Genomic DNA, 230,686 nt, shown 5'->3' on the forward strand with positions numbered 1-230,686 from the left:
GTTAATATTGAAGCGATAGACGAAAATCATCTTGAACGCAGTAAAAACAAATCAAGCGGATTTAGTGCCGGTGTGGGGATTCAATTCGGTGACGGCATCACTGCTGGCGTTACTGCAGGCGGAAATGTGGCGAAAGGCTATGGTAATGGTGAGAGTCAAGCATGGGTAGCCAGCCAAGTGGGCAGTGAAAACAGCCGAACCACGATTGAAAGTGGCAAGGATACCAATATCATCGGCTCACAAGTGAAGGGTAAACGGGTTGAAGTCACAGCAGAAAACCTAAATATCGAAAGTTTACAAGATACCGCTAAATATAAAGGTAAACAGGAAAGTGTAAACGGACAAGTAACGGTAGGTTACGGTGTGTCAGTTGGCGGCAGTTACAGTAAATCGAAAATCAATTCGGATTATGCCAGTGTTAAAACCCAAGCGGGAATATCAGCGGGTGATGAAGGTTATGATGTAAATATAACATAGTGCAGATTTCTATGCTTTGGCAAAAATCGGAACAGTAAATTTACTTAGTAATACGAAGAAATCAATAAATAGTTCAAGTGTTACCTCATCTGTTATCAGTGATGGAGTGTTTACGATTCGAGATAGAGAAGGGCAAGAAAATATCAGCCATATTAAAAAAGGAACTACTGAGCAGACTAACCGATTAGAGCAACAAGATTATCGCTCTCTCCAAAAAGATGTAGAAACAGATACGGCAACTAAAAAAGCTTTCTATTCTAATATGGTAGGCTTAACAGATGAAGCCTATCGGACTATGTTTATCGCTGAACATCGTATGCTTACAGCGGAAATTGATGAAAATGGCAAGCCAATCTTGGATATTAATTTATTGAATGAAATTGATAAAGAATCAGATAAAAAGGGAATAAATCGTGAAGAGTATCGTAAAGATCAAGAAGTAAAAGGTCGCAATATATATCGATTACGAGAGCTCTCAGATCAAGATCGTAATAATCTAAAACAAGTAACTTACACTGATCCACTAACAAGAAAATCCGAGAAAAAATATGTAGTAGCCTTTAATGGTATTTTTAATGATGAAAATGCGGCGGCTAAATTTGCTTGGCAAAACTATGTAGCTAAAGAAAGTCAATCAGGAAAAATCGATAGTCGAGTTCATCAGAACGTTTATTTTGTACATCACCCTCAAGCCGGTAATGCAATATCGGAATTATTGGTGGCGGGTTATGAAAAAATGTTTGAAACATCTTTTGGTAATGTCCTTGGTATGGATAATTCCAGCTTGCAAGCGAAGGAATTAATGACGAAGTATGGTAAAAATGAGCTTTTTGTAGGCTCACATAGCCGAGGTACATTAACAGTAACTAATGCATTAAATTCATTAAATACAAAAGAAAATCGGGATGATAAATTACTGTCTGGTACAACAGTAAAAATGGTTGGTCCTGCTACAAACGTTACTCATGCAGATAATGTATTAAGTGTGTTACAAACAGGCAAAGAACGTACAAATAGAGAAGGCTCAATTCGAATCGAAAATCATGAACAAGATCCGGTGGGCAGTATTCCTATCATATTAGGCGGAAATCCTGCCACAATGAATGATAACGAGCAAAATAGAGGAGTGATAAGAAGGGTCATAGATATGTTCGGTGATAATTCTTCTATGCATAATTGTTATGGTTTAGGGCAAAAGCAATGTGTTACTGATGGGTATCGTAAAAATGAAAAAGATTTAATTATGAATAAGGAACAAACTATTTACGATTTAAATAGAAACTCAAATAAATAATAGGAGAAAGTTTGGTGAGGTTATTGTCTACTATCTTATTAAGTTTAGTATTAACATATTGTTCATTTGGAGGGTTTCAACCACCTAAACCGTATTATATCTGGGGATATAAATATAAGAAGTTTGAAAAATCTTACGATTATTATGTTTTTAGAGATAAAGAAATGCGTGCTTGTGGAATGGATCCAGTTCTTGGTGAAAGTGTGGAACTTAAAGTTAACTTATGTTTAGAGAAAAAAGGATGGTATCTAGAGCAAGGTCCGGTGTGTGAAGAAAAATACGTATGGAATGAACCGGAATGTATTAAATGGCGAGCAAAATATAGTAAGCCAAATGTGCAACCTTGGGGATAATAGTCATTTAAGTGTTTTAAAAATTTAATTTCAGAAATTTGGGAATAGTGGACAAAATTGAGTCTACAAAATGGGTTAAAACCTTGTACTATAAGGCTTTAACCCACTTTTTATAAAAATGACTAAAAAATTGTATTTTCTGCTCATCTTTTAACCTCAAAAAATATGGCAAAATTAATGGTGTTCAACGCTATAAATGTCTTGATTGCCATCGTAATTTTGTTGCATCCAAGCGACTTAATTCACAAGAAATCTGGTTTAAGTATACCTCGCTAAAACAAACCATTCGGCAGCTTACTATTGAATATCAATGTTCTGAAAGAACCATCAGAAGACATCTTCAAAAATCCATCAAAGCTGAGCAAAAACCTTTACCCGAAACCATTAACATCGTGATGGATACCACACATTTTAAACAGCGTTTTGCCGTATTGGTTTTAGTGGATTCACTCTCTTCCAAACCGGTCTACTTTCGTTTTATTCCCGCTGAGAAAAATCAGTATTATTTCGAAGCTATATCAGAATTAATGGAAAAAGGCATTAAGATTCAATCGATTACCTGCGATGGTAGGCGAGGGTTATTAAATGCTTATCTTGATATTCCAACTCAGATGTATCATTTTCATCAAGTTGGGAGAGGGATATTTTATTTAACGAAATCACCCAAATCTCCGGCTGGGAAAGCGTTATTGGAGCTATACTATTCACTTAAATCTTATACAAAAGAGACGCTTAATCAAGCATTACTGCAATGGCTGAATGAGTATAAAACTTACTTTAACGAACGCTCGGAGCATAATGCAAAACGGTTTAAACACAAACGATTAAGAAGTGCCTATTGGAGTCTAAAACGTAGCATAAATTATTTATTTACCTATCAAGATTATCCTGAACTGCATATTGCACATACGACGAATTTAGTCGAGTCATTTTTTAAGCTGATGAAAGCAAAATTAGCTCCTCACCAAGGATTGACTGATGAACATAAGATGGTGTTTATAAAGGATTTTATTTGCCAGCGAAGTTAAAAATAAAGCCATAACAGACTCAAAAATGTCCATTATGGCTATATCATGGGGAAATTAGACTCAATTTTGTCCACTATCCCGAAATTTGTAATGGATACAATGAATACAGAAAATAATTAATTTTTAAAATCAAGCACTAAACGAGTTGATAACAGCACTGTAGCAGGTGTTATATGAAGTAGGCATAATGATATAACTTAATTATAAGCGGTCAATTCCTAAAATCTTTTGCAATTTGCAAACTTTTATCGGAATTTGACCGCTTGTCTTAATAATTAGTGGCGGAAGTGACGCATACCTGTTAAGACCATTGCCATACCGTGTTCGTTAGCCGCATCAATCACTTCTTGATCTCGCATTGAGCCGCCTGGGTGGATTACACAAGTAATGCCGACTTTAGCTGCCGCATCAATACCGTCACGGAATGGGAAGAACGCATCTGAAGCCATTACGCATCCAGCAACTTGTAAGCCTTCGTCTTCCGCTTTGATACCGGCAATTTTCGCTGAATATACACGGCTCATTTGACCCGCTCCGATACCGATTGTTTGACCGTTTTTCGCATAAACAATCGCATTTGATTTCACATATTTTGCCACTTTCCAGCAGAATAATAAGTCCTCAAGCTCTTCTTTGCTTGGTTTTCTCTCAGATACCACTTGTAAATCATCAATTGAAACAGAACCTTGATCCGCATCTTGCACTAATAAACCGCCGTTTACACGTTTGAAATCTAAACGTTTTTGCGCTTGAGTAAATTCACCACATTCTAAGACACGCACATTTTTCTTCTTCGCAAGCGCTGCTTTTGCTGCTTCTGAAACGCTTGGAGCAATAATCACTTCCACAAATTGGCGTTCTGCGATCGTTTGTGCCGTTTCACCGTCTAATTCACGGTTGAAAGCAATAATACCGCCGAATGCTGATGTCGGGTCGGTTTGGTAAGCACGGTTATAAGCTTCTAAAATGTCTTTGCCTAATGCCACACCACAAGGGTTTGCGTGTTTCACAATCACGCAAGCCGGTTCTGCAAATTCTTTTACACACTCAAGTGCCGCATCGGTATCCGCAATATTGTTATAAGAAAGCGCTTTACCTTGTAATTGTTTTGCGGTTGAAACAGAAGCTTCTTTCACTTCGTTTTCTACATAGAAAGCCGCATTTTGATGTGAGTTTTCACCGTAACGCATAGTTTGTTTACGTACGAAATTTAAGTTTAAGGTACGAGGGAATTGACCGCAGACTTGCGTTAAATCTTCTTCCTCTGCGCCTTGGTATGGCGGAACAAGTTTACCGAAGTAGTTCGCAATCATGGAATCATATTGTGCAGTATGTTCGAATGCTTTAATTGCAAGGTTGAAACGCGTTTCAAGCGTTAATTCGTTTTGGTTTTGATCCATTTCGGCAAGAATTGCATCAAAATCGTTATTATTCACTACGATCGCCACATCTTTATGGTTTTTCGCTGCAGAACGCACCATTGTTGGGCCGCCGATATCAATATTTTCAACCGCATCCTCTAAGGTGCAATTTGGATTCGCAACCGTTGCCGCAAACGGATATAAGTTCACTACCACCATATCAATACGTTCGATACCGTGTCGGTTCATCACTTCATCATCCGTACCGCGGCGACCAAGAATACCGCCGTGTACTTTCGGATGTAGAGTTTTTACACGACCGTCCATCATTTCAGGGAAGCCTGTGTAGTCCGATACTTCCGTGGCCGGTAAGCCTGCTTCAGCTAACAGCTTTGCCGTACCGCCTGTCGAAAGTAATTTTACACCGCGAGCGACTAGCCCTTGTGCAAATTCTACAATACCTTTTTTGTCAGACACACTTAATAACGCCTGTTGAATCGCCATTTTTCTAAGTTCCTTAAAATGAATGTTAAATAAATACCTTTTTATTATAGCGCAAACGTTTGCTTTTTTCATTAGCAAGCGGTCGAATTTGCAAAGTTTTTTGTAAAAACGACCGCTTGCAGAGTGAACAAAGAAGCGTAGAATAAAGAAAATATAGGAGGCGTTATGATTAGACATGATTTAGACAATTTTGAGTTTAGCTATCTAAGCGAAGAGGGAATCAAAGCCGGAAGATTACGTTATCGTTATATTAAAGATAATGTGATTGACGCTTATACCACCAAAGTGGACGAAGCTTTTCAAGGAAAGGGGATTGCCGGTGAGCTTTATGCCGCATTAATTGCATTCGCTCAAGAAAAAGGGCTAAAAATCAAGCCGAGTTGTAGTTATATTGAAGTAAAAATGCGGAGAAGTCATCAGGATTTAATTGCATAAGTAAAAGGCACTCGTCAGGAGTGCCTTTTAGGGAAATTATTCGTTAAAGAGCGCCATATAAAATTTATTTTCAAAATTCACTAACGGCGCACGTTTGGTTTTACTTTCCAGCTCGCCGGTTGAATAGCCGTTTACAAATTGTACAAAGGCGATACGTTCGCCTCGCGCATTTTTCATAAAGCCCGCCAGATTATATACCCCTTTCAGTGAACCGGTTTTGGCAATCAGATTTTTCGCCAGCGGTTCGACGGAGATAGAGCCCCTACCGGAAATCGTGCCGTCCACACCCGCAATCGGGAAGGTTTCAAACAGCTGTAATTGCGCTTCATTTTTTGCAATATATTCAAGGGCTTGCAACATCGTTTCCGCATTGATTTGGTTATGACGAGAAAGACCTGAACCGTCCGCGACAATACTATTTCCAAAGGTAACGCCCGCTTTAGATTTTAATAAAGTGCGTAATACGTGACTAGCTAACGGAAAAGACGCCGGACGATTATGCTGCTGATTGGCAATGGTTCTGAATAGACTATCCGCAATTTGGTTATCGGATTTTTTCATCATTTTCTTTAAAAGATCCGGTAACGGAGCAGACCAATGTTCCGCCAACAAAGTACCTTTTTGCGCATTAAGCGGTTCTTGAATTTTCCCTTCAAAAGCAATGCCTAGGCGCTTTAAATTCGCTTTAATCAAATTTGCACCGTAAGTAGCGGGATCTTGTACGGAAAAACTCAATTCGAACGGTTCCGCTTGGCGAGCCATACAGCCTTTGATTTGATAGCGGTTGTTGTCATTAACTACGACATCCAACTGGCAATAAGGAGCTTCCGCTTTATCGACGATATAAGCGGAGCTAAATACTTGTACCGGATAAGCGGAAGGCACATTAACTTTGGCAAAATCACCGACTTTTTGATTGGCGTCTAAATTGACATAAAAACAGTTGTTATCCACATTGACGGCTGCCGGCGGAGCGTTAAAACACATGGTTAAATCATTCCAAATCCAACCCGCCGCTTTATCATGACTGGCAAAAACGGAGGTATCTAAAATGAGATTGCCTTCTATTTTTTCAATACCTTGTTTTTTTAATTGCCCGATAAGCTGATAAAGCTGACCGCTGGTCAGATCAGGATCACCGGTAAATTTTGCGATTAAATCGCCTTTTATAGCACCGTTTTCCACTTGTCCGTTCGTTAATAAAGTGGTTTGAAAGCGAAAATCGTTCGGTAAGACTAATTTAGCGGCAAGAGCGGTAAATACTTTTTGCGTGCTTGCCGGCAACATAAACACATCGCTTTGATATTGGGTAATAATTTGATTGGTTTCGAGGTTTTTGGCGATAAAACTTGCGGCAGTGCCCGCCGGTAAATTAGCTAAAAGTTCCGAAGTATTTATCTCGGCAAAAGTGAGCGTCGGAATAAATAGACCGGCTAGGGCGAGGTTCTGAATGTATGAACGAACGGATTTTAACAACATATAAATTCGGGAGTTGATATTTTTAACAAGACGTTGAATAATAGTCCTTTAAACTATTTTAGTAAACTTGAAAAGGATAAATAATGAAACAAATTCCTATGACGGTGCGCGGAGCGGAATTGCTTCGTGAAGAATTAGAATTTCTAAAAAATGTTCGCCGCCCACAAATTATTGACGCTATCGCAGAAGCACGCGAACACGGCGATTTAAAAGAAAATGCCGAATATCACGCAGCGCGTGAACAGCAAGGTTTCTGTGAAGGTCGTATCCAAGAAATCGAAGGTAAACTAGGTAATGCACAAATTATTGACGTTACTAAAATGACAAATAACGGCAAAGTGATTTTCGGTGCAACCGTCAGCTTAGTAAATGCGGACACCGAGGAAGAAGTGACTTATCGCATTGTCGGTGATGATGAAGCGAATATTAAAGAAGGCTTAATCTCGGTAAACTCACCAATTGCTCGTGGTTTAGTAGGCAAAGAAGTTGATTATTCGGTCAGTATCGTTACGCCGGGCGGTAAAGTAGAGTTCGACATTATTAGCGTGGAATATATTTAGTCCGAATCTCGTATAAAGTTAAGCGGTCATATTTCTTCAAAGTTTTGCAAAAAATGGAAGAAATATGAACCGCTTTTCTATTTATTGGAATAGCTGATGGTGTTTTACTAGTTCCTCACGGGTGAGGGTAAACACACCGAGTCCGCCGTTTTTGAGTTCGAGCCAGTGGAATGGTACGCTTGGGAATTGTTCCATTAAATGCACCATACTGTTGCCGACTTCGCAAACTAACACACCGTTATCCGCCAAATAATTCGGTGCTTCGGCAAGAATACGCTTGGTAACATCTAAACCGTCAACGCCTGAACCTAATGCTAACTCCGGTTCGTGATGGAATTCTTGCGGCATATCGTCTAAATCTTCTTGATCCACATACGGCGGATTAGTTACGATTAAATCATATTTATCTTGCGGAATATCGGTAAATAAGTCTGAGCTGATTGGGAATACACGATGTGCAACTTGATGACGCTCGATATTAATTTGTGCCACATCTAACGCATCAAGTGATAAATCAACCGCATCAACTTCTGCATGAGGGAAACGTTCCGCACAAGCAATCGCAATGCAGCCGCTACCGGTACACATATCCAAAATACGTTTCGGCTCGGCACGTAAAATACCGGTAAAACCTTGTTGAATTAATTCGCCGATTGGCGAGCGAGGCACAATAACACGTTCGTCCACATAATATTCGGCACCGCAGAACCATGCCGAATTGGTTAAATAGGCTATCGGTTTGCGCATACCTAAACGCTGGATCACCATCTCGATAATACGTTCTTTCTCGATACGAGTCAGATTTGAGGAATACATCGCTTCCGGCACGTCAATCGGTAAATTTAACGCACTTAATACCAATTGATGAGATTCGTCCCAAGGATTATCCAATCCGTGACCATAGTAAAGATCCGAAGCGTTGAAATAGCTATATGCCCAACGCATCATATCTTGAATCGTTTTTAAATCATCCGCTGCGGATGACTCGGTAATTTCTTCTAATAATTCTAAGTTATGTTCAAACATAGTTGTCCCTTTTATATAAGTTAAAGCAGGCTTATTCTATACCGATATAGTTTTTTGCGCTAGAATTCCACGAAAAATAGCCTATATTGAATGTCACATCCAAGAAGCGGAATTTTTAGTAATGGATAAACAAGAAGATGTTAGATAACGAAGATTTTGCCCTTTTCCAAGAAGCGGTAAAAGGTACGAAAAAAATTAAACAGGATACTTTTGTACCGAAAACCGCACCTCGTAAGAAAGTGAATGAGTTACGAGAGCTACAAGAACAAAAAGACACTGAATTTTTCTTCTCTGATGAATATGAACCGTTATTACGAGAAGAAAATGAGAAAATCAAATATTTGCGTGCGGACATTGATCCGTATATTTTGAAACAACTACGCCGTGGTGATTTTCAGCCGGAACTTTTTTTAGATTTACACGGTTTAACTCGTGAACAAGCGAAAAAAGAATTAGCGGCACTAATTTTGGCGTGTGAGAGAGAACAGGTTTATTGTGCCAGCATTATGACCGGTTTTGGCACGCGTACTTTGAAAGATCAGATTCCTCGCTGGTTGGTGCAACACCCTAAAATCATTGCTTTACACCAAGCACCGAGAGAGTGGGGCGGTGATGCGGCAATTTTGATTTTGGTAGAACAAATCGAAAGTCCGGAAAGACGTTTATTTGAACGTAAATAGAGCATAACAAGCGGTCATTTTTTAGAAAATTTCTGACCGCTTGTGATCAATATGTTTGAAAGGCATGCTTATGAAGAAAAGCGTGCCTTTTATATTTTATTATTTTTCTTGTGGCGGAGATCACAAAAATAAAAAAACATAATAAAAGAGAAAATAATGAGAATTGAGGGATAGTTTTTTTGGCGTAAAATCAGTTTATCTATACCGACAAGCGGTAGGATTTTCATTTGATCTTGCAAAATGAGGGAATAAAAATGAAACAACGTCGATTTGGTAAAACGGGCAAAATGATTTCCGAAATCGGGTTAGGTACTTGGCAATTGGGTACCAAATGGGGAGAGCAGTTTAATCATAAAGAAGCGATGGCGATTCTGGAAACCGCTTACAAACAAGGGATTAACTTTTTAGACACTGCGGATGTATATAACAATGGTTTGAGTGAAAAAGCTATCGGTGAGATTCTGAAAAAATATCCCGACTTTTTTTATGTCACAACTAAATGTGGTCGAGCATTAAATCCGCATACCGCTGAAATGTACACGCCGCAGGCGATAGAAGGTTTTGTTGATGGTAGTTTACAACGTCTCGGTACGGAAAAATTGGATCTGATTTTACTTCACTGTCCGCCGACTTCGGTTTATCGCAACGATGAAATTTTCACTAAACTGGAGCAACTTAAAACAGCCGGTAAATTAGTTGATTACGGTGTAAGTATTGAGAAGGTTGAAGAAGGCTTAATGGCGATGGAATACGATATTGCTGCAATGGAAGTTATCTTTAATATGTTCCGTTTAAAACCGTTAGAACAGCTTTTCCCTACCGCACAGCAAAAAGATGTTGGTATTATCGCACGAGTACCGCTTGCCAGTGGTTTACTAACAGGCAGATATAATACCAAAACTACTTTCGGTAAAGATGACCACCGCACCTTCAACCGCAATGGTGAAGCGTTTGATAAGGGGGAAACATTCTCCGGTGTAGATTATCAACTCGGTTTACAAGCCACTGATGAATTAAAAGCCTTGTTTGGCACGGATGATTTGATTCCTTACGCTTTGCGTTGGGTGCTAATGTACGAAGCTGTGAGTACGGTTATTCCGGGAGCGAGTAAAGTATCGCAACTGATTGCGAATGCGTCGGTAGATTCATTCCCGAATTTAACGAATGAACAAATGCAAAAAGTGACGGAAATTTATAATCGTCTCATTCGTCCGAGCGTACATTCGCTTTGGTAGTTTGCATATTTAGATGTAACGGAGAAAAGAGCCATAGTAGATTGATATAGATCCGCTATGGCTAATTTATTGGATGAGTGATGTAAAATTTGTCACAGATCCGACCGCTTGATCTACCCATTTAACTAAGAAATTTGTAGAATGCGAAGCTTTGTTTATAAAGGAGAATTTCCATGTTAGAACTTGTGATCGCTATTTTATGTAGCGTCTCGGTCGGTGTGCTGATTAAGGTTGCACGTCAAAAGCAAATCGCCATTGATCAAAGTATTGCGGTGAATTATATCGTCACGACTTCGATGACCTATTTTTTACTGAATCCGGATTTTAAAGGGCAAACCGTGGTCGATATTGTGGCGAATAGCCCTTCCTCTTATCTGTTTTTTGCTTTAGGTTTCTTGTTACCGACTATTTTCCTGATTCAAGCCAAATCGCTTGAATTTGCCGGAATTATCCGTACCGATGCGGCACAACGTCTTTCGCTGTTTTTACCGATTTTGGCGGCGTTTACCATTTTCGGTGAGCAAATTACCCAAAATAAATTAATTGCCTTAGTATTAGCTTTTATTGCACTCGGTTGCTTACTTTGGAAAACGCATCACGGTATGGGCAAAGGCGGTAAAATTGCAATTGTAAGTTTAGCTTGCGTGTGGTTAGGTTATGGTATGACCGACACGCTCTTTAAACAAATTGCCAAATCAGGTTCGGCTTTTCCGGTAACGCTGTTTATCGCCTTTGTCTTTGCCGGCTGTTTAATGTTTGTTTATTTATTGCTTAAACGTACGCAATGGCACGTGCCGAGCGTAGCTGTCGGTTTAGTGTTGGGCGTATTGAATTTCTGCAATATTTTATTCTACATTAAAGCACACCAAGTGATGAAAGATGATCCGACATTAGTGTTTACCGGTATGAACCTCGGCGTGATTTGTTTAGGCACATTTATCGGCGCGTTAGTTTTTAAAGAAAAAATTAATAAAATTAACTACTTAGGTGTCTTTATTGCAATTATTGCGATTATCTGTTTATTTTATTGGAAATAATCCGATTTGAATCAATAATCAAAACTATTCAGATACACAGTTTAAGCTATAATAAATCCTTTCTATTTTTAAACGATAGAAAGGATTTTTCTTTTAAGGGGGAACAATGAAGGCGATCAAACAATGCAGCCAGAGTTATGTAAATTGGGTATTGCGCTTGGGGAGAGGAAAGGCTGCCCTGTTGGGATTCTTTGTATTGGCCAGCTGTGCCATTGTCGCACAAAGTCTTTTAACCTATCTATTTACGGGCGGTATTTTAGCGCAGGATATTTTACGTTCGATTTCTTTCGGGTTGATTTCCGCCCCCTTTGTGATTTATTTCTTTAATCTGATTGTAGAGAAGCTGGAAAAATCGAGAATCCAGCTTGAGCAAAGCGTGTACGATTTAGGTATTCTGCGCGAGCAAGATGCCTTTTTAAACGCAACCTTAGAAAAGAACAACCGTGATAAAAGCGTGTTAATGGCAACGATTAGCCATGAATTACGCACTCCGCTAAACGGTATTATCGGGTTAAGTCGAATCTTACTGGAAGGCGAATTGACTGATCAACAACGTGAATATCTAAAAACGATTAATATTAGTGCGGTTTCGCTGGGGCATATCTTTAGCGATATTATCGATTTGGAAAAAATTGACAGCCGTCGAGTCGAGTTGTTTAGAAAAGAAATCGAATTCTCGCAACTGATTAGCGATATTAGTAATTTCGGCAATTTAATGGCGGAACAAAATAAAATTAAATTTCATATCGACTACTCGGATGATTTACCGAATTTTATCTATGTGGATAATGCCCGCTTAAGCCAAATACTGTGGAATTTGGTCAGTAATGCGGTCAAATTTACTCCGGCTGGCGGCGATATTTATTTAAGCGTGAAACGGATTGATAACGATCATTTCAGCTTCAGCTTGAAAGATACCGGCATCGGTATTCCGAAACACGAACAACGCAAAGTGTTTGCAATGTTCTATCAAGCGGAAAATTCTCAGGAAAGAAAAGCGCAAGGCAGCGGTATCGGTTTGGCGATTTCAAAACGTATCGCAAAATTAATGGGCGGTGATTTAACCCTACACAGTGAAATGGGCAAAGGTTCAACTTTTACCTTGACTATTCAGGCGGATCCGGTCGAAGCGAAAAAATCGGTAAAAATCAACGCGCACGCATTAAAAGTTTTATTGGTGGAAGATATTGAAGTCAATGTGGTTGTCGCGCGTGCCATGTTAGAGAAATTCGGCTGTGATGTGGATGTCGCAATGACCGGCGCACAAGCGTTTGAGTTATTTGAACGGAACAGCTACGACTTGATTTTACTGGATATTCAATTACCGGATATGACCGGCTTTGATATTGCGCAACGATTACGCGAACGTTATGAAAACGAAGAAGTGGATTATTTACCATTATTAGTGGCATTAACCGCCAATATTATGCAAACCAAAGAGGAATATCAGCAACAGGGTATGGACGACGTGTTGCGTAAACCGCTTTCGTTGGAAGCATTATCCGAATGCCTAAATCATTATTTTAATAGTGATTTTTCGGAAAAAACCGCCGAAATTCCACCGCTTGTCGAAACGGAAGAAACGCTCAACCTACCGTATGATCGTAAAATTTTATCGGAATTTATCGAGGTAATGGGAGCGAAAGCGGTATTGGCGAACTTTGCATTATTCGCCAAATTAATGCCGGAGTATTTGGCTAATCTACAACATTATCTAACCGAATGGCAGGCAACCGATTCGCCGGAAATGCGCAAATGTACGGCGGATGAAGCGCATAAAATCAAAGGCGCATTGGCTTCGGTCAGCTTGAAACGCTTACAAGAAGTCGCACAACTTGCGCAGAGCGATAACGGAGAAGTGTGGGAACAGCATATCGCACAATGGGTGTTCCAAATCGCTCAACAGTGGCAAGCGGATTTAGCCTTAGCGGAAAATTGGGTAAAAGAAAATTACTAATCGAAAGGGGATAACGTCTTTAGGCTTTATCCCATTTTTTATGTTTCGGATTGACGAATTCAATCCCTTTATCTTTAAAATGAATTCCTTCGAGTGCCAATAGATAGCGTTTAGCCGGTAAGCCGCCGCCAAAGCCGGTCAAAGTTTGGCTCTTGCCTAATACGCGGTGGCAAGGCACGATAATCGAAATCGGATTGCGCCCGACCGCACCGCCTACCGCTCGCCTTGCATTCGGCTTGCCGAGTTGTTGTGCGATTTCACCGTAACTGGTGGTTTTGCCGTAAGGAATGGTTAATAAAATCTGCCAGACGGATTTCTGAAATTCGGTACCTTGCGGTGCCAGAAAATCCAAATGTCTAAACTCCAATTCCTCACCGGCAAAATAGCGGTCTAAAATATCGCGCGTTTTGCAAAAAATTTCGAAAATTTGACCGCTTGTTTCGTTAGCTTCTTGCCATTTTTGCGCATCGCTTGTGAGCTGTTCTTGCTCAAACTCAATGCCGATTAAACCTTTATCATTGGCAATCAATAACAGCTTGCCGACCGGTGAATCGTAATATTGATAGTAAATCGTTGATTTCATTATTTCTCCTTAAAGTAAATAAAAAGGCGTGTAATCAGTTTACACGCCTTTGGCATCTTCGTAATTTCCTATTTTGAGTTAGGCATTAGAATTTGTAGTTAAGATTTAAGCCGTAGAGATTCCCGCGAGCTTTAATTTTAAATGCCGTACCTTTTTCGTCAAAGCTGTTTGCCGTACCGCGTAGGAATGCATAACCGGCATCCACCGAAAGCGCAGGGGTTACACGGTAGGTTGCACCCACCGAATACCACATACGGTTTGTATCCGGAATCGAAATTGACGGGTGATTGGTACTTGCGTTTTCATCATAAGCGATACCCGCACGTACCGTTAATGGCTTGGACACATCATAAGATACACCTAAAGCGTAACGACTCGCATCCGAGAAGTGTTCTTGTTTGTGTAAGTAATGTTCGCCTTTAGTGCCGTAAGCATCTAACGTTTTTAAACGACTCCATTCGGTACGTTTCCAGCTATATTGAACCGCTAAACGGTCGGTTAATTTATGGAAACCCGATAATTCCCAGAATGCCGGTAAATTAAGTGTTAATTTACACGGGAGTTCTTGGTTGGCAGTCGCCGTGTTTACAATTGTGCCTGATAATACAGTAGGCAAAGAATTGCTATAATGTCCTTTAAATTTCACATCAACAGGTGAGTGATATGCTAAACCCCAACGATGATTTTCGTTTAATTCATAAATTAAGCCGGCATTCCAACCTAATGACCACTCATCTCCGCTTACACGAGCTACTTCTGTAGAACGTTCGTATTTGGATAATACAGTACCTAGCATTTGATAACTTTTTGCAGTTTCAGTTAATTCTTGAGCTTTTTTATTGAGTGAAGCAGCTAAAGTTATTTGACCTGCAGCTAAAGCAGCTTGTGCTTTCTCAGTGGCTTGCATCGCACCTGCACGAGCTTTTTTTGCACCATTTAATGCAGTTTCTGCACTATCACCTAAATGACGAATAAATTCCGCTTTAGAGTAAACAACATTTAAACCTGCACCAATGCTAAAACCGTAACCTAATTTATAAGCACCGCTTAGGTTGAAGTTATGCGCTTGTAATTCGGTATTGCCGCCTAATGAACCTGCTGCAAAATCGGTCGGATATTTTGTTTTTAAACCGTAATTTACGTTATAACCTAAACCGAATGAGAAATCATCATTCACCGGTAATACGAAATACATATTAGGAATCGGTGCGGTTGGTACGACATTACCTGCATAAGCTTGATTACCGTTTGAAGTGATTCCGCGAACGGTCAAGTCTGTATCAACGAGCACGCCACCAGCTGAAATTTCAGGGCGTTTGAATTTAGTCATTAACGCCGGGTTATTTACTACTACGGACGCATTGTCCGCAACCGCCGCATTACCTGCGTACGCCATACCGAGTCCTGACGTTGAAACTTCCGCAAGCTGGAATAAAGAAGCCGATACACCGCCGGCAGATAAAGTTAAGAGTGAAGCAATAAGAGTTTTATTAAATGTGTGATTCATTAGGTATCCTTTTAAAGAAAAAATAGCCGTATAAAAAGGCCATTTTTGTGAACTGTCGTTCATATTTTTATGATTGCTAAAAAGCAAAACGCGGGCGATTCTACGTAGGGATAACAACGTGAGCAAGTGTATTTACTTAAAAAAGTAGGAGTTCCGACCAGTAAGGTATAACGTATTTATATTTATATGAATTTTAAATTGAAAAGCCGATTAAAACGGCAATAGAGCGTAGGTTATATTAATTTCTTATAGATTGGTCGGGATTGTTATTTTATGCCCTTTAAAAATCATTTATAATTGTAAGGTTATTGATTTAAAAAGATGCAAATTATTCTTTTATGTTATCACTAGGGATTATTAATAATCTTTATCATTTATAAAACCTTTCAGTGTGATAAGTGTAAAATTCTTGACTGTAACAGTCAGGTATATCAAAATTCACACCGTAAATCGATTACTATTTCCTTATTAAAAGAGGGACAAAAATTATGAAATTAACGTCAAGAGGGCGTTATGCGGTAACTGCGATTCTAGATATTGCGTTACACGGAAAGTCTTTGCCGGTAAGTCTTGCCGATATTTCGGAACGTCAAGCGATTTCATTGTCGTATTTGGAACAATTATTTGCTCAATTACGTCGCGAAGGAATCGTGCATAGCGTGAGAGGTCCGGGCGGCGGTTATCAACTCGGTAAGCAACCTGAAGAGATTAGTGTGGGGATGATTATTGCGGCGGTGAATGAAAATCTGGACGTAACCAAATGTAAAGGGAACGGTAACTGTAGTAAAAACTCACAGTGCTTAACTCATCATTTATGGGAACGTTTAGAAGAACAAATCGGTGTATTTTTAAATACGATTACCTTGGCGGAGCTGGTTGAAGAACATTCGGATCACGATTGTGAAAAAGAGCATTGCCACGATCATTCACACAAACATTAATTGCAACAATTTCAATAAAAACGACCGCTTATTTAAAGCGAGTTAGGAGTAACAATGTCAGTTAAATTACCTATCTATTTAGATTATGCAGCAACCACTCCGATGGACGAGCGTGTTGCGCAAAAAATGATGCAATATATGACCAAAGACGGTATCTTTGGTAACCCGGCTTCACGTTCGCATAAATTCGGTTGGGAAGCGGAAGAAGCGGTAGATGTTGCACGTAACCATATTGCGGATTTAATCGGCGCGGACAGCCGTGAAATCGTATTTACTTCAGGTGCGACGGAGTCGGATAATCTTGCGATCAAAGGTGCGGCGCATTTTTACCAAACTAAAGGTAAACATATCATCACGGTTAAAACCGAACACAAAGCGGTATTGGATACTTGCCGTCAGTTAGAGCGTGAAGGTTTTGAAGTAACTTACTTAGATCCGGAAGAAGACGGTATTTTAGATTTAGCGAAATTAGAAGCGGCGATTCGTCCGGACACCATTTTAATTTCCGTGATGCACGTAAATAACGAAATGGGTGTTATCCAAGACATCAAAGCAATCGGTGAAATCTGCCGTGCGAAAAAAATCATTTTCCACGTGGACGCAACGCAATCGGTCGGTAAAGTGCCGGTAAACGTACAAGAATTAAAAGTGGATTTAATGTCTTTCTCAAGCCACAAATTATACGGACCAAAAGGTATCGGCGGCTTATATGTATGCCGTAAACCACGTGTTCGTATCGAAGCGATTATTCACGGTGGTGGTCACGAGCGTGGTATGCGTTCAGGTACATTACCTGTACACCAAATCGTAGGTATGGGCGAAGCATATCGTATCGCTAAAGAAGAAATGGCAACAGAAATGCCTCGCTTACGTGCATTACGTGACCGTTTATACAACGGCTTCAAAGATATCGAAGAAGTGTATGTAAACGGTTCAATGGAAGAAGGCAAACGTGTAGATTCAAACTTAAATATCAGCTTCAACTTTGTTGAAGGTGAGTCATTAATGATGGCGTTACGTGATATTGCGGTTTCATCAGGTTCTGCATGTACTTCGGCAAGTTTAGAGCCTTCATATGTATTACGTGCCATCGGCCGTGACGATGAATTAGCGCATAGCTCAATTCGTTTTACTTTAGGTCGTTGGACAACAGAAGAAGAAATCGACTACACCATCGAGCTTGTGAAAAAAGCAATCGTAAAACTTCGTGAACTTTCTCCTCTTTGGGAAATGTTTAAAGAAGGTGTGGATCTATCAAAAATCGAGTGGAATCACCACTAATCAGTAGCAATATTGCAATGCACTTGCGTTGTTGAACCGCCTTGCCGTACTAATTGTACTGTCTGCGGCGGTTCGCCTAGCAACTGCAAGCAATATTTTACTGATAACAGAATTTAACAGAAGGAATGCAACATGGCATACAGCGAAAAAGTAATCGACCACTACGAAAACCCACGTAACGTAGGAACATTTGACAAAGAAGCGGCGGATATCGGTACCGGTATGGTAGGTGCGCCGGCTTGTGGCGATATTTTACGTTTACAAATTAAAGTGAACGATCAAGGTATTATCGAAGACGCACGTTTTAAAGCGTACGGTTGCGGTTCCGCAATCGCATCAAGTTCTTTAATTACCGAATGGGTGAAAGGTAAATCTTTAGAAGAAGCGGGCGCAATCAAAAACAGCGACATCGCGGAAGAATTAGAATTACCGCCGGTAAAAGTTCACTGCTCGATTCTTGCGGAAGACGCAATTAAAGCAGCGATTGCCGACTATAAAGAAAAACAAGCTAAATAATAATATTTAACTTCGGACGACACGGAAAGCACGAAAACAAGCGGTTGTTTTTTCGCAAAATTTTGCAAAATCAACGTTTTCGGGTATTTCCGTGTTTTCCGTGGTAAAGATCGTTTTCATTTAACAGATTAAAAAGGATAACTTATGGCAATTACATTGACAGAAACAGCAGCAAATCGAGTTCGTACATTCTTAGAAAACCGCGGTAAAGGAATCGGTTTACGTTTAGGAGTGAAAACATCGGGCTGTTCGGGACTGGCTTATGTGCTTGAGTTTGTTGATGTGTTAAATGAGGATGATCACGTCTTTGAGCAACACGGCGTAAAAGTGATTGTAGATGAAAAAAGTCTGACTTATTTAGACGGTACCGAATTGGATTTCGTCAAAGAAGGTTTAAACGAAGGCTTTAAATATAACAATCCGAATGTGAAAGATTCTTGCGGTTGCGGTGAAAGTTTTAACGTATAGAGACAAACAATGAATAATCCTTTTGTACTATTTGATTTACCGGTTCAATTCGAATTAGATAACGCTTTGCTTTCCGAACGTTATCTGGCACTACAAAAACAGCTTCATCCGGATAATTTCGCCAGCAGTTCTGCAGCGGAACAATTAGCGGCGGTACAAAAATCGGCGGATGTGAATACGGCGTTACAGACACTTAAAGATCCGATTTTACGTGCGGAAGCGATCATTGAAATCCATACCGGCGAAGCGAAAAATCTCGAAGAAAAAAGTATGCGAGATATTGAGTTTTTAATGCAACAGATGGAATGGCACGAGAAACTCGAAACGATTGAACATCGTCACGATGAAAACGAATTAACCGCCTTCTTAAAGCAAATTAAAACCGAACAAAAAGTCGTGTTGCAGCAATTGCAACAAACGCTTGAAGCACAGCAATGGCAACAAGCTAATGCGCTGACCGATCGCTTACGCTATTTTAAAAAGCTGATTATTCAAATTGAAAAAGTCGAAGAAAAATTCTTTGAGATGTAGTGGTATCGGCCGCATACAAGCGGTCTGATTTTAAGAGAATTTTACAAATGGCTTTACCCTATATTTTGTTGGCATTAGTCGCCGGCTCCGCTTTGGCAAGTCAAGCGGCAATCAATAGCCGCTTAGCGCAAGCAATGCTCGGGCAACCGTTGGTGGCGGCGACCATTTCGTTTGCAACCGGTACGATTGCGTTATTGTTATTCTGTTTTTGGAAAACGGATTTAAGCGGTGCGTTGCAACAGCTTCCGTCACAGCCGATTTGGAAATTGCTCGGCGGTATTTTAGGCGCCGGGTTCGTCTTTACTACGGTATTTTTAGCACCTAAAATCGGCATTACCAATATGCTGTTTTTTATTATTGTCGGACAGCTGGTCACAGGGGCGATTATTGACCATTTCGGTTTGTTCGGAATGGCGGTTCGTCCTTTCCAATTAAATCAGTTAATCGGCTTATTAACGGTTGCTTGCGGTTTGGGGATTTATTTCTTAGCCCGAAAATAAGCGGTCGAATTTAAAGGAAATTTTGCAATGAAAGCATTAGAAGAATTATTAGATAAGCAATCGGCGTGGCTCATTTTAAGAGATTGGTTTACGCAAGCAAAAAATCATTATGAAATTTTAGCGAGCTATCCGGAAGACGCCGGTGCGGCGTTAGTCGGAATGCAGCTTTCGACGCGTTCGCCGATGGGCGCAATCGTATATGAAACCGGCGGCATTTTTATTGATCACGGCTGGTTACGTATTTTAGGCTCAGGTAACGAAAAATTACCGAGAGGCTTATTCGACTGGAATTTCGGTAAAACCTTTAAACAATCAGGCGAACAGCCGAGTCATTTATTAGTGGCGGATGATGCGATCGGCGGCTATTTTGCAATTAACGCCGGTGGTTTAGGTGATAAACTTGGGCAAGTTTATTATCACAACCCGAAAACCAAAAAATGGGAACCGTTAAATTTAGGTTATTCGGAATTTCTCGGCTGGGCGTTAGCCGGCGATTTAGCCGATTTTTATAAAGACTTACGCTGGGAAAACTGGCAAACGGATATTGAGAATTTACAAGGTCATCAAGTATTAGAATTAGAAAGTAAAATCGCCGTCCCGATCGAACGCCACTACCAAGGCGTATTCGCACCGGAAAATATGGGCTATTCGGTAGCATAGCTTTACCACTCTCTCCCCTTGTGGGAGAGAGACAGCTAAAAATAGCGTAAGGCTATTTTTAGCAGAGAGAGGGGAAAAGTCCCTTTTCTCGATTGAGATCGCAAAAATATTTGAAAAATTATTTTCTACTTTCGCTAAATTATTTAGCGAGGTGGAATATGAAAGAAAAATTACTGCAACGGGCAAAGAAACTTCGCTCTTCAATGACAGAGGAAGAGCAGATGCTTTGGCAAGAATTACGAGCAAAGCGTTTTATTGGAACAAAATTTCGACGTCAGCAAGTAATAGGATTTTATATTGTTGATTTCATTTGTTTTTCAAAAAAATTAATTATTGAATTAGATGGTATTCAACATATAGATCGGCAATCTTATGATGAACAACGAACTAGATATTTAAATCAACAAGGGTTTAAAGTATTACGTTTTTGGAATAGTGAGATTCATAATGATCTAGATCGTGTATTAGATACGATTTTTTATGCGATTGATATGGATTACCCCTCTCTCTGATATTTGCTTCTGGACGAAGCAAATATCGGTCTCTCTCCCACAAGGGGAGAGAGTTAAGGAATACATCATTTTGACCGTAATTTATCACCTCGTTCACAAAGGTGAAAGAGCAATAAAAAAGAGAGATAAAACATAATGGCATTACTTCAAATTGCTGAGCCGGGGCAGACGGCTGCACCGCATCAGCATCGTTTAGCGGTGGGTATTGACCTCGGCACGACCAATTCTTTGGTGGCAAGTGTACGTAGCGGGCAAACGCAGGTGTTGTTAGATGATCAGGAACGTGCGTTAGTGCCGTCAGTCGTTCACTACGGCGAACAACAAAAAACGGTTGGGATGGAAGCATTTGCACAGGCGAGTCTCGATCCGCAAAATACGGTCATTTCGGCGAAACGCTTAATCGGTCGCTCGCTTGCAGACGTACAAACACGTTATCCGGATTTGCCTTATCAATTTATTGCCAGCGATAACGGCTTGCCACTTATTCAAACCAAGCAAGGTAATAAAAGCCCGGTTGAAGTGTCGGCGGATATTTTAAGCCACTTAAATCGCTTTGCCGAACAACGTTTAGGCGGAGAATTATCCGGTGTGGTCATTACCGTGCCGGCGTATTTTGACGATGCACAACGCCAAAGTACTAAAGATGCGGCACGTCTTGCCGGTTTAAACGTATTACGTTTATTAAATGAACCGACGGCAGCGGCGATTGCTTACGGTTTGGATAGCGGACAAGAAGGCGTGATTGCGGTCTATGACTTAGGCGGCGGCACTTTCGATATTTCGATTTTACGCTTAAGTCGCGGCGTATTTGAAGTGTTGGCGACCGGCGGCGATACCGCACTTGGCGGCGATGACTTCGACCATTTACTCGCAGATTGGATTGCACAACAGGCAAATTACCAACCGCAAAATGCTAACGAACAGCGTGAGTTATTAACCCTTGCCACCCAAACTAAAGTAGCACTTTCACAAGCGGTCGAAACCGAAGTGAAATTTGCAAATTGGCAAGGCACGGTAAGCCGTGAGCAATTTAACGAGTTAATTCAACCGTTAGTTAAGCGTTCATTGATGACCTGTCGCCGTGCGTTAAAAGATGCCAGCGTGGAAGGCGAAGAAATCCGTGAAGTAGTGATGGTGGGCGGTTCGACTCGAGTGCCGTTTGTACGTGAACAAGTCGGTGAGTTTTTCGGTAAGCAGCCTTTAACTTCGATTGATCCGGATAAAGTTGTGGCATTAGGGGCGGCGATTCAAGCGGATATTTTAGTCGGTAATAAACCGGACAGCGAAATGCTGCTGTTAGACGTGGTACCGCTTTCTCTCGGTATCGAAACGATGGGCGGTTTAGTTGAGAAAATTATTCCGCGTAACACGACGATTCCGGTTGCACGTGCGCAAGAATTTACTACCGCGAAAGACGGTCAAACCGCAATGAGCGTACATGTGTTACAAGGCGAACGTGAGTTGGTCGAAGATTGTCGTTCACTCGGTCGCTTTACGTTACGAGGCATTCCGCCGATGGTTGCCGGTGCGGCGACGATTCGTGTTACTTATCAAGTGGATGCGGACGGTTTGCTCAGCGTAACGGCAATGGAAAAATCGACTAAAGTGCAGGCTTCGATTCAAATTAAACCGTCTTACGGTTTAACTGACGAAGAAGTTACACAAATGATTAAATCTTCAATGACCAATGCCAAAGAAGATATGGAAGCCCGCCAACTTGCCGAACAGCGAGTTGAAGCGGACAGAACGATTGATACGGTTATTTCGGCATTACAACAAGACGGTGCGGAAGTATTAAGCGTTGAGGAGTTTAAATTAATTGAAGCGGAAATCGCAAAACTGATTCAATTAAAACAAGGGACGGATCGACAAGCGATTGCCCAAGGGGTAAAAGATTTAGATCTCGCCACACAAACATTTGCTGCGAAGCGAATGAATTTATCAATCCAAAAAGCATTAGCGGGTAAAGCCGTTGATGAGATTATTTAGTTTTTATCACTGAAAATACGGAATACTCGGAAAATAGTATTTGCAAAGAATCGGCAAAATCCGACCGCTTGCATTAATTGATTTCCGTGTCTTTCGATGGTAAATCAAAGAGAGGATATTATGCCAAAAGTTGTTTTTCTTCCGCATGAAGAGTTCTGCCCGGAAGGTATGGTGATTGAAGCGCAAACCGGCGACAATTTATTAGAGTTAGCACACAATGCAGGTGTTGAAATTCACCATGCTTGTGACGGTTCTTGTGCGTGTACTACTTGCCATGTGGTAATTCGTGAAGGATTTGATTCATTAAATGAAACGACCGATCAAGAAGAAGATATGCTAGATAAAGCATGGGGTCTGGAAATGGACAGCCGTTTAAGTTGCCAATGTGTGGTTGGTGAAGAAGACTTAGTGGTAGAGATTCCGAAATATAACTTAAATCATGCAAATGAGGTGGCACACTAATGAAATGGTCTGATACACGCATGATTGCGGAAAATCTCTATGATATGAATCCGGATTTAGATCCGACAACGGTTCGTTTTACCGATATGCACAAATGGATCTGCGAAATGGACGATTTTGATGATGATCCGGAAGCGTCAAACGAACAGGTTCTTGAGGCTATCTTGACTATTTGGCTTGAAGAATACAAATAATCTGTAAAAACCTAAAGCGAAAGTTTTAGTTTTTGTTCGCAACTACTTATATTTTTGCATCTGTTTTGCTTGGCATTAGTTGGTTTAAGGTTTTTCGTGAAAAGTGCTTAGATGGCAGAGAATCATCTTTTGGGTAGCTTGAATTACCTAAAATATTGAGATCAAAGATAAAAAAGAAACAGATTTACGTGCTTGAACCAACAGATTTATCACTACACGCCTTTAAAAAAATAACAACGTGAGCTTGCGATTTCCCGCTATGAGATTGCTTACTTAAAAGGTTGAAGGAGCTTGACTGCCAAAAACGACAGCAGAAAAAGGAACCGCCATTCATGCCCTAAAAAAGCACATTCATTAAATGATTTATTGCAAGTGGCTCAAATGGTCAGCTCCCCCTTTTATTATCAAGAGGTTAAACGAAATTATTCTGAAGAAAAAGCAGTGATGTTGAGAGAATAGCGGGATGGTTATCGTGCTTTAACTCTAAAATTGCGTCAAATCGGTGTTAGATTAAATCATACAACTATCTTGAAGCTGAGGAATGTCCAGCAAGATCTATTCTATTGTTCGCAAGAAAAACTTTATTTTTCATTAGCTAATTGAGAAATTATCTCTTATCAGATTGCGACATGTCCCAAATTCCCGATGGTTAAAAAGATGCTAGAACAAGGGCTGAGTCAATTAAAAGCCACGGATGGCCCGATTATTCATTATGCTCAAGGTGTAATGGTACAGCGGCGTGGCGAAATATGTTAGAAGGAAAAGTTATCCAGAGCATGAGTCGATAGCTGTTATAATAATGCGCTAATTGAAAGTTTCTTTGGGATTTTGAAATCAGAATGCTTTTACCATCGCAGTTATACATCGATAGTAGGGCCACAGACCGAGTTGGAAGAATATTTAGTGTATTATTACTAAACTGGATTTAAAAGGACTGGGCCCTGCTCAATCCCGAAGCTCAGCCTTTATAGTTTATTAATCTGTTCAACTTTTTGGGGCAAATCATATCGTTTTTAATTATTAGATTAAAAACGACTTTCGATGATCAGATTCGCATTTTTATCCGTGTAAGCATATAGGCTTGGTAAGTTGCTATGATGTTTAGCATAGCCAAGTTGCAGTTTGGGTGTAAGCCCTAACCAATGCCAATCTCGTTTCCAAAGGGTAAGATTAATGCTGTTCACACGGTCATGGCGAATTTTACCTAGATTAAGTTTGCCACCCAGCACCGCAGTGTCTTTATAATGTCTGTCGGTGTAAGCAAGGGTCAGGCGGCTTGATAATCCAAGTGTTTGCCATTCCTGCTGCCAGCCGAAACGTAAGCTTTTGGTATCAGAACTATGTTGTTTCAATACGGTTTTATCTCGGTTGAAATCGGTACCAATAAAGAAAAACTGTTGCGGATTACGTAGCCAGAGTAGGGTAGCTGAAGCAAGTTTATAGCTGCCATTGTAAATGTGCTGGTCGAAATAGCGTTTTTTCCCATACTCGAATGCAGTAGCAAGTTGCCAGTGAATAGAAAGCCAATATGCATGTTCTAGCCTTAATCCGTTTGTCCAGCGTTCTGATTGATGATGTTTCCAGCGTTTTTCATAAAATGGCAATACGCGGGTGGTTTGGTGTGACTTTTTGTAAGCATAGCCAAACAAAGCGCGATTGGTGATTTCATCGTAGTCATGATTATCCCAATAAAGTTCCCCCTGCGTTTGATTATCGAAACTAAGGTAATGCGAGCCAAGTAGGTTAAAATCTCTTTGTAGTCCAAAAGAATAGTGAATTCCGTGCGCAGTTTGTGGTAACAGGTTAGGCTGTTTCACATAGCCGGTATGCTCAATTTCAGTTTGTTTGGATGTGTTATTGATATTACCATCCCGTACATAGTGGGCAGAGAAATTGAACTTCCAAGCTTGTTTTTTCTCCAGATATTGCTGATACTGTTCAATCAGTTGCTGCACTTTATAAGGTAGGTTTTCGGCACTTTTAGCTTTATCGAATTGTTCACTTGCCGCATTCGTTTGTTGATCATGTAGTAATGCAATTGCCAGTTCAATTCGTACGGTATTTAGTTCAGGTTGTTTAGCAAGAATAGTGCGAAACTTTCGAATAGCTTGTGAATAATTTCCTTTAAGTAGCGCGATTTTACCTTGAGCATAGCGCAATAAAATAGGGTCAATTTGGTTAAAATCTTGATAAATTGTGACTAGTTTTTCCATATTAGTGAGCTGGCGAGTATAGATAGCTTGGCTGAGTAATTTTTCGGTTAATGCCTGATTAGCACGTAATTCAGCTTCGTTAAAAATGTGGCGAGACGATTGTTCCACTGCAAGCTGTAAGGGTGCCGATGTTGGTTTAGCGATATGTTCTATTTGGCTAGGTGTACTATTGGGATCTTGAGCAAAGAGTAATGTCGGAAAAAAAAACAGTAATGGAAATTTCTTCATTTCTTATCCTTAGAAAAAGAAAAGGGCGGTTACCAGCCCTTTTAGCTATGGCGAGCCTATTTTTCAGTTTTCACTGCACCAAATACAGCGTTATATTTAGTTATGTCATTGTTATTAATATCACCTGTTTCATTTTCTAATTCAATAGAACCAACGGCATCGTTAAGCTTTGGACCAGCAAACTCGACAGAGTAGAAGCCTTTCAACGAGTTATTTGCTTTAGCTTCGCCATTAAAGCCAATATGATCCACTAAATAAGTTGCTGGAGCAAGTTTACTTTCTTCAAGCTTAATTTCACCTATAGTTGTACTATTTACTTTCCCACTAAGCTTACTGTCTGTCCAATTATTATCTAAGTGCAAGTTCAAGGTTACATCGCCATCTACTTGTGGAGCAAAGACAACGGTTTCATTGTCAATCTGCTTTTCAATACGTGCAATCACGTTTCCTTGGTAAACAGCATCACCTACAAGCCCATTATTCCATTTGGCAGTTTGACCATTTAATGTATAAACGCCATATTCAGCATAGCTTGCGCCACTTTCTCCTTCGCTAATGATTCTCCTTCCATCTCTTCCTGTGCTGAGTTGTACATGGAAGAGATTGCTGTTATTCGCATCTGTAAATAGTGCTCCATAACTAGAATAAGGCTGATTCACGTACAAGTAGTTGATTTTATTTGAATCCCCAACAATTTTACTATCTTGGTAGATGCCACTATGTTGCCCTAAGTAGTTATTACCTTTTTGATTAAGATTTTTGATAAAAGGGCTACCCTGTTCATTTTGTCCAAGTTCAAAACTAAGAAAATGGTTATATTCTGTCTTCCCAAATTCCTCGCTATTACCAAGAGGTGAATTTTTGCTTTTAGTCAGTGAATCCAGATGATCTTTGCGATATTCACTAATATTGAGCAAACTGCCATTTCGACTTAATGCAACAACTCGCCATGCCTGGCCTTTGCTATCCTCATTAATACCAGAAGCGTACGGTTTATTCTTTGGTATATCAGGTTGTGCGGGTTGTTCTGGTTGAGCAGGTTTTTCTGGTGTAGGAACAATGGGCTCTGGCTGTTTTGGTGTTTCGGCTGGAGTAACCGGTTTAGCCGGTTGCACCGGTTTTGGTAGCTCAGGTTTAGCAGGAATGTTATTGGCTTTATTCGATTCTTCCTTTTTATCCTTTTCCTTTGTGATTTGAATTGGTTGAGGCTCTGAATTTTTTGCTACCACAGATGGACCATGGCTAGATTTACAGCCAGTAATCACAAAAGAAACCGCAATTGCGGCAAGAGTAAGTTTAAATGTAGAACGCATGTTTTATCTCCGTTAAGTTAAATCCATAAAATTTTAATGGATATATTTCCTGCTTGGCAAGAGGGGAAAGATAAAAATATATAATTTTTTTATGGTTATTATTGTCAAGCCTCATATTTTGCAGTAACTTATTAACCATAATTATTTTATGGAGAATAAAATTGTTTAATAAAAAATTACTAGCTGTGTTGATTTCAGCCCAATTTAGCCCGCTTGTTTGGGCAAACAATAACGGTGTTGCAGTGTTAGACGAAGTTTCAGTAGTTGGTAGCACGCCGAGTATTTCGCAAGGAAGTGAAGTTACCTTACTGAAAGTCAGTGATAAAATTATTGCAGGTAAGGAATTTAAAAAGCGCTCAGCAACGCTGGGCAATGCGCTTGCAGCGGAGTTAGGTGTACACAGTAACCCGTTTGGCGGTGGCGCGAGTAAGCCAATTATCCGTGGCCAAGAAGGCGCGAGAATTCGTATTCTGCAAAACGGTTCGGATGTGATTGATATGTCAAACCTATCGCCAGATCATGCGGTGGTTGCCGATTCATTGCTTGCTAAACAGGTAGAAATTTTGCGTGGTTCCAGTACCTTGCTTTATGCCAGCAGTTCACCGGCGGGGATTGTGAACGTGGTAGATAAACGTATTCCAACTGAGATCCCAGAAAAGGGCTATGAGGTGGAACTCAATAGCCGTTTTGATACCGCTGCCAAAGAGAAAGTCGGCGCATTAGGGGCAACCTTTGGTATCGGCAAACATATTGCGGTGCGAGCCGAAGGACTGACCCGCCACAGCGATAACTACCGTGTTCCAGGGATTAATTTAGGTGAACGGTTAAACTATGTCCCGGATACTTATAATAAATCAAAAGTCGGCACGTTAGGGTTATCCTTTGTTGGTGAGCAAGGTTATATCGGTGCGTCATACAGTAAACGGCGGGATAACTATGGCTTACCAGGCCATAACCATAAATTCGATTTCTGTACTGGACATATTTATGGCAATAAACGGGACAAATACGCCTATACCTATCTCTATCCGCATTTGATTGGCGAGGAAAACATTGGGAGCAATCCGCATTTCCACTGTGGAACTGATCATGCAGAAGATGGTACACACAGCCACGATAATCCATTCGGACACGATCACGACCATACACACCCTGGTCCATGGGTTGATTTAGAATCCAAACGATTTGATGTAAAAGCCGAGTTGCGTCAGCCATTCAAAGGTATTGATAAAATTAAAGTAAGCTACGCCGATGCCGATTATTACCATGACGAAAAAGATGCCGGTGTGTTAGCAACACGCTACCATAAACAGCTGAAAAAAGATCAGGATTATGGCAAACCGGTCAATATTTTCAAAAATCGAGGCAAAAATGCCCGCTTGGAAATCTATCATGCACCACTAGGTGGTTTAACCGGTGTATGGGGCGTGCAGTACCAAACTCAGAAGAGCAGCATGCATGCACCGAAAGATCGTGAAGTGAAATTCCCGCTGGTTGAAAACACGAATAAACAGATGAGCCTGTTTGGTATTGAGCAATATATGTGGGATAATTTTGCTCTTGAATTTGCTGGACGAGTAGAAAAGCAGAAGATTGAAATTGAATACGATCGCAATGAAATCAAACGCTTGCAGGATCATTATCGCATTAGTGGTGGTAAACAGGTTGAGCCAGATCTGTCACCTTATAACCAAAACGCTTATGCCTATTCCAGTACGCTAAATTGGTTCTTCCACCCAGATTATCAGCTCTCGTTTACTGCATCGCATAATGAACGTTTCCCAACGCCGATGGAGCTGTATTATCATGGACAGCATATTGCGACTAACTCGTTTGAATACGGCAATAAAGATTTGAAAAAAGAGCAATCTAACAATGTAGAACTAGGCTTAGGTTATCAAACTGAGCGAGTTGGGTACAAAGTGAATGTTTATTACAACCACTTTAAAAACTACATTTACAATGAAAATTTATTCCGTGAAAATCAGTTATTTATGCGTCGTTATAACCAGGCAAAAGCCCGTTTTTACGGCATAGAAGCTGAGGCAAGCTACCGCTTTAACGACAAATACCAAGCCACGATTTTTGGTGATATGGTAAGAGGCTGGCTGACCAATTTACCTCCACTGACGGTAAACAGCGATTACAGCGTATTTAAAGATTATTTACCAAAAGATGCTAAACCAGGTGAAGATTATTTGATTTATCGTGCTGATCAAAATACGCCTCGAACCCCTCCTGTACGACTAGGTTTTCGTTTTAATGCGGAGTTTACCCCAAATTGGTCAGGAGATTTAGAATTGATCCGTACCTTTACTCAACGCCGTACCAGTCAGTTGGAATATATTACGGAAGGTAATACGATGTTAAATATTGGTGTGGCATATAGTAATAAGTGGAAAGATTTGGATTACAAAATCAGTCTAAACGGTACTAATTTACTCAACCAACCGGTCTATATTCACACCTCTTACCACCAATTTGTACCGCAAACGGGACGGAATTTTATATTGGTTGTGAATGTTAAATTCTAAAAACAAGGAGCCTATGAATGATCTGACCCCAAAAAGTTAGACTATTTAATTTAAGGACTGAGTTCTGTATTGTACAGGGTTCAGTCCTTTTAATTTCACTTGAATACGCTCATTGTTGTAATAATGAATGTACTCGTGAATCACTTTCTCAAGTTGTTCGAAAGTGTCAAATCGCTTACCAAAGTAACATTCCGTTTTCAATCGCCCAAAAAAACTTTCCATTGCCCCATTATCCAAACAATTCCCTTTTCTCGACATACTTTGTTTAATATGATGTTTTCTCAGCATTTCTTGATAGTCTGCCATCTGGTATTGCCAGCCTTGGTCGGAATGTAAAATCGGTTTAGCGTCCTTAGGCAGTTTTGCGACCGCTTGCTTTAGCATCCGCATCACTTGCTCAAAGTTCGGGCTTCTTGCTAAATCATAAGCAAGAATTTCACTATTTTTAACGTAATACGACGATAGCCGTAATTGCCATCATTATCCTAATAAATCTCAATCACTTTCTGCCTCATCACTGCATTTTTATCGATTTTAGGCGGTAAGTGATAAAAGAACGTACTACGTTTTAAACCCGTCAAAGGGAGGAGGATTTCTAAGGGAAAATCCACTCGCAACGTTTTTACGATGGCTGCTTTTGCCGCATTTTTTGTTGGTTGAACTCCCGCAGCTTTTTTAGGTAAGCTACCTCCGCTTCCAGCTCTAAAATACGATAACGTAAGCGTTCTTCTTCAGTTTTAGGTGGAGGAGGCATTTTCGGGTATTTCGGTTTCATTGTCGGACGACCTTTTGGTTTGGGTAATAAGCCGTTTATACCTTGTTCTTCAAAGATGTGCAACCATTGGCTAATCGAACCTGAATTAGCAATACCAAAATGAAGGGAGGCGCTTTCCGCAGAAAATTGCCCTTTTTTGACCGCTTGTATGACGGTTAATTTGAATTCGGGGGAATATTTTTGCTTCTTACCCATCACCGCTAGTCCATTGATTCCGTTGTGATTAAATTGAGCAATCCACCGAGTTAAGGTTTTCTTGGATAATTGAAAATGTCGTTGAGTGAATAAACGGTTTTTGTCATTTTGAAGATAAAACTCGATGACTTGTTGTTTGAATAGCGAGTTATATTTAGTCATAAAAATCTGCACCTTAATCCGTTGGAGGTTTAGTCCAACTTTTGGGGGGCAGATCAGAAGGCTCCTTGTTTTATACATTGGGTTTTATTATTTTTATTGCTGTAATTCGCCGCTTATTCAACTCTTCCCTGATTGCTTTTTTTTCAAAACCGTCTTGAATCACTGCTTGTACATCTACTTGGGCTGCTACTTTAAAATACCATTTAGCAAGTTCAGCTTGTGGATATTCCCTATTTTCAAAACCTAATCTGCCACGAGCATCCGCTTCACAAGCGAGTAAAAAATCACAGAAACGTTGCGGTTTACGCCATATATCAAGTGCATTAAATACTTTTAATACGGTTTCCGGACGCAGCTCCGCCATTTTATGGCAGTGGGTGTGGTATTCAGTGACCAAAATGGCGAAATCTTTTACGTCTGTTGACACTTTCAGGCGATTTGAAAGTTCTCTAGCCGGTTTGACACCTTTTACTTCGTGCCCGTAATGATGTGGGAGAATGTCTTTTTCGGTTAACCCTTTGCCTAAATCGTGGCAAAGTGCAGCCCAGAGTAAAGCGGTCGGATTTTCTGCATTTTTTGCAAGTCTTTTGGCTTGCTCAATTACCAGTAAGGTATGAACCCCACTATCAATTTCAGGGTGATGTTGCTCGGGTTGAGGTACACCGAATAAGCGATCGAATTCCGGAAATAATACGGCTAATGCGCCGATTTCTCGTAATACTTCAAAATAGATTTGCGGATTATCCGTTGCAAAGGCTTTTTGAGTTTCTAACCAAACACGCTCGGCGGTAAGGTGTGCCAATTCGCCGCAAGCGGTCATTTCTTGCATTAATTTTACCGTTTCAGGGGCGATCTTAAAGCCAAGCGAATGGAAACGGGCGGCAAAGCGAGCCACTCTTAAAACCCGTAGCGGATCTTCGCTAAATGCCGGTGAAATATGGCGAAGCAGGCGATTGGCTAAATCTTGCTTACCGCAGTAAGGGTCAAAAATTTGACCGCTTGCATCTTGGGCAATCGCATTAATGGTTAAATCTCGGCGGATTAAATCTTGTTCGAGCGTGACATCCGGCGAAAAGTCGCAGAGAAAACCGTTATAACCGACCCCGTTTTTACGTTCTTGGCGGGCAAGCGCATATTCTTCTTTGGTGTCCGGATGTAGAAAAACAGGGAAGTCATTGCCGACTTGCTGATAGCCTTGCGCTAATAATTGTTCGGGCGTTGCGCCGACCACCAGATAATCCCGATCTTTTACCGGTAAGTTTAATAACTGATCACGGACTGCGCCGCCAACGAGATAAATTTGCATAGTGTTGTTACTTTTATGAAAGAGGCTCTACTTTGCAGAATGATAAAAAAATTTGACCGCTTGTGTTGAGTGCAAGCGGTCAAATTTCTAATGGATTTTGCGATTAGGCAACGGTAACCGATTCAATTACTACATCTTCAACCGGTACGTCTTGGTGGAAGCCTTTGTTGCCGGTTTTCACGCCTTTGATTTTATCAACCACGTCCATACCTTCAACCACTTCGCCGAATACCGCATAGCCCCATTCTTGTACGATTTGACGACCAAACATTTCTTTTGAACGATAATCTAAGAAAGTATTGTCCGCTACGTTGATAAAGAACTGTGAGCTTGCCGAATGCGGATCGGACGTGCGCGCCATGGCAAGCGTGCCGCGTTTGTTGCTTAAGAGGTTGTTCGCTTCGTTTTGAATCGGTGCTTTGGTCGCTTTTTCAATTAAACCCGAAGTCATACCGCCGCCTTGAATCATAAAGCCGTCAATCACACGGTGGAAAATTGTGCCGTTATAAAAGCCTTCTTTGCAGTAATCTTCAAAGTTTTTTGCGGTTACCGGTGCTTTTTCAAAGCTAAGTTCGATTTTAATGTCACCGAAATTCGTATGTAATGTAATCATTTGGATTTCCTTATAAAAGAGAAAGGGAAGTTTAGTGTGCTATTATTAAAAAGTTTACGGGAAATTGCAAAAAAATCTCAAAATTAGACCGCTTATTCGCTATACTTCTCAACATTGCGATAACAAATCAGTACAGAGGATACTATGCTCAAAATTTATAACACTTTAAAACGTGAAAAAGAAGAATTTAAACCGATTAACCCGAACCAAGTTGGTATGTATGTCTGCGGCGTTACGGTTTACGATCTCTGTCACTTTGGGCACGGACGTACCTTTGTTTCATTTGACGTGATTGCACGTTATTTACGTTATTTAGGCTATAACTTGCGTTATGTGCGTAACATTACCGATGTGGACGATAAAATCATCAAACGAGCGTTAGAAAATAACGAAACTTGCGATCAATTAGTCGAGCGTATGATTGCTGAAATGCATAAAGATTTTGATGATCTGAATATTCTTCGCCCGGACGTTGAGCCTCGTGCGACCAAACATATCCCGGAAATTGTGGCGATGGTGGAAAAACTGATCGCAAACGGTCACGCTTACGTAGCGGCGGACGGCGACGTGATGTTTGATGTGGAAAGTTTCAAAAAATACGGTGCGTTATCTCGCCAAAATTTAGAACAATTACAAGCCGGCGCACGTGTTGAAATTAAATCGGTGAAGAAAAATCCGATGGACTTCGTGTTATGGAAAATGTCGAAAGAAGGTGAGCCGAGCTGGCAAAGCCCGTGGGGCAACGGTCGCCCGGGTTGGCATATCGAATGTTCGGCAATGAACAGCAAAGAGTTAGGCGAACATTTTGATATTCACGGCGGCGGTTCGGATTTAATGTTCCCACACCACGAAAACGAAATTGCGCAATCTTGCTGCGCACACGGCGGCGATTATGTTAATTACTGGTTACACACCGGTATGCTGACGATTGACGATGAGAAAATGTCAAAATCGCTCGGTAATTTCTTCACGATTCGCACCATGTTAGAAAAATATGAATCGGAAACTTTACGTTATTTCTTCTTAACCGCGCATTATCGTAGCCTATTAAATTACAGCTTAGATAATTTAGATTTGGCACGTTCGGCGTTAGAGCGTTTATATACCTCATTACGCGGTTGCGATTTATCGGTTGAGGTTGCCGGCGGCGAGCAGTATGTCGAAGCGTTTAAAGCGGCAATGGACGATGATTTCAATACACCGGGCGCATTAGCGGTGTTATTTGAAATTGCACGTGAAGTGAATAAACTCAAAACCGAAGATATGGCGAAAGCGAACGGTTTAGCGGTACGTTTAAAAGAATTAGCCGGCGTATTAGGTTTACTCTATCAAGATCCGGAAGCGTTTTTACAAGGCGATACGAACAATGATGAAGTCGCAGAAATTGAAGCGTTAATCAAACAACGCAACGAAGCAAAAGCCGCGAAAAACTGGGCGGTTGCCGATGAAGTGCGTGATAAGCTAAAAGCAATGAATATCGTGCTGGAAGACACGCCAAACGGCACAACGTGGCGTAAAGCATAAGCCTTAGCGATGAAATAGCAAGCGGTTGAATTTGTAAAAAATCTTGCAAATCCAACCGCTTTTTTCGTTCTTAGAATGATTAGTTGCTTTTTTATTCTTTTTTGATATAAAAAAATTAGTTTAGTGAATTGACATAGCAATCTAGACGTCTAAAATAACTAACGAATTTAATTGATAGATAATGTGGATATAGAGTTATGATTCAGCTGAAAAATATCAGCAAACAGTTTGAGGTAAAGGGTAAAAAGATTACCGCCTTAGACAACGTAAACCTTGAGGTGCCGAAGGGAACGATTTACGGCGTTATCGGGGCGAGTGGAGCGGGTAAAAGTACCCTCATTCGCTGTGTGAATTTACTTGAACGTCCGACAATCGGTAGTGTGATTGTGGACGGGCAGGATTTGACCGCAATGTCGGAAAAAGAGTTGATTTTAGCTCGCCGTAATATTGCGATGATTTTCCAGCACTTTAATTTGTTGGCATCACATACGGTATATGAAAATATCGCATTACCGCTTACGTTGAGCAATACGCCGAAAGATCAGATCGAGAAGAAAGTAAACGAATTGATTGAATTGGTCGGCTTAACCGAACGTAAAGACGTTTATCCGAGCAATTTATCCGGCGGTCAGAAGCAACGTGTCGCAATCGCCCGTGCGTTGGCAAGTGATCCGCACGTTTTATTATGCGATGAAGCGACAAGTGCGTTAGATCCGGCGACTACACAATCGATTTTACAGCTATTAAAAGACATTAATAAGCGGTTAGGCTTAACCATTTTATTGATTACCCATGAAATGGAAGTGGTAAAACGTATTTGTGATCGAGTGGCGGTGATCGATAAAGGGCAATTAATTGAAACCGGTTCGGTGAGTGAGATTTTCTCCAATCCGAAAACGGAACTGGCGCAGAAATTTATTCAATCGACATTCCATTACGAATTACCGGCGGAATATACCGAGCAACTTTCCGAACATCCGACACCGAACGGTAAACCGATTATTAAATTTGAATTTACCGGTCGTTCGGTGGATGCGCCGTTACTTTCCATCGTATCGAAAAAATTTGGCATTGATTTCAGTATTTTAATGTCGCAAATCGATTATGCGGGTGGGGTAAAATTCGGTTTTGTGATTGCGGAAGTGACCGGTAATAACGATTCGATTGCAGAAGCGAAATTCTATTTGATTGATAATAAAGTAAAAGTGGAGGTGCTTGGTTATGTGGGATAGCTTTATGCAAGAACTCACACCTCAAATGTGGGGCTTAGTTGGCACTTCAACGCTTGAAACGCTCTATATGGGCTTTGCGGCGACTTTACTTGCCGTGGTAGTCGGTTTGCCGATCGGTTTTCTGGCATTTTTAACCGGTAAAGGAGAGATTTTAGAGAATCCGCGTTTACATCAAGTATTAGATGTGATTATTAATATCGGTCGTTCCGTACCGTTTATTATTTTGTTAGTCGTGTTGTTACCTTTTACCCGTTTATTAGTGGGGACAACGCTCGGTACAACGGCGGCGATTGTGCCGTTAAGCGTTTCGGCAATTCCGTTTTTTGCGCGTTTAACTTCCAATGCGTTATTAGAAATTCCGGCGGGTTTAACCGAAGCGGCGAAATCGATGGGCGCAACGAATTGGCAAGTGGTCAGTAAATTTTATCTACCGGAATCACTGCCGATTTTAATCAATGGTATCACATTAACTTTAGTCGCTTTAATCGGTTATTCGGCAATGGCGGGTGCGGTCGGCGGCGGCGGTTTGGGTAACCTTGCCATCAGTTACGGTGAACACCGAAATATGGTCTATGTAAAATGGATTTCAACAATTATTATCGTAGCGATTGTGATGATCAGCCAAAAAATCGGTGATGATCTTGCAAAACGTTACGATCATCGTTAAACACAACATTAAAAGGGGTCTTCCTATGAATTTTAAGAAAGTATTGGGTGTGGCGTTAGTGTCGGCTTTGGCATTAACCGGTTGTAAAGAAGAGAAGAAAGCGGATGCGCCTGCGGCACAAGCAGCTTCAAAAATTAAAGTCGGCGTAATGTCCGGTCCGGAACATACCGTTGCGGAAAAAGCGGCGCAAGTAGCTAAACAAAAATACGGTTTAGACGTTGAATTCGTATTATTCAATGACTATGCGCTACCGAATACGGCGGTAAGCAAAGGCGATTTAGATGCGAACGCTTTCCAGCACAAACCGTATTTAGATAAAGACAGCCAATCAAAAGGCTTAACTAACCTTGAAATCGTCGGTAATACTTTCGTATTCCCGCTTGCCGGTTATTCTAAAAAAATTAAAAACGTTGCTGAGCTAGCGGAAGGCGCGGTAGTTGCAGTACCTAACGACCCTTCAAACCTTGCGCGCGCATTAATCCTTTTAGAGAAACAAGGCTTAATTAAGTTAAAAGACAATACCAACCTGTTCTCAACCACATTAGATATTGTTGAAAATCCGAAAAAATTAAACATTAAAGAAGTAGATACTTCAGTAGCGGCCAAAGCGTTAGATGATGTGGATTTAGCGGTGGTAAACAATACTTACGCAGGTCAAGTCGGTTTAAGTGCGAATGACGGTATTTTTGTAGAAGATAAAGATTCTCCGTATGTAAATATCATTGTGGCGCGTAAAGACAACAAAGACAGCGAAGCGGTGAAAAACTTTGTGAAATCATTCCAAACCGAAGAAGTGTTCGGCGAAGCGCAAAAACACTTTAAAGACGGTGTGGTAAAAGGTTGGTAATCATTCGTTGATTACAAGTATCGTTAAACAAGCGGTGAAATTTAAACTAAATTTTGCAAAAGTATAGGAAAATTTTACCGCTTGTTTTTTATCCAGATTAAGAGGTTTTATCTATGAATTTAAAGAAATTATTCGGCTTAGTCGTTGTTTCGGCGTTAGCATTAACCGGTTGTAAAGAAGAGAAAGCGGCAGATACGGCGAAAGCAGAAGCAAGAACATTAACCGTTGGCGTGATGCAAGGCCCTGAAGCGCAAGTAAACGAAGTAGCGGCACGTATCGCTAAAGAAAAATATAACTTAGATGTGAAGTTGGTTGAATTTAGTGAATATACTCAACCGAACTACGCATTAAGCCACGGCGATTTGGATGTGAATGCGTTCCAATCCGTACCGTTCTTTGAACGCGAAATGAAAGAGAAAGGCTATAAATTTGTTGCGCAAGCAAATACCTTTGTGTTTCCAATTGCAGGCTACTCTAAAACGGTTAAAGCGATTGCCGATTTAAAAGAAGGTGCCAAAATTGCGATTTCAAATGAGTTAAGTACGGCGGGTCGTTCCTTACTCTTGTTACAAGCAAACGGCGTGATCAAATTAAAAGATCCGACAAATCTTTATGCAACGGAAGTGGATATTGTTGAAAATCCGAAGAATGTCAAAATCAGCCAAATTGATACGGCATTATTAACACGCGCGTTAGACGATGTGGATCTCGCAATTATTAACAATAACTATGCCGGTCAAGCGGGTCTAACACCGGAAAAAGACGGTGTGATTGTGGAAGCGAAAGATTCTCCGTATGTGAATTTGATCGTGTCTCGTGAAGACAACAAAGACAATCCGGCAATTAAAGACTTTATCAAAGCGTTCCAAACCGAAGAAGTGTACCAAGAAGCACTTAAACACTTCCCGGGCGGTATTGTAAAAGGCTGGTAATAAACGATAAGCGGTAAAATTTTGTAGGTTTTTTGCAAAAAATTACCGCTTATTTTATTCCTTAAGCGTATCAATCACACATTTCAATGCAGGCGAAATATTTCGGTGCGGATAATAAAGATGAAAACCAGTAAATGTATAGCTAAACTCACTTAATACTTGAATTAGCTCACCTTTTTCCAATTCTTTTTGAACCGAATCTTTACAAATATAACCTAGTCCCAATCCTAACTTTGCTGCATCTCGAATCGAATAATCATTAGAAAATGTCCACTGTCCTTGTGTTTTAATTTGAACGTGCTCGTGATTGACGATGAAGTCCCAGTGATACATCGCACCACTCGCATAACGATAATTTAAGCATTGATGATGAGCTAAATCAGAAGGTGTTCTTGGAAATCCGTGAGTATGAAAATAATCAGGTGATCCAATAACCGCCATTTCTTCATCGTTACTAATTCTGACTGCAATCATTCCTTCAGCAACTAAATCGCCAAAGCGAACACCAGCATCAAACTGCTCGGAAATAATGTCGGAAAATGCAGTATCGCTGATTAATTCGAGTTGAATCTCAGGATATCGTGTTTGAAATTTAGCAAGTTTAGGTAATAACACTTTATCAATCGCATATTGTGAAGCAGTGATTCTTACCTGTCCAGAAGGTGTTTGACGGTAATGTCCCAGCATCGCTAATTCGTGATCGAGTTTAGAAAATGTTTGTTCAGCGGTTTGAAAAAGCTGGTTACCAGCGTGAGTGAGTGATAATCGGCGAGTGGTTCGGGCGAAGAGTTGTACGCCTAAACGAGATTCCAGCTGTTTAATGGTACGGCTTAACGCAGATTGTGAGATGCCAAGTTTAGTCGCTGCTTTGGTGAAATTCTGTTCCCGTGCAACACATAAAAACGCATACAGATCGTTATAGTTTTCTCGTTGAAGCATAATATCAATCTTGTGGTAAAAAATGGGAGAAATTTAACCGCTATTTTACCTGATTTAGAACCTGAGTGAATAAATGTTATTGAATTTTTGGTCATTATCATTTGAATGGAAATTTTTATAATGTACACATCTTTTGAAATGATTAATGAGGAAAGCAAATGAAAATTCGTACTAAATTAACCGCACTTTCTAGTGCGCTTTTACTTAGTTCTACATTCATCGGAGGCAATGCTATGGCAAATTTACCGCAATCAGCAACAATGATTGAAGTCCCAACTCAAACCGTTCAACTGACTCAAGAATGGGATAAGATTTTTCCAAAGTCAGATAAAGTGGAACACCGCAAAGTAACTTTTAAAAATCGTTATGGTATTACTTTGGTTGGTGACTTGTATGTACCGAAAGGTGCGACAGGTAAATTACCTGCGATTGCGGTAAGCGGACCATTTGGTGCGGTAAAAGAACAAACATCGGGGCTGTATGCGCAACATATGACAGAGCGAGGTTTTATTACCGTAGCATTTGATGGTTCGTACACTGGGGAAAGCTCAGGTTTACCACGTAATGTACCTTCTCCTGAAATTAACACAGAGGATTTTTCAGCAGCAGTAGATTTTCTGGGTTCACTGGAAAATGTAGATCGTGAGAAAATCGGTATTTTAGGTATTTGTGGTTGGGGTGGTTTCGCATTAAATGCGGCAATTTCGGATACTCGTGTAAAAGCGGTTGCAGTAAGTACAATGTATGATATGACTCGTGTTAATGCGAATGGTTACGAAATCAAACTTGATCCGAAAGGGCAGTATGATCGAGTGCCAGCACAAACTGCAGAGGAACGCTATAAAATGAAAGAGGGATTAAATAACGCCCGTTGGGAAGCAATGAAAGACGGTTATGCAACGTTATTGCCTGCGAACAATCTCGATCCGAAAAAAGACATTATGGCTAAAACACCAAAATTCTTTGCGGAATATGCGAATTTCTACCGAACTGAACGAGGTTTTCATCCACGTTCAGTAAATTCGAACCCTGAACATTCTTGGATGACAACTGCATTTTTACCATTAATCAATATGCCGATTTTGAAATATGCTGCAGAGTTAAAAGCACCAGCGCTAGTGGTTCACGGTGAAAAAGCGCATTCTCGTTATTTTGGTGAAGATGCATTCAAAGCTTTAGGTAGTAAAAATAAAGAGCTTGTTATTGTAGAAGGGGCTTCTCATACAGATTTATATGATGATGTAGCAGGTAAAATTCCATACGATAAATTTGAACAATTCTTCAAAACTAACCTGAAATAAGAACAAGCGGTCAAATTTCGCTAAATTTTTGCAAAAAAAGAGGGGAATTTGACCGCCTGTCTTTTTGAAAATTAGAGAACAAAAATGCAATATGCTATTGATTTACCTATCGATAAGTTGATTCCTCAAGGAAGCCAAATTTTTGAAGATATTCATCGAATTGTAGCGGAAAATGCTTATAAAATTGCCGAATTATCAGGAAAGTTTCAAACACAAGCAGACATTCAACGTCTATTAAGCGAGATTACCCAATCGCATATTGATGAAACTTTACACGTTAATTTGCCGTTATATTGTGATTTTGGTCGTCATCTTCGCATCGGCAAAAATGTATTTATTAATACCGCTTGTATGTTTACCGACTTGGGGGGAATTACACTTGAAGATAATGTTTTGCTTGCCCCAAGAGTGAATATTATTACAGTTAATCATCCAACGAATCCGCAAACTCGTCGTGGCGTAATCGCTAAACCTGTGCTGATTAAGCAAAATGTTTGGATTGGCGCAGGCGCAACGGTTTTAGCCGGTGTTACGATCGGTGAGAATGCGATTGTTGCAGCTGGTAGTGTCGTGACTAAAGATGTGCCGGCAAATACGATTGTTGCCGGTGTACCGGCTAAAATCGTTAAAATAATTGATGAGGTTAGCAATGAAAATTAGGCTTCTGATTGGGTTGATTTTCAGTTTATGTTTTAGTCCGTTTTTACAAGGGAAAACGATGCAAATTAAGATAGGACAACAAATTTTCGAAGCAAAATTAGCCGATACCGAGGCTGCACAGCAACTTACAGAATTGTTACCTTTAACATTAGAAATGCAAGACCGCCTACGCAATGAAAAATTTGCAGAATTATCTCAAAATTTGACCGCTTATGATCAGGCAGTCGGCTCAATTCAAACAGGCGATATTTTACTTTGGCAGGGGAATACATTAGTGATTTTTTATGAGCGTTTTGATACGCCTTATCGCTATACTAACATTGGCAAAATTCATAATGTGAGCGGATTAAAAGAGGCGTTAGGGAAGGGGAGCATAAAGGTTTTTTTTGAGAATTAACCGTAATACGTGAACGTCATATATTTCAAATAGCTAAAGAAGAAAGCCTTTAAAACTTTCTTCTTTTTTATTAATAGCATTATTTATGGTAACCAGCGAGCAAAGCCTGCCAATTTTGCTCGTTAAATCGAATATTTAAACGTGTTTGTTCTTTTTTAAACGAGCGTAGCAAACGAGCCAAGTTTTCCGTTTTCCAATCATTAGTTTGCGAAATACCGCATTTATCGAAATCAATTAAGAAAAATTGACCGCTTGTCGGTTCAAGCAAAATATTATGGATATTTAAATCCGAATGATGCACTTGATGATCGTGTAATCGACGAATCAATTTACCGATTTGTTGATATTGCGTGTCGGAAAGCGCATTGGTTTGGAGATATTTACTCAAATCTTGTGTGCCTTCGATTTTTTCCAGCATAATGTCCGCTCGATACCAAAAACAGGTTTTTTCCACTTTTAACGCAATCGGTTGAGGGACGGGTAAATGCCATTCGTGCAATTTTTCCAATAAGGAAAATTCTTGAAACGCTCGGGTGTTTTCCAGCCCGTTAAATAGATACTGATCTTTGACGATTTTACCGAATAGCCCGCCGCGATAGTAATGACGAAGTACCGTATTTACGCCCAATTCGGCTTGCGTGTTTAGAAACCAAGTAATGCCTCTGCCTTTGGACGAGCCTAACAAGCGGTCGGAATCGGCAAAATTTTTGCAATTAAGCAACGTTTTTAAGGTTTCTATCTGTGAAAGGGAGACAAGTTTAGGATTAAAGTGATAAAAAATCATACGGATTATTGGGACGAGTTATTATTGAGATAAATTTTAGTGCTATTTTTTTTGATGTCAATTTGTTAAAATTCTCGCCTTGATTTTTAGAGGAACCCCAATGAGCATTATCTCCGCAGAAGCCCAAAAAGTGCGTGAAGCCTTAATTGCGAAAGGCATTGAAACCCCAACCGTTCAACTGACTAAAGACAAAGATTCCCGTCGTGCCGAAATTCAACAGCATATGCGTTCGGTACTGGAATTACTGGGATTGGATTTACAAGACGATAGTTTGGAAGAAACTCCGCACCGCTTGGCGAAGATGTATGTGGATGAAATTTTTAGCGGCTTGGATTATGCGACTTTCCCGAAAATTACCAATATTGAAAATCGTATGAAAGTCAGCGAAATGGTGTTGGTGGACGATATTACCCTGACTTCCACTTGCGAACACCATTTTGTGACGATTGACGGTAAAGTGGCGGTGGCGTATTACCCGAAAAAATGGGTAATCGGCTTATCTAAAATTAATCGCGTGGTGCAATTTTTCGCTCAACGTCCGCAAGTGCAAGAGCGTTTTACCGAACAGATCCTAACCGCATTCCAAACGATTTTAGAAACGGACGATGTCGCGGTTTTTGTTAAAGCAACACATTTCTGCGTGAAATGCCGCGGCGTGAAAGATACGAATAGCTATACGGTAACGTCGGCATTCGGCGGCGTTTTCTTAGAAGACAGAGAAACGCGCAAAGAATTTTTAGGTTTAATCAATAAATAATTGAACGGATAAGCGGTCTGATTTTGGCAAATTTTTGCAAAATTTAACCGCTTATCTTTTTTGATATAGAGCGAAATAATGAAAATTGCATTAGGCATTGAATATGACGGCAGTCGCTATTTCGGCTGGCAGCGTCAAGATGAAGTGGAAAGCGTGCAACAGAAGCTGGAAGAAGCATTGTCGATTGTCGCCAACGCGCCGATAGAGGTTTTTTGTGCCGGACGAACCGATTCCGGCGTACACGGTACGGGGCAAGTGGTGCATTTTGAAACGCAGGCGATACGTCCGTTACAAAGTTGGTGTTTCGGTACCAATGCGAATTTACCGGACGATATTGCGGTAAAATGGGCGGTTGAGGTAAGTGAAGATTTTCACGCCCGTTTTAGTGCCATGGCAAGACGTTATCGTTACATTATTTTTAATAACAAACTGCGTTCGGCAATTTTGCCGAAAGGTGTCTCACATTATCATTATGAACTCGATCATCAGAAAATGCACGAAGCCGGTCAGTTTTTGTTAGGCGAAAATGACTTTAGCTCATTCCGTGCCGCTAAATGTCAATCGCATACCCCTTGGCGTAACGTTCATTATCTGAATGTCAGCCGCTTGGGTAATTATATTGTGGTGGATATTCAAGCGAATGCTTTTGTGCATCATATGGTGCGCAATATTGTCGGAAGCCTAATTGAAGTCGGGCAGGGCAGACAACCGGTCGAATGGATTCAATGGTTATTGGCACAACGAGATCGTACCTTAGCGGCGCCGACCGCAAAAGCGGAAGGTTTATATTTGGTGGATGTGCATTATCCGGAGCGTTTCGGTATCCCTAAAACCGCATTAGGTCCGTTATTTCTGGCGGATAATTAAATTAAAAAAGCCAAACCGAAATTCGATTTGGCTTTATCTTCAATTGTTATTTAATTTTTTAAACGTTTTTTAAAGTACTGTCCGTACGACGCGCTTCATTTTTATGTACTAATTTATTTAATTGCGTTTCGAGTTTGGTTTCGACTTCATTAATTGCTAAATATAAATCTTCGTTATTTGCCTTCGCAAAAAGTTCTCCGACCGGGGTACCGATAGACGCTTCAACTTCATAACTATTCGGCAATTTATGGATCATAAAATGCGGATTGATTAACTGAGTTTGCCATTTTTCGAGTTTCGCTAAGCGTTCTTCAATATGGGTACGAATTGCAGGGGTTACATCCATTTGTTTGCTTGAAATATTGATTGTCATAGCATTTTCCTCTTTGTGAAGGGGTTATTAAGTTGATTTCAAAATATGACTTTTACTCCAAAATATCAAGTCAAAAAATGAAGCAAAATTTAAAAATTTGATCTACTTAACACTTTTTTAGTGTTTTTGATTATAATCTATCCGAAAAATTAGGATGGTAAAAAATGACTGAGAATAAAAACATTCCGCCGTTTGAGTTACGCTTCTTGCACCCGAAATATTGGGGGCTTTGGCTGGGGCTGGGGTTATTTAAATTAATTTTGTGCTTACCTTATCCGGTCTTGGTCGTATTAGGTAAGGGGGTGGGTAAACTGTTTGCCAAACTCGGTTTCGGTAAACGTAGAATGCGTATTGCACGCCGGAATTTAGAACTCTGCTTTCCGGATTATTCCGCCGAACGGATTCAAGCTATTTTAGCCAAAAATATCGAATCAGTCGGTATGGCGATTATTGAAACCGGTATGGCGTGGTTTTGGTCGGATAAGCGTATTCTTAAATGGTCGAAAATCGAAGGGCTGGAACATCTTAAAAATCAGCCACAAGGAGCGGGGATTTTATTAGTCGGTGTGCATTTTCTCACGTTAGAAATGGGCGCACGCATTGTAGGGCTTCATCACCAAGGTGTGGGTGTTTATCGACCGAATGATAATCCTTTATTAGATTGGATTCAGTTTCGCGGCAGAGTACGCTCAAATAAGGCGATGCTCGATCGTAAAGACTTACGCGGTATGATTCGTGCTTTAAAAGCGGGCGAGACGATTTGGTATGCGCCGGATCATGATTACGGACGTAAAAATAGCGTATTCGTGCCGTTTTTTGCCGTAAATGAAGCTTGTACTACGGCGGGGACGCGAATGTTATTACGTTCCGCACCGAATACGGTGGTCGTGCCGTTCAGTCCGATTCGAAATGACGATTTTTCCGGATATACGGTAAAAGTCAGTCCGGCGGTTGATTTTAGTGAATGTAGTGATGAATTGGATACTGCAACCAAAATGAATAAAGTCGTTGAAACTGAAATTCTGAAAGAAGTCAGCCAATATATGTGGTTACATCGCCGGTTTAAAACACGCCCGCAAGAATCGGACAAGAGTTTATACGATTAAAATAAACCCGACATGAATTAATAGTGTCGGGTTTATTTTTTCTTTCCGTATTTTCTTTAATTTTTTAGTTGTTATTCGCAAAAAATACTTGCATATTTAAAGCGAATTTTGCAATCTAACAAAATATTGTACATAACAAGAAAATACAGGAGATGATTATGGCAACCCCACTATTTCACGGCAGTATTGTTGCGCTTGTCACGCCGATGACACACGGTGAAGTAAATTACGAAGAGTTAAAAAGATTGGTTGAACACCATGTTCAAGCCGGTACGCACGGTATCGTATCGGTCGGTACGACGGGTGAATCCACCACATTAAGTATTGATGAGAACGTGAAGGTAATCAAGAAAACCGTGGAGTTTGCAGACGGTCGTATTCCGATTATTGCCGGTACGGGTTCAAATGCAACCAGTGAAGCGATTATTTTAACCAAATTACTTACCAATAGCGGTGTTGCCGGCTGTTTAAGTGTGGTGCCTTATTATAATAAACCGACTCAAGAAGGGATGTATTTACACTATAAAGCAATCGCCGAAAGTACCGACTTACCGCAAATTTTATATAACGTACCGAGCCGTACCGGTAGCGATTTAAAACCGGAAACTATCGGTCGTTTAGCTGAAATTCCGAATATTGTCGGTGTAAAAGAAGCGACGGGCGATTTAACTCGTTTGCCTCTAATCAAAAAATTAGCCGGAGAAGATTTTATTTTCTTAAGCGGTGACGATGCGACGGGTCTAGAATCTATGAAACTCGGAGGTCAAGGTGTGATTTCCGTTACGAATAACGTTGCGGCAGCCGATATGGCGAAAATGTGCGAGCTTGCGTTAGCCGGTAAATTCGATGAAGCGGAAGCGATTAACCAACGTTTAATGGCGTTACACCACGATTTATTTATCGAAGCGAATCCGATTCCGGTAAAATGGGCGGCGTATAAATTAGGTTTAATCAGCGAGCCGAACTTACGTTTACCATTAACCACGTTATCTGAAGCGGCTCAACCTACCGTATTAGCCGCATTACAAAAAGCCGGTTTAATTTAACCGCTTGTTAGCACGATAAAGAAAGAAACCCCGTGATATAACGGGGTTTTTTGTTAGATAAGCGGTTAAATTTACCGAAAAATTTGTAACGATTTGTTTAGAACAGCTCAACGACTTTGGCAAATACCATAATAACACCGTAAGCAAGCGGTACGGTAACGATAATCCAACGTAACCACACCATACAGCCGCCGTGTGCGACTTCTTCGGCAACGAGGTAAGTATCCGAAATGACCGTTTCATCACTTGGTTCCGCACTGTGCGCCGCGTCTTTCAACGGTAATTCGTGATGTTTTTCATGTACCGCTTTCACACTTAAATTACAGATAAGTCCGATAATCAATAATGCCGCCATAATATACATCGTAATACTGTAAGCCTGTGCCGCCGGTACGCCGTTATCGATTTGCATTTGGCGAATATAGTTTACTAGAACAGGGCCGATGACTGCGGCAGTGGACCAAGCAAGTAATACGCGTCCGTGAATAGCTCCGACTTGATAACTACCGAATAAATCGCGAAGATAAGCAGGGATTGCTGCGAAACCGCCGCCGTACATGGAAATAATCACACAGAAGCCGATTACAAACAGTGCTTTGTTGCCGCTTTCGCCTAATGACGGAATAATAAAGTAAAGCACAGAACCGAGTAAGAAGAAAATAGAGTATAAATTTTTACGTCCGATTTTGTCCGAAATACTCGACCAGAAGAAACGTCCGCCCATATTAAACAGACTGAGTAAGCCTACAAATCCGGCTGCCGCTAGGGTACCGATTGCCGCTTGCTTACCGACGGAAACTTCCGAGAATAATTCTTGAATCATTACCGACGCCTGACCGAGAACCCCGATACCGGCGGTAACATTTAGACATAAAATCCAGAACAGTAGCCAGAACTGTGGTGTTTTCATCGCTTTATTCACACCGACATTATGCGAGCTTACCAATTTATTCTTAGGTTTACTTTCCACAAAACCTTTCGGTTTCCATTCCGGATGCGGTAGGCGAATAGTGAAGACGCCGAACATCATAAAGATGAAATAGAAAATACCTAATACGATAAAGGTTTCGACAATCCCTACCGATGTCGGGCTACTGAAGAAGTTCATTAACGCCACGGAAATTGGAGAAGCGAGCATTGCACCGCCGCCGAACCCCATAATGGCTAAACCGGTCGCCATCCCCGGTTTATCCGGGAACCATTTCATTAAGGTTGAAACCGGTCCGATATAACCTAGACCTAAGCCGATACCGCCGAGTACGCCGTTGCCTAAATATAACAGCCATAAATTATGGGTATGTACGCCGAATGCCGCAACAAGAAAACCTAAGCTAAAGCAAATGGTTGCGACGAACATCGCTTTACGAGGACCGACACGTTCCATCCATGTACCGAATAATGCGGCGGAAGCTCCTAATACGGCAAGTGCGATACTAAATACCCAACCGACGGTGGTCAGTTTCCAGTCGCCCGCTACGGATTGAGTGATACCGATAACTTTAGTGAGCGGTGCATTGAAAACCGAGTAAGCGTAGATTTGTCCGATAGATAAATGTACGGCAAGGGCGGCGGGAGGAATTAACCAACGATTAAATTGCAAAGGCGCAATGGTTTTTTCACGATCTAAGAATGACATGGATGCTCCATTTAGAGATTATTAACAATAATTTAACGTAATTATAACAGCAAAAATCATTTGCGCAAACGTTTGCGTAAGAGAGTATTCAGTAAAAAAAGCCTCTTTTTTCAAAAGAGGCTTAATTGCGGAATAAATTGAAAATCAGACCGCTTGTAAATGAACTTGATAGGCTTGCAAGGTATTTTGCATTAACATCGCTACCGTCATCGGACCGACACCGCCCGGTACCGGCGTGATGAAGCTCGCTTTAGCTTCCGCAGCGGAGTATTCCACGTCACCGATTAATTTGCCTTCCACTCGGTTAATGCCGACATCAATCACAATCGCACCCGGTTTAATCCATTCACCTTTTACAAAGTTAGGTTTACCGACTCCGGCAACCACAATATCCGCTTGCGAAACGTGATAAGCCAAATCTTTAGTGCGGCTATGTGTGACGGTAACGGTACAACCGGCAAGCAGTAGTTCCATTGCCATCGGACGACCGACAATATTTGAAGCGCCGACAACAACGGCATGTAATCCGGCGAGATTCACGCCGGTACTTTCCAGTAATTTCATTACGCCGTATGGGGTGCAAGAGCGCAAAGTCGGGATTTTTTGGCATAAACGTCCGACATTGTAAGGATGGAAACCGTCCACATCTTTATGCGGCACAATCGCTTCGGTAACTTTAGTCGCATCGATCTGTTTTGGAAGCGGTAATTGCACTAAAATACCGTCCACCGAATCGTCATGGTTTAATTGTTCGATAATCGCAAGTAATTCGGCTTCACCGGTTTCGGCAGGCAGATCGTACGATTTTGATTCGATACCGATTTCGGCACAGCTTTTTCGTTTACTATTCACATACACCTGAGAGGCGGGATCCATTCCCACTAAAATCACCGCTAATCCCGGTTTACGTTTACCTTGTGCGGTATAGGCTTGAATTTGTTCGGCGATATTCGCTTTAGCTTGCTTTGCCACTGCCGTGCCTGAAATAATGTGTGCCGTCATTGTATCTCCCTTGATTCGATTAGATTGCAAACGTTTGCTATTTTGTCAGAAAACGGTTGATTTGCAAGTAGGTAAGTTAAAGATCGCTATGTATAAATACGATTAAAGTTCAAACAGTTAAACGATAATACTTAAAAAAGAGATTGACGAAATTTAAGATAAGTCTATAATAAATCTCACTTTTCGTCGGCGAGTAGCGCAGCTTGGTAGCGCAACTGGTTTGGGACCAGTGGGTCGTAGGTTCAAATCCTATCTCGCCGACCACTTTACTCTTTCATAAATATTTCTTCCTTATATATTTATCCCATTGCGCCCTTAGCTCAGCTGGATAGAGCAACGCCCTTCTAAGGCGTGGGTCAAAGGTTCGAATCCTTTAGGGCGTGCCATTACTTTTCTATATATTTCAATCAGTTATACTTAAGTCTCATAAATTATTTTGCTACATAAAACGTGCTTTGTAACCTATTTGTACCGGTATATTTTATGCGTTGCATAAATGTGAAAAGCATCCGTATTGATATACGGCATTTTGCGTTGAGAAATTTAATGTTTTTAGATAAAAATAAGCGGTCAAATTTGACCGCTTATTAGTAAAGGATTATTCGACTTGGAATAAGAACGGATTTAGGCCGCTGCGCGCAAAGCCTTTCTGTTCCATTTCCGCATCTAAGAATAGCGTGCCTAAATCGTCCGCAACCGGTTCCACGTGCGGATCTTTTTCTTGATAAAGCACTTTCAAATAACTTTCACAATCGCCGCAACTTTCGGCTTTTACTGGCGCATCTACACTATCAATACTCCAATAATCCAATTTTCCGCTTTGATCGCAAACGGAGCATTGCGAACGCACCATATTCCATTCGCTTTCGCATAGAGAACAGTGTAAATAGCGTAAGCCTTGCGTATCGCCAAAATGTACCACACTTACGATAGGCGCAGAGTCACAAACCGGACAAGTATGACGTTCGCCGACTTCCGTTTGCGTATTACGCGGTAGCTGTTGGGCTAATTGCGTCCAATAAAGCGATAACGCCGCCCATAAGAATACCGCTTTATCCGCACCGACAGCTTCATAACGTTCATTAAGTAAATCGTCGGCTAACGCTTCCAGTTCGGAAGTGGATGATTTCTCTAATAACTCAATCGTTGCCAACATCGTGTCGTTAGCATAGGGTTTAAATTTCTCAGTTAATAACAAAAGCAATTCGCGCCATTCGCTTGAACGCTTAAAGGTTTTGGTATTCAGCGGTTTTTGTCCGTTTGATTCTTCAATGCAAGCGGTTAATTTTTCCGTATAATTTGCAATGGGATGATTTTCCAATAAATCTAACTGTACTTCGGAAAGATTCGCCGCAAATTCCAAGTAATCGCCGAACGGATTATTTTCAGCCAATTGGCGTAATCGTTTGGCGCGACGAAAATATAGGTTCTTCGGATTAGCGAATAATAAAGGCGGATTTTGAAACGAGCTTGCAGCTTGTTTAATTTCGTTTTCGGGTAAAATTCGGATACTCATATTATGTTCTCTCGTTAAATCTTGCTAAATTCCCTTAGTCAAAAGAAATTTAGCAAGTATTTAAAAATAAAGTGCGGTAAGTTTACCGCACTTGTATCTTTAAAAAGAATTAGTTATTTCTGTTCGCTTGTTTTTCAAGCTCGGGTAATACTTCTTCTTTAAGCCATTTCGGATGGTGTTTTTTCGCCCAACGAACGGTTACCCAACCTTCAACCATACCGCGGATAGAACCTTTCACCCAGAATGCCATATACATATGTACCAAAATACCGGTAAACAATGCGAAGGCACTAGCAGAGTGAAGCAAGATCGCAATACGTAAAGTTTGAATTGAGAAGTTATCGGAGAAATATTTTCTCCACATGATAATGCCCGTAATTAAAAGGGTGAACATTGCCAAAATCAAGGTCCAGAACAACATTTTCTGACCGAGATTATATTTACCGTTATAAGCAACGGCGTGTTCGTTACCTTTTAATACTTCAACAATCCCTTTTGCCCAGCGAATATCGTTTTTCTCCGGGATATTATGATGCCAGTAAATGATCGCCATAATAATAAAGGCGATAAACATCACAATACCGGTAAACGGATGGATCGCTCGTGCAAGTTGCGGCGTACCTAAGATCTCGGTTAGCCATGCGAAATCCGGGAAGAAAAACGCCACACCGGTAAACATGGTTAAGAAGAACGAGATAACCAAGAACCAGTGGCTGACACGGGCAAGCGGTTTATGACGAACGATTTTGGTATCATTCGTAATTTCAAATTTCTTACTCATGTTTTTCTCCTTCCTCATGGTGATCTTCAACATCTTCTTCAATGTTCGGACCAACAGTTACATAGTGTGCAACTTCAGCAAGTGCCAAGCCGCCCATTGCGATAGCCGCAACCGGTTTCAAGACGTCTTTCCAAAGTGTAACTGTCGGGTCGATACCCGGATCTTTCGGTAAACCGGAATATAATTCAGGTTTATCCGCATGGTGCAATACATACATTACGTGCGTACCGCCCACACCTTCCGGGTTATAAATACCGGCATTTTCGTAGCCGCGACTTTTCAGATCCGCAACACGTTGTTCACCGTAGTGAAGCATTTCTTCTTTAGAACCGAAACGAATCGCACCTGTCGGACAGGTTTTCACACATGCCGGTTCTTGACCTACGTTCACACGATCCACGCAAAGGGTACATTTGTACACACGGTTATCGTTGTCATTCATACGAGGAATGTTGAACGGACAACCCGCAATACAGTAACCGCAACCGATACATTTATCGGATTGGAAGTCCACGATACCGTTAGCATATTGAATGATTGCACCCGGTGCCGGACATGCTTTTAAGCAGCCCGGTTCCGCACAGTGCATACAACCGTCTTTGCGAATTAACCATTCCAAGCGGTCGTTTTCTTCCACTTCGTTGAACTTCATCACCGTCCATTGTTCGGCATTTAAATCACGAGGGTTATCGTAAACCCCTACGCATTCTTCTTGCGGCGCACGGAGATCATTCCATTCCGAACAAGCCACTTGACAGGCTTTACAACCGATACAAGTCGAAACATCGATAAGTTTTGCAACTTCAATCACATTATCACGCGCCTGTGGCGGTGGCGTGACGAAGGAAGTTGCTGAGATTTTAATAATGTTTTGGTCTTGAACTGCTGACATTATGCCACCTCCGAAACTTTCTCAATGTTCACAAGGAATGTTTTATATTCAGGCGTTAAAGTATTACCGTCACCTACACGACCTGTAAGTTTATTAGCAAGATGACCTTTATTACCTACCGATTTAAATCCGCCGTGAATCGGAATACCGACCGTATGGATTTCTTTACCGTCCGCCATAAGCGGTTTAATACGTTTTGTTACTACCGCTTTGGTTTTAATATAACCGCGTTTTGAAGTAATTTTTACCGTATCGCCATGGCTGATACCTTTCAGTGCGGCAAGTTGTTCGCTGATTTCCACAAACGGCTCAGGCTGCGCAATCATATTTAGTTGCGAATGCTTAGTCCACCAGTGGAAATGCTCGGTTAAACGATATGTCGTTCCTACGAATGGGAACTCGTCCGCCGTACCGAAGCGATCTTTATCTCTCGGTAAAATACGCGCAACCGGGTTTGAAACCACGTTCGGATGTAACGGGTTCGTGCCAATCGGCGTTTCAATCGGTTCATAGTGTTCCGGGAACGGTCCTTCAGCCAATTGCGGTGCAAATAAATGCGATACACCGTCGTTTGTCATGATAAACGGCATTACAGGGCTATTTGGTGCCGCAGTACCGAAGTCCGCTACATCAATATAGTTCCAGTTCTTACCATTCCATTTTAGTAACTGACGTTTAGGGTTCCACGGTTTACCCGTTAAGTCCGCCGAAGCTCGGTTATATACGATACGACGGTTGAGCGGCCATGCAAACGACCAACCTAACGTATTACCTAAACCTGAAGGGTCGGAATTATCACGGTTTGCCATTTGGTTACCTTTTGGCGTCCACTGACCGGTATAGATCCAGCAAACGGAAGAGGTTGAACCGTCAGCACGAAGTAATGCGAAACTTGAAAGTAAATCACCTTTTTTCGCTACTAAGTTACCGTTGGTATCGTACAGATCTTCTAATGCGTAACCGTTATTTTCTTTCGCAATTTCATCCGCTTTCGGCTCGAGCGGATTTGCATAATCCCAGCTCATCGCTTCAAAGCTTTCTAAGCCTTTACCGCCTTCTTTGTGATACATTTCCATCATCACTTCACGGATTTCTGCAAGAATGTCTACGTCCGGTTTTGCTTCTTTCGGTGGTTCCGATGCTTTCCAGTGCCATTGTAACCAACGACCTGAGTTTGCAATCGAACCGTCTTCTTCCGCAAAACAAATACTCGGCAAACGGAATACTTCGGTTTGAATTTCCGCCGGATTCACATCATTCAATTCACCATGGTTTTTCCAGAATTCCGACGTATCGGTCGCTAACGGATCCATAATGACTAAGAATTTTAATTTACGTAACGCACTTGAAATTTTGTTCGAGTCAGGGTAAGACGCTAACGGGTTATAACCTTGGCAGAGATAACCTGTGACTTTACCTTGATCCATCAAGTCAATAAAACGGAAATGATCTAAACGGTATTTCAACTGTTTCGGTAAATAGTGATAACCGAATTCATTGTCTTTAGTCGCTTTATCGCCATAGAACGATTTCAACATACTCACCATAAATTTCGGTGTGTTTTGCCAGTAGTTTACCTGACCTTCCACCGCTGTTTTCGGTGTAATACGGTTTAAGAACGATTCAAGCGTCGTATCCGATTCCGTCGGTAATGGAATATAACCCGGTAACATATGAGGGAATAAGCCCATATCTGTCGTACCTTGTACGTTCGAGTGACCGCGTAATGCGTTTACGCCGCCGCCTGCCATACCGATATTACCTAATAGCAATTGGATAATTGCCATCGTACGAATATTCTGTGAACCGACAGTATGTTGTGTCCAACCTAACGCATATAAGAATGTTGTCGTTCTTTCCGGCGTAGCCGTTGATGCGATAGTTTGCGCAAATTCTAAGAATTTGTCTTGTTTAGTACCACAAATACGCTCCACCATTTCCGGTGTATAACGTTCAACGTGTTTTTTCAATAAATTGATAACGCAACGCGGATCTTGTAACGTCATATCACGTTTCGGCTGACCGTTTTCATCAAGCTGATAAGTCCAAGTCGATTTATCGTAGCTACGTTTTACTTCGTCGTAACCGGTAAATAAACCGTCTTCAAAACCAAAACCTTCGTTGATTAAGAAACTTGCGTTAGTGTAATGTTTAACGTATTCGTGTTGAATTTTATCGTTATCGAGTAGGTATTTAATTACGCCTGATAAGAACGTAATATCCGTACCGGAACGAATCGGAGAATAGAAATCCGCAACGGATGCCGTACGGTTAAAACGTGGATCAACCACCATTAACTTCGCACCGTTTTGTTTTTTCGCTTCGATTGCCCAGCGGAAACCGACAGGGTGAGCTTCAGCGGCATTACCGCCCATTACTACCACTACGTCCGCATTTTTGATATCCACCCAGTGGTTTGTCATGGCACCGCGACCAAATGTTGGAGCAAGACTTGCTACCGTTGGTCCGTGTCAGGTACTCGCTACTTGGTCAATAACAACTAAACCGAGTGCTCGCGCCCATTTCTGAGAGATAAGAGAGGTTTCGTTACTTGTTGCAGAACCGCAAAGTAAACCGGTAGTAGTCCAACGATTGACGACTGTACCTTCTTCATTGACATCTTGCCAGTTCGCATCACGGTCTTCTTTCATTAATTTTGCAATACGATGAATCGCGTCGTGCCAAGAAATTCGTTCCCATTTATCCGAACCCGGCGCGCGGTATTCAGGATATTGTAAACGATTCGGACTGTTTACATAGTCTAATACGCCTGCGCCTTTAGGACAAAGTGCGCCGCGACTTACCGGATGGTCAGGATCGCCTTCCACATGGAAAAGTTTTCCTCTTGAATTCATTGAACCGTCGCCGAGGCTATACATCAACATACCACAGCCGACAGAACAGTATGTACAGGTTTGGCGAGTTTCTTTTGCACGCAAAAGTTTATATTCGCGCGGGGCTGCCAATGCGGTTGCCGGGGCAAAGCCCAACATCGCCGCAGAAGTACCCGCCATACCACCTGCACAGACCTTAAAGAACTTACGTCTTGAGATCTGCATAATCACTCCTAAAAATAGAACATTAACCACAAATTAATGTAAATAACCAACACTTTAACTGCATCGCAATACATTTAAAGTAAAGGCTATTATTTACCTTTAAAGATAATAAGCCATACCTCATCGTAAGTAAAAACAGCATTATTTACACTGGATTTGATATAACTTAAATATTCGGTGTAATAGTATCAGAATCAGAAAATTTTATAAGGCTTTTTTCAATTTTTTAACAATTTTTCCCTAGTAAATACAAGAAAAAATCGCAAAAATGTTAAAAAAATGTTAATTAATGAGAATGATTTTTATTGTGCGAAAAATAAAGTGAGTATAGACTGTAATAAAACCTATATATTTCTATTCATAAAAAAATTGTAAAATAAATAATATGGTATTAGCGTATTAAAGATAGGATAAGTGATGAATATAATCACACAAACACAAGCGGTTAAATTACAGCAATTTGTTACGACCGAATTTCAAGAAAACCTTATTTGTGAAGTACCGGTGGCATTAGTATATAACGGGATTTCTCATGCGGTAATGATGACGACTCCACAAGATTTGGAAGATTTTGCATTAGGTTTTTCATTGGCGGAAGGTATTTTAACCGATAAACAAGAGCTATACGGCTTGGATGTGATTGAGCAATGCAACGGCATTGAAGTACAAATGGAGATCGCTACTCGCCAATTTGTGGCATTGAAAGAAAAGCGCCGTTCGATGACCGGCAGAACTGGCTGTGGAATTTGCGGGGTAGAGCAGTTGGAACAAGTCAGTCAAAGTTGCAAATTTTTGCAAAAAAACGACCGCTTGCAAGCGGTAAATCCGCAAATATTCGATGCTTGTTTACAGCAACTCGAGCAAGCGCAATGGTTGGCTCAACAAACCGGTGCAAGCCATGCGGCGGCATTTTTTTCTCCGCAGGGGGCATTGCTTGCAATTCGAGAAGACGTCGGCAGACACGTAGCGTTGGATAAATTGATCGGTTGGTATGCGAAAGCGGGTAAACCGCTCGGTTTTGTGTTTGTGACCAGCCGCGCCAGTTTTGAGATGGTGCAAAAATGTTTGGCGGTCGGAATTGAAATGTTATGTGCAATTTCCGCAACAACCGCACTAGCGGTAGAAATTGCACAGGCGCATGATTTTACCTTGAGCGCTTTTACTCGCAAAGGAAAAGCGACTGTGTATTCCGGAGAGAAACGTTTATTCTTGGAGAATGCATAATATGGAAATCGCTTTCTTATTAGCAGAGAAAATCGCTCAATTAACCATCATTGTGTTGCTTGGTTATTTGTTGGTGAAGCTGAAATTGCTGACTTCGGAACAAAGCTATCCGATTTCGGTTATCGGGCTGTATATTATTAGCCCATCTATGTTGATTACTGCTTTTCAAATCGAATATTCGGAAGCCATTCTACACGGTTTATATCTGTCTTTCGGTATGGCGATTCTGTTAAGCGGTTTGCTGATTTTAATCGGCAAAATATTAAAACCGATTTTCAAATTAAGTAATTTGGAACACGCCACCGCTATTTATTCCAATTCTGGAAATTTGATTATTCCTCTGGTCGCTTCGCTATTTGGCAATGAATGGGTGATTTATGCCACCGGTTTTATGGTGGTACAGAATTTCTTGTTTTGGTCGCATTTACGGATGTTATTGTGCGGTAAGGGCGAAGTGTCGTTTAAGAAGATCGTTACCAATATCAATATTCTTGCGATTGTGATCGGTATGTTGTTGTTCCTGTTACAAATAAAATTGCCGAATGTGATTGGCGGTACTTTGGCTTGGCTCGGCGATATGATCGGACCGATGGCGATGTTAGTGGCGGGAATGTTGATTGCATCGATTCCGGTTAAAGAGATTATGGCGGATAAGCGTATTTATCTGGTTTCGTTTCTTCGTTTGATTTTTATCCCGCTGATTTTATTAGTGATTGTGAAAACGTTCGACTTTGGCAGTTGGGTGGCGGAAAACGGCGCGACTATTGCGATGATTAGCTTTTTAGCAACTACCAGTCCTTCGGCGGCAACCGTTACCCAAATGGCGGTGGTGTATAAGCAAGATGCAAGAAAAGCCAGTGCGATTTACGGCGTAACCACCTTGCTTTGTGTATTCACGATGCCGTTGATTATTGCCTTATATCAGTGGCTTTAAGGCAAAAGCAAGCGGTTTGTTTTGTGAAATATTTTGCAAATACTTTTCTAAAACAGACCGCTTGTTTACGGCTTTTCAGTTGTTACTGACCTAAGCTGCCGGCGCCGAACATAATGGCGAATAGTGCCATTTGCAATTCCGATTCCGAAACCTCTCTGCCGTTTAAAATCACTTTGCCGTTTTCAATGCTCAGTGCGGTTTTAATATTCTCGGCATCAACGGTTGCCAAAGCTGATTGTTGTGCGGAGTTCGTCAATTCTTGTACCAGCAGTTTTGCATTCTCTTCCGGCGTGCCGACGTAATCTTCCGCTGAAACGGATAGCCATTGGGTTGCAAATTCTTCACTTGCCGCAAGATTTAAATTGAGGTTTAAATGGGACGGCTTAAAGATTTTCAACATCTCTTGAATAGAACCCGCTTGTGACATTTGGGCGATATCAAATTTATCCAAATCCAAGTTAAGGTTGAAGGTGTTTTTACCTTTAGCGTTTTCAAGCGAAAGCTCACTGATTTTTAATTTCGGTGCTTGGCTTACCAATGCCATTACGACCGATTGAATCTGTTGTTCTACTTCCGGCGATTCATTCTCCAATTTATCCGACAGTAACATTAATTCATTAAACGATTTGGCATCAATATCCATTGCGATATCCGCTTGGAATTTACCTAAATCCGCAGTTTTGTTACTTTCGGTCCAATCCGTTTTAATCGAAAAATTACCGCTGCTTAGCATACGATCGTCGGCTATTTTACTGGTACCTTTAGAGGTAAACTCATTGAGGTTTACAATCCGATTTTTATCGTTAGCAAAGGCAAGTTTTTTAAATGAAATTTGGTAATCGCCGATGCCTTTTAATTCGGGATATTTCGTATCTTTAATATAGTCGGCATCATAATTTAAATCGGTAATTTCAATTTTCTCGTCATTTTCCTGACTTTTGATTTTAATAAAATCCGCATTGAGTTTCTGTTTACCGAAACCGGTATAGTCGCCTTCAAAATGAATTTTTGAGGTTTCGACGGTTTCGGATTTGACCGGATTCAACGTCGCGTTACCGGCGACTTCGCCGGCGTAATTTACATTCGTGGTCGCAACCAAAATTTCATGATTGGCAAAATAGGTTTTGATATGCTCATCAACGGCGGAAAGACGAGATTCGCCGCTTAATAACATTGGCATTAGATTACCTTTTAATAAGCGGTTTAGCGGGATAGGACCGTGATAAACTTTATCGTTGCCTTTAAACGTAAAGGTTTTTTCTCCGTCTTTAATATTCACGTTATATTGAACGTCGGAACTAAAAACGCCTTTAGCGAGTTTCACCTCACTAATCTCGGCGTTTACGCCGTAAAGATTTAAACCTTTTAAGCTGTCGTTAAGTTGCTCAAGTAAGGCAGGATAACGTTGTTCGATTTGATTACCGGTGTACCATGCACCGCCGGTCGTCACAGCGGCTAATACCGCAATCGCGGACAATGCCATTGTTGATTTTTTCATTATAGAATCCTTAAAGAAAGCGCGGAACGATAGCTAGATTCTAATAAAAAACCGGACGATTGTAAAAGTCCGGTTTTTTAGTCAAGTATCTTATTGTTCGGCTTGTCGGATTAGCCATTCGCAAGGTTCGAAACGTTTACCGTATTGTTTAGTGTGTAAGCGTAATTGCCGTACGATTTCTTTTGCACCGATTTTTTCGATATAGGCATAGATACCGCCTCGAAACTCCGGAAAGCCCATTGCGAGAACGGAAGCGACATTACCTTCGTCGGTCGAGGCGATAATCTTATCCTGTAAACACCAAGCCGCTTCGTTGAGCATACGTAACAGGCAACGGCGGACAATCTGTTCGGATTCCAAATCGTTACGGGCAATGGTTTCCATCACGTGATAAATGCTTTTATCTTCCTGTAAACGTTCTCCGAAGCGATCATACATATAGAAACCGCGTTTGTTTTTACAGCCTTTACGTTCATTTCGGAACAATAAATCAACCGCTTGAGGCAAACTGAAACGGCTGCCTAATTCGCTGACTAAAGCCGAGTTCGATTTGACCAATACATCCAGCCCCATTTCGTCGATCATGGCAAGCGGGCCTAATTTAAAACCGAATTCTTGTAACGAACGATCGATAAATTCAATCGATTCGCCGTCAATTAAACATTGTACCGCTTCAAGCAGTAACGGCGTTAAAACTCGATTAATAAAAAAGCCCTGCTTATCGGCAACCAACAACGGGATTTTGCCTTGTTGAATGGCAAAATGAATCGCCGTCGCAATCGTATGTTCGCCGGTTGCGCTATGCGGTATGATTTCCACCATTTTTTGCGTGGTAACCGGGCTGAAATAATGTAGCCCGATTACGTTTTCCGGACGAATCGCACAAGCCGCAATATCTTTAATCGCAAAGGTTGAAGTATTCGTTGCAAAAATGGTCTGTTCACTATAGTAGCTTTCACTTTCGGCTAACATCCGTTGTTTAAGTTTGAGATCTTCATACACCGCTTCAATCACAAAATCGGTTGATTTTGCCGCCACTAATCGCTCTCCGCCGGTAATCAGATTCATACGTTGGATCATTTCACCGTGATTAAGCTGATTTTTATCCGTTGCTTTTTGCATTAATTCAAAGCAGGTACGTAAGGCTTTACGAATTTCCGACGGATGAATATCTTTTATGCGAACCGGTACTTTAGCATTGTTGGCGGTTAAATAAGCAATACCGGTGCCCATATAGCCCGAACCTAAAATACTGACTTGAGCGATATCACGTACATTACCTCGAATACGATATTTATCCTTCATTGCCCGTTCGGTTTTCTTTAATTCGATTAATACTCGTGAGGTTGCGCTATTAAACAATTCGACAAAGGCTTGTTGTTCGAGCATTAACCCTTGTTTAAAGTGCGGCTCTTTGAGTAGTTCCATCAGTTTGGCAACCGCAGGGTAATTGCCGAACGTTTTAAGCCAAATCGCATTTTCCGTACGATCAAGCAATTTTTCGCGTAAGAACGGATTACCTTCGATTTGCTTACGCCATTTTTTAAAGAAAGTAAGTGGTTTTTTATGATTGGCTTTTTGAATTTTCTTCTCTAGTAAGAGTTGATAAGCATCGGTTAAAAGACGAGTTTTAGGCACCAATCGATCAACCAAACCCAATCCTTTGGCGGTTTCGGCAGTTATTTTTTCGCCGAATAACATTAACGGTAGCGCGGAACGTAAACCGATTAAACGCGGTAAACGTTGCGTACCGCCGGCAAAAGGTAATAAGCCGGAACGGACTTGCGGCATCGCAAAGAAAGTATGCGATTCATCACTGGCGATACGGTAATCGCAAGCTAAGGAAAGTTCCAGACCGACACTAAAGCAATTCCCGTCGATAGCGGCGACAATCGGCATTTTCAGTGTATTTAACTCTCGCATAATCGCTTGCGCATCTTGGGAAAAAGCAAGTAATTGCTCATTTGTCTTGTTTTTGAAAAGGCTCGGTTTTAAGCCCTGAATAAAATGATTTGCCCGTGTCGAAATAAAAATCGCACCTTGTACCTGACGATAAATCAGCGTACCGATAACTTCTCTTAATTCGCCGGCAAAATTTTCGGGAAGCCAGTTTTCATCATTATCAATAGAGTGAATGCGAATGATGGCAATCCGATTTTCATCTACTTCGACTTGAAACATCGGTTGCTGAATGGGTTGTTCTGTCATGGATTGTCCTTATTCGCTTTCTAATACCATTGCCGCCCCTAAGCCGCCTAAACCGCCGGAGGCGACTAATGAAATACCGCCGCCTTTACGTTTTAGCGCATAGAGTGACTGAATCACGGTACGCAAACTGGTTACCGCACGAGGATTGCCGAAAGCGATGGAGCCGCCTAAATGATTAAGTTTATCCATATCGATTTTACCTAAACAAGCGGTTCGATTTAGCTGTTTTTTTGCAAAGTCGTCCGATTCGAAAAAGCGAATGTTCGCTAATATTTGGCTGGCGGACGATTCGTGGATATCAATGTAATCCATATCGGACAAACTTAATTCGGCGCGATCCAACGCTTGCGCGGTGGCGATGGTTGCACCGGCGAACATATCTTGCCAAATATCGTTCCCGGTAATCGCATAACTGCGAATATAGCCTAACGGCATTAAACCGAGTGCTTTAGCTCTCGACTCGTTCATTAACAGCACGGCGGCGGCTCCGTCCATCGGTTGAGGCATATTGGCTTCGGTGACGGTGGCATATTCTTTATTGACAATCGGCGAGAAACGTTGGTAATAGCTTGCTCGAGTTGCCGCGGAAATTAATGTATCCGAAACGACAAAATCTTTATAAGGGCGAGGAAAAGACGGCATCACTTCTTCTTTTAATAAACCGATTTTCCAAGCATCGGACGCTCTTTGATTGGACAATCGGGCATATTCGTCTTGTTCCGCTCGGCTGATATTGTGATCCTGCGCCATTTGTTCGGAAACTTCCGCTACCGACATTTGCGTGGTGAAATCACGTAAATTTACCCCGTGCGGTTTCAGATCGCGCCAAGAAAAGCGGCGAAAACGGCGGTATTTTTCATCGAGCGTTTCCGCGCTAAAAATGGATTTTAATTTATAGATCACTCGAGGACTGATACTTAACGGCGCATTTGAAATCGAGTCGGCACCGCCGGCAATACCGGCATTAATCGAACCGCTGACAATGCTGCCGGCGACATTGGCAATCGCTTGCAAGCCGGATAAACAGGAGCTACTGATACTGTAAGATTGCAGTTTTGGCATATTCAGTGCCAAGGCGATTTCTCGTGCCGGATTCGGAATATCGGGTTGTTGAATTACTTGCCCGAATACCAGTTGTTCGATTTCGTGATGTTCAATCGCCGTGCGGCTAAGTAATTCGTTGGTTACCATCGTACCAAGACTGGTCGCATAAGCATCTTTAAAGCCCGTGTCTTTACGCGCAAACGGTGTTCTCAGTCCGGATACAATTGCAACACGCTCGCCTTTGGTTGTCAGTAACTGCTGATTCGGCATGATTTGTCCTTAATCGAGTGGAAAGTCGGAATTGGAAAATAACATTGTAGCATTGTTAGTTTGAAAATAGATTAAGCATAAGAAAAGAACTACGCACGAATGCTAAAGTTATGCAGAGTGAAATGATATACGACAAGCGATGATATTTTCACAATATTTTGCAAAACCTCGGGAAAATATCACCGCTTGTTACGCAAGACAGAGAATAGTTATTCGCTTTTCTCTTTGTATTCGCATAAATCTTCAATAATACAAGAACCGCAACGAGGCTTGCGAGCAATGCAGGTGTAACGGCCGTGTAAAATTAGCCAATGATGTACGTCCACTTTGAATTCGGCGGGGACGACTTTAAGTAATTTTTCTTCCACTTTGACTACGTCTTTACCGGGAGCGAATCCGGTACGGTTGGATACGCGAAAAATATGCGTATCGACCGCAATGGTCGGATGACCGAAGGCGGTATTGAGTACGACGTTTGCGGTTTTACGCCCGACACCCGCAAGCGCTTCCAAGGCTTCACGATTTTCCGGCACTTCGCCGTTATGTTTTTCAATTAAATCACGGCAGGTTTTGATGATGTTTTCCGCTTTACTGTTAAAAAGCCCGATAGTTTTAATATATTCCTTCAAACCGTCCACGCCTAAATCTAAAATGGCTTGCGGCGTGTTAGCGACCGGAAACAATTTATCGGTCGCTTTATTTACCCCTTTATCGGTTGCTTGGGCGGAAAGAATAACCGCAATCAGTAATTCAAACGGATTACTGTAATTCAGCTCCGTGGTCGGATGCGGATTTTCATTGCGTAAACGGGTTAAAATTTCAATTCGTTTTGCTTGATTCATTTATATTCCTAGAAAAGATAAGAATCCTTGTTCGTATAACATTTTGATTACCATAAGAAATGACATGGTAACTAACATCGGACGTACCAGTTTTTTACCTTTGGTTACCACCATTCTCGCCCCTAAAGTGCCGCCGATAAATTGACCAATCATCATAATAAAACCGATTTTCCATAAAATCGCACCGCCCAACATAAAAAAGATGAGTGAGGCAAAATTAGAGGTAAAGTTCAGTACTTTGGCATGAGCGACCGCTTTCGGTAAATTAAAGCCGAGTAATAAGATAAAGGCTAAGGTAAAAAACGAACCGGTTGCCGGTCCGAACATACCGTCATAAAAACCGATACCGGCGGCGGCACTAAAGGCAAATAACGGAAAACTGATACGTTGTTTTCTGTCTTCATCGCCGACCGTCGGGCTAAATAGAAAATAAACGCCGATAATTAACACTAAAAAAGGTAATAACATTTTAAGTGAATTGACATCGATCATTTGCACGAAGATTGTACCGCAAGCCGCACCGATAAAGGTCAATAGAATCAATAGGGAAATTTGTCTGAGATTAACCGCTTTTTGGCGCACAAAATAAAGCGAAGCGGAAAACGAGCCGCCGCAGGCTTGTAATTTATTGGTACCGAGCGCCATAGTCGGCGGTATGCCGGCGGAAAGCAGAGCGGGAATCGTGAGTAACCCGCCGCCGGCTATCGCATCAATAAAGCCGGCGATCGTTGCTATCGTGAATAACATCGCTAAAACATCAAACGAAAGTTCCATAAATATCCTTTTTTAATAAATGACCATCTCATCAATATGTACGGCGACGGAACCGAATTCATAACCGAGCAGCGATTCAATCTCTTTCGATTTTTTTCCTTTAATACGAATTAACGCATCGCTGTTATAACGAGCAAGCCCCAAAGCAAGCGCTTTACCTTCTTGGTTAAAAATTTTCACTACTTCGCCTCGGCTAAAGACGCCGTTAATCTCGGAAACACCGACCGGCAGTAATGATTTATGTTGTAATAATGCAGCTTCCGCCCCTTTATCCACCACAAGCGAGCCGACTTGCGGAGCGGCGAATAACCATTGTTTACGACCTTCCAAGCGGTCGGATTGTACTAAAAACTTACTACCGATGGATTCGCCGTTAGCTAAATCGACCAATACGTTTGCACGAGAGCCTGAAGCGATAACGGTTTCGACACCGGAACGCGTAGCAATATCGGCGGCGGTAACTTTAGTACTCATGCCACCGGTGCCGAGTTCGGTGACGCTACCGCCCGCCATTTGGCGGATTTCAGGCGTGATTTTTTCCACGACGGACAGTAATTTCGCTTGCGGATTTGAACGCGGATCGGAATCAAATAAGCCTTCTTGGTCGGTTAAAAGATAAAGTTGATCGGCATGCGCTAGAATCGCAACCAATGCGGAAAGATTGTCATTATCACCGACTTTAAATTCTTCGGTGGCAACCGTGTCGTTTTCATTGATCACAGGAATGATTTTTTGCTCCAACAAGGCATTTAAGGTATCGCGCGCATTTAAAAAACGTTCGCGATCATCAATATCGGCACGGGTTAATAAAATTTGCCCGATATGAATGCCGTAAATATCGAATAAATTTTCCCAGGTACGGATTAGCTGACTTTGCCCGACTGCAGCAAGCATTTGTTTATAGGCGAGTGTTTTGGGAAGCTCGGGATGACCTAAATAATCTCTGCCGGCTGCCGCGGCTCCGGAGGTGACGACAATTACTCGATGATGTTGATGAAGTTGAGCAATTTGTTTAACTAATTCCAGCATATAAGGACGGCTTAAACTTTTTCCGCCGTGCGTGAGAGTACTGGTACCAAATTTAATTACAATCGTCTTTTGCATAGTCTTATCTCGATAAAAAATTTAACACCAAAGTATCACTTTTATTTGTTAAAATCGTAAATATAACTGTTTTCACAGGAATGTCCTTTGTTTTCAATATGTTATATTTTTTACTTGTTTTTTGTGGCGACAAAGTGGCTGTTTTGATTTGCTTTTTACCGTCACTTTTTTTGATTTTAGATCGCTTTTTATTATTTTGTAAATTTCAAATTGCAAAATAAGCCACGTAAAACCCGCTCAAACCATTGGTACACCTTTGTTTACGACAAATCAAACAAAACGCTTAGATCGCTCTTACGTGAAAAACACTGAAATAAACTGAAATTATTACAATTTGATCCCTCTTACAGATCGGCTTTACATAAGGCTTCACACGTGTTTTTAAGTGAAATTTAACTGAAAAACAACCAATTTTATATAAAAATTTTGCAGGTGGGTGAGTGCGTTTTACGTGGCGTGGACGCGTACGTATTTCGTTTACGTGATAGCAATCTTACAAGGTAACTTACAAGCTAACTTACAAGCTAACTTACAAGCAACACGCACAAAAAAGCCCGCAATTGCGGGCTTTAGTTATGCGATGATTGGCGTGAGCTTGCCTTTTTCTGTTGTTGCACTGTTGCTCAGTGTGAGCATAGTGCTTTTATTTGATGGAGTAGGGCCACCGTTATGATTATGTTCCGCTACGGCTTTTGCTAAGTCCGCCGTAATCTGTAGTAGCGATTCCAGTATTCTGAAAATATTCTGACCTGCTGTCCCCACGTGAGAAAGCGGGGCAATGAGTTCATTTTTCGCATCAGAAATCTGTTTTGATACGCCTTGGATATGTTGTTCAAGATTACCGCCTACACCAACGTTTTTATTACTTGCCGTTACTTCTTCGATATTACCGATAACGTGCGTTTTCTTATTCCCGCCTACTGTTTCTGTATTATCTGAATCAACGTCTTTCGTTGCTGTGCCTAGCGTTTTATGTTCGCTGTCCGTTTCGATTTTCCGCTGATAGCTCTTTTCGCTGATCGTCTGGTCTGTCTCTTTGTGCATATTGCCCGCTTGGTCGGTGCGCTCAAACACTTCGGGCCGTTGCTGCCTTAACATCTCCCCTGGCGCAATTGCGGGCATTGTTTTTCCTTCTGCAGAAAACGAACGCACGAACGGCTGATCGCTGCGCCCATTATGAAACCCGATTTCAACAATCGTGCCGATTTCGGGATAGCAGAAATCACCGCCTTGCGATGACGGGCTCGTCACTGGCAACGGCACGGCATTGTAAACTGGCACGCTAGAATCATCATTACCGTTTTCATCCAGTAGCTGTACATCTACCGCATATTTGGGGCGGAACGGGTTATTCAAATCCCCAGCGCTAGATGGGTCGGAAATAGAAACGACTTTACCACGCTTCGGCAAGTGATAACCGCCTGCTAACTCGGGGAATTGTTTTTCAATCTGACGGCGCTCTGCGTTTGTTTGCGTTGGCTTGCCGTTTTCGTCCAGTTCTTCCCAGTCTAAGTAGTAATTATCGCCGTTCAGTTCTACTTTCTGAATGCGCTTATTATTGATTAATGCGCCCGGGCGAATTGCTGCAGAAATCGGGAGTGTAATTCGGCTACCGCTTTGATGCAGAGTACTGTCATGATCGACTTCAACGGGAGATGTTGCCCACTGACTATCTAGCCAGCTCCCGATAAATACCGAACCGTCTGCCGCCTGTTGCCAGATAAAATGCGGAATTTGGAACTGACGGCCGATATTCGTCAGAAGCTGATAACCGCTACCGCTATGCGCGAATTGCGCAATCGGTTCGGTTGAATATGCTTTATCAGGCACTTTACACACAATGCCCGTCTGATGAGTAATCCACTCCGCAAGCTCTTTTAGCGTGATGTGTCGGTGCGAACAATTAAGCGGTTTTTCAAATTTTGCCGCACGCTCTCTAATCAATAATTTTTTGTAGCCTGGCTGTGCTGATTGTTCGCTTTCTACGTAGCCGTCAAACCATTTGTAATAGTCGTCATGCTCACCGAGCTCAAATACCACCGCTTTCCCGGTGCATTCCGCTTCTGTTTCTACAGTGATATAGCCACGGCCAGCGTTATTCAGCTCAAGAATAATTTGTTCTTTTGCTAACGGAACTTCTGTGCCATCTAGTAGCACTGTCTTAATGATTTTCACTAATCGCCGATTCCATTATTGATTTTAGCCCAAATGCTGTCATCAATTTCTTTCGTTTTGCTGTCTGTTGCTGTGGTTTGCGTTGTTTTTGCTGCGCTCTGACTTGCTGTTGATACCGTGGCGCTTGCCGAAGAAGTCGATGCTTTTGCTTTTTCGCTTTGCACCTTCGCTTTCGGTTTTTTCTTCTGCTTGGCTTTTTTCTCACTAACAGAATTAACCTCTTTTAGTGTAAAGTTGATATTCCAACCCAGCACATAGTCTTCACTAGCCGACACTTCGCCACTAAATACCCCTTCACGCATATTCGCCGCTTCGGCGGTAATATTGCTGATACGATATTTGACTTGCTCGCCCTTTTTATCCGTTGCTTCCGCAAGCTTGAAAATGTTCGTTAGCCATTCTTTTTCACGATACGGAATCAATCCATTTACCCGCAGTTCCTTTGATTTTACTCCCTTATCACTGCGCTTCGTTGAACTTTCTTGGCCGCTCATATCTTCTTCCTCACGATTCATGCTTGCTGTCGCCTGGAAGTTGTGCATATAAATTGGCGAACCATTTAATGATAGTTGCACAGACGGCAAACGCTTCTGCTTGCCCTGCATTGGCAGTTCATCTTGTGCATCTCGTGCCGATTCGCGTAAATAGCTACTAATCCAACCCATTAATCATCCCCCTTAAGTTTGTTAAGTCTTTGCCAATAAACATCACGGCAGCGGTAAACACATTGCTTGCATCGGGCACGCCGTTTTGCAACTGCATTGCGACCTGCGTCAATTCTGCCTGCATTTCGAATACGTAAGTTTCTGCAGAAGCAGATAACAAGCGGTCAGTTTTCTCGTTATTTTTACGATCTCGTTCAACCTTTTTCGCTTTGAGCGCATTGATAATATCGCTCATGCCGCTTGATGCTGTTGCACTCGCTGTGGCGAGAGCATTGCGTATTACGCCTTGCAACGTGCGTGCAGATTGAGGCGTAATATCCGCCTCTTTCGCAAATGCGGGCGAAGCAAGCGCAGTTGTTTTTACCATCTTCGTCTGTTCGATCGTTGCCGATGCCTTTGCGTAATCTAACGCCTGTTTAAAAGTCGGTTCGGGCAATAGCTCAGCAAGTGCTGATATTTTTTGCACAAAATCATCAGAAGTCGGCGAAGCTACCATCACGCAAATTACGTCTTGCGTACCGCTTGGGCGGTTTGTGTCGTTGTAATCTGTGAGCTTTGAAAAGAATGCTTTGACGGCATTTTCGGGCGATAAATACTTGTTCGATTTTTCTTGCACACCGTGCGACCAATTGTGCACCCCAATTTTCACCCCAGTAAGCGTAAAATTAAGGGGCGTAGCACGCCCCTTTTGATTATCTGCTAATGCTTGGCGAACCGATGCGGGTAATGCTATTTTCTTCTTAGCCCACATTCTCGCCGAACCCCTGCGGATATTGTTTGCGATTAATCTCGCTCTGATACGCCGTTTTACAGTGCGCAGCATCAAAAAATAGAGCATTCACACATTTATAAGCAATGCTCCACTTGAGTTTCGGTTCCTTTGCTAAGATTGCACCACGGTAACAACGACTTGAGATTGTTTCGTCTGCTGCTCCAGCAAAGATTGCGTTAACGAGTTGATCAAGAGCAATCAATAAATGATATAAGTATTTATTTTTCATTTTTGTTTTCCTCTAAAAATTCTGCGTAAGTTTTTGACCAACCGATAGACCAGTCATAATCTATCGGGTTATCGCTATTTTGTAATAGCACTTTATGCATATAAGCGTTTTCGTACATACTTGTTTTCAAATCTCGCACGGCATTCCAAACTGCAATAAAATCATTAAAATCAAGTAGATAAACTGTATTGTCTGCACAGATTAAACTAAATCTTTGCTCTTTGCCGTTTAAGTCAAAATCAGCTTTGATTTGCACTAAGTTATCTTGACCGGTTTTGTCTGTATCTACCCATTTATTGATTTGTTTGATATAGACGCCACCATTTACGCAATAATCACGCTTAGCGTTAATTAATTGACAAACGTGCTGTTTATGTTCGTTGATTAATTTTTGTTGTTTATCTTTGTCTAGCACCCAGCTTTTACCGTTAAAAATATAAGCTATCCCCGGTTTTGGTTTGCTTAATGTAAGCATGTTATTTTCAAAGATGATTTCACACCCGTTTTCTAAACCTTCGGTAAATTGTTTATATTGTTCTTCGCTAATAGGTAAAGCCAAATCGGGTATAATATTAATCTCTTCAATCAGAAATGATTTTTTATCTAAGTCATAAAAATACATATATCCACCTACTTAAAAACAGCACCATTTTGATATAACTGATTAAACAACAAGCCATTTGCAATGCCGCCTTTTGCGTCACGAGCAGATATAAAACTCCCATTTGAGAACTGAAGGTCATTATGACCGTCTGAGTTACGATTGCTTCTACAGTCGACATTAGTTACGACTACAGAAGAACCAAAATTAGCATTAACTGAAAATTCTGACCCACAAATCACAGATGAGTCAGATGCGTCCACTTTTGAGCCGTTTTTTGCATGTATACCTTTACTTTTCGCTATGATGCTTGATTGATTAACTGTCACTATCGCACATCTATCTGCCAGTATGCCTTGATTACAATCATTTAAATTAACTTTTGTGAAAGATACACTTCCTCCTAAGCAGTAAATTCCGACGGATTTAGCGTTTTGGATATTTATTTGATATCCTCCGACCCTTCCGCCTTCTTGGCATCTGATGCCATATCGATTAGCGTTGTTCAGCTCTGCGTAGTCACACCCGATTGCACTAGACGATAAGCAGACAATCGAGTCATTTTTGCAGTTATCTGCTACACCTCTTTCAAAATTTATAATTGAGCAACCAAATGCTGATACTCCATCATGAGAACCAGCACAACGTCCACCTTGTGCGTTCATTTTTGATGCTCCAGCAGCAGCGTAACCGCTTTTTCCAGCGCCCTCAAAATAGGTGATGCGACAACTAATTGTGCTTGCTTCTCGAGCAAAGCAACCATAACCACCGGCATTATTGATACCGCAATTACTCCAAATATGACCGGTGGAGTTTCTGTTACAGACATATCCATGTCTGTTTGTGCCATCGCCTGTTTCATCCATTTTAAATCGGCAAGCCAGTAATAACTGTTCCGAATTATCTCCGGCATAAAATGCTGGATACATCTCGGAAGATGTACCCTCAAAGTAAGCAATTTTAGTCAAAGACTCCCGACTAATAATGACCTCAGGGTCTTCTGCGATCAGGTTTATCCAGCCTAGTTTTGATTGTCTTAAAATAACTTGCTCACGCATTACAAAACCGCTAAGTATTTTTATTGTTGCCGACAAACTATCGGGAGTATACTTGGATGAATTTGTACTATCGCCCACTTTATGAGTTTTTTTCGAAAAATTATTGGTCAAATATGATATAGCATCGTTAATTGTTGCGAAATCTCCTTGATTCCCTACTGTCACAGTTACATTAGAGTTTAATAAATCTAATGTTAAATCTAATGTATCTTTTTTAGTTTTAAATGTACCGTTAAAGTAAATTTTCACTTTAGGGATGGCATCAACAAAATAGACTCCATTTAATAAATTAACATAGTTCACTTTTAATTTTTCTAGTGCATTAAAGGCTTCGGTGTCATTGTTTTTCCCATTGCCAAATGCTCCAAAATCGAAAGGTGTAATTTGCTGGTAAACTCGTTTCCATCTTTGCCCATTTGTTGTCACAATCACAGTACCACTATTATCAGCGGTCGTTTTATCATTCAAATCCGAATAAAACTCCCCACCACCCACATTTGAGCCGGCATAATAACCACGCACTAAAATGCGCTGATTGTCTTCTGTTGGCTCAATTGTGCGGAGTTCGGCGATTGATTCGCATTGACCAATTGCATTAAACCCCACAGGAGATTTAATATATTCAAATTGATTGTTAACGATCTCAAATTTGTTATTAATGGTTACAAACTCATTAGTAAAATCCACTTGCCATGATTCGGCGGCAACATTGATTTGTGTTAATGCTTTTGCGCCAGTGAAATGTAAGATCATGTTACGGGTCATTGAGTTTCCGTATGTTTTACCTTTATTTTTACGTTTTTTAATAGTATCGGTAAAACAAGCAACAGCTAGGATATTCTCACTTTTATTGATTAATCCAATATAGTTAAATTCAAAATCTCCGACATTTGAACCAAGTACAGCAGAGTACACAACTTTATTTTCGTCAATATAGCCGGCACGGCTAATATCTACACGATGTGCAATTTCTGTCGGCATCGTTAAATAACGATGCAAGTTATCAGCAGTTAATCCGCTGATATTACAAAAAATCATTTGGTCAAAAACTACCGGTTGATTCTTTGCTGTTTGCTGTGCAACATATTTTTCAAAATCTGAACTGGCTAACATTGTCATAATGTTAATATCCTTTTTTGTTATAATTTTATTTCAAGTTCGTCACAGTAATAAGTGTGACCAAATTCTGCATAATGCAAATAAATTTCTATGGTGTTCTCGGTCAAAAACGAATAACGCCGACAAGTTCTGCCGTACTTACGAATAATTTCATAAATCAGTTGATCGTTTTGCGATAATTGTCCGTCGGTTAAAATTAAGTGAATAATATCGAAATCAAGCCCTTCAAATCGTTCTTTAATTTCTACTTTCCCTATCTCTAAACGTTCGAAAATATTTTTAAAACCAATTACGCTGCCTGCTTCCTTTGCGTTAATAAAGGCGTATTTAACCCGTTTTCTATATAAACTTAATGGCTCATTATCGAATCGATTAATATCACGCTGATAAGCAATTAAATTTAAAATAAAAACAGGGCAATTCTCTTCATCAAAAATTTGAAAAGGGAACACGAGCGTTTTAAACGTTAAATCCCACCATTTTTTGAAAAGTGTAGCCAGTTTATTCAGCTCACCTTTATTCATCCAAAAAGGTAATTTAATCTCAATCATCTTCACGCACCTGCAATTGTTTAATTCTAGGGATTGATAGATCTGTTATTACGTCATCTTGCCCCCAATTTAAAGACTTAACTTGAGGATATTGCTCATGAATTTCTTCACCTAATTTTGACCAAGAAAAACGGCTATAAGGGTAAGTTTTCGTAACGGTATAATTGTTATTTTCTCTAAATGCGCAGCGGATCATTTGCGCTATATTGAATAAGAGTTCTTGTTTTTGTACGGCATCTAATTCTTCATTAGAGAAATAAACACTTAAACTAATATCGCAATCTACTTCTGGCATTTGGAATGCTCTAATATCATCGCCATGGCCGTGATAACCATCATTCATTAAATATTGATTAATACGATCGATATATGCTTGCGCAGCCACGCCAGTATCCAATAACAAATAAATATTTGCTGTTCCTGCGCCTCTCGGTGCGTCATGTAAAAAGTAAATTCGATCTACAGGGAGCTTTGCAATTTTCGCTACCAATGCTCGATACACGCTATCAATATGATGATCGCCAACACTGGAAAAAACCACTCGATAACGCTCTCTTAGTTCTTCATCACTTTCATTATCAGTGCCTGGCGATAGCAACCAATCCGTCTGGTTTTCTACAGACTTGATACCGTTAATCGCAACAGGGAGTATTTTGTAGTACCCATCAGCAAGGTTAAAATCCGCTCCCGTTTGTTCGGCAATGACTTTGATGTTTTTACTTGTTTTTCCTGCGGGGATGTCGTCATCAAACTGAGTGATTAATTTGTATGTAATATCGTTAATTCGCTCTGTTTGTACGATAGTGCCCGCTGGGACTCGAATCGATATATCTGCATTTTCTTTTGTAAAAGTGATATACCCTTCGGCTTTTGTGGCGAGTAATCGCTCAATGCCAACTGCTGAGCAAAGTAAATCCAACCACTTACCCCTTGCAGTTTTCACAAATAAATTTGGCAAGATACCTTCGATCAGCACGTCCGTGAGCCATTTCACGGGGGCGACGGCAATTGCAGTCACTAAGCGCCAGAATGGAGACATTTTGCTCGTGTTGGTAATTAATCCCGCTTCTTCTGTTAGCGTTTCAAACTGTTGCTTAATTTCGCTTTCTTCAACGGGCAAACCCTGATCGATCAGCAGTTCTTTAAATTCTTCGCTCATTAATAACTTATCTCCAGTGCGTCTATTTGTCCAAAATCTACTGTCTCAGCAGTAAGCCATAATTTCCCGAGTTTCTCTTCTTCGATAGCGATCGTGCCTGGTACTAATCGCTCATCTTCTTCAGCGAGCAAAATCATCTGCAAAAAAATATCGCTACGTAGCACGGGCGAGCGCTCAGCGATTAATGCCGTAACTAAACCGCTTTCCATTAGCGCATGTTTAATATCTTGCGCAATAGATACTCTGTTATCGCAAATAGTGGGGATATTTCCGCTATCTAGCGTTATATCCCCATCGGTAATGAGTAAATCTAAATATAGCTTTTCCGTCATTTCAGTTGATTATTGTCGTGTTGCTGTTGCATTACTGCTGCACTTACTTGTTTAACAACATTCTCGGACGTAATGCCGTTAAAATGATAAGTATTGGTGTAAGTGACGTTCTGTTTATTAGTGCTTACATAAGATGCCGCTGTGCCTGTTTTCACTGTCCCGCCGTTTGGCTGAACAGAAGCGGGTAGTTGTGTATTGCTTGCTGGCACGGTGGCAACATTTGCCGCTTTCAGCATCATATTTGTAGTGCTCATAAACGATGACTTACCTACATCTAAATTTTTGAGTTGGCTGTCGTTTACGATCAGTGGAATTTCGATGCCAAGCCCTAGCGTGTTTGAGACGGCATTCCATTTGCTGATAATCCAGTTCACCACGCCCAGGAATGTATTTTTGATACCCTCCCAGACTGAAATTGCAATATCTGCAAGTAACTTAAAGCCTTCGCCCAGCAAGCCAAGCCAATCATTATTGGTCCACGCTGTAACGAGTGCGTCCCAGTGTGAAAGAATCGCAGTTGTAACGCCTGCAAATACATCAACTAAGCCACTAATACCGATCGCAATCAGCTCTACTACGCCAATTACCGCTTCAAATGCCACACCAAGCAATGCGCCTACCGTCTCGCCAACACTGCGGAATGTTTCCGCTGCGTCCGTTGCGCCACCTAAATTGCCTGTAATGCGCCCGATAGTTTCCATCACTCGGCTAAACGCCGCTTTCAGCATATCGAACGCTCGGTAAAGCGGGCTTAAATGCTCTGAAAATGTGCCGAAGCCTTTTTTCACACCCGCAAAGAAATCATCAAAATTATTGCGATACTTATAAATAAATACCCCAATCCCGATTAATGCGGCCACAAATAAGCTCATTGGGCTAAAAAGCGCTAAGAAACCGACTTTCACTGCGGTAAGTGCCGCTGAAAATACCGTTTGGAATACGGCAATCGGGCCTGCTGCGAACGCTAAGCGCAGAATGCTCACACCTTTCAACAGTGCGCCGTAGAATCCCTTAAATAATCCTGCGATAGATAAAAATACGTTTTTAAGCGGAGCGAAGATCGCTAACACGCCGTTGCCGAGTGCTTTTAATGCGATTAATGGGTGCAACAGAATGCTTGATAGCGCTGTTGCCAATTTCGCTAACATCGCCAGCGGTGCACTTACACTTGCTAATAACACTGAGCCGATTAATTTAAACGGTACAAGCAACGCTAATGCACCGACTTTGACTAACCCAATCACACCCGATAGCACGGTGATAGATGCGGCAAGTGCGCCGAACCCAATCACGGCAAGTGCAATGTATCCCGCCCAACGTGCGATATTCTGATATTTGTTAAAGAACTCGGCGATACCTGCGCCCCAGTCTGCAATTTTATGAATAATTGGCTCAAGTTTTTTTAGCACGGCGGTGCCAATTGCAATTTTGACGTTATTAATGACTTGCGCTAATCGCTCCCAAGGTGAAGTCACCATTTTTGCAATTTTTGCGGCATCATCTAAATTTTTAATATCGCCAATTTCGCTAATATTGTCTTTAAGCTGATCGATTTTCGGTAAGAGATAAGTAATAACACTAACCGCTTCGTCCGTGCCGAATGCATCACGTAGCTTACGAGCTTCGACTTCATCGATCGTATCGCCGTAAGCGCCCCGAATTTGTCTTAAGATTTCAACAATTGGGCGCATACGCTTGTTTTCGTCCATAAAGTCGAGACCTAGCGCCTTCTTACCATATTGCGCTGAGCCGACCCCTTTTAAGAACGCCGCATATTTCGTCCCCGATTGCCCACCTGGCATCACACTTTGCAAGTTACCTAGAACCGCAAATTGTTCGGCCATCGCTACGCCTTTGGCTTGACCTGTTGCCATCAAGTTAGTAAATGCGTCTGAAAGCGATTTACCCGATGACTTGAACATATTCGCCGTGAGCGTGGCTTGACCTGCCATCATCTCGACCCATTTCGACTTGCCCATTTTGTCGGCTTCTTGTTGGAAAATGCCGTACATTGTTGAGAGATAAGATCCCATCTCTGCAACATCTGAGCCTGTTGCTTTCGCTAAGATATTTGAGCCTTTACTGAAAGAAATCAGCTCATTGTCGGTTAAACCGTCAATAGCACGAGCAATTTCATTCGTTGAATCCACCACATTTGCCGCAGCAATGCCGTATTCAGAGGAGAATTCAAGGGCGAACTCTTTCACTTTTTGCAAGCCAGAGGTTTCCACACCTGCGGCTGCAACATTCGCCATCATATTGTTAAATTCGATAGCGGGTTCAAGGGCGGATTTCATCGCCATGCCTGCACCAAATAAACCCGCAGCGCCCATACCGATATCGGAAATCGCCTTTTTGCCTTTTGCGCCCAGCGTATCAATTTGTTTCATCACGCCCTTTAATGGGCCCGACATCTGATCGGTTAGGCGGATAATGTAATCAAGAGTTTGTGACACTATGTAATCATCTTAACTTCCTAGGGCTTGGCTAATTCCATTTGTGGTGGCGTTGGCTAAATTATCGAAATAATTTTTATGTAACCAGAGCGCACGCGCTAAATTTGTCTCGCTGTTATCAGCGAAGGGTAGATAATGCATTCTGAGCGCAATCACTTGCGAGAAGCCATTGCGCTCAATGTTTTCTACCCTTTCGGCTAGTTTTTTAGTTTTAGCTCAAATTTGGGTTTGAATGCCGTATTCACTTCTTTCAGTAACGACATTGCAATATCGCTGTACGGTAAGAGCGTGAGTAACGTCTCACGGTCATCTGGTGCAACAATCGCCTGCAAATAATCTTTCGCCGGTGTGAGTTTGTTGTCTTCACGGAATTCATTTAAGAATGCGTCATAAGCAGCATCATCACGCACGAATGTTAATTCCACTTTGCCGTTTAATGTGACTGTCACGCTATTTTTAGTCGTGATGCCTAATTGCTCTAAAATGTTTTTTGCTTCTGCCATGTTTTAGTCCTCTGTCTTCTTTGTGAATTTGTCAAAAAGCGGCACAAATCGACCGCTTGTAAGAATGTTTTGTTTTTCTTCAATACGATCTAAACGATGACCCACGTCATTTTTTAAATCGCTGAATAAATCTTTGATTTCTGCTTTCATTTCCTGCATATCGGCTTTTTGCACGTAGTTTTTTGCTACATCATTTTCAAGTTTTGCAACTCGCTGAGCGTTCTCAGCGATCGATTTGTTGAAATGAAATGCAACGGGGATAAGCACGCCAGAAATGCAGATGCTGACTAATTGTGATACTTCAATCATTTAGCCCCCTTTGCGATAATCGCTTGTTTTTCGGCGCTGCCACGGCTTGAGCCGAGCCAGTATGCAAAAGCTTGCGTAAATGCGGTGGTTACCGAACCGATAAGCAGATAAACAACTTCTTTGTTAGATTCGGGAACTTGGAAAGCCATCAAACCATAGATTGCACCGCTCACTGCGAGAAACAGAAGCACGGTGAGCAATGGTGGCATAAAGTGCCCTTTGTGCACGCTACGTGCTTGTTGCAAGTCCGCAAGGCGTGATTTTTCTAAGTCTGCTTCAATTTTTAACTGATTAATGCGAGATTGCTCTAAAAATTCCGCATGCTTTAATTGCATTTCTTGTAATTTCAGTGCTGCCTCTGGGTCGGTTTTTAACGCTTTCGCCACCGCTTCGGGCGAGTTATCTGTCCCCAGTGCGTCTGCAATTAATGCGCCCACACTTACGGCAATACCAGCGGGGCCTGCAAGCAACGGAGCAACGCCCGCGGCCACTTTACCCACTGTTTTTGATAGTTCTTTCCAGTCCATTTAAATTCCTATGCGAGCAAGAAATGCATACGCTCTTTTTTGCGGCGCTCCAATAAGCCCGTATATTCTTTGCCACCAGAATATTTCCAGCGTAAGAACTGATCTGCCACGGCATAAATAGACGTTTGATCGTCTTGGTGCATTGTGTAGAGCAGTTTGGCTAATGTTGATTTTGCAAACGCACGCATACCAATGTTGAATGCGAGGCTGACTAATGCGTCAAATTGATTTTGCGTGACTTGCACGCCTATTTCGCTAAGCAATTGATTCATGCCGTCTTCGAAATGTTTTACATCTTGCTTGAGCAATTCTTCTGCTTGTTCGGCGGTAATCTCTTGCCCCATCTTCACGTTTAACGTATGGCCGTAGCCAATGGTCGGCACGCCTTTTACGTCACGGTAAGCTTTTAACTTGCGACCTTCGAACGATTTAATCAGTGCTAAACCGCTTGCGCTGAGCGCCAAGAACACAATACTTTTCTTCATTTTTATTCCTTTAGTTTTGCTTTTGTTTTATTGAATAAACCCCAAAGCTATCCGCCTTGGAGCTTGGTTATCCGATAAGATCGCGAGTATCTTCTTTGCTGAGATACGGCACGCCGTCAATGCTGACGAAGTCTGGGCTTGTTACAAAATACTTAACTTTCTTAGTCGATTTTGAACCGCCTTTCGGGTCAATATTGATTAAGTCTGTTACGACTAACTTGCAATCAAACGCTTCAACTTTTGTGCGCACGCCCCCACGATTTGCGAAGAACGTCATATCGAAACACGGAATATCACGATATGAACCCGCAGCCGATGCGGCAACACTGATTTTCTTGAAGTTGCGTTCATCGAGTTCAATTTCGCCTTCCGCTGCCACATCGCCCAGAACGTAGCCGTCCGGAATACCGCGCGTTTGTGCGGCTGCGGTGTTGTCAGTAATACTTAAGCTCACGCTTTCTGCGTGAAACGGAATCAAGCCGATATAGAAATCGAAGCTCATACCGCTAATACGTTCTCTACTCATTGCTTGCTCCTAATGTTGTTAAGTCTAATGCGATATCGACGGTAATCCCTTTCGGGCACTCTAACGGACGCACAATGATGTAGATCACCACTTCATTTTTATTCATCCACGTGATTTCAATATCGCCGTCTTGCGGTGCGTAACATTCGCCCGGGAAATCAACGCCGTTAATAGAGGTCGATTTCGACATCTCACGCAATACGCCTGCGAAGTACGTTTTATGCACCTCGATGCTACCGCTACTTGAATTTAATGAGCGGTCGCCGATTTTTGCGATCGCACGGATGCGGACGGTACGTGCTGCCTTGTCTGCAATACGCACATTTTCAATCACTTGGAAATCACCGCCCTCGGCATCGAGTGTGCGACCATCGGACCAGTACAGTCCGTCATAATCGGGATACCACATTGCTGTAGAGTAGCGCGCAATTTCTAACGCTTTCAGCGTTGCGACATCTAATTCTGCGCCGTCTTTGTCTTTCGGTTTTACCGCATCTAAGCCTTTCATTGCGCCTGTTTTCACACGGCACGGGCTATCAGCTACGGTCACGCTACGATCAGCTAAACGACCTGCTAATGCGCCTGCGTCTTGGCTAAATAGATTCGGCACTAACATCACGTGGTCGGCGACAATGCCTTTCTGTAATTCTGTTAAACGCGCTACGTACTGCGCCCACGTTTCGCCGTTTTCTTCTTCGGCACTGATACCGTCTAACGCCTGGATAAAGAATTGACGGCGACCATAAGTTGCCAGCAATTCCGCGTAAAGCGCTTGCAATGCATTAATTGCCGCTTTATCTACGCCGAGCGTGTTTGTGTTTACTGCATATTCGTAGCTTGCAGAAAGATTTGCGTCTTTAACCGCTTGCGTGAAGCTGTAGCCTTCTTCTGCCATTTGATACACATACGCAAACCAGTTCTGACCTGCGTTTTGCATTGCTGCACGTACTTGTTTTTTCAGTACGGTATCTGCTGTGCCGAATAGCAAATCAAAGTCTGTATCAGCGGTTACCGCTGTCACTTGGTTTAGATTTTTCGTCCCCACACCCACAAAAAGCGCTGTGCGTTCAACGGTTTTGGTTGCGCCGCTTTGCTGATTTAAGGTGTTAATCTGTACATAAGGGTAAGTCATGCTTTTCCTTTTGTGTTTAGGGTTGGCAATATGCCTATTTGAAACGGATGCCGTTTTCTGTTAGCACTTTTTCAATTTGCTCTCGCATTCGGTTGCCGTTTCGTTGCTCGTTAGTGTCCAAAAATGGACGCTCGGGCATCTTAATTTTTAAACCTTTGCCGCTGTTTGTAGCGGAGCTTAATTTCTTTTTCAGTACACGGATAATTAAACCCGCTTGCGCCATAGATAGTGAGCGCTTAATTTCGCTCGCTGTTGCATTTCTGTATTTGCCACGCTTGCGAATTTGATACCCCAAAGCAAGCAATCTCGTGACTTGCTGAGGTGTTACGGGGTCGTTTTTATCAGCCTCGACTTTGTTTTTGTCGTTTTGGTTCTGACTAACGGTGTCTTCTAAGCCGTACTGATGGATAGCGGATATTTCTGCCGTGCGCTGTAGCTTGTAGTAGAGTAGCCCTTTCGCATCGCCATCAAGTTTTGAATTTAGATAGCGGGCACGATGCAGTAGCATTTTGCCTGTACCGACCTTACGTTTTTCCCACGACTTTCCATCGGGCGATTGTTGTCGGCGCACATTTTTCAATGCATCGTTTTTTATCGCCCATGCGGTGCGCTGGATAATCTGTTTTTTTATATCGCTTGGCAGCGCTAACACTCGCAAATCGTTGCGGAGAGCGTTAAGCGATTTCTGATTAGCTGTAATCGTGATCAAACTGTGTTACCACTTTTTCAGTAATGTGCGTTGCTGTGACGATTTCGACTTGATCAAGTCGATAGTTTTCACCGTCTAAGCTTAATGCACCGTTACTGTCTTTCACTGCTTCAATGCGCTCATAGAAATCCACTTTAAAAATGATGATCGCTGTGTTGTCATCGAGCATATCAATTTCAAATTTAGGGTCTGAAAGCGCTAAATCGTCTCGTTCGCAATCGTGCTCTTTTAGCCAGATATTGAACCAGCTCATCAGCTCAAGCGCTGAGATTTCACGGAATGGCAATTCATCAAAGTAGAAAATTGCTGAATACGGCAAATGAAATAATTCAATGCCGTTTTCTGTAATATCTCGCCCTTCGTCTAAAAGCTCGCCTTCTGCTATCCACGAAGAAAAATGCGCCTGATATGACTGGGGGAGCTTCGTTAATAAAAAATCGGTAAGCTGTTGATATTTCATTTGCTTCATTAGCCGTTCCAACCTTCTTTATCTAATCCGTCCCAACCCTCTAAATCATCCATACCGTACCTCTTTTTTTACCTTTTAGCGTGCGCACGGCGTGTACTGATTCGGTTAGTAGTTGCTTTTGTTCTTCGATGACATCCCGCTTTTCGTGTAAATCACGGGCGGACATGGTGGCGAATTCGGGTAATAAATCGTGCTTTGCTCGGGCAAAAACGGCTTTTTTGTAAAGCGTTTGTACGGCGTTTTCGCCATTAATTTTTGTGCCTGGGATTTCACTTGCGTAGGTAAATCCCTCAGCACGGTAGCGTTGCTCAACTTCCGCAAGATCAAGCGTTAAGTTTTGCATTGCACCGACTAAAACGGTGCGGATTAAGTCCAGCGGGATTTGCAGCGGAATCGCCCGCTGACGCTGAAAGTCAGCAATTACGATACTTCCCCAGAAACCATCGTTCTCAATCGTTTCATTGCTGTAGTCTGTTGTGCGCCCATTAAGCATTGATCGCGCCTCCTTGTTTCTCTAAGACTTCTTCGAGGGAGAGAGGCGAAGCGAGTAGTAGCTCAAGCACGCGAGGAATATTGATTCCCACGGTTTGGCTATTACTGCTTGCCTCTGGTGGAGTACGATAAAAATCGAGGTTTACGCCTAGCTGTTGCAGCCTTTTTAGTCGCATTTCGCAACGATCAATCAGTGTGTGCACTTGCGCTTTATGATTGAGTTTGTAAGCGTGCTGTAAAAGCTGTATCGCTAGAAGTAAGCGTTCTGGGTCGTCAAAACTTGCTGCATGCGCTTTCTTATTGCTAAGAATGAGCAGTGTTGCAGCAAGCTTGAACCACTTCGCACTGATTATTTCCATGAGTTGCCACGACATCGCCACGTTTTGAAATACTTGATTAAAAAACGGCTGTACGCTTTCACCCATGCGAATAGTGTGTTCTGTCCAGTTGTAGATTTCGTCTGCGACAAACGCGGGGATTGTGCGTTTGACGTGGAACGGCAATTTTTGGCCGTCTGCAATGGCTCTGTTTGCCAGTTCAAGTGCTTGCGTAAAATCTCCAACATCAAACAAATAGATAATGCAGTAGCCAACAACATCATTTTGATATTTCACCCCTTGTTTGAAATAGTCGTGCGCATATGGCAACCACTTCGGCAAGAAGTAGTCGCGCTTATATTGTGAGCGGAGTTCAAGAGAGGGCATTGATCGAATTTTATTAATCTCGTTATTTAACGAAATTTCTAAAATAGAATATTCATGATTGTTCACATCCGCTTGCTGTGCCGATGCGGTCAGCGTCACTTGTTCTGCTTCTAGTGCGCTGAGTGCTTTCATTCTATTCTGTTGATCGATCAATCCCATTCTCTGTTAAATTCCTTCGTTTGTTACGAGCCTAGAACCACGTTTTCGGCTTTAATTGCAGTCATCAGACCTAAATCTTCTACTACATAGCCTTCATTGCGGTAATAGCTATTGACGTAGCCTTTTTTGTCTTCATCGTTACGTAAAGCACGGCGTACGCTGGTGTTTTGGTAATAAATACTTAAGTTTGATAGCGTGGTTACTACTGCGCCTTTCGCTGGGAAGTTCGGCGGTGTGAAGCCTTCCATACCACCAAATGAACCCAGCAACATATTTGAGCCTAATGCCGCACGCTCGGTCGGCGTTAAACCGTATTTTTTGCTGATGAGTTTCGCTTCTTTTGAGGCTAATTCACGGCCCACTAAGAACACTAAATCATTGCGGTTTTGATGGCGCTGATCTAAACCTTGACGGAGGTCTAACGCTAATTCGTCTAAGTTGGCGAATTCTGCACCCTCACCAAAAATAGTGATTTGATTGTCTTCGCCACCGGTGTAAACATTTTGCGGGCGACCTAATTCAAGCTGCTTAATCCAACCGATGTTTACATCTTTCAATTCTGCGTCTTTGGTGTCTTTTGCAGCGCTTTCGCCGTGCCAGCCGATTTGACATTGGTCTAATGCAGTTTGTGTGCTGACGAAGTCTGCAATACCTGCCATTAATTTGTTGATGCCTAAGCCTGCAAGGTTGTCAAAGTATTCCCACGGAATAATCACGCCCGTGTCTGTTGCGTGTAATTCATATTCGTTCTCTGACGCTTCAATATTTGCAAGATAGCGACCATCTGATTTACGGCCCGTAATGGCTTTTTCCGTTGCGCCCCAAATTTTTCGGCCTTTAATGTTGGTTACACCAATCACGTTAATTTTTTTCAGAAAGTCCGATTTCTGTTGGATATTGCCTGCAAGTTCTGCCGCTTCTGTCGGTTTTACCGAAAAGGATTGACCCAAGCGCAATACATTTGGGTCAATGCCGTAGCGTTTAGCTACGAGATCAATAACTTGATTAAACAATGTTTACCCCCTTAGAAAATTGGTGTTTGTGCAGCCGTGAAATTCTCTGGCGCACCTGCTGGGGTTTGCGTTACTGCTTGCGTGCTTAACGCATTAAACTTATTTGATAATTCATCAAACTGTGCTTTTAATGCGTTGTATTCTTTTTTCGTTACCGTTTCCGCTTCTTCGGGCTTCGGTGCAGGTTTGCTTGGCGCTTTTGGCTCTTGTGCTTGATTCTGAGCAGCGAATGCCTGTGTTACACCCGCAGCGATAGCTGCGGTAAGTTCTTCTTTAGTCAAAGAAAATTCCTCTTGTTGTTGAGGGCTGCCAATATCGGCTAAGTTAAAAGTCGGTTCGACTTTTGTTTTTTTATGCTCATCACCGAAGAAGAATCTGCGTAAAGCGCTAAATGCACGTTTTACTTGTTCTTCATCGAGTTGTGATTCTTGCTCTTGCACCGTGAATTTAAATTCCTCTGGCGCACCGAACTGTGTGCCGTCTGGGATATTGCGTGCGCTGAAATTTAACTGCGTTGTGCCACGGCTTGCGGGGCTGTCTGTGATTGCTAAACCGCCTAAATACGCTTTACCCGTATTATTGAAATTTGGGTAAATTTCAATGCTGGTGAAGAGTTTCTGCCCTTGCTGATTGACTGATAGCAGTTGAGCATTCGGGCTGATTTTTGCGTATAACTTCGCTTGGCCGTCTTTTTCTTCTGCTTTCACTTCCAACACTTGGCCGTAATTCGACCAGCGGAAATGCTCAGCCCAAATCAGCGCCGTGTACTCTTTCGGGTCGTAAGTTTCGGCCATATCGAGTACGTCTTTTGCGCTAATTTCGCGCCCATCCACTGTTGCACCGCTGGTTGCGATGCAAATCCAGTCTGTTGATAGTTTGATTTTGTCCATTCGTTTTTTCTCGTGCGAAAAATAAGTGTGCTGATTTTTACGGATTTTTTCGTGCGTTTCATTCTGCAAAATTCGGTTATTCGTGGATATCGGCGCAAAACAGATCCTTATCCGAACATATCCGAAAACTGATACAAGTTTTAAGGCTTTTTCTCCCGCAAAATAGCGCCAATTACGGAGCTAAAGCGAGGAATGAAAACAACTGAGAAATTAAAAAAGCGTAAATCACGCTATTCGGAAGAAACGATCTTTGAAGCTCGTTTTTTGTACTTAAAGAAATATACCCCGCAAGAAATTGCGAAAGAACTGGGCTTGAATTCGCCACGCCCGATTTACTACTGGGCAGAAAAATACAACTGGCGAAATATGCTAGGGGAACGAGGGGTAGAAGAACTTATTGCTTTACGTATCGTGACGCTAATCGAACGTGAGAGCAAAACAAAAGAAGAAATTGAAGAGCTGAATGCGCTGATTGATAGAGATATTCAGTATAAAGCGCAGCGAGCAAAGGCACACAAAAAAGCGCAAGCGGTCGGAAATTCTCAAGAATTTGCAAATAGTGATCGTGATGACGATGCGCCCAAAAAAGAGCGCAAAAAAGCGGTTAAGAATGACATTTCGCACATTACGGATGAAATGTTTGCACCGTTTTTGGAATCGCTCTTTAAGTATCAGCTACATATGCGTGAGCATCTTGATCGTGCGGTGCGTATTCTCTTAAAGAGCCGTCAAATTGGCGCAACTTATTACTTTGCGTTTGAAGCATTAGAACAGGCTATTAAGACGGGCGATAATCAGATCTTTCTTTCTGCTTCTAAGCGCCAGTCTGAGATTTTTAAAACCTACATTGTAAAAATGGCACGTCAGTATTTTAATGTAGAACTAAAAGGCAATCCGATTATTTTAAGTAATGGCGCTGAGCTGCACTTCTTATCAACCAATAAAAGTACGGCGCAAGGCTATCACGGCCACGTGTACGGCGATGAATTTGCGTGGTTGCGTAACTTTGAAGAGTTCTACACTGTGTCGTCAGCAATGGCAACGCATAAAAAATGGCGTGAGACGTATTTCTCGACCCCCTCAAGCCGATTGCACGAATCTTATGCTTTCTGGTCGGGAGAGATGTGGAAAGGGGAAGACCGCTCACGCAAGGACGTTATTTTCCCAACTGTAAGCGATTATCGTGACGGTGGGCGTGATTGCCCAGATGGCGCTTGGCGCTATGTGGTTACGATCGAAGATGCGCTGAAAGGTGGAGCAGGTTCATTATTTGATATTGATGCGCTTAAGCAAAAATATAGCACACACGCATTCAATCAGCTCTTTATGTGCCATTGGGTAGATGATGCGGATTCCATTTTTACGATTTTGCACTTGCTGAAATGTTCGGTCGATATCGGTAAATGGTCTGATTTTGACCCCGAAAGCGATCGCCCGTTTGGTAATCGTGAGGTATGGGGCGGGTACGACCCCGCAGAGAGTTTTGACGGCGCAAGCTTTGTGATTGTTGCGCCCCCAATGGTGCACGGTGAGAAATATCGGGTACTGGCTCGTTACCAGTGGTTCGGGTTGTCTTATTTATGGCAAGAAGGGCAAATTAAAGACTTAATGAAGCGGTATAACTTCTCATATATCGGTATTGATGCAAACGGAGTTGGCTACGGTGTTTACAACAATCTGAAAAACGCCGCACGCCGAATCGTTGAACCCGTGCCGTACACGCCAGATGCAAAAACAGAAATGGTACTGAAAGTACATAACTTGGTCGAAAATTCAATGATTGAATGGAATGAGCAAGAAAGCGATATTCCAGCAGCGTTCCTAATGGTGAAACAGACCGCTACCCGCAATTCGGGAAAAATTACGTATGTTGCGGAACGCAACATGAAATCACAACACGCTGACGTGTTTTGGGCGATTGCGAATGCAATCAATCGTAAACAGTTAGATGATAGTAAACCAAAACGCCGATCACGCGTGGTTATCGGCGGATAAGGATAAAAAATGACGAAAAATCTTACACAATCTCAAAATCAAAAGCCGAAAAAGCATTATTCGGTTCTGCCGTTCCGTGACGGTGGCGAGACGGCAGCGCCCGCACTGGATTACGTTGGCTTAAGCTATAGCGATGTATTTAAGTGTTATGAAACGCCTGTGAATCGCTTTGCGTTGGCGAAATTGCCGTATCAAAACGCTCAACACTGTGGCATTTTAAATAGCCGTGCAAATATGATCGCAGCGGGCTATAAACGAGGGGCGCTTAGCTTAATGGATATGCGAGCGTTGGTGCTTAACTTGATTCAGTTCGGCGATGTGGGCTTGCTTAAATTACGCAATGCGTTTGGTAAAGTCGTTGGGTTGCACGTGCTGTCATCGCTCTATCTGCGTAAGCGTAAAGATGGAGGGTATCGCTATATTGTGCGTAATTCGATTTATGACACGTCGTTCAACGAAGAAATGGACTTTAGCGAGAAAGATGTGATTTTTATCCGCTTGTATGACCCCGCTCAGCAAGTTTACGGCTTGCCTGATTATTTGGGCGGTTTGCAGTCTGCCTTGCTGAATAGCGATGCAACTATCTTCCGCAGACGCTACTATAAGAACGGGGCGCATATGGGCTTTATTCTTTATACAACTGACCCCGACATGGATGAGGAAATTGAAGATGAACTCGCTGAAAAGATCGCAAATTCGCGCGGCGTGGGTAACTTCCGTTCAATCTTTCTTAATATTCCAGGGGGCGACCCTGACGGCGTGAAAGTGATTCCGATCGGCGACACGGGCAAAAAAGACGAATTCGGCACAATCAAAAATATTTCGGCCCAAGACGTTCTGACTGCACACCGTTTCCCCCCTGGCTTAAGTGGTATTATTCCGACCACAGGTAGTTTTGGCGACCCCTTAAAAATTCGGGAAGCGTATCAGTCGGACGAAGTTTTCCCGATGCGAAATTTGATTGCTGATGCAGTAAATTCAGACCGTGAAATTAGTGGCGAGTTACGATTAATCTTTGAGGAAATTGCAAGTAATAACAACGAAAAATAATATTATTTTTCATTTTTATTTTGTGGCGATATCGTAGCGAGAAATGCTACACTATCGCCGTATTTTTATAAGGGGATTTTATGGCAAGAAACTGCAAAAAACATTGTTCAGTGTGCGCAAGCGTGGCACGTATTCAGAAAACGGTAAAAATCGCAGACGGATTAAGTCAGCATTATATTTACTGCACTAACCCCGATTGTGGGAGAGTATGGACGGAAAATGTAGAATTTGCGCACGAAGTGCGTAAGTCGAAGCTACAAGAAGATAATTTCGATCAGCTTATTAAAGCGTTACCGCACGAAGCGGTCAAAAAATTGAGTTTAGCTTGCAATTCGTATCTTGCTAAAGCATAGTAAAAAAGCCCGCAACTGCGGGCTTTTTTTTAGCTGTGAGCGAATACACGTTCGGTCGCAACTTGAGCAAGAAAACCACTGCGGGTTTTATACTCAGGATTTTGAGCTACTAATTCGTCAATTTTGCGAATTAATAATGACGGTAGGGTTACATTGATTTTTTCAGATTTACCCATTAAGTGGGTTAAATCCACTTCCACGCCTGAGAATAATAACCCTTGATATTCTGGATTATCTAAGTGCTCTTCAAGCTCGTGCGGTTGTGGAATCTCGTCTCCGTCTTCTAGCATTCCTTCAATATGGAAGGCGATTGCTTCTTTTACATTATGTAATGCTTCAGCAAAGGTATCACCTGCAGAAAAACAACCTGGAACATCTGGAACGGATACCACATAACCATCACTGACTTTTTCTAAACAAACCACATAAAACATTTATCTTCCCTCATTAAATTTTATATTTATCAATCTATTTTATCTAAAAACTTATACATTAAAGGGGGCTTACGCCAGCCCCGCTTGTTTCTTAATACTTTTTTCTAAATGCCCCAAATCTTTTCGTGGGTGTGGTATGGTGACCGTACCTTTTTTTGTGGGGTGTTTATACTGATGATGACTGCCTTTTACTCGGTCTAAATACCAGCCATCGGCTAGAATCATTTTGATTGCTGAGTGACTATCCAACGTTTCCTCCATATCGGTTGCTTATGTGGTAATGATAACCCCAATAACTCTCTATGTCAAGAGTTATCGGAGTTATTTTTTTTAAATATATCAACTTACTGCTTCTTAGCCTGCTGTAACTCTCCCTTTCTGCGTACATCATCAATAGAGACGTAGCGTGAGCGGACCTTTTTATCTCGGCTTTTCCACTTTCGTTCATTGAATAGTACGAACATCTGCGGTTTATTATTGCCCTTCATCTCTTGCCTTGTGGCGTTGTGGATAAACGGCAAGCGCCCTTTTGTGATGTAAACAATATCGGAGGCGTGTTGCACGCACATATCGAACCAGCGTGTAGAGTTATCTACGTTTAATAACATCACTACGGTTTTACCTTGTTTCGATTGTGCGATCGCCTTTTCTACGAATGGAAGCGGGTTAGAGTAGGGCGGATTCAGCCAGCAGTGCTGAGCGTTCCATTCGATTTCTAGTGCGTTTTCTTGTTCGCTGATAAATCGCTTGCATTTCGTATTATGTTCTGATGCTGCGCAATCTAGCTCAAATTGCGGTAAATCGAACCAATGCTCAGCAAAATAAAATGCCCACCACGGCGTAGCCCATTTGTCTTTGTCTTCTGCTGCCGTGTTTGATTTAATCGTCATTTGAATTTTCCTTTTTGCATTGTTTAACACTTCTAGATCCTAAAAATGCTAAGGTAATAAAAAAGCCTAGTGTTGCTAAAAAATAATAACCAAAATAAGCAAATACACATGCGCCGATAAGCTCAGTATAGAAACCTTGTTTTATTCTATTTTCTGAAAAATAGGCGCTGGGTTTACTGAAAATACTGAAAAGACAGAGAATATTCATTACCCAGAAGAACCATAAAAACGCATTAATTAATTGTGAATTTTCAAAAATATTGGCATAAATAAATACGCCTAAAATAATTGAATCAATAATTAGTTTTTTGATAGAGAAATTAATAATCATAAATCCGCCTCTTTCACAAACACCCCATCAATCATACGACCTTTTCTATCCTTTATTTCTTGCCAAGCCAAATATAAACAACTTTCTAAATTCATTTCTTTATTAAGAGCCAACTTATTTAGAAAATATACTATTTCATAAAAATTAGAATAAACCTCGTTTATATGGTAAATACCATTTCTGAATATAATTAATTTAGATAAATTACCCAAAACACCGGCTAATCTCATACAAATAAATTCATTATTTTCAGTTGAACAATCTGAATCAACCAAAGCCTTGTCAATAAACCATCTACTAGCTTTTATTTGGCAAGCTAATATAATAGTAACTACAAGACAATCGCCAATACTATCTTTAATCACTTCAGGTTTATTCTTTGCCACGCCTGCACACAACTCGCCAAATTCTTCCATCAATTTTAAGAATTGTTTTTGCGGTGTTGAACCTGCAATCAAATTACGGTCTTCGGCCCATTGTTCAATATTTTTAATTAATTCTTTCATTTTTCCCCCTAATTATTAAAACGGAATTTCATCATCAAAAGTCGGCTGCGGTTGTTGCGCTTGTTGAGCCTCTTTCGCTTCCTCGTCTGTCATTACGTGTGCATTTGCTACCGGTGCGGGGGCGCTTGCGGTGGATGCGCTTTGTTGGACGTCTTTCTTACCGCCTAACATTTGCAAACTGCTTGCGATGATCTCCGTCGTATAGCGTTCTATGCCTTGGTTATCGGTCCATTTGCGGGTTTGTAACTTGCCTTCTATCTACACGTTGTCGCCTTTGCGTAAGTAGTCGCTCGCTATTTTTGCTAAGCGACGCCATAGCACAACGCTGTGCCATTCTGTACGCTCGATTTTTTCGCCTGTGCGTTGGTCTTGCCAGCTTTCGCTGGTTGCAATGCTTAAGCGGGCGCATAGTTTTTCAATGTCCGCTTCATTGTTTAATTTTGGGTCTGCACCCAATCGACCAATCAAGATCACTTTATTAATACCTGCCATAGTTTCTCCATGTTTTAGTTGTAGATAATCTCCACGCCGTTAAATTGGGCGCGTACGTTGTTAAATAAAATAATGGTTCCGCCTTGTAAGAGGCTCATTTCTCGGTAACTGTTTAAAAAGCGTTCTGGTATGCCTTGCAATTTCAGCGCATTTTTTAACCGCTTGTGCGCTTCAGCGTGTTGTTCCAGATATTGCGCTACCGTTTGACTCACACTTGTGCCGCTTTCACCCTGTGGAGCCTTGCTATCACTAGGGTTACAGTTATTGACACAAGTCCGAGCGGGGCTTGCGCCCCGTGTTGTTTGAGCTTCAACCGCTGGTGCGGTTGAAGTCTTTTTAGGTTGAATTCGGACTTGGTACGATTTAAGACGGGTTTTGATGAATTTCACGTCTTCCCCTTCTACCTGCGCAAGTACATTGCGCACGCCGATGATTTTCTTGGTTGTATCGCCGAATTGATTCTCACCTGTTTCAATGTAATGCGCTTTCACGGGCGCTGAACGTAGTGAACCCTGCGCTTGTTTTTCCATGTAAAGCGCATATTCCGCCATGTCTGCGGCGATGAATAAATCTTCCATCAGCTTGTCACCCTCAACTTGTGCGAATACGCAACGTCTGAGTTCTCGCCAAACGCTGATTGAGCCTACGCCGAAGAATTGGAACTGGCGAATACCCCACAAGCTTGCCCATGCTTTGACTCTGCGGGCGTTGTCGTTGATGTTGAGATCGGCTTCATCCGCCTTGAGCGTTAAGCCTAAATCCAACTCGGGTGTACTTTCGGTTTCAAAATCAGAAAATCCCCCGATGTTCTTAGAGATATATTTCGCAATGTAGGCGGTTGCACTGCCTTTGGTTTTATCGCATTTTTCTACTTTACTGCGGTGCTCCGCTGCACCTCGTTCGTCCCCGTCTAACTCTAGGGCTTTTTTGGTGAATAACTCGGTCACTTCGTCGATGTATTGGCTTTCCACGTAAACCAGTAAATGCCAGTGCGGGGTGGCGTCGTGGTGCGGTTCTGCCACTCGCATGCCTTTGAAGGCAATTTTGCGTTTTGCTAAAAGCGCACGGAATTGCGCCCACACTTTTACAAGGTAGGCTTGTGTATTACGTGGGCTTGTGCCTTTCCACTTGCGGTTATTCTTTCCGCTGTTGTGCATAGCGTGAAATGATGAGGGTGCAGTGAGTGTAAGAAAGAGGGCTTCGTGGTTCTTTTCTTCTGCCCATTCTTCAATACCTCTTAAGGTGTTCATCATTTCATAGCGGCGGATACGTGGGTTGCTGTTTGATTTAAACCACATATCAAACAGTTCTACCTGCTCTTCTTCGTTTTCTACGTTTACCAGTATGCTGTTTTTGAGAAATTCGACCGCTTGTTTCTGTGCTCGGTCGTAACACTTCGCTGCGGTGTTTGAGACGTACACGCCTGCGTGCTTATGCACTTCACCGCAAGCGATACGGATATGTTCTAATAAGCGTTTTTGCTGAATGCGGAACTGTTTGAACCAGTATTCCGCCTCGGCGATTTTACGTAGTGCTACGCCCATGCTCAGTGCTTTGGGGGCTTTGCATGATTCGATACAGTGCTGATAGCTTTCCCAGTATGGGAATTCAAAGCCTGCTTGCTCGCACATTTCGCCGCATTTAACATAAATGCGCTCCATTACAAGGTGAGCGTTTTCTGGCGTTGGTTGTTCGTCATTGAGTGCTAATGCTTCAAAGAATGCGGCTTGAGCGTGCCCGAACACGCCTGCCACGTCGTCTGCCAGTTGTTTGAGTTTGCGCTCGCTGAGCAAATAAAACGGCAATAGCGCCTCGCCCGTTTCCGTGCGTTGCGCTTTGTCGTAATCTCGCTCAAAGTCGAACATGAAGAGGTTCATGTCTGAACGAGTTTGCTCTATTGCCCACTGGTATTTGTGTTTCAGCGTTTCTGAAAGAATGTCTAGGTTTAAGTTGTATTGCGGGAAAACTTTGCTTAAACGTTCGTTTACCAGTGTGCTGACCCGCTGTTGCAGATAGTCGTTTGCATTGCGAATGCGATCACAAACGGGAATGAGTCTGCCTTGCTCGTCTTGCGCATGGCGTTTGAGGGCATTGAGATAAATGCGGCGAAATTGATTTTGCTGTGATTTGGTTGGTAAGGCTTTGAGTAAGCGCTCAACATCTGCGTACACGTATTGCGGTACACTCTCAAATAACTCTAATTGCGTTTCGTGGGCGGTGTAATCTTGGTGAAATGGCTTGATGTAGGCTTTTTCTACGTCTGCCTGTGTGAATGTGTGGTTTGGTTCGCCTTGAATTGGATAATCTGGCGTTAAACCTAATTCTGTACGCTCTGTGCGTGATAAGAATTGCGCTTCAAGCTGCGCAATAGATAAGCCGTGAAGGGTTGGAACTCTCGCTTGAGTCTCTGCAACGTAGGGGGATTGCTCTTCAAGGTTAAATTCCAACACTTCACGGCTCATTTTATGTCTCTTTGTTATCGAATGGTTGTGGTTAGTTTTAAGTTTGCGTTGCTGTCTGAATGTTTTATGGCTGTGCCTATTTCGTGTTTCCACTTATCCATAATGTAGGCAAACGCCTGTTCAAAGGTGGCTTTGTCTAATTTCAGCTCATCACCTTGGTACACGCTAAACAGGGGGGTAGGGTTTACTGGGCTGTCGATCACGTGGCTTCGTACCAGTTTTAAATTTCTTACGTAAATTAATGCCATGTGATTGTTCTTTTTAGTTTGTTAAGTTGGGTTAAGTATTTATATGCTTCATCGGCAAAGTAGTAATAGCGTGTTTGGTCTTGTGGGTTGCCTGTTCTGCTAAATCTTGCTGAGTAGCTATTGCAGTTATGTTTAGCGACCGATAGTTTGATTTCTAACTGTGCGATTTCTCTTCTTTTTTGCTGTTGCGTTTGTCTTGCCATGTTTAACCTGCCAATGCTGCGCTACGTTGTTGTAATCGTTGGAGTGTTTTTTGTGTTTGCACTCTGCTTTTGAATTTTTTGAAATCTTGTGTTTGCTGTAAGTAGAGCCTGCGCAAGCTTGTTGCGTCGCCCTCGACAATCACGCCCATTTCTTTGTATTTTTTCACCCGTTTGCGTGCCGCTTCTAAACCTGCTCGGATTGCTGGGTGTAATTGCTCTTCAATGCTTTTCATCATTACCGCCTAATAAGGTTTTTCTAATGCTTCTTTCCAGAGTAGCGCTACGTTGATCATACGGTTGCCTTTGCCAAGTTCGATGGTGGGGAGTGCGCCTTCTTCTACGCGTCTTTGCACTGTTCTAATAGATACGTTCATCTGCTTAGCGAACTCTTGATAACTCATCATCGGCAGCGTAGGGCCTAAGTTGATAATGGTTTGAGCTTGTTCCTGCATGCTAACCCCCGAAAATTAAGTGATGAAAAATAAATAACCCTGCGGTCAGTGCTGCCATAAAAGCGGCTACGATAATGAGGGCATCAATAATTAAGTTAAGCGTTTTGTGCATCTTTTAACGCCTCGCAAATTTCTCTAATCGTTACTTTTCCTTCGGTTGCTTGCTCGATGCTTAGTAGATGCTTTCCGTCAATGCCACCACCTTTTAGCCATTTTTTTACTGCGGTATGACTAACACCACATAACTCCGCTAACTTGGCTTGACTACCTACCAAATTAACTGCTTTTGCAATTTCTCTATTCAAATTAACCTCCATAGTAACTTTTGTTTCTATTGATGGCTCGGATTATAGAAACTTTAATTTCTATTTGCAAGTGCATTTAGTAATTTTTATTTTGTTGTTTTTGCGAAACTTTAGTTTTATTCTTTTAACATTAGATTCTTTTTGAGGTAAAAAAATGGAAACTTTAGCTAGTAGACTGAGTTGGGCTATGAAGATGAAAGGCTTAAATATCAATTCATTAGCAACTTTAGTAGGCATAACCCGACCAGCAATGGCAAAGATAGTAGAAGGGCAAACTTTAGAGCCTAAAAAAATTTTTGAAATTGCAAGTTCACTTGGAGTGCCTATTGAATGGTTAAAAACTGGTGAGGGTAATCTGCCTGATTTTGCAAATTTACCGGCAAATTCGACCGCTTGCGAAACTAAGCTTGAGGAAGAAAGCGGTATTCGCCTTGAGGTGTTAGATGTGTTTGCTTCGGCGGGAAATGGGGCTTTTGTTGGGGATTTAGCAGAATTGACGCACGCTGTTGAATTTGACCCAACTTATTTTATGCAGGTTTTCCAGCGCACCAACAGTCAAGGGCTTGCGATTATCAATGTGACGGGCGATTCCATGGAGCCGACTATCTGTAGCGGTGATCTGCTGTTTGTTGATACAAATAAACCGATGTACCAGGGCGATGGTATTTATGTCTTTAGCTATGGCGAGATGCTTTATGTTAAGCGCTTACAGTTAGCGGGCGAGAAGCTACTTGTGATTTCTGATAATAAATTTTATCAGCCGTGGGAAGTGACAAAAGAGAATGAGGGAAAACTTACTATTCATGGGAAAGTGGAGTTTTCTCAGATGAAGGTTAAGAAGTTGGGGTAGAGAGATGAAGTTCATAAGAAATTTAATGCTATTAACGAGTATTGTATCACTTAATGCAGTTGCTGAAATTCCTCCATCCAAGAAAGAAGTATATTCACCGCTATTGGTTTCTGGTGGTTTTACGAAGAATAATAAACCAGCATTTACTATTGTGTTTGGGGATAGTAGTCAGAATGCGTTTGGCTTAACAATGACTTGCGAGCAATTTAGAAAGATGCCGTTAAAAAGTGTAACGTTTGAAGAAAAAGCTAATTCTCCAGTAAGTCTGCGTTATACGAGCGAGGACACTAAAGAAACGTTTATGCCGTCAGAAAACCATAACACGTTTATTCGTTTGCAATTTACAAAGCATGACTTCAAGAAAAAACAGATTGCGTTTTATGTTGATGGAATGCTGTTAAACATAAATTCAATGAATAAAGTAGCTGTTCCAGCTTACTTTGTTGAATTTACAAAGGCTGATTTTGATAATTTTAAACATGATTGCAAATAATTATGGGTGTTCGTAAAGATGAAAGCCGTGGGCGTTGGTTGGCTGAGGCTTATATTAGCGGCAAGCGTGTGCGGAAGTGGTTTAACAGTAAGGCAGAAGCGAATCGATATTTTACTGCGCTGAAGGCTGAAAATAGCCCGCTTGCGCAGAAAGTGATTGTGAAGATGGAGCAGTCGCCGTTATTGTCTGAGCTGATTCAATTATGGTATGAGTTGCACGGTCGGTCATTGCGAAATGGCAATCGCTTGTTAAATCGTTTGGGCTACATGGCTGAGGCAATGGGGAATCCGTTGGCAAAAGATGTATCGGCTTCGATGTTTGCAGAATATCGCGCTAGACGGCTGAATGGCGATGTGACGTTTTGGCGTTATCGTGAGCAAGTAAAGGAATCGACCGTCAATAATGAGAAAGTTTTGCTCGGTGGCGTGTTTAATGAGTTAGAGCGTTTAGGCAAGTGGAGCGGTGGCAATCCGCTGAAAAATGTGCGTAGCTTTAAAGTGCGTGAACGTGAAATTGTATTTTTGTCGAATGATGAAATTAAGCGTTTATTGCACGTGATTGATAACTATAAATTCTCGCCTGACCTTAAAATTGTGGTGCGCTTGGCTTTGGCAACGGGGGCGAGATGGTCGGAAGTGGTGAATCTTACTCGTTCACAAATCATTCCGTATAAAGTGACTTTCCCGAACACGAAAAACGGTAAAGTGAGAACTGTGCCTATTTCTAAAGAACTGTATGAGATGATTCCCGATAAAAGCGGGCGGTTGTTTACGGCTGAGATGACGGCTTTTGCGAAAATGATTAAGAAAGCGGGTATTGTGCTGCCAGAGGGGAAAAATACGCATATTTTGCGCCACACTTTCGCATCGCACTTTATGATGAACGGTGGAAATTTATTGGTATTGCGTGATATTTTGGGCCATTCTGATATTACGATGACGATGCGTTATGCGCATTTTGCGCCTTCGTTCTTGGAATCGGCGGTTACGCTAAATCCGCTCAGCAATCTCTAAAATGTGGCGATAAAGTGGCGATCGCTTGGTGTTGTTTTGTCGCTTTTTGTCTTTAATTGTCGTTTTGATGATTGTCGGAAACCGTTGATATATCTAGAATCCCAGTATTTTCAATGCTTTACGGAAGTGATTTTAGATTATTTGTTAAAATCACGCCTAATTTTGTTGAAAAGGAAGAAAAAATGAAGATAAGTTTAATTGTTGCCAGAACCTTAAATCATGTGATTGGTAAAGAGAACCGAATGCCATGGAATTTACCGGTGGATTTGGCTTGGTTTCGACAAAATACGCTAGGTAAGCCGGTGATTATGGGGCGCAAAACCTATGAATCTATCGGGCGACTTTTACCGAAACGGCCGAATATTATTTTGTCGCGTTCAGGATTTTGTGTGGAAGGGGCTTATATGGCGGAAAACTTTGCGCAAGCGGTCGAATTAGCCGAAACTTTTGCAAATACGGATGAGATTATGGTAATCGGCGGCGGCGAGTTGTTTAAACAAACAATTCCGCAAGCGGACAGACTTTATTTAACGGAAATTCAGGCTGAAATTGAGGGCGATACGCTGTTTGAGTTTGACGAATCAAATTGGCGGTTATCCGAAGAAAAATGGTCGGAAATTGACGAACAAAACGCCTATCGTTGCCGCTTTATGATTTTAGAGAGAAAATAAAACGCTTATTTTATAAGCAAATAATTAATCTTTACAAAACGCAAACCTTTGCATTTCTATTGCTTAAACACAAAATAAAAAAGAAAGCGTACAATCGGTTCGACAATTTTATTTAAAGGAGTAAATATGGATTACGTTGAACTGCTAGGTTATGCGGCAATGGGATTTGTCGGTTTATCTTTTGTATTAAAAGATGTGATTAAGCTCCGGTTGATTAATGCGATTGGTTGCGTACTGTTTGTGATTTACGGCTTTTTTATCGGTTCCGTTCCGGTAATGGTGATGAATTTATTTGTGGCGTCACTGAATTTTTATTTTGTCTTTAAAAATCGGCATAAACCATAAGAAATCAATTCGTAAGATTTTAACTAAAACAGACCGCTTATCACGGTCTGTTTTTGTATTATAGATTGCCGAGGATATCCAGTGCGTCGCTTAGTTTCTTAACGGTAAAGACTTCCATACCTTTAATCGGTTTTTTAGGTGCGTTGCCGTGAGGAATAATCGCACGTTTAAAACCGTGCTTCGCCGCTTCGCTGATACGTTCTTGACCGCTCGGTACCGGACGAATTTCTCCGGCTAATCCCACCTCGCCGAATACGACCAAATCTTGCGGTAGCGCATGATTTCTAAAACTGGAAATTAACGCCAAAATTAGGGCGAGATCGGCACTGGTCTCGGTCACTTTTACCCCGCCGACCACATTGACGAACACATCTTGATCCGACATTTGCAAACCGCCGTGGCGATGTAACACCGCAAGTAAGAGCGATAAACGGTTGTGATCCAAACCTACGGCGACACGGCGAGGATTAGCCAACATCGAATGATCGACCAACGCTTGAATTTCGACTAATAACGGACGGGTTCCTTCCCAAAGCACCATCACGGAACTGCCTGGCGTTTGTTTATCGCTACGGCTGAGGAAAATCGCGGAAGGATTTTTTACTTCTCGTAAGCCTTGCTCGGTCATGGCAAATACGCCCAATTCATTGACCGCACCGAAACGGTTTTTCTGGCTGCGTAAGGTACGGAATCGAGAGTCCGATTCGCCTTCCAGTAAAATCGAGGCGTCAATACAGTGTTCCAACACTTTCGGACCGGCAAGCGTCCCGTCTTTGGTTACGTGTCCGACCATAATAATCGCTACTTGCCGTGTTTTCGCATAGCGAGTTAAAAACGAAGCACACTCCCGCACTTGCGAAACGCTACCGGGAGAAGATTGAATATCGGCAAGGTGCATGACCTGAATTGAGTCGATTACCATAATTTTCGGCTTTTCTTGGTCGGCGATATTACAAATATGCTCGACCGAAGTTTCTGAAAGCATCTTGAGATTGTCGGTCGGTAAGCCTAAACGATTCGCTCTCATCGCCACTTGTTGTAGGGATTCTTCACCGGTCACGTAAAGGGTCGGCAAATCTTTAGACAAACCGCACATTACTTGTAAAAGCAGAGTGGATTTACCGGCACCGGGATGGCCGCCGATTAAAATTGCCGAACCCGGCACGACACCGCCGCCCAGTACGCGATCCAATTCATTAAAGCCGCTGCTAAAACGAGGCACTTCTTGTAAGCTGATTTCGGATAAGGTTTGAACTTTACCTGAGGTTTCGCCGGCATATCCGCTGAAGCGGTCGCTTTTTGTTGCTTCTTTACTCGAGATAAGTCTAATTTCACTCACGGTATTCCAAGACTTACATTCTTTGCATTGCCCCATCCAGCGAGAATATTCCGCGCCGCAATCATTACATACATAAGCTGTTTTTGGTGCTTTAGCCATTTTGACCTCTGAATTTGTTAAAACGATATAATCATAGCAAAAGATACTGAGTAAATAAACAGTTATAAATATTCTGTTTTTGCGATACGGATCGCAGAAGTCGGTCATCTTACTGGTTAGAGAAAACAAATTATTGCAGACTGTTTAGTAAGCAGATCTTAGATATGATAAGGAGAGGGATATGCAAAAACTAAGTCTTATTCGACCGCTTACTAACGCGTTTACTTTAATTGAATTGATGATCGTGATTGCGATTATTGCCATTTTAGCTACGGTTGCGATTCCGTCATATAACAGTTATACCCAAAAAGCGGCGCTTTCGGAGCTATTGGCGGCATCGGCTTCTTATAAAACGGATGTCGAGATCTGCATATATAACACCGGAGATTCTAAAAACTGTAGCGGCGGTCAAAACGGTGTCAGAAAAATGACGGAGCTTAGACAGGCTAAATATTTAAATACCATTACGGTGGAAGGCGGAACGATTACGGTAACGGGGAAAGGGAATCTACAGGAATACGGTTATACGATGACACCGATTCATAACGGTAGCACTATTTCTTGGGAAACGAAATGTAAAGGGGAGGACTTAAGTTTATTTCCGGCAAATTTCTGCGTATCAAATTAAATTTTTCGGAGCAAGATATGCAGTATTCCGTATGTGATGTAAACAATCGGCAAGTATTCCGGATCTCCGAGGAACAGTGGCAAAAAAATTATGATGAACGTCATATCTTATTACGTTATCTCACCGTACCGCTTAGGGAAGACGAACAAACATTATGGCTGGCAATCGATGATACGAATAATCTCAGTGCTTGCGAGATTTTTGCTTTTCTTACGCATAAGCGGATTGAGCCGGTATTGGTCTCTTCCGAAGAATTGAAATACCTGCTCGGGCAATTAATGCCGGAACAACAATCGGTATATGACGAAACGGAATTACCTTATCAACCTTTAGCACAAGCGCAGCATTCGGATGTTAATGATCCGATTATTCAAGTGTTGGACAGCCTGTTTAAATACGGTTTAAAACATAATGCTTCGGATATTCATTTAGAACCGCAAAAAGACAAAATGTTGATTCGATTACGTATCGATGGCGTGTTACATCCGTATAAATCATTTTCTCTCCAACTTGCCAATCGACTTATTTCTCGCATTAAATTATTAGCTAAACTGGATATTAGTGAATCCCGTCTTCCGCAAGACGGGCAATTCGGTTTTAAGACAATCTTATCCGAAACATTGGATTTCCGTGTTTCGAGTTTACCGACTTATTGGGGCGAAAAAGTCGTTTTACGGCTACAAAAAAATAAACCGACGCATTTTGATTTTACTACGTTGGGCTTCTTGGCGGAGCAGAAGGAAAAGTTGTTGCGGGCATTGCGGCAACCTCAAGGATTAATATTAGTTACGGGACCGACCGGCAGTGGTAAAAGTATTACCTTATATAGTGCGTTGGATTATTTAAATGACAGTAAAAGGCATATTTTGACCGCCGAAGATCCGATAGAAATCGAACTTGAAGGCATAATCCAAACGCAAATAAACCCGGCGATAGATTTAGGGTTCAGCCGGCTATTAAGAACGTTTTTACGACAAGATCCGGATGTGATTATGTTAGGTGAAATTCGAGATCAAGAAAGTGCCGAAATTGCATTAAGTGCGGCACAAACCGGGCATTTAGTGCTTTCGACCTTACATACCAATGATGCGCCTTCGGCAATCGAACGCTTATTGCAGCTCGGTATCAAAGAATATGAAATCAATAATTCGTTATTACTTGTCGTGGCGCAACGTTTAGTTCGTAAATTATGTACCGAATGCGGCGGAAAAGGCTGTAAACATTGTTATCACGGCTACAGAGGCAGAATCGGCGTTTATCAACTGTTTTCAAAAAATGGAAAAATTTTTGAGAAATCGACCGCTTGTTTGGATTTTGAAAACTTATATCAAAGTGCGCAACAGAAATTTAAGACGGGAATCACTTCATTAGAAGAAATCGAGAGAGTGTTAGGTCATGTTGAAAGTGTATGAATTTCATTGGAAAGCTAAAAATCGTTTTCAACAACTTCAAAAAGGGAAAGCGTTAGCTTGTCATCGAACGGAATTGGAACGGCGTTTATTAGCAAAAGGCTATTCACAGATCCGTATCCAACGTAATTTTCGTTTTGTCACACAGGCTTCTTCAGAATCGATTACTCAAGTAATTAAACAGTTGGCGCTTTTATTGAATTCTGCAGTCCCTTTAAAACAAGCGCTGAATATGTTGTTAGAAAATACTTATCATATTCGGATCTATATGTGGCTAAGTGATTTAAACCGTTTGATAGAATCGGGTTATACAATGTCGTCAAGTTTAACCAAACTGAATTTATATTTGGCGAAATCGGAAATACAGCTGGTACGGATTGGCGAACAAAGCGGACGATTAGGCGAAATTTTGCAAAATATCGCGGTAAATCGCTATCAAACCGAAAAATTACATAAGAAAATAAAAAAGATAATGTTTTATCCTGTCGTCACTTTGATTATTTCCGTTGCGCTTTCTCTCGCCATGCTCCTTTTTATCGTGCCGCAATTTATCGAGCTGTATTCCGGTAGTGAAAAGCCGCTTCCTTTAATTACACAAATGCTATTTACATTATCGCACTTCTTACAACATTCTTTATTACAGGTAACGATAGTCAGTTTATTAGCGGTCGGTTTTTTCCGTTTTTTTGCAAAAAAATATCGATTTTTAACCGCTATAAAAAACGGGATGTTAAGTGCTTTGCCTATTTTTAATAAGATAGTCGAAAACGTTCGTATAGTATTTTTTAGTCAAAATCTCGGCTTGATGCTAAAAGCGCATATTCGGCTGGAAACGGCGTTAAATACCTTTCTTGCTACACAATCGCAAGATTTGAGGTTACAAAAAGAGATAGAAAATATTTTAGCTCAATTAAAACAAGGTTATCGCTTTTCCGAAAGTATTAATGCGAGTGTGTTCGGTATTCAAGTAGTACAAATGCTTGCCATTGGAGAACAGAGTGGGAATGTAGCGCAGATGTGTAGCTATATCGGGGAGTTATATCGACAACAATTGGATGATCAGGTTGACCTGTTATCGCAGCTACTCGAGCCGATCTTAATGCTGATTATCGGATTAATTATCGGTACGGTTTTGATCGGATTATATTTACCGATTTTTGATTTAGGCGGACTAGTCGGAGGCGGTTAGTGACAATAGCGCAATTCGTTATCGTAATGAGTTCTCCGATTTTCGCATGGTGGTGTAAGCGAAGTATTCCTCAATTTGCAGAATATATTAATCGGCAAATTTACTCTGAATATTCGACGTTATTACCTATAGCATACAGCTATCAAGATTTTCGCAATGCTTCAAATTTACAGCCGAAATATAAATGGTGGGGCAATCTTTTTTATATCGTTTTTCCTCTGCTTGCTTTTGGAATTGCTGATCCCGTCGTTGCGTTGCTACTGATGATTTTATGCTTTCTATCGGCTTTAGATTATTGTTATTACTTAACGGATATTCGCTATGTTGCTGCAGTCTTTGTTTTGGCATTATTACGTTCGGTGGAAATAGCTTATCAAGAAAGTCTGCTTTTTTGCTGTCTTTTCTTTGGTATGCTGGGTTTATGCTCTCATTTAATCTTTAAAAAAGAAATATTGGGAAGCGGAGACAGTTTATTGTTTATCGCTCTCTCGCCCTTATTCTCATTGGAAGACGTTTTTCTTTTATTATTGATCGCTTCCTTTTCCGGTATCGCGTTTTATCTGTTCTATTTCTTAGTGATGAAAAAAACACTTAAAAAATTACCCTTTATTCCTTTTATTAGCTTTTCGACTTTCGTGCTAATTATTGATAAAATTTATATCTAATGGTTAGTATGGGAATTACAAATGAGCTATGTAGTCGGTTTAACCGGTGGAATCGGAAGTGGCAAAACGACAGTCGCAAACTTATTTGCCGAACTCGGGGTGCCGTTAATTGATGCGGATATTGTTGCACGCCAAGTGGTTGAAAAGGGCTCTCCGCTATTGAGCAAAATTGCCGAGCATTTCGGCGATGAGATTTTAACCTCGCAAGGTGAACTGGATCGAGCCAAGTTACGCCAAATCATCTTCCGACAGGAACAAGAGAAAATATGGTTAAATAATTTGTTGCATCCGGCCATTCGCCAAGAGATGTTAAGCCAAATACAAGCCTGTTCCGAACCATATTTATTATTTGTGGTGCCGCTACTGATTGAAAATAACCTTACTGAATTTTGTGACCGAGTAATCGTGATTGATGTAGAGCCTGCTATTCAGCTGGAACGAGCAACCAAGCGAGATCAAAGTAAGGTTGAAACGATTAAAAGCATTATGGCATCACAAGTTAGCCGAACAGAGCGACTGCGTTATGCCGATGATGTGATTGAAAATAATTTACCGTTGGAACAGGGGCTTGAGCGTATAAAAACACAAGTCTTCGCCTTACACCAACAGTATTTAGATTTAGCAAAAGATAAGGAAAGCGAATGTCAGAAACTATCGTAAATTGTCCGACTTGCAATCAAGAAGTGATTTGGAAGCCGGAAAGTAAATATCGTCCGTTTTGTAGCGAACGTTGTCAATTGATCGATTTGGGTGAATGGGCAAATGAGGAAAAGCGTATCGCTGCTGTTGAAAATGATGTGATGACTTCTGATTTAGAAGGGCGTTATTAATCGGTAACTTTAACGGAAGCTATGGTAAATTTATCATGAAATTTAACCGCTTGTAGTCGCTTCCGTTTTTATTTCTCTTCAAAATAGGCGGAAAAGCGTTCTAATTCCAACCAAATCTCATCACTGAATTCTTGTTTTACTTGCTTTTCTAATTCTGCCAAGAGTTGAATAAGTTGATACAATTTTTTATACGTTAAGCGTTGCACTACTGCTTGATAAAAAGGACGACGATTTTGCCAGACCTTCAAGCGGTCAAATTCCGCACGTAAATTACCCATATATAACGGCTGATTGCTATTTTGCACCGGTTGCGGAGAGCGAGTAATTTCTAGTAACACCAGTAGTTCTTTTTGAATAATACGTAACAAGACAACCGGCTGAACTTCCTCATTTTGTAGGTGTTTTAAAATGCGTTCCGCACGGGCAATTTTGCCTTCTAACAGTGCATCAATCCATTGAAACGGTGAGAATTGCGCAGATTGTTCTACCACTTCTTTAGCGCGAGCCAGTGAAATTCTTCCGTCGGTAAAACGGAGTTGTAGCATTTGTAACGCTTGTTTTAGTGCCAATAAATTTCCTTCATAACTATAACAGAGTAGTTGCACCGCTTCTGGTTCAATCTGCAATTCCATCGTCTTGGCTCTATGTGAGAGCCAAGTCGGTAATTTAGCTATTTCCGGAGTTTGGCAATTGACTTGCACCGTTTGCGCTTCGATTTGTGTGAACCATGCTTGTTTTTCTATTGCCTTACTGAATTTCGGTAAGCAGAGAATCAGCAATAGATCCGGATGGCTAAAACGGCATAACTCCGCAACATTTTTCATTTGTGCTGCAGTTGGCGCTTCCGGCAGGTTGAGAATAATAATTTGGCGGTTAAAGAACAAACCGTTTGATTGTGCCGCCTCAAACAGAGCTTCCCATTTTGTATCATTTGCAATACTGACTTCTTGTTTCTCATCGAAATCCGCTAAACGAGCGGCTTGCACGATGTGATCTTTACTTTCGTTAATCAGTAGAAGATCATTGCCTGTCAGTAGATAGAAAGGGGAGAGGCTTTTAGATAAAAGGTTAGGAAGTGCTTCAGGGAAAACTTTTTGCATATTGAAAACCACGGATTACACGGATAAACACGGATTACCTGCTTGTAAAAAAGTGCAAGATTTAACCGCTTGTTTGCGTGAAATCCGTGTTATCTGTGGTTAATGAATTACTTAGCTTGATTTAATTCTTTATGTAAACCAGCCATTTTGATAATTAATTGGCGAGAAGCTTGCTCATACATATCTTTCATAATCGTTTCTTGTTCCGCCGATTTTGCCAATGCGGCACGAGAGTCATCAAAGAAAGTACGGTGAACGGAAACTTCTAACGGATATGCACCTTTTTTCGGTACATCAACAATCGCCTGTACATTCAATGTCAGTAATTTCTCCGCTTCGCGCGCTTGTTTAAACACCGAAACGACTTTACTGCCGCTTGATGCACCGACAAGGCGTAATTTAGCGACGCCTTCCGTTGCGGAAACTAATTCTACATCGTTAAGTTGTAATTGATGACGTAAAGTACGTGACATATCACTATGCTGATCGGCGCTTTCAAAAGTCAGTGTACGTAAGTCCTGCGGCAATACTTCATTGTTTTTGAAATGCCAGCCACAAGCGGTTAAACCGAGAACGGCTAAAAGAGAGAGTTTTTTTAACATTGGGAACTCCAATCAAAATAGGGTTGTAGAGAAGTGCTACATATACTCATTTCCGTAATATTCACAATAAAGGGCGAACATAGTTCGCCCCTACGGTTATTAGGCTTTTACTGCAAAACTTAACATCTTATACGGTACATAGATTTCTTTCACGATTTCTATGCCTTCTAAGAATTTCGCTACGTTGGCATCCGCTTTCGCAATCGCTTTGACTTCATCTTCGGTTGCTGTTGCCGAAACGGTAACTTTACCACGAACTTTACCGTTTACTTGTACCACAACTAATTTTTCGTCTTCAACCATTGCTGACTCATCTGCAACTACCCATGGCGCAAAGTCAATCGTATCGTTATTACCTAGCGCTTGCCATAACTCGAAGCAGATATGCGGCGTAATCGGGTAAAGCATACGAACTACCGCACTTAATGCTTCCGCCATTACCGCTTTATCTTGATCGTTTTCAAGTGGTGCTTTCGTCAGCTTGTTCATCAATTCCATAATCGCCGCGATTGCGGTGTTGAATGTTTGACGGCGACCGATATCATCAGATACTTTCGCGATGGTTTTGTGTACGTCACGGCGAAGTTCTTTTTGTGCTTTGCTTAATGCGGCTACATCTAATGCTGCTGTCGCAGGATTTTGATTGTATTCATACACTAAATTCCACACACGACCTAAGAAGCGTTTTGCCCCTTCCACACCTGACTCTTGCCATTCAAGCGTCATTTCTGCCGGTGAAGCAAACATCATAAATAAACGTACTGTATCCGCACCGTATTTTTCCACCATTTCTTGCGGGTCGATACCGTTATTTTTCGATTTCGACATTTTGGTCATACCACTGTGAACTAACTCACGACCTTCAGGATCAGTCGCCTTGATAATGCGGCCTTTTTCATCACGTTCTAACGTCACTTGTGTTGGGCTAACCCAAATACGCTCGTTAGTCGGGCTAGTGTAGTAGAATGCATCAGCAAGCACCATACCTTGACATAAAAGTTTAGTTGCCGGTTCATCGGAGTTCAAAATACCTGCATCACGTAACAATTTGTGGAAGAAGCGGAAATAGAGCAAGTGCATTGTTGCGTGTTCGATACCGCCGATATATTGATCCACCGGTAACCAGTAGTTTGCCTCGTCAGAATTTAACATCCCTTCGTGATATTGCGGGCAAGTGTAGCGTGCGTAGTACCAAGACGATTCCATAAAGGTGTCGAATGTATCGGTTTCTTTTAGCGCTGGTTTGCCGTTGTAAGTGGTTTTTGCCCACTCAGGATCAGCTTTGATCGGGCTTTGTACACCATTCATTACTACGTCTTCAGGCAGAATCACCGGTAAATCTTGCATTGGTACGGTAACCACTTCGCCGTCTTCGGTAGTCATCATTGGAATTGGCGCACCCCAGTAACGCTGACGAGACACACCCCAGTCACGTAGACGGAAGTTTACTTGGCGTTTACCTACGCCCATTGACTCTAATTTATCGGCAATCGCATTGAATGCTTGGTCAAAATCTAAACCGTCAAATTCAGCTGAATTGATCAATTTACCGTGCTCGGTATAAGCGGCTTTTGAGAAATCCCATTCAGCACCGTCAAGCGGTTGAATTACTTGATTAATTTGCAAACCGTATTTTTGAGCAAATTCAAAGTCACGTTCATCGTGTGCAGGCACAGCCATTACTGCACCTGTACCGTAGTGCATTAATACGAAGTTAGCAACCCAAACCGGTACTTCTTTACCTGTTAGCGGGTGGATAGCGAACAGGCCTGTCGCCATACCTTTTTTCTCCATTGTTGCTAATTCTGCTTCGGCAACTTTGGTGTTTTTCGCTTCACGAATAAATTCTGCAAGTGCAGGATTATTTTCTGCTGCCATTTCGGCTAATGGGTGAGCTGCAGCAACCGCTACATAGCTTACACCGAAGAACGTATCCGGACGAGTAGTGTAAACCGGTAATTCAGCATTTGAACCGGCGATTTTGAAGGTAATTTCAACCCCTTCAGAACGACCGATCCAGTTACGTTGCATAGTTTTTACTTGATCAGGCCACTGTGGAAGATTATCTAAGTGATTTAATAATTCTTCTGCGTAGTCAGTAATTTTGATAAACCATTGTGGGATTTCACGCTGTTCCACAGGCGTATCGCAACGCCAACAGCAACCTTCGTGAACTTGCTCGTTTGCAAGCACGGTTTCATCATTCGGACACCAGTTTACTGTTGATGTTTTTTTATACACTAAACCTTTTTTATAAAGTTCAGTGAAGAACCATTGTTCCCATTTATAGTATTCCGGACGGCAAGTGGTTACTTCACGATCCCAGTCGTAAGAAAAGCCCAACATTTTAAGCTGACCTTTCATATACTCAATGTTTTCATAAGTCCATTTTGCCGGTGCAGTGTTATTTTTTACCGCCGCACCTTCCGCCGGTAAACCGAAAGCGTCCCAACCCATTGGTTGTAACACGTTTTTACCAATCATACGTTGATAACGAGAAACCACATCACCGATTGTATAGTTACGTACGTGACCCATATGCAATTTACCTGATGGATACGGCAACATTGAAAGGCAATAGTATTTCTCTTTTGTTACATCTTTAACCGCTTTAAAAACTTTATTTTCTGCCCAGAATTGCTGAACTTTAGGCTCAATTGCACTTGGGTTATATTGTTGTTGCATAAATTTTAACCTTTGAATCTTATCGAAAAAAATTACTGTTAGCATACCCTAAAAACGACTTTTTTTGAATGGCAAGCGGTTGGATTTTAGGGATTTTTTGCAAGTGAAAGAATTTATCCGAAAGTAAAAAAGTAATTTGTAGGAAACGTATTTTATTTTGTGACAACTGTCAAAAAATAGAAGTTTTGTTTTTGCTTTTTATTTATCTAACGGGATAATGAGAACAAATCGAATATATAGGAGAGTCGATATGAAAAATATGTTGTTAATGAGCGGATCCAAATATAAGGATACGGCTTATCTAGTACATACATTACCGTGGTTAGCGCAATTCTTAGCAGATTATAAAGGTAAGAAAGTCGCTTTCGTACCTTATGCGGGAGTACGTCGTTCTTTCGATGAATATGAAACGACCGTACAAAACGCATTGCAATCTTTAGATGTTGAAATCGTATCGGTGCATCGAGGTAAACAACATCGCGATATTATCGAACAAGCGGATGTAATCGCAATTGGCGGCGGTAATACGTTTTGTTTATTGAAGCAAATGTATGAGCATGACTTATTGGATGCCATTCGAGCTAAAGTCAATAGCGGAACGCCTTATTTCGGCTGGAGTGCCGGTGCGAATGTCGCAGGCAGTTCGATTATGACTACCAATGATATGCCGATTACTTACCCGCCGTCTTTTAATGCGTTAAATCTCTTTCCACATCAAATTAATCCGCACTTTATTTCCGGCAAAATGCAAGGGCATAACGGCGAAAGTCGAGAAGAGCGTTTAGAAGAATTTTTAATCGTTAATCCGCAATCTTTGGTTTATGCAATGCCGGAAGGTACCGCATTACATATTCAAGGCGAACAAGCGACCGTACTCGGTGCACAAGATATTCTCTGTTTTAGTGAAAAAATGCAGCTTGATACGAAAGCGGTAAATTCAACATTTAACTACTAAGGAATTTGTTATTACCCACGTGAATTTAGGTATGGCGGTAGCGATTGCTGGGTAATGATTGTTTATGCAGGGGGGACAATGGTCAGTCCGGTTGAGATGGTAAAACGTACCGCACCCAGTATGATTTTAGCAACGTTATTTTTAGCGTTGTTTATGTTGTAATGTAGTAATAAAAAAATAGGTAGTCTGAACTTGCCAAAAATTAACAAATTCAGACTGCTTTTAGTAGTACAAGAATTCGCTTAGATAGCTATATTAATTTTTTAATACTTGTTTGGAAGTCTTTTAATTCTTTTTCACTTCCATTTTCCTTAATTAGTTTTTCTAAAGATTCTATTTGCGAGGCTTTTTTCTTTTTATAAGGTGTTAATATGTCTATAACAAAAGCTATTATTAATAAAATAATCAAAGAGCCTAATGTTGTAAAAATGAGTATAAAAATGGTATTTTCTTTATGAGCTTTTGAAAATAGATAATATGGTTGAGAGCCAATAGTATTCTCAGTTGTAACGGATATTTTATCTATAGAGTATGCACTTATATATAATGGTTCTTGAATGACTAATATAGATATCTTGTTTTCTGTATTCTGCCTTAGGGAAGGTGCAGTAAATCGAATTTCATCATTAAAAATATCTAATTTTAAATCTCTGCTGTTAACCCAATTTGAATAAATTACTGGAAATAGTCCTACTATAATTCCTGTGATTAAAGAAATTATCGTCTTTTGCATATATAACCTTAAAATAAATAGATGCAGTCTAAAAAGACTGCATCTAAATTTTTCGAAAATTTTAGAATCACTTTTTGTGTTGATTAGTTTTTATTTTTAATTATGCAGTAATTTGTGTGTACATAAATATCAAATAATTACTTCCACACCGCCCATATATGGACGTAATACTTCTGGAACAGTGATCGAGCCGTCAGCGTTTTGGTAGTTTTCAAGTACTGCAACTAAAGTACGACCCACCGCTAAACCTGAGCCGTTTAAGGTGTGGACTAAGCGAGTTTTTTTATCGCCTTTTGCTTTGCAACGGGCAGACATACGGCGAGCTTGGAAATCCCACATATTTGAGCAAGAAGAAATTTCACGGTAAGTATTTTGTGCCGGTAACCAAACTTCTAAATCGTAAGTTTTCGCCGAACCGAAGCCCATATCACCGGTACATAATAAAACTTTACGGTATGGTAAACCTAAAAGTTGTAATACTTTTTCAGCATGACCAGTTAATTCTTCTAACGCTTCCATTGATTTTTCCGGAGCAACGATTTGTACCATTTCTACTTTTTCAAATTGGTGCATACGGATTAAACCGCGTGTATCACGCCCATAAGAACCTGCTTCAGAACGGAAGCACGGCGTGTGTGCCGTATAACGTAACGGTAAGCTGTCTTCATCAATAATTTCGTCACGTACTAAGTTAGTTACCGGTACTTCTGCCGTTGGAATTAAGCTGAACGGACGTTGCGTTTCGTTTGGATCTTGACCGGTTAATGGTTGAGTATGGAATAAATCTTCGCCGAATTTTGGTAATTGACCAGTACCGAACAGCGTATCGTGGTTGACTAAGAACGGTACGTTTGTTTCCACATAGCCGTGTTGTTCGGTATGAAGATCTAACATAAATTGTGATAAGGCACGGTGTAAACGAGCAAGTTTGCCTTTCATGACTACAAAACGGCTAGCGGTTAATTTTACACCGGCAGCAAAATCTAAACCGTTTAACGCTTCGCCTAATGCCACGTGATCTTTTACTTCAAAGTCAAATTGACGAGGTTCGCCCCAACGTGACACTTCTAAGTTTTCCGTGTCGTCTTTACCTAACGGCACTTCGTCAGCCGGTAAGTTCGGCACAGATAAGAGTAACTCACGAATTTCCGCTTGTACTTGGTCTAAAGCGACTTTCGCTTCGTTTAATTCGTTACCCATATTATCTACTTCCGCTAATAACGCAGAAATATCTTCGCCACGTGCTTTTGCCGCACCGATATTTTTCGAACGGGCATTACGTTCCGCTTGTAAGGTTTCTGTTTTTACTTGAAGTGTTTTGCGTTGTTCTTCCAATGCTTTCACACGCTCTACATCAAGGGTAAAACCACGTTTAACTTTAAGTGCATTTGCAACATCGTCTAAATTAGTACGAAGAAGATTTTGGTCGATCATTTTTTATTCCTTAATTTTTAATTGTGACTACGGACGGCACAGGCAATACGGAGTTACAAAAAACGGGTCAAATTTGACCGCTTGTTCCGTGCTTGCTGTTATCCGTAGTTTTTGAAATTAGCCACGATTTGCGTTTTTCATAATACGCTGTTTCGCTACTTGCCATTCACGGTCTTTAATGTCTTCACGTTTATCGTGTAGTTTTTTACCTTTTGCCACGCCGACTTTCACTTTCGCCCACGCATTTTTCCAGTAGAGCGACAGTGCGACAACCGTCATACCGTCTCGATTTACTTTACCGAATAGCGAATCCAGTTCCCGTTTATTCAATAATAATTTGCGGGTGCGAGTCGGATCACAAACAATGTGAGTGGAAGCCATATTTAATGGGGTGATGGTTGCACCGAATAGAAACGCTTCGCCGTTACGAAATGTCACGTAACTGTCGCCGATATTCGCCTTACCGGCACGCAGCGATTTTACTTCCCAGCCTTGTAATTCTAAGCCGGCTTCAATTTCTTCTTCGATAAAATATTCATGACGAGCACGTTTATTTAGTGCAATCGTATTCGAAGCTACTTTTGGTTTTTTTGCCATAATTTAAAAAGATTGAGAAAAATTTATAAGATTCTACCGCAAAGCCGCCTAACAGTGAACAGTAACCGTTTAAAATCAAGCGACAAGCGGTTAAATTTGCGAAAAATTTTGCAAAAATAACCGCTTGCCATTGTTACTCAAGCATATCCGCCAATAAGAATTGTAATACCGCATCCATACGTAAATGCGGAATCGGTTCGCCATAGGCGAGCGGTTTAGGTTCGAATTGGTCGAACTCAAAACGGTTAAATTGCCAATAATTTGCATCCGGTAAGCGGCTTGGTACCGTGCCGGGGTAAAGCGTCACTTGCTTTTTATCGGTTGAACGAATGCCTCGAATCGCTTTAATTTGCGTACCGTTTTGGGTAACCGCCACCGGATCGGTCGCTCGAATTGCCGAAATGGCGTGATAGCCGGTTTCAATACCGTCAAAAGCAGCATGTCGTCCGCCTTCCTGTACTAATTGACGCATCAGACTTTCTAAATTCGGTAGCTGATCGCTAGTGATATGATCCGCTTTGGTCGCAATAAATAATAGCTTATCGATATTGGACGAAAATAGGCGATGAAATAACGAACGATTGCCATAATGAAAATGTTTAAACAATTGCTGCAAGCCGATTTTCATTTCTAAAAATGCCTCTAAGCCGTGGTTTAACGGCGTTAAACAATCGGCAAGAATCACTTGGCGGTCGAATTGTGAAAAATAGTCTTCATAAAACGGTTTAACAATCTTTTGCTGATATTGATTGTAACGTTTTTTAAGCATTTGGAACGTACTGTTTGCCGGCGAGTTCTCGAGTTTTTCCCAATCCGCTTCACTTAAATCTAATAACGGAAAGAACTGAAAAACCGGCGCACCTTTTGAATTTTCAGTCGGTAATACAAATCGTCCCGGCTGAATATATTGCATACCGGCTTGTTTACATTCCAACAAATAAGCCGTGTAAATTTCGCTTAATTCGGCAAGTTGGTTTTCGTCCGCTTTGGCAAAAAGATCTAATTTTTTGACCGCTTGTAACCAAGGCTGCGCCAGTTCCGCACGTTTTCCTTTATGCACTAATTGCTGAGCTTGCGACCATTGCTTGAAAGATTGTGTGAGTAGTGGTAAGTCCAGCAGCCATTCGCCCGGATAATCGAAAATATCCAAGTAGAGCGTACCGGTTTCTTTTAAATGTTTGATTAAACCGTCTTGGCGTTGGTAGCGGATCGCTAAGCGAATTTCGCTGATACCGGTGGTGGAAGGCGCCCATACCGGCGGATCATTTTCCAAACATTGACGGTTTTTATCGTATTCAAAACGAGGAATGGTTAAATCACCTTGTTCAACTCGTTTCACCGAGAGAATTTGCCCGTTGCGTGCCGCACCGAATAAATTGACGTGTGCATGGCGGTCTTTATTGATATGCAATAGCTGATCGACAAAACTGGTAATAAATGCAGTTTTGCCGCTACGGCTTAAACCGGTCACGGCAAGGCGAAGATGATTATCTAAACCACGTTGCACAAATTTGTGCAGTTTACTTTGGATTTTGTTAAACATTTCTCGAATATGCTGTAAATTGTTAAAATAAAATGAATTATACAACTAAATAAACGGGATACCTTAATGGAAAATGAAATCGAGCTAAAAATCATGCTAAAAGCGGAGAATGTAGAAGCATTGGCGGATTGGTTTACGCAACAGAATGTTTTGTCGCAAGCGACCGATATATTAGGGAATACTTATTTTGATACGCCGGAACAGTTTTTTGCCCAGCAAAAAATGGGTTTGCGAGTGCGTAACCATAATCAAAAGTACGAGATGACTTTAAAAACGAAGGGTGAGATTGTCGATGGTTTGCATATTCGCCCCGAATATAACTTACCGTTGGAAAGCTATCAGCCGGATTTCAAGCGGTTAAATTCGCACTTTAATTTGCAAATTCCGCAAGCGGAACAGATTGCGCAGCAGCTTTCGCCGACTTTCAGTACCGATTTTACTCGCCGTAAATGGCTAATTGGGCTTAATCAATCGCAAATTGAAGTGGCGTTGGATCAAGGTATGATCAAAAACGGTTTTGGAGAAGAAACGATTTGTGAATTGGAGTTGGAACTTAAAAGCGGCAGCCTAAATGATATCTTGTTGTTATTAATGCAAATGCCACGTAAAGACGGTATGTGGTTTAGCAATTTAAGCAAAGCGCAGCGAGGCTATTTAGTTGGACAAGCGGTTAAATTTAAGCAACAAATTAGCAAGGCAATCGAGAGTAGTTCCGGCGAGGTATTATTGCAACAACTAGCGGATTATATTCGTACCGTTAAGCAAGATTTGGAAGTATTAGGCTATTTTAATCAATTAGCCGGTTTGCAATTAAACAGTTGGACGCAAGCGCAGCAATATTTAACAAGCAAAGTCTATTTTGAAGAAAATCTAGCAAAAATCGAACAACGTTTAGCAAAAAACTAAAAAAGAACGCCACTATTATATAGTTATATAGTGGCGTTTGCTTTATTTGGTTACTTCAAATGTTTGAGGTGGGAAAATAATATCATTCACTTGAATGGTTAAGCTGTATTTTCCTTTCGGGTCACTCTTTTCAAATCGCCAACAGTTATCTACGCGTTCATTATTTGAACTTGGCATACGAGTGGTAATTTTATGCGTTAAGCGATCCGCAGAAGTGCTTACGCTGCCGGCAGCAGAGCCGAATTTTGAGGGCGCCGGAGATTTAAAAATCTCAACCACTTCATTCGTAGCTTTAAACGGCATATTAAAAGCCACCCAGCAAAGCTGATGCGTTTTGCTTAATGAAAGTTTATTATTTTCAACCGCTCTTCCGACTTTATTACTCATATCCAATACTTGTAGTTTCAGCATAGGTTGCATAGTCGGTGCTTTTGTTTCGGCATGACCGGCAATACTGATACAGCTTAAAGCGATAGCAAGTAGTTTTTTCATAAATTGTTCTTCGATGTATTGTTTTGATGTGCTTCTCTTAAACGATTAGCAATAATTTGAATTGCTTCGCCGCTACTTACGCCTTGCGCCATCAATTCTTGAATTTGTTCAACCGCAGCTTGTTGCTGCTCGTGTGTTAAAGACAATAATGCATTATCCATATTAGTTTATATCAGATTGAAAGAATATTGGGAAATTCCAGTTAAAGGTAAGAAATACATTTTGCCATTGTTCGTCAAGCGGTGCAAAAATTTCGATTTTCTGCGCGCTTTTCGGATGCGTAAATTTCAAAAAATGCGAATGTAGCATTAATCGGTCGCAACCGGTTTGCTCGGTTAGAGTACGATTTTGGTGTAAGTCACCATATTTAGTATCGCCCATAATCGGATGAAATAGATGCTTCATATGGCGGCGCAATTGGTGTTTACGTCCGGTTTTCGGTAATAATTCAACCAAACTGTAACGTGCCGTTTGGTATTTCCCCGCCGGATAGGGCATTTCGACACTTGCAAGATTTTGGTAAAAAGTGACCGCTTGTTGCGCTTCTTTCGGTTGCGAAAACTTATCGGCAATTTTGTCTAAAATGACTTTTAGCGGATAATCGATCTCGCCTTTATCGAGCAGATAACCTCGCACTACCGCTAAATAGCCTTTTTCCATTTGGTGCTGTTCAAACTGTTCGCTCATTAGGCGAGCCATCTCACTATTTAGCGCAAACAATAACACACCGGAAGTCGGGCGATCTAAGCGATGAATCGGGAAGACGTGCTGACCGATTTGATCACGTAATGTTTGCACCGCAAATTGCGTTTCGTGTTTATCCAACCACGAGCGATGCACTAACATTCCCGCCGGTTTATTAATCGCAATCAGTTCATCATCACGATATAAAATCTCAAGTTCCATTTAGTCCTTTAATAATAATTCAATCAATAACACCGGCTGATGAATCGCTTTTAAATAGCTTTCGTCTTTTAGGGCTTCTTCCAAGTAAGGCGTAATCGAAAAGTTGTGGGGTAAATCCGCACCGGCGTCTAAAAGTGCGTGCATCCGAGGAATAAAAATCCATTGTAACCATTGAGTCGGGCTAAGCGTTCCGATACAAAACGGCTGATCGTTGGCTAAATCTTCCAAGCTTGGTGCAACCGCATCCCATTGCTTATGCGTACGTAATGCAATTTCTAAATCGGTTAAGTGTTGTCTAACTTTGGTTTTCATATTTAATTAAGTTCGTTAATCCAGTTTGGGTAAATCAGGTTTAAGGTACGTTCCATAGTTTCATAAACGGCTTTCGCAATAAACTCCGTGATCGGTTGATAATTGCCTAAATCACCTAATGCCAATGCACGATAATAGTCAGCTCGATTCTCCGCTTTTAAAATAGTCACTTGGAAACCGGCTTTCATTAATTCTAAATTCATCAATAAACGCCCGGTACGTCCATTACCATCAATAAAAGGGTGAATCGCCACAAATTTGTTATGTAGCATAGCAATGCGTTCAATCGGTTCCAATATATTGAGATTTTCTTGGTTCCAATGCATTAATTCTTCCATTTGCGGATGAACTAAAAAAGGTTGTGGCGGTTGATGTTCCGCACCGTTAATGACTACCGGTACATTTCGGTATTGCCCAGCTTCTCGTGCGTTATCGGTTTTTTGTAGTAACAAATAATGGAAATTTTTTATTGTCGCTTCTGTTAGCGGTACATTTTCTTTTACGAGATCGGTTAAGTAACCAATCGCCTCTTGATGGTTAATAATATCTAAATGATCTTTAAACGGTTTACCGTTGGCGGTAATGCCACTTTCAAGTAACACGCGAGTTTCAAATATATCTAATGTATTTCCTTCTATCGCATTGGATTGCTGATTATATTTCAGCATTAAATCCGCTTGAATGTTTTTCATTACTGCGACATTGAGAGGACGATGCTTATCAAGCAAAGTCTGCATTTTATGAAGTTTGGTAATAAGCATAGTGAATTTATTGATAAATAAAAATATGTGCCGTATTCTATCATTATCTGTGTTATCCACCAATTCATAATAAAAAGAGAAAATATGCAAAATCAGCCAACTATTCTGCAAAAAATCGTCAAAGATAAAGCCGTTTGGGTAGAGAACAAACAAAAAGCATTTCCACTTTCACAATTCCAACATCAAATTATTCAAGCCGACCGAGATTTTTATGCGGTATTAGCGACAGCTTCGCACCAAGTACCCGCTTATATTTTGGAATGTAAAAAAGCCTCGCCGTCCAAAGGATTAATTCGTGCCGAGTTTGATTTGGATGCAATAGCGCAAGTCTATAAACATTACGCTTGTGTGATTTCCGTGCTGACGGACGAACAATATTTCCAAGGCGATTTTCGTTATATTGAGCAAGTTAAGCGTCAAACAACACAGCCGGTTTTATGCAAAGACTTTATGATTTCGCCATATCAGGTGTATTTGGCTCGTTATTCGAATGCGGATGCAATTTTGCTGATGTTATCGGTGCTAGATGACGAAACTTATCGCACATTGGCGGAGTTAGCACATTCTTTAGGTATGGGTGTTTTAACCGAAACCAGTACCGAGCAAGAATTTGAACGAGCGTTAGCGTTAGGCGCAAAAGTGATCGGTGTGAATAACCGTGATTTGCATACGCTGACGGTTGATATGAATCGCATTATACGTTTGGTGGATAAATATCAGGATCAAATTCCGGCAGATGTCCGTTTGATTTCCGAATCGGGTATTTATGATCATATGCAAGTGAAAGCCATCAAACCGTTTGCACACGCATTTTTAATCGGCAGCAGTTTGATGGGCAGTTCCGATTTAAATAATGCGGTACGTTCGGTAATTTTCGGCGAAAATAAGGTATGCGGATTAACTCGCCCGCAAGATGTAAAAGCAGTGTATGAAAACGGCTTTTTATACGGAGGATTAATTTTTGCTGAAAATTCGCCTCGCCAGTTATCATTACGCCAAGCGCAAGAATTAGTGGTGAATGCGCCATTGCGTTATGTCGGCGTATTCCAAAATCAAGCGGTCGAATTTGTCGAAAAAATAGCAAAACAGCTTGAGTTATATGCGGTGCAGTTGCACGGTACGGAAGATGAAGCCTATATTACCGAATTGTCTGAAAAATTAGCCGGAAAAACGCAAATCTGGCAGGCAATTTCGGTGGATGTTCAGGCGGAAACGGTTGAGTATCACGATAATCCGTTAGTGGCCCGTTATATTCTGGATAGCAAACACGGCACACAGCAAGGCGGTACGGACAAGGTATTCGATTGGAATATTATTCCAAGCGAATTAAAACAAAAAGCAATACTTGCCGGTGGGATTTCGGTTGAAAATATCGAACAGGCTCTAGCACAAGGTTGTTTAGGCGTTGATCTTAATTCCGGTGTAGAGCAGCGTAAAGGCGTAAAAGATTTAGCAAAAATTACTGCTTGCGCAGAGAAAATTCTCAAAGCCTAAGAATTGTGATAGACTTTAGCAAATAACACTTAACCAAGAGAGGAGAGGAAAAATGGGTACTTTAGGTTATTCAATGATGGCTGTTGTAGGCGCATTAGGTATGATCGTAGTCTTCGCTTACAATATCTTCTAATATGTTACTGCGGAAAAGCACGGAAAGCACAGAATGTTATCAGTAACTTCCGTGCTTTTCCGTTTATTTCGTGGTAAATGTTATGAACAAACTCAGTTTCGCATCTCTTTCTTTCAATTCAAATAATACCCCCGTTTCCGAACAATTCGACGATATTTACTTCTCCACCCAAGACGGTCTTGAAGAAAGCTATTATGTTTTCCAAGATGGCAATCAACTTTGGCAAAAATGGCAAACTCATACGAGTGAATCTTTTGTGATTGCCGAAACCGGCTTTGGCACCGGACTGAATTTTTTGGCGGTTGCCGATAAGTTTCAGCAGTTTTTAAGTGAGTTCCCCAATAGCAAACTTAAGCGTTTATATTTTATTTCGTTTGAAAAATTTCCCCTCACTTCTGAGCAATTAGCGACCATTCATAAAAATTACCCGCAATTTGCAACACTTTCACAAAAAATGACCGCCTGTTGGCAACCGCGCCAAACCGGCTGTCAGCGCTATCATTTTGAACAAATCTATCTTGATGTATGGTTCGGCGATATGTTAGACAATTTACCGCAATTAGGCGACTTGTATAGTAATCAAATTGATGCGTGGTTTTTAGACGGCTTTTCACCGGATAAAAATCCGGAAATGTGGAATGAAACGCTTTATCGTCAAATGTTCCGTTTAACGAAAAACGGTGGCAGTTTTGCAACGTTTACTGCCGCAAGTACGGTGAGAAAGGGCTTACAAGCAGTCGGATTTGAGGTCAAAAAACGCAAAGGCTTTGGCAAAAAACGAGAAATGCTGTGGGGCGAAAAACCGCAACAAAGCGAAACTATACCGGTAAATTATCCGTATTTTTATAGCGAGCCACAAACCGAGGCGAATGATATTGCGATTGTCGGTGGTGGTGTTGCCAGCCTGTTTGTCGCGTTATCACTACTGGAAAAAGGCAAAAAAGTCACACTTTATTGCAAAGACAATGCGTTGGCACAAAATGCTTCCGGCAATTTGCAAGGTGCGATTTACCCTCAACTGAGTGACGATGACGCACGTAATATCCGTTTTTATGTGCATTGCTTCGATTATGCGTTGCAACGTTTGGCACAAATTGAACCGCTTGTTAATTTCGAGCATGCTTTAACCGGTGTAGCGTTATATGCCTATAACGATAAAACGGCGAAGAAATTGGAAAAAATAGCTCGGCAAACTAATGATGATAGTTTGTTTAAGCTATGTAATGCGGCTGAGTTAAGTGAAAAAATCGGGCTGAACGTGCCGAACGGCGGTGCGTTTATGCCGCAAAGCGGTTGGTTATCACCGATACAATTTGTACAAGGTACGTTTGCTTATTTACAAACGAAAGGATTACAGATTGTGCTAAATCACGAAGTGAAAGATCCTCAATTTAGTGAAGGGAAGTGGCAGTGGCAGCACAATGGCAAAACCTTTAGTCATCAGATTTTAGTGTTGGCAAACGGGCATACTCTCACGCAATTCCAGCACGCGCAGGGGATTCCATTGTATCCGGTGCGTGGGCAAGTCAGCCAGATTCCGACCACACCGGCTCTACAGCAGCTAAAATGTGTGGTGTGTTATGACAGTTATTTAACCCCAGTTTCTAAAGCCAATACTCATTGTATTGGTGCCAGCCATGTGCGCGATAATGCCGAAACGCATTTTTCGCCGGAAGAGCACCATGAGAATGTAGCAAAACTTCAGCAAAATTTGACCGTTTGTGATTGGACGGGCAATATCGATCTTTCACAAAATCTTGCTAGACAAGGGGTAAGGGCTGCATTGCGAGATCGTGTGCCGATGGTTGGGCAAATGCCGAATTTTAGCCTTCAAAAAGCACAATATCAGAATTTGTATAATCAGCTACGCCGTAAACAAGCGGTTGAAAATGCAGAAAATTTTGCAAATTTATATCTAGTGAACGGCTTAGCTTCGCGAGGCTTAACTACCGCACCGTTATTAGGCGAAATGCTAGCGAGTTTGATCTGTGATGAACCGTTACCAATCAGTGAAGATATTTGGCACGTACTAAGCCCAAATCGTACTTGGATACGAAAATTGTTGAAGGGATCAAAAGTAGAATAGTTAAAAAAACAAAACCTCGAATAATGATATTCGAGGTTTTTTTGTTGGTTGTAAAAACGTACTGTCTTTACTATAATTTACAAGTTTTAGCAATAAAGCTAAAACGAGCTGGTGGCGACCTTTAATCCCACCAACTTTGAAGAGGATAACCAAATGTTTAAATACATTATCCTAGTTATTTTCTTGTTAGTCTTGAGCTCGCCAGCCTACTAATAAGAAATAACTCAACTGAGCGGTTAATCCGTTCAGCTCTTCAAATCATAAGTTGTTAAGCACTCGTTGTCAAATACAATGCTTAATCGCAAGGTAAAATTTTAATTGCTAAACCACCGGTTGAAGTTTCACGGTATTTAGCATTCATATCTTTACCGGTTTCATACATAGTTTCGATCACTTTATCTAAAGTTACACGAGGCTGCGATGTTAAGCGTAAAGCCATACGACTTGCATTGATCGCCTTAACCGAAGCAATAGCATTACGTTCGATACAAGGTACTTGCACTTGTCCTCCTACCGGATCACAGGTTAAGCCGAGGTTATGTTCCATTGCGATTTCGGCAGCGATACAAACTTGATCAGGTGTTCCGCCCATAATTTCGGTTAAACCGGCGGCCGCCATCGAACAAGCTACGCCGACTTCACCTTGACACCCCACTTCCGCACCGGAAATAGACGCATTCATTTTGTATAACGTGCCGACAACGCTACACGCCAATAAATAACGCTCGATCGTTTCTTGATTAAGCGGTGCGATAAATTGCTGATAGTAAGCCAATACTGCTGGTACAATACCGCAAGCACCGTTAGTCGGTGCGGTAACAACACGTCCGCCCGCCGCATTTTCTTCATTCACTGCAAGCGCAAACATATTTACCCAGTCAATAATTTGCATCGGGTCAGTATTAAATTTGCCAGTTGCTTCTAATGTTCTGCGTAAAGACGGCGCGCGGCGTACCACTTTTAATGGACCGGGCAATAATCCTTCCGTGTGTAAACCGTGTTGGATACAGTCTTCCATCGTTTTCCAAATTTTTGCAAGATAATCAGAGATTTCTTGTTTCGGACGCAGAGCCGTTTCGTTTTTCCATACTAAACTGGAAAGCGGTAATCCTTGTTCTTTACAATGCTTAAGTAAATCTTCCGCATTTTTATAAGGGAACGGCACCGATACGGTATCGTCGGCTTGACTGTCAAAATTTTCATCATCAACAATAAAACCGCCGCCGATAGAATAGAAAGTTTTTTCAAACAACAGTGTTTCGCCTTCAAACGCTTTTAAAATCATTCCGTTTTCATGACGAGCTAAGAAATCGTAATGAAAAGGCATATCTTTATAGAAATCGAATGTGATGGTTTTTGCCATTTCAGGTACAGCTTCAGCAACAACTAATTTGCTTTCTTGCTTCACTTGTTCGATAACACTGTCAATTCGTTCGATATCCACATTATCCGGTAAATAACCCATTAAGCCCATAACTACCGCAATATCGGTGCTATGTCCTCGACCGGTTAGCGCAAGCGAACCGTAAATATCGACCTGCAAGCGGTCTGTTTTAGCCAAAAGTTTGCGAACCAGTAATTCATCAATAAACTGTTTGGCGGCTTTCATCGGCCCGACCGTATGTGAGCTGGAAGGGCCTATGCCTACTTTAAAAATATCAAATACACTAATCATAATATCTAAAACACTCTATGTTAAAAAGGCAATAAACACCAAAGATATATTAGGTTTATTGCCTGAAAATTGGAAAGGGAGCGATTATACAGCGATTATAATAATCCGTACACAATCGCTGAAATAGCGACGGTTCCCATCACGGCAACAAAAGTATTGCTGACGATACTGCTTTTATATTTTGCTAATGCCGGCACGGTGTAAATGGCATAAACCGGCATAATAAACAGAATCATCGCAATAATCGGACCACCTAAACTTTCGATAAAACCGAGAATACTCGGGTTAATGGTTGCTACAATCCATAATGTGATAAAGAAAACAACCGCAGTAATTTTTTTGAATTTAGCCGATTCAATCGGTTTATCACGTAATTGATTCACTAACCCCTCTAAACCTTCACGCGCACCTAAATAGTGGCCGAAGAAAGAACTACCGATTGCTAAGAATGCCACGAAAGGTCCGAAGTAAGAAATAATCGGATTATCGAATTTATTCGCTAAGTAAGATAAAATCGAAATATTTTGTGCTTTGGCTTGTGCTAATTCTTCAGGTGTTAGTGTAAGTACACAACTGAATACAAAGAACATAACGAATAACACTAAGATCATTGCAGTTGAACGTAATACTTTGCTAGATTCAACTTCAGTTTTTTGCGGATCTTGATAATGTTTTTGTTGTGAAAGCGCAAATGATGAAATTGCCGGTGAATGGTTAAAAGCAAATACTAATACCGGAATCGTTAGCCATAAGGTAGTTAAGAAATCACCTGTGCTTGGCATTTGTTGTAATGCCGCACCATTCCATTCTGGAATCAGGTAAATAGATAAACCGAACAAGATTAACACTAACGGATAAACTAAGTAAGTGGTGATTTTTAACATCGCTTGTTCACTCAGTAACATTACGCTAATCATAACGGCAATTAATACGCCCGAGAGTAATGCGCGAGGCGGAACAGCCATCTGTAATTGGTTTTCAATAAATGAGCCGATCGTATTGGTGATACCGACACCATAAATTAATAGAATCGGGAAGATCGCAAAGAAGTAGAGTAAGGTAATAAATTTACCGGCGTTTTCGCCGAAATGTTCACGTACTACGTTGGTAATATCGCTACCCGGTTTGCCGGAAGACAGCACGAAACGAGCCAATCCTCGGTGTGCCAGATAAGTCATCGGCCCGACTAATAAGGTCATGACAATCAGCGGATAAAAACCGCTCATACCGGCGTTAATCGGTAAAAATAATACGCCTGCACCAACGGCAGTACCGAACAGATTTAGCACCCAAGTGAGGGAAAAACGATGAGATGGCGTAGCCATAAGATTCTCCTATTTAAATGTTAGAGTTATAAATTTATAAAATTTTGGACGCATCATAATCTTTCGGTTATATGAAACAAGTCAAAAATGTCAATTTTATGATCTAGCTAAAACTTTTATCATATTTAGATAATTATTTGATTATTCTTTATTTATTTAGTGATTAAAACTGCTTAACTTTGTTTTTTAAGCGTTAAATTTTTTACTTTTCTCTTTTGATTTATTAATGGATTGAAATAATTTACAAAATTGTAATGCATACGATTTATTAGTTATAAGAATGTTGATTTTGTTATTTCAAATTTATCTAAAAATGCCGTATGTTCGGCAAAATCAATCTATTTAAGGATTTTTTTATGCGCTTTTCTAAGATTTTTTTCGCCCTACCTTTTATTAGTTTCTCGTCTTTTTTAGCGGCAGCGCCGGCACATACTTTAGTAAATTGTGTCGCTACCGCTCCTCAAAAGTTAAGCCCGGCAATTACCAATGATGCGAATGATTTTAACGCCAGCTCGCAGCAAATTTATGATCGTTTATTGGCATTCAAAGCCGGTAAAATCGAGGTTGAGCCGAGTTTGGCGGAAAAGTGGGAAGTGAGTGAAGACGGTTTAACCTATACTTTCCATCTACGTAAAGACGTACCGTTTCACAGTAATAAGTTATTCACCCCAAGTCGCAACTTAAATGCCGATGATGTGGTATTTTCTTTTCAACGTCAGGCGGATAAAAGTCACCCTTACTACAATGTTTCCGGCGGCACTTATTTCTATTATCAATGGATGAATCTACCGAAAATTTTAAAATCGGTTGAGAAAGTTGATGATTATACGGTGAAAATGACGCTGAATCAGCCGAATAGTCCGTTTTTGACAACAGTTGCAATGGATTTCTTATCAATTTATTCCAAAGAATATGCGGATAAATTATTAGCGGAAGGCAAGCCGGAATTATTGGATCAACAGCCGATTGGCACGGGACCGTTTGAATTTCAAGTTTATCAAACCGACCAAGCGGTACGTTATAAAGCGAACCCGAATTATTGGCAAGGTAAAGCAAAATTTGAGCGATTAATTTTTGCGATTAGTCCTGATGCCGGTACACGCTATGCCAAACTGAACGCCGGTGAGTGTGATGTGATTGATTTCCCGAATATCGCCGATATTGCACAAATGAAACAAGATCCTAAAGTGACGTTATTTGAGCGTGAAGGGTTAAATTTAGCTTATCTCGGACTCAATACCCAAAAAGCAGCATTAGATAATGTGAAGGTGCGTCAAGCACTACAACACGCTACCGATAAAAAAGCGATTGTCAATGCGGTGTTCCAAGGCGGCGGTACGGTAGCGACGAATCCGTTCCCAAATTCGGTGCTTGGTTATAATGAAAATTTAGCTCAGTATGAATTTGATTTGGAAAAAGCGAAAAATCTATTGGCGGAAGCCGGTTATTCGAACGGTTTTGAAACCGAAATCTGGGTGCAACCGGTGGTGCGTCCGTCAAATCCGAATCCAAGACGTACCGCAGAAATTATTCAAGCGGATTGGGCGAAAATTGGGGTAAAAGCGAAATTAGTCAGCCACGAATGGGCGGATTTTAATAAGCGAACTCGTGAAGGCGAATTTTCAGCCGGTACTTACGGTTGGACGAGCCGTAACGGTGATCCGGACAATTTCCTGTTCCCGTTATTAAGCAAAGAAAATATTCCGGGCACCAATTATTCCCGTTGGACGGATAACGAATTTGAGGGCTTATTACAAAAAGCGGTACAAACACAGAATACTGCTGAACGTCAGCAGTTATATCGACAAGCGGTCGAAATTTTCCAAAAAAATACACCGATAATTCCGATTGCCCATGCGATTAACTATGTTCCGGTCAGCAAACGTGTGCAAGGCTTTGTACAAAGCCCGTTCGGTTATACTTATTTCTATAATGTGAGCCTAACGGAATAATATATCTTAAACTTTACAAAGTTTAATTGAAATTTAACCGCTTGTTGTTACTTAAAAACGCACTAAATTTTAGGATTTAGTGCGTTTTGTGCTATTAAGTCGGTCGTACGCCTAATGCGTGGCAAATCGCATAGGTTAATTCGGAGCGATTCAGTGTGTAGAAATGGAAATCTTTTACACCTTCTTTTGAGAGAATTTTAACCATATCCATGGCAATACTGGCGGCAACCAAATTTCGAGTAGTCTGATCATCATCTAATCCTTCATACATTTTGTGCATCCAATGCGGTACTTTAACATTGGTAATTTTTGCCATTTTTTGTAATTGTTTAAAATTCGTGACCGGTAAAATGCCCGGAATGATTTCCACATCAATTCCAACGGTTACGCAACGATCACGGAATCGAAGATAACTGTCAATATCAAAAAAGAATTGGGTAATCGCTCGATTAGCACCGGCTTCCACTTTTTGTTTTAAGTAAATCAGGTCGGATTGTGCCGATTTGGCATCCGGATGTACTTCGGGATAGGCGGCAACCGAAATATCAAAATCCGCCACTTCTTTTAATAATTTGACTAAATCGGTCGCAAAAAACGGTTGCTTAGTATAACCGGCAGGCTCGTCACCTCGTAATGCGACAATATGGCGAATACCGTTTTCCCAGTAATCCTTAGCGATTTCACGAAGTTGATCGGGTGTGGCGTCTATTCCGGTTAAATGCGGTGCGGCAAGTAAGCCGGTATCTTGTTGAATACGTTTTACAATCGAATGCGTACGTTCTCGCTCGCCTGAATTTGCCCCATAGGTAACGGAAACGAATTTAGGTTTAAGCGGAGCAAGTCGATGAATCGAATCCCAAAGCAACGTTTCCATTTTTTCGTTTTTAGCGGGGAAAAATTCAAAAGAAGCGTTAATATTGCCGTTTAAATCGGCAAGGGTATGATTTAAATGATCAATTTCTTTTGCATAGCTCATAATAAGTGTCTCCGTTTTATTCTGATTGTGATGAGAACACTGTAAAATGCCGAGCTAATTAAATCAATTTCATTATTTTCATATTTTTTATTAATCAAATTCATTTATGGAAGTGAAGTAATTATGAATCAAATTCATGTAGAGATATAAAATTTTTCAAGAACCAAATAAACGGAAGTTTGTTAAAATAAAAAAAACGTTATATTTATATATTAGGAATGATTACTATGTCTAAACTTTTCCCCAACGCAACACAACGTACTTCCGCACCTTACCGTTTTGATATCGTAGGGAGTTTTTTACGTACCGATCCGATTAAACAGGCTCGTCAGCAATGTTCATGCGGCGATATTTCCTGTGCGGATTTAACTCAAGTAGAAGATGCGGAAATAGCAAAATTAGTTGAACATCAAAAATCTGTCGGCTTACACGCAGTAACTGACGGAGAATTTCGCCGTACGTTTTGGCATATGGACTTTTTAGCCGCATTAGACGGTATTCAGGAAGTGGACGCAGAGAAGTTCTCGGTACAATTTAAACATCACAGCGTACGTCCGAAAACGATTAAAATTGTCGATAAAGTGGATTTTTCTGAATCACATCCGTTTGTAGAACATTTCCGTTCGCTACAAAAAATTGCCGGCGAAACGGAGGTGAAATTTACCATCCCTTCGCCGTCAATGTTACATTTAATTACCAATGTTCGTGCGGAAGATTATCAGCCGATTGCACGTTATGAAAATAACAACCAGCTATTGTTAGACGATATTGCCGATGCGTATGTCAAAGCGATGAACGTGTTCTATAAATTAGGTTGCCGTAATTTACAATTAGATGATACCAGCTGGGGCGAATTTTGTGCCGAGGACAAACGTGCAGCCTATAAAGCACGTGGTTTAGATTTAGACCAAATTGCCAAAGATTACGTCTATATGGTTAATAAAATCGTGGATGCAAAACCGGCGGATGATATTGCCATTACGATGCATATTTGCCGTGGTAACTTCCGTTCAACCTGGTTCTCAGCAGGCGGTTATGAACCGGTGGCGGAAACTTTATTCGGTACGTGCCGCATTGATGGTTTCTTCTTAGAGTACGATTCTGATCGTTCGGGCGATTTCAAGCCGTTACGTTTTATTAAAGATCAACAAGTAGTATTAGGTTTAATTACTTCAAAAGACGGTGAATTAGAAAATCGTGATGAAGTGATTGCTCGTATCCAAGAAGCTGCACAATATGTGGACATCAACCAGCTTTGTTTAAGTCCGCAATGTGGCTTTGCATCAACCGAAGAAGGTAATATTCTGACGGAAGAACAGCAATGGGCAAAACTGAACTTTATTCGTGAAATTAGCGAAGAAGTTTGGGGTAAATAATCGCTAAACGGATGATCAAAAGGGCAAGATAAAATCTTGCCCTTTATTTTTGTATTTTGTTTTACTGCTTATCGGCTAAGTAATGAGCACCTAAACTGTGCGGTTCGTTTAGCATCTGAGAAACGACAAGCTGTGCGGTTTTTAGTGCATAAAAGATTTCGATGCCTTGTTGCTGATGATGAGCAAGCGGATTAAAACGTTTTTCGAGCTGTTGCAGTTCGTTCAACAGTAAGGTTAAGTTGGCTTTGGTGCGATACACATTAGCAAAACGAGCCATTTGTTCACGAATTTGTTTGAGTACCGTACTCGCAAGCAGCGTATTATCTCCCATTGGATTGTTTAACTGATTAAGCACTTTTTCAGCCTGTAAACGATAGGTTTCAGTGTTTGCAAGCGGTTGGATTTCAGCAAATTTTTGCAAATTTTTGACCGCTTGTGCCACCGCTCGTTTGGCGAATACTAATCCCCCTCCGACCGAATTACCGCCTAAGCGATTTGCTCCCTCAATACAATGGGCTATTTCGCCAATCGCAAATAATCCGGCGACACAGGATTCGCCATACTCATCAATCTCAATTCCGCCGTTACAGCTATGTGCAAATGGCGCAATCGCAATTTTATCTTTAACCAAATCTATCCCGACTTCTTGGCGTAACCAATTAAGATAAACCGTATAAAACTCTTGCTTATCTTGATAAAGCTCTGGGCTATAGTGCAGGTAAATGCCTTTTTGCTGTGGGTTAGTCAATAAATGCTTCATCATCACCAAATCAAATTCGACACAAGGGAAATCCACACTAAACGGCGCATAATGGCTACGGGCTAACATCATCTGTTGAAATTGTGTTTCGGTTAGATGAGGAAATAGGTCTTGTCCGTTTTCATCGGTAATTTTAATAACGTACTTCAGCGTATGTTCGCCAAATAACACTTTGTATTTCGGCTCGACAAAAGAGGGGATAAATTGAATAAAAGAAAGATTAACCAGTTTCGTACCGGCTTGTTGAGCGATGGAATGTGTTGAGCCGATAATATCTGCCGGGTAAAGATTGTCTTTATACAAGCCGGCAATCCCCCCGCTGGCTAAAATGATTTGGCTGGTTTTGCAAAAAATATAGCAAATTTGACCGCTTGTATTCAGGCTAAATACCGCACCTTGTACTTGATTTTGTTCGGTAACAATATGCAGTAAGGTCGTTTGTTCATAAACGTCGGTAGATTGGCTATCAAGAATTTGTTTCGTCCGTTGAGCGGCTTCTCGCCAATGATTAATTAGATAAATAGGACGGGGATACTCGGCGAAACAGGCCGGGCGATTATCGTTGCGTAGCCAAGGTTTAAAGCCGATTTTTGCGAGTAATTCAATCGCTTGGGGCGAATCTTCGATATAGGCTTTCACTACTTTCGGATTCGTTCTGCCGTTGCCGACACGTTCAATATCTTGCCGGAATTTTTCCGTATCATTTTCGCCGGTCACTTGAATGCCCAGTGTGGCTTTTAACGGAAAGAAACTTGCTCCCGAACCAATAGGCGTTTTGCTGATTAACGTAGTTTTCATCCCAAGTCGTTCCGCTTCAACTGCCGCCGCAAGCCCGGCAATACCTGAACCGACAATCAGCAAATCAGTATAAATCGTTTGGGTAATTTGAATTGAGTGCATAATCAGTATAAGTAAAAGGGCAGGATAAACCTGCCCTGAATATGAGATAAATTATAATAATGACGGTGCGGCATTAATCAGCGTACGAGTGTATTCCTCTTTCGGCGAATTAAATACTTCGCTTGAACTGCCGGTTTCCACCACTTTTCCGCCGTTCATCACCACAATGCGATCCGAAACTTGGTGTACGGTTTGTAAATCGTGGGAGATAAATACCATTGCAAGATTCAGCTCTTTTTTAAGATCAGCAAGTAAATTTAATACTTGCGCCCGTACCGATACGTCAAGTGCAGAAGTCGGTTCATCGGCAACAATCAGTTTCGGATTGAGCGCTAAGGCTCTGGCAATGGCGACACGTTGTTTTTGCCCACCGGATAAACGGGTCGGCTCTACTAAAGCGGCGGAACGAGGTAAACCGACTCGAGAGAGTAATTCGTACACTCGTTTTTCTCGTTCGTGCGGTTGCAATACGTTATGAATATCCATCGGATCTTTTAAAATATCCAATACACGCATACGAGGATTGAGAGCGGTTGCCGGATCTTGGAAAATGACTGAAACTTGACGACCGAACTGTTTACGGGCTTCGGTGCTGCCGTATTTCATTTGTAAGCCGTTAAATTTGACCGTGCCGGAAGTCGGTTTTTGTAAACCGATCATAATACTGGCTAAGGTCGATTTACCGCAGCCGGATTGGCCGACTAACCCGACCGTTTCCCCCGCATAGATTGATAAACTGACATTATCTACCGCTGTGAATTTTTTCGGATTAAACAAAGTCCCGTCTCTAGAGGCAAATTGCATCACAATATCGGATAATTCAAGAATCGGTTGTTCTTTTAACACTTTCATACTCATGACTTATCCCTCCACGCGTTTTTCTTGTGTTGCTAAATGTGATGCCCAAAAATGTTGCGGGTGATCCTCGGTGGCAACCAGTTGTAAATGTTGCTCCGGATCTGCTTCCGGACGTAATGAACGGCTGGCGAAGCGGTCACCTTTCGCAAAGTCGAATGGTGACGGTACGCTGCCCGGAATTTGATATAAGCGTTCGGCACGTAATTCGGTTGAGAGAACCGAACCGAGTAAACCTCGGGTATATTCGTGAGTCGGATTGGCTAAGAGCGGTGTAGTCGGTGCGGCTTCAACCACTTGACCGGCATACATTACTGTGATGTGGTGTGCCATTTGTGCCACAAGTGCAAGATCGTGGCTGACGAATACCATCGCAAAACCGAGTTTTTCACGTAATTCATTTAAGAGTTTGATCACTTCCGCTTGTACCACAACATCGAGCGCAGTGGTCGGTTCATCTGCGATTAATAATTTAGGCTCACGAGCGAGTGCCATGGCAATTAAGACTCGCTGACGTTGTCCGCCTGAAAGCTCGTGTGGATAACGGTTAAGCGTTTTTTCCGGATCGAGTTTTACCCATTGCAATAAAGTCTCTGCGCTTTGCTTTCCACCACGGCTAATTAACTGTGCCATTTGATCTTTGATTCGCATAGACGGGTTAAGCGCACTTAACGCATCTTGGTAAATCATTGAAATTTCATGACCTCGAAGCTCATTTAATTGATCAGATTTAAGTAAATCATACTGTTTACCGCTACGATCAGTAAATAAGATTTCACCGGTGATCTGGGCGGTTTTCGGTAATAAACCCATGATAGAGAATGCCGTGATAGATTTACCACAACCAGATTCCCCAACTAAGCCCATGGTTTCACCTTCATGTACAGTAAAGCTGATGTTATCAACCAACGGAATTTCACCGTAACGATTCGGGAAGCGAATTGATAAATTTTTCACTTGTAAAATCGGTTTCGCATTGGCATTTAATTGCATACGGTCAGTACGAGCGGTTTCTTTTTCACGTAATTTCAGTAAATAACGTTTTAAGGCGAGCGTTTCTGCCATCGCTTCTTGCACATCGGTAGAAAGCGGTTTTGCGACATCTTCTTTGGTTTTTGGTGATGTTTTAAGTTTTGGATTCACTAACGCATCGGTTAAACCTTCCGCCAAGATATTTAATGCTAATACGGTAAGCAGAATCATAATTCCGGCAAAAGTGGTCGCCCACCAGAAACCGCTTAAGACGAGGTTACGCCCTTCCGATAAGATATTGCCCCAAGACGGGAACGGCGGTTGTACGCCCGCACCTAAGAATGAAAGAGACGCTTCAAATACGATGGCATCCGCCACCATTACTGTGGCAAACACTAACACCGGTGCGGCAGTATTACGTACAACGTGTTTAACTAAAATATAAGTACGGCTACCGCCTAACACACGTTCGGCACGCACGTAATCTTCTTCCCATTGGGATACGACATTCGCACGTACCACCCTTGCAAGCTGCGGTGTATAAACGACCGCTATGGTAATGATAATCACCGGAACGGAGTTACCAAAAGTCGCAAGTAATACTGCGGCAAGAGCAATGCCCGGAAACGCCATCAAAATATCCATTAACCGCATGATCACTTCGTTACCGAATTTGTCTGCGGTTGCAGCGGTTGCACCTAAAATACCACCGAATAAGATAGCGACACCCACCGCACCTAAACCGATAAAGAGTGAAGTTCTTGCTCCCCAAACCATACGAGAAAAAATATCACGTCCTAAACGGTCAGTCCCGAATAGATAGTCACCGCTTGGTGCTTGCACAGGTCTAATGGTTTGTAATGGATCATAAGGGGCGACAATAGGGGCTAAAATTGCAATACAAGCCACAAATAAAATGAAAATCAATGCAATTTTTGAACTGGTTGATAATGCTCTAAATCTAGCTCCACCGTTAGCTAGTCGAGCGGCTAATCCTTGACGAAACATTATAGACTCCGAATTTTTGGATTAATGAGCAAATAGAGAATATCAACAATGATATTAACTAATACGAAGGTAAAGGCGATAGTAAGCACCACACCTTGCACTAAGTGTAAGTCGTGGTTCACGATACCGTTAAAGATAAGTTTACCCATACCAGGTAAATCAAAGATTTGTTCGATAACCACTGCACCACCGAGTAAATAGCCGACTCGTAAACCAAGGACGGTCACCGGAGTAATTAAGGCGTTACGTAAGACATTGTGACGAATTACGGTTGAATAAGGCACACCGTTACCGATGGCGGTACGCACATAATCTTTATCCATTTCTTCTACCATAGTAGTACGCACGACACGAATTAATGAGGCACAAACCGGTACAGCAAGAGCAAGTGACGGTAAAATCATTGAACGAAAATATTCATTCGGATCTTCATTAAACGGTACAAAACCGCCGGACGGTAACCAATCCAGTTTTAAAGAAAAGTATTGAATCAGTAAGATACCAAGCCAGAAAGACGGTGTGGCAACCGCAGCCACCGAAATTAAACGAATCACTTGATCGACCCAACGGTCATGATAAAGCGCAGCAAGAATACCTAATGAGAAAGAAACGATTGCCGCTAAGAATACCCCGATAAAAGTCAGTTGTAAGGTCAGCGGAAATGCTTTAGCAATCATATCAATAATAGGTTGTTCCGGTGGCGTAGTCATACCGAAATCCAAAACGAATAAATTGCCGAGAAAACGAAAATATTGCACGACTACCGGGTCATTTAAGCCATGTTGTTCTCGATAAATTTCTTTAGCGGCTTCACTGGCACTTTCACCTAAAGCAACCGTAGCAGGATCACCCGGTGTAAATTGCAATACGATAAAAACTAAAGCGGTTACGCCCAAAATCATTATCGGTAGAGCAAGCAAGCGGCGAAATAAAAGACGAAGGATAATTTCCATTGGGACTCCCTCTTTATTGTGATAAGAGTAAGAAAAAGCGGTTTAAATTTTGAATATTTTTGTAAGAATGCCCTCTGCAAGCACAAAGGGCATTGTATATCATTATTTACGACCGACGCCTAAGAATGACAAGCCTGTTGTCGGTAACGGTTGGAAATCGGTAAGTGATTTATCGCTCCATGCAGTCGGTAATTTACGATGAACGATCGGGTAAAGCGGCACTTGTTCGGCAATAATATTGATTGCTTTGGTCCATGTTTCTTTTGCACCCGCCGGATTTTTCGCCGCTTCATCCAGTAATTTTTGTACTTCGGCATATTCAGGCGTATTTGCCCAACGGAAACGACGTTTCGGCCATACATCACCACGATACCACCAGCTTAATAACAAGTCTAAGTCATTACCGAATACGGACGGGTCGCCCGGTGCGATAACCACTTCAAACGCACCTTTATCAACGTGCGTGCCGTATAACGCACCGGATTGTAAATGTTGAAGCGTTACTTTCACACCTTTTAACGCATTCCAAGATTCAAGAATAAGCGGCGCACATTCTTTTACCCAAGCGTGATCAGTTGCGAGTAATTCGAATTTTAATTCTTTGATACCCGCTTCCGCTAATAGGCTTTCGGCTTTTGCTTTATCGAAGTCATATTGGTTGGCGGCTTTTACATAATCAGGGTGAGTGTCTTGAACGTAAGAACTTGCCGCTTTCGCATTGCCTAAGAACACAATATCGATTAATTTTTGCGTATCTAAACCGTAATGTAACGCTTGGCGTACTTTCGGGTTATCAAACGGTGCTTTTTCACAGTTAAACATTAAGAATAATAAACCGAATGATTGAACCGATTCGACTTTACCTTTGCGTTTTAAGCGTTCGGCATCGAGATACGGTACGGACTCAATCGCTTGTACACGACCGGATTCTTGTGCGGTGACACGAGCGGCATCGTCGGATAATAAGAACCACGTCATTTTATCTACTTTAGCCGGATACATACCGTTGTAAGCGGTATTCGCTTCAAAGACAATACGGTCGTCTTTGGTTGCAGACACAAATTTATAAGGACCTGAACCGACAGGTTTGGCATCAAAGGCGGATTGACCGGCTTCTACGATATGTTTCGGCACGATTTTGACGATGGTTAAACGTTCTTTAAATAAAGCGAACGGATATTTTAATTTGAATTCGACCACTTTATTGTCAAGTGCTTTTACCGAAGCGATAAACGGAATAAATTGAGCGAACAGTGAGGCTTTCGCCGGATCTAACACACGTTCAAACGAGTAAACCACATCTTCGGTGGTAACCGGTTTACCATCGTGGAAGGTCGCCCCTTCACGTAAGGTAATATGGTATGTTACCTCATCTTTCTGTTCAGGCTCTTTAGCCGCTAAAGCTAAATAAGGTTGGCGAGTTGCCGGGTGTAAATCCACTAAACCTTCAAAGATATGTAAGTTAGCCGCCATTGAAGAGGCGCCGCTTGAAGTAAGCGGGTCAAAACCGGTTGAAATCGGATAAGCGATACCGGCTTCGATAGTTTTACCGGCTGCGGCAAACGCATTATTTGAGAAAGTACCTAAGGTACCGGAGAATGCAAATCCCGCTCCGACACCGGCGAGAAGTTTCATGAAGTGGCGACGTGAGTCGTTATGAGAAAAATGAGAAGTCATAGCACACCTCTTTATGTTTAATTAGATTAGATATATTCAGCACAACCTTAATCTGAACAATGATAGTGTTCTTTTTTAGATTTAAAAATGAAGTGATAAAATCAAAATTAATTCTAAAAATGGATTGAATCTATCATAACAAGTTATTAAAGAGGGTAAAGCCTCTAATGTTAGATTTGTGATCTCTCTCACAGAAAACTTTGCTTTTCAGTTTGAAGACTTTTCGCTATCATCATTTCTATTTAATCAGAGCAATTAGAGCGTGAATTTAGCCCTCCCTCCCTTAAGTCTTTATATCCATATTCCGTGGTGCGTACAAAAATGTCCGTACTGCGATTTCAATTCACATGCACAAAAAGGCGTAATTCCGGAAGCGGAATATATTCAACATTTACTTGCGGATTTATCGCAAGATTTGACCGCTTATCAAACGGCAATCGGCGATCGTAAAATTCATTCGATTTTTATTGGCGGCGGTACGCCGAGTTTATTTTCAGCAGAGGGAATCGCTTATCTACTGGCGGAAGTTGAAAAGCGTATTCCGTTTGAAGAGCATATCGAGATTACTCTTGAAGCAAATCCCGGCACGGCGGAAGCGGAACGTTTTCTTGGTTATGCACAAGGCGGTGTAACACGTATCTCAATGGGGATCCAAAGTTTCGAGCCGGAAAAACTGCTCAAACTTGGACGTATTCACGACTCGAATGAGGCGAAACAAGCGGTCATTTTTGCGCAAGATTCTGCAAAATCCGGTTTGCAAAGTTTTAATATCGACTTAATGCACGGCTTACCGAATCAATCGGTGGCACAAGCACTGGACGATTTACGACAGGGGATTGCGCTCGCACCACCGCATTTGTCGTGGTATCAATTAACCATTGAGCCGAACACGATGTTCTATTACCGTCAGCCGACTTTACCGGACGACGATGAATTATGGGATATTTTCGAGCAAGGTCATCAGTTACTCACCGCTGCCGGCTATGAACAATATGAAACCTCGGCTTATGCGAAAAAAGGTTATCAATGCCGTCATAATCTCAATTATTGGCGTTTTGGCGACTATTTGGCGATTGGTTGCGGAGCGCACGGTAAGATTAGTTATCCGACCGGCGAAATTTACCGCTTCAGCAAAACCAAACACCCGAAAGGTTATATGCGAGGTGAATATCGTTACAGCCAAGATTTGATTGAGCTTGCTGATCGTCCGTTTGAATTTTTTATGAATCGTTTCCGCTTATTGGAGGCGACCCCAAAACAAGAATTTGAGTTCTACACCGGTCTTGATCGTGAAATCGTTAGACCAACAGTGGATTGGGCATTAAGCAAAAATTACATTACAGAAACCGAAAAACATTGGCAGATTACCCAGCACGGTAAGTTGTTTTTAAATGAATTATTGGAAGGTTTTTTAGAATAGCTTTTGCAAAAAAATTCAAAGATTTGACCGCTTGTAGTAGAATACAAGCGGTCTTTTTTTAGGAATTTTTTGCAATGAATACACTTAAAGCAGGCGATAAAGCGCCTCAATTTACTTTATTGGATCAGCACGAACAACCGGTTTCGCTGAGTCAATTTGCCGGTAAAAAAGTATTAGTTTATTTTTACCCGAAAGCCTTAACGCCGGGCTGTACCACACAAGCTTGCGGCTTACGTGACAGTAAATCGGAATTAGATAAATTAAATATCGTAGTGCTAGGTATTAGCCTGGATTTACCGAAAAAATTAGCCCAATTTGTCGAGAAAAAAGCACTGAATTTCACACTATTGTCGGATGCGGATCACCAAGTTGCCGAAGCATTCGGCGTGTGGGGCGAGAAAAAATTTATGGGCAGAACCTATGACGGTATTCACCGAATCAGTTTTTTAGTGAATGAACAGGGCGTGATTGAGCAAGTATTCGATAAATTCAAAACCAATGAGCATCATCAAATGGTAGTCTATTTTGTAAAAGGAACAAAATAATGGCGAATAAAGCGATATTTTTAGATCGTGACGGTACGATTAATATAGATCACGGTTATGTACATCAAATTGACGATTTTCAATTTATTGAAGGTGTCGGCAAAGCGTTAAAGCAGTTACAAGATAAAGGTTATCTATTGGTATTGGTCACCAATCAATCCGGTATTGCGCGCGGTTATTTTAGTGAAGAACAATTTAATCAATTAACGGAATGGATGGATTGGTCGCTGGATGAAGATTACGGCGTTGTGTTAGACGGTATCTATTATTGTCCGCATCATCCGGAAGGCAAAGGCGAATATAAAGAAGATTGCGATTGCCGTAAACCGAAAGCAGGAATGTTTACTCAAGCGATTGCCGATTTGGATATTGATCCGGCACAATCGTATATGGTCGGTGATAAATTAGAAGATCTGTTAGCGGCTGAAGCTGCCGGTGTGAAAACGAAAGTGTTAGTGCGTACCGGTAAACCGGTTACCGCAGACGGCGAAGCGAAAGCCGATCTCGTATTAGACAGTTTAGTGGATTTAGTCCGTTATATTAAATAATAAAGAAAGAAGATGAACTACAACGATAAAACATTATCTGCTCTGAAATTAGGGCAAAAAACCGAATATAAAAGCGAGTATGATCCTACGCTTTTACAGCCTGTTCCCCGTAAATTAAACCGTGACGGTTTAGGGATTACCGAACAACAACCGTTTGATCGAGGTGTAGATGTTTGGACCTGTTATGAGTTGTCTTGGTTAAACGAAAACGGTTTACCGCAAGTGGCGATTGCGGATGTGGCAATTGATTTTCGTAGTGAAAATTTAATCGAATCCAAAAGTTTTAAGCTCTATTTAAACAGCTTTAACCAAACCAAATTTGCTTCATTGGAACAAGTGGAGCAAACATTGGCTAAAGATCTCAGCCAATGTGCAAGCGGTCAAGTTTCGGTAAAAGTTTACAAATTATCCGCTTACACTCAGCAACCGATTGTTGATTTTGCCGGTGAATGTATTGATGAACAAGATATTCAAATTGACAGTTACGAATTTTCTAACGAGCATTTAGTAAGCGTGGCAGAGGGGGAAGTGGTTGAGGAAACTTTAGTCAGCCATTTGCTGAAATCAAACTGTTTGATTACCTCGCAACCGGACTGGGGCAGTGTGCAAATTCACTATGTCGGTAAAAAATTAAATCGAGAAAAATTATTACGCTATTTAGTGTCATTCCGTGAACATAATGAGTTCCACGAACAATGCGTAGAGCGTATCTTTACCGATTTGATTCAATTTGCACAGCCGGAAAAATTGACGGTCTATGCACGTTATACCCGCCGAGGCGGTTTGGATATCAACCCGTTCCGTTCAAATTTTGAGTCTGTTCCGCAAAATTTAAGAATGGCAAGGCAGTAAGAAAAATGCCTCGGAAAATCGAGAACGATATTTTGGGGCTTTTTTCTATTTATTTCCTATTTGCTTTTCAACGGAAGTCAGCATTCCTCTTAATAAATTTAACTCGTTGGTTTCAAGTTCTGCACGTTGGTATAAGCGACGGAGCTTGAGCATTACCGTATCATTGCGAATAAAACCTAATTGTTTATACAGTCGTTCGGTGTGATTAAAGAAATGTTCCAAAGCCTCGGTATTCGGATAATCTTTTTCCTCAACAAGCAGTCGAATTTGCGGATTTTTTTGCAAATCTAACCACGCCATACGTACTTCATAACTTGCCAGCTGTACTGCCATCGCTAAATTTAACGAACCGTAGTCAGGATTAGTCGGAAAATTTAAATGATAATGGCATTTTAATAATTCTTCGTTAGTTAATCCGACTCGTTCCCGACCGAATACAATTGCCACTTTGCCTTTTTCGGCACGTTCCACCGCCAATTTGCCGCAATCTCTTGGCTCAATTAGACTATTTTGCAAATGGCGTAATCTGGCACTGGTACCGATTACTAATTGGCAATCTGCAATCGCTTGTTCAAACGAGTGGAAAACTTGGGCGTTATCCAGCACATCTTTGGCGCCGGCGGCAAGTGCTTGGGCTTGTTCGTCAATCGGATTAAGCGGAGACACTAAACGTAAATTTGAAAGCCCCATGGTTTTCATCGCACGAGCGGCGGAGCCAATATTAGCGGGTAGAGAGGTTTCAACTAAGATAATCCGGATTTGGTCTAAAATATTCATTATATTCTATAAATAAGAAATTTTGTAAGATTTTAGCAGATTTGAGTCAAACTGAAAATTCGCAAAATTCTGTCAAATAATTAAATTGATAAGTCGAATTTTTTACAAATTTCTCCGATTTAATGATACATTTAAGCGAGTTTTTTAAAACGAAGTGGGTTATCATCATAGCCCGATTATAAACATAACCATACAGGAGTCTTTATGCTTATTGGTGTACCAAGAGAGCTGTTAGACGGTGAAACACGTGTGGCGGCAACGCCAAAAACCGTTGAACAGATCAAAAAGCTCGGCTTTGATGTGCTCGTTGAACACAATGCGGGCTTTAAAGCGAGTTTTGAGGACAACGCATTTGTTAATGCAGGTGCGACTGTCGGCACGCAACAAGAGGTTTGGAATTCAGATATTATTTTTAAAGTGAATGCACCGACCGATGCTGAAATCGCCCTTATTAAAGAAGGCGCAACGCTAGTGAGTTTTATTTGGCCTGCACAAAATCCGCAATTAATGGAAAAATTGCAAGCTAAGAAAATCAATGTATTGGCAATGGACGCTGTGCCTCGTATTTCGCGTGCACAAGCACTTGATGCATTGAGTTCAATGGCGAATATTTCCGGCTATCGTGCGGTTATCGAAGCGGCGAATGCATTCGGTAGCTTCTTTACCGGTCAAATTACTGCAGCAGGTAAAGTACCGCCGGCGAAAGTGCTGGTTATCGGTGCGGGTGTTGCCGGTTTAGCGGCAATCGGTGCGGCAAACAGCTTAGGTGCGATTGTTCGTGCTTTTGACTCTCGTCCGGAAGTAAAAGAACAAGTGAAATCCATGGGCGCAGACTTCTTAGAAATTGATTTTGAAGAAGAAGGCGGCTCAGGCGACGGTTATGCGAAAGTAATGTCGGAAGAATTTAACCGTCGTGCGATGGAACTTTACGCCGAACAAGCAAAAGAAGTGGATATTATTATCACTACGGCGGCGATTCCGGGCAAAGCTGCGCCTCGTTTAATCACCAAAGAAATGGTCGATTCAATGAAACCGGGTTCCGTGATTGTCGATTTAGCTGCGGCAACCGGCGGTAACTGCGAATATACCAAAGCGGGCAAAGCGATTGCTACTAAAAATCAAGTAAAAGTCATCGGTTATACCGATTTCCCTGCACGTTTACCAACGCAATCTTCACAACTTTACGGTACAAACTTAGTTAATCTACTCAAACTGCTTGCACCGAATAAAGACGGTCAAATCGACATTAATTTCGAAGATGTGGTATTACGTGGTGTAACCGTAGTACGTGACGGCGAATTAACTTGGCCGGCTCCGCCGATTCAAGTTTCGGCTCAACCGCAAAAACCAGCGGCTGCGGCACCGATTGAGAAAAAAGAAGAAAAACCGACCGATCCTCGTGTGAAATACGGTGTGATGGCAGGTGCCGGAGCGTTATTCTTATGGTTGGCATCCGTAGCGCCGGCGGCATTCTTATCACACTTCACCGTATTCGTATTAGCCTGTGTGGTGGGATATTATGTGGTTTGGAACGTCAGCCACGCATTACATACCCCGTTAATGGCGGTAACCAATGCGATTTCCGGCATTATCATTGTCGGTGCGGTGTTACAGATTTCTCAGCCTACCGGTAATTTCTTCGTGGATATTCTTGCGTTTATTGCGATTTTAGTCGCAAGCATTAATATCTTCGGCGGTTTCAAAGTCACGCAACGTATGCTTGCAATGTTTAGAAAAGGTTAAGGAGAAACTCATGTCTTTTGGATTTGTAACGGCCGCATATATTATTGCTGCGATTCTCTTTATTATGAGTTTAGCAGGGCTTTCTAAACACGAAACGGCAAAAGCGGGTTGTTGGTACGGTATTGTCGGTATGACAATTGCGTTAATCGCAACCATTTTCGGCCCGCAATCGCAAGGTACGCTTTGGATCTTAATCGCCATGGCAATCGGCGGCTTTATCGGTGTGAGAAAAGCCGTAAAAGTTGAAATGACGGAAATGCCGGAACTAGTGGCGATTCTACATAGCTTTGTAGGTTTAGCTGCGGTATTAGTCGGTTTTAATAGCTACGGTTTACACGTAGATGCGATTCCGCCGGCAAATTTAGATGAAGTCGCATTAGCGGCATTCCAAGCCGAACAAGCGACACTCGCTAACATTCATAATGTTGAAGTGTTCCTCGGTATCTTTATCGGTGCGGTAACTTTCTCAGGTTCATTAGTGGCATTCGGTAAATTAAGCGGTAAATTATTCGGTCGTAAAGTGTCTTCGGCTGCATTAAATATTCCGCATAAACACAAATGGAACTTAGCGGCATTAATCGTTTCCGCATTATTAATGATCGTCTTCTTAAATCACCCTGAGAATATTTTCCCGGTGTTGATTATGACGGTAATCGCATTAGTATTCGGCTGGCACTTAGTATCGTCTATCGGCGGTGCGGATATGCCGGTAGTGGTTTCAATGCTGAATTCATATTCGGGTTGGGCGGCGGCGGCGGCCGGTTTTATGTTAAGTAATGACTTGCTCATTGTAACCGGTGCGTTAGTAGGTTCGTCTGGTGCGATTTTGTCTTACATTATGTGTAAAGCAATGAACCGCTCGTTTATCAGCGTGATTGCAGGCGGCTTCGGTACGGAAGTTAAAGCAAGCTCAGGAGATGAAGAACAAGGCGAACACCGTGAAACCACCGCAGAAGAAGTGGCGGAAATGCTGAAAAATGCAAGTTCTGTGATTATCACTCCGGGATACGGTATGGCGGTGGCACAAGCACAATATCCGGTTGCGGAAATTACGGCAAAATTACGTGAGAAAGGCGTTAATGTACGTTTTGGTATTCACCCTGTTGCGGGTCGTTTACCAGGTCATATGAACGTATTACTTGCAGAGGCAAAAGTGCCTTATGATGTCGTGCTTGAAATGGATGAAATCAATGATGATTTCGCAGAAACCGATGTCGTATTGGTTATCGGTGCGAATGATACGGTAAACCCGGGGGCATTAGACGATCCGTCAAGTCCAATCGCAGGTATGCCGGTATTGGAAGTGTGGAAAGCACAAAACGTTATCGTATTCAAACGTTCAATGGCGGTTGGTTACGCAGGCGTTCAAAACCCATTATTCTTCAAAGAAAATACCCAAATGTTATTCGGTGATGCGAAAGAGCGTGTGGATGACATTTTAAGAGCATTAAATAGCTAATCCAGCGACATAAAAAAGAGATCTTCGGATCTCTTTTTTGTTTTGTATTTATTGCTCCGTTCGAAATGTATAGATTCTACCAACCGCCCCCAATCGATTTATATAAACGAATCAAATTTTGTGCTTGTGAGAGTTGTGATTGAATCAACTTTTCTTGTGTGCTATATGCGGTAATTTTAGCACGAAGTGCCACATCTAACGTTTTATCGCCATATTTAAACAGTTTTTCCGAATCAATCGCTTGCTTATTGGCTTGTTGGTAATACTTTTGTAACAGGTGATTTTGATTGTTTAACGCATATTGTTGTTGATAGGCGGAATCCACTTCGGCTAAAGCGGTTAAAAGCGTTTTGTCATATTGAATTAAAGCGGCTTTTAAACTTGCTTCCGCAGCTTCAATATTAGCGGCGATTCTACCATTGGTAAAAATAGGCAATTGTACGCCGAGACTTGCCAATCCGGCCAAAGACGAGATATTACCTAAGTCTTGATCCAGTTTTAAATAACCGCCTTGACCTTGAAAAGTAATATCAAAACGAGGGTAAAGATCCGCTTGTTTGCCGGCTAAATTCGCTACTTGTGCTTGCACTTGTTGCTTTGCCGCACGTAAATCGGGGCGATGATCGAGTAAGCTGCTAGGCTGCGTACCTCTTGGTGTATTCGGTATTTTAATTAAAGCATGATGTTTTTTTTGTAACCGGAAAGCTTGCGGAGCTTTACCGATTAAAATAGCGATATTTCGCTGAAATTCGTCCGCTTGTGCGGATAATGTCGCTTGTTTGGCTTGTATTGCGCTGATTTGTCCGTCAATTTCATTCAGTTCATAAGCAGTGGCTTGACCTGCGTTAAATCGCCCTTGGATATAACGTTTAAGCTCTTGCAGAGCAGTAAGTTGCTGCGTGAGATTATTATTCTGCTTGTCGGTAGCGATTATACGAAAATAGTTATTAGCAATTTCGCCGGTAATCAGCATTTGAGCGGCATAAATTTGTTCTTGTTGCGCCAATGCAAGTGAGGCCGCTTTATCCGCTTCACTTTGTTTTTTTCCGAAGAAATCAAGTTCCCAAGATAAATTAATACCGCCATAAACATCGGATATTTGTTTACGGTCGGGATTAACTCTATCCAAATTTACATCACTAACGCCGGCACCTGTTGAACCGCTCGCACCAATATTAATGCCTTGGTCGGCTTGTCTATAGTCTGCATAGGCTTGCGTTTCGGCAAGGCGAGCTTGCGCGAGTTTAATATCCAAATTATGTTGCAGCCCTTGCTCAATTAATGCGGTGAGTTGCGGATCTTGCCAGTTTTGCCACCATTGGCGGATATTTGTCACCTTATTAGTCGTATTGGCATATTCGAATTGTTCAGGTAATTCAATATCGGACTGCAATTTGACAACTTCTTGGTTTTGACAAGCGGTCAAAATTAAGCAAAAAATTGCAAAAGAGGCATATTTCTCAATCTTCATAGTTGTTCCTATATACTTATCCCTGTTTGGAGAGCATTGATTTAAATTGATAGAGGGCAAGGCTTAAAAATAGGGCTCCCACTATTGCCATTTTAGCTAAATAGTGCCATACCATATCAAGACCCGCACCACGAAATAGCACGTCTTGAGCGTAAGCGCCAAGCATGGTGACAGGAGAAAGTTGAGTTAGATTTTGTGCGAGCTGAGGCATATTTTCCAGTGGCGACATTGAACCGGACAATAAATAGAGAACGAGGTAAATCGGCATACAGAGTAGTCCGAATTGCGGCATTGTCGGCGCAAACACAGCGAGTAAAATACCCAATGAAGCAATGGAGAACAGAAAAATTGCCGCTCCTAAGATGAAAATAGCAATTTGCTGATTTGCCAGCGGCGTACCTAATATGCCCGCGACTACGATTTTTAAAGAAAAGCCGGCGGTTACTAATAGTACCAAACCATTGGCAAGAGTTTTAGCCGTCATAATTTCACTGGCACGCACGGGCATTACCAATAAATGTTCTAGCGTACCTCGTTCCCGTTCTCGAATCACTGCCGAGCCCGCCAAAAGTAGAGTTAGAAGCGTTAAATTACCGACAATTTGTACCGTTCCCATAAACCATTCGCTTGAATGGTTAGGGTTATATAAAACATTAGCGACCACATTTATGGGAGCTTGTAATGTACTGATACCAAGAAATTGCTGAATTTCTCGGTTAAAAATTTGTGTAATATAAGAAGAACCGATATTCGCTTGTGTCATTGCTGTGGCATCCACTAAAAGTTGTAAATGCGGCGACTTACCGCTTGAGAGATCTCGTTGGAAATTAGCCGGGATTTCGACTACAAACGTAAATTTACCGTTATCCATTAGATATTCGACTTGGTCGGCTTTTACTTCTTCAATGGTTTTGAAGTAGGGCGGAATCAGAGCATCTTGCAAACGATAAGACAGTGTGGAGTGATCATAATCGACAATTGCAACGGAGCCGTTTTTGACATCCGTCATACCTTGCTTAGCAATCGTCAATATGGCAGCGGAAAACATATAGATAATCATCGCCACCAACACTTTATCACTAAAGAGGCTTTTAAATTCTTTGGCTGAAAGAAATGCCACATTTTTGAACCAACGTAACATATTACTTTTCCTGTTTTTTTAATGCCAAAGTGGCAAGAGTGAGGTAAACAAAATAAATGAGGGCTAGAGCTAAATAACTCTGCTCAAATTGAGTAAAACTTAATCCTTTAGTAAAACCGCCTAAGCTGATTTGTTGAAACCATGCTCCCGGGAAGATTTTAGAAACCAGTTGAACACTAGCGTCCAGCCGTGAAACAGGATACATCACACCGGAAAAATTGACCGACGGGATCATTGATACAATTGCCGCTACAAAAATTGCAGCGACTTGTGATTTCACAAAACTTGAAACGAGCAAACCAAAGCCGGTGGATGCGCAGATGCCTAACAAGACACCCAAGAACATTGCCGGAATTGAGCCTTTAATCGGAACATCAAATACTATTATTGCAGTTAGCACCAACACTAAATAGCTTACAAAGGCTAAAACGATATAAGGCAGTTGCTTGCCAAATAAAAACTGAAAGGGCGAAGCCGGCGAGCCGTATAGATTCATAATAGAACCAATCTCTTTTTCACGCACCACACTTAGTGCGGTCATCATCGTTGGGATCATCACCATGGCTAACATAATAATTCCTGGCGTCATTGCAAAAATACTTTTGAAATCTTGGTTATAAACCATTCTTGGCTCAATCAGATTATTTTGCGTGATAGTATAAAGCCTGCTTGTTTTTGCATATCTTTTACATATTGTAAGATAACACCTGTGGCCGAACCTTTTAAATTTTCTGCAGTGGAAGGAAAAGCTCCGTCAATAAACAAGCCCAGTTCCGGTTGTTGTCGGCGGAGTAGATTCCGTCCGAAGTGTGCCGGAATTTCTAAAACAACACGTACTTTACCCGCTTGTAGGACGGAGCTAATTTCATCGATCGAATATAAATTCTCTTGCAAGATGAAGTAACGTGAGCCTCGAAAGCTTTCAATTAATTTACGACTTTCCGAACTGTTATCATGATCTAATACTGCCATTTTTAACGGATTAATATCGAAGGAAATACTGGAACCCATAGCCAACAACATAATCAGCGGCCCGAGTAATGCGAATAATAAGCGGATTTTATCTCGGAGTAATTCTTTACTTTCTCGTAAAGCAAAGGTGGTGATAACAGAAAAGTAATGGGTAAATTTTTGCCAAAATTTGACCGCTTGTACCGGTTCTTCTTGAATCTCCTGAACTTCGTTGGATTCGCTTGGCATTGTGATGTCGTCCGCCTGTTCTTCTAAATATTTAATGAAGGCTTGTTCTAATGTGGCGGATTGTTTTTCAAGGCGTAACGCTTCAGGCGAACCAACCGCTAAAACTTTGCCTCGATGCATAAGAGAAATCCGATCGCAATGTGCCGCTTCATTCATAAAATGGGTAGTGACGAAAATAGTGATGTGATCTTCACGTGAAAGTTTAATCAAATAGAACCAAAACATATCGCGCGCGGCAGGATCCACCCCTGATGTAGGTTCGTCTAAAATTAAGACTTCAGGTTTGTGTAAGCAAGCGGCAGCGAGTTGTAATCGTTGGCGAATCCCCAGCGGTAAATCGGCCGGTGTATATTCTGCCGCCTCTAATAAATCAAATTGCGTTAATGCCGCTTGGATTCTGCTTGACCATTCATCTTTCGGCAGTTGATAAAGTTTAGCGTGTAATGCAAGGTTTTCTTTAACACTCAATTCTTCATACAACGAAAAGGCTTGCGACATATAGCCTACCCGTTTACGAGTATCAATATCGCCGGCATTGATAGGCTGACCTAACAATGTCGCCTCGCCTTCGGTAGGATCTAGTAGGCCGGTTAGCATTTTCATCGTAGTGGATTTACCGCAACCGTTTGAACCGAGGAAGCCAAAGATTTCACCTTTGGCAATTTCAAAACTGACATTATCTACGGAAATAAAATCACCGAATTTTTTGGTTAAATTTTTAGCAATAATAACGGGCGATTCATGCGGTGAATATTGGAATGGCGGAATTTTAATACCGTTTTCCGCTCCTCGTTTTTCCGGTGGCAATAATTTGATATATGCCTGCTCAAGATTTTGTACTTGCATTTCTGCAATGAGTTGTCGAGTGGGTTTATGAGCAATAATTTTGCCGTTATCCATCGCTAAGACGTGCGCAAAATTTTCGGCTTCATCAATATAAGCGGTTGCAACAATTACCGTCATTTCCGGCGATTCGGCACGTAGTTCTTTTACTAACTGCCAAAATTGGCGGCGAGAAAGCGGATCAACGCCGGTAGTCGGTTCATCTAAAATCAGTAAATCCGGATTGTGTACTAAAGCACAGCATAAGCTAAGCTTTTGTTTCATACCGCCAGATAATTTTCCTGCGGGACGATCGGCAAAGGGTAATAAGCCGGTCGCTTTAAGTAAACGTTGAATTTTAGCTCGTCGTTGTAACGGAGAAAGACCGAAGAGGCGCGCATGGAAATCGACGTTGTCGTAAATCGACAACGTGAGATAGAGATTTTTGCCTAAACCTTGCGGCATGAAGGCGATTTTGTGAGTAAGAGCTTCACGTTCGGCTTGGTTCGCAATATTTTGACCAAAGACGGTAATAGACCCATGCTGTAGGATTTTCACACCTGCAATGAGTGATAAGAGAGTGGATTTACCCACACCGTCAGGACCGATTAAGCCAACGGTTGTACCTTTTTCCAGTTCAAAAGAAATCTGTTCGAGTGCCGTTTTTTTGCCGTAAAAATGGCTGACGTTTTCTAGGCGTAGGGCAATAGTTTTCGATTGCATAATTTAATTATCGCTTGGCAGTTTAATAGCTAAATCGTCCGACCAACTTGCTTGTGTATCATATTTGACATAACCCATTGCAGTCATTCCACCTTTAAGCAGGTTTTTATGTTGTATAGCAATATCCGTTGGAATTTGTAATTTGATTTTAAACATTAACTTACTTCGCTCCTCACTGGTTTCTACCGATTTCGGCGTGAACTGTGCTTCCGAAGCTACAAAGACCACTTTCGCGGGAAACACAAAATCAGAGCCGTCAATTTTGATGCGGGCTTCATCATTTAAGCGGACTAAATTGGATTGATGGGCAGGCAGAAATACATTGAGGTAAACGGTTGAAGTGTCGAGTAAACTGACTACTTTGCCACCAATGCCAACTACGGAACCCAACGTAGCGATTTTATATTCAATACGACCGTCTAACGGCGCTCTGATTAACATATCATCGTTTTATGAATCGGCCTGTTCAGCGAATGCTTTCGCTTGATTTACCGTAGCTTCGGCTTGCGAGATGGTTGCTTGCGCTTGGGTTATTGTCGCTTGAGCTTCCGCCTTAGCCGCTTTAGCCGTTTCTACGGCTGCGAGTGACGCTTTGTAATTAGCTTGACGACGTTCCAATTCGCTGCTTGAAATTAAATTATCACGGTGCAAATTTTTCGCATTACTCAATTCTAATTTAGCGATATTGGCTTTTTGCTGTTGGGCTACGATTTCTGCATTTGCACGGCTGGCAGCTTCTGTCGCTCGACGTTTTTGTGCTTGAGCGTTATTCACAGAGGCTTCGGCTGCCGCAATTTGTGCTTGAGCAGAATTAACTTGGCTTTGCGACTGGCTGGATGAAAGACGTACAAGCGGTTGATTTTTACTTACATCTTGTCCTTCTTGGATATAAATTTCCTCTACTCGACCGGCATAAAGAGAAGCAATATCAAGACGCTCCACTTCTATACGTCCATTAACGCTGGCGATGCCTTGCAACCCATTATCGGTAGGCCAATTTTTTTGTAAAAAATAACTTCCGGCTAATGCGGCGGCAATTAAAATGACAATGGCAAATTTTTTCATAGAATTTCTCTTGCTTAAAAAGTATGTAAAAAATTCTAAAAAAATGACCGCTTATCTGCAATCAATAATAATCAATATAATGTTGCTTAAGCTGACAAAACTGGCTAAATTGTCGCTTAAATAACTTTTTAGGAGAAAATATGAAAAAAGAAGATCCTCGCATTAAGCGTACTCGAATGTTGATTCAGACCGCTTTCCTAAAATTGTTGGAAACTAAAGCATACGAAGAAATTACGGTACAAGATATCTTAGATGTTGCCGAGGTGAATCGTTCTACGTTCTATAAGCATTATCTCAACAAAGAAAAGTTGATTGGGCAAATAATCGGACGGCTTAAAGAAACGATAATTTTACCTTTATTAGAACAACGATTTAGTATTCCGACTAAAGCATTCGCTCTAGTAGCCGTGCCGATTATTAGCGAACACCGCTCGGTATTTAGGATACTTTGGCAAGTTGATACTCAGCGCATTAGTTTGAAAAAAGACTTTTTTAACTTAGTAAAAAATAAATATATCAGTGTGTCACGGCACAAATTTGATCGCACAAGTGCAGAACTGGAATTTCAAGGCACATTATTTGCCTATATTTCGGTTGGAATGTTTGAGCATATCATTCAAGGTACGGAAACGATTGACCCTGACATCGAACATCAAAATATTGAGGATGTGTTATCGTTTTTTAATATGGGATGATGCACAGAGATCGTTTTCGGCATAGTAAGTACAACTGTACTACTATGCCGCACGCCGGAGAAAATATGCTAATCGTCTTGATTAATTCGGCTGGAAACCGCACTTTGCTGGTTTTTATATTTAGCGTCTTTACGGGCATTGTAAGGTTTTGCCGCATGACCGCTTAGAATCTCAAAACTTAACGCACCGATTGCCATATTAGGACGTAGAGCAAGCGGTAATTTACCGGCATTGAAAAATTCCAATACGATTTTACCTTGCCAACCCGGATCGATTCGGTGTGCCGTTACGTGTACCATTAAACCTAAGCGAGCTAAAGAGGAGCGACCGTCTAACCAGCCGACGACATTATCCGGTAAAGTAACCGATTCTAATGTCGTTGCAAGTGCCAATTCACCCGGATGTAAGAAAAAGGCTTCGCCGTCGGCGATAATAATTTCTTCACTCATCACTTTGTGAAGCTGTGCGGTCACTTCTTCACGAGGGCCGCTTAAATCTATATAAGGTGTGGCGTGTTCACGAAAGACGCGGAAAGAATTACCTAAACGCACATCAACGGTTGCGCCGGTAATTTTTTCATTTGAAGGACGGGGAATTATTTCAATAATCCCTTCGTCTAAATAACGTTCGATATCGGTATCACATAAGCGCATAGTAAATCCTATCGTTTAGATAATAACTGTTTAATTTGAGCTTTTAAAATATTGATCGCAATACGGTTTTTACCGCCTTTCGGGACGATAATATCCGCATACTGTTTTGACGGTTCGATAAATTGTAAAAACATCGGACGCACCGTTTTACGATATTGAGCGATAACGGAATCCATCGTTCTGCCGCGTTCTACCATATCGCGCTGTAAACGGCGAATAAAGCAAATATCTAACGGCGCATCTACGAAAATAGAAACGTTGATTTCATTACGAATTTCTTCATCGGTAAGTAACAGAATACCTTCGAAAATAATGATTTTTTTAGGTGCGAAATTTTTGGTTGTCGTTTTACGGTTATGTTCCGAATAGTCATATTCGGGGATCTCGATCGCTTCTCCTTGTTTTAATTGACGGAGATGTTCAACGAGTAGGTGATGATCTATTGAGTTCGGATGATCGTAATTCGTTTTCACCCGTTCTTCCATGGTCAAATGGGTTTGATCTTTATAATAAGCATCTTCCGAAATGATACCGATATCGTCCGAGTTAAGTTCTTCTTTTAATTCTTTATAAATTGTCGAAGCAATAAGACTTTTACCCGATGCGGAGGCACCTGCGATAGCAATCACGATACAAGCTTGGTTTTCAATGGTTTCAGACATAATCGGTTCCTAAATATATTCATGCTCAAAGAAAAGGATAAAATTCGGGAGATTATACCGCATTTTTGTAAAATTTTGCGTATAATCGACCGCTTGTGGGGTCAATCGAGAGGAAAAATGGACGTTTTTATTCAAGGTTTTATTGTGTGCTTCGGGTTGATTGTGTCAATCGGTGCGCAAAATGCTTTTTTACTGAAACAAGGGATCTTAAAACAACACGTATTTTGGGTCGCTTTACTCTGTTTTTTAGGTGATGTATTTTTAATGACGTTAGGTGTACTAGGGTTAGGTTCCGTCGTAGCGAATTTGCCTATGTTAAGTTTAGCCATCGCTTTACTGGGAGCCTGTTTCTTATTTACCTACGGCAGTCGCTCGTTTATCAGTATTTTCAAGAGCGTAGAAGCACTGAAAGCAAGTAATGAAAATGCGACGAGTTTGAAAAGGGCATTGATGATTACCTTTGCGATTACTTTTTTAAATCCACACGTGTACATCGATACGGTAGTGATTTTGGGCGGAATCGGCGGGCATTTGGATTTTGACGGCAAAATGGCGTTTCTTGCCGGCGCATTAAGTTGTTCGTTCTTATGGTTTTTTGGTGTCGGTTACGGAGCCGGTTTTCTATCGCCTTATTTTGAAAAGCGCAGAACATGGCAAATTTTAGATTTTCTTACCGGTGTGATTATGTATGCGATTGCAATCAGTTTGACGGCATATGCTTTTCAGCTGGCTAAACAAATTTTTGCTTGGTAGGCGGTTAAATTTTATTGAATTTTTGCAAAAAGAAACGCTCGGAGTTTTGGCTTCGAGCGTTTTTGTTTGAGGAACAAACTAAATTATAAGTAGAATTTTTCTACGAAGTTTAATTTGTCGTCTAATTTTAACACTAACGGCTGACCGGTAGGGATTTCAAAATCCATAATTTCAGCATCAGAAATACCGATGATGTGTTTTGCTAACGCACGAAGAGAGTTACCGTGTGCAGTTACCAGTACGCGTTTGCCGGATAATAACGCCGGTGCGATTTGATCTTCCCAGAACGGTAACACGCGTTCTAACGTGATTTTGAGGTTTTCCGCATTTGGAATTACATCTTTCGGTAAGTGAGCGTAACGACGATCGTTATGCGCAGAATTCGGATCCGCCGCATCTAAATCCGGTGGAGAAATGTCATAAGAACGACGCCAAATGTGAACTTGTTCGTCACCGTATTGTTCGGCGGTCGCTTTTTTGTCTAAACCTTGTAACGCACCGTAGTGACGCTCGTTTAAACGCCAGTTTTTCACTTGTGGAATCCATAATTGATTAGATTCTTCTAATACGATATTACAAGTTTTAATTGCACGAGTTAAAACCGAAGTGAATGCGATATCGAATTCATAACCGGCGGCTTTTAATTTTTGACCTGCCGATTTCGCTTCTTCGATACCACGTTCGGTTAAATTAACATCACGCCAGCCTGTAAATAAGTTTTTAGCATTCCATTCACTGAAACCGTGACGAATAAATACTAATTCCATAAAGACTCCTATGTATTTAAGTTGATTTGAAAACCGTGTATTTATAGCAAAAATCCACTTACTTTGAAATAGTTAGCCGATTTCTTTTTAGAAAAGCGAGAGAAAAGCTGATTTTCCTCAAATATTTGATAGAATAAGCTATTTTGTCGTCTTTAATTGAGTTCCGTAGGTGGATTTTGTGAAAGTCTTTCGTCCGTTTTATGTCATTCCGCTATTGATTTGTTTTAGCGTATTCGTTCAGTCATCTTATGCGACTGAGCTTTCCAGTATTCAGCAAAAAATTAAACAACAACAAAGTAAAATTAACGAACAACGTCAAAAACGTAGTGTGCTGCAATCTACGTTGAAAACGCAAGAAATCGAGATGGGTAAGGTATTGGGTAAACTTAAAGAAACCGAAATGTCTTTAACCGAAACTCGCCAAGCGATTAAGCGTACCGAGCAGGAAATTCAAAGGCTGGAAAAGCAAGAAAAAGAACAAAAAGAGAAATTGAAAGAGCAGCTGGATTCCGCTTATCGCTCCGGTATTCATCCTTCGGTATTGGAACGCTTGATGTCGGAAAGTGCTAAAAATGCGGACAGAATGACCGCTTATTATGCGCATATCAATCAAGTAAGAATCGATACGATTAACGATTTAAGACGTACGCAACAGGAATTAAAAGATCGTCGCGACGAGCTGAAAGGTCAGCAGAAAGGGCAACAGACACAATTAAGCGAACAAAAGAAACAAGAAAAAGATTTAAAGAAAGTACAAAACGAACGTGAAACCACGTTGCGCTCAATTAATAAAACCTTAGAACAAGACGAAAGCCGTTTAGAATCGTTAAAAAGTAATGAGGCGGCGTTACGTAATCAATTAGCCAAAGCGACGGCGGAATCCGAACGCCAAGAAGAGCAGGAAATTGCCAAATTGGAGCAGAAAAAAAATAGTGAGGAAAAACGTAAAGCGACCGAGCAAGAAAAGCAACAAGTTAGAGCCGGTAGAGGTTTAGGTTCGCCGAAGAAACAATTTAGTATGCCAGTGGCGGGGAAAGTGGTAAACAGTTTCGGTTCTCGTCAAATGGGCGAAGTGACTTGGCACGGTGTCGTTATTGCGGCAAGCGCAGGTGCGCCGGTACGAGCAATTGCCGGCGGGCGTGTAATTTTAGCCGATTGGTTGCAAGGTTACGGGCAAGTCGTCGTAATCGATCATGGTAACGGCGATATGTCGTTATACGGCTATAATCAATCGGTTTCGGTACGTAAAGGCAGCCGTGTTTCCGCCGGACAACAAATTGCCAGCGTAGGTAACTCCGGCGGTCAAAATCGTTCGGCGTTATATTTTGAAATCCGTCGTAAAGGCAATCCAAAAAATCCGATGGGTTGGGTAAAATAATGTGGAATTTATTTCAAAGTAAGCAGTCTATTTTTTCGGTTTTTTGGCAAATTTTGTTGCTGATTTCACCGCTTGCTCAAGCGGGAAAATTAGCGATTGTGATAGATGATATCGGCTATCGTGCAAAAGAAGATAATGCGATTTACGCATTGCCTAAAGAAGTGAGTGTGGCAATCATTCCCGTTGCACCGTATGCGACGGCGAGAGCGCAAAAAGCCTACGAACAAAAACGGGACGTGTTGATCCATTTACCGATGCAACCGAAAAACAGACATCAACCGATTGAATCGGGGGCGCTAATGGTCGGGGCAAGTAAAGAAAACGTCGCTCGCTTAATTCAAGCCGCTCGTAATCAAGTGCCTTATGCCATCGGTTTGAATAACCATATGGGAAGCGGTGCGACGGCGGATCGTCAAACGATGGAGCATTTAATGACGGAGTTGTCTAAACAACAACTTTTCTTCCTCGACAGTAAAACCGGTCCGAGCGTTGCAGCAAAAGTCGCCCGTGAATTAGGGGTAAACGCCTTGGAAAGAAACTTGTTTTTAGATGATAACGATGCGTTGCACGAAGTACAGAATCAGTTTCATCTTGCTTTACATTACGCTCGAAAACACGGTAGTGCGATTTTAATCGGTCACCCGCGTAAAAACAGTATCGAGGTCTTAGAAAAAGGTTTGGCAAACTTACCCGAAGATATTCAATTAGTCAGTATGGGCAGCTTATGGCGTAATGATACTGTCGTGCCGAAAATACCGTTTATTATGGTATTTGACGATATGCCCGCGCCGACTTCCGTCGCCCCTTTTAACGTCGTACCGCTATTAAGAGGCGTACCGCAAGATTAAGATTAGGACGTTATTGTGAATTTTAAACCGCATTTCTTAACCGTTTGTTGCTTATGCGCATTTGCTCATATTGCTAATGCGCAACAATCCGTACAACCGGAAAATCACTCGCTCGAATCATCGGAAGATAGCGAGGAAGCCGTACAAGATTCAAAGATTGAAGCCGCCGTCGATTTGGAAGTAAAAGGGATTGCGGACAAAGATAAAGATGCTTGGGCGAATGTCCAAATTTATCTTGGGCAGATCGCAAAAGAATATGCGGACGGTTCGGAGCGTCATCAATATCTGGTACAAACGGCGGTAGATAAAGCGTTGCGTGCCAAAGGGTATTACAATACTCGCTATCAATTTGCGCAAACGCCTCTCGCCGGTAAAAAGCCGTTACTGACGTTAAATGTCGAGCCGGACAGTCAAAAAGTCAAGATTGATGAAACGGATATCCGAATCAGCGGTGAGGCGAGTAAAGACGAAGATTTTACTAAATTGGTTGCTTCCGCTCCGAAACAAGGAACGGATTTGGATCATGAACAGTATGACGGTTTTAAAAGCAATCTTGAAAGTTTAGCATTTAAAAAAGGCTATTTTGACGGAAACTGGCTATATCATCGCTTAGAAATTTATCCGAAGGATCATTCGGCGGATTGGCGTTTAGGTTACGACAGCGGCGTTCGTTATCGTTACGGTGAAATTACGTTTACGGATAATCAAATTAAAGAAGAATATCTGCGCAATATTTTAAAAGTGAAATCCGGCGAACATTATTACGCTAATGACCTATCGCAAATGACTTCGGATTATTCGTCAAGCAATTGGTTTTCTTCCGTATTGTTTGAGCCGCATTTAAACGAAGAGCAAAAAGTTGTCGATTTAAATGTTTTATTTCAGCCGAAGAAAAAAAATGACGTAGAAGTCGGGATCGGTTTTGCAACCGATGTAGGACCTCGTTTTCAGTTGAACTGGAAAAAACCTTGGCTGAATAGCCGCGGTCATAATATTGAATCGCGTACGTATATTTCCGCACCGGAACAGCGTTTTGAGTTCGGCTATAATATTCCGTTGCGTGAAGATCCGTTGCATTACTATTATCAATTTTCAGGTTCGTTAGAAAACGAAGATCAAAACGATACCGAATCAACAGCGGCAACCTTAGGTTTTCAACGTTTTTGGACGCATGAAACCGGTTGGTCTTTTTCCGCCGGTATAAAAACGCGTTACGATTCTTTTACTCAAGCGGGTGAATCGCATCGTACTTTATTGGTTTATCCGACCGCTGCCTTAAATCGTACTCGTTCGGACGGCAATCGTTTTCCGCTTTGGGGGGATAGTCAAAGATTAACGGTGAACTGGGGGACAAAAGCGTTAGCTTCGGATGTAAATTTCTATAGTTGGAAAGCATCCACCACTTGGATCAGAACCTATTTTAAGAATCATCGTTTCTTCTTACGTGCCGAAGTCGGTCATATTCATTCTAAAGATTTCTATCGTATTCCACCCGCATTACGTTATTTCGCCGGCGGTGATATGAGCATACGAGGATTCGGTTATAAGGATATTTCTCCGAGAGATCCGAAAAACGGTAAGTTGATTGGCGGTTCTCATCTAGTGACTGCAACCGCCGAATATCAATATCAGCTTTATCCGGGTTGGTGGGCGGCACTGTTTTATGATACGGGGCTGGCTTCAAATAAATTCGAAACGAAAGATTTACACGCCGGAGCGGGAATCGGCGTACGTTGGGCTTCGCCAATCGGTGCGATTAAGTTGGATTTGGCAACGCCGGTAAGATCGCCGAATAATGAAAAAGGCGTACAATTTTATATCGGTTTAGGTTCGGAATTATAAATATTATTCAAGCGGATAAATTTATCCGCTTTCTTTGTATCAGGTAAATGGTGAAAACTCATGAGTGAACAGCATAACCAACAAGTAGAAAGCGTTCAAACGGAGCAAACTCCCGTCACAACTCAAAAAAGTCGATGGCGCTGGTTGCGCCGTATCGGTTTCGGCCTATTGTGCCTGCTTTTAATTCCTCTGTTATTTTTAATGACGGGCAAAGGACAACGAACCGCTTTTGAGCTGGCGGATAAATTTCTCGAACCATTAACCGTCGGTAACATCAAAGGCAGTTTACAAGAGGGTTTAACTCTAACCGATACCAAATTTGTTACGGACGGAGTGGATGTAACGGTCGGGCAAGCGGATCTACAGCTTGATTTGAGTTGTTTGCTCAAGTTGCAAAGTTGCGTTGAAAGTATCGCCCTAAAAGATACCGAAGTTAAAATTGATACGGCGAAATTACCGCCTTCTCAGCCGGATAAAGAGCGCGAACCTTTTACCGAGCTGAATTTACCGTTAGGCATCGCGGTGAAAAATATTGCGTTGGATAATATTCAAGTCAAAGTCGATGAAATGGATATTGCCTTAACACATTTTCATTCGGGGATTTTCGGCAAAGGGCGTGCGGTTAATTTAGCACCGACCGAATTAGCCGGTTTAACTCTTTCGCTAGCACCGTCAAGTGCGGAGCAAGCGGTCGAAAAAACACAGGAAATTGCAAAAAAATCGGAAAAACAGACCGCTTCCGAAATTGATTGGGCGGAAATTAAAGCCAAATTGGCTCAACCGCTATTGACCAAACAAGCGCCGATTAAATTACCGTTAGATGCATCGATTCCGCAATTGGAAGCCAAAAATATTCATATTGAACGGAAAGTAAAAGACAAAGAAGGAAAGCTAACGACAGCTCAATCGATTGTGAAAGTAGCGTCGTTGTTGTTGCAAGCCAAGGCGGATCAACAAGCGGTCGAATTATCGCAATTATCGCTTAAAAGTGATCGCGGTGATATTCACGGCAACGGTTTACTGACTCTCGCGGAAAATTATCCGCTCAATTGGGCGTTAAATGCGGATTCGCCATTATTAACGGAGCTAAAAATTCCGGCAAGCCAAGCAAAAATTGCGTTAAACGGCGAATTATTCGGTAAAACGTCGCTCGATATTCAAACAAGCGGCGCAGTGAAAGCAAATTTAAAGGGGAATGTTCAACTTGCCGAGCCGAAAACTCCGCTTAATCTGCATTTAACCGCTGATGCGGTTTCTTATCCGTTTATGCCGGAAAAGGGCTCTGATCCGCTGAAATTAGAAAAAATCGATTTGTTACTCACCGGAGATTTACTCAATTATCAATTAGATACGCAAGTGAGTGCGACGGGGATGCGCATTCCGGCGAGCCGTGCGCATTTAAAAGGACAGGGCGAAATTACCCAATTTAATATTGATCAGCTTGCGCTGAATGCCTTAGAGGGTAAAGCAAATCTAAGCGGAAATATTAATTGGGAAAACGGAGTGGCATGGGATGCGCAAACGGATCTAAATGCGATCAATACCAAATCGCTTGCACCGCAATGGGCAGCGGTACTTTCCGGCGGTTTGCAATCTAAAGGTTATGCGGGACGAGGAGAAAACGGTTCGGATTGGAATGTTGAGGTTTCTCATTTAGATTTGAACGGTTCGCTTTTGCAAAAAAATTTACAGCTCAAAGGTGAGATTAAATCGAATAATGACACTTTATTAGACGTACCTTCCGCCACGTTGATTTACGGCGAAAATAATATTGCCCTGAAAGGCGTCTTAAGTGATGAGTCGGATTTTTCCGCGCAAATTAATGCGCCGAATTTAACGGGTTTATTACCTAAGTTGGCGGCAAATATTCAAGGAAATATCAAGTTGAGCGGTAAAGTGGCCGAGCCGAATTTAGATGTGGATTTAACCGCTAAAAGCTTAAGTTATGATCAGTTGAGTCTAAAAAACTTAGTCGCAAAAGGAAAAGTAAATACCGAGAAAACGATTCAAGGTAATTTGGATGTGAGCTTGGCACAGTTGGCATACGGCGATGTAACGGTAGAAAACGCCGACTTAGCTGTAAGCGGTAGCGAAGCGAATCACAACTTAAAATTGAGTGCGAAAGGAAATCCTATTGGCGCAAATTTACAACTTTCCGGAAAATTTGACCGCTTGCAACAAGTTTGGCGAGGTCAATTAAGCCAAGTTGCGATTGAGAGCAAAGATTTCGGGTCGTTTAAAACCAACCAAGCGGTAAATGTTAGCTACGATAACAAGCAAGTCAATGCGAATGTTTCTGCCCATTGTTGGAATAATCCAAAAATTAATTTGTGTTTCCCGCAAGCGTTTAATGCCGGTCAAGAAGGTAAAGTACCGTTTGAAATCAAGCAATTTAACTTGGCGACAATTCAAGAATTTTTGGATCAAAATACGCAATTAGCCGGTATTATCAATGCAAAAGGCGATGCGGCTTGGTTTAAAAACAAACAGCCGCAAGTGAATGTTGAGCTTGATTCAAAAACATTGAAATTGGTACAAAAACTTGATGGCGGCAACAGCTTCCCGTTGACGTTAAGTCCGGTTAAAGTGAATGCGAATTTAGCGGATAATAATTTGAAATTAAAAACCGATATTAAAGTGGAAAATAACGGTCGTCTGACTACCGATCTTGTGATGAATGATGTGGCGAATACACGCAAATTATCCGGCAGTATTCATATTGATCAACTGACGCTTAAACTGATTAAACCGTTATTAACCGGAGGTGAATCGGTTGATGGTAATATCAATGCGCGTTTGTCGGTCGGAGGAACTGTCACCGCACCGTTATTAAACGGCACGTTAAATCTTAGCGAGTTACGGGCGAAAGCGAGTGCAATGCCGTTTGATGTCACCGGCGGTCATTTAGTGTTAAATTTCCACGATGCGACTTCAACGCTTTCCGGTCGAGTACAAACCACGGAAAGCGAATTGCGTTTGGACGGCGATGCGGATTGGCGACGTTTAGATGCGTGGAAAACCAGAGTACACGCCCAAGCGCATCGCTTCCGCGTAAACGTGCCGAATATGGCAAAAGTCGAATTTAGCCCGAATATTGAGGTAACCGCAATGCCGAACGAGCTTGTTTTAGGCGGCAATATCGATATTCCTTGGGCGAGAATTGCGGTGGAGTCCTTGCCGGAAAGTGCGGTAAGCGTGAGCGGCGATGAAGTTATTATGGACGGTTCGGTAAAACAAAAAATTCCGTTGGCTCAGCGTCAGATCCCGGAGAAAACCGCAGGCGGTATGGCGATAAAGGCAAATATCAATATTCATATCGGCGATGACGTCAGTATTAATGCTTACGGTTTGAAAAGCCACCTAAACGGTACGATTGTGGTACGCCAAGGCAAACAAGGGCTTGGTTTATACGGGCAAGTCAATTTGAAAAACGGTCGTTATGCCTCATTCGGTCAAGATTTACTGATTCGTAAAGGGGTAATCAGTTTTGCCGGACTTCCGTCACAACCTTCCTTAAACATTGAAGCGATTCGTAATCCGGAAGCAATGGAAGATCCGAGTATTACCGCAGGGGTAAAAGTGATCGGTTTGGCGGATAGTCCGGAGGTAAAAGTATTTTCCGAACCGGCGATGTCGCAAAATGAAGCGCTTGCGCATGTGCTGACCGGTCGTTCGTTAGATAATAGCGGCGATGCCGGATCGAGCAATTCTATGGCGGCGGCATTAATCAGTATGAGCTTATCGAAAAGCAGTAAAACCGTCGGAGCGGTAGGCAGTACGTTCGGTTTGAAAGATTTAAATGTAACGACCGCCGGTATCGGTGATAATACGAAAGTGGAAGTGAGTGCGAGTTTAACGCCTAAGTTTAAAGTAAAATACGGTGTCGGGATCTTTGCCGCACTTACCGAATTAACGTTACGTTATAATCTTGCGCCGAGACTGTATTTACAATGGGTTTCCAGCGTAAATCAAGCGGTGGATTTAATGTATCGTTTTGAATTTGATGAAATGTTTGAGTAATTTTATCAACTATTTTGAGCAAGCGGTTCTTTTTGTGAACTTTTTGGCAAAACGGACCGCTTATTTTTTCGATCAAATCCCCCCAAAAACGGCAAATATCGTGCTAAAATCCAATTTAATTCAAAGCGTTATCTCAAATTAAACAGAAATTGATTAAACATGGAAAAACAACGACAAAAGCAGTTGCAAAGGTGGCTTCGAGGACAGCAAAAAATCATTAAGAAGTGGATGTACCTCAATGTTTTGCTCGGTAGCTTGAGTGCCGTATTAATGATCGGACAAATGGCATTATTGGCAACGATGTTACATAAAATGATTATCGAACATCAAAGTTCGCAAACTTTCTTATTAGAGCTTGGCTTGTTATTTGTTTGTTTTAGCGGACGTGCGTTGCTGACTTGGCTACGCGAGCGCACTGGATTTAAGGCGGGTCAGACGTTGCGTTTACATTTACGTGAACAAATTATGGCAAAACTGTCTGAAATCGGGCCGATGAGTATGCAACAAAAGCCGGCGGGAAGTTGGGCGACATTAATGTTGGAACAAGTGGAAAACCTACATAATTTTTACGCGCGTTATTTGCCGCAACAATTTTTATCGTTGTTAGTGCCGATGATTATTCTCTGTTTCGTATTTCCGATTAACTGGGCGGCGGGGCTTATTTTATTTGCAACCTTACCGTTATTGCCGCTGTTTATGGCGTTAGCCGGCATTAAAGCTGTGGAAGCGAACCAACGCAATATCGGGGTACTTTCTCGTATTAGCGGGCAATTTTTAGATAAGTTAAGAGGGTTGGAAACGATTCGTTTATTCGGTCAGGCAGAAAAACAAACCGAGCAAATTTATCAAAGTACCGAAGAATTTCGTGTAAGTACGATGGACGTGCTGAAAATGGCGTTTCTTTCCTCGGCGGTATTGGAATTTTTTACTGCGGTATCGATTGCGGTCATGGCGGTTTATTTCGGCTTTATTTATTTGGGCGAGTTGGATTTCGGCTATTACGGCACGGGAGTGAGTCTGTTTATCGGGTTCTTCTGTTTAATGTTGGCACCGGAGTTTTATCAACCGCTACGTGAATTAGGCGTGTTTTATCACGATAAAGCGGCGGCAATCGGTGCGGCGGACGATATTGAAAAATTTTTAAATCAACAAGTTACACAAGCACAAACCGATTTGCAAAAAGATTTGCCTAATCAACCGCTTGCAATTACCGCGAAAGATTGTGTAATTCTTTCGCCGCAAGGTAAAGTCTTAACTAAACCGTTAAACTTTACTCTTGCCGCTCGACAACATATTGCGCTAGTCGGACAAAGCGGTGCGGGTAAAAGCTCGTTAATGAATATGTTATTGGGATTCTTACCTTATCAAGGTTCGGTCACGGTAAACGGTGTGGAATTACGAGAGTTAAATTTGACGCAGTATCGCCGGAAATTAGCTTGGGTGGGACAAAATCCGCAGTTGATTAAAGGTTCGCTGCGCGAAAACATCTTATTAGGTAATCCGAATGCGACCGAATCCGATCTCAAACAAGCGTTGGCTTTATCCAAAGCGGACGAATTCGTTTACCGTTTAGGTTTAGACAGCCAAGTGCAAGATGCGAATGCCGGGATTTCCGGCGGGCAGGCACAGCGTATTGCGATTGCCCGTGCATTGTTACGAGATTATGAATTGCTTTTGCTAGATGAGCCGACCGCCAGCTTGGATATGCAATCCGAACAACAAGTATTAAGCGCATTGCAACATTTAAGCCAAACGCAAACCACCTTAATGATCACGCACCGTATTGAAGATCTTAAACAATGTGATGAAATTTGGGTGATGAAACAAGGCGAGATCGTACAAAAAGGGCGTTTTGAAGCGGTTGAAAAAGAAGGTTATTTTGCAGAATTGCAGCAATACTAATAGGTGATACATGAAATCAATTTTTCCTTTTCTCTCTCTATATCGCACCCATTGGGGACGCTTATTATTGGGTATTGTATTAGCAATAGCGGGTTTAACCGCAAGTATCGGTTTATTAAGTTTATCCGGTTGGTTTTTATCGGCTTCTTTCTTAGCCGGTTCTGCAATTATTTTTAACTTCTTTTATCCGTCTTCGGGCGTAAGAGGCCTGGCGATCGGGCGGACGATTTCCCGTTATTTTGAACGTTTAGTGACGCATGATGCGACGTTCCGAGTATTGGCAAATTTACGCGTTACCGTATTCCGTAAGTTGATTCCGTTAAGTCCGAGCGGTTTAAATCGCTTTAGAAACAGTGAGTTGCTTAATCGCTTGGTGGCGGATGTCGATACGTTGGATACGCTTTATTTAAACCTGATTTCTCCGTTTGTCAGTGCGATTATGCTCATTGTATTTATGGGCATCGGTTTAACTTTTGTTTCTCCATTGCTTGCTTTAGTTATTTGCGGATCGCTAACCGTATTACTGATTATTTTCCCTATGTTGTTTTATCGTTTAGGGCGAAAATCCGGTGCAATCGTTATACAAGCGCGAGCAAATTATCGCAGTCAATTTATTGAATGGATCCAAATGCACGCTGAGTTTTTATTATTCGGTGTGGTGGCGCAAGCAACTTACAAACTGAATCAAACGGAAAAAGAGTGGTTGAATGCACAAAGTAAAGAAAGCAGATTAACCGGCTTATCCAACGCATTGCTGATCTTTTCGAACGGCATTTTGCTTTGCGTGGTGATTTATTTAGCGTCCACCGCAATTAACGTACCTTCCGCCGAATATCCGGAAGCGTTGATTGCACTTGTGGTTTTTTGTGTCATGGCATCGGCGGAGATTTTAATGCCGATTGGCTTAGCATTCTTACATTTAGGACAAGTGATTACTGCGGCAGAACGTTTAAATGAAATTACCGAACAACAGCCGTCGGTCAGCTTCGGCAGTAAAAACGATTGGCAAAAAATCGAGCAAAACAGACCGCTTGTCCAATTTGAAAACGTGACATTTACCTATCCGAATCGGATTGATCCGGTGTTACAAAATATTTCATTTGAAATTTGTGCCGGACAAAAAGTGGCGATTTTAGGTAAAACGGGTAGCGGTAAGAGTACTATTTTCCAATTACTTAATCGTAATTATGACTCGACAAGCGGTCAAATTCGTCTAAATGCTTGCAATATTGCCGATTATGCGGAACCCGTGTTACGTCAGCATATCGTGACGTTAAGTCAGCGAGTGCATATTTTTAACAGTAGCTTGCGAGATAACTTATTATTCGGCTATGCACAGGCGACGGACGTCCAATTAATTACGGTGTTAAATCAAGTGGGATTAGCTTATTTATTAGATGAGCAAGGTTTGGATTTATGGCTGGGAGAAGGCGGCCGACCGCTTTCTGGCGGTGAACAACGTCGCTTAGGTTTGGCACGTTTATTACTAAGCCAAGCGGAAATCGTGTTACTGGACGAACCGACCGAGGGATTGGATCGTGAAACCGAACAGCAAATTTTGGCGTTAATTTTAGCCCATAGCCAAAATCGAACGCTATTGATGATTACTCATCGCTTACACGGCTTGGATAAATTCGATAAAGTCTATCGAATGGACAACGGTAAATTTATTAATTAAGCCAATACGCTTTAAAAGGACGCAAACGGTTACGTTGGCGTCTTTTCTATTCTTTTCAACAATAAATTTCTTGCTTTTTCATTCAAAAATAAACAAAAAAGTGTTATATTGACAATCAATTTTGATTTTATCTTTTCTTAATCATTTCATTTATTTTGGATTTATGGCTACCAATTATCACGATATTACGATTGCTTTTGCAGGTGTTTGCCAAGCGGTTAGTTTAGTTCAACAATTTGCTCACAAAGGTACTGCGGATCGTGAGATTTTTTCCAATTCAATTAAGAGTTTACTCGTTACTCAACCGGATTCGACCTTAGCGGTGTTTGACGGTCAGTTAGCCAATTTAAAATTAGGACTGGAAACGGCTCAAGCGCAAATGGGTAGCCAAAACGGTAAATTGGATACGGAAATCGGTCGCTATTGGATTAATGTCCTCGCACTCAGCCAAAAATTAAATAAAAATCCTGAAGCCAAAGCCAAATTGGCGGAGCGTTTACAGCAAATTGAACATCAATTACCGCTCTATGAAAATGATATTATGGCGGATCAAATGATTGCGAATTTAGCTGCGATTTACAGCGATGTGATTAGCCCACTCGGTTCAAAAATCCATGTATTAGGTTTACAAGATTATCTGGTGCGTCCGGATATTCAGCAAAAAATCCGAGCCAGTCTATTAGCCGGTATTCGAGCCGGTATTTTATGGCAACAAGTCGGCGGAACTCGCTGGCAATTCTTATTTTCCCGTAGAAAGATTCTTAATCAGGCACAACAGTTTTACAAAAGTATTTAAACAAGTTCTCCGTAATGGAGAACTTGTTCCGAACATTTATTTATTTGGAGAAAACAATGGAACTTACCGCTTTAACAGCATTATCCCCAATCGATGGTCGTTACCAAGACAAAGCTGCCGCATTACGCCCGATTTTTAGTGAATTCGGTTTACTAAAATTCCGTGTAACGGTAGAGGTTCGTTGGTTACAAAAATTGGCTTCTCAAGCACAAATCAAAGAAGTTCCTGCTTTTTCTGAAAAAGCAAACGATTACCTAAATCAAATTGTAGCAAATTTCTCAATTGAAGATGCAAACCGTATCAAAACAATTGAACGCACTACCAACCACGACGTAAAAGCGGTGGAATATTTCTTAAAAGAAAAATGTGAAGCGTTACCTGAATTACAAGCAGTAAATGAATTTATTCATTTTGCTTGTACCTCGGAAGATATTAACAATACTTCACACGCACTAATGCTAAAAACGGCACGTGAAGAAGTATTATTGCCGGAATGGAAAAAAGTGATTGATGCGGTAGTAGAACTAGCAAAACGTTATCAACATATTCCGTTACTTTCTCGTACGCACGGTCAGCCGGCAAGCCCGACAACCATCGGTAAAGAGATGGCAAACGTAGCATATCGTCTCAAACGTCAATACAAACAACTCGAAAATTTAGAGATCTTAGCGAAAATCAATGGTGCGGTAGGTAACTATAATGCGCATTTATCGGCTTATCCTGATGTGGATTGGCATACGTTCAGCCAAGAGTTTGTAGTATCGTTAGGCGTAACTTGGAACCCGTACACCACACAAATTGAACCGCACGATTACATTGCGGAATTCTTTGATTGTGTGGCACGTTTTAATACGATCGTAATTGATTTTGACCGTGATATGTGGGGCTATATTGCGTTAAATCACTTCAAACAACGCACGATTGCCGGTGAAATCGGTTCGTCCACCATGCCGCACAAAGTGAACCCGATCGACTTTGAAAACTCGGAAGGTAACCTTGGCTTAGCGAATGCGGTAATGAACCATTTAGGTCAAAAACTACCGATTTCTCGTTGGCAGCGTGACTTAACCGACTCAACCGTATTACGTAACTTAGGTGTCGGTTTAGGCTATTGCTTAATCGCTTATGCTGCAACTTTAAAAGGTGTAAGTAAGTTGGAAGTAAACGAACAACATTTACGTGACGAGTTAAATCAAAACTGGGAAGTATTAGCAGAGCCGATTCAAACGGTAATGCGCCGTTACGGTATCGAAAAACCATACGAGAAACTGAAAGAATTAACGCGCGGTAAACGTGTCGATGAAGCGGCGATGCGAGAGTTTATCGAGAAACTTGAGATTCCGGCGGAAGAAAAAGTGCGCTTAAGAGAGATGACGCCGGCAAGTTATATCGGTTATGCGGTAGAACTTGTTGAAAAATTGTAAAATTTAAGTTAAAAATGACCGCTGGTAAGTGGTCATTTTTTTGAAAACTTTGCGGAGGAATAAGTAAATGAAACAATCTATTCGTCACAATAAAATTATCGAACTGGTTAATCAGTTAGGTTATGTCAGTACGGAAGAATTAGTTGCCCAATTAGATGTCAGTTCTCAAACGATTCGCCGTGATTTAAACGAATTAGCCGAAAAGAATTTGATCCGTCGCCATCACGGTGGTGCGGGTATGCCGTCTAACAGCGAAAACAGTGATTATACCGAACGTAAACAGTTTTTCTCGGAACAAAAAAATGAAATTGCGCGCCACGTAGCGGCAATGATCCCGAACGGTGCTTCATTATTCTTAGATATCGGTACAACCTCTGAAGCGGTGGCTTATGCACTGTTATCGCATCAAAATTTGCGTATTGTGACCAATAACCTTAATGCCGCACATATTTTAATGCAGAAGGAAGATTTCCATATTACGGTAGCCGGCGGTAATTTGCGTACCGACGGCGGTTTAATCGGTGAAGCAACGGTGAATTTTATCAGTCAATTCCGCTTGGATTTCGGTATTTTGGGCATTAGTGCGATCGATAGTGACGGCTCAATGCTCGATTACGATTACCACGAAGTGCAAGTGAAACGCGCTTTGATGCAGAGTTCCCGCCAAGTGATTTTGGTAACCGATCATTCAAAATTCAGTCGTAGCGCAATTGTGCGTTTAGGCGACATTACCGAAGTGAATTATTTGTTTACAGATTTGCCGTTACCTTTAGAATTACAGCAACGATTAGTTTCAACCAAAGTAGCAGTACAAATCTGCGGTAATTAATGACAACTTTTTTTCAACAACATTTTTCTCGGAATAAATGGCTGGCGTATGCACAATTAATGCGCTTTGATAAGCCGATTGGAACTTTACTTTTGCTTCACCCGACATTATGGGCGTTATTTGCCGCCGCAGGCGGTATGCCGCCGTTGTCCGTGTTAGTGATTTTCGTGTTAGGCGTAATCGTTATGCGTGCCGCCGGCTGTGTGATTAACGATTATGCCGATCGCCATATTGACGGTGAAGTAAAACGTACCTCACAGCGCCCGCTTGCCACTGGACGAGTAACAACTACGGAAGCGAAAATACTGTTCGTATTGTTGCTGTGTATCGCTTTTGTTTTGGACTTATTGCTTAACCGATATACTTTTTTACTGTCGTTTGTTGCGGTCGCGTTAGCGATTATTTATCCGTTTATGAAACGCTTTACCCATTTACCGCAAGTGGTATTAGGCATGGCGTTCGGTTGGGCGATCCCGATGGCGTATGGTGCGGTAAGCGAATCGTTGCCGTTGGAGTGTTGGTTGTTATTTTTCGCCAATATTTTTTGGACGGTCGCTTACGATACGCAATATGCGATGGTTGATCGTGACGATGATCTGCGTATCGGGGTAAAATCCACTGCGATTTTATTTGCGCAATACGACAATAAAATTATCTCCTTATTGCAATTTATTACGTTAGTGCTATTAGTTATTTTTGGTTGGATAAGTCAATATCATTGGGGTTATTTTGTCATACTCGGCTTGAGTGCAAGTTTGTTTAGCTATCAATGTTGGCTGACCAAACAGCGAGTCAGAGAGCAATGTTTTAAAGCGTTTTTGAATAATCACTATTTCGGTTTAGGTGTGTTTCTTGCGATTTTAGTCGGCATCTATGCTTAATGCGAAAAGAGCAAGCGGTTGAATTTTCTGAGATTTTTCCAAGAAAGTTAGCCGCTTTTTTATTTCCTAAGTTTACAAATTTTCCTGCGTTTTTAACCGCTTGTTTCCAATACTTTTCCGCATTTTTCTGCTATAATTCCAATAATTTTTTGGCTTTAAATTTATTCGTAACAAATAAGCCTTTTCCATTTCATAAAGTATAGGAATAACGAATGTCTGAACAAAATCAAACAAATAGTTATGATTCTTCGAGCATTAAAGTCTTACGCGGCTTAGATGCGGTACGTAAACGTCCGGGTATGTATATCGGTGATACCGATGATGGTACAGGTTTACACCATATGGTGTTTGAAGTTGTAGATAATGCGATCGATGAAGCGTTAGCGGGACACTGTAAAGATATTATCATAACCATTCATTCGGATAATTCGGTTTCCGTACAAGATGACGGTCGCGGTATTCCGGTCGGCATTCATCCGGAAGAGGGCGTATCGGCAGCGGAAGTGATTATGACGGTATTGCACGCCGGCGGTAAATTTGACGATAACTCCTATAAAGTATCGGGCGGTTTACACGGTGTGGGTGTGTCGGTGGTAAATGCGCTTTCATCAAAATTACAGCTCACCATTCGCCGTGAAGGTCATGTTCACGAGCAATTTTATAGCTTAGGCGAACCGGATGCGCCATTAACCGTTATCGGCGATACTGATAAAACCGGTACGATGGTACGTTTCTGGCCGAGCTTAGATATCTTCAAAAATAAAACCGAATTCGAATATAAAATCCTGTCAAAACGTTTACGTGAGCTTTCTTTCTTAAACTCGGGCGTATCGATTCGATTAATTGACGAACGTGACGGCAAAGAAGAACACTTCAAATATGAAGGCGGTATTAAGGCTTACGTTGAGTATTTAAACGAAGGTAAAACCCATATTCATAATACGCCGTTCTATCTTTCAACCGAGAAAGACGGTATCGGTGTTGAAGTGTCATTACAGTGGAACGACAGCTATAACGAAAACGTTTACTGTTTTACTAACAATATTCCGCAACGTGATGGTGGTACGCACTTAGCCGGTTTCCGTGGTGCATTAACCCGCGCATTAAAAAACTATATGGATAACAGCGGTGTAGTGAAGAAAGCGGATGCGAATATTGATGCGTCAGGGGATGATGCGCGTGAAGGTTTGGTTGCGGTAATTTCGGTCAAAGTACCGGATCCGAAATTCTCATCACAAACGAAAGATAAGTTAGTGTCATCGGAAGTGCGTGGTGCGGTGGAAAGCTCAATGAATGAAGCGTTAGCGGAGTACTTAGCGGAAAATCCGGACGATGCGAAAAATATCGTCACCAAAATTATTGATGCGGCGCGTGCGCGTGAAGCGGCGCGTAAAGCGCGTGAAATGACACGTCGTAAAGGTGCGCTGGATTTAGGCGGCTTACCAGGTAAATTAGCGGATTGCCAAGAAAAAGACCCAGCGTTATCGGAACTTTACTTAGTGGAGGGTGACTCTGCTGGTGGCTCGGCAAAACAAGGTCGTGATCGTAAAAACCAAGCGATTCTGCCGTTAAAAGGTAAAATCTTAAATGTTGAAAAAGCACGCTTTGACAAAATGCTTTCTTCACAAGAGGTCGCAACTTTGATTACGGCGTTAGGTACCGGTATTGGTCGTGATGATTACAATATTGAAAAATTACGTTACCACAAAATCATTATTATGACCGATGCGGACGTGGATGGTGCGCATATTCGTACATTATTATTAACCTTCTTCTACCGCCAAATGCCGGAATTAATTGAGAACGGTTATGTTTATATCGCTCAACCGCCGCTTTATAAAGTGAAAAAAGGTAAGCAAGAGCGTTATATTCAAGATAACGATGAAATGTCGCAATATGAAATCGATATTGCGTTAGAAGGTGCAGGCTTATTTGTGAGCGAAGGTGCGCCGGCGTTAAGCGGTGTGGCACTTGAAAGCCTCATTTCACAATATAACGGCGTACAAAAATTATTTGAGCGTTTAAGTCGTCGCTATCCGGTTGCGTTGTTAAACGAACTGATTTATAGCCCGGCATTATCGGCTGAATTTGCAAAAGATCAGGCAAAAGTGACCGCTTGGAACGAGCAATTTGTAGCGAAATTAATGGAAAAAGAAACCGGCGGTAGTTTCTACCGTAGTGAAGTTTTCTTCAATACCGAGCGTCAAGTATATGAGCCGGAAATTGTGGTAACGACTCACGGTATGGATACGACTTATCGTCTTGATTTTAACTTTATCAGCAGTAACGAATACGCCAAAATTACCGCATTAGGTAACGAGTTAAACGACCTATTATCACCAAGTGCTTATGTAATACGCGGTGAACGTCGCCAAGAAGTGAGCAGCTTTGCCGAAGCGTTAGATTGGTTGGTACGTGAATCACGTAAAGGCTTAACTATTCAACGCTATAAAGGATTAGGTGAGATGAATCCGGAACAATTATGGGAAACCACAATGGATCCGGTGGCACGTAAGATGTTACAAGTGAATATCACCGATGCGATTGCGGCCGACAAATTGTTTAGTACCCTAATGGGTGATGAAGTTGAACCTCGTCGTGACTTTATCGAAAGCAATGCGCTATACGCTCAGTTAGATATTTAATTTGTAAATAAACTAAATCAAACCCCAAAGTTTTGCTTTGGGGTTTCTTTTTGCAAATTTTAAGCAAAAAAAGACCGCTTAGTTGATAAGCGGTCTAAACTTAAGCCTGTTTTTTCTTACGGCTTTTACGCCATTTCCAGCCTACATAGATGGCAATCACACCTAAACCGGCAAAAATAATATGCTGTCCGTTTTTTACTTGTTCGTGTAGCCAATCGAGGTTTTGTGCGCCGTAATCGCCTAAATAGACCCAAATCGGCACGGAAATAATCGCCGCACAGAAATCAACCAACACGAAACGAGTATAACTTACACGACGAGTAATACCGGATACCAGATACACCACCGCACGTAACCCCGGTAAGAAACGCGCTAAGAATAATAAGCGGTTGCCTTGTTTTTCAAAACGTTCCTGCACCATCTGGTAACGTTCTTCGGTCACAATATTACGAATTAGCGGAAACTGGCGAATTCTTTCACCGTAAATACGTCCGAGCCAATACATCGTACTATCGCCGATGAGTACGCCGAGCATACTGACGACTAACATCCAATGTACATTGGTATAGCCTAAGCCTGAAATCACACCGCCGGAAACCAAAGTAATATCTTCCGGAATCGGTACGCCGAAGCCACAAGCCAACAAAACCAAAAATACAGCCCAATAGCCATAGCTACTGAAAAAGCTGATTAAGAATTCCATATTTACTCCTTCTATAAACGGATTATTTATTTAGGTTTCTCACAGAACGACGTAAGACTAACTCGGGATGAAACTCAATCGTTTGAGGCTGATATTGCGTTTTATCTATTTTAATTCGTTCAAGTAAGATATTAAGTGCTTTTACACCTAAACGCGATTTAGATTGATGGATTGTCGTGAGCGGCGGAGAATAAAAGCGTGACGAATGAATATTATCGTATCCGATAATTGACATATCGTGCGGCACGGACAATCCTTTTTCACTTAATGCCGAAATGGCGCCTAATGCAATCGTATCGCTGAAACAAAAGAGCGCCGTCGGTAATTTTTCCAAACGTAATAAATTATTCATTTGCTCAAAACCGCTTTCTGGTTCGAAATCTCCTTCATAAATCCATTCTTGGCGCACGGGTAAATTCGCTTCGTGCATCGCTTTTAAGAAACCTTCGTAACGCTCTTTGGAAAGGGTTTTGCTCAGGTGACCGGCGATAACGCCGATATCTTTATGACCGTTTTCAATTAAATGTTGGGTAGCTAAGTATCCTCCTTCAAAGCTATTATCCAAAATACGATCACTATGATCATCGGCTTTACCCCAATCCATTACCACCATCGGGATATTTGTACCGTTGAATAGTTCTAAAGAATCTCGAGTATATTCGGAACACATTACCAATACGCCATCCACTCGTTTTTTAATTAACATATCCAAATGGTTTTGGATTTTTTCCGGCTCGTTTTGGGTATTGCATAAGAAAAGAGAATAGCCTTGTTGATAGCAATGTTCTTCTACGGCTAATACGATTTCGGCAAAATAAGGCGCTTCGCTGGTCGTGATGATCATCCCGATGGATTTAGTGGTATTGACTTTTAAGCTGCGAGCAACGGCACTCGGGGAATAATTTAATTGTTGGATTGCGTCCCATACAGCCTTACTGGTATCTTCTGCTACAAAACGGGTTTTATTGATTACATGTGAAACGGTGGTGGTCGAAACACCGGCTAATTTAGCAACGTCTTTAATTGTAGCCATAATTTTGTTCTCTTTTTAATATCAAAATAAACTCTTATTATAACGAAAATTACTCAGCTAAGAGAGGAAATTCTTAAAATAAATATGTAAAGAATAAAGAGAGTAAAAAATAAGAGAAAAAATAGGTGTAATGGTCTGATCAGATTTGATACGGGGTATTCAACAATAATTAATTTTGAACAGATGTTATCCTGGAGTTTATAATTATCTAATCTTCATTGAAACAATTTTAATAATATAGAATTTAATCCATAAATTAAAATGGAACTAGGTAAACATAATGTACTTCCAACCAAAATTTCTTAACATACCACTCGCTGCTGTTTCAATTAGCGTTTCGGCGAATCAATATTCGAGTTTATCAGAGTTAAATCGGCTAGATGCTACACAGCAAAAAAGGCAACAGCAATATCAACAATCAAAAGATAAACAACTACAAGCCTCAGCGGATATTCGTTTAGACACGGACGTTCAACAACCTTTTTCGTTTTTAAAACAAGAATCCCCTTGTTATCCTATCCACCACATTTCATTGACCGATTACGGTTCAAGCACTTCAACCAGCCAATTCCAGTGGGCATTAGATAAAGCTGCACACGATTTAAAACTTACTCTACCACATTGCCTTGGGGGTGAGGGTTTAGGCATTTTAATGAAGCAGGTGCAAAATAATATTATTGAGCAAGGTTATGTGACGACCCGAGTGGTGACGGAAGAGCAAGATTTACGTGGCGGTAAGTTAAATTTAACCGTCATTTTGGGGAAAGTGCGTAATACGATTATAGCGGATAGCGGTGTTGTACCTCGCTTTACTAAACTACATGCTTTAACCGCCTTTACCTTTGAAAAGGGGGAATTTGCTCAATGTACGTGATATTGAGCAGTCTTTAGAAAATCTAAAACGCGTGCCGACGGCAGAAGCGAATATTGAGATTTTACCAAGTGAAGATGAATTGGCTTCCGTAGGCGACAGCGATTTAAAAATCCATTATGCGCAAGGATTTCCATTCCGACTGAGTGTCGGGCTAGATGATGCCGGTTCGACTTCAACCGGAAAATATCAGGCAAACGGTACGTTTTCCTTTGATAATCTGTTTTCCGCTAATGACCTTTTCTACACTTCTTTTACGCACAGCCTGAAAACGCACAATGATGATAAAGGCGAGCGAGCCAATAAAAGCCTCTCTTTCTATTATTCTATCCCTTTCGGTTATTGGACCGTATCCGCTTCGCAAAGCTACAGCCGTTACCATCAAGAAGTCTTTGGGGCGTTCGATAATAATTATATTTACTCAGGCAAAAGCAATACTACTAAGGCAACCCTTTCTTATTTACTTTATCGAGATAGTAAACGTAAAACGTCTATATCAGGCGGTTTTTGGTCTCGCCAATCACAAAACTATATTGACGGTGCGGAAATTGACGTACAAAAACGCCGTATGGCAGGTTGGGAGGCCGGTATTTCACATAAAGAATATCTAGGCGATGCGACTTTGGAATTATCGGGAAGTTATAAACGTGGAACAGGTGCAAGAGGGGCATTATCAGCACTGGAAGAGTTTTGGAATGAGGGGACTTCACGTCCGCAAATTATCACGGCTTCCATTGATTTTACTCAACCGTTTATGCTAGGGGAGCAAGCGTGGCAATTTAATACCGGTTGGAATGCACAATGGAATAAAACCCCGTTAATTGCACAAGACCGTTTTAGTATCGGTGGACGCTATACCGTACGAGGATTTGACGGAGAACTCACGCTTTCAGGTGAGTGTGGTTGGTTATGGCGTAACGAATTAGCTTGGAATGTGAATCGTTGGGGACAGCAACTTTATTTGGCATTAGACGGCGGTCGAGTAATGGGCAGAGATGCGGAAAGTAGATTAGGGCATCATTTGATGGGGACGGCACTCGGCTTACGAGGTGGTTTTAGCCGTTTTAGCTACGATGTTTTTGTCGGCAAACCCCTACGTAAACCGACCGGTTTTAAAACTTCTCATACCGTCGCCGGTTTTAACTTAAATTACCATTTCTAGTTTTGAACAGGATAAAAAATGAATAAACAATGTTTCCGTGTCATTTTCAGCAAGACTTTACAACGTTTAGTGGTCGTGTCAGAACTTGCCAAGTCTGAAGGTAAGTCTACTGAACAATCCTCATTCTCTCTTTCGCAAATTTTTTCCAAAATGCGACCGCTTACCTTTAGCCTCTTTTGTGCGTTAGGTTTTGTGGCGTTTTCTGATAATGTCCTTGCAGAAACTTTGATTATTCAAGCGGATAAAACCGCACCGAAAAACCAACAACCGATTGTGTTACAAACTGCCAACGGTTTACCTCAGGTTAATATCCAAACTCCGAATGATAAAGGTTTATCGCACAATAAATACAATCAATTTAGCGTCGATACCAAAGGTGCCGTTCTGAACAATAGTCGCACCAATACCCAAACGCAACAAGGCGGTTGGGTACAAGGTAACCCCTATCTTGCCCGTGGTGAAGCCAAGGTTATTTTAAATGAAGTCACCTCAAATAATCCAAGTGTATTAAAAGGCTATGTGGAAGTCGCAGGTAAAAAGTCCGATGTGATTATTGCCAACCCGAACGGCATCCACTGTGCAGGTTGCGGAGTAATTAACTCCGACCGAGCCACTTTAACCACTGGTAAACCGCAGGTTCAAAATGGTCATCTCGAAAGTTTTGTAGTGGAAAAAGGTAAGGTTAAGGTCTCCGGTAAAGGTTTGGATAATAGCCGAGTGGACTATACCGAGGTTTTAGCCCGTGAAGCAGAAGTGAACGCCGGTATTTGGTCGAAAAAAGAAACCAAAGTCGTGGCGGGTAAAAATACCATCAAGCGGTCGAATAATACGGAAGAGTTGCAAATCATTCACACAAATCAACCGCGTGCAGACGAAAATCAACCTAAATTTGCGGTGGATGTGGGCGAATTAGGCGGAATGTACTCGGGCAAAATCCACCTTATCGGCACGGAGAACGGCATAGGTGTTTGCAATGCTGGACATATTGGTGCAAGTAGCGAAACTTTAAAAATTGACAGTCAAGGCAGAATTGTCAATCGAGGTACATTTAACGCCCAAAAAGAAGTACAACTTGCAGGTACAAAAGGCATTGAAAACCACGGAAAATTGGAAACCAACCAAGGCAATATCATTTTAACTAGCCAAGCGGATATCCAACAACACGGCTCAATTGTAGCACGACAAGGCGATATCCAACAACGAGCGGCAAATGGCATTCGTCAAAGCGGTGAAACTATTGCGAAAGGAAAAATCAGTTTTGATGCTAATCGAGTGGAAGCAAGTGAATCGTCACTGATTGCTGCCGGCGTAGAGATTCAGCAGACGGCGCAAGGTGAAGCTCGCCAGCTCTCACCACAAACGGATAATGGTAAGGATATTCAGATTAGCACACGCCAACAAGCGGTGTTAAACGGCAAAAATATTGCAAGCGGTACGCTACAAATTAAAGCGGATAAAGCTGATTTAAATAAAAGCCAAACCAGTGCCAACCGAATTGACGTTCATGCTAAAACGGGCGATATGCAAGCAAACCAAGCCAAACTCAGCGCTAAAGAGACTCTACGTTTAAACACGCCTAAAACTTTATCTACTGAAGGTAGCCACGTCAGTGCAACACATATTCAAACGACACAAGCCGAATTAAACACAAAAAATGCGGTTTGGGAGCAGACCGGTGAGCAAGATTTTGCCCTCAAAGCCAAAACAATAAATAACCAAGGCGGTGCGATAAAAACACAAGGTAAATTTACCGTTGAAGCGGAGCAACTCGATAATACGAAAGGGCGCTTAGTCTCGAATGCGGAAATGAATATCAAAACGCAAGCACTGAATAACCAATTAGGTTATTTGGTTAGCAATAAAGCACAAACGGTTAATAGTCAAAAATTAAATAACCAACAAGGCGTGATTGCCAGCCAAAACAGCAGTGTGGATTTAAATGTCTCAAGTTTACTGAATAATCAACAAGGCACGATTTCTGCAAAAAATCAGCTAAATTTAACCGCTTACGGAGTGGATAATAAGCAAGGAACGCTTTATACAGCGCAAGATAACCTTGTTTTAGATGCACAGAAACAAGCTTTGAATAACCAACAAGGGCAGATTTTGTCCGGACATTACAAATTGATTCGGCTGAAATTAATAACCAGAAGGGTACGTTTTTCTCTACGGAAAATCAGCAGATCAATACCAATAGTCAGCAGCTTACGAATACTCAGGATGGAAAAATTCAGAGTTTAGCGCAACTTATTATTAATACAGCGTTACTTGATAACCAAGGTGGTTTTATTCAAACGCAGCAGGGCGGAACCATCACGGCATCACATATCTTGAATAACAAAGTGACGGAAAACGGCTCATTAATTGAAGCCGGTGCACCATTAGTGGTGAATTCACCAATTTTCGAAAATAATGGCACTATCGCTCAAGGTAAAATACCGACACAAGGTATTATTGCACAAAAACTGACGCTAACTTCGGATCGTTTAGAAAACGAAAAAGGCGGTATTTATCTGGAAAGCGAGGGTTTACTGAATATTGCTAAGGCAGTGAACAATCAGGCTGGTGAGATTTTAAGTTGGGGAGGATTATCGATTTCAGGTTATCAAACTGATCTTATAGTGACAAATAAAGAAGGTAAGATCCAAGCAGAAAAGAGATTATCTGTTGAGGCTAAAGCGATCAGTGAAGATGGACATTTAGAAGCTAAAGATCTAAGTATTAAACAGAAAGATGATTTTAATACTAAGAATAATATTAATGCAAAAAGTACCCTTGCTATCGAGACGCTTGGTAATGTGGTCAATAATCATAAATTATCAGCTAGTGATAAGTTAGCCTTAACGGCGCAAAGTTTAAACAATGCGGCTGACGGTCGTATTAGTTCAGGGCATACTCGTATCACGGTAAATGACAAAGTTGAAAATAGAGGCTTAATTAATAGTTTTAATGAAGAGGATACGTCAAAAACTGTCGTTAAAGCTAAAGTTATCGAGAATAAAGGTTCCGGCCGTATTTATGGTGATTATGTTGCACTTGGAGCTGAAAATATTCTTAATCAAGATGAGAGCGGTAAAGCTGCAACAATTGCGGCTCGTAAACGTTTAGATTTAGCAAGTAAAACGATTGCGAATGAAATGGCTACTTATGATCAAAACCTAAAAGGTGGCGGCTATATTTATAGTGGTGGAGACATTGTTTTTGGTAGTGAACTAAATGATCAAGATCTTGCAGAAGGACAAGCAGACTCATTTAAAAATATTAGTAGTGTGATAGAAGCGGTAGGACATACGGTACTGAATATTAAGAATATTGAAAATATTAATAAGTACTATCGTTCCGAATTACAAATTGTCGGTCCTATAAATGAAGTCGATAAGAATTATATTTTGCCGGAGGGAGAGGCAACTAAAGTTGATCAACCTTATAACAACGGTAAGTTGCTGTATATCAGTACTGATGAATTACAGCGGATCGGATTTAGCCGTACATGGAAATGGATGCGCAAATACAATGTGAATAATTTGGAAGTTATTACGGATACGGATCAAATCAAAAGTAAGGTATTAGCATCTCCTAATCAGGTTAATTGTGACGACAATCAGAATTGTAAGTCATTAGATGCAGGTGTTTATAAAAAAGATAGCCCAGTTTGGGGATATTTTGGTATTGAGGCACCAACAGAAGATGTGCCTGAAATTACTCCAGAAATGGCTGCATATTTAAAACGCTTAGAATTAAATGATGAGAAGTTAAGCTCTCTTTCAGATGAAGAACTTGTAAAATTAGATCAGCAAGAAGAGAATCAAACTTTGCCTGTAATTCCACTATTACCGATACAACCAGCTAAACAAGCTAATGAAAGTGAAGAAGTATTTCAGACAAAACTAGAAAATTATCGCAAAGAAAAAGAGGCTTATGATAAAGCCGTCCAAGCCAAAAAAGACTATGAGTTAATGAAGCCATTACAAGAATGGACAAATAAATATGGCGATAAACTCAAAGCATTGACAGAAGCGATTGATACGCATAATAAAGAGATTGTTGGGGATGTGTATGATCGTTTCTGGGCAATTAATGTTAAAAAGGAATATGTTAAAGAGAATGTAACTACTCGTACTGCGCCTGCGCAGATCCTTTCAGGAGAAGGAATTACATATAACAGCGAGCGATTCTTAAATGATAAAAGCTGGGTAATTGCTAAAGGTATTGAGCAAGTAGGGATCGGTAAGTTAGAAAATAGAGATGATGAAGATGCTATCCATCAAGATATTGAGGAAGGGAATCGTCATTTCTCTTATACAGTATGGCGGGGTGGTCATAGACGTTATTTCCAGCGTAAAGATAATAGCCATGGTCCATTAATGCGTATTAATGAAACTCATAAGGATATGGGAATTTGGCAAGAAAGAAATGATATTACACCAAGTGAGTTCAATGGTTATGTTAATTCAGTAGAAGCAAATGGGATCTCGTCTCAAGGAAATGAATTGGCTCTTAAGCCTTTACAAGAAGATGCCCCAAAATTTAAAGAATTAACTATTTCGGCAATTCCAACCTCCCAAGACGGAATAGAAATCCGCAGCGTGAAAGCGGATACCCGCTTACCAAATCAGAGTTTATATAAAATTAACCCTGATGCGGATAGTCATGTCTTAATTGAGACGGATCCGGATTTTACCGACCGAAAAAGATGGTTAGCAAGCGATTATATGTATAACGCCCTTCGTTCAGAACACGAAGCGGTGCATAAACGCTTAGGTGATGGTTTTTATGAACAGCGTTTAGTGAGAGAGCAAATCAATAAGCTGACCGGAAGACAATTCTTAGGTGAGTTTGAAACTTTTGACGACTAATATAAAGCATTAATGGATGCCGGTGTAACTTTTGCGCAAAAATTTAACTTACGTCCGGGGATTGCATTAAGCTCAAGTCAGGTGGCTCAGCTAACTTCCGATATCGTCTGGTTAGAGACCGAAAGTGTGACATTACCAAATGGTCAAGTAGAACAAGTTTTAGTGCCGAAAGTGTATGCGGTTGCTCGCAAAGGTGATATTAGCGGCAAAGGTACATTGATTTCTGCTGATAAAATGAATGTAAATTCTACTTCATTAATTAATGAAGGGACGATTGCCGGCCGTAATTTTGTAAAATTCGCAGCAGATAAATTGGTAAATAGCGGTAAGATTTCCGGCGGTATATTGCAAGGTAAAGTTTCCGGTGATGCGGAAAACAATGGCGGTGTTATGGAAGCAAATAGTGCATTATTCCTTGATGTTGCAGGGAATTTTACACATTCTTCAACCACCCGAGATACTGAAATTGATTTAGACGGTTTTAAACGTAAACAAACCACGCTAGATCGTAAAGCGTTATTACATGTAAAAGATGCAAACGGCACCTTACAGGTGACGGCGAACAATATCACCCTTAACGGCTCGGATATTATTAATGACGGTCAAGGTTTAACTTATCTCAAAGCAAAAGACCAAATGCATTTAGGCACGGTTGCAGTCGGTTTTGATGAGAAAATGGGCGGCGGCAATCACTATCGTAATGAAGCAGTACAAGATGTAGTGGTAAGCCGTATATCGGGTAACGGCAATGTGACTTTAGTTGCGAAAGATCTCTATGCAGAAGGTGGTGATTTTGAAGCAAAACAACGCCTTGTTGCATATGCAGAGAACGATCTTGTACTTGATTCGGCAACTCGTTCAGGTTCTTATGAAGAATATCATCGAACAAAAAGTAGCGGAGCATTCGGTAGTTCAAAGAAAACGACACGAGATACAAATCAATACAGAGACAAGGAAGGTGTTCGCTTAGGTGGTGATGAGATTATTGTTTCTGCAGGTAATGATGTGACAGCAAGAAATCTGCAAGCGATTGCAGATAAAGATGTACTGATTCAAGGTGGGAATAATGTTACTTTGACGGCAGATACTAACTATTTTAAAGAAACACATTTTGAGAAAAAATCAAAATCAGGTGCAGTTGGCGGCGGTGGACTAGGTATTACCTTTGGGAAAAAATCCGAAACGCATGAAACTGAAGCGGAAGGCTGGCAACAAAGCGAAGCAAGAAGTACGTTAGGTAGTTTATCCGGTAATATAATGGTTTCAGCGGGTAACTATCTTATTTGGTAGAAACTTCGAGCGGTCAAATTTCCTAACTTTTTTGCAATTTGCAAATTTTTAGCGAAATTTGACCGCTTTTTTGTGTTGGTTTTACTCACTTGATGAGAGTTGAATACTAGCAAAACAGAAGCAAGAAGAAGCAGAGAAATGGCAAACTTCGGGAGAGCATAAACGCAAAGTTGATGCGGTTACTACTGCAATCAGTTTAGCTATCGCAGGTAAACCAACAGAAGCGGTGCGACAAAGAGAGAAGTTTTTCCTGATATGGATAGAGCACAAAAAGGATGGTCAACTAATAATCAGGCATTGTTTAAGCTGGAAGGAAGAAGACACTCCCCAGAAATTAATAACGGAAATGGGGTCGTAAATACTGGACTAGGTAAAACTGAAGGCTTAAATAAATTTAATGATAATATTATTAAGTTTGAAAAAGTAGATAAGTAAGGAAAAAATATGTTTCTAAATTTAGATAAAAAAATGGTATTGGTTTATGATCTAAAAGATAGGTTAAGAAAAGAACCTTCATATATGGAGTTAATTCAAAAGGTAACTTTAGATGATAATAAGCCCAATATAGGGTTGAAAGGGAGATATGGATTATTCGGAAGTATTGAATGGTGGCAGAATATAGAGAATGCTGTAATCAAAACTAGTTTGGTACAAGGAGAAATTGTACGTCTATATAAAGCGGGTCAAGATGACATGGATGAATATAACAGTTTTGATTTACTCCTAGACTCAGGAGAGTTGTGGAGTGAAAGCATATACTTGACTGATATTAAAAATAAAAGTTTATTTAAGTTAAAAAGTAAAGTTTCTATATTCTATGTTCACGATGAAAGAAAGGGTAGTATAGACACTAATGAAGTAACCTATTCTAATACTGTAATTGAAATGGCTGTATCTCAGTAGTCCTTAATGACACGCGATTTTTGCCGATAGGCTTTTCAAAGTAAGCTTTATTTCTATGGTACAGTAGAGAAATTTTATTCAGTTGATAAATAATTCTCGTAATAAGCGGTCAATTTCCCTAATTTTTTGCAATTTGCAAGTTTTTAGTGAAATTTGACCGCTTGTTTTTGTGTTAAGAGTCGATATCCAATAGATGTAGTATCTTGTAGAAGACCACTTAGAAGAAGCGAATCAAAAGGCTTTAGAACTTGTGAGTTTCTTTAACTCCAAACTATCAACATTATCCGCTCTTGCTCAAGAAAGATTTGTTGAATTTGTGATTGAAGAGAATGCAAAAGAGTTAGATTTTATCAATGGAACAAGAACGCCAGCAGAAAAAGCGATTGTTTTCTTAGTTGATGCTTTTGTTGAGGGACGAGAAAATCAAGGATTAAATGTTTCTCCTAAGATTGCTGGTTTTGCTAAGAAAGTCAAAAATCCTAATGTTTCAAATAGAGATTGGAAATATATTCCAGCACCTAAAAAAGATGAGATTACAGGAATTAAAGGGTTAACTGAGGCAAAACGTAAAACTTCAATCCAAGGAGGAGGAAAACTACGAAATAGGTGGAAAGATAGTGAAGGAAATATTTATGAATGGGATTCCCAGCATGGTACATATAGAAAAATATAATCCTAAAGGGAAACACCTTGGTGAGTTTAATTATAAAACAGGGGAGCAAACTAAGAATGCAGATCCGACTAGAAGGGTAGAGCCATGATGAAATTAGAGAGATACATAGAGGTGTATAGTAATAATACTGATGAGTTGTTAGAGTCGATATTAATCCAATTACCTGAAAATATAGCAATTTTGTATATTCATCCTGATGATGATGAATTTGCTTGTTGCTCATATGTTTTAAGTGAGTCTCAAGTTATAGCTCTAGGAGGTGGAAAACTGATCAAAAAGTATAAGGCTAGTAATGTTGAGTATCAGGTAGCGTGCTATCAGGTAGCATCCTAAAAAAAGCGGAAGTTTTACGCAATGAAGCGAAAGCGATAGAAGCGGAATATGGGATGGGCAGTCATCTGCAAATGGGGGTTAGGGCGGCGACAGCGGCATTACAGGGGTTAGCGACAGGGAGTGTGGAAAGTGCAGCTGTAGGAGCGGCATCACCGTATCTTAACAAACTAATCAAAGCACAAACCGGTGATAATAAAGAGGCGAACCTGATAGCCCATGCGGTATTAGGTACAGTAGAAGCTCATGTTACAGGGAATAATGCGGTAGCGGGAGCGGTTGGAGCCTTAACGGCAGAAGCAGCAGCGCCTGAAATCATGAAAGTGCTTTACAACACAGACGAACCTGAAAGCCTGACAGGCAGCCAAAAACGGAATGTGGCGAACTTGAGTCAAATTGCGGCAGGGTTGGCAGGAGGTCTTACAGGAGATAGTACGGCGAGCGGTGTTGTAGGGGCGGAGATTGGTAAACGGGCGGTAGAGAATAATCATTTTGCAGATGATATATATCCAACGGAAGAGCGTGAGCAAACGATAGAAATGATGGCTAAAGCAATGTTCAATGGCGATAAACAAAAAGCGGAAACATATTATGAACAACATGAGAAAGAGGTTAAAAAGTTACAATTACAAGAGTATTTGGCTCTTATATTTGGAAGAGGCGTTTCTTCTGTCTCATCTAGCTCAATGATTATAACTGGTGGTTTAAGTGGCATATCTGAAATAGTAGGACAATTGATAGAGCAAGGTGGAGATGTTTCAAAAGTAGACCCTGTAAAAATTGGTATATCTACAGTAACTGGAGTTGTTACTAAAGATATGGGAGTTATAGGAACAACTGTAGTAAATACAGCTACAGAAGTTATTGATGCTTCCGTTAGAACAGAAGAAAACCCGATAGTCAAGGGATGTACATCGATGATTACGACCGCAGTAGGCGGAGTTATTGGAAAAGGTATCGAAATTCCATTAAATAATAAGATAAATCCAAACTGGAAAAATTATACTGAAATGAAAGGGCATTTGCCTTATGAAATATCAGAACCTTATAAGCCAAGCATAATTCCATCTTTATATGAGAATACTATAGATAATATTTCCTCTAAATCTGTAGAGAATAAAGTTGAAAATGAAATTGATAGTTATTATAAGGGGCGTAATGATGAAAAATAAAATAATGAAATTTGCATTTTGTACAATTATATTTTTTCTTTGTTTTGGATTTGCTCATACAATATTGTCAATAGGAACGGAATTAGTTGGCTATTTTATTAATAGTAATCCTATAGATTTTTCTGAGTCTAAATATTATATAGGGTATGCAATTATGTCCCCCCTTATATCTATATATTATTTATGGGAAGTAGATAAGAGAAATAGATAATTGCGGATATTATGATATATAAGCGGTCAAATTTCTCTAAAATCTTTTGCAATTTGCAAATTTTTAGCGAAATTTGACCGCTTGTTTTTAGTTGCTAGATTCAGAAATACAAGTAAGGAGTTTTAGGTAATAAAATGAGGTACTAAATAGGTATTGGAACTAACGATAATTAATATTTTAATGTACAGGAGAAAGTTAAATCATTGATATCAGACTAATTAGGCGATGAATTTCATTACTATTAGGAGGAAAAATGAAGTTAAATCGTTATATGATGAGCGGGATTGTAATTTTTACCGCTTCCGTTTGTGCTGCTAGCCCTTATCAATTAAGTACTCATATTTTGGATATTAACAAAGGAAAGCCTGCTGCGGATGTCCAAGTTGAACTTTACAAACTTAATAACGAAAATGGAAATTGGCAACAAATTGCTAAAAATATTACCGATAAGAACGGGCGCATTGCAGAATTTTTACCGATTCAAGAAGGTTTAAATAATAATGGAGTTTATAAACTGAAGTTTCAGGTAAAAGATTACTTTGAACGTCTGCAAGAACAAAGTTTTTATCCATTTGTCGAAGTGTCATTTGAATTAAATGATCACTCGCATTACCACGTTCCGATCACATTATCGCCTTATGGATACTCAACTTATAGAGGAAGCTAATTGTATTTCACGTATATGTATTTAAACATTAATACATATTGAATAAGGAAAGTTTTAATGGTGCCAGTGGTCGGACTCGAACCGACACGTTTATTCAACGGCGGATTTTGAATCCGCTGCGTCTACCGATTTCGCCACACTGGCAAAGGTGTATGATTTTGAATAACCTAAGAACTAGGTTGGGTAAGATTATAGGTAAATTAGACCGCTTGCGCAAGGAATAAAAAGCAGAGAATCATTGTTTGCCGTAAAAAGCAACACTTTTGCAATCGAAACTCACGAAGTTATTCACATTAATTGTGGATAACTTCGTGAACAATATAGAGTATAGATGATTAACTTCTTGATTTGAAAAAGAAAAAAAGCAAATTGATTAGGTTTGTTTGTATTTTAATCAATTGATTTTAATGATTTCACTCACGATTTCGCCTTGCGAAAGTTTAGTGGTAATTTGCGTGCCTACCTTAAGATTTTCGGTTGAACGCAAGATTTCGCCTTTAGAGGTTTGTGTCACGGAATAGCCTCTCGCTAAAATTTTTAGCGGGCTTAAACCGTCTATTTTCGTGCAAAGCTCTTGGAATTTTTGCTGTTCTTTGGTTAATTTCTTTTCAATCGCAAATTGCAGCTGTTGTGCGAGTTGAGCATATTGCTGAGTTTTCTTTTCTACGTAATGTGGTAAGGGATTACGCTTCACTTGTTCGGTAATATGTTTCCACTGGTTTTTTTTGCGGATTAAGGTTTGTTCTATCGCTTGCGCCAGACGATATTCTGCTTGCTTTAATTGCATTTGTTGCTGTTGTAACTGACGCTGTGGGTGCTGATTGGTTAAACGTAGCAATAATTGTTCGAGTTTCTGTTTTTCGGTTAAATAAGTTTTATGTATCGCATTTTCTAAGCGATAGCTAAATTGAGCTAATCGTTGCTGCTGCATTTGAACCTGACGAGCAGGATGCTGCGCATTTAAACGTAGTTTTAAACGTTCGAAATATGTTTGTTTCTCCGTCCACAAGCGGTCAAAAGCAAGGCTTAATTTGTCAAATTGATGTTGTAACTGACGTACTAACTCTTGTTGATCTCGGCTAACCAATTCTGCTGCGGCAGAGGGGGTCGGCGCTCTTAAATCTGCAACAAAATCGGCAATCGTCACATCGGTTTCGTGTCCTACTGCACTGATAATCGGAATATCCGAACGGAAAATGGCATGAGCAACGGATTCTTCATTAAAACACCACAAGTCTTCAAGCGAACCGCCACCTCGACCGACAATTAACACATCGCATTCACAGCGGCGATTGGCTAAATCAATCGTATTTACAATATCTTGTGTTGCTTCTTTACCTTGTACAAGCGTCGGATAAATAATGATCGCCAAGCTCGGATCACGGCGTTTTAGAATATTTAAAATATCCTGTAATGCCGCACCGCTTGAAGAGGTAATAATACCGACTCGTTTAGCAAAAGGCGGAATAGCTTTTTTCTTTTCTTGTGCAAAAAGCCCTTCGGCAGCCAGTTTCATTTTTAATTGTTCAAATTGCTGTTGTAACAAACCGTCACCGGCAGGCTGCATACTTTCAATAATAATTTGATAGTCGCCACGCGGCTCATATAAACTGAGACTCGCACGTACCAGCACTTGCATACCATTTTGCGGGCGGAAAGTGACTCGTTGGTTTTTCATTCTGAACATCGCACCACGCACTTGGGCATTTTCGTCTTTAAGGGTGAGATACCAATGTCCGGAAACGGGTTGGCAAAAATTGGAAATTTCACCGGTAAGCCAAACTTGCCCTAATTCCATTTCAAGTAAATTGCGTACCGAATAGTTAAGTTGCGTAATAGTAAGAATATTGTTCATATCTAGAAAGTTGCCGAGGTTTTTATGGAAAGTTTACTGGTAAAAGAAGATAAGGTGCAAGCGGTAAATTTTCAGTTATTTTTTGCAAATACAAAAAAGCCCTCGATATTATCGAGGGCTAGGAATTTTGGTTGCGGGGGCCGGATTTGAACCGACGACCTTCGGGTTATGAGCCCGACGAGCTACCAAGCTGCTCCACCCCGCGTCTGGATGTGATGTATAATACTTGTTTTTCATTTCATTGCAAGCATAATTTCCGGAAATGAATTTGTTTGACTGAATTTGAAACAGAAATAGCATAAAATATCGTAAGTGTAGTCTGTGTAAAGGTTCAAAATTTAGTATCGTTTTAGCATGAATTTTGATAGGCTAATCACTTTTCTCATCAATTAAATTTCTAAGGTTTTTTATGAATTGGAAGGCGTATAAACAGTGGGCGGCGGTGACTGCCGTTGCACTTTTAGTTGCAAGTTGTTCTTCGGATAGAGTAAGCAAAGGACAGAGTGATTATCAGGCGGAACACGCGAAGTTTGGTGCGGTATATAAAGGTCGCCAGTATATTCCGCATAATTTTGTCAGCACTCCGAGAGTGGCGGCAAACGGATCTATCGTTAATTTCCAAGATTTCTTAAAACAGTTAAATAATGTACGTGCGTATGCCGGCGGTATTACCGGTCGTTATGCGGGTACTTACGGCAAAGTTTCCTCATGGATCGCTTCAGGCGGTAAGGTATCGGATTTAGCCCGTTACAATATTCACGCGCTACAAATGCGTGGTGAAGACGGTTTCCAAAACGTGTTAATGACCGGTTACTATTCTCCGGTTATTCATGCACGCCGTACGCCTCAAGGTCAATATCAACACCCGATTTATGCAATGCCAAGCCAAAAACGCTTTACCCGTTCGCAAATTTATGACGGTGCGTTAGAAGGTAAAGGTTTAGAACTTGCTTATAGCGATTCAATGTTGGATAACTTCTTACTTGGCGTGCAGGGTAGCGGTTATGTCGATTTCGGTGACGGTCGTTTAAATTATTTTGCTTATGCAGGACAAAACGGCTTTAAATATGCAAGTATCGGTCGTTTGTTAGTTGAAGACGGCGAGATTCCAAAAGAGAAAATGTCTATTCAAGCGATTCGTGAATGGGGAGAGCGCAATCCGCATCGTGTACAAGGCTTATTAGAACGTAATCCGTCTTACGTTTTCTTTAAAAATGATCCGACCGGTCAAGTAAAAGGTTCGGCTGGTGTGCCGTTAGTTGCATTGGCATCGGTCGCTTCCGATAAAAGCCTTGTGCCGTCAGGCAGCGTGTTATTGGTTGAAACGCCGTTAATCGATCGTGCCGGTAACTGGACGGGCAAACACGAATTACGTTTAATGGTGGCATTAGATGTCGGCGGTGCGGTAAAAGGTCATCACTTTGACTTATACCAAGGTATCGGTGATGAAGCAGGTCATAAAGCCGGTTTAATGAAACACTACGGACGTGTTTGGGTATTAAACTAATTACTTATCCAAGCGGTTGATTTTTGCAAAAAATTTGCGAATTTTGACCGCTTGTTAGCCTCTAGATACAGCCTCCGCAGCTGCCGCAACGCCAATCCTCTTTGTTCACCGCTTGGTAGAAATAACGAATAATCTCTTCTTCTAACGGAATATCTTGCTCAATAAACCAATCGCTTAACCATTCGATATTTTCCACAATCCAATCGTCTTCGTCTAAGCCTTCCAGATATAATTCATCATCCGGATCCATATAGTTATAAATCCCTTTCGTCCCCATATCCTTGTCTTGGCGTTCTTTCGGTAAAATAAGCTCTTTACCATTATAATGAATGATCCAATGGCCTAAGCACATAACTTGTTGTTTACGACTCCAAGCGACTGTAAAAGGGTTTGACATAATTTATACTCCATTCGTTTTTTAAAATTTTAAAACTGGCGAAAATAGGGGGATATACAAAAAATGGGGTAAATTGGAACGAGTTTGATTTAGTTCAAAAGAATAAGCCTCAGCAATGTGAGGCTTTAGCAGATAGGTATATGTGTTAGGCGTTGGCTAAAATTACTGCACGTTTCGGCGCAGGATAGCCTTCAATGGTTTTACTGTGATCGTTTGGATCGAGGAAATCTACCAAACTTTCATTTTCCAACCAATCGGTTTTACGTTGTTCTTCGAGTGTAGTAACTGCTTGATCAACACAACGAACATTTTTGAAACCAACTTTTTCCAACCAGTTAATCAGGCAATCAATCGACGGAATAAAATAAACGTTTTTCATCTTCGCATAGCGATCGGCTGGAACAAGACAAGTATTCACATCGCCATCAATCACTAGCGTTTCTAATACCAATTCACCACCTTTCACCAGTTGCGCTTTAAGTTGTGAAAGATGATCTAACGGGGATTTACGGTGATAAAGCACGCCCATTGAGAAAACCGTATCAAAAGCGGCTAACGGTTGCATTTGTTCAATCCCAAGCGGAATTAGATTTGCACGACGGTCATTGCCAAGTAATTTGCGTACCACTTCAAATTGGCAAAGGAATAGTTCAGTTGGGTCAATTCCAACTACCATTTTTGCGCCTTCTCCGACCATACGCCACATATGATAACCGCTACCACAGCCAACATCTAAAATAGTACGGCCTTTCAGTGGGGCAAGATGCGGAAGCACACGATCCCATTTAAAATCGGAACGCCATTCGGTATCAATATGAATCCCGTGCAAATGATAAGGCCCTTTACGCCAAGGCATCAGCTGTTTTAAATGGTGCGTAAGCTGTTTGGTTTCACCAACAGAAAGCGGAGTGTGCGGAATAGATTCCACTTTATCTTTCAAATTAATACAAGCGGTCGAATTTGGCATAAAATCGACAATTTTTGCCCATTTGGCATAATCGCCGTGCGTAGTTTTTTCCCACTGTTTTAATTGTAAAGGCAAGGTTTCCAGCCAAGCGGACAGATTCGTTGTTGCGATTTGTTGATAAAAAGGACGAAAGTCAATCATAGAAATTTTTGTGTCATTAAAATAAAGCTGACATTCTAGCAAAATTTGCAAAAAAATCTAAAAATTTAACCGCTTGATGGGGAGGGAGAATTAGCGCAGGGGATAAAAGAGGAATAAAGAATGCTCAAAGACATATAATATCACTCTCTCCCTTTACGGGAGAGAGACAGCCAAGAATTGTGTTAGACAGTTCTTGGCAGAGAGGGGATATTTTATCTCGCAATCGGATTCACTTTTGCCACCTGTAATTTACGGTAAGCATCAAGTAATTTCTGATGTGCGGTCATATTTTCAAGCGATTCATCCGATGCGGTTAAACCGTGGAACGGGTTACCGCCTTGGATTGCGCCCCAAGCAGATTCAACCGCTTGTTTACCGTACATTTTCTCAAATACCATACGGTATTGTTCCGCATCACGTTCTTCATCTAAGAACAGCTCAATTGATTGAATTAAGCAGCGGTAATAATTGTTACGTTCTGCTGAGAATACGCTCGCATTCATATTCGCAGTCCAGTTTGCCCAATCTAACGCTTGCTCTAAGTTGCCTAAAGCTAAATGTAGCATCGATTTAAGCTCACCGATACGTAAGGTTTGCATTGCAGAACCTTTTTCTGCTACTAAACCGATAAACTCACGTACACGAGTTAAATCATCAATACCTTGTTCATCTAATTCATCAAGAAGTTCTTGATAAGTTTTACGATCGTGATGGAAATGTGGCAGATCTAACAAGATTTCACGCCAATCCATACCCATATTGTTATTCGCATAAACTAAATCGTCACTTGGATAAATGTTCGACATACCCGGCGCAAGAATACGGCAAGCATACACGCCTAAATGCTCATAATCCATAATATAAACAGGTTGCTCGTGTTTATTAAAGATTGCCATCATATTGGCAAACTCTTGCTCAGTCGTACCTGAGAAATCCCAGTGAACGAATTCATAATCGGCATCTTTCTTGAAAAGATCCCACGAAATCAGACCGCTTGAATCAATAAAGTGCGTTTCAAGGTTAGCGTGATCCGCCACATCTTCATTATTAAATGAAGGCGGAGCAAACACATCTAAATCTTTTAAGCTACGACCTTGTAATAACTCGGTTACTGTACGCTCGAATGCGACTTGGAAATTCGGGTGTGCGCCGAATGAAGCGAAACAAGTTCCATTATTCGGATTTAACAAGATCACACAAATCACCGGGAATTCACCGCCTAATGATGCGTCATAGCATAAAATCGGGAAACCTTCTTGCTCAAGTTTTTCGATAGATGCTTTGATGGTTGGATAACCATCGATCACAGATTGTGGAATTTCTGGTAAGCTGATTGCTTCTGTGATAATACGGTTTTTGACAAAACGCTCGAACACTTCCGACAAACCTTGTACACGCGCTTCGTTTTTCGTATTACCAGCCGACATACCGTTTGAAACAAATAAGTTGCCGATAATGCTTTGCGGAATATACACGGTTTGGTTATCCGATTGGCGCACGTAAGGTAAAGTTACAATCCCGCGATCGTAATTTCCGGATTGAAGATCAACCAATAATTCCGGTGTAAGTTCGCCATTCGGATCGAAGTATTCCCATAAATAATCGTCCATCATATCCGCTGGCGGTAACACGTCATCTTCAATTGGAAACCATTTTTCTGATGGATAATGCACAAATTTACTATTAGCGATTTCTTGACCTAAATAAAAATCCGCCCAGAAATAGTTGGTTGATAAACGCTCGAAATACTCGCCTAATGCCGAAGCCAACGCCGCTTTTTTGCTTGCGCCTTTACCATTCGAGAAACATTGCGGACAATCCGCATCACGAATATGCACCGACCACACATTCGGTACCGGATTTAACCAAGACGCTTCTTCAATGTTAAACCCTAAAGTTTTTAATTTATGTTGAAAGGTAGAAATACTGTCCTCAAGCGCAGCATCTTTACCGGTAATAAAAGTTTGTTCTGACATTGTAATACCTTTGACTTGTCGTAAAAAAATCGCAACATTCTAGCAAAAATCCCCACAGATAAGTAAATTTTTTGTGATGTTTAGATGATGTCATTTAGTCATAAAACATTTGTCTTATAGAAGTTTTACACCAATATTTAACTATTTATTTGATCTTGTTTTTTGTTTTCTTACTTCGTCAATGTTAAACTTTAATGAATATGATTTAACGACTTAGAGAAAAATAACAATGAGCGGTGCAGAATTATTAGTAAACGTGACACCGAGTGAGACTCGGGTGGCGTTAGTTGAGAACGGATTGTTAAAGGAGCTTCATATTGAGCGTGAGGCGAAGCGAGGGATTGTCGGAAATATTTATAAAGGGCGTGTGACACGAGTATTGCCGGGAATGCAGTCGGCATTTGTGGATATCGGCTTGGAAAAAGCGGCATTTTTACATGCTTCCGACATTGTTTCGCATACGGAATGTGTCGATGAAAACGAGAAGAAACAGTTTGTCGTAAAAGATATTGCCGAGTTAGTGCGTGAAGGGCAGGATATTATCGTACAAGTGGTGAAAGACCCGATTAGTACCAAAGGCGCACGTTTAACTACCGATATTACTTTGCCTTCTCGCTATTTGGTGTTTATGCCGGAAAATAGTCACGTGGGTGTTTCGCAGCGTATTGAAAGTGAGGAAGAACGTAATCGTTTAAAAACATTGGTTGAGCCTTATTGTGATGAACTTGGTGGCTTTATTGTACGCACAGCAGCGGAAGAAGTTTCGGAAGAAAGTTTGCAACAAGATACGATTTTCTTGAAACGATTATGGCGTAAAATTTTAGAACGCAAGGCAAAATATCCGGTTAAATCAATGTTATACGGTGAGCTTGCTTTAGCACAGCGTGTCTTGCGTGATTTTGTCGGCACGCATATCAGTTCGATTCGCATTGACTCAAAAATGACTTATGAACAAGTTAAAGAGTTTTTGGCGGAGTTTATGCCGGAATTGACCGAAAACGTAAGTTTATATAGCGGTAGCCAAACATTATTTGATGCTTACGGTGTAGAAGAGGCGATTCAAAAAGCGTTGGATAAACGGGTGGATTTAAAATCAGGCGGTTATTTAATTATTGAACAAACCGAAGCGATGACCACGATTGATATTAATACCGGTGCGTTTGTCGGTCATCGTAATTTAGCGCATACGATTTTTAATACTAATATCGAAGCGACCCAAGCGATTGCACATCAGTTACAGTTGCGTAATTTAGGCGGCATTATCATTATTGATTTTATTGATATGCAAGAAGAAGAGCATCGTGAGCGTGTGTTACAGTCGTTACAAGAAGCGTTAAAAGGCGACCGAGTGAAGACCAATGTGAACGGCTTTACCCAGCTTGGCTTAGTAGAAATGACCCGTAAACGTACCCGTGAAAGTTTAGAACGAGTGTTGTGTTGCGATTGTCCGGCGTGTAAAGGGCGTGGTACGATTAAAACGGTTGAAACCGTTTGTTATGAAATTCTGCGTGAGATTGTGCGTGTTCATCATTTGTTTAAAACCGAAAAAGTGCGTGTTTATGCTGCAAAAGATGTGGCGGAATATTTGATTAACGAAGAAACGCACGCTTCGATTGCCGAACTCGAAGCCTTTATCGGTAAAACCATCGAAATCAAATTAGAGCCTTACTATCATCAAGATCAATTTGATGTTGTCGTGATGTAATGGGTAAGCGGTCGGATTTTACGAAAGTTTTGCAACTTTTTGCGAAAATCCGACCGCTTGTTTCCTACCAAAAATCCGCAAAATCGCTTATAATTGCTTTTATTTTTCGAATTTATCAAACAAAAGGTTAAAAAATGTCCGAAGTTGAACATCAAGAATTAGATCTTAACGGTGAAATGTTAGCTCGCCGTGAGAAATTAGCAAAATTACGTGAACAAGGTAATCCGTTCCCAAATACTTTCCGTCGTGATGCTTATGCAGAAAAATTACACGCACAATACGATGAAATAGAGGGTGAAGCGTTAAAAGAACAAGATATTCAAGTGAAAGTTGCCGGCCGTATTATGCTTAAACGTGTAATGGGTAAAGCGTCTTTCTTTACCATTCAAGATGTAAGCGGTCAAATCCAGCTTTATGTTGCTCGTGATAACCTTGCGGAAGGTGTGTATGCAGATAAAGTGAGTATGTGGGATTTAGGCGATATCGTTGGTGTTGCCGGTACGCTTTTCAAAACTAAAACAGGTGAATTAACCGTTCGTTGTTCGGAAGTGGAGTTATTAACTAAATCACTTCGTCCGTTACCAAATAAAGTACAAGGCTTAACCGACCAAGAAACACGTTATCGTCAGCGCTATTTAGACTTAATTTCTAATGAAGAATCTCGCCGCACGTTTATGATTCGCTCAAAAGTGGTTTCAGGCATTCGTCAATTCTTCTTAGAGAAAGACTTTATTGAAGTTGAAACGCCAATGTTACAAGTGATTCCGGGCGGTGCGGCTGCAAAACCGTTTATCACTCACCATAATGCGTTAGACGTAGATATGTATTTACGTATCGCACCTGAGCTTTACTTAAAACGTTTAGTAGTTGGTGGTTTTGAGCGTGTATTCGAATTAAATCGTAACTTCCGTAACGAAGGTGTTTCAGTACGTCATAACCCGGAATTTACAATGATTGAATACTATCAAGCGTATGCGGATTACCACGATTTAATGGATAACACCGAAGAATTATTACGTAAATTAGCGATTGATATTCTTGGCACAACGACTGTTCCTTACGGTGAATACGTGTTCGATTTCGGTAAACCGTTTGAACGTATCACCATGCACGATGCGATCGTGAAATATGGTAACGGCATTACACGTGAAGATTTAGACAGCTTTGAAAAATCAGTAGAAATTGCAAAAGGCTTAGGCATTGAAATCCAAAAATCTTGGGGCTTAGGTTCTGTGGTTAATGCGATTTTTGAAGAAGTTGCGGAACATCAATTAATTCAACCAACTTTCTTAATGGCACATCCGGCAGAAATTTCACCGCTTGCGCGCCGTAATGATGAAATCCCTGAAGTAACTGATCGTTTCGAATTATTTATCGGTGGTCGTGAAATCGGTAACGGTTTCTCAGAATTAAATGATGCGGAAGACCAAGCAGAGCGTTTTGATGCACAAGTGGCAGCAAAAGATGCGGGTGATGATGAAGCGATGTTTAAAGACGAAGACTTCGTTGTTGCATTAGAACACGGTTTACCACCGACAGCCGGCGAAGGTTTAGGTATCGACCGTTTAGCAATGATTTTTGCAAACGCACCGTCAATTCGTGATGTGATCTTATTCCCTGCGATGCGTCAGAAATAATTTAAATTGATACGAAAAAAGCACACTCTCGGGTGTGCTTTTTTGATCTTACAAGCGGTTAAAAACTGCTAAATTTTTGCAAATTTATAAGGAAAAACAATGAGTTGGCTGATAGTGATTTCACTTTTAACGCTTTCTAACACGTTGATGACATTCGCTTGGTATTGGCATATCAAGCCGTCGGCAACACCATTACCTTTATGGCAAATTGTATTGATTAGTTGGGGAATTGCCTTTTTTGAATATTGTTTGGCTGTGCCGGCAAATAATTTAGGCGCACAATGGCAAATCAAACCGTTCCAGTTAAAGATTCTGCAAGAAGTGATTGCGTTAGTGGTCTTTTCAGTGTTTGCGGTGGTTTATTTGAATGAAGGGTTTAAACTGAACTATTTACTCAGTTTTATCTGTATTTTAGGTGCGGTTTATTTTGCCTTTCAAAAGTAAATGTAAACCAACAAAAAGGCGAGAGTCATTCTCGCCTTTATATTCTTTAAGTAAGCGATCAAAATCGCACGACCTTTTGCAAATTAGTTTTCACGTTTGACAATAAAATGCGCTAATTCTTTAAGCGCAGTGGTATCAAACGGTAATTCCTCAAGCGCATTTAATGCGGTTTGGTATAAGTCCTGCGCTTTCTGCTGTGCGCCTTCTAAACCAAGCAGTTTAGGATAAGTGCTTTTATGCAAGTTTTCATCCGAACCTACGGTTTTACCGATTTTATCGGTTTCGCCAATTACATCTAAAATATCGTCTTGCACTTGGAAAGCTAATCCGATTGCTTGCGCATAGCGTTCAAGCGGTTGTTTTATTGCTAAATTTTGCGAATGTGCGGATAAATTAAAGCCCATCAATACGGAAGCAGTAATTAACGCACCGGTTTTATTACGATGAATTAATTCTAATTCGGCTAAATTGACCGCTTTATCTTCAGCGAGCAAATCGAGGCTTTGCCCTAAACACATTCCTCTTGCACCGGCAGCTTGGGCAAGCGATTGAATTTGGCAGACTTTTTGCGAATCGGTTAATGATTCGTCTTGGGCAATCAGTTCAAAGGCAAAACTTTGTAACGCATCGCCGGCAAGAATGGCAGTTGCCTCATCAAAAGCGATATGACAAGTCGGTTTACCTCGGCGAAGTTTGTCATCGTCCATTGCCGGTAAATCATCATGTACCAATGAATAAGCGTGGATCGCTTCCATTGCTGCGGCACTGTGATTTAGTTGTTCAAGCGGTACGCCCAACATTCTGCCGGTGGCATAAATTAAGAACGGACGAACACGTTTCCCGCCCAGTAATACGGCGTAAGACATCGCTTCAATTAACGCAGAATCATAAGCTTGATATGTTTTTAATTTGGTACTTAAGAAATCATTAATGCGCTGTTGTATAACGCTAAGATCGGTTGAGAGAGAGTAGCTCATTGTTATTTTTATTCGTAATCGGAAAGTTCGGCTTGGTCGTTTTTATTGAGTAAGATTTGAATGCGTTGCTCCGCTTTTTGTAAGCGTTCTTGCCCTTGTTGTACAAGTTTTACCGCAGTTTCAAACTCATTAAGTGCTTCTTCTAAAGGCAAGTCGCCCGTTTCTAAGTGGCTGACGATTGCTTCTAATTCCTTGAGAGTTGATTCAAAATCTTGAGTGGGTTTTTTAGCCATTTTAATTACCTAATTTAGGGCGATAAATGGCGTAAGTTTATCGTTTCCCTCCTTTATTTGCAAATTCCTTTTACTTTTTAACCGCTTTTAGGTATGGTGCGAGCGTATTTTAGTAAGCGGTTAAATTTACAGGAATTTTTACCAATGAAAGTGACACAACTTAATCTTTACCCGATTAAATCAACGGCAGCTTATCGTGTCGAACAAGCCTTTGTGGAAGCCAAAGGTCTGAACTTCGACCGAGAGTTTATGATTACCGAAACAGACGGCAAGTTTATAACCGCTCGTAAAGATGCGGAGTTATACAACTTGTCTGTGTTTCCGATTGCGACGGGGATTGTAATTTGCCATACAAGCGGTCAAAAATGCGTGGCGCTTTACCAAGATTTTCAGCAAGTTCAGACGAGTGAAGTATGGGGAACTCATTTTGACTCTTTAGTGGCAAAAACTGAAGTAAATCAATGGTTAAGCGAAATTTTCAGTCGAGATGTGCAACTACGTTGGCTGGGAGGTAAGAGCCAACGAGAAGTGGCGAACTTTGCTCAACATCTGCTAAGTTTTGCAGATAGCAGTCCTGTTTCACTCATGTCGGAAAAATCACTTGAACAAGTCAAGGAATGGTCACCTGTTGAGATTTCGATGGAGCGTTTTCGTCCGAATATTGTGGTGGATGGTAATCAGGCGTTTGAAGAGGAACAGTGGGAACAAGTACAAATCGGTGAGGTCATATTCACGAAGTCAGCGTTATGTACTCGCTGTGTAATGATTACCCGTGATTTAACCACACTTGAACTCGACTCGAACGTTGAGCCTTTTCGAACACTTAAACAAATGCACGCCAATGAAAAGGGTAAGCCGGTTTTCGGTATTCATTTAGTGCCTCAAAATAGCGGTGTAATTCGCTTAGGCGATCAAGTCTTAATAAAATCTTAATAATTATTCTATATATTATTTCGATATAATCGACTTCAGTCGGGCATTTTATTTTAAATTTAAAAGGAGAAATTATGGAACAACGCCGTTCTGTGTTGTTCCCAATACTGTTTTTTGTTGGGATCAATCTACTCATACTGTTTTTATCTCGCCTAGGGCTTAGCCTATGGCAAGCTGACCGAGTTTCCGCCGTTGATGGCTGGTTACCGCTTTTCTTACAAGGCATTCGTATTGATATTTCCGCCCTTTGTTGGCTATTCGGTGTTCCCGCACTATTTACCGCACTTTTCTTAAATCACAATAAATTAGGCGCAATATGGCGTGTTATTTTACGTATTTGGCTCACCGCCGGTTCGGTTTTTATTCTGTTTATGGAAGCGGCGACGCCAAACTTTATTGAAACTTTTGATTTACGTCCGAATCGACTTTTTATTGAGTATTTGGTTCACCCGAAAGAAGTGTTTAGTATGCTGATTAATGGACATTTGAGCTCAGTTATTATCAGCACATTATTAGCGGTTGTTTCGCTAGTGGTTTATTGGAAACTTTCCGGCTGGGCGACCAATAATCTTCGTTTTCCGAATTGGAAATTCCGCCCGTTAATCGGCTTACTGGTTGCGGCTTTAGTGTTTGTCGGCGGACGTTCTTCGTTTGCTCACCGAGGTATAAATCCGGCAATGGTCGCATTTTCAAGCGATCCGTTAGTTAATTCACTGGTATTGAGTTCCGGCTATTCGGTACTGTATGCTGTACAACAATTAAAAGACGAAGATAAATCTTCCGAGCAGTACGGCAAAATGTCGGTGGAGGAAATGTTTGCTTTAGTGAAACAAGCGAGAGGCAGAGCGGATTCCGATTATATCTCGACTGAAATCCCGACATTGACCTATAACCAAGCAACCTATCAAGGCAAGCCGAAAAATATCGTGATTGTTTTAGAAGAAAGTTTAGGTGCGCAGTTTGTCGGAACGCTTGGTGGTAAGCCGCTAACACCGAATTTTGACCGCTTGGCAAAAGAAGGCTGGCTATTTGAGAATTTATATGCCACAGGAACCCGTTCGGTGCGAGGTATTGAAGCGGTTACTACCGGCTTTACTCCAACACCGGCACGTGCGGTGGTGAAATTGACCAAGAGTCAGCATAACTTCTTTAGTATTGCTGAATTGTTACGTCGTCAGGGCTACGATACCAGTTTTATCTATGGCGGCGAAAAACATTTCGACAATATGGCGAGCTTTTTTTATGGCAACGGCTTTACCCGTATTATTGATGAAAAAGATTATAAAAATCCGAAGTTTAAAGCCACTTGGGGCATGAGTGACGAAGATCTGTTTGATAAAGCGAATGAAACTTTCACTCAGTTACACAAAGAAGGCAAACCGTTTTTCAGCTTAGTGTTTAGTTCGAGTAATCATGATCCGTTTGAATTTCCGGACGGTAAAATTGAGTTATATGAACAGCCGAAACAAACTCGAAATAATGCGGCAAAATATGCTGATTTTGCAATTGGGCATTTCTTTGAGTTAGCCAAAAAATCAGAATATTGGCAGGATACGATTTTCCTTGTGATTGCAGACCACGATTCTCGAGCGGTAGGCGAACATTTAGTGCCGATTCAACATTTCCATATTCCGGCACTGTTTATCGGTGAGGGCATTGAAGCAAAACGTGATAGCCGTTTAGTCAGCCAAATTGATATGCCGGCGACTTTACTTTCACTTGCCGGTATAAGCGGAGAATATCCAATGCTAGGTTATGATCTCACTAAAGACGTGAATCCGAATCGTGCCTTTATGCAATATGATGCAACACAAGCGATGATGAAAAGTGACGGCTCTGTGGTAGTCATGCGCCCAAATACACCGATTCAAGGTTTTGTTTATAATAAAGCGGATCACAGTTTGAAAGCGCGAGAACAGCCGGAAGAGATGAAAAAAGAAGCGTTGGCGCATGCGTTGCTCGGCAGCTATTTATATAAAAATCAGCTATATAAATTACCGAAGCCGGAAAAAGAGTAGCGCTAAGTTAGATTACAAAAAATCGTAACAAGCGGTTAAATTTCACAATAAATTTGCAAGTCATAAATTTTAACTGGAATTTAACCGCTTTTATTTTGCGTGATATGAAAATGTAACAGAAGAATAGGAAAGATCTTTGAGAGGAGATAAAAGGGTGGGGCGTTACCAGCAACCCTCGGCACACAGAAATTTCAACCCAAGCTGCTTTCTTCCGAACCTGACTAAGTAAGCTGAACACCGTTGCGAGGAACCAATAACGCCCCATAGGATTACGCACGCTTAGTGCGTAAGAGCTTTTATTATAAGAATATTTTATAAGAAAACAAGCGATTATTTGATTGAATTGCGTAAGTGATTAGATTATTGCCAATTGTTTTAATAAATGCGATCGGTTTCTTATAAGATAATCACTCGTTACTCGACAAATATGCTTTGTAAAATAAATTAAGTAAACGATTAGCTACTTTTTTTACGATCGAAATAAGTTTTTCTGCTATTTAATTAAGCAATTAATTATGTCTATTGTTGCAATTTTAGGAAATAAGTTTAGAATACGGCAAGCTAAATTATTGAAAGGTAGTTTAGTCAGTCGTAGAGACGAAAAATTTTATTCATTATGCTTATCAAAAGGCTAAACACGATGTTTAGCCTTTTTTATTGCTAAAGGTCTATTGCTTAATCAGTAAAGCCACGGCTTCACATGCAATCCCTTCACCTCTGCCGGTAAAACCGAGTTTTTCCGTGGTTGTCGCTTTTACATTTACTTGCATAACGTCGCACTGTAAATCATCCGCAATGGTTTGACGCATTTGATCAATGTAAGGACGCATTTTAGGCGCCTGTGCGATAATAGTGACGTCCACATTGCCCACTTTATATCCCTGCGCACGCACTTGACGATACGCTTCGATAAGTAATTTTCTGCTGTCCGCATTTTTATATTGCATATCGGTATCGGGAAACAATTTACCGATATCGCCAAGCGCCACCGCACCCAAAAGCGCATCGGTAAGCGCATGTAATGCGACGTCTCCGTCACTGTGTGCGATAAAACCGGTATGATAAGGCACTTCCACACCGCAAATCATTAACGGTCTGTCTTGTCCGAACGCATGTACATCGAAACCGTGTCCGATACGAATCATATTTTTTTCTCCGTGTTTTGGGTTAAGTAAAATTCCGCTAAGGCTAAATCTTCAGGGCGAGTAATTTTTAAGTTATCGCTGCGCCCTGCAATAAGACGTGGCTGATAACCGCTAAATTCCATTGCGGAAGCCTCGTCCGTAACGGTTAAATTTTTCTCGAATGCCGAAATAAGCGCTTGCTTCAGTAGCTGAGTAGGAAAAAATTGAGGGGTAAGCGCATGCCAAAGCGTTGAACGATCTTCAGTGCGCATAATTTTGTTACCGTCGGCTCTTTTCATCGTATCGATTGCCGGAGTCGCTAATATCGCACCCTGTTTATCATCGATTTGTAAAAGTTTATCTAAATCCGACCGCTTTAAACAAGGACGTGCGGCGTCATGCACCAATACCCAAGTATCGTCTTCAATAACTTGTAACGCATTAAAAACGGAATGTGCTCGAGTTTCTCCGCCGAAGACTATTTTAATTTTAGGTGAGTTTAGCAACTCGATTTGAGGATAAAACGGATCGGTTTCGGAAACGGCAACAACGATTTTTTCAACACTCGGATGATTTAAAAAAATCTCAAGCGTATGCTCTAAAATCGTTTTATTTTGTAATTTTAAATATTGTTTCGGTAAGCCGGCTTGCATACGACTGCCGACACCCGAGGCAGGAATTACCGCAATAATTTTTCGTGTCATTTATGTTTCTATGATTTATTGATTACGAGGCACAATGCGATAAAAAGTTTCGTCACTTTTCACCATCTCACGTTCGAAGCGAGCCCGTTCTTCGAGTGCGTTTACGCCGGTTTTCAAGTCGTTGATTTCGGCTGCAATCAAGTTGTTACGGGCTTCCAGTTTTGTATTTTCGTCTTTAAGTCGCTCTACGGCGGTTTGCGCTTCTTGATAATCGCTCCAACCGTTTTTGCCGAACCAAAAACTATATTGGAAAAAGGCTAATAAGAATGCAAAAAAGACAATAAGTACACGCATTTAATTTCTCTAAGTGATAAATAAACTCGTTCAATTCTACCTTTTTTTACTAAAAATAAAAACATCTTCCTAATTGGAAATAGAATGCGTTAAAAGTAGTCAAATGAAAACGGAATGCTGATTAAATTTTTGACTTCTCGCAAAATAAAACAGAGAATTCCTCCAATTTTTCTAAAAAATTTGAAGTACTTAACATTTTTTTTAGTAAGAATTGGTTACAATGAACTTAGTTTTTAAATTTCAACTTTTAATATTATGAATGAGGTAATTCTATGTTAAGTCGTATTGAACAAGAACTAGCACAATTAGGTATTACTAACGTAAAAGAAATTGTACGTAATCCGAGTTATGAACAATTATTCGAAGAAGAAATGAAACCTGAATTAGAAGGTTTTGAAAAAGGTCGTTTAACGACATCCGGTGCCGTTGCCGTAGATACGGGTATCTTTACCGGCCGTTCGCCTAAAGATAAGTATATCGTATATGATGAAACATCAAAAGATAATGTTTGGTGGACATCGGATGCGGTTAAAAATGACAATAAACCGATGAATCAAGCAACTTGGCAAAGTTTAAAAGAGCTGGTAACTCACCAATTGTCAAACAAACGTTTATTTGTAGTGGATGCATTCTGCGGTGCGAATAAAGACAGTCGCGTAGCGGTGCGTATTGTCACGGAAGTGGCGTGGCAAGCACACTTTGTGAAAAATATGTTCGTCCGTCCGTCGGAAGAAGAATTATTGAATTTCGTACCTGATTTCGTTGTAATGAACGGCTCGAAAGTAACCAACCCGAATTGGAAAGAGCAAGGTTTAAATTCCGAAAACTTCGTTGCGTTTAACTTAACTGAAAAAATCCAACTTATCGGCGGTACTTGGTACGGCGGCGAGATGAAGAAAGGTTTATTCTCTCTGATGAACTACTGGTTACCGCTTAAAGGCATTGCGTCAATGCACTGTTCTGCAAACGTGGGTGCGGAAGGCGATGTGGCGGTATTCTTCGGTTTATCCGGTACGGGTAAAACAACGCTTTCGACCGATCCTAAACGTAAATTAATCGGTGACGACGAACACGGTTGGGATGATGACGGTGTATTCAACTACGAAGGCGGTTGTTATGCGAAAACCATCAATCTTTCCGAAGAAAACGAGCCGGATATCTATCGTGCAATCCGTCGTGATGCGTTATTAGAAAACGTTGTGGTGCGTGAAGACGGTTCGGTTGATTTTGCGGACGGTTCAAAAACTGAAAATACACGCGTATCTTATCCGATCCATCATATCGATAATATTGTTGAGCCGGTTTCAAAAGCGGGTCATGCGAAAAAAGTGATTTTCTTAACCGCAGATGCGTTCGGCGTGTTACCGCCGGTTTCTAAATTAACGCCGGAACAAACCAAATATTACTTCTTATCCGGTTTTACCGCTAAATTAGCGGGTACCGAACGTGGCATTACCGAGCCTACACCGACTTTCTCAGCGTGTTTCGGTGCGGCATTCTTATCACTTCATCCGACCAAATATGCGGAAGTATTAGTCAAACGTATGGAAGAAGCGGGTTCACAAGCGTACTTAGTGAATACCGGTTGGAACGGTTCGGGTAAACGTATTTCGATTAAAGATACTCGCGGTATCATTGATGCTATCTTAGACGGTTCAATTGAAAAAGCGGAAACAAAAGAATTACCGATTTTCAATTTAGCGGTTCCGACAGCATTACCGAATGTAGATCCTGCAATTCTTGATCCTCGCGATACTTATGCGGATAAAACACAATGGCAAACTAAAGCGGAAGATTTAGCAAGTCGTTTTGTGAAAAACTTTGAAAAATATACTACAAATGATGAAGGTAAAGCATTAGTTGCGGCAGGTCCGAAACTTTAATACTAAATCCAAAGTTTGTTGAGTAATATTTGAAAAGGCTAATTAGCCGATAATAATCTGCACCTAATAGATTCATATCCATTTAGGTGCAGATTTTTTTTATGATTAAATTTAACTCGGTTTTGTAATAACAAAGAAAATAAAAAGGACTGAGCCGATTTATGACTTCAGTCCTTTAGCAATAGATTTCTTAAAAATATTTTTCGTACTAAATACTATGCTTGTTTTGCCATTTCAAATTCAATCAACATCATGAGGATATGAATCACTTTGATGTGAATTTCTTGCGTACGATCGGCATAACGGAAGTGAGGAACACGAATCTCAACATCCGCAAGTCCCGCCATTTGACCGCCATCTTTACCGGTCATTGCAATTACTTTCATACCTTTTTCTTTAGCGACTTTAATGGCATTCAGTACGTTCTTAGAATTACCGGAAGTCGATAAACCGAAAAGTACATCGCCTTTTTGACCTACCGCTTCAAGATAACGAGAGAATACGTATTCGTAACCGAAATCATTACTTACGCAACTTAAATGGCTAACGTCCGAAATAGCGATCGCCGGATAACCCGGGCGATTTTCACGATAACGTCCTGTCAATTCTTCGGCAAAGTGCATCGCATCACAGTGTGAACCGCCATTACCGCATGACAGTACTTTTCCGCCTTGTTTAAAACTATTAGAAATTAATAATGCGGCATCTTGGATTAATTGGATATTTTTTTCGTCAGACATAAACTTGTCTAAAACGTCGGCCGCTTCTTGGAGTTCTGCTTTTATTTGTGCTAAATACATAAGAAAATCCTTAACTTGATCATAGAATGGTTAATTTACCATCGATATGGTTCGATGCGTTCAAAAGTGTATGAGATTGTTATCTTAAAGTAAACAAGAGAATGAATAATATTTACATTAACGAATGTAAACAAAAGTTTCCAAAAAGATGTTTTCAGAGTATGATGAAGCAAAATTTATCATCTTGAATTAAGGTAAAAGATCATGCTGTTATCAATTAAATGTACGGAAAAATTCACAGTTGCAGAACAAGCGCTACATTTATTAGGTGTGCAAAAGCAGCCTGTTCACCATATTGAATTTACCGAATTAGGTCTTCAAATAGCGTTTTCACCGTTAAATATCGTCCAACAATCACAAATTCTTGAGCAAATTCGACCGCTTGAAGGTGTTGAGTATGCGGAATTCAGCGATTCTTCCCAAAACTGTTTTGATCATATTATTGCCGAAAGCCCCAAAATGCGGGCGGTTGTCGAGCAAGCTAAAAAATTTGCGATGTTAAGTGCTCCGTTATTGATTCAAGGGGAAACAGGGACGGGAAAAGATGTTTTTGCTAAGGCTTGTCATGAACTTAGTACGCGTCGAGAGCATAAATTTATTGCGGTAAATTGTGCGGGGTTGCCGGCAGATGAGGCGGAATCGGAAATGTTCGGGCATCGCGGTAACGGTAAAGAGAATATCGGTTTCTTTGAATATGCTAACGGCGGTACGGTGTTATTGGATTCGATTGCGGAACTTTCGCTTGAAATGCAGGCGAAGTTATTACGTTTCTTAAATGACGGTTGTTTTCGTCGTGTCGGTGAAGATCAAGAAATTAAAGTGGATGTACGCGTTATTTGTACCTCTCAAAAACCGTTGGCGTTATTGGTCTCGGAAGGAAAAGTTCGGGAAGATCTCTACCACCGTTTAAACGTACTTAGCTTAGAATTACCGCCGTTACGAGAACGTCACGGCGATTTACCGTTATTGGCGGATCATTTTATTACGCGTATCAGTCAGCAGTTAGGTATCAGTAAATTGGAATATGACGATGAGTTTTTACAGGCGTTGCAAGCGTATCGCTGGCCGGGTAATTTGCGAGAGTTATATAATGCCGTTTATCGCGCTTGTACGCTTTCTCATAGTTATCGCCTAGCGGTAAAAGATCTGAACTTACCGAATCAAGTCGGCCAATCGGATGATTTTCAAGTCGATGAGAATGCGACGTTAGACGAGTTGGTTAATCGCTTTGAGGCTTCATTGTTACGTAAATTATATAATGAATACCCGAGTACGAGAAAACTGGCCCAACGTTTAGGCGTTTCTCATACGGCGGTTGCAAATAAGTTACGTGCATACGGCATTGGGAAATAAGGAAAGACATGGTTTCTTGTATGCGACAAGCGGTCGGTTTTATCCGCTTTTTTGCAATTTTAGCGATGATTCCGACCGCTTATAGTGCGCCTCGTATTCCGCAAGCGTTATTGGATAACAGCTTGATTTATTGTACCAGAGTATCCGGTTTCAGCTTTAATCCGCAAAAAGCGGACGTCGGCACCAATATGAATGTGGTGACGGAACAAATTTACGATAAGTTGTTCGAGTTTGACGCAGCGACAAATTCCTTAAAACCGAAACTGGTCGAAAGTTATCAGATCAGCGAAGACGGAAAAGTCATTACCTTAAAATTACGTCGTAAAGTCGCCTTTCATGCTACGGAATGGTTTACGCCGACTCGTCCGTTTAATGCGGAAGACGTGGTTTTTTCATTGAACAGAATGATCGGGAATGTCGAAGAGCTTCCCGCTTTGGATTTTAATGAAGACGGTCAGAGAGAAGCATTCCATCAGAATCAGTATTATGCCTATCAATTTAAAGCGAATTTGGCGCATTATCCTTATTTTGAAAGCATCGCCTTAAAAAATAAAATCGAGCGTATTTCGGCAGTAAACGACTATACGGTCAAGATTCATTTGGTTTCGCCCGATCAATCCGTTTTAGCGCATTTGGCAAGCCAATATGCGGTTATTTTATCGAAAGAATACGCTTTACAATTAAATGCGGATGAAAACCTCGCACAACTAGATTTATTACCGGTCGGAACCGGTGTTTATCAACTGAGCAATTATGTACAGAATGAATATGTGCGTTTAAAACCGCATCCTAAATATTGGGGCAAAAAAGCCAATATTGAAAATATGGTGGTGGATGTGTCCAGTAATGATACGGGGCGTATGGCAAAATATTTAAACGGTGAGTGTGATATAGTCGCTTTGCCGGAGCCGAGCCAAAGAACGATCGTTCCTCATAATGAAATTATTGAAAGCCCGGGAGCTAATCTTGCGTTTTTGGCGTTTAATATGCAAAAGCCGGCTATGAAAGAGATAGCGTTACGTCGCCGTATCGCCGGTGCAATTAATCGCAAACGAATTGCCGATACGTTATTTTACGGTGCCGCTAATGTTGCGAATAACGTATTGCCAAACGTCTTATTCCCTTATTCGAATCAACAACGTTATCAAGATCATACGACGCAAGAGCATAGTAAAAAAAGAGAAAAAACGGACCGCTTGAAATTATGGGTATTGGATGAAAAGCGGGTTTATAATTTACATCCGTTAAAAATGGCGGAATTGATTCGGGCGGACTTGGAAAACGTGGGGATTGATGTTGAGATTCGTACCGTCAGTCGTACGGATGTCGTGCAATTATCGGAAGACGGGCAGGCGGATTATGATTTGATTCTGACCGGATGGCTTGCCAATAATTTAGACCCGAATGCGTTTTTATCGTCTATTTTATCTTGCCGCTTTCGTTATGAGGTGACGAATTTAGCCAATTGGTGCAACCAAGAATTCGATCGTTGGTTGGAATTGGCGAGATTGAGTGAACAGCCCTATGTTAAAATCGTGATTTATAAATTAATGCAAAGCCTATTAGAACGGGAATTACCGATTTTGCCGTTAGTAAATAGTAATCGAATTTTATTTGTAAATCCTAAAATCGAAAATGCGAAAGTCAGTCCTTTCGGGCAAGTGCATTTATCGGAACTAAAACTCAAACATAAAGAGAAGAAATAATGTTATTGGCATTTATTCGCAAATTATTTTTAACAGCGATCACGCTGATTTTGCTGACACTAATTAGCTATAACATCTTACTACGCGATCCTTTGAATCATTTTGTCGATTTACAAGGAATAGAAGCTTATTTCAGTTATATTCGAGGCTTACTACAAGGCGATTTCGGCATTAGCTATACGAACGGTGAGCCGATAGCCAATCAGATTTTAAATGTCTTTCCCGCCACCGTTTCGCTTTGTTTGGCGGTATTGATTTTGTCGCTTGTTTTAGGTTTGCCGTTAGGATTTATTTCCGCCGTATTTCGGGAGAACTTGCTCGGAAAAACGCTCGCTATTTTAGGTTCGCTAAGTTTGGCAATTCCGGTTTTTTGGCTTGCCATCGTTGTACTTTATTATGCTTCGAATAATCAATGGGCAATTTCCGCCGTCGGGGAGCTACATCCGATTTATGAAATATCCTCTTTAACGGGCTTTCGTTTATTAGATATTTTCTTGGCGGATTCTCCCTATAAATTGAAAATGATGCAAAGTATGTTACATCACTTAGCGTTACCGACCTTAATTTTAGCCGTACCTGCGACATTAGAGGTGATTCGCTTTACCCATCAACGCGCCGAGTATGTGATGAAACAAAATTATATTCGAGTCGCACAAACACGGGGCTGGTCGCCTTATAAAGTATGGGTAAGACATATTTTGCCTAACACGTTACCGGCACTCATTCCCATGATTGCACATAATTTAACCTTGGTTTTTGCATTCTCTATGTTGGTTGAAAATATATTTAGCTGGGGCGGTATCGGCTTGTGGTTAATCAATGCGCTGTCCGTACAAGATTATAATGCGATCTCGGCCGGAGTGGTCGCCATCGGTTTATTCATCTTAAGTATTGATGTGCTGGTCAGTATCATTACGACACTTTTAGATCCGTATCAGAAAAAGGATTGGTATGTTAAATAAAGAAGAACCGGAACAATTCAGAGAGTCGGATTACTTGAAACAATTCTTGTTGCAACTGCGTCAAGATAAAGTCGCTTTAGCAAGTATATATTTGTTTGCCTTTTTGCTTTTTTTAGTCTTTTTCGGTTATGTCATTGCGCCTTATCAAGCGGATACGCAATTTATCGGAAAAGAATTGATGCCACCCTCTTGGGACGATAACGGGCAAATTAGCTTTTTCTTTGGCACGGACGATTTAGGTCGAGATATTTTCAGCCGGATTCTTTATGGTTTTTACTATACGGTCGGTTCCGCATTAATTATTAGTGCGGCGGTAGCGGTAATAGGCAGCGTAATCGGTATTTTTGCCGGAACAAGTCGAAAATCATTTTCTTTCCTAGGGCATTTATTCGATACCTTTTTATTTATCCCGATCCTGATTATTGCGATTGTGATCGCGACCTTAATGGAAGCCAGTTTAATCAATGCAATGTTATCCATATTTTTAGCGATGCTGCCGCATTTTATTCACAAAATTTATCAAGCGGTACGGCAAGAGTTGAAGAGAGAATATGTGATTACCTTGCGTTTAGACGGTGCATCACGTTGGGATTTAATGAAAGAAGTGGTGTTACCGAACGTTACGCCGGTTGCGGTAAAAGAAATTTCTCATATTTTCGTGATTGCGGTCTTGGACATCAATGCACTGAGTTTTATTGAATTAGGGGCAAAAAGCCCGACGCCGGAATGGGGAACGATGATCAAAGATTCGGTCGAGTTGATTTATATTGCGCCGTGGACGGTAATTCTGCCCGGTATGGCGACCATTTTTGTGATTCTGATTATCAGTATGTTAGGTAATAGTATTAGCCGCGTATTAGAAAAATACTGTTATTAAAATGGAATAAAGTATGGCTCTATTAGATATTCGCCATTTAAGTATTGAAATTGACACACCGAACGGCAGAGTCAGAATGGTTGATAATATAAATCTGACTTTAGACGAAGGCGAAATCTGCGGATTAGTCGGTGAGTCCGGCTCGGGAAAAAGTTTAATCGCTAAAGTGATTTGCGGCGTAATGAAAGACGAATGGATTGTGACCGCCGACCGTTTTCGTTTTAATGATATTGAATTGTTAAAACTGACTCCGACGGAAAGACGTAAATTGGTTAGCGAACATATTTCTATGATTTTCCAAAATCCGCTGTCCGGTTTAGACCCGAGTAAGACGATCGGCACCCAACTTATGCAAACGATTAATTTTAAAGGTAAGTGGTGGCAATGGTTCGGTTGGAAGAAAAAGAAAGCGATTGAATTATTGCACCGAGTCGGGATTCGCGATCATAAGACAATGATGCAAAGCTATCCGTTCGATATTACCGAAGGCGAGGCGCAAAAAGTGATTATTGCTATGGCGGTAGCAAATCAGCCCCGTTTATTGGTTGCAGACGAACCTACACATACACTGGAAGCGACCACGCAGCTACAGATTTATCGTTTGTTATCCAGTATGAATAAAAACCTCGGCACTTCAATTTTATTGGTTGCCAATGATATTCGTAGTATTCATAAGTGGGTCGATTCGTTTAATGTACTTTATTGCGGACAAACGGTCGAAATTGCCGGCAAAGAAACCATTATGGAAGAACCGTTTCATCCTTATACCTCGGTATTACTGAACAGTATTCCGGACTTTTCCCAGCCGTTGGCGTTTAAAAGCCGTTTAAATACGTTAAAAGGCTCGGTACCGATGTTGCAAGATATGCCGATAGGCTGCCGATTAGGTCCGCGTTGCCCGTTTGCACAGAAAAAATGTGTACAGAAACCGCCATTGCGTAAATTCAAACAGCACGAATTTGCGTGCCATTATCCGATTAATTTTAGGGAGAAAAACTTCCTAAAACGAGCGGATTTTGAACCAGTTGTGGTGGCGGATAAAGCGGAATAATTTGATCGGGCGGTTATATTTTTTCGATTTTTTGCAAATTTTTGAGAAAAACAGACCGCTTGACGTTTCAATAGGATGGGAAAATGGCAAAGAGACAAATTGATTTTAAAGAAGATGTTTTACTCTATGTTTTACAACAATACGGAACGGAACCCGAGTATCTATGGAAGTCTTATCCCGATTATGCCATTTTAAGACAAGCGGATAATCGCAAGTGGTATGCGGTGATAATGTCGGTACCTTATGCCACGCTAGGGCTTTCGGGAAGCGGAAAAGTTACGCTGATGAATGTGAAATGTTCCCCTGAAATGATCAGCCTGTTTCTAGCGCAAAAAGGCTTTTTACCCGCCTATCATATGAATAAAACCCATTGGCTAAGTATTTTGCTAGACGGTAGTGTCGATAAAGAAACCGTTATATTCCTACTTAACCAAAGTTTCGATCTTACCGCCACACGCTTACGTAAGCAAAAATTAGGTTTAATTAGCCACACCGAATGGATCGTACCGGCAAACCCGAAATATTATGACGTAGAAAGCGAGTTAAAAGAAGGTAAAGAAATCCTTTGGAAGCAAAGCAACAATATTGCCGTCGGCGATATTGTTTATCTTTATGTTACGGAACCGACCGCCGCCATTCGCTATCAATGTGAAGCCTTGGAAGTGAATATTCCATACCAATCAAAGCAAACGGAGATTCGTGTTGATCGAGTAATGAAAATCAAATGCCTAAAAGAATTTGATAAAAAAGAACTTCCCCGAGAGAAACTCCGAGCATTTGGCGTTACCGCCGTACGAGGTCCTCGTAAAATGCCGTTTGCATTGAGCGAAGAAATTAAACTAATGAATTAATATGTAAAAAAACCTAGCATTTCTGCTAGGTTTTTCACGAGTTTATGTGATGGTTTTATCCGTTTTTTCTATTGTATTTGGTTCAATATCTTCCTGAGAGTCTTCCTTAACTTCTTCAATTTCGTCTATATCATTAAAAGTTGCCTGATATTGCTGTACGATATTCTCATCAAAAGGTACTAATTCTAAATTATCCTCTTGCATAATATCTTCTACCGTACTTGCTGTTGCAATAGGTGTGGTTAATTGCATATCTACACGTTCTGCTTTTGGAATCGGTTTAGTTTTAAGTGCGCAGAGCAGAAGAATCACCGAGAAGATGCCAAAGAAGGCATAAAAACCATATTGGGATGATAAGCCCATTGCGAAGCCGAGGAACGGCGGAGCGATTAACGCACCCATACCATAGCAAAAGAGTAAACCGCGACTGACTTCTACCGTATTCATATTGCTTGGTAATTCATCATTGGCACGGGCAATGCTTAGTGCATAAAGACTGAACAGACTACAGCCAAAAATGAATGCGATGATATATTGTAACCAAGCGGTCGAATTTGTTTGAAAAATTGTAAATATTCCCGAACCGGCAGTTAAGCTAGCAATCAGAGCACAAATTAAAATTGTATTACGTCTGCCAATGCGATCCGATAAACCAGCTACCGGCAACTGGCTGATAAAGCCCCCAATCATAGAAGCCATCAGATACAGCGATATTTCGCCTAATGAAAAATCTAGCTTTAAGAGAAATACTGAAACCATAGTGAAAAAGCCGTTTACCAACATCCCGCTAATAAAACTTGTCGCTAACGCAAGGGGCGAAATGGCTAATAAACGCGGTACGCTGATTCGTTCTCGAGCGGGAATCTCCGGTTGGGTCATTTTCGTTAAGGCGATCGGAATCATCGACATCACTACTAAAATGGTAGCGAGCGTAAAAATATTGTTACTGGTTAATTCCAGACTAAGTAAGCTCACCCCTAAAATAAAGGCGAGATAGAAAATAATGTTATAGGTTGCCAATGCTTTGCCTCGAGTATCTACATTAGTTTTCTCGCTTAACCAGCTTTCTACTAATAACAGTAAACTATAATGGCAGAAACCTAAAATAATTCGCAGCATGCCCCACACCCACAGGTTATCAATCATCATATGGCTAAGTGCGGCGATGGCGAAGATCGCACCAAATACGCTAAACGAACGGATGTGCCCCACACTGGATACAATACGGTGGGCGAGAATGGCACTAAGTGTTGCGCCTACAAAAAACGCTGCGTTAAGTAAACCGATCACTACATCGCTAACGCCCATTTCAGCCAGTTTTACACCCGCTGAGTTTAAGAATAACCCATAGCCGAAAAAGAGGAAAAAGATGCCGGAAAAGAGCGAATAGAATTTGGTTGTTTGCAAAATAGCTCCTAAATTTTTAATCTTTCACATTATAATCATCAGATTTTTGCGTAGAGATAGATTCAAAGCCTACCAGTTTATTGATGTGGAGAAAAGCATCTGAATTGTCATCTCAATTGTCATCTCAATTACCGAGTTTATAAAACCAAAACACCGTCGGCACAAAAATCGGGGCTTTTAGTGTGCTTGATGCAAGAAGTTCTTGAATGAAACTCATCTTATGCTCCATTTATAGCTAAAATAAGATCGCACTTTTCTCTATTTCTGAAGTTTAAAATAACAAAAAAGTACAATATAAAAAGAAATTGATTTATTGATACCCTACAAGATAGGGGATTTTGAAAATTATCCTATTAGAAAAGGATAATATAAGATAGTGAGAATTCACTAAATTGAAATGTAGCATAACTACCAAGATGAATTAAATGTTATGCTACAATATTGGTGATTTTTTGTCAAGAAAAAACTTAAATTATATTTATTCTAGACTATTTTAATATGAGGCTATCAACAAAAAAGCTCAAGGTTTTTATTGATTGTAAGATGTTGTTACACAAAATCCTGCATTAAATCTTCCACTACATCTTTGACAGAACGGATCGATTTAATATTAGTAATGCCGTTACCTACCGAAATATAGCCTTTCTCAAAATCGCCAAGTAACATACCTTGACGCATTCCATAGCCACCGGTTTGTGCTTTGGCAAGCTCATCTCGCGTTGCACCGTTTTCATCCATTTCCACCAATTTATGTGCTAACTGAGTGGGTAGCGAGCGGTAATACGCCGGTTGGGTGCGGAATAACAATAAATCTTGAGCCGTGCTATCGACAACGAGTTGCTTAACGCTTTCATGCATACGGTTTTCCTCAGTTGCTAACAACACAGAACCGACAAATACGCCTTCCGCACCGAGTGCAAAACTTGCTCGTACGCCTCGCACATCAGCAATACCGCCAGCCGCCATCACAGGGATACTCACCGCATCGACCATTTGAGGCACGATAGAGAATGTTCCGATCACTTGGCTTGGCACAGTGCCGCCTTCATCAAAACCGGTTGCAACGAAAATATCCGCCCCAATTTCTTCCGCATAATGAGCATTTTCTACTGTTGGCGTATGCGGACGGAAAATGGTTTTTGTGCCTGCCGCTTTAAATTTTTTCATCATCGGCTTGTAGTCATAGCCATCAATACCGTTGATTAATGCCACCGGCACGTGTTCTTCAATTAATAAATCCACTAACAAATCAATCGTACTGAAATCGTAGGATAAAATCACCGGTGCACCGAACGGCTTATCGGTTAATGCTTTGGTTTTACGGATTTCTTCACGGAAAGTGCTAAGCAAATCCTCCGTCGTTTTCGGTGCTTTCAGCAAGCCGGCATTAGGGCCTAAAATCCCTAAACCTCCGGCATTGCTTACAGCAGCAACAAATTTTGCGTCAGTCATCCACGCCATCGGGCCTTGCACGAGTGGAAATTTAATTCCGAGAATGTCAGTAATACGGTTACAAGCGGTCATTTTTTTTATCCTTTTTTGCAAATGAATGGTGGCTATTATAATCTTGCAAAATTGGTTGAGAAGTATCTAAAATAAGAATAAGTTTTCCAAAAATGAGAAGCAGGTATGGACTTAAATAATCTTCGTCTCTTCGTTGCGGTTTATCAAGCGGAGAGTTTTTCTAAAGCGGCGGAACAACTTGCAATCCCGGTTGCGACGGTTAGTCGCCGTATTGCGGAATTTGAAAAATCGCTTTCTACCCAACTTTTCGACCGCTACAAAACAGGGGTGAAACCGACCGCACTTGGTTTGCAACTGTATGAAAAGGTTTATTTGAGCTTAGACAATTTAACGCAAGCAACACAAGATTTTATTGGTGAACAGCAGGAGTTGAGCGGTTATCTGCGTATTTCCACCGTTTCCGCCTGTGAGCCGATTTGGGCGGCAATTGCTGAATTTCAGGCGGAATATCCGCAGGTGAAAGTACATTGTCAGGCGACCGATCGCGTATTGGATTTGGTAGAAGATGGCATTGATATCGCGTTTCGAATGGGCGATTTGCATACGGAAAATGTTATTGCTCGCAAAATGATGGATTTAAACGCTGTATTGGTGGCTCACCCGGATTTTCTTGCTAGACACGGCACGCCGAAAACACCGCAAGATTTGACCGCACTACCATTTGCCTGCTGGGCAAGAGCAGGGCAGAAAAGCGCAACATTACAACTGGGCGAACAAGCGGTCAAAATTGAACCGATTTTTACCTCTAATGACGTGTACGCCATCGCCCACCAAGCCAAAAATGCGCATGCCATTTGCCAATTACCAGACTATATGGCACAAGAACTCACCGAGAAATTCGGCTTAGTCGAACTGATGTCCGACTATCCGGCACCAACCTATCCTATTCACGCCATCTATCCCGCCCACCGCCACCCCTCAGCAATCATGAAAACCTTTTTGGGGTTTTGTGAGAGGTTTTTAATAGAAAGAGAGAAACGTTGTAAAGATTAACCATTTCACCGTTTACGGGAAACAGATAACAGAAGGATTGTTCCAGAATCCATAGGAAGAGGGAGAAAGATCTTCTCCTTTTCTTCTTAATATGTACTTGATCTTTCAAAAGCAAATGGCAAACGTAAATTTCTGATTTATCTGGTGCATTAGGTTTTTAACATTTTCAATTTTTCCTTTGAAAAAATGTGTTTCAGTTGCAAGTTTTCCTTTGAAAAAATGTTAAATTGTCCTTAAAATAGTTTCCAAAGAATAGAAAATGAGCAAATCATGCAAAGAAAAATTATTCAATCCTTAGAAAAATGGAAACAGAAGCCTACTCGCAAGCCTTTGATTATTCAAGGCGCAAGGCAAGTGGGTAAAACATGGGCGATGAAGCGTTTTGGCGAACAATCTTTTGAAAAGGTGGCGTATATTAACTTCGATAATAACCCTCGAATGAAAACGCTATTTTCGGGAGATTATGATATTAACCGCTTGATTCTTGGTTTAAAAATTGAAAGTGGTGTAGATATTCAAGCTGAAAATACACTGATTATTTTTGATGAAATACAAGAAGTACCGCAGGTACTCTCTTCGCTCAAATATTTTTATGAAAATGCACCGCAATTTTATATTGTGGCGGCAGGATCATTACTTGGTGTCTCATTGCATCATCAGGTTTCTTTTCCTGTGGGTAAGGTGGATTTTCTACCGCTTTACCCGATGGACTTTCACGAGTTTTTGACCGCACTTGGTAAGCAAGATTTAGTACAGTTACTGGAACTCAAAGATTGGTCGCTTATTTCTGCGATGAAAACGAGCTATATTGATTTGCTGCGCCAATATTATTTTGTGGGTGGAATGCCTGAAGCCGTGAAAGTCTTTGTCGAAACGCAAAACTTTGATGAAGTCCGCCAAGTACAACGTAATTTATTGATGGCATACGAACAGGATTTTTCTAAACATATCAAAGATGGGCAGACTGTGCAAAAAGTGCGGTCAATTTGGGCGTCAATTCCTGAACAACTTGCCAAAGAAAACAAAAAGTTCGTTTACTCACACCTGCAAAAAGGAGCGAGAAGTAAAGATTACGAAATCGCTTTGCAATGGCTGAAAGACAGTTGTTTAGTGCATTCCGTGCCACGTGTCAAAAAGCCACATTTACCGCTTTCTGCCTATCAAGACGGTGCATTCAAACTTTATGCATTGGATGTAGGCTTGCTTGCCGCTAAAAGCCATTTAGATGTTAGCGTTCTGCTTGAAGGCAGCCGTATTTTTACCGAATTTAAAGGCGCTTTAACCGAGCAATATGTGCTACAACAGCTTATTGCCACTCAAGAAAACCCCGTGTTTTACTGGACAACCGAAAAAGGCACGGCAGAAGTGGATTTTGTCTTGCAACGCAAACAAGCGGTGATTCCGATTGAAGTCAAAGCTGAAGAAAACCTAAAAGCGAAAAGTTTAAAAGTGTATGTGGAACAGTTCCAGTCCGAACAAGCGGTTCGGTTTTCAATGGCAGATTTTAGGGAACAGGATTGGATGGTGAATGTGCCGTTGTATAATACAGAATTTATAACAAAAAAAATTTAAGGAATATATTATGATTGATAATGCATTTATTACACATGTATCAGCTGTTTTAGCTGATACACATGACGGTTTAAGTGGAAGTGAAATCAGCAAATATTTATCTCAATATGCTGTGAAATATGAGATTCAGATACCATATTCACAGTATCCATTTCCAAAAGACGTTCCAAATAAGAGAACGGCATTGGAAAGGAACTTAAGATGTTTTACTTCTGAACAACAATATAGAATTATTAAAGAGTTATGTTCTTTGACAAAATTTTCTCAAAACGAACGAGTTAAGGATATATTAACTAAATTATCTAGTAGACACTCTAATTACTCTAATGGAATTGACCAAATTCAGGCTGTCGTAGTAGAAACAAAAGGGTGGCTAGATGATTATCCTAATACTAAAGAACATTATGAGAGTGCGTTAAATAAGAAATCCAATAATATTTTTACTAGAAACTTATTAGATGATTTAAGATTTTCATTGGAATCCTTAATTAAGGACATCTTAAATAATTCTAAATCGTTAGAGAATCAAAAAGGTGAATTAGGGCGTTTTTTTGAAGAAAAAGGTGTTTCAATAGAAATTAGAACACTTTATATAGACAAAATAACGAAGTTTTACACAGACTATCAAAATAATAATGTGAAACACCAAGATAATTATAAAGAAATAGAAGTAGATTTTATCCTTGAACAAACGACAGTCTTAATGAGATTTTTGATAAAACTTCATAAATCAATATGATTAAACCTGCCGTCTGAAATCCAGACGGCATTTCTTTCCTACAACTTCACCAAAATCTTCCCAATCTGTGCATTACTTTCCATATAACGGTGGGCTTCCGCCATTTCGTCAAAGGTAAACACTTTGTCAATTTCAGGTTTTAATTGACCGCTTGCTAAGCCGTCAAACACGAATTTTTTCGCTTGAGCGAGTTTTTCTGGCACGGTAGTGATTTCAAACAATTCATAGCCACGCACGGTTAAATGTTTGCCTAAAATTGGGAACACTGGCACGGCGATGTCATCGTGGCTTAATGCACCGTAGATGATGTATTTACCGTCTTGTGCCATTGCGTTGATAATTTTTGCCGCTTCTTTACCACCCACAGGGTCGAACACCAAATTCACGCCTTTGCCGTTTGTAATTTCCAGTAATTTAGCCGTAACGTCATCTTCTTTGGTGGCGATCACAAAATCTGCGCCTTTTTCTAGTAATACATCGCCTTTGGCGTGGGTGCGAGAAAGGGCGATCACAGTCGCACCTTGCATTTTAGCGATCTGAATTGCTGCAAGCCCTACCGAGCTAGTTGCTCCGCCTAACACCACTAAATCGCCTTTTTGCAGGTTGCCAAATTCAATTAAACCGCCATACGCCGTGACAAACATCATCCAGCTTGCCGCAGCTTGTTCCATTGTGAGGTTTTCAGGATGTTTTACCACAGCGTGAACGGGCATATTCACGATTTCGCCATAAGTGCCGTATTCGGTAAACATAAATGATGGAATTACGCTCACTTTGTCGCCAACGCTGAACTCGCTCACGTCCGCACCAACCGCTGTTACCACGCCTGCACCTTCGTAACCCATTGTCGCAGGGAAAACAGGTTCAATCACATACGCCCCTTCACGATACATCATTTCTGCACGGTTTAAGCCTAATGCCTGCATTTGAATTTGTACTTCGTGAGATTTCGGTGCAGCCACTTGCACATCAACAATTTGTAACACGTCTGCCGAGCCAGTTTGATTAAATTGAATTTGTTTTGCCATTTTTTGATCCTTTAATTTGTTTCGTATTGATGAGTGCATTATATATTTTTGCGTAAAAATGATAATAAGCCTAAAAGGCTAAATAGTTTTGCGTTAAATGCAAAAGCTAATACTATCTGCTACAAAAAAGCGGTCAAATTCTGCAAAATTTTTGCAAAAAATGACCGCTTGAAAGGTTGCTCACAGGTGAGCATTATGAAAAATCGTTATTTTTTCACTTCAATTGGCGTGTATTCCACAGGCATCCAAGAATAGCCGCCTTTTTCTTCGGCACGGATATGACCGATTCCTGGGAATGGCAAGTGCGCACCTGCAATCCACGTTTTGTTTTTTGCTAATTCAGGTAATAAACGAAGACGAGCTTCTCTCGCACCTTCGGCATTCACATCAAATTCTGCCGCCACTTCTGGCACGGCTAATTGGAAAGCGTGATTATGTAGTAAATCACCCCAAACGAATAATTTTTCGCCTTTTGATTCAAATTCAAAGCCTGCGTGCCCTGGTGTATGACCAAAAGATTTTACGCTTTTTACGCCTGGAATCACTTCTACGCCTGAATCGTAATAGAACACTTTGCCCGCTTTTTCATAAGGTGCAACCGCATCTTTTGTCCATTGCACATATTGCTGAACGTGAGCTGGGATTTTCTCGATTGGTGTGTCATACCAGAACGCTTTTTCTTGGTTTGAAATATAGATAGTTGCATTCGGGAACACCGCTTTGCCATTGCGAGTTACACCGCTGAAATGGTCGAAATGCAAGTGCGTAGGCAAAATAATGTCCACTTGTTCAGGTTTGTAACCTGCTTTTTTCAAGTTTGCTTCCACAAAGCCCACTTTATCGCCAAATACATCGCCAGAGCCAGCATCGACTAAAATTAAGTTTTTACCTGTGTTGATTAAATAAGCACTTACTGCCGTGTTCACGCCACCTGTTTCCGTTAAAGGACGGAACTCGTTTTCGATTAGTTTATTTAATTCTTCTTTGCTTAAATTAGTAAATTTCGCATAAATGTCGTTACCAATATCTAAATAACCGTCATAAATAGCAGTAACTTCAAAATCACCTAACATAAAGCGGTAGTAGCCATCAACTTGTTGTAAAACTGGTTTTACAACGTTCGCTTTTGGCGTGAAAGCCGCATGAGATTCGTGAGCATTCGCCCCAGCTGAAATACCTAAACCTAATAAAATTGCTGTCGCTAATGATTTAATTTTCATTTGTTATCCTTATTTGAGTGAATTAAAAATTTTTCGCATTGCGTTGCGATGTGTGCATTATAGGTTTTTCATAAAAAATGATAATATGGCAAAAAGGCAATTTAATTTTGCGTTAAATGCAAGGATAACTATGGACTATTTTTCAGCACTGCAAATTTTTCATTCGGTTTGTGAAACCACCAGTTTTACGGCAACGGCGAAACAGCTTGGGGTGGCGGTGTCATCGGTTACACGCCAAATCGACAATTTAGAACAATCGCTTGGCATTGCGTTGCTCAATCGTTCTACCCGAAAACTCTCGCTCACTGCCGCAGGGATTCGTTACCAACAGCAGACTAAATCAATTTTGGACGATTTACAGCAGGTCAATCAGCAACTAAAAGACGAAGTACTTGAACCGCAGGGCAAGCTCCGCATTACGTTCCCTAATACTTACGGTGCTTGTAAACTCTCGCTGCTATTGGCGGAGTTTGCGGCTCGTTACCCTAAAATTGAATTGGAATTGATTAGCTCTGATGATTTTGTCGATCTGTTCAGTCAGCCGATTGATTTGGCGATTCGTTTGGGGCAAATCAATGACGACCGCTTGATCGCTAAAAAACTCGCTCCGCAAAAACGTTTGTTAGTGGCAAGCCCAGCTTATTTACAACAGTATGGCACACCTGAAAATCCGCAAGATTTAACCGCACTTAACTGCTTACCGTTTACCTATCGTGGCTTGGCAGCGAAATGGTATTTCAAGCAAGGCGAGAAAGCGGAAAGTATTTGGGCGAAGGGCAATTTGTCGGGCAATAACGCTGAAATGTTGCTCCAAGCCTGCTTAGATGGGCAGGGCGTTACTCATTTGCCCGATTGGTTGGTTGAACCGCACCTACAAGCGGGCAAATTAGTGCAAATTTTTGCAGATTGGCAGATTACGCCAACAGATACCACCGAAAATGACGGGATTTATTTAGTTTACACCCCAAACAACCGCCAAATGATGAAAATTAATGTACTAAGTGAATTTTTATTCGAGCGATTAGGTTAAACTGGGTACAGTAATATCGATGAGATAAAAGGAACATTTATGGTTACCCATACCGTTATTATTAGTGATAGAGCGAAAGACAACATCACGGTTTATACAAAAGAACCTGTGTTTTTAGCGATTGCGGATCGTGAAGATTTAAAAGCATTGAAGCATTTAGAAGAAGCGAATAGAGCAGGGATTTATATCTTATTAGGTGAGAATCAGCGTTATGTTTGGCAAGCTAGCGGAAAAATTTATGATCGCCTAATCACTCATAATGATAATAAAGAGTGGTGGAGTAAGATTATTTTCTTTGGGCGTAAAGATGGGCATTTAGATAAATCACAAACTGATTATCTTGAGAAGAAATTAATTGTGGCTTTTCAGAAAACCGATCTAATGTTAGATAATGCCACTTTGGGGAATACGTCTTTTATTGAGAAAACGAATAAAATTAAAGCGGATAACGTTTGGAATATTGCTCAAGAAATTTTATATGAAGTTGCGCATATTAATATCTTTGAAAGTTATGTTACTGAAGAAGAAAATCCAACTGATCAAATTTATATTGAGTTAGACGGACATAAGATTTCAGGGAAAAGCTACCGAGATAATCAGAAAAATTTCTTTTTATTTTTATTAAAACAGCCTAAATATCGTTCTTTAGTGGAAGATTTTTGTTTAAATGGAAAACCAACAGCGTCTCATTGTATTGGGAATGCGCCAAGTTTTAGACCAAATGGAATGAAATATACGACTCAGCTTGAAGAGGATATTTATCTTTATTCTCATTTATCAACAAAAGATCGCCGCCGAGCCATTCAAAACTTTGCAGATGCAACAGGTTTGAAAGTGGTGTTTCATTGGGATTAAAAAATGCCGTCTGAAAGTGATATCCAGACGGTATTTTATTTATAGATAAATTATTCTGTCTTTTGAAATAGCCAGTCCATACTTAGTGAAATGACTAATGCTATACCACCAATAATGAACAAAATTCGATGGTCATTGTGGGTGGCGCTAAATACTGCGGATAAACCATAACCAGCTAATGCTTGAGCAGAGGCAAAGAAAACAGTAGCTTTACTCCAGTTCACATTGCGTAACCGTGGGCAGGAGGTCATTTCAAAAATGAGAGCAAGCATTAATGGCACGATTCCTGGTGGAAATGAGCCGATGATAACCGTAAGTATCGCTATTACAATGATATTTTCTGTGGCACATAATGCAAAAATAGCTAAAAATTCGACCGCTAGTACTGTGCGTAAAGTTGGTTTTGCACCAAATTTATCAGCGAAATAGCCATAAAGTGGTGGACCAATCATCGAACCAATGCCATATAAGCTCCAAAATAGTGCACCTGTGCCAGCGCCAAGTTGTAAGCCTCGTGCAATGTAATCCACAATAAATACGGCTGGTGCAACAATAAATACAGCCATCAAACCATATTGGAGATATAAAATCAGAAAGGCAGGTTTGGGTTCTAGGATATGTGGTTGGGCTGGTAGTGATGTTTGGGCAGGTGCAATTTCCTGTATTTTTATGACAGGATCAGGAATGTTAAACCAACTCAGTGCGGTCAAAATAGTAGAAAAAATACCTAAGCCAAACCAAGTCGCTTTTAACCCTAAATTAATTAACATTGGAACAATAGTTGCAGAGGCGAAAATACCTAACCCAATACCTAAGAAAATTGCACCACTGGCGAGATTTTGGTGTTCAACAGGTACATGGGGTGTGATAGTTGCCGCAACTAATACCATAATTGCACCACCTGAAATCCCTGAAATTAATCGCCAAACGAAATACCAAGCAGTTGAAAGCGGGAAGGCGCAAGCAAAAAATGAGAGTGTAACTAACAGCATCATTACACGTAATGTTTGCTTGTTAGAAAAGGCATTTCCCATCGGTCGCCCAGATAACGCACCGATCAAATATCCAGCTAAATTTGCCGCACCTAAATAAGCTGCATCTGAAGCTGAAAACCATTGTTCACTAATTAGCAACGGTAATAGTGGCGTATAAGCAAAACGTGCCAAGCCGATAGAAATCAAACTTGCTGACAGTCCTGCAAAAATAAACCATGCAATGGATTTTTGTGTTTGCATTTTTTCTCCTTATGGCAAGCGGTCTAATTTTGCTATTTTTTGCAAAAAAAGACCGCTTGTATCTTATTGATTTTCTAAGGGTAAGTATTGCATTGGCACCCAAGAATACCCTTGTTCTTCTTTCACAATATGTCCAATCCCTGGGAATGGGATATGTGCTGCCCCAACCCATAATTTACCTTCGCTGACTAATTTCAGAATGCGCTTACGGGTGGCGATCGCCGCTTTTTCATCGCTATCCACTTCCATAGAAATTTCAGGATTTTTTAACTGAATCGTATGGCTGTGAATAATATCGCCCCATACTAACAATCTATCTTTGCCTGAACCAACTAAATAGCCTGTCATGCCTGGTGAATGTCCGAATTCTTGTACAGTTTCAATGCCCTCAATAGGGTTTTCACCTTCATTAAATGTCTTAAATTGCCCAGCCTCTTGATAAGGCGTTACAGCTTGGCGAGCCGAATCAAAGAAAATTTGTACTTCTTTTGGTTGTTGGGCTGCAATCTCTTTGCTTAACCAAAAATCTGAATCTCTTTTCGGTGCATAAAGTGTTGCATTTGGGAATGCCATTTTTCCATCAGTGGTTGCTACACCACAGGCATGATCAGAATGTAAATGTGTTACTATAATATCTTTCACTTCTTCTGGTTGAACACCTGATGCTTTTAAGTTTTCAACAATATGACCTAACGTATCGCCATAACATTTTGCAGCTCCTGCATCAATGAGGGTATAGCCTGAAGGCTGCTTGATTAAAAATGCATTAACAGCTGTTTGGATACCATCTGCAGTACGAGGTAAAAACATTTTGTCGAATACTGCTTGCATTTCATCTGCTGAAATACCGTGAATCCATTTATGTGGCACATTCACAGGACCGTCATATAATGCGGTAACCAATAAATCGCCTAATTGCATTCGGTAAAAGCCAGCAACTTGCTGTTCAGCTTGTTTCACGGCAGGTTGTGCGGTTGTTTCTGCGTGTAGAACAGGGGTAAAGTTTGCTATCATTGCGGTTGCAATAAGGGTTTTCATCATTTTATTTAATGTCATTTTTGCTCTCCAAGTTAAAGTTTTGTTTGAATCCATCTTCCCATCTCATCAATTTCAGGCATTGCTACAAAATGTTCAATAGGATAAGTTTTGAATGTGAAATCTCGGTTTTTCGCCAGCATCAGCTTGCCTTGCTCAATCTGTGTGAGCGTAATTAGCGGATCTTGGCTTCCGTGTAACCATAAAATCGGTGTAAAATATCCGTTGTCTTGCCATTGGTTTGTTAATGGCAAATAGCCTGATAAGCCAACAATACCGCCTAGCGGTTTAGAATAGGTTGTGCCAGCTAGTAGCGAAATAGCACAACCTTGTGAAAAACCGCTCAGAAAAATCTTCTCGCTTGGTATGCCTTGAGTGATTTGTTCATCGATCAATTTATGCACATAATTGACCGCACATTGAATGCCAGACTCGTCTTCTTCAATCAGAAAATTATCGCCTAGTAAATCGTACCAGCCCGAAACGGGAGCGTTCGCCCATCTGATAAAACGTACTGGGGCAGAGGGCAAGACGAATTTTACGTTCGGTAATGATTCTGCTAAATATTCAGCAATAGGGCGGAATTGCAAACCACTAGTGGTTAAACCGTGTAAGAAAATCACGCAAGCGGTGGAATTTTCAGGATTTTTTCCAGACGGTATGATAAGTGGTTCATTATGTGGAATAAGAATGTCCGCCATCAGTTACACCCATCAATACCGCATGCCATTCCTGTGGTGATTTCAAGTTCTGTTTGTTCGTTCCATGCTTGATTTAGGGCTTGCAACATATAATCTGTAGGTTGTGCGCCTGATAGGCCAAATTTGCCATCAATCACAAAAAACGGTACAGCTTGAATGCCAATTTGACGGGCTTCTTGTTCGTCTTGGCGAGCTTCGCTGGCGAATTGGTCAGAGTCCAATAATTTTTCTATCAATTCACGGCTAATGCCAACATCTTCGCCACATTTAACTAAATTTTTACGCTCTGTAAGAGCGAGATTTTCGGTGAAATAAGCGTGCATTAAACGCTCATTCATTGCATCACCTTTGCCTAAACTTTCTGCTAATTTGGTTAAACGGTGTGCATCAAAAGTGTTGGTGTTTTGCACTGTTTCATATTTCATCTCTAAACCAGCCTTTTGCGCTGTGGCTTCTACTTGACGGATAAATGCTTTCGCATCTGCAGATGTTCTACCGTATTTACGTTCAATACGCTGCTGTGTTGTAGTAGTAACATCATTTGACGCGGTTGGGTCTAGCTCAAAGACTTTATGCACGATTTGTACCTGTTTAGCGTGGGCAAACTGGCTCAATGCTGCTTCCAAATGGCGTTTACCTACATAGCAAAACGGGCAAGCATAATCAGACCAAATTTCAATTTTCATAATAAATCCTTATTTTCTTAAATCTAAAAATGTAGATGTGTTTTTGCTTTAAAAAACGCCAAATGACGGCGTTTTCAGTTAAATCTCAATACGAAGAGTAGTTAGAAATTGCTCGATTTTCTCAGCATTGTAGTGGTAATATGTCCACTTTCCAGAACGACTCATTTCCACTAGCCCAGCTTTTTTCAAACTATTTAAATAACCCGATACTACGGATTGCGCTAAGCCTGACTTAATCGTGATTGCCTGCACACACACGCCGCCATCAGCTGCAATCGCATCAACAGTAAATTCTGCCCCACGAAAATACTGCCCAGGCGATTTAATCCAACGTAACATTTGCAAGCGATGTTCATTCGCCAATACTTTAAAAATTTCGACTAATTCCATATTCGCTCCAAAATTTGATAGGGATATTATATCTATAAATTTAGATTTGTAAATGAGTTTGAAGATATTGAGGAAATTTAATTCTGGTTTTAAGGAAATGTATTTAAAAAAAGAGAAGTTCTTCTATCTTTCATATTAAGATGAGAACTTCTCTTTGTATTTATTATATTGATATTGATTTACACTGTTTAGAACGGGATATCGTCGTCGAAGTTATCCATTGGTGGTTCTGCTTGAGCAGGTTTCGCTGCTTGTGGAGCAGAGCGACTTGCTGTTTGGTCATAGCCGTAACCACTGTTACCTTGGTTGTAACTTTGTTGTGGTGCAGGTGCTGAATTTCCCCAACCGCCTTGGTTGCCGCCGAAATCGCCGCCTTGGTTACGCCCGCCTAACATTTGTAAAACATCACCTTGGATTTCGGTGGTATAACGGTCTTGACCGTTTTGGTCTTGCCATTTACGTGTTTTTAAACGGCCTTCAACATAAACTTGTGAGCCTTTACGTAAGTATTGACCGGCAACTTCCGCTTGGCGACGGTAGAATACGATACGGTGCCATTCGGTTACTTCACGGCGTTCGCCCGTATTTTTATCTGTCCAACTTTCACTGGTTGCTACGCTAATATTGGCAACCGCTTCGCCGTTTGGCATGGTGCGCATTTCAGGATCGTTACCTAAATTGCCCACAATGATAACTTTATTAATACCTGCCATAAAATCCTCTGTGAATTAATTAAGTGCTGTAAATTTTGTGCGATATTCTACCTGAAATTCAAAAAAATGCACGCATTAAAACTGATATTTTGTACAGTTACTTTAAAATATGCGATAATAAAAAACATTTTTTAGTGAGAGCAACCGATTATGCAGTACATTGATGTTCGTGGTGCGCGAACCCACAACCTTAAAAATATCAATTTAATTCTTCCTCGAGATAAATTTATTGTAATTACCGGCTTATCCGGATCGGGTAAGTCGTCTTTAGCTTTCGATACGCTGTATGCGGAAGGGCAACGCCGTTATGTGGAATCGCTTTCCGCTTATGCACGCCAATTCCTTTCATTGATGGAAAAACCGGATGTGGACCATATCGAAGGGCTTTCGCCGGCGATTTCTATCGAGCAAAAATCCACCTCGCATAACCCTCGTTCTACGGTCGGGACGGTAACCGAAATTCACGACTATTTACGTCTATTATTTGCCCGAATCGGTGAGCCTCGCTGTCCGGAGCACGATTTACCGTTGGCGGCACAAACCATTTCGCAAATGGTGGATAGAGTAATGGAAGAGCCGGAAGGCAAGCGTTTGATGTTACTTGCACCGGTGGTCAAAGATCGTAAAGGCGAACACGTAAAATTATTGGAAAATTTGACCGCTTCCGGCTATATCCGTGCCAGAATTGACGGCGAAATCTGCGATTTATCTGATCCGCCGGCATTGGAATTACAGAAAAAACACACGATTGAAGTGGTGGTCGATCGCTTTAAAGTGAGAAGTGATATTGCAACACGTTTAGCGGAATCGTTTGAAACGGCATTGGATTTATCCGGTTCGACTGCAATTATTGCCGATATGGACGATCCGAATGCGGAAGAAATTGTCTTTTCATCCAGTTTTGCTTGCCCGCATTGCGGCTATTCGCTACACGAATTAGAACCTCGTTTGTTCTCATTTAATAATCCGGCAGGTGCTTGTCCGATGTGTGACGGCTTAGGGGTAGAACAGTATTTTGACCCGAACAAAGTGGTACAGAATCCGGATGTCTCGTTAGCAAGCGGTGCGATTAAAGGTTGGGATCGCCGTAGCTTTTACTATTTCGGTTTGTTGAAATCGGTGGCGGATCATTACGATTTTTCACTGGATACGCCGTTTAAAGATCTGACTAAAAAACAACGTGAAATTATTCTGAACGGTTCAAAAGACGAAATCGAATTTGTTTATGTTAATGATCGCGGCGATAAAGTAAAACGCAAACATACCTTTGAAGGTGTGCTAAATAATATGGCTCGCCGTTATAAAGAAACCGAGTCGAATTCGGTGCGTGAAGAATTAGCGAAATATATCAATAGCCGCCCGTGTTTAGAGTGTGAAGGATCTCGCTTACGTCGTGAGGCACGTTATGTCTTTTTAGATAAAACCAATTTGCCGATGGTGTCGGAAAAATCAATTGGCGAAGCGTTAGAGTTTTTTGAACAGTTAGATCTTGCCGGTCAAAAAGCGAAGATTGCGGAGAAAATTTTAAAAGAAATTCGTGAACGTTTGCAGTTCTTGGTCAATGTCGGCTTGAATTACCTCTCGCTTTCTCGTTCGGCGGAAACCTTATCCGGTGGTGAAGCTCAACGTATTCGTTTAGCCAGCCAAATCGGTGCGGGCTTGGTTGGGGTGATGTATGTGCTTGATGAGCCCTCTATCGGTTTGCACCAACGTGATAACGAACGTTTACTAAATACCTTAATTCATCTGCGTAATTTGGGTAATACCGTAATTGTGGTGGAACATGATGAAGATGCGATCCGTGCGGCGGATCATATTGTGGATATCGGCCCGGGAGCTGGTGTACACGGTGGTCAAGTTATTGCACAAGGTACGGCAGAAGAAATTATGCAGGTGGAGGATTCGATCACCGGACAATTCCTTTCCGGTAAACAGAAGATAGAAGTTCCGGCAAAACGAGTGGCTTATGATGCTGCCAAATTGCTAACGCTAAAAGGTGCAAGCGGTAATAACTTAAAGCAAGTGCAGTTAGATATTCCGGTTGGCTTATTCACTTGTATTACCGGTGTGTCGGGTTCGGGTAAATCGACTCTAATCAACGATACCTTGTTCCCATTAGCACAAAATGCGTTAAATCGTGCGGAACGTACCGATGTTGCACCTTATGAATCGATTGACGGCTTATCGCATTTCGATAAAGTGATTGATATTGACCAAAGCCCGATTGGACGTACACCTCGTTCAAACCCGGCGACCTATACCGGTTTATTTACGCCGATTCGTGAATTATTTGCCGGTACGCAAGAAGCGAGAGCGAGAGGCTATAATGTCGGACGCTTTAGTTTTAACGTGCGAGGCGGACGTTGTGAAGCCTGTCAAGGTGATGGCGTGATTAAAGTGGAAATGCACTTCCTACCGGATGTGTATGTGCCGTGTGATCACTGTAAAGGTAAACGTTATAACCGAGAAACCTTGGAAATCCGTTACAAAGGCAAAACGATTCATCAAGTGCTGGATATGACGGTGGAAGAGGCGAGAGAATTTTTTGCACCGGTACCGGCGATTGCGCGTAAATTACAGACGTTAATGGATGTAGGTTTATCGTATATTCGTTTAGGACAGTCTTCTACCACGCTTTCCGGCGGTGAAGCGCAGCGTGTTAAATTAGCAGCCGAGCTTTCCAAACGTGATACCGGCAAAACGCTGTATATCTTAGACGAACCGACCACCGGTTTGCATTTTGCCGATATTAAACAGTTACTTTCAGTGCTACACAAATTGCGTGATCAAGGTAATACGATTGTGGTGATCGAGCATAATTTAGATGTGATTAAAACCGCCGACTGGATTGTGGACTTAGGCCCTGAAGGCGGTTCGGGCGGCGGACAAATTATTGCAACCGGTACACCGGAAGAAGTAGCGAAAGACAAACGCTCGCACACGGCAAGATTCTTAAAAGAGATTTTAGCCAAAGGCTAATGTGATGTCGCATTTAACAAGCGGTCTGATTTTGCAGGGAATTTGCAAATTTCTCAAAAAATCAGACCGCTAGCTTTTGATAATAGACGAGTAGTACGATATTTCTGCGATTAAATCGCCATTGTTACTTACTCAATTATTGACGTTCTTTAATTAAAAAGTAACCGTTGCAAAACACAATTAATAAATTTAAGGCGGCAACAATATATATCGCCGTGCTAAAGCTATAAAAAATAAAGCCTATTCCCCAACAGATATTGGAGATACGCAGACTAGGCATATCTTTAATAACAAAGGAAAGAGCGAGAATCAGGATTGAGCCGTAGCTAAGAAATTCAATAATACTCATTTATTATCCTAAAATAAGCAGGAATCTGAAAAGTTCATTTTACACAAAAGATTTACTTTTAAATAGTTTCACCGATCAAAAATGTAACATATTGAAAATAATTTACAAATAAATAACAAAATGAAATATGACGATAAAATTATTCATGCCTTCAGTGAAGACGGCTTACTAAGTAGCAATATTCAGGGATTTCGCCCTCGTGCGGCGCAACTTGAAATGGCGCAAGCGGTCGGAAGATCGGTAAAATTTGCCACACCGACTGTGGTGGAAGCGGGTACCGGTACAGGCAAAACCTTTGCTTATTTAGTGCCGGCACTGCTTTCCGGTAAAAAAACCATTGTTTCGACCGGTTCTAAAAACCTGCAAGATCAATTATTTAATCGAGATCTGCCGACGATTCAAAAAGCTTTAAAATATAAAGGTAAAGTCGCTTTGTTAAAGGGGCGAGCCAATTACCTTTGTTTAGAACGTTTGGATCAAGTCGTAGCTATGGGCGTGTTGGGGGATAAATCGGTATTGGCGGATTTATCGAAAGTCAGCAAATGGCATACTTCAACTAAAACCGGTGATTTAAGCGAATGTATTACAATCGCCGAAGACAGCCCGATTTTACCGCAGTTAGTCAGTACCGCAGAAAGTTGCTTAGGTTCGGATTGTCCGCACTTTAAAGATTGCTATGTAGTGCAGGCTCGCCGCCGAGCGATGGAAGCGGATGTAGTGGTGGTCAATCATCATCTGTTTTGTGCCGATATGGCGGTCAAAGAGACCGGCTTCGGTGAGTTAATTCCGGAAGCGGAACTGATCATTTTTGACGAAGCACACCAATTGCCGGATATCGCCAGCCAATATTTCGGTCAGTCACTAAGTTCTCGTCAGCTATTCGATATTTGTAAAGATACGAATATTGTGTACCGTACCGAGCTAAAAGATCTTGCCCAATTAGGTAAAGCGGCGGATCACTTGCAAAAAACAGTGCAAGATTTTCGTTTGTTAATGGGAACGGATGGCTCGATTCGAGGAAACTTGCGAGAGTTGTTTAACGACCAAAAAGTGGTGGACGGCTTAACAAAAGTTTCGGAAAACATTGATTTTTTAAGCGAAGTGATTAAAAAATCGCTCGGTCGTTCGGAAACGCTCGATAAAATTTTCGAAAGATTGGCGGAAGTCAAAGTTCAGTTAAAAAAATTGAGCGATACTAGCGTGGTTGGTTATTGCTATTGGTATGAAGCCAACGGCCGTTCTTTCGGTTTACATATCACGCCATTAACCGTAGCGGATAAATTCGGCGAACAACTCAAAAATCAGCAGGTGGGTTGGGTGTTTACCTCGGCAACGCTGGAAGTGGGCGGCAAATTTGACCATTTCTGCCAGCGTTTAGGTATCGAAAATGCGGAACAATTGGTGCTACAAAGCCCTTTTGATTACGCAAATCAATCGTTACTTTGTGTGCCACGTTATTTGCCGGATACCAATAAATCGCACACCTTAACCGAATTAGGCAAAATGTTGATGCCCGTGATTGAAGCCAATAACGGTCGTTGCTTTTTGCTCTGTACTTCCTATTTTATGATGCGTGGGTTAGCGGATTTTCTGCGTGAACACAGCAATTTAAGCGTGTTATTGCAAGGGGAAACCAGCAAAGCCCGCTTATTGGAAAAATTTATTGCGGAAGAAAACAGCGTACTGGTTGCAACTCAAAGTTTCTGGGAAGGCATTGATGTGCGCGGCGATGCGTTATCACTGGTGATTATTGATAAATTGCCGTTTACTTCGCCTGACGAGCCGTTGTTAAGAGCGCGTATGGAAGATTGTCGTTTACAAGGCGGCGAGCCGTTTAACGATATT

Annotated in this window: 214 protein-coding genes, 4 tRNA genes, 1 other RNA gene and 6 pseudogenes (2 of these 225 cut by a window edge); 110 read left to right on the forward strand and 115 right to left on the reverse strand. The window is 41.2% G+C overall.

Going from position 1 to position 230,686, the window contains the following annotated elements; translation table 11 throughout:
- The 4 genes from DY200_RS01605 to DY200_RS01620 all read left to right on the forward strand — a co-directional run.
- On the forward strand, positions 1-477 hold the 3' portion of the coding sequence (locus tag DY200_RS01605) for a hemagglutinin repeat-containing protein (protein WP_244924170.1). The gene continues 120 nt to the left of window position 1, outside the view; the window shows 477 of its 597 coding nt (coding positions 121-597); its start codon lies beyond the left edge, outside the window; it ends in the stop codon at positions 475-477.
- 16 nt (positions 478-493) lie between these two features.
- On the forward strand, positions 494-1,771 hold the full coding sequence (locus tag DY200_RS10760) for a hypothetical protein (protein ID WP_244924171.1): 1,278 nt from the start codon (positions 494-496) through the stop codon (positions 1,769-1,771).
- A gap of 14 nt (positions 1,772-1,785) precedes the next feature.
- On the forward strand, positions 1,786-2,124 hold the full coding sequence (locus DY200_RS01615) for a hypothetical protein (RefSeq protein WP_012478461.1): 339 nt from the start codon (positions 1,786-1,788) through the stop codon (positions 2,122-2,124).
- A 134-nt stretch (positions 2,125-2,258) separates the two neighbouring features.
- On the forward strand, positions 2,259-3,152 hold the full coding sequence (locus DY200_RS01620; protein ID WP_425320817.1) for an IS256 family transposase, variant Zn-binding type: 894 nt from the start codon (positions 2,259-2,261) through the stop codon (positions 3,150-3,152).
- A gap of 275 nt (positions 3,153-3,427) precedes the next feature.
- Here DY200_RS01620 and purH read toward each other — a convergent pair whose 3' ends face one another.
- The gene (purH, locus tag DY200_RS01625) at positions 3,428-5,017 is read right to left on the reverse strand and encodes a bifunctional phosphoribosylaminoimidazolecarboxamide formyltransferase/IMP cyclohydrolase (protein WP_115586668.1); all 1,590 of its coding nucleotides are present in this window, start codon (positions 5,015-5,017) and stop codon (positions 3,428-3,430) included.
- Between the two features lie 165 nt (positions 5,018-5,182).
- On the opposite strand from purH, the gene DY200_RS01630 reads away from it, so the two are divergent.
- A complete protein-coding gene (locus tag DY200_RS01630) occupies positions 5,183-5,452 on the forward strand; it encodes a GNAT family N-acetyltransferase (RefSeq protein ID WP_115586669.1) in 270 nt (89 codons plus the stop codon).
- Between the two features lie 36 nt (positions 5,453-5,488).
- On the opposite strand, the gene dacB is transcribed toward DY200_RS01630, so the two are convergent.
- Entirely contained in the window at positions 5,489-6,931 is a 1,443-nt protein-coding gene (dacB, locus tag DY200_RS01635; protein ID WP_115586670.1) for a serine-type D-Ala-D-Ala carboxypeptidase, read from the reverse strand.
- Between the two features lie 83 nt (positions 6,932-7,014).
- On the opposite strand from dacB, the gene greA reads away from it, so the two are divergent.
- On the forward strand, positions 7,015-7,491 hold the full coding sequence (greA, locus tag DY200_RS01640; RefSeq protein WP_115586671.1) for a transcription elongation factor GreA: 477 nt from the start codon (positions 7,015-7,017) through the stop codon (positions 7,489-7,491).
- Between the two features lie 81 nt (positions 7,492-7,572).
- Here the strand turns inward: greA and prmB are convergent, their stop codons facing one another.
- Positions 7,573-8,517, reverse strand: coding sequence for a 50S ribosomal protein L3 N(5)-glutamine methyltransferase (prmB, locus tag DY200_RS01645; protein ID WP_115586672.1), 945 nt, complete (start codon positions 8,515-8,517; stop codon positions 7,573-7,575).
- Positions 8,518-8,654: 137 nt separating this feature from the next.
- Between prmB and smrB the strand changes: the two genes are divergently transcribed.
- From smrB to DY200_RS01665, 4 genes are all read left to right on the forward strand, one after another.
- Positions 8,655-9,197 carry an endonuclease SmrB gene (smrB, locus tag DY200_RS01650; RefSeq protein ID WP_005597623.1) on the forward strand — a complete coding sequence of 181 codons (543 nt, stop codon included), beginning with the start codon at positions 8,655-8,657 and terminating at the stop codon, positions 9,195-9,197.
- Positions 9,198-9,451: 254 nt separating this feature from the next.
- A complete protein-coding gene (locus DY200_RS01655) occupies positions 9,452-10,432 on the forward strand; it encodes an aldo/keto reductase (RefSeq protein ID WP_115586673.1) in 981 nt (326 codons plus the stop codon).
- A gap of 173 nt (positions 10,433-10,605) precedes the next feature.
- Positions 10,606-11,469 (forward strand): DMT family transporter, encoded by an 864-nt coding sequence (locus DY200_RS01660; protein ID WP_115586674.1) that lies wholly within the window; start codon positions 10,606-10,608, stop codon positions 11,467-11,469.
- A gap of 106 nt (positions 11,470-11,575) precedes the next feature.
- On the forward strand, positions 11,576-13,426 hold the full coding sequence (locus DY200_RS01665) for an ATP-binding protein (RefSeq protein WP_039709146.1): 1,851 nt from the start codon (positions 11,576-11,578) through the stop codon (positions 13,424-13,426).
- A gap of 19 nt (positions 13,427-13,445) precedes the next feature.
- On the opposite strand, the gene DY200_RS01670 is transcribed toward DY200_RS01665, so the two are convergent.
- The gene (locus tag DY200_RS01670; RefSeq protein WP_115586675.1) at positions 13,446-14,009 is read right to left on the reverse strand and encodes a methylated-DNA--[protein]-cysteine S-methyltransferase; all 564 of its coding nucleotides are present in this window, start codon (positions 14,007-14,009) and stop codon (positions 13,446-13,448) included.
- 85 nt (positions 14,010-14,094) lie between these two features.
- Positions 14,095-15,516 carry a porin gene (locus DY200_RS01675; protein WP_115586676.1) on the reverse strand — a complete coding sequence of 474 codons (1,422 nt, stop codon included), beginning with the start codon at positions 15,514-15,516 and terminating at the stop codon, positions 14,095-14,097.
- Positions 15,517-16,004: 488 nt separating this feature from the next.
- Here DY200_RS01675 and DY200_RS01680 point away from each other — a divergent pair, with 488 nt between their 5' ends.
- The 12 genes from DY200_RS01680 to DY200_RS10885 all read left to right on the forward strand — a co-directional run bounded on the left by DY200_RS01680 (position 16,005) and on the right by DY200_RS10885 (position 24,488).
- On the forward strand, positions 16,005-16,457 hold the full coding sequence (locus tag DY200_RS01680; RefSeq protein WP_115586677.1) for an Rrf2 family transcriptional regulator: 453 nt from the start codon (positions 16,005-16,007) through the stop codon (positions 16,455-16,457).
- A 54-nt stretch (positions 16,458-16,511) separates the two neighbouring features.
- Positions 16,512-17,738 (forward strand): IscS subfamily cysteine desulfurase, encoded by a 1,227-nt coding sequence (locus tag DY200_RS01685; protein WP_005612282.1) that lies wholly within the window; start codon positions 16,512-16,514, stop codon positions 17,736-17,738.
- A 132-nt stretch (positions 17,739-17,870) separates the two neighbouring features.
- Positions 17,871-18,254 (forward strand): Fe-S cluster assembly scaffold IscU, encoded by a 384-nt coding sequence (iscU, locus tag DY200_RS01690; RefSeq protein ID WP_005597611.1) that lies wholly within the window; start codon positions 17,871-17,873, stop codon positions 18,252-18,254.
- A gap of 144 nt (positions 18,255-18,398) precedes the next feature.
- On the forward strand, positions 18,399-18,722 hold the full coding sequence (gene iscA / locus DY200_RS01695; protein ID WP_005597607.1) for an iron-sulfur cluster assembly protein IscA: 324 nt from the start codon (positions 18,399-18,401) through the stop codon (positions 18,720-18,722).
- Between the two features lie 9 nt (positions 18,723-18,731).
- Entirely contained in the window at positions 18,732-19,253 is a 522-nt protein-coding gene (hscB, locus tag DY200_RS01700; RefSeq protein WP_115586678.1) for a Fe-S protein assembly co-chaperone HscB, read from the forward strand.
- 47 nt (positions 19,254-19,300) lie between these two features.
- A complete protein-coding gene (locus DY200_RS01705) occupies positions 19,301-19,753 on the forward strand; it encodes a DMT family transporter (protein ID WP_005597604.1) in 453 nt (150 codons plus the stop codon).
- A gap of 27 nt (positions 19,754-19,780) precedes the next feature.
- Positions 19,781-20,413 carry a DUF2625 family protein gene (locus DY200_RS01710; protein ID WP_115586679.1) on the forward strand — a complete coding sequence of 211 codons (633 nt, stop codon included), beginning with the start codon at positions 19,781-19,783 and terminating at the stop codon, positions 20,411-20,413.
- Between the two features lie 158 nt (positions 20,414-20,571).
- Positions 20,572-20,925, forward strand: coding sequence for an endonuclease domain-containing protein (locus tag DY200_RS01715; protein ID WP_115586680.1), 354 nt, complete (start codon positions 20,572-20,574; stop codon positions 20,923-20,925).
- A gap of 135 nt (positions 20,926-21,060) precedes the next feature.
- Entirely contained in the window at positions 21,061-22,914 is a 1,854-nt protein-coding gene (gene hscA, locus DY200_RS01720) for a Fe-S protein assembly chaperone HscA (protein ID WP_115586681.1), read from the forward strand.
- A 120-nt stretch (positions 22,915-23,034) separates the two neighbouring features.
- A complete protein-coding gene (gene fdx, locus DY200_RS01725) occupies positions 23,035-23,376 on the forward strand; it encodes an ISC system 2Fe-2S type ferredoxin (protein ID WP_005619225.1) in 342 nt (113 codons plus the stop codon).
- Positions 23,376-23,570, forward strand: a complete 195-nt coding sequence (iscX, locus tag DY200_RS01730) for a Fe-S cluster assembly protein IscX (RefSeq protein ID WP_005619222.1) — start codon at positions 23,376-23,378, stop codon at positions 23,568-23,570. The genes fdx and iscX overlap by 1 nt, the downstream gene beginning before the upstream one ends.
- An 807-nt stretch (positions 23,571-24,377) precedes the next feature.
- Positions 24,378-24,488, forward strand: a complete 111-nt coding sequence (locus tag DY200_RS10885; protein WP_115586682.1) for an IS3 family transposase — start codon at positions 24,378-24,380, stop codon at positions 24,486-24,488.
- A 107-nt stretch (positions 24,489-24,595) separates the two neighbouring features.
- Here DY200_RS10885 and DY200_RS01745 read toward each other — a convergent pair whose 3' ends face one another.
- Both DY200_RS01745 and DY200_RS01750 read right to left on the reverse strand, forming a co-directional pair.
- Positions 24,596-26,011 carry a surface lipoprotein assembly modifier gene (locus tag DY200_RS01745; RefSeq protein WP_115586683.1) on the reverse strand — a complete coding sequence of 472 codons (1,416 nt, stop codon included), beginning with the start codon at positions 26,009-26,011 and terminating at the stop codon, positions 24,596-24,598.
- A gap of 56 nt (positions 26,012-26,067) precedes the next feature.
- Positions 26,068-27,324: a hypothetical protein gene (locus tag DY200_RS01750; protein WP_115586684.1), complete on the reverse strand. Its 1,257-nt coding sequence runs from the start codon at positions 27,322-27,324 to the stop codon at positions 26,068-26,070.
- Between the two features lie 161 nt (positions 27,325-27,485).
- Between DY200_RS01750 and DY200_RS01755 the strand changes: the two genes are divergently transcribed.
- Positions 27,486-29,858, forward strand: coding sequence for a TonB-dependent receptor (locus DY200_RS01755; RefSeq protein ID WP_115586685.1), 2,373 nt, complete (start codon positions 27,486-27,488; stop codon positions 29,856-29,858).
- A gap of 45 nt (positions 29,859-29,903) precedes the next feature.
- Here the strand turns inward: DY200_RS01755 and DY200_RS01760 are convergent.
- The 3 genes and pseudogenes from DY200_RS01760 to DY200_RS01770 form a co-directional block, all read right to left on the reverse strand.
- Positions 29,904-30,990, reverse strand: a pseudogene (locus DY200_RS01760) (IS3 family transposase).
- Between the two features lie 70 nt (positions 30,991-31,060).
- Positions 31,061-32,296: a multifunctional CCA addition/repair protein gene (locus DY200_RS01765; protein WP_115586686.1), complete on the reverse strand. Its 1,236-nt coding sequence runs from the start codon at positions 32,294-32,296 to the stop codon at positions 31,061-31,063.
- A 103-nt stretch (positions 32,297-32,399) separates the two neighbouring features.
- Positions 32,400-32,909, reverse strand: a complete 510-nt coding sequence (locus DY200_RS01770; protein WP_115586687.1) for a peptidylprolyl isomerase — start codon at positions 32,907-32,909, stop codon at positions 32,400-32,402.
- Positions 32,910-33,053: 144 nt separating this feature from the next.
- On the opposite strand from DY200_RS01770, the gene cysS reads away from it, so the two are divergent.
- The 5 genes from cysS to DY200_RS01800 all read left to right on the forward strand — a co-directional run bounded on the left by cysS (position 33,054) and on the right by DY200_RS01800 (position 38,111).
- Entirely contained in the window at positions 33,054-34,433 is a 1,380-nt protein-coding gene (gene cysS, locus DY200_RS01775) for a cysteine--tRNA ligase (RefSeq protein ID WP_115586688.1), read from the forward strand.
- Between the two features lie 197 nt (positions 34,434-34,630).
- A complete protein-coding gene (gene metN / locus DY200_RS01785; protein WP_115586689.1) occupies positions 34,631-35,665 on the forward strand; it encodes a methionine ABC transporter ATP-binding protein MetN in 1,035 nt (344 codons plus the stop codon).
- Positions 35,655-36,332 (forward strand): methionine ABC transporter permease, encoded by a 678-nt coding sequence (locus DY200_RS01790; protein ID WP_005597560.1) that lies wholly within the window; start codon positions 35,655-35,657, stop codon positions 36,330-36,332. Before metN ends, DY200_RS01790 begins: the two co-directional genes overlap by 11 nt.
- A 25-nt stretch (positions 36,333-36,357) precedes the next feature.
- A complete protein-coding gene (locus DY200_RS01795; protein WP_115586690.1) occupies positions 36,358-37,179 on the forward strand; it encodes a MetQ/NlpA family lipoprotein in 822 nt (273 codons plus the stop codon).
- Positions 37,180-37,292: 113 nt separating this feature from the next.
- Positions 37,293-38,111, forward strand: a complete 819-nt coding sequence (locus tag DY200_RS01800) for a MetQ/NlpA family ABC transporter substrate-binding protein (protein ID WP_005601246.1) — start codon at positions 37,293-37,295, stop codon at positions 38,109-38,111.
- 54 nt (positions 38,112-38,165) lie between these two features.
- Here DY200_RS01800 and DY200_RS01805 read toward each other — a convergent pair whose 3' ends face one another.
- Positions 38,166-39,050, reverse strand: a complete 885-nt coding sequence (locus DY200_RS01805; protein WP_115586691.1) for a LysR family transcriptional regulator — start codon at positions 39,048-39,050, stop codon at positions 38,166-38,168.
- A 158-nt stretch (positions 39,051-39,208) separates the two neighbouring features.
- Here DY200_RS01805 and DY200_RS01810 point away from each other — a divergent pair, with 158 nt between their 5' ends.
- From DY200_RS01810 to DY200_RS01820, 3 genes are all read left to right on the forward strand, one after another.
- On the forward strand, positions 39,209-40,351 hold the full coding sequence (locus tag DY200_RS01810) for an alpha/beta hydrolase (RefSeq protein WP_115586692.1): 1,143 nt from the start codon (positions 39,209-39,211) through the stop codon (positions 40,349-40,351).
- Positions 40,352-40,435: 84 nt separating this feature from the next.
- Positions 40,436-41,011 carry a sugar O-acetyltransferase gene (locus tag DY200_RS01815; RefSeq protein ID WP_115586693.1) on the forward strand — a complete coding sequence of 192 codons (576 nt, stop codon included), beginning with the start codon at positions 40,436-40,438 and terminating at the stop codon, positions 41,009-41,011.
- A gap of 58 nt (positions 41,012-41,069) precedes the next feature.
- The gene (locus tag DY200_RS01820) at positions 41,070-41,408 is read left to right on the forward strand and encodes a cyclophilin-like fold protein (RefSeq protein ID WP_115587959.1); all 339 of its coding nucleotides are present in this window, start codon (positions 41,070-41,072) and stop codon (positions 41,406-41,408) included.
- 79 nt (positions 41,409-41,487) lie between these two features.
- Here the strand turns inward: DY200_RS01820 and DY200_RS01825 are convergent, their stop codons facing one another.
- The gene (locus DY200_RS01825; protein ID WP_115586694.1) at positions 41,488-42,192 is read right to left on the reverse strand and encodes a 3-deoxy-D-manno-octulosonic acid kinase; all 705 of its coding nucleotides are present in this window, start codon (positions 42,190-42,192) and stop codon (positions 41,488-41,490) included.
- Between the two features lie 100 nt (positions 42,193-42,292).
- Here DY200_RS01825 and folE point away from each other — a divergent pair, with 100 nt between their 5' ends.
- Both folE and truA read left to right on the forward strand, forming a co-directional pair.
- Complete coding sequence (gene folE, locus DY200_RS01830) at positions 42,293-42,949, forward strand: GTP cyclohydrolase I FolE (protein ID WP_005601234.1); 657 nt, start codon at positions 42,293-42,295, stop codon at positions 42,947-42,949.
- 78 nt (positions 42,950-43,027) lie between these two features.
- Positions 43,028-43,816 carry a tRNA pseudouridine(38-40) synthase TruA gene (gene truA, locus DY200_RS01835; RefSeq protein WP_115586695.1) on the forward strand — a complete coding sequence of 263 codons (789 nt, stop codon included), beginning with the start codon at positions 43,028-43,030 and terminating at the stop codon, positions 43,814-43,816.
- Positions 43,817-43,874: 58 nt separating this feature from the next.
- Here truA and hpf read toward each other — a convergent pair whose 3' ends face one another.
- Positions 43,875-44,189, reverse strand: a complete 315-nt coding sequence (gene hpf / locus DY200_RS01840) for a ribosome hibernation-promoting factor, HPF/YfiA family (RefSeq protein WP_005597433.1) — start codon at positions 44,187-44,189, stop codon at positions 43,875-43,877.
- 164 nt (positions 44,190-44,353) lie between these two features.
- Between hpf and DY200_RS01845 the strand changes: the two genes are divergently transcribed.
- Positions 44,354-45,295 carry a Kdo(2)-lipid IV(A) acyltransferase gene (locus tag DY200_RS01845; RefSeq protein WP_115586696.1) on the forward strand — a complete coding sequence of 314 codons (942 nt, stop codon included), beginning with the start codon at positions 44,354-44,356 and terminating at the stop codon, positions 45,293-45,295.
- A gap of 152 nt (positions 45,296-45,447) precedes the next feature.
- Positions 45,448-46,341 carry a 4-hydroxy-tetrahydrodipicolinate synthase gene (gene dapA / locus DY200_RS01850; protein ID WP_005597428.1) on the forward strand — a complete coding sequence of 298 codons (894 nt, stop codon included), beginning with the start codon at positions 45,448-45,450 and terminating at the stop codon, positions 46,339-46,341.
- Between the two features lie 97 nt (positions 46,342-46,438).
- Here the strand turns inward: dapA and DY200_RS01855 are convergent, their stop codons facing one another.
- Complete coding sequence (locus DY200_RS01855) at positions 46,439-47,977, reverse strand: L-lactate MFS transporter (protein ID WP_115586697.1); 1,539 nt, start codon at positions 47,975-47,977, stop codon at positions 46,439-46,441.
- 144 nt (positions 47,978-48,121) lie between these two features.
- Entirely contained in the window at positions 48,122-48,979 is an 858-nt protein-coding gene (folD, locus tag DY200_RS01860) for a bifunctional methylenetetrahydrofolate dehydrogenase/methenyltetrahydrofolate cyclohydrolase FolD (protein ID WP_115586698.1), read from the reverse strand.
- 187 nt (positions 48,980-49,166) lie between these two features.
- Here folD and DY200_RS01865 point away from each other — a divergent pair.
- Positions 49,167-49,243: transfer RNA gene (locus DY200_RS01865), tRNA-Pro, on the forward strand.
- Between the two features lie 45 nt (positions 49,244-49,288).
- A tRNA-Arg gene (locus tag DY200_RS01870) sits at positions 49,289-49,365 on the forward strand.
- Positions 49,366-49,577: 212 nt separating this feature from the next.
- Here DY200_RS01870 and fdhE read toward each other — a convergent pair.
- The 4 genes from fdhE to fdnG all read right to left on the reverse strand — a co-directional run bounded on the left by fdhE (position 49,578) and on the right by fdnG (position 55,227).
- The gene (fdhE, locus tag DY200_RS01875; protein ID WP_115586699.1) at positions 49,578-50,495 is read right to left on the reverse strand and encodes a formate dehydrogenase accessory protein FdhE; all 918 of its coding nucleotides are present in this window, start codon (positions 50,493-50,495) and stop codon (positions 49,578-49,580) included.
- Between the two features lie 109 nt (positions 50,496-50,604).
- Positions 50,605-51,276 carry a formate dehydrogenase subunit gamma gene (locus tag DY200_RS01880; protein WP_005604570.1) on the reverse strand — a complete coding sequence of 224 codons (672 nt, stop codon included), beginning with the start codon at positions 51,274-51,276 and terminating at the stop codon, positions 50,605-50,607.
- Positions 51,269-52,168 (reverse strand): formate dehydrogenase subunit beta, encoded by a 900-nt coding sequence (gene fdxH / locus DY200_RS01885; RefSeq protein ID WP_115586700.1) that lies wholly within the window; start codon positions 52,166-52,168, stop codon positions 51,269-51,271. The genes DY200_RS01880 and fdxH overlap by 8 nt, the downstream gene beginning before the upstream one ends.
- Positions 52,168-55,227, reverse strand: coding sequence for a formate dehydrogenase-N subunit alpha (gene fdnG / locus DY200_RS01890; RefSeq protein WP_115586701.1), 3,060 nt, complete (start codon positions 55,225-55,227; stop codon positions 52,168-52,170). The genes fdxH and fdnG overlap by 1 nt, the downstream gene beginning before the upstream one ends.
- Before the next feature lie 417 nt (positions 55,228-55,644).
- Between fdnG and fdhD the strand changes: the two genes are divergently transcribed.
- Together fdhD and DY200_RS01900 are read left to right on the forward strand one after the other, a co-directional pair.
- Positions 55,645-56,451, forward strand: coding sequence for a formate dehydrogenase accessory sulfurtransferase FdhD (gene fdhD, locus DY200_RS01895; RefSeq protein WP_115586702.1), 807 nt, complete (start codon positions 55,645-55,647; stop codon positions 56,449-56,451).
- Position 56,452: 1 nt separating this feature from the next.
- Positions 56,453-57,385, forward strand: a complete 933-nt coding sequence (locus tag DY200_RS01900) for an AEC family transporter (RefSeq protein WP_115586703.1) — start codon at positions 56,453-56,455, stop codon at positions 57,383-57,385.
- A gap of 82 nt (positions 57,386-57,467) precedes the next feature.
- On the opposite strand, the gene DY200_RS01905 is transcribed toward DY200_RS01900, so the two are convergent.
- The 29 genes from DY200_RS01905 to DY200_RS02040 form a co-directional block, all read right to left on the reverse strand.
- Positions 57,468-58,883 carry a YdgA family protein gene (locus DY200_RS01905; RefSeq protein ID WP_115586704.1) on the reverse strand — a complete coding sequence of 472 codons (1,416 nt, stop codon included), beginning with the start codon at positions 58,881-58,883 and terminating at the stop codon, positions 57,468-57,470.
- Positions 58,884-58,973: 90 nt separating this feature from the next.
- Complete coding sequence (locus DY200_RS01910) at positions 58,974-61,091, reverse strand: 3-hydroxyacyl-CoA dehydrogenase NAD-binding domain-containing protein (protein WP_115586705.1); 2,118 nt, start codon at positions 61,089-61,091, stop codon at positions 58,974-58,976.
- Between the two features lie 9 nt (positions 61,092-61,100).
- Positions 61,101-62,405 (reverse strand): acetyl-CoA C-acyltransferase, encoded by a 1,305-nt coding sequence (locus tag DY200_RS01915; RefSeq protein WP_115586706.1) that lies wholly within the window; start codon positions 62,403-62,405, stop codon positions 61,101-61,103.
- A gap of 209 nt (positions 62,406-62,614) precedes the next feature.
- Positions 62,615-63,247, reverse strand: coding sequence for an endonuclease III (gene nth, locus DY200_RS01920; protein WP_005597404.1), 633 nt, complete (start codon positions 63,245-63,247; stop codon positions 62,615-62,617).
- Positions 63,248-64,021 carry a TSUP family transporter gene (locus tag DY200_RS01925; protein ID WP_115586707.1) on the reverse strand — a complete coding sequence of 258 codons (774 nt, stop codon included), beginning with the start codon at positions 64,019-64,021 and terminating at the stop codon, positions 63,248-63,250. It lies immediately after the preceding gene.
- A gap of 12 nt (positions 64,022-64,033) precedes the next feature.
- Positions 64,034-65,125, reverse strand: a complete 1,092-nt coding sequence (gene proB / locus DY200_RS01930; RefSeq protein ID WP_115586708.1) for a glutamate 5-kinase — start codon at positions 65,123-65,125, stop codon at positions 64,034-64,036.
- Between the two features lie 573 nt (positions 65,126-65,698).
- A complete protein-coding gene (locus DY200_RS01935; RefSeq protein WP_115586709.1) occupies positions 65,699-67,300 on the reverse strand; it encodes a hypothetical protein in 1,602 nt (533 codons plus the stop codon).
- Positions 67,300-67,905 carry a baseplate complex protein gene (locus DY200_RS01940; RefSeq protein WP_115587960.1) on the reverse strand — a complete coding sequence of 202 codons (606 nt, stop codon included), beginning with the start codon at positions 67,903-67,905 and terminating at the stop codon, positions 67,300-67,302. Before DY200_RS01940 ends, DY200_RS01935 begins: the two co-directional genes overlap by 1 nt.
- A gap of 46 nt (positions 67,906-67,951) precedes the next feature.
- Positions 67,952-68,716 carry a hypothetical protein gene (locus tag DY200_RS01945; protein WP_115586710.1) on the reverse strand — a complete coding sequence of 255 codons (765 nt, stop codon included), beginning with the start codon at positions 68,714-68,716 and terminating at the stop codon, positions 67,952-67,954.
- Entirely contained in the window at positions 68,706-68,966 is a 261-nt protein-coding gene (locus DY200_RS01950; RefSeq protein ID WP_115586711.1) for a DNA helicase UvrD, read from the reverse strand. The genes DY200_RS01945 and DY200_RS01950 overlap by 11 nt, the downstream gene beginning before the upstream one ends.
- On the reverse strand, positions 68,956-69,588 hold the full coding sequence (locus DY200_RS01955) for a DUF4376 domain-containing protein (RefSeq protein ID WP_115586712.1): 633 nt from the start codon (positions 69,586-69,588) through the stop codon (positions 68,956-68,958). The genes DY200_RS01950 and DY200_RS01955 overlap by 11 nt, the downstream gene beginning before the upstream one ends.
- 8 nt (positions 69,589-69,596) lie before the next feature.
- Positions 69,597-71,744 carry a putative phage tail protein gene (locus DY200_RS01960; protein ID WP_115586713.1) on the reverse strand — a complete coding sequence of 716 codons (2,148 nt, stop codon included), beginning with the start codon at positions 71,742-71,744 and terminating at the stop codon, positions 69,597-69,599.
- A 20-nt stretch (positions 71,745-71,764) separates the two neighbouring features.
- Positions 71,765-72,292 carry a phage tail protein gene (locus DY200_RS01965; RefSeq protein WP_115587961.1) on the reverse strand — a complete coding sequence of 176 codons (528 nt, stop codon included), beginning with the start codon at positions 72,290-72,292 and terminating at the stop codon, positions 71,765-71,767.
- Positions 72,288-73,454 carry a baseplate J/gp47 family protein gene (locus tag DY200_RS01970; protein WP_115586714.1) on the reverse strand — a complete coding sequence of 389 codons (1,167 nt, stop codon included), beginning with the start codon at positions 73,452-73,454 and terminating at the stop codon, positions 72,288-72,290. Before DY200_RS01970 ends, DY200_RS01965 begins: the two co-directional genes overlap by 5 nt.
- Positions 73,454-73,786: a DUF2590 family protein gene (locus tag DY200_RS01975; protein ID WP_115586715.1), complete on the reverse strand. Its 333-nt coding sequence runs from the start codon at positions 73,784-73,786 to the stop codon at positions 73,454-73,456. Before DY200_RS01975 ends, DY200_RS01970 begins: the two co-directional genes overlap by 1 nt.
- Positions 73,783-76,242 carry a phage tail tape measure protein gene (locus DY200_RS01980; RefSeq protein ID WP_115586716.1) on the reverse strand — a complete coding sequence of 820 codons (2,460 nt, stop codon included), beginning with the start codon at positions 76,240-76,242 and terminating at the stop codon, positions 73,783-73,785. Before DY200_RS01980 ends, DY200_RS01975 begins: the two co-directional genes overlap by 4 nt.
- 12 nt (positions 76,243-76,254) lie before the next feature.
- Complete coding sequence (locus tag DY200_RS10890; RefSeq protein ID WP_425320818.1) at positions 76,255-76,383, reverse strand: DUF6890 family protein; 129 nt, start codon at positions 76,381-76,383, stop codon at positions 76,255-76,257.
- 56 nt (positions 76,384-76,439) lie between these two features.
- A complete protein-coding gene (locus DY200_RS01985; RefSeq protein ID WP_115586717.1) occupies positions 76,440-76,745 on the reverse strand; it encodes a putative phage tail assembly chaperone in 306 nt (101 codons plus the stop codon).
- 3 nt (positions 76,746-76,748) lie between these two features.
- The gene (locus DY200_RS01990; protein WP_115586718.1) at positions 76,749-77,054 is read right to left on the reverse strand and encodes a hypothetical protein; all 306 of its coding nucleotides are present in this window, start codon (positions 77,052-77,054) and stop codon (positions 76,749-76,751) included.
- Entirely contained in the window at positions 77,051-77,581 is a 531-nt protein-coding gene (locus tag DY200_RS01995) for a hypothetical protein (protein WP_115586719.1), read from the reverse strand. The genes DY200_RS01990 and DY200_RS01995 overlap by 4 nt, the downstream gene beginning before the upstream one ends.
- 8 nt (positions 77,582-77,589) lie before the next feature.
- A complete protein-coding gene (locus tag DY200_RS02000) occupies positions 77,590-78,066 on the reverse strand; it encodes a lysozyme (RefSeq protein WP_218565489.1) in 477 nt (158 codons plus the stop codon).
- A gap of 67 nt (positions 78,067-78,133) precedes the next feature.
- Positions 78,134-78,592: a phage protein gene (locus DY200_RS02005; protein WP_172539906.1), complete on the reverse strand. Its 459-nt coding sequence runs from the start codon at positions 78,590-78,592 to the stop codon at positions 78,134-78,136.
- A complete protein-coding gene (locus tag DY200_RS02010; RefSeq protein ID WP_115586720.1) occupies positions 78,585-79,724 on the reverse strand; it encodes a DUF2586 domain-containing protein in 1,140 nt (379 codons plus the stop codon). The genes DY200_RS02005 and DY200_RS02010 overlap by 8 nt, the downstream gene beginning before the upstream one ends.
- 34 nt (positions 79,725-79,758) lie before the next feature.
- Positions 79,759-80,433: a phage virion morphogenesis protein gene (locus tag DY200_RS02015; protein WP_115586721.1), complete on the reverse strand. Its 675-nt coding sequence runs from the start codon at positions 80,431-80,433 to the stop codon at positions 79,759-79,761.
- A complete protein-coding gene (locus DY200_RS02020; protein WP_244924173.1) occupies positions 80,414-80,902 on the reverse strand; it encodes a phage tail protein in 489 nt (162 codons plus the stop codon). Before DY200_RS02020 ends, DY200_RS02015 begins: the two co-directional genes overlap by 20 nt.
- A 40-nt stretch (positions 80,903-80,942) precedes the next feature.
- The gene (locus DY200_RS02025; protein ID WP_115586722.1) at positions 80,943-81,395 is read right to left on the reverse strand and encodes a head completion/stabilization protein; all 453 of its coding nucleotides are present in this window, start codon (positions 81,393-81,395) and stop codon (positions 80,943-80,945) included.
- Positions 81,388-82,257, reverse strand: coding sequence for a phage terminase small subunit (gene gpM, locus DY200_RS02030; RefSeq protein WP_115586723.1), 870 nt, complete (start codon positions 82,255-82,257; stop codon positions 81,388-81,390). Before gpM ends, DY200_RS02025 begins: the two co-directional genes overlap by 8 nt.
- A 23-nt stretch (positions 82,258-82,280) precedes the next feature.
- A complete protein-coding gene (locus DY200_RS02035; RefSeq protein ID WP_115586724.1) occupies positions 82,281-83,270 on the reverse strand; it encodes a phage major capsid protein, P2 family in 990 nt (329 codons plus the stop codon).
- A gap of 11 nt (positions 83,271-83,281) precedes the next feature.
- On the reverse strand, positions 83,282-84,160 hold the full coding sequence (locus tag DY200_RS02040) for a GPO family capsid scaffolding protein (RefSeq protein WP_147291294.1): 879 nt from the start codon (positions 84,158-84,160) through the stop codon (positions 83,282-83,284).
- Positions 84,161-84,352: 192 nt separating this feature from the next.
- Between DY200_RS02040 and DY200_RS02045 the strand changes: the two genes are divergently transcribed.
- The 3 genes from DY200_RS02045 (at position 84,353) to DY200_RS02055 (ending at position 87,558) form a co-directional block, all read left to right on the forward strand.
- Positions 84,353-86,155 (forward strand): terminase large subunit domain-containing protein, encoded by a 1,803-nt coding sequence (locus DY200_RS02045; protein WP_115586726.1) that lies wholly within the window; start codon positions 84,353-84,355, stop codon positions 86,153-86,155.
- A gap of 9 nt (positions 86,156-86,164) precedes the next feature.
- The gene (locus tag DY200_RS02050; RefSeq protein ID WP_115586727.1) at positions 86,165-87,205 is read left to right on the forward strand and encodes a phage portal protein; all 1,041 of its coding nucleotides are present in this window, start codon (positions 86,165-86,167) and stop codon (positions 87,203-87,205) included.
- 80 nt (positions 87,206-87,285) lie between these two features.
- The gene (locus DY200_RS02055) at positions 87,286-87,558 is read left to right on the forward strand and encodes a hypothetical protein (RefSeq protein WP_115586728.1); all 273 of its coding nucleotides are present in this window, start codon (positions 87,286-87,288) and stop codon (positions 87,556-87,558) included.
- Positions 87,559-87,587: 29 nt separating this feature from the next.
- On the opposite strand, the gene DY200_RS02060 is transcribed toward DY200_RS02055, so the two are convergent.
- From DY200_RS02060 to DY200_RS02115, 12 genes and pseudogenes are all read right to left on the reverse strand, one after another.
- Positions 87,588-87,992 carry a type II toxin-antitoxin system HicB family antitoxin gene (locus tag DY200_RS02060; protein WP_115586729.1) on the reverse strand — a complete coding sequence of 135 codons (405 nt, stop codon included), beginning with the start codon at positions 87,990-87,992 and terminating at the stop codon, positions 87,588-87,590.
- Positions 87,993-88,061: 69 nt separating this feature from the next.
- Complete coding sequence (locus DY200_RS02065; protein WP_172539908.1) at positions 88,062-88,253, reverse strand: type II toxin-antitoxin system HicA family toxin; 192 nt, start codon at positions 88,251-88,253, stop codon at positions 88,062-88,064.
- 83 nt (positions 88,254-88,336) lie between these two features.
- Positions 88,337-88,882 (reverse strand): phage N-6-adenine-methyltransferase, encoded by a 546-nt coding sequence (locus tag DY200_RS02070; protein WP_115586730.1) that lies wholly within the window; start codon positions 88,880-88,882, stop codon positions 88,337-88,339.
- Positions 88,872-89,213 carry a hypothetical protein gene (locus tag DY200_RS02075; protein WP_115586731.1) on the reverse strand — a complete coding sequence of 114 codons (342 nt, stop codon included), beginning with the start codon at positions 89,211-89,213 and terminating at the stop codon, positions 88,872-88,874. The genes DY200_RS02070 and DY200_RS02075 overlap by 11 nt, the downstream gene beginning before the upstream one ends.
- Complete coding sequence (locus DY200_RS02080; RefSeq protein ID WP_115586732.1) at positions 89,210-89,719, reverse strand: MazG-like family protein; 510 nt, start codon at positions 89,717-89,719, stop codon at positions 89,210-89,212. Before DY200_RS02080 ends, DY200_RS02075 begins: the two co-directional genes overlap by 4 nt.
- Positions 89,720-89,734: 15 nt before the next feature.
- A pseudogene (gene ssb / locus DY200_RS10770) lies at positions 89,735-90,211 on the reverse strand (single-stranded DNA-binding protein).
- Between the two features lie 14 nt (positions 90,212-90,225).
- A complete protein-coding gene (locus DY200_RS02090; RefSeq protein ID WP_115586733.1) occupies positions 90,226-92,673 on the reverse strand; it encodes a replication endonuclease in 2,448 nt (815 codons plus the stop codon).
- A gap of 14 nt (positions 92,674-92,687) precedes the next feature.
- Complete coding sequence (locus tag DY200_RS02095; RefSeq protein WP_115586734.1) at positions 92,688-92,921, reverse strand: hypothetical protein; 234 nt, start codon at positions 92,919-92,921, stop codon at positions 92,688-92,690.
- Positions 92,912-93,124, reverse strand: coding sequence for a hypothetical protein (locus DY200_RS02100; RefSeq protein WP_115586735.1), 213 nt, complete (start codon positions 93,122-93,124; stop codon positions 92,912-92,914). Before DY200_RS02100 ends, DY200_RS02095 begins: the two co-directional genes overlap by 10 nt.
- 2 nt (positions 93,125-93,126) lie before the next feature.
- Entirely contained in the window at positions 93,127-93,357 is a 231-nt protein-coding gene (locus tag DY200_RS02105; RefSeq protein ID WP_115586736.1) for a hypothetical protein, read from the reverse strand.
- A gap of 9 nt (positions 93,358-93,366) precedes the next feature.
- On the reverse strand, positions 93,367-93,576 hold the full coding sequence (locus DY200_RS02110) for a MerR family transcriptional regulator (RefSeq protein WP_115586737.1): 210 nt from the start codon (positions 93,574-93,576) through the stop codon (positions 93,367-93,369).
- 95 nt (positions 93,577-93,671) lie between these two features.
- Positions 93,672-93,881: a Cro/CI family transcriptional regulator gene (locus tag DY200_RS02115; protein WP_244924174.1), complete on the reverse strand. Its 210-nt coding sequence runs from the start codon at positions 93,879-93,881 to the stop codon at positions 93,672-93,674.
- Between the two features lie 154 nt (positions 93,882-94,035).
- Between DY200_RS02115 and DY200_RS02120 the strand changes: the two genes are divergently transcribed.
- From DY200_RS02120 to DY200_RS02140, 5 genes are all read left to right on the forward strand, one after another.
- Complete coding sequence (locus DY200_RS02120; protein ID WP_115586739.1) at positions 94,036-94,731, forward strand: XRE family transcriptional regulator; 696 nt, start codon at positions 94,036-94,038, stop codon at positions 94,729-94,731.
- A gap of 25 nt (positions 94,732-94,756) precedes the next feature.
- On the forward strand, positions 94,757-95,224 hold the full coding sequence (locus tag DY200_RS02125) for a hypothetical protein (RefSeq protein ID WP_115586740.1): 468 nt from the start codon (positions 94,757-94,759) through the stop codon (positions 95,222-95,224).
- A gap of 2 nt (positions 95,225-95,226) precedes the next feature.
- Positions 95,227-96,237: a phage integrase gene (locus DY200_RS02130; RefSeq protein WP_115586741.1), complete on the forward strand. Its 1,011-nt coding sequence runs from the start codon at positions 95,227-95,229 to the stop codon at positions 96,235-96,237.
- A gap of 182 nt (positions 96,238-96,419) precedes the next feature.
- Positions 96,420-96,908, forward strand: a complete 489-nt coding sequence (gene folA, locus DY200_RS02135) for a type 3 dihydrofolate reductase (RefSeq protein WP_115586742.1) — start codon at positions 96,420-96,422, stop codon at positions 96,906-96,908.
- Positions 96,909-97,034: 126 nt separating this feature from the next.
- Positions 97,035-97,253, forward strand: coding sequence for a YgjV family protein (locus DY200_RS02140; RefSeq protein ID WP_115586743.1), 219 nt, complete (start codon positions 97,035-97,037; stop codon positions 97,251-97,253).
- Between the two features lie 58 nt (positions 97,254-97,311).
- Here DY200_RS02140 and radA read toward each other — a convergent pair whose 3' ends face one another.
- Positions 97,312-98,691: a DNA repair protein RadA gene (gene radA / locus DY200_RS02145; protein ID WP_115586744.1), complete on the reverse strand. Its 1,380-nt coding sequence runs from the start codon at positions 98,689-98,691 to the stop codon at positions 97,312-97,314.
- 181 nt (positions 98,692-98,872) lie between these two features.
- Between radA and DY200_RS02150 the strand changes: the two genes are divergently transcribed.
- Genes DY200_RS02150 through yacG form a run of 6 tightly spaced genes read left to right on the forward strand, consistent with a single transcriptional unit; the run spans position 98,873 to position 103,412 of the window.
- Positions 98,873-99,319: a prepilin-type N-terminal cleavage/methylation domain-containing protein gene (locus DY200_RS02150; protein WP_115586745.1), complete on the forward strand. Its 447-nt coding sequence runs from the start codon at positions 98,873-98,875 to the stop codon at positions 99,317-99,319.
- 17 nt (positions 99,320-99,336) lie between these two features.
- Positions 99,337-100,731 carry a GspE/PulE family protein gene (locus tag DY200_RS02155; protein WP_115586746.1) on the forward strand — a complete coding sequence of 465 codons (1,395 nt, stop codon included), beginning with the start codon at positions 99,337-99,339 and terminating at the stop codon, positions 100,729-100,731.
- On the forward strand, positions 100,715-101,917 hold the full coding sequence (locus tag DY200_RS02160; protein ID WP_115586747.1) for a type II secretion system F family protein: 1,203 nt from the start codon (positions 100,715-100,717) through the stop codon (positions 101,915-101,917). Before DY200_RS02155 ends, DY200_RS02160 begins: the two co-directional genes overlap by 17 nt.
- A gap of 26 nt (positions 101,918-101,943) precedes the next feature.
- Positions 101,944-102,582 carry a prepilin peptidase gene (locus DY200_RS02165; RefSeq protein ID WP_115587966.1) on the forward strand — a complete coding sequence of 213 codons (639 nt, stop codon included), beginning with the start codon at positions 101,944-101,946 and terminating at the stop codon, positions 102,580-102,582.
- A gap of 21 nt (positions 102,583-102,603) precedes the next feature.
- Complete coding sequence (coaE, locus tag DY200_RS02170; protein ID WP_115586748.1) at positions 102,604-103,242, forward strand: dephospho-CoA kinase; 639 nt, start codon at positions 102,604-102,606, stop codon at positions 103,240-103,242.
- Positions 103,224-103,412 (forward strand): DNA gyrase inhibitor YacG, encoded by a 189-nt coding sequence (yacG, locus tag DY200_RS02175; protein WP_115586749.1) that lies wholly within the window; start codon positions 103,224-103,226, stop codon positions 103,410-103,412. The genes coaE and yacG overlap by 19 nt, the downstream gene beginning before the upstream one ends.
- A 68-nt stretch (positions 103,413-103,480) precedes the next feature.
- Here the strand turns inward: yacG and holA are convergent, their stop codons facing one another.
- From holA to leuS, 3 genes are all read right to left on the reverse strand, one after another.
- Entirely contained in the window at positions 103,481-104,512 is a 1,032-nt protein-coding gene (gene holA / locus DY200_RS02180) for a DNA polymerase III subunit delta (RefSeq protein WP_115586750.1), read from the reverse strand.
- A gap of 107 nt (positions 104,513-104,619) precedes the next feature.
- Positions 104,620-105,114, reverse strand: a complete 495-nt coding sequence (locus DY200_RS02185) for an LPS-assembly lipoprotein LptE (protein ID WP_115586751.1) — start codon at positions 105,112-105,114, stop codon at positions 104,620-104,622.
- 99 nt (positions 105,115-105,213) lie between these two features.
- Positions 105,214-107,799: a leucine--tRNA ligase gene (gene leuS / locus DY200_RS02190; protein WP_115586752.1), complete on the reverse strand. Its 2,586-nt coding sequence runs from the start codon at positions 107,797-107,799 to the stop codon at positions 105,214-105,216.
- Positions 107,800-108,049: 250 nt separating this feature from the next.
- Here leuS and pepE point away from each other — a divergent pair, with 250 nt between their 5' ends.
- Together pepE and DY200_RS10895 are read left to right on the forward strand one after the other, a co-directional pair.
- Positions 108,050-108,754, forward strand: a complete 705-nt coding sequence (gene pepE, locus DY200_RS02195; protein WP_115586753.1) for a dipeptidase PepE — start codon at positions 108,050-108,052, stop codon at positions 108,752-108,754.
- A 1-nt stretch (position 108,755) separates the two neighbouring features.
- Positions 108,756-108,916, forward strand: a pseudogene (locus DY200_RS10895) (C4-dicarboxylate transporter DcuC); the annotation flags it as partial.
- 88 nt (positions 108,917-109,004) lie between these two features.
- Here the strand turns inward: DY200_RS10895 and DY200_RS02200 are convergent.
- The 4 genes from DY200_RS02200 to DY200_RS02215 form a co-directional block, all read right to left on the reverse strand.
- Complete coding sequence (locus DY200_RS02200; protein ID WP_115586754.1) at positions 109,005-109,487, reverse strand: hypothetical protein; 483 nt, start codon at positions 109,485-109,487, stop codon at positions 109,005-109,007.
- A gap of 129 nt (positions 109,488-109,616) precedes the next feature.
- Positions 109,617-110,921, reverse strand: coding sequence for a serine--tRNA ligase (gene serS, locus DY200_RS02205; protein ID WP_115586755.1), 1,305 nt, complete (start codon positions 110,919-110,921; stop codon positions 109,617-109,619).
- A 117-nt stretch (positions 110,922-111,038) separates the two neighbouring features.
- Positions 111,039-111,518, reverse strand: coding sequence for an SsrA-binding protein SmpB (smpB, locus tag DY200_RS02210; RefSeq protein ID WP_005601189.1), 480 nt, complete (start codon positions 111,516-111,518; stop codon positions 111,039-111,041).
- Positions 111,519-111,651: 133 nt separating this feature from the next.
- Positions 111,652-113,061, reverse strand: a complete 1,410-nt coding sequence (locus DY200_RS02215; protein ID WP_115587967.1) for a YcjX family GTP-binding protein — start codon at positions 113,059-113,061, stop codon at positions 111,652-111,654.
- 66 nt (positions 113,062-113,127) lie between these two features.
- Here DY200_RS02215 and DY200_RS02220 point away from each other — a divergent pair, with 66 nt between their 5' ends.
- A complete protein-coding gene (locus DY200_RS02220) occupies positions 113,128-113,967 on the forward strand; it encodes a CYTH domain-containing protein (protein ID WP_115586756.1) in 840 nt (279 codons plus the stop codon).
- 42 nt (positions 113,968-114,009) lie between these two features.
- On the opposite strand, the gene DY200_RS02225 is transcribed toward DY200_RS02220, so the two are convergent.
- From DY200_RS02225 to DY200_RS02245, 5 genes are read right to left on the reverse strand one after another with little or no spacing between them, the layout of a single operon-like run.
- Positions 114,010-114,459 (reverse strand): PM0630 family protein, encoded by a 450-nt coding sequence (locus DY200_RS02225; protein WP_115586757.1) that lies wholly within the window; start codon positions 114,457-114,459, stop codon positions 114,010-114,012.
- Positions 114,456-114,620, reverse strand: a complete 165-nt coding sequence (locus DY200_RS02230; protein WP_115586758.1) for a YoaH family protein — start codon at positions 114,618-114,620, stop codon at positions 114,456-114,458. The genes DY200_RS02225 and DY200_RS02230 overlap by 4 nt, the downstream gene beginning before the upstream one ends.
- 1 nt (position 114,621) lies before the next feature.
- Complete coding sequence (truC, locus tag DY200_RS02235; protein WP_115586759.1) at positions 114,622-115,365, reverse strand: tRNA pseudouridine(65) synthase TruC; 744 nt, start codon at positions 115,363-115,365, stop codon at positions 114,622-114,624.
- On the reverse strand, positions 115,366-115,677 hold the full coding sequence (locus DY200_RS02240; protein WP_115586760.1) for a YqcC family protein: 312 nt from the start codon (positions 115,675-115,677) through the stop codon (positions 115,366-115,368).
- Between the two features lie 2 nt (positions 115,678-115,679).
- Positions 115,680-116,369, reverse strand: coding sequence for a Fic family protein (locus DY200_RS02245; RefSeq protein WP_172539922.1), 690 nt, complete (start codon positions 116,367-116,369; stop codon positions 115,680-115,682).
- A 153-nt stretch (positions 116,370-116,522) separates the two neighbouring features.
- On the opposite strand from DY200_RS02245, the gene trpCF reads away from it, so the two are divergent.
- On the forward strand, positions 116,523-117,932 hold the full coding sequence (trpCF, locus tag DY200_RS02250) for a bifunctional indole-3-glycerol-phosphate synthase TrpC/phosphoribosylanthranilate isomerase TrpF (RefSeq protein ID WP_115586762.1): 1,410 nt from the start codon (positions 116,523-116,525) through the stop codon (positions 117,930-117,932).
- 215 nt (positions 117,933-118,147) lie between these two features.
- Complete coding sequence (gene mnmC / locus DY200_RS02255) at positions 118,148-120,151, forward strand: bifunctional tRNA (5-methylaminomethyl-2-thiouridine)(34)-methyltransferase MnmC2/FAD-dependent 5-carboxymethylaminomethyl-2-thiouridine(34) oxidoreductase MnmC1 (protein ID WP_115586763.1); 2,004 nt, start codon at positions 118,148-118,150, stop codon at positions 120,149-120,151.
- 295 nt (positions 120,152-120,446) lie between these two features.
- On the opposite strand, the gene DY200_RS02260 is transcribed toward mnmC, so the two are convergent.
- Positions 120,447-121,826, reverse strand: coding sequence for an L-serine ammonia-lyase (locus DY200_RS02260; protein ID WP_115586764.1), 1,380 nt, complete (start codon positions 121,824-121,826; stop codon positions 120,447-120,449).
- Positions 121,827-121,921: 95 nt separating this feature from the next.
- Positions 121,922-123,151, reverse strand: a complete 1,230-nt coding sequence (locus tag DY200_RS02265; protein ID WP_115586765.1) for an aromatic amino acid transport family protein — start codon at positions 123,149-123,151, stop codon at positions 121,922-121,924.
- A gap of 356 nt (positions 123,152-123,507) precedes the next feature.
- Here DY200_RS02265 and DY200_RS02270 point away from each other — a divergent pair, with 356 nt between their 5' ends.
- Positions 123,508-125,103 (forward strand): ABC transporter substrate-binding protein, encoded by a 1,596-nt coding sequence (locus tag DY200_RS02270; RefSeq protein WP_115586766.1) that lies wholly within the window; start codon positions 123,508-123,510, stop codon positions 125,101-125,103.
- A 94-nt stretch (positions 125,104-125,197) separates the two neighbouring features.
- On the opposite strand, the gene metF is transcribed toward DY200_RS02270, so the two are convergent.
- Positions 125,198-126,079: a methylenetetrahydrofolate reductase gene (metF, locus tag DY200_RS02275; RefSeq protein WP_115586767.1), complete on the reverse strand. Its 882-nt coding sequence runs from the start codon at positions 126,077-126,079 to the stop codon at positions 125,198-125,200.
- Between the two features lie 218 nt (positions 126,080-126,297).
- Here metF and DY200_RS02280 point away from each other — a divergent pair, with 218 nt between their 5' ends.
- Positions 126,298-127,455: a 5-methyltetrahydropteroyltriglutamate--homocysteine S-methyltransferase gene (locus DY200_RS02280; RefSeq protein ID WP_172539909.1), complete on the forward strand. Its 1,158-nt coding sequence runs from the start codon at positions 126,298-126,300 to the stop codon at positions 127,453-127,455.
- A gap of 61 nt (positions 127,456-127,516) precedes the next feature.
- Here DY200_RS02280 and DY200_RS02285 read toward each other — a convergent pair whose 3' ends face one another.
- The 5 genes from DY200_RS02285 to DY200_RS02305 form a co-directional block, all read right to left on the reverse strand.
- Complete coding sequence (locus tag DY200_RS02285) at positions 127,517-129,115, reverse strand: FAD-dependent oxidoreductase (protein WP_115586769.1); 1,599 nt, start codon at positions 129,113-129,115, stop codon at positions 127,517-127,519.
- A 51-nt stretch (positions 129,116-129,166) separates the two neighbouring features.
- The gene (locus tag DY200_RS02290; protein WP_039197125.1) at positions 129,167-129,973 is read right to left on the reverse strand and encodes an ABC transporter ATP-binding protein; all 807 of its coding nucleotides are present in this window, start codon (positions 129,971-129,973) and stop codon (positions 129,167-129,169) included.
- 3 nt (positions 129,974-129,976) lie between these two features.
- Positions 129,977-131,950 carry a dipeptide/oligopeptide/nickel ABC transporter permease/ATP-binding protein gene (locus DY200_RS02295; protein WP_115586770.1) on the reverse strand — a complete coding sequence of 658 codons (1,974 nt, stop codon included), beginning with the start codon at positions 131,948-131,950 and terminating at the stop codon, positions 129,977-129,979.
- Positions 131,950-132,903: an ABC transporter permease gene (locus DY200_RS02300; RefSeq protein WP_115586771.1), complete on the reverse strand. Its 954-nt coding sequence runs from the start codon at positions 132,901-132,903 to the stop codon at positions 131,950-131,952. Before DY200_RS02300 ends, DY200_RS02295 begins: the two co-directional genes overlap by 1 nt.
- A 102-nt stretch (positions 132,904-133,005) precedes the next feature.
- Positions 133,006-134,580 (reverse strand): ABC transporter substrate-binding protein, encoded by a 1,575-nt coding sequence (locus tag DY200_RS02305; RefSeq protein ID WP_115586772.1) that lies wholly within the window; start codon positions 134,578-134,580, stop codon positions 133,006-133,008.
- 262 nt (positions 134,581-134,842) lie between these two features.
- Between DY200_RS02305 and hemW the strand changes: the two genes are divergently transcribed.
- The 4 genes from hemW (at position 134,843) to queF (ending at position 137,945) form a co-directional block, all read left to right on the forward strand.
- On the forward strand, positions 134,843-136,000 hold the full coding sequence (gene hemW / locus DY200_RS02310) for a radical SAM family heme chaperone HemW (RefSeq protein ID WP_115586773.1): 1,158 nt from the start codon (positions 134,843-134,845) through the stop codon (positions 135,998-136,000).
- A 74-nt stretch (positions 136,001-136,074) separates the two neighbouring features.
- A complete protein-coding gene (bcp, locus tag DY200_RS02315) occupies positions 136,075-136,545 on the forward strand; it encodes a thioredoxin-dependent thiol peroxidase (RefSeq protein WP_115586774.1) in 471 nt (156 codons plus the stop codon).
- Positions 136,545-137,093, forward strand: a complete 549-nt coding sequence (gmhB, locus tag DY200_RS02320) for a D-glycero-beta-D-manno-heptose 1,7-bisphosphate 7-phosphatase (RefSeq protein WP_115586775.1) — start codon at positions 136,545-136,547, stop codon at positions 137,091-137,093. Before bcp ends, gmhB begins: the two co-directional genes overlap by 1 nt.
- Positions 137,094-137,105: 12 nt before the next feature.
- Positions 137,106-137,945, forward strand: a complete 840-nt coding sequence (queF, locus tag DY200_RS02325; protein WP_115586776.1) for an NADPH-dependent 7-cyano-7-deazaguanine reductase QueF — start codon at positions 137,106-137,108, stop codon at positions 137,943-137,945.
- 45 nt (positions 137,946-137,990) lie between these two features.
- Here queF and trmJ read toward each other — a convergent pair whose 3' ends face one another.
- A complete protein-coding gene (trmJ, locus tag DY200_RS02330) occupies positions 137,991-138,722 on the reverse strand; it encodes a tRNA (cytosine(32)/uridine(32)-2'-O)-methyltransferase TrmJ (RefSeq protein ID WP_115586777.1) in 732 nt (243 codons plus the stop codon).
- A gap of 204 nt (positions 138,723-138,926) precedes the next feature.
- On the opposite strand from trmJ, the gene pntA reads away from it, so the two are divergent.
- Together pntA and pntB are read left to right on the forward strand one after the other, a co-directional pair.
- Entirely contained in the window at positions 138,927-140,465 is a 1,539-nt protein-coding gene (gene pntA, locus DY200_RS02335) for a Re/Si-specific NAD(P)(+) transhydrogenase subunit alpha (RefSeq protein WP_115586778.1), read from the forward strand.
- Positions 140,466-140,475: 10 nt separating this feature from the next.
- Positions 140,476-141,924 carry a Re/Si-specific NAD(P)(+) transhydrogenase subunit beta gene (pntB, locus tag DY200_RS02340; RefSeq protein WP_115586779.1) on the forward strand — a complete coding sequence of 483 codons (1,449 nt, stop codon included), beginning with the start codon at positions 140,476-140,478 and terminating at the stop codon, positions 141,922-141,924.
- Between the two features lie 76 nt (positions 141,925-142,000).
- On the opposite strand, the gene DY200_RS02345 is transcribed toward pntB, so the two are convergent.
- The 4 genes and pseudogenes from DY200_RS02345 to DY200_RS02360 all read right to left on the reverse strand — a co-directional run bounded on the left by DY200_RS02345 (position 142,001) and on the right by DY200_RS02360 (position 148,346).
- On the reverse strand, positions 142,001-143,395 hold the full coding sequence (locus tag DY200_RS02345) for an efflux transporter outer membrane subunit (protein WP_115586780.1): 1,395 nt from the start codon (positions 143,393-143,395) through the stop codon (positions 142,001-142,003).
- Positions 143,396-143,411: 16 nt separating this feature from the next.
- The gene (locus tag DY200_RS02350; protein ID WP_115586781.1) at positions 143,412-144,536 is read right to left on the reverse strand and encodes an ABC transporter permease; all 1,125 of its coding nucleotides are present in this window, start codon (positions 144,534-144,536) and stop codon (positions 143,412-143,414) included.
- Position 144,537: 1 nt separating this feature from the next.
- Positions 144,538-147,281 (reverse strand): annotated as a pseudogene (rbbA, locus tag DY200_RS02355) (ribosome-associated ATPase/putative transporter RbbA).
- Between the two features lie 3 nt (positions 147,282-147,284).
- Positions 147,285-148,346: pseudogene (locus tag DY200_RS02360) on the reverse strand (HlyD family secretion protein).
- A 140-nt stretch (positions 148,347-148,486) separates the two neighbouring features.
- On the opposite strand from DY200_RS02360, the gene DY200_RS02365 reads away from it, so the two are divergent.
- Positions 148,487-149,041: a TetR/AcrR family transcriptional regulator gene (locus tag DY200_RS02365; protein ID WP_115586782.1), complete on the forward strand. Its 555-nt coding sequence runs from the start codon at positions 148,487-148,489 to the stop codon at positions 149,039-149,041.
- Positions 149,042-149,109: 68 nt separating this feature from the next.
- On the opposite strand, the gene dcd is transcribed toward DY200_RS02365, so the two are convergent.
- Together dcd and udk are read right to left on the reverse strand one after the other, a co-directional pair.
- Positions 149,110-149,694, reverse strand: a complete 585-nt coding sequence (dcd, locus tag DY200_RS02370; RefSeq protein ID WP_005597311.1) for a dCTP deaminase — start codon at positions 149,692-149,694, stop codon at positions 149,110-149,112.
- 8 nt (positions 149,695-149,702) lie between these two features.
- Positions 149,703-150,356: a uridine kinase gene (udk, locus tag DY200_RS02375; RefSeq protein ID WP_115586783.1), complete on the reverse strand. Its 654-nt coding sequence runs from the start codon at positions 150,354-150,356 to the stop codon at positions 149,703-149,705.
- Between the two features lie 117 nt (positions 150,357-150,473).
- Here udk and DY200_RS02380 point away from each other — a divergent pair, with 117 nt between their 5' ends.
- A complete protein-coding gene (locus tag DY200_RS02380; protein ID WP_115586784.1) occupies positions 150,474-151,109 on the forward strand; it encodes a LysE/ArgO family amino acid transporter in 636 nt (211 codons plus the stop codon).
- A gap of 83 nt (positions 151,110-151,192) precedes the next feature.
- On the opposite strand, the gene DY200_RS02385 is transcribed toward DY200_RS02380, so the two are convergent.
- Positions 151,193-151,876, reverse strand: coding sequence for a 2,3-diphosphoglycerate-dependent phosphoglycerate mutase (locus tag DY200_RS02385; RefSeq protein WP_005597307.1), 684 nt, complete (start codon positions 151,874-151,876; stop codon positions 151,193-151,195).
- Between the two features lie 169 nt (positions 151,877-152,045).
- Between DY200_RS02385 and envC the strand changes: the two genes are divergently transcribed.
- The 11 genes from envC to gyrB all read left to right on the forward strand — a co-directional run bounded on the left by envC (position 152,046) and on the right by gyrB (position 170,119).
- Positions 152,046-153,254, forward strand: coding sequence for a murein hydrolase activator EnvC (envC, locus tag DY200_RS02390; protein WP_005601129.1), 1,209 nt, complete (start codon positions 152,046-152,048; stop codon positions 153,252-153,254).
- Complete coding sequence (locus tag DY200_RS02395) at positions 153,254-154,102, forward strand: divergent polysaccharide deacetylase family protein (protein WP_115586785.1); 849 nt, start codon at positions 153,254-153,256, stop codon at positions 154,100-154,102. The genes envC and DY200_RS02395 overlap by 1 nt, the downstream gene beginning before the upstream one ends.
- Before the next feature lie 15 nt (positions 154,103-154,117).
- Positions 154,118-155,944 (forward strand): autotransporter assembly complex protein TamA, encoded by a 1,827-nt coding sequence (gene tamA / locus DY200_RS02400; protein ID WP_115586786.1) that lies wholly within the window; start codon positions 154,118-154,120, stop codon positions 155,942-155,944.
- 60 nt (positions 155,945-156,004) lie between these two features.
- Entirely contained in the window at positions 156,005-159,964 is a 3,960-nt protein-coding gene (gene tamB / locus DY200_RS02405; RefSeq protein WP_115586787.1) for an autotransporter assembly complex protein TamB, read from the forward strand.
- Positions 159,965-160,123: 159 nt separating this feature from the next.
- Complete coding sequence (gene cydD, locus DY200_RS02410; RefSeq protein ID WP_115586788.1) at positions 160,124-161,866, forward strand: heme ABC transporter permease/ATP-binding protein CydD; 1,743 nt, start codon at positions 160,124-160,126, stop codon at positions 161,864-161,866.
- A 10-nt stretch (positions 161,867-161,876) separates the two neighbouring features.
- The gene (gene cydC / locus DY200_RS02415) at positions 161,877-163,544 is read left to right on the forward strand and encodes a heme ABC transporter ATP-binding protein/permease CydC (RefSeq protein WP_115586789.1); all 1,668 of its coding nucleotides are present in this window, start codon (positions 161,877-161,879) and stop codon (positions 163,542-163,544) included.
- Between the two features lie 163 nt (positions 163,545-163,707).
- Complete coding sequence (hflD, locus tag DY200_RS02420; protein WP_115586790.1) at positions 163,708-164,340, forward strand: high frequency lysogenization protein HflD; 633 nt, start codon at positions 163,708-163,710, stop codon at positions 164,338-164,340.
- A gap of 56 nt (positions 164,341-164,396) precedes the next feature.
- On the forward strand, positions 164,397-165,764 hold the full coding sequence (gene purB / locus DY200_RS02425; RefSeq protein ID WP_115586791.1) for an adenylosuccinate lyase: 1,368 nt from the start codon (positions 164,397-164,399) through the stop codon (positions 165,762-165,764).
- Positions 165,765-165,831: 67 nt separating this feature from the next.
- Positions 165,832-166,593, forward strand: coding sequence for a DeoR/GlpR family transcriptional regulator (locus DY200_RS02430; RefSeq protein WP_005597287.1), 762 nt, complete (start codon positions 165,832-165,834; stop codon positions 166,591-166,593).
- Complete coding sequence (gene ubiA / locus DY200_RS02435) at positions 166,593-167,474, forward strand: 4-hydroxybenzoate octaprenyltransferase (RefSeq protein WP_115586792.1); 882 nt, start codon at positions 166,593-166,595, stop codon at positions 167,472-167,474. Before DY200_RS02430 ends, ubiA begins: the two co-directional genes overlap by 1 nt.
- Before the next feature lie 212 nt (positions 167,475-167,686).
- The gene (gene gyrB, locus DY200_RS02445) at positions 167,687-170,119 is read left to right on the forward strand and encodes a DNA topoisomerase (ATP-hydrolyzing) subunit B (protein WP_115586794.1); all 2,433 of its coding nucleotides are present in this window, start codon (positions 167,687-167,689) and stop codon (positions 170,117-170,119) included.
- Between the two features lie 100 nt (positions 170,120-170,219).
- On the opposite strand, the gene DY200_RS02450 is transcribed toward gyrB, so the two are convergent.
- The gene (locus tag DY200_RS02450; RefSeq protein WP_115586795.1) at positions 170,220-170,822 is read right to left on the reverse strand and encodes a DedA family protein; all 603 of its coding nucleotides are present in this window, start codon (positions 170,820-170,822) and stop codon (positions 170,220-170,222) included.
- Positions 170,823-170,844: 22 nt separating this feature from the next.
- Positions 170,845-171,855, reverse strand: coding sequence for an HTH-type transcriptional repressor PurR (purR, locus tag DY200_RS02455; RefSeq protein WP_115586796.1), 1,011 nt, complete (start codon positions 171,853-171,855; stop codon positions 170,845-170,847).
- Positions 171,856-172,135: 280 nt separating this feature from the next.
- On the opposite strand from purR, the pseudogene DY200_RS02460 reads away from it, so the two are divergent.
- From DY200_RS02460 to uraH, 11 genes and pseudogenes are all read left to right on the forward strand, one after another.
- A pseudogene (locus DY200_RS02460) lies at positions 172,136-173,888 on the forward strand (ShlB/FhaC/HecB family hemolysin secretion/activation protein).
- Positions 173,889-173,906: 18 nt separating this feature from the next.
- Entirely contained in the window at positions 173,907-176,129 is a 2,223-nt protein-coding gene (locus DY200_RS10775) for a two-partner secretion domain-containing protein (RefSeq protein ID WP_244924175.1), read from the forward strand.
- Positions 176,130-176,218: 89 nt separating this feature from the next.
- Complete coding sequence (locus DY200_RS10785) at positions 176,219-178,744, forward strand: hypothetical protein (RefSeq protein ID WP_244924176.1); 2,526 nt, start codon at positions 176,219-176,221, stop codon at positions 178,742-178,744.
- A 12-nt stretch (positions 178,745-178,756) separates the two neighbouring features.
- On the forward strand, positions 178,757-180,034 hold the full coding sequence (locus tag DY200_RS10790; RefSeq protein WP_244924177.1) for a hemagglutinin repeat-containing protein: 1,278 nt from the start codon (positions 178,757-178,759) through the stop codon (positions 180,032-180,034).
- A 255-nt stretch (positions 180,035-180,289) separates the two neighbouring features.
- The gene (locus DY200_RS02470; protein ID WP_174901020.1) at positions 180,290-180,469 is read left to right on the forward strand and encodes a hypothetical protein; all 180 of its coding nucleotides are present in this window, start codon (positions 180,290-180,292) and stop codon (positions 180,467-180,469) included.
- A gap of 9 nt (positions 180,470-180,478) precedes the next feature.
- On the forward strand, positions 180,479-180,937 hold the full coding sequence (locus tag DY200_RS02475; RefSeq protein ID WP_115586797.1) for an immunity protein RhsI2 family protein: 459 nt from the start codon (positions 180,479-180,481) through the stop codon (positions 180,935-180,937).
- A gap of 250 nt (positions 180,938-181,187) precedes the next feature.
- Positions 181,188-181,610: a colicin E3/pyocin S6 family cytotoxin gene (locus tag DY200_RS02480; RefSeq protein ID WP_218565490.1), complete on the forward strand. Its 423-nt coding sequence runs from the start codon at positions 181,188-181,190 to the stop codon at positions 181,608-181,610.
- Complete coding sequence (locus DY200_RS10900; RefSeq protein WP_218565491.1) at positions 181,588-181,698, forward strand: colicin E3/pyocin S6 family cytotoxin; 111 nt, start codon at positions 181,588-181,590, stop codon at positions 181,696-181,698. The genes DY200_RS02480 and DY200_RS10900 overlap by 23 nt, the downstream gene beginning before the upstream one ends.
- Positions 181,695-181,943, forward strand: coding sequence for a DUF7683 domain-containing protein (locus DY200_RS02485; protein WP_115586798.1), 249 nt, complete (start codon positions 181,695-181,697; stop codon positions 181,941-181,943). Before DY200_RS10900 ends, DY200_RS02485 begins: the two co-directional genes overlap by 4 nt.
- A 53-nt stretch (positions 181,944-181,996) precedes the next feature.
- Entirely contained in the window at positions 181,997-183,112 is a 1,116-nt protein-coding gene (locus tag DY200_RS02490; protein ID WP_115586799.1) for a VENN motif pre-toxin domain-containing protein, read from the forward strand.
- A gap of 464 nt (positions 183,113-183,576) precedes the next feature.
- Positions 183,577-183,990 carry a hydroxyisourate hydrolase gene (gene uraH / locus DY200_RS02500; protein WP_115586801.1) on the forward strand — a complete coding sequence of 138 codons (414 nt, stop codon included), beginning with the start codon at positions 183,577-183,579 and terminating at the stop codon, positions 183,988-183,990.
- Positions 183,991-184,048: 58 nt separating this feature from the next.
- Here the strand turns inward: uraH and DY200_RS02505 are convergent.
- The 3 genes from DY200_RS02505 to DY200_RS02515 form a co-directional block, all read right to left on the reverse strand.
- Positions 184,049-184,134 (reverse strand) — tRNA-Leu (locus tag DY200_RS02505).
- Between the two features lie 250 nt (positions 184,135-184,384).
- Positions 184,385-185,845, reverse strand: a complete 1,461-nt coding sequence (xseA, locus tag DY200_RS02510; protein WP_115586802.1) for an exodeoxyribonuclease VII large subunit — start codon at positions 185,843-185,845, stop codon at positions 184,385-184,387.
- A 128-nt stretch (positions 185,846-185,973) separates the two neighbouring features.
- Positions 185,974-186,050 (reverse strand) — tRNA-Met (locus DY200_RS02515).
- Between the two features lie 204 nt (positions 186,051-186,254).
- On the opposite strand from DY200_RS02515, the gene mltA reads away from it, so the two are divergent.
- The gene (gene mltA, locus DY200_RS02520; RefSeq protein WP_115586803.1) at positions 186,255-187,352 is read left to right on the forward strand and encodes a murein transglycosylase A; all 1,098 of its coding nucleotides are present in this window, start codon (positions 186,255-186,257) and stop codon (positions 187,350-187,352) included.
- Positions 187,353-187,413: 61 nt separating this feature from the next.
- Here mltA and DY200_RS02525 read toward each other — a convergent pair whose 3' ends face one another.
- From DY200_RS02525 to ycaO, 3 genes are all read right to left on the reverse strand, one after another.
- Positions 187,414-187,749 carry a PM0253 family protein gene (locus DY200_RS02525; protein WP_115586804.1) on the reverse strand — a complete coding sequence of 112 codons (336 nt, stop codon included), beginning with the start codon at positions 187,747-187,749 and terminating at the stop codon, positions 187,414-187,416.
- 145 nt (positions 187,750-187,894) lie between these two features.
- A complete protein-coding gene (cmoB, locus tag DY200_RS02530; protein ID WP_115586805.1) occupies positions 187,895-188,857 on the reverse strand; it encodes a tRNA 5-methoxyuridine(34)/uridine 5-oxyacetic acid(34) synthase CmoB in 963 nt (320 codons plus the stop codon).
- Between the two features lie 212 nt (positions 188,858-189,069).
- Positions 189,070-190,833, reverse strand: a complete 1,764-nt coding sequence (gene ycaO / locus DY200_RS02535; RefSeq protein WP_115586806.1) for a 30S ribosomal protein S12 methylthiotransferase accessory factor YcaO — start codon at positions 190,831-190,833, stop codon at positions 189,070-189,072.
- A 229-nt stretch (positions 190,834-191,062) separates the two neighbouring features.
- Here ycaO and rng point away from each other — a divergent pair, with 229 nt between their 5' ends.
- The 3 genes from rng to DY200_RS02550 all read left to right on the forward strand — a co-directional run bounded on the left by rng (position 191,063) and on the right by DY200_RS02550 (position 194,619).
- Complete coding sequence (gene rng / locus DY200_RS02540; RefSeq protein WP_115586807.1) at positions 191,063-192,538, forward strand: ribonuclease G; 1,476 nt, start codon at positions 191,063-191,065, stop codon at positions 192,536-192,538.
- Between the two features lie 134 nt (positions 192,539-192,672).
- Positions 192,673-194,175 (forward strand): lysine--tRNA ligase, encoded by a 1,503-nt coding sequence (lysS, locus tag DY200_RS02545; protein ID WP_115586808.1) that lies wholly within the window; start codon positions 192,673-192,675, stop codon positions 194,173-194,175.
- A 99-nt stretch (positions 194,176-194,274) separates the two neighbouring features.
- Positions 194,275-194,619: a DMT family protein gene (locus tag DY200_RS02550; protein ID WP_115586809.1), complete on the forward strand. Its 345-nt coding sequence runs from the start codon at positions 194,275-194,277 to the stop codon at positions 194,617-194,619.
- 83 nt (positions 194,620-194,702) lie between these two features.
- Here DY200_RS02550 and ispA read toward each other — a convergent pair whose 3' ends face one another.
- Positions 194,703-195,596, reverse strand: a complete 894-nt coding sequence (gene ispA, locus DY200_RS02555; RefSeq protein WP_115586810.1) for a (2E,6E)-farnesyl diphosphate synthase — start codon at positions 195,594-195,596, stop codon at positions 194,703-194,705.
- An 8-nt stretch (positions 195,597-195,604) separates the two neighbouring features.
- Positions 195,605-195,829: an exodeoxyribonuclease VII small subunit gene (gene xseB, locus DY200_RS02560; protein ID WP_005615126.1), complete on the reverse strand. Its 225-nt coding sequence runs from the start codon at positions 195,827-195,829 to the stop codon at positions 195,605-195,607.
- A gap of 144 nt (positions 195,830-195,973) precedes the next feature.
- Between xseB and DY200_RS02565 the strand changes: the two genes are divergently transcribed.
- Complete coding sequence (locus DY200_RS02565; protein ID WP_115586811.1) at positions 195,974-196,762, forward strand: MOSC domain-containing protein; 789 nt, start codon at positions 195,974-195,976, stop codon at positions 196,760-196,762.
- Between the two features lie 74 nt (positions 196,763-196,836).
- Positions 196,837-198,780, forward strand: coding sequence for an LTA synthase family protein (locus tag DY200_RS02570; RefSeq protein WP_115586812.1), 1,944 nt, complete (start codon positions 196,837-196,839; stop codon positions 198,778-198,780).
- Positions 198,781-198,939: 159 nt separating this feature from the next.
- Here the strand turns inward: DY200_RS02570 and ffs are convergent.
- The 4 genes from ffs to ftsB all read right to left on the reverse strand — a co-directional run bounded on the left by ffs (position 198,940) and on the right by ftsB (position 200,902).
- An RNA gene (gene ffs / locus DY200_RS02575) (signal recognition particle sRNA small type) lies at positions 198,940-199,037 on the reverse strand.
- Between the two features lie 411 nt (positions 199,038-199,448).
- Positions 199,449-199,925, reverse strand: a complete 477-nt coding sequence (gene ispF, locus DY200_RS02580; RefSeq protein WP_005597258.1) for a 2-C-methyl-D-erythritol 2,4-cyclodiphosphate synthase — start codon at positions 199,923-199,925, stop codon at positions 199,449-199,451.
- Complete coding sequence (ispD, locus tag DY200_RS02585) at positions 199,922-200,608, reverse strand: 2-C-methyl-D-erythritol 4-phosphate cytidylyltransferase (protein WP_115586813.1); 687 nt, start codon at positions 200,606-200,608, stop codon at positions 199,922-199,924. Before ispD ends, ispF begins: the two co-directional genes overlap by 4 nt.
- A 15-nt stretch (positions 200,609-200,623) precedes the next feature.
- The gene (gene ftsB, locus DY200_RS02590; RefSeq protein ID WP_005597256.1) at positions 200,624-200,902 is read right to left on the reverse strand and encodes a cell division protein FtsB; all 279 of its coding nucleotides are present in this window, start codon (positions 200,900-200,902) and stop codon (positions 200,624-200,626) included.
- A gap of 272 nt (positions 200,903-201,174) precedes the next feature.
- On the opposite strand from ftsB, the gene pckA reads away from it, so the two are divergent.
- A complete protein-coding gene (pckA, locus tag DY200_RS02595; RefSeq protein ID WP_005615124.1) occupies positions 201,175-202,785 on the forward strand; it encodes a phosphoenolpyruvate carboxykinase (ATP) in 1,611 nt (536 codons plus the stop codon).
- A gap of 215 nt (positions 202,786-203,000) precedes the next feature.
- On the opposite strand, the gene lpcA is transcribed toward pckA, so the two are convergent.
- Positions 203,001-203,585 carry a D-sedoheptulose 7-phosphate isomerase gene (lpcA, locus tag DY200_RS02600; protein ID WP_005597254.1) on the reverse strand — a complete coding sequence of 195 codons (585 nt, stop codon included), beginning with the start codon at positions 203,583-203,585 and terminating at the stop codon, positions 203,001-203,003.
- Positions 203,586-203,789: 204 nt separating this feature from the next.
- Here lpcA and DY200_RS02605 point away from each other — a divergent pair, with 204 nt between their 5' ends.
- The 6 genes from DY200_RS02605 to DY200_RS02630 all read left to right on the forward strand — a co-directional run bounded on the left by DY200_RS02605 (position 203,790) and on the right by DY200_RS02630 (position 210,385).
- The gene (locus DY200_RS02605; RefSeq protein WP_115586814.1) at positions 203,790-204,938 is read left to right on the forward strand and encodes a sigma 54-interacting transcriptional regulator; all 1,149 of its coding nucleotides are present in this window, start codon (positions 203,790-203,792) and stop codon (positions 204,936-204,938) included.
- An 8-nt stretch (positions 204,939-204,946) separates the two neighbouring features.
- Positions 204,947-206,644, forward strand: a complete 1,698-nt coding sequence (locus tag DY200_RS02610) for an ABC transporter substrate-binding protein (RefSeq protein ID WP_115586815.1) — start codon at positions 204,947-204,949, stop codon at positions 206,642-206,644.
- Positions 206,644-207,606 carry an ABC transporter permease gene (locus DY200_RS02615; RefSeq protein WP_115586816.1) on the forward strand — a complete coding sequence of 321 codons (963 nt, stop codon included), beginning with the start codon at positions 206,644-206,646 and terminating at the stop codon, positions 207,604-207,606. The genes DY200_RS02610 and DY200_RS02615 overlap by 1 nt, the downstream gene beginning before the upstream one ends.
- On the forward strand, positions 207,596-208,483 hold the full coding sequence (locus DY200_RS02620) for an ABC transporter permease subunit (RefSeq protein WP_115586817.1): 888 nt from the start codon (positions 207,596-207,598) through the stop codon (positions 208,481-208,483). The genes DY200_RS02615 and DY200_RS02620 overlap by 11 nt, the downstream gene beginning before the upstream one ends.
- Before the next feature lie 13 nt (positions 208,484-208,496).
- A complete protein-coding gene (locus tag DY200_RS02625; RefSeq protein WP_005597236.1) occupies positions 208,497-209,534 on the forward strand; it encodes a peptide ABC transporter ATP-binding protein in 1,038 nt (345 codons plus the stop codon).
- 83 nt (positions 209,535-209,617) lie between these two features.
- Positions 209,618-210,385 carry an MmcQ/YjbR family DNA-binding protein gene (locus DY200_RS02630; RefSeq protein ID WP_115586818.1) on the forward strand — a complete coding sequence of 256 codons (768 nt, stop codon included), beginning with the start codon at positions 209,618-209,620 and terminating at the stop codon, positions 210,383-210,385.
- A gap of 42 nt (positions 210,386-210,427) precedes the next feature.
- Here DY200_RS02630 and DY200_RS02635 read toward each other — a convergent pair whose 3' ends face one another.
- Both DY200_RS02635 and DY200_RS02640 read right to left on the reverse strand, forming a co-directional pair.
- Entirely contained in the window at positions 210,428-211,792 is a 1,365-nt protein-coding gene (locus tag DY200_RS02635; protein ID WP_115586819.1) for an MFS transporter, read from the reverse strand.
- Between the two features lie 549 nt (positions 211,793-212,341).
- Complete coding sequence (locus tag DY200_RS02640; protein WP_115586820.1) at positions 212,342-213,316, reverse strand: NAD(P)H-dependent flavin oxidoreductase; 975 nt, start codon at positions 213,314-213,316, stop codon at positions 212,342-212,344.
- A 105-nt stretch (positions 213,317-213,421) separates the two neighbouring features.
- On the opposite strand from DY200_RS02640, the gene DY200_RS02645 reads away from it, so the two are divergent.
- The 3 genes from DY200_RS02645 (at position 213,422) to DY200_RS02655 (ending at position 216,620) form a co-directional block, all read left to right on the forward strand.
- Positions 213,422-214,309, forward strand: a complete 888-nt coding sequence (locus DY200_RS02645; RefSeq protein ID WP_115586821.1) for a LysR family transcriptional regulator — start codon at positions 213,422-213,424, stop codon at positions 214,307-214,309.
- Positions 214,310-214,579: 270 nt separating this feature from the next.
- Positions 214,580-215,881, forward strand: coding sequence for an ATP-binding protein (locus DY200_RS02650; RefSeq protein ID WP_115586822.1), 1,302 nt, complete (start codon positions 214,580-214,582; stop codon positions 215,879-215,881).
- Positions 215,882-215,891: 10 nt separating this feature from the next.
- Positions 215,892-216,620, forward strand: coding sequence for a hypothetical protein (locus tag DY200_RS02655; RefSeq protein ID WP_115586823.1), 729 nt, complete (start codon positions 215,892-215,894; stop codon positions 216,618-216,620).
- 38 nt (positions 216,621-216,658) lie between these two features.
- On the opposite strand, the gene DY200_RS02660 is transcribed toward DY200_RS02655, so the two are convergent.
- Together DY200_RS02660 and DY200_RS02665 are read right to left on the reverse strand one after the other, a co-directional pair.
- A complete protein-coding gene (locus DY200_RS02660; RefSeq protein WP_115586824.1) occupies positions 216,659-217,648 on the reverse strand; it encodes a zinc-dependent alcohol dehydrogenase family protein in 990 nt (329 codons plus the stop codon).
- Positions 217,649-217,854: 206 nt separating this feature from the next.
- Positions 217,855-218,868, reverse strand: a complete 1,014-nt coding sequence (locus DY200_RS02665; protein WP_115586825.1) for an MBL fold metallo-hydrolase — start codon at positions 218,866-218,868, stop codon at positions 217,855-217,857.
- Positions 218,869-218,998: 130 nt separating this feature from the next.
- Here DY200_RS02665 and DY200_RS02670 point away from each other — a divergent pair, with 130 nt between their 5' ends.
- Both DY200_RS02670 and DY200_RS02675 read left to right on the forward strand, forming a co-directional pair.
- Positions 218,999-219,898: a LysR family transcriptional regulator gene (locus tag DY200_RS02670; protein WP_115586826.1), complete on the forward strand. Its 900-nt coding sequence runs from the start codon at positions 218,999-219,001 to the stop codon at positions 219,896-219,898.
- 39 nt (positions 219,899-219,937) lie between these two features.
- Positions 219,938-220,753, forward strand: a complete 816-nt coding sequence (locus tag DY200_RS02675; RefSeq protein WP_115586827.1) for a GIY-YIG nuclease family protein — start codon at positions 219,938-219,940, stop codon at positions 220,751-220,753.
- 50 nt (positions 220,754-220,803) lie between these two features.
- Here the strand turns inward: DY200_RS02675 and DY200_RS02680 are convergent, their stop codons facing one another.
- The 6 genes from DY200_RS02680 to DY200_RS02705 form a co-directional block, all read right to left on the reverse strand.
- A complete protein-coding gene (locus DY200_RS02680) occupies positions 220,804-221,988 on the reverse strand; it encodes a YbfB/YjiJ family MFS transporter (RefSeq protein WP_115586828.1) in 1,185 nt (394 codons plus the stop codon).
- Between the two features lie 63 nt (positions 221,989-222,051).
- The gene (locus tag DY200_RS02685) at positions 222,052-223,044 is read right to left on the reverse strand and encodes an MBL fold metallo-hydrolase (protein ID WP_244924178.1); all 993 of its coding nucleotides are present in this window, start codon (positions 223,042-223,044) and stop codon (positions 222,052-222,054) included.
- A gap of 14 nt (positions 223,045-223,058) precedes the next feature.
- Entirely contained in the window at positions 223,059-223,724 is a 666-nt protein-coding gene (locus tag DY200_RS02690) for an alpha/beta hydrolase (protein ID WP_115586830.1), read from the reverse strand.
- Positions 223,724-224,410, reverse strand: coding sequence for a DsbA family oxidoreductase (locus DY200_RS02695; RefSeq protein ID WP_039195081.1), 687 nt, complete (start codon positions 224,408-224,410; stop codon positions 223,724-223,726). Before DY200_RS02695 ends, DY200_RS02690 begins: the two co-directional genes overlap by 1 nt.
- 78 nt (positions 224,411-224,488) lie before the next feature.
- Positions 224,489-224,800 carry an ArsR/SmtB family transcription factor gene (locus DY200_RS02700; protein ID WP_115586831.1) on the reverse strand — a complete coding sequence of 104 codons (312 nt, stop codon included), beginning with the start codon at positions 224,798-224,800 and terminating at the stop codon, positions 224,489-224,491.
- Positions 224,801-224,988: 188 nt separating this feature from the next.
- On the reverse strand, positions 224,989-225,513 hold the full coding sequence (locus DY200_RS02705) for a single-stranded DNA-binding protein (RefSeq protein WP_005607715.1): 525 nt from the start codon (positions 225,511-225,513) through the stop codon (positions 224,989-224,991).
- Between the two features lie 150 nt (positions 225,514-225,663).
- Between DY200_RS02705 and uvrA the strand changes: the two genes are divergently transcribed.
- Positions 225,664-228,492 (forward strand): excinuclease ABC subunit UvrA, encoded by a 2,829-nt coding sequence (gene uvrA, locus DY200_RS02710; protein WP_115586832.1) that lies wholly within the window; start codon positions 225,664-225,666, stop codon positions 228,490-228,492.
- A gap of 136 nt (positions 228,493-228,628) precedes the next feature.
- Here the strand turns inward: uvrA and DY200_RS02715 are convergent, their stop codons facing one another.
- Positions 228,629-228,841, reverse strand: a complete 213-nt coding sequence (locus DY200_RS02715; RefSeq protein ID WP_115586833.1) for a hypothetical protein — start codon at positions 228,839-228,841, stop codon at positions 228,629-228,631.
- A 120-nt stretch (positions 228,842-228,961) separates the two neighbouring features.
- On the opposite strand from DY200_RS02715, the gene yoaA reads away from it, so the two are divergent.
- A protein-coding gene (yoaA, locus tag DY200_RS02720) for a DNA repair helicase YoaA (protein ID WP_115586834.1) crosses the window boundary here: on the forward strand, positions 228,962-230,686 show its 5' portion. Its footprint extends 198 nt past the window's final position; 1,725 of the gene's 1,923 nt are visible here — the first part of the coding sequence; it begins with the start codon at positions 228,962-228,964; its stop codon lies beyond the right edge, outside the window.

The sequence above is a fragment of the Actinobacillus lignieresii genome (assembly GCF_900444945.1).
GTDB classification, from domain to species: Bacteria; Pseudomonadota; Gammaproteobacteria; order Enterobacterales; family Pasteurellaceae; genus Actinobacillus; species Actinobacillus lignieresii.

Coding starts and splice junctions, on each gene's coding strand:
- fdhE (WP_115586699.1), bottom strand. CDS start 50,495: ATGAGTATCCGAATTTTACCCGAAAACGAAATTAAACAAGCTGCAAGC.
- DY200_RS01800 (WP_005601246.1), top strand. CDS start 37,293: ATGAATTTAAAGAAATTATTCGGCTTAGTCGTTGTTTCGGCGTTAGCA.
- DY200_RS02290 (WP_039197125.1), bottom strand. CDS start 129,973: ATGAGTATGAAAGTGTTAAAAGAACAACCGATTCTTGAATTATCCGAT.
- greA (WP_115586671.1), top strand. CDS start 7,015: ATGAAACAAATTCCTATGACGGTGCGCGGAGCGGAATTGCTTCGTGAA.
- truC (WP_115586759.1), bottom strand. CDS start 115,365: ATGGAACTTGAGATTTTATATCGTGATGATGAACTGATTGCGATTAAT.
- DY200_RS02645 (WP_115586821.1), top strand. CDS start 213,422: ATGGACTTAAATAATCTTCGTCTCTTCGTTGCGGTTTATCAAGCGGAG.
- cmoB (WP_115586805.1), bottom strand. CDS start 188,857: ATGATTGACTTTCGTCCTTTTTATCAACAAATCGCAACAACGAATCTG.
- pepE (WP_115586753.1), top strand. CDS start 108,050: ATGAAAAATATGTTGTTAATGAGCGGATCCAAATATAAGGATACGGCT.
- DY200_RS02260 (WP_115586764.1), bottom strand. CDS start 121,826: ATGATTAGTGTATTTGATATTTTTAAAGTAGGCATAGGCCCTTCCAGC.
- DY200_RS02470 (WP_174901020.1), top strand. CDS start 180,290: ATGGATAGAGCACAAAAAGGATGGTCAACTAATAATCAGGCATTGTTT.
- rng (WP_115586807.1), top strand. CDS start 191,063: ATGAGCGGTGCAGAATTATTAGTAAACGTGACACCGAGTGAGACTCGG.
- DY200_RS01950 (WP_115586711.1), bottom strand. CDS start 68,966: ATGAAAAATAAATACTTATATCATTTATTGATTGCTCTTGATCAACTC.
- gmhB (WP_115586775.1), top strand. CDS start 136,545: ATGGCGAATAAAGCGATATTTTTAGATCGTGACGGTACGATTAATATA.
- DY200_RS02070 (WP_115586730.1), bottom strand. CDS start 88,882: ATGACGATTAAATCAAACACGGCAGCAGAAGACAAAGACAAATGGGCT.
- DY200_RS01970 (WP_115586714.1), bottom strand. CDS start 73,454: ATGAGCGAAGAATTTAAAGAACTGCTGATCGATCAGGGTTTGCCCGTT.
- iscX (WP_005619222.1), top strand. CDS start 23,376: ATGAAATGGTCTGATACACGCATGATTGCGGAAAATCTCTATGATATG.
- folD (WP_115586698.1), bottom strand. CDS start 48,979: ATGACGGCACACATTATTTCAGGCACGGCAGTGGCAAAGCAAGCTAAA.
- gpM (WP_115586723.1), bottom strand. CDS start 82,257: ATGGGATTGATCGATCAACAGAATAGAATGAAAGCACTCAGCGCACTA.
- DY200_RS02270 (WP_115586766.1), top strand. CDS start 123,508: ATGCGCTTTTCTAAGATTTTTTTCGCCCTACCTTTTATTAGTTTCTCG.
- DY200_RS02705 (WP_005607715.1), bottom strand. CDS start 225,513: ATGGCAGGTATTAATAAAGTTATCATTGTGGGCAATTTAGGTAACGAT.
- DY200_RS02225 (WP_115586757.1), bottom strand. CDS start 114,459: ATGAAAAAACTACTTGCTATCGCTTTAAGCTGTATCAGTATTGCCGGT.
- DY200_RS02350 (WP_115586781.1), bottom strand. CDS start 144,536: ATGTTACGTTGGTTCAAAAATGTGGCATTTCTTTCAGCCAAAGAATTT.
- DY200_RS02040 (WP_147291294.1), bottom strand. CDS start 84,160: ATGGACAAAATCAAACTATCAACAGACTGGATTTGCATCGCAACCAGC.
- DY200_RS01985 (WP_115586717.1), bottom strand. CDS start 76,745: ATGGCAGAAGCAAAAAACATTTTAGAGCAATTAGGCATCACGACTAAA.
- DY200_RS01975 (WP_115586715.1), bottom strand. CDS start 73,786: ATGACGGAAAAGCTATATTTAGATTTACTCATTACCGATGGGGATATA.
- DY200_RS02215 (WP_115587967.1), bottom strand. CDS start 113,061: ATGTTTAACAAAATCCAAAGTAAACTGCACAAATTTGTGCAACGTGGT.
- DY200_RS02665 (WP_115586825.1), bottom strand. CDS start 218,868: ATGAAAATTAAATCATTAGCGACAGCAATTTTATTAGGTTTAGGTATT.
- DY200_RS02450 (WP_115586795.1), bottom strand. CDS start 170,822: ATGGAATTCTTAATCAGCTTTTTCAGTAGCTATGGCTATTGGGCTGTA.
- DY200_RS01815 (WP_115586693.1), top strand. CDS start 40,436: ATGCAATATGCTATTGATTTACCTATCGATAAGTTGATTCCTCAAGGA.
- DY200_RS01880 (WP_005604570.1), bottom strand. CDS start 51,276: ATGAGTAAGAAATTTGAAATTACGAATGATACCAAAATCGTTCGTCAT.
- purR (WP_115586796.1), bottom strand. CDS start 171,855: ATGGCTACAATTAAAGACGTTGCTAAATTAGCCGGTGTTTCGACCACC.
- DY200_RS02690 (WP_115586830.1), bottom strand. CDS start 223,724: ATGGCGGACATTCTTATTCCACATAATGAACCACTTATCATACCGTCT.
- DY200_RS02620 (WP_115586817.1), top strand. CDS start 207,596: ATGTTAAATAAAGAAGAACCGGAACAATTCAGAGAGTCGGATTACTTG.
- pckA (WP_005615124.1), top strand. CDS start 201,175: ATGTTAAGTCGTATTGAACAAGAACTAGCACAATTAGGTATTACTAAC.
- DY200_RS02570 (WP_115586812.1), top strand. CDS start 196,837: ATGGAACAACGCCGTTCTGTGTTGTTCCCAATACTGTTTTTTGTTGGG.
- truA (WP_115586695.1), top strand. CDS start 43,028: ATGAAAATTGCATTAGGCATTGAATATGACGGCAGTCGCTATTTCGGC.
- ispF (WP_005597258.1), bottom strand. CDS start 199,925: ATGATTCGTATCGGACACGGTTTCGATGTACATGCGTTCGGACAAGAC.
- DY200_RS02065 (WP_172539908.1), bottom strand. CDS start 88,253: ATGGAGGAAACGTTGGATAGTCACTCAGCAATCAAAATGATTCTAGCC.
- DY200_RS02230 (WP_115586758.1), bottom strand. CDS start 114,620: ATGGATAATGCATTATTGTCTTTAACACACGAGCAGCAACAAGCTGCG.
- folA (WP_115586742.1), top strand. CDS start 96,420: ATGAAGATAAGTTTAATTGTTGCCAGAACCTTAAATCATGTGATTGGT.
- ispD (WP_115586813.1), bottom strand. CDS start 200,608: ATGACACGAAAAATTATTGCGGTAATTCCTGCCTCGGGTGTCGGCAGT.
- DY200_RS02095 (WP_115586734.1), bottom strand. CDS start 92,921: ATGGCATTAATTTACGTAAGAAATTTAAAACTGGTACGAAGCCACGTG.
- fdxH (WP_115586700.1), bottom strand. CDS start 52,168: ATGTCAGCAGTTCAAGACCAAAACATTATTAAAATCTCAGCAACTTCC.
- purB (WP_115586791.1), top strand. CDS start 164,397: ATGGAACTTACCGCTTTAACAGCATTATCCCCAATCGATGGTCGTTAC.
- DY200_RS02685 (WP_244924178.1), bottom strand. CDS start 223,044: ATGACATTAAATAAAATGATGAAAACCCTTATTGCAACCGCAATGATA.
- DY200_RS02265 (WP_115586765.1), bottom strand. CDS start 123,151: ATGGCTACGCCATCTCATCGTTTTTCCCTCACTTGGGTGCTAAATCTG.
- DY200_RS01960 (WP_115586713.1), bottom strand. CDS start 71,744: ATGACAATGTTAGCCAGTTCAGATTTTGAAAAATATGTTGCACAGCAA.
- DY200_RS01810 (WP_115586692.1), top strand. CDS start 39,209: ATGAAAATTCGTACTAAATTAACCGCACTTTCTAGTGCGCTTTTACTT.
- DY200_RS02075 (WP_115586731.1), bottom strand. CDS start 89,213: ATGATTATTAATTTCTCTATCAAAAAACTAATTATTGATTCAATTATT.
- DY200_RS02285 (WP_115586769.1), bottom strand. CDS start 129,115: ATGCACTCAATTCAAATTACCCAAACGATTTATACTGATTTGCTGATT.
- mnmC (WP_115586763.1), top strand. CDS start 118,148: ATGAACAAACTCAGTTTCGCATCTCTTTCTTTCAATTCAAATAATACC.
- ftsB (WP_005597256.1), bottom strand. CDS start 200,902: ATGCGTGTACTTATTGTCTTTTTTGCATTCTTATTAGCCTTTTTCCAA.
- serS (WP_115586755.1), bottom strand. CDS start 110,921: ATGATCGACCAAAATCTTCTTCGTACTAATTTAGACGATGTTGCAAAT.
- DY200_RS02000 (WP_218565489.1), bottom strand. CDS start 78,066: ATGAAGAAAAGTATTGTGTTCTTGGCGCTCAGCGCAAGCGGTTTAGCA.
- DY200_RS02605 (WP_115586814.1), top strand. CDS start 203,790: ATGCTGTTATCAATTAAATGTACGGAAAAATTCACAGTTGCAGAACAA.
- trmJ (WP_115586777.1), bottom strand. CDS start 138,722: ATGAATATTTTAGACCAAATCCGGATTATCTTAGTTGAAACCTCTCTA.
- lpcA (WP_005597254.1), bottom strand. CDS start 203,585: ATGTATTTAGCACAAATAAAAGCAGAACTCCAAGAAGCGGCCGACGTT.
- DY200_RS01990 (WP_115586718.1), bottom strand. CDS start 77,054: ATGATTGAAGTATCACAATTAGTCAGCATCTGCATTTCTGGCGTGCTT.
- DY200_RS02120 (WP_115586739.1), top strand. CDS start 94,036: ATGGAAACTTTAGCTAGTAGACTGAGTTGGGCTATGAAGATGAAAGGC.
- DY200_RS02655 (WP_115586823.1), top strand. CDS start 215,892: ATGATTGATAATGCATTTATTACACATGTATCAGCTGTTTTAGCTGAT.
- DY200_RS02395 (WP_115586785.1), top strand. CDS start 153,254: ATGTGGAATTTATTTCAAAGTAAGCAGTCTATTTTTTCGGTTTTTTGG.
- DY200_RS01670 (WP_115586675.1), bottom strand. CDS start 14,009: ATGAAATCAACGATTTACTATCAATATTACGATTCACCGGTCGGCAAG.
- DY200_RS01805 (WP_115586691.1), bottom strand. CDS start 39,050: ATGCTTCAACGAGAAAACTATAACGATCTGTATGCGTTTTTATGTGTT.
- tamB (WP_115586787.1), top strand. CDS start 156,005: ATGAGTGAACAGCATAACCAACAAGTAGAAAGCGTTCAAACGGAGCAA.
- prmB (WP_115586672.1), bottom strand. CDS start 8,517: ATGTTTGAACATAACTTAGAATTATTAGAAGAAATTACCGAGTCATCC.
- DY200_RS02475 (WP_115586797.1), top strand. CDS start 180,479: ATGTTTCTAAATTTAGATAAAAAAATGGTATTGGTTTATGATCTAAAA.
- DY200_RS01910 (WP_115586705.1), bottom strand. CDS start 61,091: ATGACAGAACAACCCATTCAGCAACCGATGTTTCAAGTCGAAGTAGAT.
- DY200_RS02650 (WP_115586822.1), top strand. CDS start 214,580: ATGCAAAGAAAAATTATTCAATCCTTAGAAAAATGGAAACAGAAGCCT.
- DY200_RS02045 (WP_115586726.1), top strand. CDS start 84,353: ATGAAAACAACTGAGAAATTAAAAAAGCGTAAATCACGCTATTCGGAA.
- DY200_RS02610 (WP_115586815.1), top strand. CDS start 204,947: ATGGTTTCTTGTATGCGACAAGCGGTCGGTTTTATCCGCTTTTTTGCA.
- DY200_RS01705 (WP_005597604.1), top strand. CDS start 19,301: ATGGCTTTACCCTATATTTTGTTGGCATTAGTCGCCGGCTCCGCTTTG.
- purH (WP_115586668.1), bottom strand. CDS start 5,017: ATGGCGATTCAACAGGCGTTATTAAGTGTGTCTGACAAAAAAGGTATT.
- DY200_RS01825 (WP_115586694.1), bottom strand. CDS start 42,192: ATGATTTTTTATCACTTTAATCCTAAACTTGTCTCCCTTTCACAGATA.
- dacB (WP_115586670.1), bottom strand. CDS start 6,931: ATGTTGTTAAAATCCGTTCGTTCATACATTCAGAACCTCGCCCTAGCC.
- hscB (WP_115586678.1), top strand. CDS start 18,732: ATGAATAATCCTTTTGTACTATTTGATTTACCGGTTCAATTCGAATTA.
- DY200_RS10900 (WP_218565491.1), top strand. CDS start 181,588: ATGGTACATATAGAAAAATATAATCCTAAAGGGAAACACCTTGGTGAG.
- DY200_RS02055 (WP_115586728.1), top strand. CDS start 87,286: ATGGCAAGAAACTGCAAAAAACATTGTTCAGTGTGCGCAAGCGTGGCA.
- DY200_RS01820 (WP_115587959.1), top strand. CDS start 41,070: ATGCAAATTAAGATAGGACAACAAATTTTCGAAGCAAAATTAGCCGAT.
- DY200_RS02300 (WP_115586771.1), bottom strand. CDS start 132,903: ATGGAAATTATCCTTCGTCTTTTATTTCGCCGCTTGCTTGCTCTACCG.
- DY200_RS02485 (WP_115586798.1), top strand. CDS start 181,695: ATGATGAAATTAGAGAGATACATAGAGGTGTATAGTAATAATACTGAT.
- DY200_RS01955 (WP_115586712.1), bottom strand. CDS start 69,588: ATGTATTTTTATGACTTAGATAAAAAATCATTTCTGATTGAAGAGATT.
- DY200_RS02550 (WP_115586809.1), top strand. CDS start 194,275: ATGAGTTGGCTGATAGTGATTTCACTTTTAACGCTTTCTAACACGTTG.
- leuS (WP_115586752.1), bottom strand. CDS start 107,799: ATGCAACAACAATATAACCCAAGTGCAATTGAGCCTAAAGTTCAGCAA.
- DY200_RS01715 (WP_115586680.1), top strand. CDS start 20,572: ATGAAAGAAAAATTACTGCAACGGGCAAAGAAACTTCGCTCTTCAATG.
- DY200_RS01915 (WP_115586706.1), bottom strand. CDS start 62,405: ATGCCGAATCAGCAGTTACTGACAACCAAAGGCGAGCGTGTTGCAATT.
- ubiA (WP_115586792.1), top strand. CDS start 166,593: ATGACAACTTTTTTTCAACAACATTTTTCTCGGAATAAATGGCTGGCG.
- DY200_RS02105 (WP_115586736.1), bottom strand. CDS start 93,357: ATGAAAAGCATTGAAGAGCAATTACACCCAGCAATCCGAGCAGGTTTA.
- DY200_RS02060 (WP_115586729.1), bottom strand. CDS start 87,992: ATGTTTTATGTGGTTTGTTTAGAAAAAGTCAGTGATGGTTATGTGGTA.
- mltA (WP_115586803.1), top strand. CDS start 186,255: ATGAATTGGAAGGCGTATAAACAGTGGGCGGCGGTGACTGCCGTTGCA.
- ispA (WP_115586810.1), bottom strand. CDS start 195,596: ATGAGCTACTCTCTCTCAACCGATCTTAGCGTTATACAACAGCGCATT.
- pntA (WP_115586778.1), top strand. CDS start 138,927: ATGCTTATTGGTGTACCAAGAGAGCTGTTAGACGGTGAAACACGTGTG.
- DY200_RS02160 (WP_115586747.1), top strand. CDS start 100,715: ATGTTGAAAGTGTATGAATTTCATTGGAAAGCTAAAAATCGTTTTCAA.
- DY200_RS02130 (WP_115586741.1), top strand. CDS start 95,227: ATGGGTGTTCGTAAAGATGAAAGCCGTGGGCGTTGGTTGGCTGAGGCT.
- xseA (WP_115586802.1), bottom strand. CDS start 185,845: ATGAACAATATTCTTACTATTACGCAACTTAACTATTCGGTACGCAAT.
- DY200_RS02090 (WP_115586733.1), bottom strand. CDS start 92,673: ATGAGCCGTGAAGTGTTGGAATTTAACCTTGAAGAGCAATCCCCCTAC.
- DY200_RS01855 (WP_115586697.1), bottom strand. CDS start 47,977: ATGTCATTCTTAGATCGTGAAAAAACCATTGCGCCTTTGCAATTTAAT.
- DY200_RS02220 (WP_115586756.1), top strand. CDS start 113,128: ATGGAAAATGAAATCGAGCTAAAAATCATGCTAAAAGCGGAGAATGTA.
- DY200_RS01630 (WP_115586669.1), top strand. CDS start 5,183: ATGATTAGACATGATTTAGACAATTTTGAGTTTAGCTATCTAAGCGAA.
- cydD (WP_115586788.1), top strand. CDS start 160,124: ATGGAAAAACAACGACAAAAGCAGTTGCAAAGGTGGCTTCGAGGACAG.
- DY200_RS01710 (WP_115586679.1), top strand. CDS start 19,781: ATGAAAGCATTAGAAGAATTATTAGATAAGCAATCGGCGTGGCTCATT.
- DY200_RS01745 (WP_115586683.1), bottom strand. CDS start 26,011: ATGAAGAAATTTCCATTACTGTTTTTTTTTCCGACATTACTCTTTGCT.
- fdhD (WP_115586702.1), top strand. CDS start 55,645: ATGAATATAATCACACAAACACAAGCGGTTAAATTACAGCAATTTGTT.
- DY200_RS02345 (WP_115586780.1), bottom strand. CDS start 143,395: ATGAAGATTGAGAAATATGCCTCTTTTGCAATTTTTTGCTTAATTTTG.
- DY200_RS02565 (WP_115586811.1), top strand. CDS start 195,974: ATGAAAGTGACACAACTTAATCTTTACCCGATTAAATCAACGGCAGCT.
- iscU (WP_005597611.1), top strand. CDS start 17,871: ATGGCATACAGCGAAAAAGTAATCGACCACTACGAAAACCCACGTAAC.
- coaE (WP_115586748.1), top strand. CDS start 102,604: ATGAGCTATGTAGTCGGTTTAACCGGTGGAATCGGAAGTGGCAAAACG.
- DY200_RS10890 (WP_425320818.1), bottom strand. CDS start 76,383: ATGCATTATCTACCCTTCGCTGATAACAGCGAGACAAATTTAGCGCGT.
- hpf (WP_005597433.1), bottom strand. CDS start 44,189: ATGACAATCAATATTTCAAGCAAACAAATGGATGTAACCCCTGCAATT.
- queF (WP_115586776.1), top strand. CDS start 137,106: ATGAACTACAACGATAAAACATTATCTGCTCTGAAATTAGGGCAAAAA.
- DY200_RS02200 (WP_115586754.1), bottom strand. CDS start 109,487: ATGCAAAAGACGATAATTTCTTTAATCACAGGAATTATAGTAGGACTA.
- DY200_RS02240 (WP_115586760.1), bottom strand. CDS start 115,677: ATGAAAACCAAAGTTAGACAACACTTAACCGATTTAGAAATTGCATTA.
- holA (WP_115586750.1), bottom strand. CDS start 104,512: ATGCAAAAAGTTTTCCCTGAAGCACTTCCTAACCTTTTATCTAAAAGC.
- DY200_RS02625 (WP_005597236.1), top strand. CDS start 208,497: ATGGCTCTATTAGATATTCGCCATTTAAGTATTGAAATTGACACACCG.
- DY200_RS02640 (WP_115586820.1), bottom strand. CDS start 213,316: ATGACCGCTTGTAACCGTATTACTGACATTCTCGGAATTAAATTTCCA.
- DY200_RS02680 (WP_115586828.1), bottom strand. CDS start 221,988: ATGCAAACACAAAAATCCATTGCATGGTTTATTTTTGCAGGACTGTCA.
- DY200_RS02185 (WP_115586751.1), bottom strand. CDS start 105,114: ATGTTAAAAAAACTCTCTCTTTTAGCCGTTCTCGGTTTAACCGCTTGT.
- DY200_RS02155 (WP_115586746.1), top strand. CDS start 99,337: ATGCAGTATTCCGTATGTGATGTAAACAATCGGCAAGTATTCCGGATC.
- fdx (WP_005619225.1), top strand. CDS start 23,035: ATGCCAAAAGTTGTTTTTCTTCCGCATGAAGAGTTCTGCCCGGAAGGT.
- DY200_RS01655 (WP_115586673.1), top strand. CDS start 9,452: ATGAAACAACGTCGATTTGGTAAAACGGGCAAAATGATTTCCGAAATC.
- xseB (WP_005615126.1), bottom strand. CDS start 195,829: ATGGCTAAAAAACCCACTCAAGATTTTGAATCAACTCTCAAGGAATTA.
- DY200_RS02005 (WP_172539906.1), bottom strand. CDS start 78,592: ATGAGTAGAGAACGTATTAGCGGTATGAGCTTCGATTTCTATATCGGC.
- DY200_RS02110 (WP_115586737.1), bottom strand. CDS start 93,576: ATGCAGGAACAAGCTCAAACCATTATCAACTTAGGCCCTACGCTGCCG.
- lysS (WP_115586808.1), top strand. CDS start 192,673: ATGTCCGAAGTTGAACATCAAGAATTAGATCTTAACGGTGAAATGTTA.
- DY200_RS02615 (WP_115586816.1), top strand. CDS start 206,644: ATGTTATTGGCATTTATTCGCAAATTATTTTTAACAGCGATCACGCTG.
- yacG (WP_115586749.1), top strand. CDS start 103,224: ATGTCAGAAACTATCGTAAATTGTCCGACTTGCAATCAAGAAGTGATT.
- DY200_RS02715 (WP_115586833.1), bottom strand. CDS start 228,841: ATGAGTATTATTGAATTTCTTAGCTACGGCTCAATCCTGATTCTCGCT.
- DY200_RS02295 (WP_115586770.1), bottom strand. CDS start 131,950: ATGTTTCGTCAAGGATTAGCCGCTCGACTAGCTAACGGTGGAGCTAGA.
- DY200_RS01795 (WP_115586690.1), top strand. CDS start 36,358: ATGAATTTTAAGAAAGTATTGGGTGTGGCGTTAGTGTCGGCTTTGGCA.
- DY200_RS02490 (WP_115586799.1), top strand. CDS start 181,997: ATGGGCAGTCATCTGCAAATGGGGGTTAGGGCGGCGACAGCGGCATTA.
- proB (WP_115586708.1), bottom strand. CDS start 65,125: ATGCAAAAGACGATTGTAATTAAATTTGGTACCAGTACTCTCACGCAC.
- DY200_RS02630 (WP_115586818.1), top strand. CDS start 209,618: ATGGCAAAGAGACAAATTGATTTTAAAGAAGATGTTTTACTCTATGTT.
- ycaO (WP_115586806.1), bottom strand. CDS start 190,833: ATGTCAGAACAAACTTTTATTACCGGTAAAGATGCTGCGCTTGAGGAC.
- DY200_RS02025 (WP_115586722.1), bottom strand. CDS start 81,395: ATGCTTAATGGGCGCACAACAGACTACAGCAATGAAACGATTGAGAAC.
- DY200_RS02365 (WP_115586782.1), top strand. CDS start 148,487: ATGAAAAAAGAAGATCCTCGCATTAAGCGTACTCGAATGTTGATTCAG.
- DY200_RS01995 (WP_115586719.1), bottom strand. CDS start 77,581: ATGGACTGGAAAGAACTATCAAAAACAGTGGGTAAAGTGGCCGCGGGC.
- gyrB (WP_115586794.1), top strand. CDS start 167,687: ATGTCTGAACAAAATCAAACAAATAGTTATGATTCTTCGAGCATTAAA.
- DY200_RS02525 (WP_115586804.1), bottom strand. CDS start 187,749: ATGTCAAACCCTTTTACAGTCGCTTGGAGTCGTAAACAACAAGTTATG.
- DY200_RS02670 (WP_115586826.1), top strand. CDS start 218,999: ATGGACTATTTTTCAGCACTGCAAATTTTTCATTCGGTTTGTGAAACC.
- DY200_RS02020 (WP_244924173.1), bottom strand. CDS start 80,902: ATGAAGCAAATGAAATATCAACAGCTTACCGATTTTTTATTAACGAAG.
- udk (WP_115586783.1), bottom strand. CDS start 150,356: ATGTCTGAAACCATTGAAAACCAAGCTTGTATCGTGATTGCTATCGCA.
- cydC (WP_115586789.1), top strand. CDS start 161,877: ATGAAATCAATTTTTCCTTTTCTCTCTCTATATCGCACCCATTGGGGA.
- cysS (WP_115586688.1), top strand. CDS start 33,054: ATGCTCAAAATTTATAACACTTTAAAACGTGAAAAAGAAGAATTTAAA.
- metN (WP_115586689.1), top strand. CDS start 34,631: ATGATTCAGCTGAAAAATATCAGCAAACAGTTTGAGGTAAAGGGTAAA.
- DY200_RS01905 (WP_115586704.1), bottom strand. CDS start 58,883: ATGAAAAAATCAACAATGGCATTGTCCGCGATTGCGGTATTAGCCGCT.
- DY200_RS02140 (WP_115586743.1), top strand. CDS start 97,035: ATGGATTACGTTGAACTGCTAGGTTATGCGGCAATGGGATTTGTCGGT.
- DY200_RS02165 (WP_115587966.1), top strand. CDS start 101,944: ATGAGTTCTCCGATTTTCGCATGGTGGTGTAAGCGAAGTATTCCTCAA.
- DY200_RS02380 (WP_115586784.1), top strand. CDS start 150,474: ATGGACGTTTTTATTCAAGGTTTTATTGTGTGCTTCGGGTTGATTGTG.
- pntB (WP_115586779.1), top strand. CDS start 140,476: ATGTCTTTTGGATTTGTAACGGCCGCATATATTATTGCTGCGATTCTC.
- DY200_RS01660 (WP_115586674.1), top strand. CDS start 10,606: ATGTTAGAACTTGTGATCGCTATTTTATGTAGCGTCTCGGTCGGTGTG.
- DY200_RS01765 (WP_115586686.1), bottom strand. CDS start 32,296: ATGCAAATTTATCTCGTTGGCGGCGCAGTCCGTGATCAGTTATTAAAC.
- DY200_RS02430 (WP_005597287.1), top strand. CDS start 165,832: ATGAAACAATCTATTCGTCACAATAAAATTATCGAACTGGTTAATCAG.
- DY200_RS01770 (WP_115586687.1), bottom strand. CDS start 32,909: ATGATTACATTACATACGAATTTCGGTGACATTAAAATCGAACTTAGC.
- DY200_RS02245 (WP_172539922.1), bottom strand. CDS start 116,369: ATGAAAAACATTCAAGCGGATTTAATGCTGAAATATAATCAGCAATCC.
- DY200_RS02050 (WP_115586727.1), top strand. CDS start 86,165: ATGACGAAAAATCTTACACAATCTCAAAATCAAAAGCCGAAAAAGCAT.
- DY200_RS02675 (WP_115586827.1), top strand. CDS start 219,938: ATGGTTACCCATACCGTTATTATTAGTGATAGAGCGAAAGACAACATC.
- trpCF (WP_115586762.1), top strand. CDS start 116,523: ATGCAAAATCAGCCAACTATTCTGCAAAAAATCGTCAAAGATAAAGCC.
- DY200_RS01940 (WP_115587960.1), bottom strand. CDS start 67,905: ATGCAGGGCAAGCAGAAGCGTTTGCCGTCTGTGCAACTATCATTAAAT.
- DY200_RS02305 (WP_115586772.1), bottom strand. CDS start 134,580: ATGACTTCTCATTTTTCTCATAACGACTCACGTCGCCACTTCATGAAA.
- DY200_RS01925 (WP_115586707.1), bottom strand. CDS start 64,021: ATGGAACTTTCGTTTGATGTTTTAGCGATGTTATTCACGATAGCAACG.
- nth (WP_005597404.1), bottom strand. CDS start 63,247: ATGAATCAAGCAAAACGAATTGAAATTTTAACCCGTTTACGCAATGAA.
- DY200_RS02660 (WP_115586824.1), bottom strand. CDS start 217,648: ATGGCAAAACAAATTCAATTTAATCAAACTGGCTCGGCAGACGTGTTA.
- DY200_RS02280 (WP_172539909.1), top strand. CDS start 126,298: ATGATTACTATGTCTAAACTTTTCCCCAACGCAACACAACGTACTTCC.
- hscA (WP_115586681.1), top strand. CDS start 21,061: ATGGCATTACTTCAAATTGCTGAGCCGGGGCAGACGGCTGCACCGCAT.
- folE (WP_005601234.1), top strand. CDS start 42,293: ATGAGCATTATCTCCGCAGAAGCCCAAAAAGTGCGTGAAGCCTTAATT.
- smrB (WP_005597623.1), top strand. CDS start 8,655: ATGTTAGATAACGAAGATTTTGCCCTTTTCCAAGAAGCGGTAAAAGGT.
- bcp (WP_115586774.1), top strand. CDS start 136,075: ATGAATACACTTAAAGCAGGCGATAAAGCGCCTCAATTTACTTTATTG.
- dapA (WP_005597428.1), top strand. CDS start 45,448: ATGATTATGGCAACCCCACTATTTCACGGCAGTATTGTTGCGCTTGTC.
- DY200_RS01685 (WP_005612282.1), top strand. CDS start 16,512: ATGTCAGTTAAATTACCTATCTATTTAGATTATGCAGCAACCACTCCG.
- smpB (WP_005601189.1), bottom strand. CDS start 111,518: ATGGCAAAAAAACCAAAAGTAGCTTCGAATACGATTGCACTAAATAAA.
- DY200_RS02385 (WP_005597307.1), bottom strand. CDS start 151,876: ATGGAATTAGTATTTATTCGTCACGGTTTCAGTGAATGGAATGCTAAA.
- DY200_RS10790 (WP_244924177.1), top strand. CDS start 178,757: ATGGATGCCGGTGTAACTTTTGCGCAAAAATTTAACTTACGTCCGGGG.
- DY200_RS01945 (WP_115586710.1), bottom strand. CDS start 68,716: ATGTGGGCTAAGAAGAAAATAGCATTACCCGCATCGGTTCGCCAAGCA.
- hflD (WP_115586790.1), top strand. CDS start 163,708: ATGGCTACCAATTATCACGATATTACGATTGCTTTTGCAGGTGTTTGC.
- DY200_RS02150 (WP_115586745.1), top strand. CDS start 98,873: ATGCAAAAACTAAGTCTTATTCGACCGCTTACTAACGCGTTTACTTTA.
- dcd (WP_005597311.1), bottom strand. CDS start 149,694: ATGCGCTTATGTGATACCGATATCGAACGTTATTTAGACGAAGGGATT.
- metF (WP_115586767.1), bottom strand. CDS start 126,079: ATGAGCTATGCAAAAGAAATTGATCATTTAAATCATACCCTTGCCGAT.
- radA (WP_115586744.1), bottom strand. CDS start 98,691: ATGGCTAAAGCACCAAAAACAGCTTATGTATGTAATGATTGCGGCGCG.
- uvrA (WP_115586832.1), top strand. CDS start 225,664: ATGCAGTACATTGATGTTCGTGGTGCGCGAACCCACAACCTTAAAAAT.
- DY200_RS10775 (WP_244924175.1), top strand. CDS start 173,907: ATGAATAAACAATGTTTCCGTGTCATTTTCAGCAAGACTTTACAACGT.
- DY200_RS02125 (WP_115586740.1), top strand. CDS start 94,757: ATGCTATTAACGAGTATTGTATCACTTAATGCAGTTGCTGAAATTCCT.
- DY200_RS01680 (WP_115586677.1), top strand. CDS start 16,005: ATGAAATTAACGTCAAGAGGGCGTTATGCGGTAACTGCGATTCTAGAT.
- DY200_RS01900 (WP_115586703.1), top strand. CDS start 56,453: ATGGAAATCGCTTTCTTATTAGCAGAGAAAATCGCTCAATTAACCATC.
- DY200_RS02080 (WP_115586732.1), bottom strand. CDS start 89,719: ATGAAAGAATTAATTAAAAATATTGAACAATGGGCCGAAGACCGTAAT.
- DY200_RS01665 (WP_039709146.1), top strand. CDS start 11,576: ATGAAGGCGATCAAACAATGCAGCCAGAGTTATGTAAATTGGGTATTG.
- DY200_RS02700 (WP_115586831.1), bottom strand. CDS start 224,800: ATGGAATTAGTCGAAATTTTTAAAGTATTGGCGAATGAACATCGCTTG.
- DY200_RS01750 (WP_115586684.1), bottom strand. CDS start 27,324: ATGCGTTCTACATTTAAACTTACTCTTGCCGCAATTGCGGTTTCTTTT.
- DY200_RS02010 (WP_115586720.1), bottom strand. CDS start 79,724: ATGACTTACCCTTATGTACAGATTAACACCTTAAATCAGCAAAGCGGC.
- uraH (WP_115586801.1), top strand. CDS start 183,577: ATGAAGTTAAATCGTTATATGATGAGCGGGATTGTAATTTTTACCGCT.
- DY200_RS01675 (WP_115586676.1), bottom strand. CDS start 15,516: ATGAATCACACATTTAATAAAACTCTTATTGCTTCACTCTTAACTTTA.
- DY200_RS01790 (WP_005597560.1), top strand. CDS start 35,655: ATGTGGGATAGCTTTATGCAAGAACTCACACCTCAAATGTGGGGCTTA.
- DY200_RS01845 (WP_115586696.1), top strand. CDS start 44,354: ATGACTGAGAATAAAAACATTCCGCCGTTTGAGTTACGCTTCTTGCAC.
- DY200_RS02100 (WP_115586735.1), bottom strand. CDS start 93,124: ATGGCAAGACAAACGCAACAGCAAAAAAGAAGAGAAATCGCACAGTTA.
- iscA (WP_005597607.1), top strand. CDS start 18,399: ATGGCAATTACATTGACAGAAACAGCAGCAAATCGAGTTCGTACATTC.
- DY200_RS02695 (WP_039195081.1), bottom strand. CDS start 224,410: ATGAAAATTGAAATTTGGTCTGATTATGCTTGCCCGTTTTGCTATGTA.